The 228108-nt window shown below is 50.3% G+C and carries 215 protein-coding genes, 1 tRNA gene and 1 riboswitch; of the genes, 201 read left to right on the forward strand and 15 right to left on the reverse strand.

Going from position 1 to position 228108, the window contains the following annotated elements; translation table 11 throughout:
- Positions 1–184: 184 nt before the first annotated feature.
- Positions 185–2155: a methyl-accepting chemotaxis protein gene (locus tag DL94_RS0104180; RefSeq protein ID WP_028129065.1), complete on the forward strand. Its 1971-nt coding sequence runs from the start codon at positions 185–187 to the stop codon at positions 2153–2155.
- A 69-nt stretch (positions 2156–2224) separates the two neighbouring features.
- Here DL94_RS0104180 and DL94_RS0104185 read toward each other — a convergent pair whose 3' ends face one another.
- Positions 2225–3289 (reverse strand): HD-GYP domain-containing protein, encoded by a 1065-nt coding sequence (locus DL94_RS0104185; protein ID WP_028129066.1) that lies wholly within the window; start codon positions 3287–3289, stop codon positions 2225–2227.
- Between the two features lie 184 nt (positions 3290–3473).
- Between DL94_RS0104185 and DL94_RS0104190 the strand changes: the two genes are divergently transcribed.
- Entirely contained in the window at positions 3474–4271 is a 798-nt protein-coding gene (locus tag DL94_RS0104190; protein ID WP_028129067.1) for an amino acid ABC transporter substrate-binding protein, read from the forward strand.
- Between the two features lie 129 nt (positions 4272–4400).
- Here the strand turns inward: DL94_RS0104190 and DL94_RS0104195 are convergent, their stop codons facing one another.
- Entirely contained in the window at positions 4401–6083 is a 1683-nt protein-coding gene (locus DL94_RS0104195; protein WP_028129068.1) for a DUF4127 family protein, read from the reverse strand.
- Between the two features lie 136 nt (positions 6084–6219).
- Between DL94_RS0104195 and rsmD the strand changes: the two genes are divergently transcribed.
- The 55 genes from rsmD to DL94_RS0104480 all read left to right on the forward strand — a co-directional run bounded on the left by rsmD (position 6220) and on the right by DL94_RS0104480 (position 60860).
- Positions 6220–6804: a 16S rRNA (guanine(966)-N(2))-methyltransferase RsmD gene (gene rsmD / locus DL94_RS0104200; RefSeq protein ID WP_028129069.1), complete on the forward strand. Its 585-nt coding sequence runs from the start codon at positions 6220–6222 to the stop codon at positions 6802–6804.
- Positions 6801–7286, forward strand: a complete 486-nt coding sequence (gene coaD, locus DL94_RS0104205) for a pantetheine-phosphate adenylyltransferase (protein ID WP_028129070.1) — start codon at positions 6801–6803, stop codon at positions 7284–7286. The genes rsmD and coaD overlap by 4 nt, the downstream gene beginning before the upstream one ends.
- Before the next feature lie 6 nt (positions 7287–7292).
- Complete coding sequence (locus tag DL94_RS0104210) at positions 7293–7853, forward strand: ATP synthase subunit B family protein (RefSeq protein ID WP_028129071.1); 561 nt, start codon at positions 7293–7295, stop codon at positions 7851–7853.
- Positions 7854–8000: 147 nt separating this feature from the next.
- Entirely contained in the window at positions 8001–9545 is a 1545-nt protein-coding gene (locus tag DL94_RS0104215) for an SLC13 family permease (RefSeq protein ID WP_028129072.1), read from the forward strand.
- 16 nt (positions 9546–9561) lie between these two features.
- The gene (locus DL94_RS0104220; protein WP_028129073.1) at positions 9562–10899 is read left to right on the forward strand and encodes a hypothetical protein; all 1338 of its coding nucleotides are present in this window, start codon (positions 9562–9564) and stop codon (positions 10897–10899) included.
- A 151-nt stretch (positions 10900–11050) separates the two neighbouring features.
- Positions 11051–11809, forward strand: a complete 759-nt coding sequence (gene larB, locus DL94_RS0104225) for a nickel pincer cofactor biosynthesis protein LarB (protein ID WP_028129074.1) — start codon at positions 11051–11053, stop codon at positions 11807–11809.
- Positions 11810–11813: 4 nt separating this feature from the next.
- A complete protein-coding gene (larC, locus tag DL94_RS0104230) occupies positions 11814–13019 on the forward strand; it encodes a nickel pincer cofactor biosynthesis protein LarC (RefSeq protein ID WP_028129075.1) in 1206 nt (401 codons plus the stop codon).
- A gap of 73 nt (positions 13020–13092) precedes the next feature.
- Positions 13093–13554, forward strand: a complete 462-nt coding sequence (locus DL94_RS0104235; RefSeq protein ID WP_028129076.1) for an RpiB/LacA/LacB family sugar-phosphate isomerase — start codon at positions 13093–13095, stop codon at positions 13552–13554.
- 323 nt (positions 13555–13877) lie between these two features.
- On the forward strand, positions 13878–14360 hold the full coding sequence (locus tag DL94_RS15180) for an HNH endonuclease (RefSeq protein WP_051586303.1): 483 nt from the start codon (positions 13878–13880) through the stop codon (positions 14358–14360).
- Positions 14361–14481: 121 nt separating this feature from the next.
- Positions 14482–14985 carry an HNH endonuclease gene (locus DL94_RS14220; RefSeq protein WP_051586304.1) on the forward strand — a complete coding sequence of 168 codons (504 nt, stop codon included), beginning with the start codon at positions 14482–14484 and terminating at the stop codon, positions 14983–14985.
- Positions 14986–15124: 139 nt separating this feature from the next.
- Positions 15125–15817: a hypothetical protein gene (locus tag DL94_RS0104250; protein ID WP_028129077.1), complete on the forward strand. Its 693-nt coding sequence runs from the start codon at positions 15125–15127 to the stop codon at positions 15815–15817.
- A 761-nt stretch (positions 15818–16578) separates the two neighbouring features.
- Positions 16579–18312, forward strand: coding sequence for a hypothetical protein (locus tag DL94_RS0104255; RefSeq protein ID WP_028129078.1), 1734 nt, complete (start codon positions 16579–16581; stop codon positions 18310–18312).
- 16 nt (positions 18313–18328) lie between these two features.
- Positions 18329–18613 carry a helix-turn-helix domain-containing protein gene (locus DL94_RS0104260; RefSeq protein WP_028129079.1) on the forward strand — a complete coding sequence of 95 codons (285 nt, stop codon included), beginning with the start codon at positions 18329–18331 and terminating at the stop codon, positions 18611–18613.
- A 547-nt stretch (positions 18614–19160) separates the two neighbouring features.
- Entirely contained in the window at positions 19161–19493 is a 333-nt protein-coding gene (locus DL94_RS0104270; protein WP_028129080.1) for a sigma factor-like helix-turn-helix DNA-binding protein, read from the forward strand.
- Positions 19480–19710: a hypothetical protein gene (locus DL94_RS0104275; protein WP_028129081.1), complete on the forward strand. Its 231-nt coding sequence runs from the start codon at positions 19480–19482 to the stop codon at positions 19708–19710. The genes DL94_RS0104270 and DL94_RS0104275 overlap by 14 nt, the downstream gene beginning before the upstream one ends.
- 47 nt (positions 19711–19757) lie before the next feature.
- Entirely contained in the window at positions 19758–20213 is a 456-nt protein-coding gene (locus DL94_RS0104280) for a hypothetical protein (protein ID WP_156031672.1), read from the forward strand.
- 3 nt (positions 20214–20216) lie between these two features.
- Entirely contained in the window at positions 20217–20456 is a 240-nt protein-coding gene (locus DL94_RS0104285) for a hypothetical protein (RefSeq protein WP_028129083.1), read from the forward strand.
- Positions 20449–21729: a PBSX family phage terminase large subunit gene (locus DL94_RS15185; protein ID WP_051586305.1), complete on the forward strand. Its 1281-nt coding sequence runs from the start codon at positions 20449–20451 to the stop codon at positions 21727–21729. The genes DL94_RS0104285 and DL94_RS15185 overlap by 8 nt, the downstream gene beginning before the upstream one ends.
- Positions 21730–21755: 26 nt before the next feature.
- A complete protein-coding gene (locus tag DL94_RS14230; protein ID WP_051586306.1) occupies positions 21756–23822 on the forward strand; it encodes a portal protein in 2067 nt (688 codons plus the stop codon).
- Between the two features lies 1 nt (position 23823).
- Positions 23824–24099: a hypothetical protein gene (locus DL94_RS0104300; RefSeq protein WP_028129084.1), complete on the forward strand. Its 276-nt coding sequence runs from the start codon at positions 23824–23826 to the stop codon at positions 24097–24099.
- Positions 24086–24274 (forward strand): hypothetical protein, encoded by a 189-nt coding sequence (locus tag DL94_RS0104305; RefSeq protein WP_028129085.1) that lies wholly within the window; start codon positions 24086–24088, stop codon positions 24272–24274. Before DL94_RS0104300 ends, DL94_RS0104305 begins: the two co-directional genes overlap by 14 nt.
- The gene (locus DL94_RS0104310; RefSeq protein ID WP_028129086.1) at positions 24275–25342 is read left to right on the forward strand and encodes a hypothetical protein; all 1068 of its coding nucleotides are present in this window, start codon (positions 24275–24277) and stop codon (positions 25340–25342) included.
- Positions 25343–25380: 38 nt separating this feature from the next.
- Entirely contained in the window at positions 25381–26253 is an 873-nt protein-coding gene (locus DL94_RS0104315) for a DUF5309 domain-containing protein (RefSeq protein ID WP_028129087.1), read from the forward strand.
- Positions 26254–26335: 82 nt separating this feature from the next.
- The gene (locus DL94_RS0104320; protein WP_028129088.1) at positions 26336–26686 is read left to right on the forward strand and encodes a hypothetical protein; all 351 of its coding nucleotides are present in this window, start codon (positions 26336–26338) and stop codon (positions 26684–26686) included.
- A 2-nt stretch (positions 26687–26688) separates the two neighbouring features.
- Positions 26689–27261 carry a phage adaptor protein gene (locus DL94_RS0104325; RefSeq protein ID WP_028129089.1) on the forward strand — a complete coding sequence of 191 codons (573 nt, stop codon included), beginning with the start codon at positions 26689–26691 and terminating at the stop codon, positions 27259–27261.
- Between the two features lie 11 nt (positions 27262–27272).
- Entirely contained in the window at positions 27273–27749 is a 477-nt protein-coding gene (locus DL94_RS0104330) for a hypothetical protein (protein ID WP_028129090.1), read from the forward strand.
- Positions 27746–29191, forward strand: a complete 1446-nt coding sequence (locus tag DL94_RS0104335; protein ID WP_028129091.1) for a hypothetical protein — start codon at positions 27746–27748, stop codon at positions 29189–29191. The genes DL94_RS0104330 and DL94_RS0104335 overlap by 4 nt, the downstream gene beginning before the upstream one ends.
- A 3-nt stretch (positions 29192–29194) precedes the next feature.
- Positions 29195–30493 carry a hypothetical protein gene (locus DL94_RS0104340; RefSeq protein ID WP_028129092.1) on the forward strand — a complete coding sequence of 433 codons (1299 nt, stop codon included), beginning with the start codon at positions 29195–29197 and terminating at the stop codon, positions 30491–30493.
- Positions 30490–31161: a hypothetical protein gene (locus tag DL94_RS0104345; RefSeq protein WP_028129093.1), complete on the forward strand. Its 672-nt coding sequence runs from the start codon at positions 30490–30492 to the stop codon at positions 31159–31161. Before DL94_RS0104340 ends, DL94_RS0104345 begins: the two co-directional genes overlap by 4 nt.
- On the forward strand, positions 31109–31552 hold the full coding sequence (locus DL94_RS0104350) for a hypothetical protein (RefSeq protein ID WP_028129094.1): 444 nt from the start codon (positions 31109–31111) through the stop codon (positions 31550–31552). The genes DL94_RS0104345 and DL94_RS0104350 overlap by 53 nt, the downstream gene beginning before the upstream one ends.
- Positions 31545–35234, forward strand: coding sequence for a hypothetical protein (locus DL94_RS0104355; protein WP_028129095.1), 3690 nt, complete (start codon positions 31545–31547; stop codon positions 35232–35234). Before DL94_RS0104350 ends, DL94_RS0104355 begins: the two co-directional genes overlap by 8 nt.
- A gap of 92 nt (positions 35235–35326) precedes the next feature.
- Positions 35327–35806, forward strand: a complete 480-nt coding sequence (locus tag DL94_RS0104360) for a hypothetical protein (RefSeq protein ID WP_028129096.1) — start codon at positions 35327–35329, stop codon at positions 35804–35806.
- A gap of 18 nt (positions 35807–35824) precedes the next feature.
- Positions 35825–37762, forward strand: a complete 1938-nt coding sequence (locus tag DL94_RS0104365; protein WP_028129097.1) for a hypothetical protein — start codon at positions 35825–35827, stop codon at positions 37760–37762.
- A 54-nt stretch (positions 37763–37816) separates the two neighbouring features.
- Complete coding sequence (locus tag DL94_RS0104370; RefSeq protein WP_028129098.1) at positions 37817–43702, forward strand: LPD38 domain-containing protein; 5886 nt, start codon at positions 37817–37819, stop codon at positions 43700–43702.
- A gap of 74 nt (positions 43703–43776) precedes the next feature.
- A complete protein-coding gene (locus DL94_RS0104375; RefSeq protein WP_028129099.1) occupies positions 43777–44028 on the forward strand; it encodes a hypothetical protein in 252 nt (83 codons plus the stop codon).
- 14 nt (positions 44029–44042) lie between these two features.
- Positions 44043–44189: a hypothetical protein gene (locus tag DL94_RS15995; RefSeq protein WP_156031674.1), complete on the forward strand. Its 147-nt coding sequence runs from the start codon at positions 44043–44045 to the stop codon at positions 44187–44189.
- 116 nt (positions 44190–44305) lie between these two features.
- A complete protein-coding gene (locus DL94_RS0104385) occupies positions 44306–44638 on the forward strand; it encodes a hypothetical protein (RefSeq protein WP_156031676.1) in 333 nt (110 codons plus the stop codon).
- Positions 44639–44675: 37 nt separating this feature from the next.
- Positions 44676–46574: a collagen-like domain-containing protein gene (locus DL94_RS14240; protein ID WP_051586307.1), complete on the forward strand. Its 1899-nt coding sequence runs from the start codon at positions 44676–44678 to the stop codon at positions 46572–46574.
- Entirely contained in the window at positions 46571–46741 is a 171-nt protein-coding gene (locus DL94_RS16000; RefSeq protein ID WP_156031678.1) for a hypothetical protein, read from the forward strand. Before DL94_RS14240 ends, DL94_RS16000 begins: the two co-directional genes overlap by 4 nt.
- On the forward strand, positions 46738–48867 hold the full coding sequence (locus DL94_RS0104405; RefSeq protein ID WP_028129101.1) for a leucine-rich repeat protein: 2130 nt from the start codon (positions 46738–46740) through the stop codon (positions 48865–48867). The genes DL94_RS16000 and DL94_RS0104405 overlap by 4 nt, the downstream gene beginning before the upstream one ends.
- Positions 48868–48900: 33 nt before the next feature.
- The gene (locus DL94_RS0104410) at positions 48901–49500 is read left to right on the forward strand and encodes a GH25 family lysozyme (RefSeq protein ID WP_028129102.1); all 600 of its coding nucleotides are present in this window, start codon (positions 48901–48903) and stop codon (positions 49498–49500) included.
- Between the two features lie 24 nt (positions 49501–49524).
- Positions 49525–49707: a hypothetical protein gene (locus DL94_RS0104415; RefSeq protein ID WP_028129103.1), complete on the forward strand. Its 183-nt coding sequence runs from the start codon at positions 49525–49527 to the stop codon at positions 49705–49707.
- A 304-nt stretch (positions 49708–50011) separates the two neighbouring features.
- On the forward strand, positions 50012–51256 hold the full coding sequence (locus DL94_RS0104420) for a tyrosine-type recombinase/integrase (protein ID WP_028129104.1): 1245 nt from the start codon (positions 50012–50014) through the stop codon (positions 51254–51256).
- 246 nt (positions 51257–51502) lie between these two features.
- On the forward strand, positions 51503–52003 hold the full coding sequence (locus DL94_RS0104425) for a YceD family protein (RefSeq protein ID WP_028129105.1): 501 nt from the start codon (positions 51503–51505) through the stop codon (positions 52001–52003).
- A 25-nt stretch (positions 52004–52028) separates the two neighbouring features.
- Entirely contained in the window at positions 52029–52208 is a 180-nt protein-coding gene (rpmF, locus tag DL94_RS15565; protein ID WP_026761288.1) for a 50S ribosomal protein L32, read from the forward strand.
- Positions 52209–52379: 171 nt separating this feature from the next.
- Positions 52380–52940, forward strand: a complete 561-nt coding sequence (gene fapR / locus DL94_RS0104435; protein ID WP_028129107.1) for a transcription factor FapR — start codon at positions 52380–52382, stop codon at positions 52938–52940.
- A gap of 15 nt (positions 52941–52955) precedes the next feature.
- Complete coding sequence (gene plsX, locus DL94_RS0104440) at positions 52956–53981, forward strand: phosphate acyltransferase PlsX (RefSeq protein WP_028129108.1); 1026 nt, start codon at positions 52956–52958, stop codon at positions 53979–53981.
- A 50-nt stretch (positions 53982–54031) separates the two neighbouring features.
- Complete coding sequence (gene fabK, locus DL94_RS0104445) at positions 54032–54979, forward strand: enoyl-[acyl-carrier-protein] reductase FabK (RefSeq protein ID WP_028129109.1); 948 nt, start codon at positions 54032–54034, stop codon at positions 54977–54979.
- A 15-nt stretch (positions 54980–54994) separates the two neighbouring features.
- Complete coding sequence (gene fabD, locus DL94_RS0104450) at positions 54995–55939, forward strand: ACP S-malonyltransferase (RefSeq protein WP_028129110.1); 945 nt, start codon at positions 54995–54997, stop codon at positions 55937–55939.
- 1 nt (position 55940) lies between these two features.
- Complete coding sequence (gene fabG, locus DL94_RS0104455; protein WP_028129111.1) at positions 55941–56684, forward strand: 3-oxoacyl-[acyl-carrier-protein] reductase; 744 nt, start codon at positions 55941–55943, stop codon at positions 56682–56684.
- A 41-nt stretch (positions 56685–56725) separates the two neighbouring features.
- Positions 56726–56953, forward strand: coding sequence for an acyl carrier protein (locus DL94_RS0104460; protein WP_028129112.1), 228 nt, complete (start codon positions 56726–56728; stop codon positions 56951–56953).
- 82 nt (positions 56954–57035) lie between these two features.
- Positions 57036–57980, forward strand: coding sequence for an NAD(P)H-dependent flavin oxidoreductase (locus DL94_RS0104465; protein ID WP_028129113.1), 945 nt, complete (start codon positions 57036–57038; stop codon positions 57978–57980).
- Between the two features lie 37 nt (positions 57981–58017).
- The gene (fabF, locus tag DL94_RS0104470; protein ID WP_028129114.1) at positions 58018–59262 is read left to right on the forward strand and encodes a beta-ketoacyl-ACP synthase II; all 1245 of its coding nucleotides are present in this window, start codon (positions 58018–58020) and stop codon (positions 59260–59262) included.
- Positions 59263–59276: 14 nt separating this feature from the next.
- Entirely contained in the window at positions 59277–59999 is a 723-nt protein-coding gene (gene rnc / locus DL94_RS0104475) for a ribonuclease III (protein ID WP_028129115.1), read from the forward strand.
- A gap of 54 nt (positions 60000–60053) precedes the next feature.
- On the forward strand, positions 60054–60860 hold the full coding sequence (locus tag DL94_RS0104480) for an MBL fold metallo-hydrolase (RefSeq protein WP_028129116.1): 807 nt from the start codon (positions 60054–60056) through the stop codon (positions 60858–60860).
- Positions 60861–60983: 123 nt separating this feature from the next.
- Here DL94_RS0104480 and DL94_RS14245 read toward each other — a convergent pair whose 3' ends face one another.
- A complete protein-coding gene (locus DL94_RS14245) occupies positions 60984–61421 on the reverse strand; it encodes a MarR family winged helix-turn-helix transcriptional regulator (protein WP_051586308.1) in 438 nt (145 codons plus the stop codon).
- 184 nt (positions 61422–61605) lie between these two features.
- Between DL94_RS14245 and DL94_RS0104490 the strand changes: the two genes are divergently transcribed.
- Together DL94_RS0104490 and DL94_RS0104495 are read left to right on the forward strand one after the other, a co-directional pair.
- A complete protein-coding gene (locus DL94_RS0104490; RefSeq protein WP_081798770.1) occupies positions 61606–62814 on the forward strand; it encodes an efflux RND transporter periplasmic adaptor subunit in 1209 nt (402 codons plus the stop codon).
- Positions 62815–62826: 12 nt separating this feature from the next.
- A complete protein-coding gene (locus DL94_RS0104495) occupies positions 62827–66009 on the forward strand; it encodes an efflux RND transporter permease subunit (protein ID WP_028129118.1) in 3183 nt (1060 codons plus the stop codon).
- A 68-nt stretch (positions 66010–66077) separates the two neighbouring features.
- Here the strand turns inward: DL94_RS0104495 and DL94_RS0104500 are convergent, their stop codons facing one another.
- Entirely contained in the window at positions 66078–67505 is a 1428-nt protein-coding gene (locus DL94_RS0104500) for a hypothetical protein (RefSeq protein WP_028129119.1), read from the reverse strand.
- Positions 67506–67688: 183 nt separating this feature from the next.
- Here DL94_RS0104500 and DL94_RS15190 point away from each other — a divergent pair, with 183 nt between their 5' ends.
- From DL94_RS15190 to DL94_RS0104535, 7 genes are all read left to right on the forward strand, one after another.
- Entirely contained in the window at positions 67689–68237 is a 549-nt protein-coding gene (locus DL94_RS15190; RefSeq protein ID WP_051586309.1) for a hypothetical protein, read from the forward strand.
- A gap of 171 nt (positions 68238–68408) precedes the next feature.
- Positions 68409–69419 carry an alpha/beta hydrolase gene (locus tag DL94_RS0104510; protein WP_037371303.1) on the forward strand — a complete coding sequence of 337 codons (1011 nt, stop codon included), beginning with the start codon at positions 68409–68411 and terminating at the stop codon, positions 69417–69419.
- Entirely contained in the window at positions 69420–69638 is a 219-nt protein-coding gene (locus DL94_RS16005; RefSeq protein ID WP_156031680.1) for a hypothetical protein, read from the forward strand.
- A 144-nt stretch (positions 69639–69782) separates the two neighbouring features.
- A complete protein-coding gene (locus DL94_RS0104520) occupies positions 69783–70769 on the forward strand; it encodes a biotin--[acetyl-CoA-carboxylase] ligase (RefSeq protein WP_028129121.1) in 987 nt (328 codons plus the stop codon).
- A 20-nt stretch (positions 70770–70789) separates the two neighbouring features.
- Complete coding sequence (locus DL94_RS0104525; RefSeq protein ID WP_028129122.1) at positions 70790–71584, forward strand: type III pantothenate kinase; 795 nt, start codon at positions 70790–70792, stop codon at positions 71582–71584.
- Between the two features lie 15 nt (positions 71585–71599).
- Complete coding sequence (dusB, locus tag DL94_RS0104530; RefSeq protein ID WP_028129123.1) at positions 71600–72574, forward strand: tRNA dihydrouridine synthase DusB; 975 nt, start codon at positions 71600–71602, stop codon at positions 72572–72574.
- A gap of 3 nt (positions 72575–72577) precedes the next feature.
- Positions 72578–73966 (forward strand): aminopeptidase, encoded by a 1389-nt coding sequence (locus DL94_RS0104535; protein WP_028129124.1) that lies wholly within the window; start codon positions 72578–72580, stop codon positions 73964–73966.
- A 717-nt stretch (positions 73967–74683) separates the two neighbouring features.
- Here the strand turns inward: DL94_RS0104535 and deoD are convergent.
- Complete coding sequence (gene deoD / locus DL94_RS0104545) at positions 74684–75394, reverse strand: purine-nucleoside phosphorylase (protein WP_028129125.1); 711 nt, start codon at positions 75392–75394, stop codon at positions 74684–74686.
- Positions 75395–75634: 240 nt separating this feature from the next.
- Between deoD and DL94_RS0104550 the strand changes: the two genes are divergently transcribed.
- The 7 genes from DL94_RS0104550 (at position 75635) to dnaJ (ending at position 83059) form a co-directional block, all read left to right on the forward strand.
- Positions 75635–76009 carry a RidA family protein gene (locus tag DL94_RS0104550; protein WP_028129126.1) on the forward strand — a complete coding sequence of 125 codons (375 nt, stop codon included), beginning with the start codon at positions 75635–75637 and terminating at the stop codon, positions 76007–76009.
- 74 nt (positions 76010–76083) lie between these two features.
- The gene (locus DL94_RS0104555; RefSeq protein ID WP_037371307.1) at positions 76084–77442 is read left to right on the forward strand and encodes a TrkH family potassium uptake protein; all 1359 of its coding nucleotides are present in this window, start codon (positions 76084–76086) and stop codon (positions 77440–77442) included.
- 12 nt (positions 77443–77454) lie between these two features.
- Complete coding sequence (locus DL94_RS0104560) at positions 77455–78111, forward strand: potassium channel family protein (RefSeq protein ID WP_028129128.1); 657 nt, start codon at positions 77455–77457, stop codon at positions 78109–78111.
- 116 nt (positions 78112–78227) lie between these two features.
- Positions 78228–79262, forward strand: a complete 1035-nt coding sequence (hrcA, locus tag DL94_RS0104565) for a heat-inducible transcriptional repressor HrcA (RefSeq protein ID WP_028129129.1) — start codon at positions 78228–78230, stop codon at positions 79260–79262.
- A gap of 64 nt (positions 79263–79326) precedes the next feature.
- A complete protein-coding gene (gene grpE / locus DL94_RS0104570; RefSeq protein WP_028129130.1) occupies positions 79327–79932 on the forward strand; it encodes a nucleotide exchange factor GrpE in 606 nt (201 codons plus the stop codon).
- A 33-nt stretch (positions 79933–79965) separates the two neighbouring features.
- A complete protein-coding gene (gene dnaK, locus DL94_RS0104575; protein WP_028129131.1) occupies positions 79966–81822 on the forward strand; it encodes a molecular chaperone DnaK in 1857 nt (618 codons plus the stop codon).
- Positions 81823–81892: 70 nt separating this feature from the next.
- Positions 81893–83059, forward strand: a complete 1167-nt coding sequence (dnaJ, locus tag DL94_RS0104580; RefSeq protein ID WP_028129132.1) for a molecular chaperone DnaJ — start codon at positions 81893–81895, stop codon at positions 83057–83059.
- 320 nt (positions 83060–83379) lie between these two features.
- Here dnaJ and bioD read toward each other — a convergent pair whose 3' ends face one another.
- The 3 genes from bioD to bioA are packed head-to-tail and all read right to left on the reverse strand — an operon-like array spanning position 83380 to position 85879.
- Complete coding sequence (bioD, locus tag DL94_RS0104585; RefSeq protein ID WP_028129133.1) at positions 83380–84066, reverse strand: dethiobiotin synthase; 687 nt, start codon at positions 84064–84066, stop codon at positions 83380–83382.
- The gene (locus DL94_RS14255; RefSeq protein ID WP_051586319.1) at positions 84063–84650 is read right to left on the reverse strand and encodes a biotin transporter BioY; all 588 of its coding nucleotides are present in this window, start codon (positions 84648–84650) and stop codon (positions 84063–84065) included. The genes bioD and DL94_RS14255 overlap by 4 nt, the downstream gene beginning before the upstream one ends.
- A 26-nt stretch (positions 84651–84676) precedes the next feature.
- Positions 84677–85879 carry an adenosylmethionine--8-amino-7-oxononanoate transaminase gene (gene bioA / locus DL94_RS0104595; RefSeq protein ID WP_028129134.1) on the reverse strand — a complete coding sequence of 401 codons (1203 nt, stop codon included), beginning with the start codon at positions 85877–85879 and terminating at the stop codon, positions 84677–84679.
- A 364-nt stretch (positions 85880–86243) separates the two neighbouring features.
- On the opposite strand from bioA, the gene DL94_RS0104600 reads away from it, so the two are divergent.
- Together DL94_RS0104600 and DL94_RS0104605 are read left to right on the forward strand one after the other, a co-directional pair.
- Positions 86244–86927, forward strand: a complete 684-nt coding sequence (locus DL94_RS0104600; RefSeq protein WP_028129135.1) for a M48 family metallopeptidase — start codon at positions 86244–86246, stop codon at positions 86925–86927.
- Positions 86928–86957: 30 nt separating this feature from the next.
- Complete coding sequence (locus DL94_RS0104605; protein ID WP_028129136.1) at positions 86958–87356, forward strand: HI0074 family nucleotidyltransferase substrate-binding subunit; 399 nt, start codon at positions 86958–86960, stop codon at positions 87354–87356.
- Between the two features lie 103 nt (positions 87357–87459).
- On the opposite strand, the gene DL94_RS0104610 is transcribed toward DL94_RS0104605, so the two are convergent.
- Positions 87460–87831 carry a hypothetical protein gene (locus tag DL94_RS0104610; protein WP_028129137.1) on the reverse strand — a complete coding sequence of 124 codons (372 nt, stop codon included), beginning with the start codon at positions 87829–87831 and terminating at the stop codon, positions 87460–87462.
- A 356-nt stretch (positions 87832–88187) separates the two neighbouring features.
- Between DL94_RS0104610 and fliB the strand changes: the two genes are divergently transcribed.
- The 55 genes from fliB (at position 88188) to DL94_RS0104890 (ending at position 138955) form a co-directional block, all read left to right on the forward strand.
- Positions 88188–89024: a flagellin lysine-N-methylase gene (gene fliB, locus DL94_RS14260; protein ID WP_081798771.1), complete on the forward strand. Its 837-nt coding sequence runs from the start codon at positions 88188–88190 to the stop codon at positions 89022–89024.
- An 86-nt stretch (positions 89025–89110) separates the two neighbouring features.
- Positions 89111–90061: a 50S ribosomal protein L11 methyltransferase gene (gene prmA / locus DL94_RS0104625; RefSeq protein ID WP_028129138.1), complete on the forward strand. Its 951-nt coding sequence runs from the start codon at positions 89111–89113 to the stop codon at positions 90059–90061.
- On the forward strand, positions 90058–90795 hold the full coding sequence (locus DL94_RS0104630; RefSeq protein WP_028129139.1) for a 16S rRNA (uracil(1498)-N(3))-methyltransferase: 738 nt from the start codon (positions 90058–90060) through the stop codon (positions 90793–90795). The genes prmA and DL94_RS0104630 overlap by 4 nt, the downstream gene beginning before the upstream one ends.
- Before the next feature lie 16 nt (positions 90796–90811).
- Positions 90812–92107 (forward strand): tRNA (N(6)-L-threonylcarbamoyladenosine(37)-C(2))-methylthiotransferase MtaB, encoded by a 1296-nt coding sequence (mtaB, locus tag DL94_RS0104635; RefSeq protein ID WP_028129140.1) that lies wholly within the window; start codon positions 90812–90814, stop codon positions 92105–92107.
- A 90-nt stretch (positions 92108–92197) separates the two neighbouring features.
- Positions 92198–92578, forward strand: coding sequence for a methylglyoxal synthase (locus DL94_RS0104640; RefSeq protein ID WP_028129141.1), 381 nt, complete (start codon positions 92198–92200; stop codon positions 92576–92578).
- 79 nt (positions 92579–92657) lie between these two features.
- Positions 92658–93005 carry a histidine triad nucleotide-binding protein gene (locus DL94_RS0104645; protein WP_028129142.1) on the forward strand — a complete coding sequence of 116 codons (348 nt, stop codon included), beginning with the start codon at positions 92658–92660 and terminating at the stop codon, positions 93003–93005.
- Positions 93006–93113: 108 nt separating this feature from the next.
- Positions 93114–93293, forward strand: coding sequence for a 30S ribosomal protein S21 (rpsU, locus tag DL94_RS0104650; protein ID WP_014425320.1), 180 nt, complete (start codon positions 93114–93116; stop codon positions 93291–93293).
- Between the two features lie 80 nt (positions 93294–93373).
- Positions 93374–93817, forward strand: a complete 444-nt coding sequence (locus DL94_RS0104655) for a GatB/YqeY domain-containing protein (protein ID WP_028129143.1) — start codon at positions 93374–93376, stop codon at positions 93815–93817.
- Between the two features lie 516 nt (positions 93818–94333).
- Positions 94334–94966 (forward strand): NfeD family protein, encoded by a 633-nt coding sequence (locus tag DL94_RS0104660; RefSeq protein WP_028129144.1) that lies wholly within the window; start codon positions 94334–94336, stop codon positions 94964–94966.
- A gap of 15 nt (positions 94967–94981) precedes the next feature.
- Positions 94982–95983 carry a flotillin-like protein FloA gene (gene floA / locus DL94_RS0104665; protein WP_028129145.1) on the forward strand — a complete coding sequence of 334 codons (1002 nt, stop codon included), beginning with the start codon at positions 94982–94984 and terminating at the stop codon, positions 95981–95983.
- A 16-nt stretch (positions 95984–95999) separates the two neighbouring features.
- Positions 96000–96434, forward strand: coding sequence for a hypothetical protein (locus tag DL94_RS15195; protein ID WP_051586311.1), 435 nt, complete (start codon positions 96000–96002; stop codon positions 96432–96434).
- Positions 96435–97287: 853 nt separating this feature from the next.
- A complete protein-coding gene (dprA, locus tag DL94_RS0104675; protein WP_028129146.1) occupies positions 97288–98382 on the forward strand; it encodes a DNA-processing protein DprA in 1095 nt (364 codons plus the stop codon).
- Positions 98354–100636: a type I DNA topoisomerase gene (gene topA / locus DL94_RS0104680; RefSeq protein ID WP_028129147.1), complete on the forward strand. Its 2283-nt coding sequence runs from the start codon at positions 98354–98356 to the stop codon at positions 100634–100636. The genes dprA and topA overlap by 29 nt, the downstream gene beginning before the upstream one ends.
- Before the next feature lie 14 nt (positions 100637–100650).
- Positions 100651–101985, forward strand: coding sequence for a methylenetetrahydrofolate--tRNA-(uracil(54)-C(5))-methyltransferase (FADH(2)-oxidizing) TrmFO (trmFO, locus tag DL94_RS0104685; RefSeq protein ID WP_028129148.1), 1335 nt, complete (start codon positions 100651–100653; stop codon positions 101983–101985).
- 5 nt (positions 101986–101990) lie between these two features.
- A complete protein-coding gene (gene hslV / locus DL94_RS0104690) occupies positions 101991–102533 on the forward strand; it encodes an ATP-dependent protease subunit HslV (protein WP_014423681.1) in 543 nt (180 codons plus the stop codon).
- The gene (gene hslU, locus DL94_RS0104695) at positions 102534–103931 is read left to right on the forward strand and encodes an ATP-dependent protease ATPase subunit HslU (RefSeq protein WP_028129149.1); all 1398 of its coding nucleotides are present in this window, start codon (positions 102534–102536) and stop codon (positions 103929–103931) included.
- A gap of 195 nt (positions 103932–104126) precedes the next feature.
- Positions 104127–104909 (forward strand): GTP-sensing pleiotropic transcriptional regulator CodY, encoded by a 783-nt coding sequence (gene codY / locus DL94_RS0104700; RefSeq protein ID WP_028129150.1) that lies wholly within the window; start codon positions 104127–104129, stop codon positions 104907–104909.
- A gap of 181 nt (positions 104910–105090) precedes the next feature.
- Positions 105091–105513, forward strand: a complete 423-nt coding sequence (flgB, locus tag DL94_RS0104705; protein WP_028129151.1) for a flagellar basal body rod protein FlgB — start codon at positions 105091–105093, stop codon at positions 105511–105513.
- Between the two features lie 32 nt (positions 105514–105545).
- On the forward strand, positions 105546–105992 hold the full coding sequence (gene flgC, locus DL94_RS0104710) for a flagellar basal body rod protein FlgC (RefSeq protein ID WP_028129152.1): 447 nt from the start codon (positions 105546–105548) through the stop codon (positions 105990–105992).
- A 26-nt stretch (positions 105993–106018) separates the two neighbouring features.
- Positions 106019–106321: a flagellar hook-basal body complex protein FliE gene (fliE, locus tag DL94_RS0104715; RefSeq protein WP_028129153.1), complete on the forward strand. Its 303-nt coding sequence runs from the start codon at positions 106019–106021 to the stop codon at positions 106319–106321.
- A gap of 40 nt (positions 106322–106361) precedes the next feature.
- Positions 106362–107951, forward strand: coding sequence for a flagellar basal-body MS-ring/collar protein FliF (fliF, locus tag DL94_RS0104720; protein WP_028129154.1), 1590 nt, complete (start codon positions 106362–106364; stop codon positions 107949–107951).
- A gap of 3 nt (positions 107952–107954) precedes the next feature.
- Positions 107955–108986, forward strand: coding sequence for a flagellar motor switch protein FliG (gene fliG, locus DL94_RS0104725; protein ID WP_156031684.1), 1032 nt, complete (start codon positions 107955–107957; stop codon positions 108984–108986).
- Positions 108979–109770, forward strand: coding sequence for a FliH/SctL family protein (locus DL94_RS0104730; RefSeq protein WP_028129156.1), 792 nt, complete (start codon positions 108979–108981; stop codon positions 109768–109770). Before fliG ends, DL94_RS0104730 begins: the two co-directional genes overlap by 8 nt.
- A 25-nt stretch (positions 109771–109795) precedes the next feature.
- Positions 109796–111136, forward strand: coding sequence for a flagellar protein export ATPase FliI (gene fliI, locus DL94_RS0104735; RefSeq protein WP_028129157.1), 1341 nt, complete (start codon positions 109796–109798; stop codon positions 111134–111136).
- Positions 111137–111141: 5 nt separating this feature from the next.
- The gene (fliJ, locus tag DL94_RS0104740; protein ID WP_028129158.1) at positions 111142–111612 is read left to right on the forward strand and encodes a flagellar export protein FliJ; all 471 of its coding nucleotides are present in this window, start codon (positions 111142–111144) and stop codon (positions 111610–111612) included.
- Complete coding sequence (locus DL94_RS0104745; RefSeq protein WP_028129159.1) at positions 111609–112220, forward strand: lytic transglycosylase domain-containing protein; 612 nt, start codon at positions 111609–111611, stop codon at positions 112218–112220. The genes fliJ and DL94_RS0104745 overlap by 4 nt, the downstream gene beginning before the upstream one ends.
- Before the next feature lie 51 nt (positions 112221–112271).
- Positions 112272–112877 carry a MotE family protein gene (locus DL94_RS0104750; protein WP_231464537.1) on the forward strand — a complete coding sequence of 202 codons (606 nt, stop codon included), beginning with the start codon at positions 112272–112274 and terminating at the stop codon, positions 112875–112877.
- Positions 112878–113008: 131 nt separating this feature from the next.
- Entirely contained in the window at positions 113009–114691 is a 1683-nt protein-coding gene (locus DL94_RS15200; protein WP_028129161.1) for a flagellar hook-length control protein FliK, read from the forward strand.
- Between the two features lie 16 nt (positions 114692–114707).
- Positions 114708–115220 carry a flagellar hook capping FlgD N-terminal domain-containing protein gene (locus DL94_RS0104760; RefSeq protein ID WP_028129162.1) on the forward strand — a complete coding sequence of 171 codons (513 nt, stop codon included), beginning with the start codon at positions 114708–114710 and terminating at the stop codon, positions 115218–115220.
- 34 nt (positions 115221–115254) lie between these two features.
- The gene (locus DL94_RS0104765; RefSeq protein WP_028129163.1) at positions 115255–115656 is read left to right on the forward strand and encodes a TIGR02530 family flagellar biosynthesis protein; all 402 of its coding nucleotides are present in this window, start codon (positions 115255–115257) and stop codon (positions 115654–115656) included.
- Between the two features lie 139 nt (positions 115657–115795).
- On the forward strand, positions 115796–117403 hold the full coding sequence (locus DL94_RS0104770) for a flagellar hook protein FlgE (protein ID WP_028129164.1): 1608 nt from the start codon (positions 115796–115798) through the stop codon (positions 117401–117403).
- A gap of 185 nt (positions 117404–117588) precedes the next feature.
- Positions 117589–117789, forward strand: coding sequence for a flagellar FlbD family protein (locus tag DL94_RS0104775; RefSeq protein WP_028129165.1), 201 nt, complete (start codon positions 117589–117591; stop codon positions 117787–117789).
- 62 nt (positions 117790–117851) lie between these two features.
- Positions 117852–118361 (forward strand): flagellar basal body-associated FliL family protein, encoded by a 510-nt coding sequence (locus DL94_RS0104780; protein WP_028129166.1) that lies wholly within the window; start codon positions 117852–117854, stop codon positions 118359–118361.
- Positions 118362–118395: 34 nt separating this feature from the next.
- Positions 118396–119400 carry a flagellar motor switch protein FliM gene (gene fliM / locus DL94_RS0104785; RefSeq protein ID WP_028129167.1) on the forward strand — a complete coding sequence of 335 codons (1005 nt, stop codon included), beginning with the start codon at positions 118396–118398 and terminating at the stop codon, positions 119398–119400.
- Complete coding sequence (gene fliY / locus DL94_RS0104790; RefSeq protein WP_028129168.1) at positions 119393–120661, forward strand: flagellar motor switch phosphatase FliY; 1269 nt, start codon at positions 119393–119395, stop codon at positions 120659–120661. Before fliM ends, fliY begins: the two co-directional genes overlap by 8 nt.
- Positions 120662–120773: 112 nt before the next feature.
- On the forward strand, positions 120774–121136 hold the full coding sequence (locus DL94_RS0104795) for a response regulator (protein WP_014423701.1): 363 nt from the start codon (positions 120774–120776) through the stop codon (positions 121134–121136).
- Entirely contained in the window at positions 121136–121660 is a 525-nt protein-coding gene (gene fliO, locus DL94_RS0104800; RefSeq protein WP_028129169.1) for a flagellar biosynthetic protein FliO, read from the forward strand. Before DL94_RS0104795 ends, fliO begins: the two co-directional genes overlap by 1 nt.
- 70 nt (positions 121661–121730) lie before the next feature.
- Complete coding sequence (gene fliP, locus DL94_RS0104805) at positions 121731–122462, forward strand: flagellar type III secretion system pore protein FliP (protein WP_037371351.1); 732 nt, start codon at positions 121731–121733, stop codon at positions 122460–122462.
- A gap of 35 nt (positions 122463–122497) precedes the next feature.
- Positions 122498–122767, forward strand: coding sequence for a flagellar biosynthesis protein FliQ (gene fliQ, locus DL94_RS0104810; protein ID WP_028129171.1), 270 nt, complete (start codon positions 122498–122500; stop codon positions 122765–122767).
- A gap of 10 nt (positions 122768–122777) precedes the next feature.
- Positions 122778–123560, forward strand: coding sequence for a flagellar biosynthetic protein FliR (gene fliR / locus DL94_RS0104815; RefSeq protein ID WP_028129172.1), 783 nt, complete (start codon positions 122778–122780; stop codon positions 123558–123560).
- On the forward strand, positions 123523–124644 hold the full coding sequence (gene flhB, locus DL94_RS0104820) for a flagellar biosynthesis protein FlhB (protein ID WP_028129173.1): 1122 nt from the start codon (positions 123523–123525) through the stop codon (positions 124642–124644). The genes fliR and flhB overlap by 38 nt, the downstream gene beginning before the upstream one ends.
- 19 nt (positions 124645–124663) lie before the next feature.
- Entirely contained in the window at positions 124664–126751 is a 2088-nt protein-coding gene (flhA, locus tag DL94_RS0104825) for a flagellar biosynthesis protein FlhA (protein ID WP_028129174.1), read from the forward strand.
- 1 nt (position 126752) lies between these two features.
- Positions 126753–128108 (forward strand): flagellar biosynthesis protein FlhF, encoded by a 1356-nt coding sequence (gene flhF, locus DL94_RS0104830; protein ID WP_028129175.1) that lies wholly within the window; start codon positions 126753–126755, stop codon positions 128106–128108.
- A 1-nt stretch (position 128109) separates the two neighbouring features.
- Complete coding sequence (locus DL94_RS0104835; RefSeq protein WP_028129176.1) at positions 128110–129009, forward strand: MinD/ParA family protein; 900 nt, start codon at positions 128110–128112, stop codon at positions 129007–129009.
- An 18-nt stretch (positions 129010–129027) separates the two neighbouring features.
- The gene (locus tag DL94_RS0104840) at positions 129028–129711 is read left to right on the forward strand and encodes a flagellar brake protein (RefSeq protein ID WP_028129177.1); all 684 of its coding nucleotides are present in this window, start codon (positions 129028–129030) and stop codon (positions 129709–129711) included.
- A 55-nt stretch (positions 129712–129766) separates the two neighbouring features.
- Positions 129767–131002: a protein-glutamate methylesterase/protein-glutamine glutaminase gene (locus tag DL94_RS0104845; RefSeq protein WP_028129178.1), complete on the forward strand. Its 1236-nt coding sequence runs from the start codon at positions 129767–129769 to the stop codon at positions 131000–131002.
- 23 nt (positions 131003–131025) lie between these two features.
- Positions 131026–133122, forward strand: a complete 2097-nt coding sequence (locus DL94_RS0104850) for a chemotaxis protein CheA (protein ID WP_028129179.1) — start codon at positions 131026–131028, stop codon at positions 133120–133122.
- 15 nt (positions 133123–133137) lie between these two features.
- A complete protein-coding gene (locus DL94_RS0104855; RefSeq protein WP_014423713.1) occupies positions 133138–133599 on the forward strand; it encodes a chemotaxis protein CheW in 462 nt (153 codons plus the stop codon).
- Between the two features lie 21 nt (positions 133600–133620).
- Positions 133621–134235 (forward strand): chemotaxis protein CheC, encoded by a 615-nt coding sequence (locus DL94_RS0104860; protein WP_028129180.1) that lies wholly within the window; start codon positions 133621–133623, stop codon positions 134233–134235.
- Between the two features lies 1 nt (position 134236).
- On the forward strand, positions 134237–134722 hold the full coding sequence (locus tag DL94_RS0104865) for a chemotaxis protein CheD (RefSeq protein WP_028129181.1): 486 nt from the start codon (positions 134237–134239) through the stop codon (positions 134720–134722).
- 26 nt (positions 134723–134748) lie between these two features.
- Positions 134749–135129, forward strand: coding sequence for a hypothetical protein (locus tag DL94_RS0104870; RefSeq protein WP_028129182.1), 381 nt, complete (start codon positions 134749–134751; stop codon positions 135127–135129).
- A 57-nt stretch (positions 135130–135186) separates the two neighbouring features.
- Entirely contained in the window at positions 135187–135945 is a 759-nt protein-coding gene (locus tag DL94_RS0104875) for a sigma-70 family RNA polymerase sigma factor (protein ID WP_028129183.1), read from the forward strand.
- Between the two features lie 26 nt (positions 135946–135971).
- Positions 135972–137648 carry a DUF342 domain-containing protein gene (locus DL94_RS0104880; RefSeq protein ID WP_028129184.1) on the forward strand — a complete coding sequence of 559 codons (1677 nt, stop codon included), beginning with the start codon at positions 135972–135974 and terminating at the stop codon, positions 137646–137648.
- Positions 137649–137708: 60 nt separating this feature from the next.
- Positions 137709–138044: a hypothetical protein gene (locus DL94_RS0104885; protein ID WP_028129185.1), complete on the forward strand. Its 336-nt coding sequence runs from the start codon at positions 137709–137711 to the stop codon at positions 138042–138044.
- A 185-nt stretch (positions 138045–138229) separates the two neighbouring features.
- Positions 138230–138955, forward strand: coding sequence for a hypothetical protein (locus tag DL94_RS0104890; RefSeq protein ID WP_156031686.1), 726 nt, complete (start codon positions 138230–138232; stop codon positions 138953–138955).
- Between the two features lie 203 nt (positions 138956–139158).
- On the opposite strand, the gene rpsT is transcribed toward DL94_RS0104890, so the two are convergent.
- On the reverse strand, positions 139159–139425 hold the full coding sequence (gene rpsT / locus DL94_RS0104895; protein WP_028129187.1) for a 30S ribosomal protein S20: 267 nt from the start codon (positions 139423–139425) through the stop codon (positions 139159–139161).
- A gap of 160 nt (positions 139426–139585) precedes the next feature.
- Here rpsT and lepA point away from each other — a divergent pair, with 160 nt between their 5' ends.
- From lepA to DL94_RS0105035, 28 genes are all read left to right on the forward strand, one after another.
- Positions 139586–141382 (forward strand): translation elongation factor 4, encoded by a 1797-nt coding sequence (lepA, locus tag DL94_RS0104900; protein ID WP_028129188.1) that lies wholly within the window; start codon positions 139586–139588, stop codon positions 141380–141382.
- A gap of 18 nt (positions 141383–141400) precedes the next feature.
- A complete protein-coding gene (hemW, locus tag DL94_RS0104905) occupies positions 141401–142537 on the forward strand; it encodes a radical SAM family heme chaperone HemW (protein WP_028129189.1) in 1137 nt (378 codons plus the stop codon).
- 75 nt (positions 142538–142612) lie between these two features.
- The gene (locus tag DL94_RS0104910) at positions 142613–143512 is read left to right on the forward strand and encodes a polysaccharide deacetylase family protein (protein ID WP_231464545.1); all 900 of its coding nucleotides are present in this window, start codon (positions 142613–142615) and stop codon (positions 143510–143512) included.
- Between the two features lie 28 nt (positions 143513–143540).
- The gene (locus DL94_RS14275) at positions 143541–144470 is read left to right on the forward strand and encodes a serine hydrolase (protein WP_231464551.1); all 930 of its coding nucleotides are present in this window, start codon (positions 143541–143543) and stop codon (positions 144468–144470) included.
- 788 nt (positions 144471–145258) lie between these two features.
- The gene (gene rpsF, locus DL94_RS0104920) at positions 145259–145546 is read left to right on the forward strand and encodes a 30S ribosomal protein S6 (RefSeq protein ID WP_026765826.1); all 288 of its coding nucleotides are present in this window, start codon (positions 145259–145261) and stop codon (positions 145544–145546) included.
- 39 nt (positions 145547–145585) lie between these two features.
- Positions 145586–146017 carry a single-stranded DNA-binding protein gene (locus DL94_RS0104925; RefSeq protein WP_028129191.1) on the forward strand — a complete coding sequence of 144 codons (432 nt, stop codon included), beginning with the start codon at positions 145586–145588 and terminating at the stop codon, positions 146015–146017.
- Positions 146018–146037: 20 nt separating this feature from the next.
- Positions 146038–146268, forward strand: a complete 231-nt coding sequence (gene rpsR / locus DL94_RS0104930) for a 30S ribosomal protein S18 (protein WP_014425267.1) — start codon at positions 146038–146040, stop codon at positions 146266–146268.
- 352 nt (positions 146269–146620) lie between these two features.
- The gene (ileS, locus tag DL94_RS0104935) at positions 146621–149740 is read left to right on the forward strand and encodes an isoleucine--tRNA ligase (protein WP_028129193.1); all 3120 of its coding nucleotides are present in this window, start codon (positions 146621–146623) and stop codon (positions 149738–149740) included.
- A 148-nt stretch (positions 149741–149888) separates the two neighbouring features.
- On the forward strand, positions 149889–150230 hold the full coding sequence (locus DL94_RS0104940) for a metal-sensing transcriptional repressor (protein ID WP_081798768.1): 342 nt from the start codon (positions 149889–149891) through the stop codon (positions 150228–150230).
- A 45-nt stretch (positions 150231–150275) separates the two neighbouring features.
- Positions 150276–153377, forward strand: a complete 3102-nt coding sequence (locus DL94_RS14280; protein ID WP_051586314.1) for an efflux RND transporter permease subunit — start codon at positions 150276–150278, stop codon at positions 153375–153377.
- Positions 153378–153382: 5 nt separating this feature from the next.
- Positions 153383–154894, forward strand: a complete 1512-nt coding sequence (locus tag DL94_RS0104950; RefSeq protein ID WP_028129195.1) for a DUF3329 domain-containing protein — start codon at positions 153383–153385, stop codon at positions 154892–154894.
- Entirely contained in the window at positions 154888–156345 is a 1458-nt protein-coding gene (locus DL94_RS0104955) for a DUF3329 domain-containing protein (RefSeq protein ID WP_028129196.1), read from the forward strand. Before DL94_RS0104950 ends, DL94_RS0104955 begins: the two co-directional genes overlap by 7 nt.
- A gap of 95 nt (positions 156346–156440) precedes the next feature.
- Entirely contained in the window at positions 156441–156806 is a 366-nt protein-coding gene (locus DL94_RS0104960) for an Hpt domain-containing protein (protein WP_051586315.1), read from the forward strand.
- A gap of 174 nt (positions 156807–156980) precedes the next feature.
- Positions 156981–158648, forward strand: a complete 1668-nt coding sequence (locus tag DL94_RS0104965; protein ID WP_037371362.1) for a 2-isopropylmalate synthase — start codon at positions 156981–156983, stop codon at positions 158646–158648.
- A 602-nt stretch (positions 158649–159250) separates the two neighbouring features.
- Entirely contained in the window at positions 159251–160843 is a 1593-nt protein-coding gene (locus DL94_RS0104970) for an anti-sigma factor antagonist (RefSeq protein WP_028129199.1), read from the forward strand.
- On the forward strand, positions 160840–162561 hold the full coding sequence (locus tag DL94_RS0104975) for an MATE family efflux transporter (protein WP_028129200.1): 1722 nt from the start codon (positions 160840–160842) through the stop codon (positions 162559–162561). Before DL94_RS0104970 ends, DL94_RS0104975 begins: the two co-directional genes overlap by 4 nt.
- Before the next feature lie 140 nt (positions 162562–162701).
- On the forward strand, positions 162702–163685 hold the full coding sequence (locus tag DL94_RS0104980) for an alpha/beta hydrolase (RefSeq protein ID WP_231464547.1): 984 nt from the start codon (positions 162702–162704) through the stop codon (positions 163683–163685).
- A 19-nt stretch (positions 163686–163704) separates the two neighbouring features.
- On the forward strand, positions 163705–164148 hold the full coding sequence (dtd, locus tag DL94_RS0104985; RefSeq protein ID WP_028129202.1) for a D-aminoacyl-tRNA deacylase: 444 nt from the start codon (positions 163705–163707) through the stop codon (positions 164146–164148).
- Entirely contained in the window at positions 164148–165386 is a 1239-nt protein-coding gene (locus DL94_RS0104990) for an aminopeptidase (protein WP_028129203.1), read from the forward strand. Before dtd ends, DL94_RS0104990 begins: the two co-directional genes overlap by 1 nt.
- Positions 165380–166018, forward strand: a complete 639-nt coding sequence (locus tag DL94_RS0104995; protein ID WP_028129204.1) for a hypothetical protein — start codon at positions 165380–165382, stop codon at positions 166016–166018. The genes DL94_RS0104990 and DL94_RS0104995 overlap by 7 nt, the downstream gene beginning before the upstream one ends.
- Positions 166015–166923, forward strand: a complete 909-nt coding sequence (locus tag DL94_RS0105000; RefSeq protein ID WP_028129205.1) for a YitT family protein — start codon at positions 166015–166017, stop codon at positions 166921–166923. The genes DL94_RS0104995 and DL94_RS0105000 overlap by 4 nt, the downstream gene beginning before the upstream one ends.
- A 34-nt stretch (positions 166924–166957) precedes the next feature.
- Complete coding sequence (locus DL94_RS0105005; protein ID WP_028129206.1) at positions 166958–167524, forward strand: peptidylprolyl isomerase; 567 nt, start codon at positions 166958–166960, stop codon at positions 167522–167524.
- A complete protein-coding gene (locus tag DL94_RS0105010) occupies positions 167514–167780 on the forward strand; it encodes a GIY-YIG nuclease family protein (protein WP_028129207.1) in 267 nt (88 codons plus the stop codon). Before DL94_RS0105005 ends, DL94_RS0105010 begins: the two co-directional genes overlap by 11 nt.
- Before the next feature lie 4 nt (positions 167781–167784).
- Positions 167785–168633, forward strand: a complete 849-nt coding sequence (locus DL94_RS0105015) for an undecaprenyl-diphosphate phosphatase (protein ID WP_028129208.1) — start codon at positions 167785–167787, stop codon at positions 168631–168633.
- Positions 168634–168694: 61 nt separating this feature from the next.
- Positions 168695–169333, forward strand: a complete 639-nt coding sequence (pth, locus tag DL94_RS0105020; RefSeq protein WP_028129209.1) for an aminoacyl-tRNA hydrolase — start codon at positions 168695–168697, stop codon at positions 169331–169333.
- Positions 169314–170567, forward strand: coding sequence for a radical SAM family protein (locus DL94_RS0105025; protein ID WP_028129210.1), 1254 nt, complete (start codon positions 169314–169316; stop codon positions 170565–170567). Before pth ends, DL94_RS0105025 begins: the two co-directional genes overlap by 20 nt.
- A gap of 18 nt (positions 170568–170585) precedes the next feature.
- Positions 170586–171737, forward strand: a complete 1152-nt coding sequence (nagA, locus tag DL94_RS0105030) for an N-acetylglucosamine-6-phosphate deacetylase (protein WP_028129211.1) — start codon at positions 170586–170588, stop codon at positions 171735–171737.
- A 210-nt stretch (positions 171738–171947) separates the two neighbouring features.
- Entirely contained in the window at positions 171948–173165 is a 1218-nt protein-coding gene (locus DL94_RS0105035) for a PAS domain-containing protein (RefSeq protein ID WP_028129212.1), read from the forward strand.
- Between the two features lie 662 nt (positions 173166–173827).
- On the opposite strand, the gene DL94_RS0105040 is transcribed toward DL94_RS0105035, so the two are convergent.
- Genes DL94_RS0105040 through DL94_RS0105050 form a run of 3 tightly spaced genes read right to left on the reverse strand, consistent with a single transcriptional unit; the run spans position 173828 to position 178823 of the window.
- On the reverse strand, positions 173828–174409 hold the full coding sequence (locus DL94_RS0105040) for a lipid-binding SYLF domain-containing protein (protein WP_028129213.1): 582 nt from the start codon (positions 174407–174409) through the stop codon (positions 173828–173830).
- Positions 174410–174424: 15 nt separating this feature from the next.
- Positions 174425–177619 carry an efflux RND transporter permease subunit gene (locus tag DL94_RS0105045; protein WP_028129214.1) on the reverse strand — a complete coding sequence of 1065 codons (3195 nt, stop codon included), beginning with the start codon at positions 177617–177619 and terminating at the stop codon, positions 174425–174427.
- A gap of 13 nt (positions 177620–177632) precedes the next feature.
- On the reverse strand, positions 177633–178823 hold the full coding sequence (locus DL94_RS0105050) for an efflux RND transporter periplasmic adaptor subunit (RefSeq protein ID WP_028129215.1): 1191 nt from the start codon (positions 178821–178823) through the stop codon (positions 177633–177635).
- A gap of 255 nt (positions 178824–179078) precedes the next feature.
- Positions 179079–179165, forward strand: a riboswitch (SAM riboswitch).
- Between the two features lie 82 nt (positions 179166–179247).
- Between DL94_RS0105050 and DL94_RS0105055 the strand changes: the two genes are divergently transcribed.
- The 12 genes from DL94_RS0105055 to DL94_RS0105110 all read left to right on the forward strand — a co-directional run bounded on the left by DL94_RS0105055 (position 179248) and on the right by DL94_RS0105110 (position 190309).
- Positions 179248–180240, forward strand: a complete 993-nt coding sequence (locus tag DL94_RS0105055; protein ID WP_028129216.1) for a hypothetical protein — start codon at positions 179248–179250, stop codon at positions 180238–180240.
- Between the two features lie 37 nt (positions 180241–180277).
- Positions 180278–180724, forward strand: a complete 447-nt coding sequence (locus DL94_RS0105060; protein ID WP_028129217.1) for a low molecular weight protein-tyrosine-phosphatase — start codon at positions 180278–180280, stop codon at positions 180722–180724.
- A gap of 37 nt (positions 180725–180761) precedes the next feature.
- Positions 180762–181706: a methyltransferase domain-containing protein gene (locus tag DL94_RS0105065; RefSeq protein ID WP_028129218.1), complete on the forward strand. Its 945-nt coding sequence runs from the start codon at positions 180762–180764 to the stop codon at positions 181704–181706.
- A complete protein-coding gene (locus DL94_RS0105070) occupies positions 181699–182388 on the forward strand; it encodes a glycosyltransferase family protein (protein WP_028129219.1) in 690 nt (229 codons plus the stop codon). Before DL94_RS0105065 ends, DL94_RS0105070 begins: the two co-directional genes overlap by 8 nt.
- Before the next feature lie 89 nt (positions 182389–182477).
- Entirely contained in the window at positions 182478–184196 is a 1719-nt protein-coding gene (locus DL94_RS0105075; RefSeq protein ID WP_037371316.1) for an O-linked N-acetylglucosamine transferase, SPINDLY family protein, read from the forward strand.
- A 151-nt stretch (positions 184197–184347) separates the two neighbouring features.
- Positions 184348–184638, forward strand: a complete 291-nt coding sequence (locus tag DL94_RS0105080; RefSeq protein ID WP_028129221.1) for a zinc-ribbon domain containing protein — start codon at positions 184348–184350, stop codon at positions 184636–184638.
- A gap of 143 nt (positions 184639–184781) precedes the next feature.
- Positions 184782–185561, forward strand: a complete 780-nt coding sequence (locus tag DL94_RS0105085; RefSeq protein ID WP_028129222.1) for a basic amino acid ABC transporter substrate-binding protein — start codon at positions 184782–184784, stop codon at positions 185559–185561.
- Positions 185562–185675: 114 nt separating this feature from the next.
- On the forward strand, positions 185676–186341 hold the full coding sequence (locus DL94_RS0105090) for an amino acid ABC transporter permease (RefSeq protein WP_028129223.1): 666 nt from the start codon (positions 185676–185678) through the stop codon (positions 186339–186341).
- Positions 186328–187047 carry an amino acid ABC transporter ATP-binding protein gene (locus tag DL94_RS0105095; protein ID WP_028129224.1) on the forward strand — a complete coding sequence of 240 codons (720 nt, stop codon included), beginning with the start codon at positions 186328–186330 and terminating at the stop codon, positions 187045–187047. The genes DL94_RS0105090 and DL94_RS0105095 overlap by 14 nt, the downstream gene beginning before the upstream one ends.
- Before the next feature lie 184 nt (positions 187048–187231).
- Positions 187232–187432 carry a cold shock domain-containing protein gene (locus DL94_RS0105100; RefSeq protein ID WP_028129225.1) on the forward strand — a complete coding sequence of 67 codons (201 nt, stop codon included), beginning with the start codon at positions 187232–187234 and terminating at the stop codon, positions 187430–187432.
- A gap of 178 nt (positions 187433–187610) precedes the next feature.
- The gene (gene hpf / locus DL94_RS0105105; RefSeq protein WP_028129226.1) at positions 187611–188153 is read left to right on the forward strand and encodes a ribosome hibernation-promoting factor, HPF/YfiA family; all 543 of its coding nucleotides are present in this window, start codon (positions 187611–187613) and stop codon (positions 188151–188153) included.
- A 176-nt stretch (positions 188154–188329) separates the two neighbouring features.
- The gene (locus DL94_RS0105110; RefSeq protein ID WP_028129227.1) at positions 188330–190309 is read left to right on the forward strand and encodes a methyl-accepting chemotaxis protein; all 1980 of its coding nucleotides are present in this window, start codon (positions 188330–188332) and stop codon (positions 190307–190309) included.
- Positions 190310–190387: 78 nt separating this feature from the next.
- On the opposite strand, the gene DL94_RS15575 is transcribed toward DL94_RS0105110, so the two are convergent.
- On the reverse strand, positions 190388–191491 hold the full coding sequence (locus tag DL94_RS15575; RefSeq protein ID WP_072023094.1) for a chemotaxis protein CheB: 1104 nt from the start codon (positions 191489–191491) through the stop codon (positions 190388–190390).
- A 172-nt stretch (positions 191492–191663) separates the two neighbouring features.
- On the opposite strand from DL94_RS15575, the gene secA reads away from it, so the two are divergent.
- The 31 genes from secA (at position 191664) to DL94_RS0105270 (ending at position 226473) form a co-directional block, all read left to right on the forward strand.
- A complete protein-coding gene (gene secA / locus DL94_RS0105120; RefSeq protein WP_028129229.1) occupies positions 191664–194267 on the forward strand; it encodes a preprotein translocase subunit SecA in 2604 nt (867 codons plus the stop codon).
- Positions 194268–194293: 26 nt separating this feature from the next.
- Entirely contained in the window at positions 194294–195400 is a 1107-nt protein-coding gene (gene prfB / locus DL94_RS0105125; RefSeq protein ID WP_028129230.1) for a peptide chain release factor 2, read from the forward strand.
- Between the two features lie 120 nt (positions 195401–195520).
- Complete coding sequence (locus DL94_RS0105130; RefSeq protein ID WP_197020709.1) at positions 195521–196168, forward strand: LmeA family phospholipid-binding protein; 648 nt, start codon at positions 195521–195523, stop codon at positions 196166–196168.
- 15 nt (positions 196169–196183) lie between these two features.
- Positions 196184–198250: a DUF5693 family protein gene (locus DL94_RS0105135; protein ID WP_028129232.1), complete on the forward strand. Its 2067-nt coding sequence runs from the start codon at positions 196184–196186 to the stop codon at positions 198248–198250.
- Positions 198250–199341, forward strand: coding sequence for a polysaccharide pyruvyl transferase CsaB (csaB, locus tag DL94_RS0105140; RefSeq protein WP_028129233.1), 1092 nt, complete (start codon positions 198250–198252; stop codon positions 199339–199341). The genes DL94_RS0105135 and csaB overlap by 1 nt, the downstream gene beginning before the upstream one ends.
- Before the next feature lie 54 nt (positions 199342–199395).
- Positions 199396–200862, forward strand: coding sequence for a DUF3375 domain-containing protein (locus DL94_RS0105145; RefSeq protein ID WP_028129234.1), 1467 nt, complete (start codon positions 199396–199398; stop codon positions 200860–200862).
- Entirely contained in the window at positions 200855–201505 is a 651-nt protein-coding gene (locus DL94_RS14285; RefSeq protein WP_051586317.1) for a DUF4194 domain-containing protein, read from the forward strand. The genes DL94_RS0105145 and DL94_RS14285 overlap by 8 nt, the downstream gene beginning before the upstream one ends.
- Complete coding sequence (locus tag DL94_RS0105155) at positions 201483–204875, forward strand: ATP-binding protein (protein ID WP_156031690.1); 3393 nt, start codon at positions 201483–201485, stop codon at positions 204873–204875. Before DL94_RS14285 ends, DL94_RS0105155 begins: the two co-directional genes overlap by 23 nt.
- 19 nt (positions 204876–204894) lie before the next feature.
- Positions 204895–206802, forward strand: coding sequence for an ABC-F family ATP-binding cassette domain-containing protein (locus DL94_RS0105160; RefSeq protein ID WP_028129236.1), 1908 nt, complete (start codon positions 204895–204897; stop codon positions 206800–206802).
- A 772-nt stretch (positions 206803–207574) separates the two neighbouring features.
- A complete protein-coding gene (locus DL94_RS0105165) occupies positions 207575–208213 on the forward strand; it encodes an amino acid ABC transporter permease (RefSeq protein WP_028129237.1) in 639 nt (212 codons plus the stop codon).
- Complete coding sequence (locus tag DL94_RS0105170) at positions 208200–208976, forward strand: amino acid ABC transporter ATP-binding protein (RefSeq protein ID WP_028129238.1); 777 nt, start codon at positions 208200–208202, stop codon at positions 208974–208976. The genes DL94_RS0105165 and DL94_RS0105170 overlap by 14 nt, the downstream gene beginning before the upstream one ends.
- Positions 208977–209078: 102 nt before the next feature.
- Positions 209079–210050 carry a polyprenyl synthetase family protein gene (locus DL94_RS0105175; RefSeq protein ID WP_028129239.1) on the forward strand — a complete coding sequence of 324 codons (972 nt, stop codon included), beginning with the start codon at positions 209079–209081 and terminating at the stop codon, positions 210048–210050.
- Positions 210051–210069: 19 nt separating this feature from the next.
- On the forward strand, positions 210070–210474 hold the full coding sequence (locus DL94_RS0105180) for a Sec-independent protein translocase subunit TatA/TatB (RefSeq protein ID WP_028129240.1): 405 nt from the start codon (positions 210070–210072) through the stop codon (positions 210472–210474).
- A gap of 178 nt (positions 210475–210652) precedes the next feature.
- On the forward strand, positions 210653–210868 hold the full coding sequence (locus tag DL94_RS0105185) for a Sec-independent protein translocase subunit TatA/TatB (protein ID WP_028129241.1): 216 nt from the start codon (positions 210653–210655) through the stop codon (positions 210866–210868).
- 13 nt (positions 210869–210881) lie between these two features.
- Positions 210882–211655, forward strand: a complete 774-nt coding sequence (gene tatC / locus DL94_RS0105190) for a twin-arginine translocase subunit TatC (protein ID WP_028129242.1) — start codon at positions 210882–210884, stop codon at positions 211653–211655.
- A 12-nt stretch (positions 211656–211667) separates the two neighbouring features.
- Positions 211668–213128, forward strand: a complete 1461-nt coding sequence (locus tag DL94_RS0105195; RefSeq protein ID WP_028129243.1) for a menaquinone biosynthesis decarboxylase — start codon at positions 211668–211670, stop codon at positions 213126–213128.
- Positions 213125–213973, forward strand: a complete 849-nt coding sequence (locus DL94_RS0105200) for a 4-hydroxybenzoate octaprenyltransferase (protein ID WP_028129244.1) — start codon at positions 213125–213127, stop codon at positions 213971–213973. The genes DL94_RS0105195 and DL94_RS0105200 overlap by 4 nt, the downstream gene beginning before the upstream one ends.
- 29 nt (positions 213974–214002) lie before the next feature.
- Positions 214003–214866, forward strand: a complete 864-nt coding sequence (folD, locus tag DL94_RS0105205) for a bifunctional methylenetetrahydrofolate dehydrogenase/methenyltetrahydrofolate cyclohydrolase FolD (protein ID WP_028129245.1) — start codon at positions 214003–214005, stop codon at positions 214864–214866.
- Positions 214867–214956: 90 nt separating this feature from the next.
- A complete protein-coding gene (locus DL94_RS0105210) occupies positions 214957–216624 on the forward strand; it encodes a formate--tetrahydrofolate ligase (protein ID WP_028129246.1) in 1668 nt (555 codons plus the stop codon).
- 153 nt (positions 216625–216777) lie between these two features.
- The gene (gene deoC / locus DL94_RS0105215; protein ID WP_028129247.1) at positions 216778–217437 is read left to right on the forward strand and encodes a deoxyribose-phosphate aldolase; all 660 of its coding nucleotides are present in this window, start codon (positions 216778–216780) and stop codon (positions 217435–217437) included.
- Complete coding sequence (locus DL94_RS0105220; protein ID WP_028129248.1) at positions 217437–218618, forward strand: phosphopentomutase; 1182 nt, start codon at positions 217437–217439, stop codon at positions 218616–218618. The genes deoC and DL94_RS0105220 overlap by 1 nt, the downstream gene beginning before the upstream one ends.
- 41 nt (positions 218619–218659) lie before the next feature.
- Complete coding sequence (locus DL94_RS0105225) at positions 218660–219982, forward strand: pyrimidine-nucleoside phosphorylase (RefSeq protein ID WP_028129249.1); 1323 nt, start codon at positions 218660–218662, stop codon at positions 219980–219982.
- A 93-nt stretch (positions 219983–220075) separates the two neighbouring features.
- Positions 220076–220456: a cytidine deaminase gene (locus tag DL94_RS0105230; protein ID WP_028129250.1), complete on the forward strand. Its 381-nt coding sequence runs from the start codon at positions 220076–220078 to the stop codon at positions 220454–220456.
- An 80-nt stretch (positions 220457–220536) separates the two neighbouring features.
- Positions 220537–221736, forward strand: coding sequence for a NupC/NupG family nucleoside CNT transporter (locus tag DL94_RS0105235; protein ID WP_028129251.1), 1200 nt, complete (start codon positions 220537–220539; stop codon positions 221734–221736).
- 129 nt (positions 221737–221865) lie between these two features.
- Complete coding sequence (locus DL94_RS0105240) at positions 221866–222252, forward strand: response regulator (RefSeq protein WP_028129252.1); 387 nt, start codon at positions 221866–221868, stop codon at positions 222250–222252.
- On the forward strand, positions 222242–222880 hold the full coding sequence (locus DL94_RS15205) for a chemotaxis protein CheX (protein ID WP_028129253.1): 639 nt from the start codon (positions 222242–222244) through the stop codon (positions 222878–222880). Before DL94_RS0105240 ends, DL94_RS15205 begins: the two co-directional genes overlap by 11 nt.
- Before the next feature lie 282 nt (positions 222881–223162).
- Positions 223163–223254: transfer RNA gene (locus DL94_RS0105250), tRNA-Ser, on the forward strand.
- A gap of 204 nt (positions 223255–223458) precedes the next feature.
- Positions 223459–225186, forward strand: a complete 1728-nt coding sequence (gene dnaX, locus DL94_RS14295) for a DNA polymerase III subunit gamma/tau (protein WP_037371324.1) — start codon at positions 223459–223461, stop codon at positions 225184–225186.
- 111 nt (positions 225187–225297) lie between these two features.
- On the forward strand, positions 225298–225633 hold the full coding sequence (locus DL94_RS0105260) for a YbaB/EbfC family nucleoid-associated protein (protein ID WP_028129254.1): 336 nt from the start codon (positions 225298–225300) through the stop codon (positions 225631–225633).
- A gap of 9 nt (positions 225634–225642) precedes the next feature.
- Entirely contained in the window at positions 225643–226239 is a 597-nt protein-coding gene (recR, locus tag DL94_RS0105265; RefSeq protein ID WP_028129255.1) for a recombination mediator RecR, read from the forward strand.
- Entirely contained in the window at positions 226240–226473 is a 234-nt protein-coding gene (locus tag DL94_RS0105270; protein WP_028129256.1) for a pro-sigmaK processing inhibitor BofA family protein, read from the forward strand. It abuts the gene before it with no gap.
- 50 nt (positions 226474–226523) lie between these two features.
- On the opposite strand, the gene DL94_RS15210 is transcribed toward DL94_RS0105270, so the two are convergent.
- Positions 226524–227822, reverse strand: a complete 1299-nt coding sequence (locus tag DL94_RS15210) for a cache domain-containing protein (RefSeq protein ID WP_197020710.1) — start codon at positions 227820–227822, stop codon at positions 226524–226526.
- Positions 227823–228108: the final 286 nt, after the last annotated feature.

The following is a 228108-nucleotide window of genomic DNA, read 5'->3' on the forward strand; positions in this document are numbered from 1 at the left end:
TAAGCACTCATACGCCGAAAGTACTTGTCTGGAGACGGACTGGGAGGATAGGGCGTTGCCAGTTAAGCGAAAGCACCCTGTGGGGTGCTTTTTTCGTATATAAAAATATATGCAGGAATTTTCCTTTCTTAGTGGAATAACATAGGTAAACCGTGAATTTCATAAAAACAAGGAGGGATTTTATATGGGGTTAAAGCAAAAGTTTATGGCCCTGTCAGGATTGATGGGGTTGCTTTTGGCTGTTGTTTCTATTGTGGGCTACATGATGGCCAGCTCGGCATTGGAAGAGAGTGTGGACAGTGAGCTGCGAACGACAATTGCCAATGAGTCCAATAAACTTAATGGCTGGCTGCGTGAGAAAAAGGCGTTTGGCGTGGCTACCACTAACCACATGACCAGTTTAAATGGCAACATGGAGGTAATGCACACGCAGGAAACCTTGGGAACGACCATCTCGGATAAGGAAATATTAGAGATGACGGCTGGTACGGAGGACGGCTGGTTCTCAGGTTATTACTCCGGAGACAATACGGGCAAGAAGGACCCACGTCAGCGTCCCTGGTATAAAGAGGCTAAGGCCCACGATAAGACTTTGTTTACTGAGGCTTATATCGATGCCAATACCAATAAACTCGTTGTGTCTGTGGCGTCCCCTGTTAAAGCCAACGGGCAATTTATCGGTGCTACCTGTTTAGATATTGGCCTTGATGTGCTGACAGAACAGGCAAATGCCATGAAGTATCATGGTGTAGGTGCCGGTATCATCGCGGAGGCTAACGGCAATATTCTTGCGACTTCCGGTGCCGGCGAGCCCATGAAAAACTTTAAGGAAATTGACGGACTGGGCACTCATTTTGATGAAATGGCTAAAAAAGGTGAAGGTTATTTCCAGGTTACCATCGGTGGCGAGGACAAGGTTTTTGCCTATACCACAGTGCCGGAAACAGGCTGGATAATGGGTATATCGGCACCCAGCGACTTTGTGTTCGCACCGCTGAAGAAACTCAAAATAGTCTTTGGGGTGTTGACACTGGTTGGTCTGCTGTTGGCAAGCGTTATCTGTCTGACCTTTGCTAAGCGTATTACCACGCCGATTACCGGCCTTGAGGCACACGCATCGCAGATGGCAAATGGTAATTTGTCCATGGAAAATCTGCCAATTACTTCGAATGATGAAATCGGCTCACTGACTAATGCCTTTAATACCATGAGTGCCAACCTGCGGAAACTGATTTCCAAGATGGCAGCTACAAGTGAACAGGTGGCGGCCTCTTCGGAGGAGCTTACTGCCAATGCGCAGCAATCGGCTGAGGCCTCTGTACATGTGGCTGAAACAGTCGGTGAAGTGTCCATGAATATGGAAGATCAGCTGCAGAATATTGACAGTGCGAAATCTAATGTAGATACGGTTTACGAAGATGTGCATGCTATGGCCGAAAAGGCTCGTACGGTCACGGAAACCTCGGGACGCACAGCTGAGGCGGCACAAAAAGGTTCGGCTTTGATGGAGAATGCTGTAAAGTGCATGGGCAATATCGAAAAGAGTGTATTGGCATCAGCCGATGTTGTGCAAAAGCTCGGCGAAAACAGCAGTCAGATTGGGCAAATCGTCGAGGCAATTTCGTCCATTGCCGAGCAGACCAATTTGCTGTCCCTTAATGCGGCTATTGAGGCTGCCCGGGCAGGTGAGCATGGCCGTGGCTTTGCGGTTGTGGCCGAAGAAGTGCGTAAACTGGCGGCTGAGTCACAGGATTCTGCCGAGCAGATTAAGGCACGCATTTTGTCCATTCAGAATGATACCAATGAGGCTGTGCTGGCCATGCAGTCAGGTACTGACGAAGTGAAGAGCGGTACGGCGGCTATCCGTGAGGTGGGCGAACAGTTTGAGGGCATTCTGTCTATGGTTAATGATATCAAGGGACAGATGGATGAAATAAGCAATTCTGTTGAAGTGGTAACTGCTGGGGCCGGTAATATTGTTAAAGCGGTAGATTCTATAGATGGTATCAGCCGCAAGACATCGGAAAATACCCAGACCATTTCCGCAGCTACGGAACAGCAGTCGGCATCCAACGAGGAAATTGCCGCAGCGTCCCAGTCCTTGGCTAATATGGCATCTGACATGCAAGAGGCGATTGGACAATTTAAATTGTAAGTTGTAAGTACAGAAAATAATACCGCAGCTCCTATAGCAGGGAGCTGCGGTATTTTTGTATTTTGATTTTTATTTCGGATTGTATTCTGCTATCGTCAGTTCCGGATGTTCATTGAGATTGATGATTTCGTTGGACTCCAAGCTGACAATGGGATGTGCGGCAAAATCATTGGGATAAGCTGCGATAACGCCTTTTTCACCGTTGTTCAGAGTAATCCGGGAACCCAGGAAGGCGTCCTTGATATGAGTGAGTACGGGAACACAAACGGTAGGGTCAAGGGTTGCATACATATTTTCGGTAAGATAAGCAATTGCCGCGAAAGGTGTCTGTTTTACATAGCCCTGACGTTCGGTGGTGATATTGTCATAAATATCGGCAATCATGATGACGCGCGCATATTCATGAATATCTTCACCGCGGCTGCCAAAGGGGAAACCTGTGCCGTCCATGCGTTCATGGTGCTGCATAGCTGCCAGTTTTACGCCGTCTGATATGCCGTCAATACCGCTGAGGATATGCTGGCCGTCAACCGTATGTTTGATGTAGTTCTCGTAATCTTCGCCCTGCAGGGTGTTGATGTTTTTGTCCAACAAGCGCTGGGGGAATTTACATTTGCCAATATCATGGAAAAAACCTGCCATGATAATATCACGGGTTTTGGCCCGGGTAAAATGCATCCATTTGGCAATGACGCCGGCCAGAATAGAAACACGCAGTGAATGGTTGTAAATATCGCTGGCCTTGTGGTTAAGCTCGTAGAGATAATCGATGGCGCCACTGTTACGTGCCAGGGGTGCAATGGTGTCCTTGACGATAACCTGTGTTTCCGGCAGGGGAACTGTGCCTGATTTGCCGGCCTCCTCAAAAATACCCTTGGCCTCCTGCACAACGCTGTCATATTCTTTGACAAAGGCATTGCTGCGATTAAAAATGCTGGAGACGTTTTGATAGTTCTTGCTTAGTTCATATTCATCCTTGATGTAGACTACGGGTATATTTAAAAAGTTTAAACGGGTAATATGTGCTTTAGTTAAGAGCGTGTCTTCCGATAAAACCACTACCATCTCGGAATTGACGATGGTGCGGGCCAGAATCATGCCAGGTTTCAAATCTTCAATCGAAACAGCTCGCAAAGTAAACCCCCTCCTCACGTGGGATATGATGATATATGTAATACTTCTATTTTTATAGGAAAAAACCTCTATTTTTTATTTTTTTATTTTATCAGCAAGCCTTGACATGATTTACAGGTTTACAGTATAATTATCAATGTGTTAGTCCTTTAATGTGATAAAGTATAGAGGGGAGATAGATTATATGAAATGGCAGAAACTTTTAGCTCTGGGAATGGCAGCGGTTATGACTGCTGCTTTTGCAGCTGGTTGTGGCGCGGATAAACCCGCAGCACCGGACAAAGGAAAGAAAATTGTGGTAGGTCTCGATGATAATTTCCCACCCATGGGCTTTAAAAATGAAAGCAATGAGATTGTCGGTTTTGACATTGACCTGGCCAAAGAGGCCAGCAAGCGCCTGGGCCGGGAAGTGGAATTTAAGGCTATTGACTGGTCAAGTAAAGAGGCTGAACTCAAAAGCGGCCGCGTAGATATCCTTTGGAATGGTCTGGATATTACGGAAAAACGCAAGGAGAACATGCTCTTTTCAGAACCCTACATGGATAACCGTCAGATTATCTTTGTGAAGAAGGGGACGACTGATATTAAGGACGAACCGTCCATGGCCGGCAAGGTTATCGGTACGCAGAGTGCCAGCACCTCTGAGGAATATATAGATGGCAGTGCTTTCTTTAAGGAGAAGGTAAAAGAAGTCAAGAAGTATTCGGATTACGTTTCGGCCTTTATGGATTTGGAAAATGGCCGTATTGACGCCGTTGTCGGTGATGAAATTACCGGCCGCTACTACATGAGCAAACATCCGGAAAACTTGGAGGCTGTGGACGTGGCTATCGGTGAGGTCAGCACGTTTGGCATTGGTTTTGCCAAAGACAACAAACAGCTCCGCGACGAAGTACAGAAGGTTCTCGATGAGATGAAGGCTGATGGCACGATGGCCAAGATTTCCGAAAAGTGGTTTGGCAAGGATATCATAAAAAAATAAACATCAGCTTACCTTTTAAAGTAAATGCGAGGCACGGTATAACCTGTTCTTTCACTTAGACGCTGCGCGTCAAACGTTACAGAACAGGTCATACCGTGCCTTTGTTATTGGTGAAATATTTGTTTGGTGTCATGGTACGGTGGTGGTCAGGTAAGGGGTACTTTCCAAATAGATTTCAAAAGTACGGGGCCAGGGATAACTAAGCTCGGCCTTGAGGTCGTAAAGGGTAAGGGTGAATTGACCGGCAGGAGAGGAAAATACAGCAGGCGTTCTTATGGCCGGAGCGTATTTGTAAGCGGCTAAGTGTTTTTGCATGCTGGTTTGCAGCATGTTGTTGGCCCAGCGCCAGTTGTGTTCCAAATCGAGGTCGGCGGTGTTATGATAGCCGGCTTTTTGCAGGCTGTGGTTTACCATATCAATATCGGCTTTGAGGTAAAAATAGTCCTCGAGCATACGGTTGTGGAGAAATTTTATATTGGCCTGGGTGGCGGCAGCGGCAGCGTCGACGGTGGCGGTCTGTCTGATAGCTGCGCAGTAAAGACTGGCAGACGCGGCCGCAGTACCGATGGAATTGCTGGCCGTATTCCAGCCGGCATAGGCGGTCAGTGCATTTAAAGGTATGTCACTTTCAAGCAACAGGGGCAAAATGGTTTCCTGTGCGGTGAAATGTTTGCTTAAATCTACGAGGGCAAGCTGCCGGTGGGCTTGTAGCTGGGCGCTGATATACTGGCAGGCCTGACTGCGGTCGCTGACGGTATCCTGCTCGTAATCGTTGGCCGACAGGTAGAGGATAAAGTCGGCCGTGTCCGGGGCAGCAACAGGCTGGCCGCCGATGAGCTGAATTTTTTCGCGGGCGGTGTCTGCCATACTGATAGCCATGTAGGGCATGATTTTTTCCGGTGTCCGGGGATGATTGTAAGCTGTGTAAATGCGCGGCTGCCAGCCGGCAAGATTGTTGGTGTAGGCTGCCAGCATGGTCAGGGCGATTTCATCGGCACCGTGGGTAAGGCAGACTTTGTCCGGGGAAATGTTTTTGTCGGCGAGCAGCTGACGGATTTTTTCTTTTTCAATGTTAGGAATGCTGTATGGTTCGCCGTCGTCCTGCCCCAGCACCAGACGGGAGAGCACGCCTTCCTGTACGAGGGCAATAAGTTTTTGATTGAGAGCTGTATTTTCCGCGAAGTGGGCTAAGTATTTTTGCAGGCTGGCAGCCGGGATAGCGGACTGCAGCCGGGCAAGCTCCGTTTCGTCAACGGACAGGCCCATGGCCTGGCGTCCTTTGAGCCGGGAATAGGCCAGTAAATCCTTGCGTTCCTGATAGCCGTCAATGGTATCCTGCGGCGTTTGCCGGGGAAGAATGCTGAAGGCCAGTAAAGGGATATCAGGATATTTTTGATGAAGTTCGCGCAGGTAGTTTATGAGTGCCTGCTGTTTATCTTCAGGTGCCTCCTGTTCACGGGCTGCCAGCAGACCGCCGTAGAGGAGCTGGTCAATGGAAATTATGGCGGCCTGATTGGCAGCAAGATTTTCTCTTAGCCAACTGCGCATGCCGGTTGTATCGCCGGGGGCAGAATAATAATCCTGCAGTTCGGTGGGCGGCGTCTGCACTTTGATACCGGCGATAGCTGCGGCATCAATGACGAATTGCCGGCAGGGCGGGCGGCCGTCCAAGGGAATCAGCAGGATGTTCTTTTCATATTGAACTGCAGGGACAGATTTTTCTGCCACGGGGGCAGACTTTAGGGAAAAATGCCATAGTGCTGTCAGGCTTATAAGGCTGACAAGCAGGCACAAAGGGAGATATTTTTTCACAATGTCCTCCTGGGCGTGTGTACGTAGTCAATGCTTAAATTATACTCCTTATAGGGCGTTAAAGAAAATATAATAGTTCACTATTTGTGAAAAATATGGTAAAATAAAGGCGTTTAGTGTGTTGGGAGTGAATTTGATGCGCGTAATTACCGGTTCGGCGCGAGGAGCACGACTAAAGACGCCTAAAGGGGCAGCGGTTACGCGGCCTACGGCGGACAGAGTCAAAGAGTCGTTGTTTAACATTCTGGGCTCCATGGTGCAGGGACGTAAAGTGTTGGATATTTTTGCCGGCACGGGCAATTTAGGCATTGAAGCGCTTTCACGAGGGGCTGAGTCGGCCGTCTTTGTGGATAAAGCGACGGAAAAGCTGATTCGTGAAAACCTGACCATTACACATCTTAGTGATAAGGCCATGGTACGGAGCGGCGATGTATTTACCGAAATGACACGCTTAGCGCAGGGCCAGGCAGATTTTAGTTTGATTTTTTGTGACCCACCTTATCATAAGGGCTTGTGGGAACAGGCCTTGCAGCAGATTGACCAGTCTCAGGGACTGATGGCGGAAAATGGTATTTTGGTCATTGAACATGGCGCCGATGAGGGAGAATTCCCTGCCTTAGGGCGTTTGGTTCAGGTCATGAACCGCCGTTATGGACATACCACCCAACTGAGTTTTTTCCAATGGAAGTCCTATGTGGAGTCAGAGGAGGAAGAACCATGAAACGGGCAGTGTGTTCCGGCAGTTTTGACCCGGTGACGCTGGGGCATATGGATATCTTTGAGCGTGGCAGCCGCATGTTTGACGAATTGCTGGTGTGCGTGTTCCGCAATGAGGGGAAACAGGGATTTTTCCCTGTGGAAAAACGCGTGGCGCTCTTAACGCAGGCTACAGCTCATTTACCCAATGTCCGGGTGATGTCCTTTGCCGGTTTGATTACTGATTTTATGCAGCAGCAGCAGGCCAGTATCATCTTACGGGGCATTCGTTCGGTAAAGGACCTGGAGTATGAAGAAAATGAGGCCTATATGATAAGGCATTTATGCCCGGAAATTGATACCGTGTTTTTGCTGACGCGGCCGGATTATTCTTATGTTAGTTCTTCGGGCGTACGGGAAGTTTTCCATTTTGGCGGCAGTGTACATGGTTTGGTGCCAGCCTGTGTGGAACAGGCGATGATAGAAATGAAAGAAGAAAGGAAGTAGCAGGTTATGTCAGTACGCGAAACTTTGGATAGAATCGAAAATATGGTTGTGGGGGCGTCCAGACTCCCTTTTACAGAGAAAACTCTTATCAATGATAATGAACTCGTTCATTACGTAGAAGAGCTGCGCAATGATTTACCGAAGGAACTCAGCCGTGCCGATGAAATCATGCGCGACCATGATAAGATTATTCAGGAGGCTGAGGCCGCTGCTGAGGATATCCGCAATCGGGCCAAGGCTTATGCTGAAAGCATTGTCGACGAGAGCGAAATCGTCAAGCAGGCCAAGGAAAAGGCTAAGGCCATTGTACAGCAGGCGCAGGACCAGGAACGGGAAATCATGGAGCGTACGCAGGCTAATGCTACCCAGCTCCAGAGCAATGCTGATGCCTATGCCAATCAGGTGTTTGACCAGCTCATTGGCCATGTAAACGGCACTTTTCAGGGTGTGCGTCAGGCCGAGGCCGGTCTGCAGCAGGCATTGACTGTACTGCAGCAGGCCAAAGAGCAGATGAACCGGCAGAGCCATCAGCAGGAGACTAATTTCATTCAGGCTGCTGAAGAATAAACAATATGTAAGTGAAGGCTATTCCATCTAATGGTTATTTAGATGGGATAGCTTTTTATTTTGCAGGAATTTTATCGGGCAAAGCGAATATGACCCATTAGATGGACTATATTGATATGAAATGTATGGAGTAAAGGAGGTTTTACAGTGGACAAACGACAAACAGAAGCAGATGCCGTGAAAGCGGCAGAAGAAGCTTTTGACCGAAAGCGGCGGACTATCGGTTTGTTTGGTGCGCCCATACTGGCGCTGCTGGTATTTCTGACACCGATTGCCGGGCTGACAGTTGCGGCTCATAAGCTGTTGGCAATTATGGTGCTGGTAGCTCTGTGGTGGATTACAGAGCCAGTGCCAATTCCCGTGACTTCACTTATCGGGCCGACGCTGGCGGTTATCACCGGCGTGGTGCCGGTGGGGACAGCTTTTGCGGCTTTTGCCAATTCCATGATTTTCCTGTTCATGGGCGGCTTTATTCTGGCCAAGGCTATGATGACGCACGGTCTGGATAAGCGGTTCGCTTACTGGCTCTTATCGCGGGAGTGGGTTGGTTCCAATCCTAAGCGGATTTTCCTGGCCGTAGGCCTGGCAGCGGCCCTGTGTTCCGGCTGGGTAAGCAATACTGCCACAGCAGCTATGATGTTCCCCATCTGTCTGGGGCTTTTAACTTCCATTAAAGAAATGTTTGCGGCCAATGGCCGGGAAATTCACCTGCACGAGTATAAATATGCGACCGGACTTATGCTGATGACAGCTTATTCCTGCTCCATTGGTGGTGTACTCACGCCGATTGGCACGCCGCCGAACCTCATTATGCTGGGCTTTTTGGATACCATGTGTGATATTCATGTATCCTTCTTCCAGTGGATGACCTGGGGCCTTATCGCGATGGTAGTATATTTTGTTATCGCTTATGTTGTGTTGTCGCATATGTTCCCGGCGGATGTGGACCGCATTGAGGGCGCAGATGTATTCATCAAAACCAAGCGCGATGAGCTGGGCGGCTGGACGCGGGCTCAGAAAAACACACTTTTGGCCTTTATTGTAGCTGTTACCCTGTGGGTGCTGCCGGGCTTTTTGTCCATTGCTCTCGGGAGCACGGACCCCACGCTCAAAATGTATAACCGTTTGTTCCCGGAGGCTATTGCGGCTATGGCTGGTGCTTTGCTCTTGTTCCTGCTGCCGGTTAATTTCAAGGAACGTCAGTTTACCCTGAAATGGTCAGAGGCCATGCAGGGCATTGAATGGGGAACCCTGATTCTTTTTGGCGGCGGTCTGGCTATGGGCGGTATGATGTATAAGACGGGGCTTTCCCAGTGGGTGGGCGACCTCATCGTCAGCTCCATGGGCGGTGCACCGTCGGAGGTGGCAATGGTGGCTATTTTCTCCGTTATGGCATTGCTGCTTTCGGAACTTACAAGCCATACGGCGGCTACCAATATGATTGGGCCATTGGCCATTACGGCGGCAATTTCAGCCGGTATCAGTCCTGTGCCGGTATCTGTGGGTATTGCACTTTCGGCCTCTTTGGGCTTTATGCTGCCGGTATCGACGCCGCCTAATGCCATTGTCTATGCCTCGGGCTATATCCCCATCACGAAGATGATTAAGACGGGCGTGTATATAGACTTTATCGGCATTGCCTGTGTGACGATTCCCCTGGCGATTTATTTCGTCAACTGGATTGTGGGATAGTGAGGAGGAATAGTAAATGCAAAATCAAACCCTTACAGAAAGTCTGGCGTCTTTTGACCCGGAGATATATGGGCTCCTGCAGGATGAGATACAAAAGCAGCGTTTTACCTTATCCCTTCTTCCCACGTCTAATGCCGTATCACCCTTTAGCGCCTATTTAAAGGGGAGTATTTTGGGAAATGGCCATCTGGACCATCATGGCGTGTACAGCCATTTGAAATTGGAGGAAATCGCGGTTAAAAGGGCGGAAAAACTCTTTGGGGCTCAGCATGCCATTGTACGTGTTGCTGACATAACGGCGGCGTCCCGCGTGGTATTCCATGCCTTGCTGGAAAATGGTGATACAGTGCTGTCCTTTAATCGCCGCAAGTCTGAGCATTGCAGCGGTGAGCGTATGCAGTTTGACTTTATTTCCTTTAGTATTGAGCCGGATACGGAACAGGTGGATTTAGACCGGGTGGAGAAACTGGCCCAGGCCAGAAAGCCAAGGCTTATCATTTTTTCACCGGTAAACTATCCCCGTAATCTGGATTATGGGCGGCTGAAAGAAATTGCCATTGCGGCAGGGGCTTATCTGTGGGTGGATATCGGCCAGAATGCCGGAGCGGTAGCCGCAGGCTGCGCGCCGTCACCGGTGCCCTTTGCTGATGTGGTGACCTTCCCCACAGGTGATTCCCTGCACGGGCCGCAAGGTGCGGTAATCCTGACTACGGCGAAACTGGCGGCACAAATGGACCAGACCGTATTGGATACGGGGCACTCCATGGTGAAGAAAAACGTCCTGGCGGCGCTGGCTACTACCTTTTTAGAGGCGGGCAGTGAGGCGTTTAAGGCGTACTGTGAGCAGGTGCTGAAAAACACCAAAGCGTTGGAAAAAGGACTGCACGATGCCGGGGTTAAGACCTTATGCGGGGCTACAGAAAACCATCTGGTGCTGCCGGTACTGCCAGCCGAGGCTGCTCCGGGAGAAATGGTCAGCAAATTGCGTGAGGCCGGTTTTATGGTCAAATGTGACCAAATGCTGACAACCGATGAAGTCAAGACTTTCCCCGTTTTGCGTCTGTCGGCTCTTGACCCCACTACCCGGGCGCTGAAAGAAACTTCTATGCAAGCCATTGGGCGGCTAATTGGTGAGTTTATCCTGTCCGGCGGTGGCGAGGCGGCACAGCGCAAGGCCAAGACGCAGCTGCGGGCCATACTTATAAATAAACCTTTGTTCTCAGATGAGTGGCTGCCGCAGAATATCAATCTCACACCGGGATACGGGCAAAAAGACCTCAATATCGCCAGAGAGGTCGAGGCCGAAAAGAAAGAGGCACAGATGGAACGCATGTGGAGTTTCTGGGATAACTGATATTGACGGATTTAAGGAAATCATCTTGGGAAATGAAGATGATTTCCTTTTTTATGGCAAGGATTATCAGACAGCAATCGCGAATAATTTATTGACTTGGAGTCTACTCCTGCCTTTATAATTGTAGTAGCAAAAGAAATGAGGTGGCAGTGTGAAGGAAGAAGATATAGTAAAATTGTTGCAAGCATACAAAGCAGGCACGCTGTCTGAGGCAGAGGCCGTACGCAGCATTGCCGAAGTCCCCTTTGAAGAAATGAAGTTTGCGGAAATTGACCATCACCGCGAACTGCGGCAGGGCATGCCGGAAGTTATATATGCCGCTGGCAAGACGCCGGCGCAGGTGAGGGATATTTTCTATTCACTTTATACGCATAGTAAGGGCAATCTGCTGGCTACCAGAGCCCGGCAGGAGCATTACGACAAGGTGCTGGAAAAGGTGCCGGAGGCGCAATTTGATGAAACCGCCCGGCTGATTTATTTGGACAGGGATAAGAGCCTGGAACGCGACTCAGAGCATGAAATTTTGATTCTTACGGCCGGGACAAGTGATGTGCCTGTGGCGGAGGAGGCAAGGCTGACGGCGTATCTGTTTGGCAACAAAGTCAGGACCTGTTATGATTGTGGCGTGGCAGGCATACACCGGTTGTTTGCGCATTTGCCGGAGATAAAGCAGGCCAATGTGATTATCGTCATTGCAGGCATGGAGGGCGCCCTGGCCAGTGTGGTGGGCGGCCTTACGGATAAACCAGTCATTGCGGTGCCCACCAGTGTGGGTTATGGTGCGTCTTTTCAGGGAGTGGCGGCGCTGCTGTCCATGCTGAACAGCTGTGCTATGGGCGTGTCGGTCGTAAATATAGATAATGGCTTTGGCGCTGGCGCTCTGGCCAGTAAGATAAATAAACTGAGGTGACATTATGCGGGCACTATATTTGGATTGTTTTGCCGGTATCAGCGGCAATATGTTTTTGGGCGCATTGCTGCAAGCCGGCGTGCCAGAGGCTTATCTGCAAAAGGAATTACAAAAACTGCCTATGGCTGATGAATTCAAGCTGCAGGTAAAGGAAAAGGCCAGCAAGGGGATTCACGCCCTGTATGTGGAGGTCGAAGAGACGGCTGCGGCAGGCCATCATCACCACCATAACCGGCATCATGAACATCGCAGTATGCAGGATATCCGGCAGATACTGGAAAAATCTTCTTTGAGCATGGCGGTCAAACAGCAGGCGCAGGCGATTTTTAGCGAAATTGCCAAGGCGGAAGGCAAGGTGCATGGCAAGCCGGCGGAAGAAGTTTGTTTTCACGAAGTGGGAGCAGTGGACTCCATCGTTGATGTAGTCGGCGCGGCCATTTGCCTGGATTATCTGGAAGTGGAGCGTATATTTGTGTCACGCCTGCGCGTGGGCGGCGGTTTTGTAAATTGTGCCCACGGTCTGCTGCCGGTGCCGGCGCCGGCCGTGGCGGAACTGTTACTGGGATGGCAGACAGAACGAGGGCCGGAGGAAAAGGAACTGGTAACGCCTACAGGGGCCGGTATTGTCCGTGCGCTGGGCACTTATAGTGAAAGCCTGCCCAAGGGCTTTGTCACGGAATGTATCGGTTATGGGGCAGGCAGTCATGAACTGTCAATTCCCAATGTGCTGCGTGTATATCTGGGGGAATACAACGGGGCGGTCGAGAGCCGCCTGTCAATTATAGAGGCCAATATTGACGATATGAATCCGCAGATTTACGGTTATCTTTACGAAAAATTGCTGGACGCAGGGGCTTTGGACGTGTGGACAACGCCGATTTTTATGAAGAAGAACCGGCCGGCCCAGCAACTGTCTGTACTGGTGGATGAGGTGCAGAAAAATGCGTGCATAGCGATTATCTTTGCCGAAACTACAAGTATCGGCCTGCGTATTATGCCCGTGGGGCAGCGCTTGGAAGCCTCGCGCCATATGGCTAAGGTGGAAACAAAGTACGGCGTAGTAAACTGCAAAGTCAGCGCCTGGGAAGGTAAGCTGTGCAGTGTATCGCCAGAGTATGAGGACTGCAAGAAATTGGCGGCAGAGCAAAATGTACCGCTAAAGGTCATTCAGCAGGAGGCCCTCAGAGTATTGAACGAAAGACTAGGGTAATAGGTTGACAAATAAAACACCTCTCGTTACAATCTATGTATTATTGTATGGATTGTGACGGGAGGTTTTTCTTATGAAAATTGCAATGGCCAATGACCATGCTGGTACGCAGCTGAAAAACGAAATAAAGAAGTATTTGGAAAGCGAAGGCCATGAGGTCAAGGATTTTGGCACTTATGATGATGAGTCCTGTGATTTGTCGGATTTCGTATATCCAGCGGCCAAGGCTGTAGCTATGGGGGAATGTGACCGCGGTATTTTTGTCGACGGTGTTGGTTATGGCAGTGCCATGATTGCCAATAAACTGCGCGGCATCTTTGCTGTTGTCTGCCAGGACCCGTTCTGTGCAGCGCTGGCCCGTCAGCACAATGATTCCAATGTCCTCTGCCTGGGCGGCAAGATTATTGGCGGTGCGATAGCTATGGAAACAGTGAAAACCTGGATGCATACTGACCCCTTGACAGCCGAAAAATATGTGCGCCGCGTGGAAAAAGTGAAAAAAATTGATGCTGAACATACGGTAGCAGTAAAATAATATATGGTGGCGGAAAATAACGCGCTTGCAAAACCTGAACAATGGTGTTAAAATATTGCGAGGTTGATGCTGAAATGATGAACATAAAGTGTTCTTACAAAAAGTATCAACTCTCGGAACCCTTGCCACACAAGGGACGACGCCACTTCGGGAAACTGGCAAAAGCGTAAAAAGTTGGCCCCATTGGCCCCAAAAGCCACAAATATACAACATTTTGAGAAGAGTTCTCTTTACGAGGGCTCTTCTTTTTTTGTGTAGAAAAAAAATTTTTTTGAGTAATAAAGCTAACGTAGAAACTTTTTTACGAGGAGTTGTTACTCAAGATGATTGAATTTGACATAACTGGCGGCAGTGTGATGATTGATGATGAATTTGACTGGCTGATGGATTTCAGCTGGCACATCAACAAACAGGGGTACGCAGTCCACTTTGTGAATAAAAAAGATGCTGACTTCTGGGGCTTACCGGCACGAAAAGCTGTGTACATGCATAGGGTCGTTGCAGCACTTACTGAAGGCGACAGTGAGGTGGTAGACCACATTAACCATATAAAGACGGACAACCGGCGCGACAATTTAAGAATTTGCTCACAGGCTGAGAACCTGCGTAATCAGGAGTCACGACGCCGATTTAAAGGCGTCTTCTATCTGAAGAACCGAAAGAAGTGCTGGCAGTCTGCTATCGTGGTTGATGGCAAGAAACAGTTCTTGGGCAACTTCTACAGCCAGGAAGAGGCCGCGAAAGCATATAATGAGGCAGCTATTGAATACTTCGGTGAATTCGCCTGCCTGAATGAAGTGGCCTAAAAAAAGAAAAAATATTCATAAGATACTGAATAAAGAATTCCTCCGACGGTAATGATGTTTATGTAGACGCTTTTGAAGCGCTGCGTAAAAAACAAACAAAACAACTGGAGGAATTTAATTTATGAAACATGTAGAAATCCACAACCGGAAACATGAAATCGTTGGCTACGCAAAGGTGAGTGACATTGATTACGAGGCAGTTAATCAGTACAACTGGACAAAACACAATAAAGGTTATGTCTGCGCGAAAATCAACGGGGTCAACGTTCTCCTGCATAGATTTATCATGGAGCTTAAACACGGCCATGCGAATTTCGCGATGGTAGACCACATTAACCACCGTAAAACGGACAACAGACGCGAGAACCTGCGATTAGTCGATGCTGCGGCCAACGCACGCAATAGAATGAAATCACAAGGTAAGGCAAGTAAGTACAAAGGTGTAACACGCAAACGGTTAAAAAACGGCGAATATCGTTACATTGCCAGAATTTTTACGACCGGCCACGAACTGCATTATCTGGGCAGCTATGTGACAGAAGAAGCAGCAGCAATGGCCTACAATAAAGCAGCTATCGAATACTTTGGCGATTATGCCTGCATCAATGACGAGATTATTGCTTAATCAAATAGAAAGATAGGAAGGGGCCGCCAAGGGCCTCTTTTTTGTGTAAACATTGGAATTTGGCAGGAAAACATAAAATGAAGGGAGAAATAGTAAGCGAGACTTAATGGGATTTATTTGAATTTGGAGGGGAATTAAAATGAATACGTTTTTTGCTCTGTTGACATTGCTGTCGTTGATAGCCGGCGGATATTACTTGATAAGGCTGATAATCTGCTTTTCCAAGGGGAGCGATAAGGCATTCTACGGCAAACGATTCGCTATTGCATTCGTTGTATTCCTAGCCAGTGGTATTGGATTCAACGCTACGGAAACACCTGAACAAAAAGCCGAATATGAGGCCCATCGTCAGGCTCAAGAACAAGAAAAGCAGCAGAAAGTAGCCGAAAAAGGGGCAAAAGAGGAAGCTGACAAGAAAGCTCTTGAGGAACAAAAAGCTGCTGACGAAAAAGCAAAAGCCGAGGCCCAGAAAAATACCCCAGAATACAGGGTTAAAGAGAAGGTCAAAGAGTACGTCAATGGCTATGCTGAAACGACCATCAACAGCGTAACGCTGAATCCCGACATGGGGACGGAGAAGGACGGCGATTACGTTGCCCTTGTACGCCTCACCTGGAACCGAAAGAACAGCGGTAAGACGTCCAAAGAGATGTTGGAGATGTACAGTTCCGACATGGCAGCCAGGATATATAACGACCTGCCTGAAGTGCAGGAACTTGCCGTGTTCTGGACAGTTCCTTACTTAAATGGCTCTGCTAAGGTTTCGTTTGAACGCAGCAACGGCGGGATGGCATTCACAGATAAGGTGTTTGACAAAAACTTCAATAAATAAAGATAACCCCGACTCTTTGTGGATTGTGGAGAGTCGGGGCTTACTTATTAGTCGATTATTTTTGATATAGGACTGTTAATACGGACTACCAGTCATTTAAAGTGGTTAGAACTTTAGCTTCTAAAGACACGTAGAGCGTCTTCTTCAGTCAGATTGAAGAAAGTACTGGATTTGACTTCATTGCGCTGTATGATAGCATAAAACGGCAATAGAAACGAAAGCCGCGTTTACGACCAAAAACTGCTGTTGATAGCTAAGGTCGCAAATGCGACCAAAAAGGCCCCAAAAAGGTCGCAAATGCGACCCCCACTTTTCCAGTATTTATGCGGGCTCACGACCATTTTTTGGGGTAACTGCTTATATATAGGTATATTTAAGCAGTTCTGACTGAAACGGTGCGAAATGAAAAAACAGAGGAGCAGAAGAGAAGAAGAACCGAGGGGAGAGAGCAGCAGTCGGATTCACGACCACATCTCTCTCCTCCTCCTCCCCCGGTCTATTTGAATAAATGGCACCCCGCGCCCTCCATGAGTTATAAAATGGCTGACACATCACAGAAGGGCGTTTCCTTTGCGCTGGAGAGCCAAGAATGTGTTGCTGCGACAAAAGACCCATCATTATAAAAGAAGCCGCAGAGAAGAAGAATTTAAAATAGATTCGTTGGTCACCGCAGTTTTGAAAACTTTTTTCTGTTAGAGTGTTGACAAAACACTCACATGGGTGTAATATAGTTACTGTAAGACTTGAAAGAAGGTTCAGATATGGAAAAACAGTATTCAGTTACGATGGTCGCAAATGCGACTCACACGGCCGAGTTTACGACCAAAAGCACGACAGACAATTTCAGACCTGACAAGTTCGGCGGCGAAGGCGGTTGCCGAATCATGGCGAATTACGACCGTTTACTGATGACTACATCTTCCGGTATTCCTGACCTCGAAGAAATCGCTGGCAAAATAACCCATATCGGTTATCTGTATCGTCTCTTTAAGTCCATCGATGTCCGCAACTGTGTAATGATTGAAGATAAGAAGTTTGGCAGAAGAGCAGCTACCTCTGAAGAAGAACTCATGGATGTTGTTGGCTGCAAGCTTACGACGTGGAAAGTACTGAAACGCCAGTTAAAGAAGTATCATGTGCTGGTTAAACAGGAAAATGGTGAAATCGTTGATGGCGGCGAGCGTCCTGTTCGTTACTTCGTCAATCCATTATACACCATGAGACGCTATAACTGGATTCCGCTCTCATTATATGAATTGTATCACCGTGATTTAGACCCGTTCTTACCGCAGCAGGTGGTCGACGCCTTCCACATCGAGCTCATCAAAGCCGGTAGAGCGCGCATCCCTGAAAGAAAGCCGATTAAGGTCAATATCGTGCCCGAGCGTATTATCCCAGAAAAGACTGAAGAAGAGCATTTTGAATGCTTTTACCGCACCGTGTTGCGTGATAACGCACAACTGTTCGTTGCTCCTTACTTCAATAAGATGTATGACATTGAGTCCCTGCCAGTGAATGATGATGATGCCGAAGATAAAAGCTGGGAAAACATCTTTTATCTGTGTCAGACCTCTGGCAGTAGCAACAGCCGCAAGAAGGATGACATCGTATCTTACAAGAATGTCTGCGTCGATATCGACCTGGGCAAGAAAGAGGACAAAAGCTACTATAGCGTCGAAGAAGTAGAAGAGCGCAAGCAAGACATCTTTAATCGCATCCGTCCGTTTATCCCTACGCCCTCCTGCGTAACCTGGACGCGCAATGGCTTTCATCTCATCTGGTCCATAGAAGAATCCAATGACATTGACGGCTGGTTCTACATTGCCAACCAAGCAAATAAAATCTTTGCGGGTCTTAATGACCCCAGCGTAACCTGTGACAGCGCCCGTGTCCTGCGTATGCCATATTCCGTCCATCATAAAGAGGGCACCGACCCATATTATGTAACAATCCATGAGTCCAATGATATCGTTTACGACATTGCTGAACTCATCAATCAGTTTGAGAACCTGCAACCCATTCTCGTAGCACAGAAAGATGAAATTCTTGAAAAGTACCCCGAGATTAAGCAGCAGCAGAGCGCAAAATCCTGCACTGCCAACGCAAAATCCTGCACCATGAATGCCGCCGAGTTAAATGAATATCACCGGGCCCTTGCGAACCTTGACCTTAGCGTGTTTGAAGTCCCGGAAACCACCCAAAAGATGACTAAAGCCGAAGCCAAAGAATTCATGAAGAAAGAACTCAATCTTGCAGAGTTACTTGACCTGCCTGACAACCGTTCCTTTGACTGTATCTTCCACATCACCGAGGGTGGGGACGGCAATAGTGCCAATGTGTACGCGCCGAATGAAAAGTATCCCTACTGGCGTTATGTCTGCCATTGCCTTGGCAGCGCCGATATCTTTGACTGCATGTATCGCCTGTCCGGCCGCACCTTCGATGATATCCTAAACTTCCTCTGTACTATCTGTGGCATTGAATTGATTGATTAAAGGAGACTTTTATAATATGGCTACCAACAATATCCCAGCTGACCTTGAAGACAACTTTTTTACCCGTACCCGTGTAGACGCAGATAAGAGCCTGATGCGCAGGCTTGATGCAGTCTGTGACGCTGAACAGCCGTTAAAAGCATTGAAGAAAGAGTTCAACATCTCTATGCGTGATATCTGCGCCATAACTGGCGGCTCATATTCAACGATTCAGAACTGGAATCTCAACGAGCGCCGGCCATCCAAGTGGATTCTTCGCTGTGTTATCGAATGTGCTGTAATGAATAACCGCCATGAATAAGACTGTCCTGCTTGCTCACAACACCATCAGCAAAGCAGTAGTCATCAAAGAGCCTGACCGTACCCGCGTGTATAAATACGCTGAAACTCCTGCAGATATCCTTAACTATGCACTACCTCCTGAAACCCAAGAAATCATTCGTTCCCTGTGTTCCTAAATAAATAAGACCACGACAGCCTCGTTTAAAGCGCGGGCTGTCTTTTTATATGTCTTTATTTGATTAAGTCAACGAAGTGTTCAATCATTGAACAAAAAATGAAGATTTTTAAGATTATGAAGAGTGTGTAAAAGAATCGACAGCGCGTAATATAGTTAATGAGTGACGCAAACGGGTATAATGCCAGCCCTTGTCACTCTCCTCCTTTTTGTTTTTGATGAAGAATTGAAGGCGGGCCTCCTTGCCGCCTTTTCCTTCATCTTTTTCTTTATTTTATCGAAAGAAGTTGATTTACCATTTCAAATAAAATCCGTAACCGCTTGATATTCCGCCTTCGTGCGAGAATTCAGCGACTCTATTTGTATTTTTTTTAAAACGGAGGTGTACCTTATGATTGCTGAATCAGCCTTTGGGCCGCCAAACGATTTCGCGTTACATCGTGCCAATAACACGCCAGAAGATGTCCTGTATAACATCAATCACTTTATGGAGCTCTATGACAGTGACGATATCGAAGACCATAACACTGCAGCTGACATTGAACGTTTGATGGATAAAGTCCTTACCAAACGCCAGAACAAAGCTGTAACCTGTTACTGCTGTTGCGCCATGACACTTGCCGAGACTGCCGAAGTGATGAACTGCAGCCCTCAAAACGTGAGCCAGATAGTACGTGCTGCGCTCAATGCCATCAAGAAAGCCGTTAGCGATGATAAAACGTAAGCGTCTTGAAAAAGTCACAGAATATAAGGAAGAATACATGCAGTTGGCGGCGCCCGGTACTCCTGAATATGATTATTTGATTGATAAGATGTTTTTCTACTCTAAGAACGACAAAAGGCCCTGGAAGAACAGGTTAGAATACTCCATCGTGCCTGCCCGCCGATGGGACAAAGAACACCACAGCAGAGACATCGTTCTGACAGACAAGTTTGAGTGATGTTGAAAAACCGCGCCCTTACCTAGTCTTTATTTGAATAGAGAGGAGTGATTCAAATAAGTACAAAAATACCATGGTTGGAAATAGAAAATGCGTACATTCGTGGCTACACCGACGAAACTGGTGCACACAAGTACCCGACTGTACGCGAACTTGCAGAACAGTATAAAGTCAACGCCAGCAGCGTACAGCGCCATAGCAAGCAAGAACAGTGGCTCCTAAAGCGCGAGCAATTTGCGCACAGAGTTCGCGAAAAAGCCACACAGAAGATGATTGAGGAAGTCAGCGACGAATCCTGTGACCTGAACCTTAAGCTCTTCAATATCGCGTCCCGTATAGCTGACGAAATTCAGGATAAGCTGGACGAGGATATTTCGCCCAAAGACTTATCAGTGCTTAGCGCTGCCTTAAAGAACTGCCAGTCCGTGTCCGCCAGCACCCTGGGCGATGACAAAGCCAGTGACGAATTAACCATCAATGTATCGTTAGAGACGGAGGAATAATTTATGTTTGATTCTACAGATTATCATAATATACGGTGTACGATTGAAGATGCGTTAAGTAATGCCGACCTTAAAGTTCAATGTTTTTTCCCAGAGCAACACGCCGAGCCAGCCGACAAAGTGGGGCAGACAGTAGCCTCGCTTATAAAAAGCGGCGCATCCACTGAAACATTGTGCAGTTATATCCAAGACGCCGTAAAACAGTTGCCTGCATCTCAGGCCAATGGAACTCATAATGCCTAAGATTAACGTAAAAGTCGATATCAACATAATCGCGCCCGTTTATCGCCCTTATTTGGAAGATGACACTTTTGTTCAGATATATTTTGGCGGCAGTTCGTCCGGTAAGTCCTATTTTCTTGCCCAGCGCTGTGTCATGGACATCTTAAAAGGCGGCCGTAACTACCTTATCGTTCGTAAAGCCCAGACAGCAGTTAAGAAGTCAGTTTTTAACGAAATCACCAAAGCCATCAATACATTTAAGGTGGGTAAGCTCTTCGATATCAACAAAAGCGACATGACGATAACCTGTCACAACGGCTACCAGATTATATTTTCAGGCTTAGATGACGTTGAGAAAATCAAAGGTGTTACGCCCCAGAAGGGTATCATAACCGACATTTGGGTAGAAGAAGCCACCGATTGCGACTATGAGGACATTAAGCAGTTAAAGAAACGATTGCGCGGCCGTTCCAAGGCCACCAAGCGCTTAACGATGTCATTTAACCCGATTTTCCAACAACATTGGATATTCCTTGAGTATTTCGCGCCAATCGGTTGGACTGAAGCGGATACCGAATATCATGATGAGCACTTATCCATATTAAAAACAACATACAAGGATAACCCTTATCTGACCCCAGAGACCATTTACGACCTGGAGCATGAAAGCGACCCCTATTGGTACAACGTTTACAGCTTGGGCAACTTCGGCGTGCTCGGCCATGTCATTTACAATAACTGGTCGAAAGCTGACCTCTCTGACCGTAGTTTTGAGTCTTATTCAAACGGCTTGGACTTTGGGTTTGGTGTAAACAAGGAGCATCCGGCGGCCCTCGTACAGTGCCATTATGAGCCTGCAGAGAATACCATTTATGTGACTAAAGCAGAGTACCGATTCAATATGACGAATGACCTCTTAGCCGTAGAATGTGAAAATTTCTTCGGTGGCGGCATTATCATCGCGGACTGCGCCAGACCAGATAACATAGCGGATTTGAGGCGTCGCGGCTTGAATATCATTCCATGCAAGAAAGGGCCTGATTCAGTGCTTAACGGTATTCAATGGATTCAGAAGTGCCGCCTTGTAGTCGATGAACGCTGTACAGACCTAATCGCGGAGCTCTCAACCTATCACTGGAAAGAGGACAAGAATGGCGTATCCCTGCCTGAACCAGTGAAGCGTCAGGATGACTTACTGGATGCCCTGCGCTACGCATTAATGTATGAAATGTTTAAACCAGAGCCAATCGCGCCCGTACGTCACGTACAATGGCCAACCTATGGCGGCCTATAACCATATAAATAAAGGAGTGTTTTTATTTGCTTGAAATCTCAGCAGAGAAAAGAGAAGCTATAACCAACAAGCTGAAAGTCGACATCGCGCTGGCTGATGCTTATTACGAAGAAAAGATTGAACCCAAGGTGATGGAGCGCTACGCCATCTATAAAAGCGACCCTTCCTTCTATAAGAAGATGTTCCCAAGACTTAGCGCCATGTGTAGCCTTAGCACTACGGATGTAAAGGATACAATTTCCTCCGCCATGCCCGCTATTATGAAGACTTTTTTTAGCAGCCAAGACGTTATCACGATTCAGGGCAGGGATGGTATGCCGGAAGATGAACACCGCGCACAGATGATGCAGGCGCTTATCAATTTTGAGCTTGAACAGTCCGGGTGTTATCAGAAGTTCCAGAAGTGGTTCCTCGATTCGCTCATCACAAATCTGGGGATTCTAAAAGTCGACTGGCAGCGTACGTATAAATCAACGCAGGGTACAGAACAGATGATGGCCGAGGCTGTCCCCGTATTCCAGCAGCAGGTAGAACAGGGCGGTGGCTCCATTGATGATATTCAGCTTGATTCTATGACCGGTGTGGCCAATGTCACCTATACAATTAAAGAGATTGATAAGAATCGGCCCCGCTTTATGAATCTGATGGCCTCTGAATTCCGCTTTGACCCTAGTGCTACCTGCCTGGAGGATGCCGACTTCATCGCCCATCGTAAGGTTGTTTCTATTGATTATCTGCGTCGTCAGGCAGAGGCGGGTCTTTATGATAAAGCCGCTGTAGAAGAAGCAGCAGAAAAAGCGGGCAATCCTAACTTTACACAGCTGGACAACTACAACAACGACCATATTGATGATAACTCCGGTTCCAGTGAAGATACTGGCCGCCGTAAAGTTGTTTTATATGAATGCTACGTAAAGCTGAATCTGACTGATGATAAGAACGCAATTCTGCAGGATGTTATCGTAACAATGGCGGCAGATACTATCCTGCGCATTGAAGAAAACAGCTACGAGCGTCAGCCGTTCTTCCTGATTACGCCCGTCTGTGAGCCTCATAAAATCTGGCCTGACAGCGGTTTTGTGGACATTATCGCGCCTAACCAGCATGCTAAAACAGCTATTCTTAAGCAGATGATTATTGCCCTGTCCAAAGCCAATGACTGTCGTATTGCGGTAGATAAATCGGCCATTTATGACGTAAACGAGCTCCTGAACGGCAGCGGCGTAATACAGCTTAATTCCGGTGGCAATATCAATCAGGCTATTCAGCAGCTTCCTTCGCCACAGATTGCGAACTGGGCATTTTCGATGCTGCAGTATCTTGATTCAGATAAGGAAAACAAAAGCGGCCTGACCCGTTACAATCAGGGCACGGACAGCAACAGCTTGAATAAGACTGCAACGGGTATAAACCTTATACAGCAGGCAGCCAATCAGCGCCTTGAACTTATCTGTCGTTGTTTTGCTGAAACTGCGGTAAAGGACTTATTCCGTTTCCTGGTTAAACTGAATCAGCTGTTCCTCAATCAGGCTATCGTAATCAGACTCAATAACGAGCCCCTGCAGGTAGACCCCAGTGACCTAGATGGCAGCTATGATTTAACGGTCAACGCCGCCATGGGTACGTCTTCAAAACAGGATAAGCTGCAGGCTATTCAGATGATTGAGCCTTTGGTTGAAAAGTTAGCCCAGATAGGCATGGCAGGCCCCGAACAGTTCTATAACGTGTTTAAGAAGACCTGCGAATCCCTTGACTTCAAGAACGCCGATGAGTTCGTGATGAACCCGCAGCAGAGCCAGCAGTATCAGGCTCAGCAGGCACAACAGGCGCAACAGAACCAGCCGCCTGTTATCGTACCGAAATATGATGAAGTGCCGGAAGAAGTACAGGCTCAGGCCCTGCAGCGTCTGGGATATCAGGTTACGCCGGACATGTTCGCAAATAAAGAACGCACCGATGCCCTGCGCGTAGCTACCCATGAACATGCTAAATCAGAGGCAAATCGTGAGTCTTCCGTTGCGTCTGATGCGGCCGTAGCCCAGTATTTACGCGCCTCCAACGCCCCCACGGAACCGGAAGGAATGATGATGTAAGATGGACGGTAAAACAAAGAAGTATTATCAGGAACGCTTAAGAAAGAGTCAGGATGCGGCGGCGGCCAAAGCTTATCTTATTCCTTATTTGACTAGCCTGCAGACTGATGCTATAACCAAGCTCTCAAAAGTCCATATAGATGAGCAGACTCTTCACTATAACCAGCTTCTCCTTGCCGTAGCAGCAAAAATGGAGCATGACCTGAATAACGACCTGCAGATGGGTGAGGAAGCGCGCCGAAAATTGTTGGAGATTGATAGCGATGAGTCTGTTTAAAGGATTTACCGCCAGTGACCTGATTGAGCGCACACCAGCCTCCTTAATCGCGACCCTGGCGAATGAATTATCACTCACGAATAAAGCCTTAGAAGCACTTTCTGAAGAAAATCGTCAGCTTATGTTGAAAATTGCCGAGCTTACTAAGTCTACCAATAATGAAGGGAATGATTAATTGATGGAAGACCAAGTCTTTGAACAGTCTGCCGTTAACCCAGATATGAATTCTTCGGAGTCAGTTTCCGCTGCACCGGAGTCCCAGGAGAACAGCTCAAGTAGCACAGAGGAGACGTCCTTTGATGCGAAGAGCCTCGGCTCCATGGATGAGAATGACCAGTTTGAGGCACTTAAAGCCGCTGGCGTTCTGGGTGATGAGCCCACCACGAAAAACGTTGAATCGAATAAAGTAGCTGAGCCGCTTCAGGGTGATGCTTCCGTAGAACAAGCCAACGAGCACTCTGCAGAATCATCGCAGCAAGAAGAGACTCTGGACGTGACGATTGACGGCAAGACAGTTAAGATGAGCAAAAATGAGCTCATCGCAGGATACCAACGACAAGCCGACTATACAAGAAAAACGCAGGAACTTGCAGCAGAGCGCCGTAAATATGACGCTTTAATCGCGCAGGCACAGGCACAACAGACGGAACAGCCAACAAGTAAACCGACAAACACGGCAGAGGCCGTGCAGATGGGCTATGAATCCGCTGTAAAGATGGCCGCCAAACAGCTTAATATCGCCCCTGAAGACTTTAACCAGTTCGACAGCATGCACCAATACGCACTTCAGCAGGCTATTCTTACACAAAATGCCCAAAAGCAGGCTGTTGAGCATCGTAACAGCTACGCATCGAGCCTTATTGACCAGGCCCGTCAGGACCCGATGTGTGACAGCGTTATGAGTAACCTCGACACCGCGATTGGGCAGATGTACTGTAACCCGCAGACTACTGAAGCAGCCAAATTCTTATCTGGTGCGAAAGACAGATTCTTTGCCGGTCAGGCCTCTATGGAAGATATTCAGGCGATTGAAGGCCTCTATAACCATGTACGTTCCTGCATCATCAATCAGTCTGCCAGCAACAAAACCGCGCAGGCTGTGAAACCAGCAGAACCGCCGGCTACGGAAGGTCCGGGCGCAGGAAATGCGGCGCCTAAAGTCCGTATGGATAAGCGTACCTTGCGTTCCAAGCACGGCGACGACCAGTTTGCTTATCTGAAGAGACTGGGCGTATTCAATTAATGTAGAATTTTTAGAACCGAAAGGAATTGATTTTTTAGATGGCAACTTATAGCTTTAACGAAGTTACTAACCGCGAAGACCTCAGCGACGTAATTACTAACATCTCCCCGACTGAAACCCCGCTTGTATCCGCTTTTGGCAAGACCAAGGCAAAATCCACTAAACATGAATGGGTTGAAGATGACCTGGCAGATGCACGCAAGAACGCGCATGCTGAAGGCGAAGACGTGACGGCCGAAGAGGTCGGCGCCCGTAAGCGTCTGTATAACTACACGCAGATTATGCAGCGCTCCTTCAAGGTAACCGAAACCCAGCAGGCTGTTGATACGGCTGGTGTCAGCAACGAGTACGCATATCAGCAGTACAAAGCCATGAAAGCTCTGGCTAAAGACCTTGAGTACGCTCTCGTTAACAACGCAGAGGCCAAAGTCAACGGCGCAAAGGGCGATATCCCTGAAATGGGTGGCGTTCAGGCTTTTGTTAAGACGAATATCGTTAAACCGAAGGCTCTCGATGGTGACGCTATTGCCGACGCCCTGCAGATGGCTTGGGCTGCTGGCGGTGAACCGGGCAAGGTATACTGCTCCGGTAAGAATAAGCGCCTCCTGTCCAAGATGACTACTTCCAACACCAAGACCGTAGCAGCAAAGGACAAGACGCTGACGGAAGCTGTTGACGTTTATGATTCCGATTTTGGCCGCGTAGAAATCGTTGCTTCCCGCTTCATGCCGGATGATAAGCTGTTCGTGCTTGACCCGTCTCTCTTCAAGATTGCATGGCTGCGCAACTTCAAGAAGCAGGAACTGCCGAAGATGGGCGATTCCAAGGCAGGCTACATCATCGGTGAAATGACGCTGGAAGCTCGTGCCGAGAAAGGCAACGCTATCATCGACCTGGGTAAAGGCGAATAATCAACGGTAATATAGAAAGTGAGGGCAGGGCAAAAGCGCCCTGTCCTTTTTAAATGATTATAAACAGAGGTGAATAGACTCTTTGAGTAGCAGAAATCCTACCCAGTTTAAACACTATGAATTAACTGAGGCCGGCGATACTTCACGTAAAATCCTGAGCACGAACGGTACAGAAGACCGTGTAACGACCATCTTCAATAACGACGCTATTCTCGCGCTTAATCAGGAACAGCGTAAGGATGACGGTTTCATGATGATGCCGGGCCTTGGCCTTGTACGCCGTGTAGCCCATATTGATATGAATACGGTGAAGCTCTTGGCCAGTCAGGGTGATAAGAACGCCAAGAAGTATCTTCAGGGCGATACCAACGCAAGGGACAGAATGATTCGTGAATATCCGCATCTTTTTAAAGCCTGCAGCGGGAGGGTATAACGATGGAAGCAAGACAGATAATCAATAAAGTACGCATGACGCCCGCGATTAACGATAATCAGGGCAGTAAGTTCTCGGACTACCAGCTTATTGATGCCCTTAACGCCACCCTGTCGATGGTGTATAACACGCTGGCGGCGTCATCTTCCACCGTACTCAACCGTACCGCAGATATTCAGATAAAGAACAAGCACGGAGAGCTGCCCGATGACTTCCTGCGTATCGTCGCAGTCTATGATAATACTGGCCGTGCGCTTAGCCCCGTACCAAGGGAAGAACCTGTTAAAGATGGTTATCGTATTACTGGCAGCACCATCTTCGCGCCCACCGATATAACCATCGAATATAAGCCCTTTTTTGATGAAGAGGTAACGACGGATACCCTCGACGATGATTTAGACCTCCCGGCCTATTTCAGCAATCTGCTGGTAAAATACAGCGCAGTTATGGCGCTTGGTGCTACTACGCAGGATGCGGACATTATCCAGCAGATAACAACCGATATCTATAACATTGTGGCGGGCCGTGAATATTCTTCTTTATCATTATCTGAAAGTCTTCCCTGGAAACTGTGAGGTGATATAAGATGACAACCCAAGAACTTGTAAATCTGGTCAACCTGGAAGCAGATGAGCTTTTAGACACGGACGAGGACAATATTCCTTACATCAACCACGCCATTGACCTATTATCCTTCTTCCTTTCCGATGACCCTTCGCTTATATCCGTAGCAACGGTAAAGGACAAGGACGATGTGCCCGATAACTTCCAGCGCCTTGTACCTCTTAATGGCTATCCCCTGCGTATTGATGGTAAGAAGTTTCGTATCATCAGCAGTGACCGTAAAGTGACTATCCGTTATTCTACGCATATGCCGCATGTTTCCTCCTTAGAAGACGAAATTCCATTTAAGGAGATGTATGCAGGCTGCCTAGTGCTCATCGCCTCTTATTTGATTAAGAAAAAGACCTATATCCCCGTGCAGTACTGTCAGGAAGATTCTACCTTCGTACAGCAGCTGATGGCGGCCATTAAACAGGCACAGGGCGGTGAACAGAAATGAGTGAATTTCCCGTAAGAGATACCGCAGGATTCTGCTATGGTATCAACCTTTCGCGTTCTTCCGACTCTATCGCGGATGGTGAGGCCGTAGAACTCCATAACTGGGAGTTTGAACCGGAAGACGGCGCATTATCCACTGTTCCGGGCCTTAAACCACTCTTTCACGCGCCCGAGGATATTACGTCGCTCTACTTTGACCGCGTAAACAACGTCTTCTACTATACGACCAGTGACCTGAATCTGTTTAGGGCAGATAATCTTAATTCCTCTGGTGATAAGATAGGTACTCTTTCCGGCAAGGATAAGCCGACATACGCAACGTTCGGCGCCACGCTTCTCGTAGCATCAGGCGGTATTCTCCAGTATGTGTCAAATAAGGGCAAGCTCTTCGAGATTGAAGGCGGCCCCGTTGCTACTTCTATCTGCGTAAGCAACGGCCGCGTAATTGCGTACCACCATGGCTCACCCGAAGTCAAGTATTCCGCCATTGGTGACTGCCTTGTCTGGGGCATTGACCCTGAACACCTGCAGGATAAGAGTCAGCCGCAGTATATAGGCGTAGGTTATAAAGACCCGTCCAATATCGTGGCTGTTGACTTCTTATCCAAGGTAATGCTTGTCTATCAGCAGAACGGACGCGCCTATAAAGTCATTTCTTCTCCTGACCAGGATGATTTCGCCGTAGAACCCGTATCCATGACGGCCTACTGCTCATCACAGCATGCGACCTGCTCCATTGACGATAAATCATACTATATCGGGCAGGACGGCTTTAAGTCATTCAGACCGACTACGGCTTACGGTGATATCGCGCCATTTGATGAAGGCCTCGCCGTAAACTCCGTATTATCACAGCAGGTAACGCCCAACGCAAGAATCTGGCATATTCCCAGCCGGCAGCAGCTCTGGATAAGCCCCGGCGATGGTACTTCCATTTATCTGTATCACTACCTGCCCCGTCTGCAGGACGGCAGGGGAGCATTTACGACGCGCTCCTTCTTTTATCCCATTCATGACGTTATCGATGTAGCGGGCACTGTATATATCGCCTGTGGCAAGACCGTAGCTATACTGGATTCCACCCTTGATACCGACTGCGGCACACAGATACGTGCATCCATTATCGGTCCTGACCGCCTGGCCTCCAAGCACTCTATTCTGGTTATGAACCGTCTTCTCGTTACCGATAACCGTCTGCCAGGCTATATGAGCCTTAAATGCGGAAAGAAAACAAGACAGATAAAATGCGGCACCAGTGACCCGACTATTTACTCCCTGTGGTCTGATGATATCGTTCTCCATACAGAGCCTATCTATCGTGAAAGCAAGACAAGGGATTATAAAGTCGGCGGCGGCTCCAATAAGGAAGTGCAGCTTGTCTTAACTGTTGAAAAAGGCGCGGTAAGTCTTAGAAACCTTTCCTATGAATACCTGGAGGTGTAATTTTTGTCAACAACTGCTTATACAAGACAGTACCCTAACACATTTACGTCCAGCGGTACTACAGTCCTGCAGGGCTTTAAGAACGACGACGCAGAAATCCGCCGTATCCTTTCCCTGCTTGACGCTATGACCGGTGGCGGCAATATAGAAGAATCAGGTGGTGGCGGCGGCGGCGGTTCATCCGTTAACCGTAACTCCATCATCAACGCGGAAGTAACTCCTACGGGCCTTCTTGACTGCTTTATAACCGACGAGAAAAATACGGTCGGCATCCATGCAGAAACGCCCATTATCCTGTCCTTTGCCAGCGGCTTTGCCGGTAAGACGCCGCGTGATTTTATCACCGTAATCAACGAAACAAATCCGAAGGCATGGCAGAATCTTCCCTATACGGAAACAGTTTACCTGTACGCTGAATATAACGTATCCACGCGCATTGTGTCCTTTAACTTCACGACCTTTGAAGATACCTACAGCTACGTTGAACCTGCTGCACCGAAAGCAGGCCAGTGCTGGTACGATATGAAGGCGCAGCAGATGAAGCTTTTCGATGGCCAGGTATGGCAGAATACGCGACGTATCTTCTTTGCGCAGGCCATGACTAACGGCGCGGGCACAGTTACCATTAAACCGTATTCCATTGTGTCGCGTCCCCGTGCAGCCGAACTGTCTGAGCTCTTAAAGACGAACCCCGAGATTCTTTATACCCTTAAATCCCGTATGATTAACGCAGATACGGCCGATGTTGCCAGGAAACTCACAGCCAAGGCAATCGAAGGTGAAAGCATCTTCGCTAAGTCCTCGGTTACGGCAGAGGAGTCAGTTAATACAAAAAAGGTGGATACGACAGACATTGTGTCCAAAACGGCACGGGCCGATACCATTACTGGGCTCACCGTTAACGCGAGCGGGCTTAATGCAGGATTCGCGGCGGTGGAAAGACTCGAAGTAACCAAGGAAGAACTTACAGCAGATAAGGGCGCAACCATCAGGGGAACCTTAAACGCGGCAGACCTTAAAGCTAAGACATTCGAGGTTGAGTCTTCCTCCAACCTGCATGGAACAACCATGATGAATGATGCCTCTGCTGCCTCCCTTGAAACAGCCTCCCTTAAGGTTACGGACACAACACAGGTAAGCAGCCTTAATGTGGCCAAGGATACGGAAATCAAAGGCGACCTTCTGGTATCCGGCAAGATACGCTGCAGCGATATCCCGGTATGCCGTATTCCTTACGCTGACGAGATTGACCGTTATCACGATACCAACTGCAACATCTATATTTCGGAGTATGACGAATGAGTAAGGCAGGCACTCTGACGGTCCGCAGTTCAAAGCTGGGTGGCGGCGTCTTATATCTCCCCGGCGCCCATGCGGTATACCCTAAACCCGGCAACCGTCTTTATTTTCACTACGACGCAGTGCATAACTACGACGAGCAGACGACATATCACGATACGCGGGCAATTAAAACGCCGGCACTTAAATACAGCTTTATCGTTGAGGCCGAGGCCGCACTTCACTATAAAGACAAAAACGGCAGCTGGTTCATGATACCTCTTCTATCAAGCATATACAATGGCAGGGTTTATGTGCGTGTTAAATTTAAAACCACTGAGGATGCCGAAACATTCTTCGGCTGCAGCGTATCCCTGGCAGTAAGAAATGGCGAGAATAAACATGATACCCATTATCCGAACAGTCATCTTCCTTATGGCTGGAAACAACTGGGAGACAGGGAATTCGTTAACTACGCCAACCGCCTTTATGCCGCAGGCTTTGGTGATGACCACTTCCTTTCCGATGCCAGTGCGAAGTTTGACCGTGATTACTACTACAAGAAGATGACACTGGTAGGCAAAGGATTTAAGAGATATCACCCCTGTATACTGGCCGATACCATTGACAGCTGGATAGATGAAAGACGTCCGTCCGTTACCGTGGAAGAAGCAGAAGCGGGCAGGTACTGAAGAACAAAGGAAGGGGAAAGCGCCCATTAAAGACTTTGATTATTTTAAGAAATTCTACGAAGAGAAAGCAGAGCCTCTTGATTTTGACGAGGGCTGTGAAGTCTACTACGAAGAAGGGCAGGGGTTTATAAGCTATAAGATGCTTAATCCCGAAACTCTTTATCTGTCCGATTCCTGCTGTGACAACAACATACGCTGGATGTCGGATGCTGCCTTAAGAATAGCCAAAGAAAAGGGCGCCCGTTTCCTTATAACGTATACCCTGCGCAATCCCAAAGCATACCTGCGCCTCGTACATAGGATAGGCCACAACGCCCACTTAGATTTATCTTTGAGCCGGTATCTCCCCAACGGGAAGTTCTACTGGTTCATCATAGAAAGGATTGATTGATATCAGCGTCTTTAAACAGTTAAACGAATATGATGCTTACCTGCGTCCCGTCTTTACGGGCCTTGGCCACTGCCACTGCAAAGGTGGCGGTGAATCCACCACGGTGCAGAAGCGTGATATTCCTGCGCAGACCAAAGAAGAAAAAGCACTGCAGGACAAACTCCAGAAATACTCGGAATCAGGACTTGCCGGTGCCACGAAACTTCAGCAGGAGGCCCTTGATTACTTAAAGAACGTCAAAGGCTATGACTGGGATGACCTGTATAAGAAGTATAACGGCGACATTGATAAGGCCCTGGCAGACTTTAAAAAATCGGGCGATAAGAACCTTGCCAGTTACGCCCGCGCCGTAGAAAAGGAACGCAGCGAATACTTATCCGAAGCCAATAAGAACTACGCTAATCAGAAGGCAGAGTCAGACCGCAACACTTCCGACTATGCCGCAGCACAGGAAGGGGCCAGAAGCCGCTACGAAAATGACTCTTCCCGTAACACCGCTGATTATACAGGCAGAACCAATGCCGAGGCCTCAAAATACGAAAACGCGCTGAATAATGCACGGGCTTCCTATGAATCAGGCTTAAACGGTGCAAGGGCCGACGCAGATAAAAGGGAAGAAGGAAACGCGGCCACCTATGCTTATTCCCAGCAGAATAATACAGACCGTAACTACGATGAACTGACCAAGGCGCGCAATGCCTACGCAGACGCCCAGCGTGGTACTTTATCTGACTATACGGACCGTCGTGACGGCGCCGATAAACAGCACCAGTACGACCTTGAATCTGCCAACAGGCACTATAAAGACCGTCAGGAGCTCGAAAACCAGCATTATAACGACCAGAGTCAGAACGATATCTACTCCCATAGCAGCAACCAGAGCAATATCAACAACCGCTACGAGCGTCAGCAGGGTACAAACATTCAGCGCAACCAGAATAAGCGGGCAGATAATGACCTTGATTACCGTAATGAGCGCGAAGACCTTATTGATAAGCGTGACCGTGCCAACGATTCAAATAACCGCACCTGGGAACTGCAGAGTAGTGATAATAACTTCAATTCCACAACGAACCGTCTGCATAATGAAATCCGCTACGGACAGGAATCCGGCCAGAACCTGCAGGATAAGAACGATAAACTGGCTAAGTCCGAGCGTGACTATATAAACAATCAGGGCTCCAATATTGACCGCTACCGTCAGGAACAGGAAGAACACCTTAACCAGCATCAGGGGCGTCAGGATGAAGAGCTTTATAACTATAAGAACGATAAGCTGGAGGCGGCCAAGGAACTCTATAACCGCCAGCAGGATAATATCTCCGTACGTTCTGATGCCGACAGTGCAGAGAACGCGAAGAATACGGCCAACAATGACTCTTATCTGTCTAACTGGAATAACCGCTCCCAGCAGCTTAATGACCGCCACCGCAGCGAACTGGAAGGCAGTACGAATGATTATACCAGTAAGCTGGATGATATAGGCAGCCGTTACCGCTCCAAGCTGGATGATATTGAAAGCCGCTATACCAACGCCCAGTATGGCAACGCAGATAAATGGGAAGAGCTTTCCAACGGCAGACTGGCAGGTGACTGGGCAAAGAACAGACGGCAGGCATTAAAGGACGACCTTGATGCTACACAGGGCTCCTGGTTATCCAATATGGCAAGACGCGGCATCATCAACTCCTCCACCGCGAATACTGGCCTTGATTCCGTTAACCAGTCTGTTTCCGATACACTGGCCAAGAGCTTTTCAAACGACATGGCACAGCAGGCAGGAATCCTGCGTGACCAGCAGGCACAGGATAAAGACCGTTATACCTCCCTCTGGAACCTGTATAACGCTGACCGTACGGATGAGGAAAACCGCGCAAAGGCCGCCTATGACGCAAGAAATGTGCTTTCAAACACCAGCTACAATGATGCTCTTAAACAGGTATCTGATTACTATAATCAGCAGGTGTCTAACGAGGCTAAGCGTCATCAGGACGTCTTAAACTACAACCAGAACGTATATAACGAGCGTACGGATGCAGATAAGGCCTACAATGCGGGCTTAAATGATACCTACGATAAGACACATCAGACTGCCACAGCGCAGGAGGCCAACAACTACGCGGCACGGCAGCAGGCAGATACGAACAACTTCAACGCGGCCACGACCTTTAACCAGAATCTCTACAACAACCGCAACCAGCAGGCACAGCAGGGCTTTGCTGACGCACAGGGTATCACCGACACCTTAAATAAGCAGAGACAGGCAGATGAGGCGGCCCGTTATGCCCAGCAGAAAGACTATATCGACAATTCCTACGCGCATCAGCAGGCAAGAAACGATGCCTACAACAACGCCATGATTGAAACTGCCGATAAGTACTGGGATAATCGCGCCAAGGCCGAAGCTGACCGTTTCGCGGCCCAGTCTTCTTTGAATAGCGACGTCTACAATCACAGCACCAATTTAGAGGGCGATGTTTACAAGGCCCAGCTGGGACTGGATAACCAGCTCCATAATGACCGGCGCGCAGATAACACCGCGTACTATAACAACGATAAGGCTGCGGCAGACAGCGCACAGAAGAGCGCCCTTGATACCGCCTCTGCTTTATATGGTGCGAGAAGCAAGATGGACGATGCCAACAATCAGGCTCGCGTAAATGCGGAAACCCAGCGTTATAACGCGCAGGAGAAGGCAAATACGCAGGCATATAACGCCTTTAATGACTATAACAAGGCAAAGGACGCCCGTGACCTCGCCGCGCTTAAGGACATATATGCCAGCACGACAAATAACGCGGACAACATCTACAAAGTCAACTCCACGGCTGCGGATAATATCTACAAGACGAACCAGAGCCTGTATGATAACGTCTACAAGGCCGCAAATACAGATAACAACAATATCTACTCCGCACGGCAGAAGGCTACGGATAACTACTATAACGGTATCAACACGGCCAACCAGCATAATTTCGATACTGGTATCGCGGCCCAGGGTACTTACTTTAACGGCGCACAGCAGCAGGCACAGAATGTATTTACCGCGACAACGGGCGCGGCCGATAAACACTTCCAGGGTGCGGGTACGGCACAGGCTAACCAGTTCTACGCACCGGGCCGTATGCTTGATTTTGCCCAGAATCTTTACCTGCCTTCCCAGAATCAGTTTAATACGATGTATTCCGGGCGCATGGGGGCCGCAGGTGCTACTACGACTACTTCCCAGTCCAGCGATAATTCCGGCATGTGGGGCGCAGTGGGGACGCTTGGTTCAGCCTTTGTTGCCTGCTTTACGGCTGGTACGAAAGTTACGACGCCTACAGGTTACAAGAATATCGAGGATATTAAGGCAGGCGATGAAGTCCTTTCCCTTAACGAGCAGGGCGATATCGTAACCAAGAAGGTAACCTACGTAAATCCGCCGCATAAGCAGCGTATAGTTAACGCCTGCTTTAAGAACGGCACAGTCTGGCATACGACAGAGTCTCAGCGCTACTATGACGGCCGCCACTTCTCCTATATTGATTATCCGGGAGAGGCCCTGGTCTTCCATGGCAGACCGAGTGAAATCGCGGCCCTTGAACTTACCGATAAGATTGCCTATGTTTATGACTTTGCCGTAGACGGCGTTAACGTATTCTTCGCCAATGACGTAGCTGCCGAAGGTTTTGGTGAATAAGCAGGAATATAGCCAAATAAAAGAAGTAATGATGTTTATAGTGATGGCGGCGGGGACTACTGTTCCTCTCCGCCGGAAAGGATGATTATTTGATGGATGGAAATGACTGGCTTAAGGCTTTAGGTATTTTAGGTGCTGGCTACTTAGGCGGCAGGGCTCTGGGTATGTTCGGCGGCGGCAGTAAGAAAGTAGCTGGTGACGCCTTGGCAGGTTTGGACCCGACAGCCTCAATGGAAACCAAAGGGGAGGGGTATTCCGCAGGGACAGCGCCTAAAGAACTTACTGTTACCGTACCGCAGGGAAAGAAGTTTGATTTCAGCAAGATAGCGCCAGACCTCTTTAAAGGTTTCGGACAGCTCATGGGTGGCGGCAAGGCTCCTACTCCTGCTGCCGCATCAGAGGCTCCTGCCCCCGCAGCCTCCGCTGCTCCCGTAGTACAGGGACAGAACTTAACGCCGAATAATGGCGCGCCGGGAAGCTATCAGGCAGGAATCCAGTTGGCCCCTACAGTACAGGGCTATAATTTCCTGGGTAATTTCGGCCTTCCTTATGGCCAGCAGAGATTCTTTTAACTGAAAGGAGACTAACGGATGCCATATACAGGACAAGCAGGATATGGGGCCTTTAACGCTTTAGCTGATATCCTGTCTACGTATATAAACAAAAGAGCCGTTGATGGTGCTGCCAAGATGGCCGAACAGTTTGAAAAAGACGCAGAAGCGGCACGACAGCCACAGTATGAAAAGCCTGCTCCTATCGTAACGGAACAGGGCGCCTACGCCAAGGCGGACGCCATGGAGAATCTTCGGCGGCAGGGAATAATGCCTGACATAGACTTCCTTCATGTTAACGGGCCGAAACAGCTTCATTACGGAGCACAGGCTGCTTTTGATAAAGTAGTACCCAACGGCCTGCAGCACATTAACTATACAAACGGTTCGCAGGATGCTAAGACGCAGTATAACTTTACACAGCCGACACAGGCTTTTGGTTATCAGCCTAAGAACGCTTTTAATCTGGCAGATAATCAGAATGGCAACTACTTCCCAATGGGCACGAGCACGCCGCAAGCTGGAGAGCAGTCAGCGGCTCCGACGACAGAATCTGCCGCTGAAGAAACTTCGCCCGTACAGAAGCCATTTAACGCAGATTTCGCGGCACAGAAGGCGCTGCACCCGGAACAGTTCATCGGCAACTACTATGTGGGTAACAATCCTGACGATGAAACACTGAAGAAGGCTTATATCCAGAAATATCAGGAACATAACCAGCGTCCGAACTACCAGAACATGAGCGTAGGCGATATGCAGCGTGAATTTGCACAGCGGAATAATCCCCTGACCGGCATTACCCCCCAGTCGCAGGAAGACTACGTCAATAAGTCCATCGAAAACTACAAGTACCGTAAAGGCATGATGGAACATCCTGAATGGTACGTAGGAAGCCGTTATATTGGTGATAAGCTGACGGGTGATGAGAAACATGATGCTGAAGTCCGCAAAGAAGCACAGGTAGCCAACGAAATTCAGGCGGCCCATGACCGTGAACAGCAGGGAACACCGGCTGCATCGGAATTCCAGTATAAAAATCCAATTAAGGAACAGTACGGCGCAAACGGCAAGATAGCAAAGGCGGCTCCTTCTTACGATGAATACAAACACGCGATGAAGAAGAAACGCGCAGAAGTGCTTAGACAGATGGTAAGCAAGTACGGTGAGGCCGCTGCGGAAAAAGCCCTTAAGATGATTGATTCTACCATTGAGGACAACCTTGACACGTATCAGGACAGTCTACTTGACCAGCAGTTAAGAAGAACCAATGATAAGCTCCTGGCCCGTGATAACAAAGGCAACGTGACAGGGCGCGCAGATATGAGCAGACCTGCGAACAAAATAGCGTTCCTGACGGAACTTGCCAACTACAACAGCATGGCGAAGCGTTTCAATAAGCCTGCCTATGACCTGGCCATTGCCAAAGAGATTCTGAGCAGTGACAACATTAAGACTGTAAACATTGATTCCGGCGGCAATATTCAGCTTATCGGTGTACCCGCTAACGGCGGCAAGTTCGATGACGGCAGTCCTTATCAGGTTCTTGGCACTATCAGCAAGAGCCTGAGTCCGAAGGATATTCTGGTATCGAAGGATAAGGAAAAAGATAGACAGAGCAAAGAGAAGATGAATCATGAAGATAACCAAACAAAACTGGATGTGGCCCATATCAACGGTGAATACCATATTCGGGGTGCGAATATTAAGGGTGCAACAGGTGGTAAAAGTGCCATAGGCTGGCGTAACAAACTGAATCACCTGGGCGAACTTGCTTATCAGTCCATAGGCGAGGATGGCATTCCGGGGACGGCATATAGCGATGCTGATGACCACAACGTAGCAGCTTATGCCGATGAATTACATAAATTCATGGAGTCTTCAGAGGCCGACGAGGATGATATCCGCTGGGCAAAACAGGAGCTGGAACGAGTTAGTGGCAAGTACCAGAATAATCTCCAAGTCTATAGCGCACAGTAATCAAACAGAGGGGAGGGCTTTCCTCCCCGTTTTTAAAGGAGCGATGTAACCTAAATGAGTTTTATTACAGAAAGTCTTGAGGCAAAACGCGAAGAGCGGGAAGGGGCGGCCCAGTATGGTTCTTCGGTTGACTATATAACAGCGAATACACCGGTTGAAGATACAGACTCCAGTGAAGAAAGTTCAGATGGCGGCGGCTCCTTTTGGGGCGAAATGGCGCAGGATATCACAAAGGCGCTTCAGCATGTAGGCCAGGCAATGTCTAATGTTCGTCAGCAGGAACAGGGAGACTTAGAACAGGTAGGCGCGGAAACAGGTCAGGCAGCAGCAGACTGGTACAATGTTGAAGGAAAGGATTATAACGACTTATCTGTTCCCCAGAAACTTGTTCATGGTGATTTCAGGGGCGCGCTTAATGACTTCGACGACTACTACACCAATAATGCCCTTCAGCGTTTTGACCAGCTGCGGGATGATGACGGCAACGTAACACCTGAATCCGCATCTGAAGCAGAAAATGGCAGCAGTTATGGTTATGATGCTACGGGAAGCGCCCCCGTTATTGACCCGAACTCTAACTATGACTATAGTACCACCGAATTCGCGGATAACCTGCCGGGGCATATAGGAAGAGATTTTCGTGACTGGTCAAATTTGGTTGACCAGGACTTTGATACAGTCTGGGAAAGCGGCGGTTCAGAAGGTAAATGGAAACTCTATGAAGACGCCGTCGCAAATCCAGCAATGAAGGTTGCGGCAACTCCTTATATGCCTGCTCCTGCCCGTGTCATAGCCGGGGCAGTAGCGGCTCCTTCATTTATCAGTGGCGTAGTAAACGCGGCATCCGATGGCTATAACGGCGAAGCAGGCAATGGTTCTGGCGGTGTCCTTGGCGCAGCCAATAATGTAGTGGATACCGTAATTGGAAAACCGTTGGAAGAAGTTGTGGGCGCAGTTTCTCATCCGGGCCAGACGCTTTCCGCTATTTACGACCATCCCGCAGACCTCTGGAACAAAGTCCTTGAACCCGGCATGATTGTCGAAGGCGGTATCCGGGCAGGCAAGAAAGGCTATGATTATACACGCAGCAAAGAGACTGAACCTGCGCCTGAACCTGAACAGGCTCCAGAGCCAACATCAGAAGGGATACAGACAGGTTCTGAATATGATGCTGCCATTAACGAAGCCTGTGCCAGGTACGGATTAGACCCCAGACTGGGACACGCGGTAGCACAGACAGAAAGCCAGCATGGGAAGAGTACTTCAAACGTATTCGGTGTCAACGGTATCTCTGACCCCTATGAAAGTATCGATGTCGGCGTAAAGAGCTTGAAGCGCTGTATTGATGATAACGGCGGGGATATTGATGCAGGACTGAGGGAATACAACGGCAACGCGAACCCGGACTATACTTCGACTGTGCACCAGATAGAGAATGAGTACGGAGGCTCTGGAAGAGCCCCCGGAAACTCTGCTTCCTGGGATATCGACATGAGTGAAGTCGGCAACACCATGGATAATCATTCAGTTGGCTGTGTGGAAGCCGTAACCAAACTGGGCAAGAATAATGATTTCCTGGGCCGCGAATTAAATAACGGCGTAGTTGGTGTACCTAAACTCATTGAGGACGCGAAGGCAGAGGGTCGTTACCTGGACTATGACCCCAGTAAGCTGGAACGTGGCGACGTTATCGTCTTTGACGGCGATGAACATGTCATGATGTATGCCGGTGACGGCCGTATCGTAGGCAACAGTTCCAGTCTGGATAGAATCGTAGAGCGCGGCTTAAATGAACAGGGGCAGACGCCTACGGGTATTATCAAGGCAGGAGGAGCAAGAGGCGGCACGGGGAATGTACGAAATCTTGCCAGGGATACCGAGGAAACTGCGGCAGATAACAACAGTCACGCTTTTGATGAAGTAAATAATGCGGCCGAAAAAGGCTCGGACAACCTTCCCTCGCTGGAAGATGAGGCCAGGGCGGAAACAAACAGCCTGCCTGACCCTGAAGAAATCTTCGGTAAAGAGGAAAAGCAGGAGGTTAAGGTAGAGCGCCAGCCTGGTGAATCTGATGATGCTTACGCAGAACGCCTCTATAATCAGGGAGTAAAAATCGGCAATAAGGATGTACCGTCACATAATGATGCTGCTGTCATTAACCAGATAAAAGATGAACTGGGTGAGTTGAAGAAACAGCAGGATATCGCACTGGGGAAACCCGATAGGCTGTCCATCCTTGGTTTATCTGATGCTACAGTAAATGCGATGAAAAAGCTGGGCGATAAGGAAATCCCCTTAAAGTCTTTCAGTGAAACAGACCGCCTTGTACTGAAAAAAGCAGGCTATGAGGGAGAAACCGTAAACGCCTCAAAAGTGGCAGCGGATTATGATGCCAAAGTCCTGATGGATAAAATGATTCGCCAGCGGGCAGAGGAAATTAAGATTAAACAGGCACAGCTGGGAGAACTTGAACTCCGTAAGCCCGAACTAAAAGAAGAGCCCGAACTCCGTAAGCCGGAGCCCAAAGAAGAACCGGCAGGCGAGGACTTGATTGACGACCCGGAATCCTGGGATATCAGGGTTAAGGATGATTTTCAGAACAAAGCACCCAAGGAAGACGAAGGTTTAATTGATGACCCCGAATCCTGGGAACTGGAAGCACCCAAAGATACCGATACCCAGATGAAACGGAATATCGAAAAGATGCTTGAAGACCCGTCCCTGCGCGGTGAATGGATTAACCCCGAAAAGAAATCAAACTCACTGGCGGAAAGAACTTTCCCGAAGAATAAGAAAGACAGGGTACAGGAAGAACCGGAAGAAAGCGTAGAACCTATCACCAACAAAGAACTGCGTGACCGTATAGAGGCTTTCGGTTACAGGCTGGATGATTCCAACTTCAACGAGAAAAGGGCAGGCGGCCGCGATTCCTATGTGGATGGCAATACAATCGTAACCAAGCATCAGAACGATACGGACGCACAGGTTCATCATCTCGCAGATAAGCTGACGGATGACTTCAATATTACGGAACAGCGCTACGACCAGGAACTTAATGACGGCCTGAAAAAGATGTGGGAACGGAACAAGTACGGCGTAGACAGGGAAAAGGAATACTACCATGATGATGAAGGTATCCACAGCCCGGATAATCGGCGCTTTGCCGTCATGAACGCAATAAAAGAGCATCTTCATGACCCTGAACAGGCTAAGGCAGATTTCCCGCAGTTTGACCGTGTTATTGAAGAGAAGATTAAGGAAAGCGGCCTCGAAACACAGGTAAAGGAACTGCAGGACGGGCTTTACCGCATGCGTACCCAGTCTCCTGAAGCCGCAGTAGAAGCATCACTGGAGGCCTATGACCCGTACGCAGGACTGGGCAGGATAGAAACCGCGAAACAGATGGTAAGCAACGGGCTGACTAAGCTCAAGATGCAGCTTGTTGACGAGGACTATGGCGCCAAGCGTTTCGATGAAAAGAAAAAAGCAGCTGGCGGCAGCGTAGAACATTCAAAAGACACCCTCTACGACAACATATCCTACGCAAAAGGTACGGGCAAAGGCGTAGCAGAACTTATGGTTGAACCTCATAAGGCAGAGGATGCAGGTAAAATCGCGAATTCCATCAATAAGGTCTTTGGCGAAGGTACAGTCAAGGAACACAAGAGCCTGCATAATATCATTCAGGGCTATCATCAGGCAGTTAAAGGCAAGTTCGGCAACAAGGACATGCTGCAGGCACTCAATGCTTATCTGGCTGCCAATACGCTCCACCGGAATCTTAAGGCGCGTGAAAACAGACTTACAAATGAGATTAATCGCCGTGAGAACCTTATAAAGAACAAGGGGATAGATACGGAACTCAACATGGAAGATTCTGCTCCTGCAGCAAGAGCGAAAGGCTATATGGCTGCCATGGACTTCGGCGGCAAGCAGAAGCAAAAAGCGCTGGAAAAAGAACTCCATCAGCTCCGTTCAGGTGGTTACCAGATGCCCTGGCGCAATGGCGTCGTGGACGCGAGAAAAGTGGTCAAGAACGCGCCTCAAGAAGTAAAAGACGCCGCTAAGGAGATTTATGATTATACTGATAACCTGCTGAATATCGCGGAGAAGTCGGGGCTTATCTCAAATAAGGTGCATAAGGCGCTTAAAGGAAACTTCCTGCCGATATCCAAGGCTTTCAAGCCCCAGCTGGAATCCGCGTTAAAAGAAGCCGGTGTACCCGATGCGGAAATTAAGAGCGCGATGAGAACCTTTGACAGCATTAAGGGCAGCAACCACGATATCCACAACGTACTGGAAGACGTGGAAAACTATACCCAGACGCTCACCAATGAGGCGGCGCGGAATAAGCTCGTTATTGAGCCGATGGTAAAAGACCTCAAGGCGTTTAAGCTCGGACGCGAAGTTGACCCCGAAAAGGTAACGGATGAAAGTACCGTAGTCTTTGGCTGGGAAAACGGCAAAAGGGTGGCTTACGATGTACAGGACCCGCTGATTAAACAGGCGATGGACGTAATCGAGTCGCCGGAAGAAACCAATGCCATAATGAGATGCTGGGCAGGCATGATGGATTTCTGGCGCGCAGGAACGGTTAACACCCCGGCCTTTACCGCAACGCAGCTTGTTCGTCAGTTCGTGGATGGCCTTCTGCTGGGTGAAGGAAAGATGTATAAACCTGTGAAAACCGAGATTGACGGCCTTAAGAGCCTTAAATCCAAAGACCAGGATTATTACGACTTCAAGGTTGCAGGTATCAGCCACTCCAACATGGTAGCTCTTGACAAAGGCAACGTTACCAAGTCTGTTAAGCAGGCATACGATAAGCCTCTGGTGACCTGGAAAGGATTCAAGGAGAAAGCCACTGCGATACCTTCTGCGGTAGAAAGTTCAACCCGTCTGGGCAAGTTTAAGTCTGATTTAAAAGGCGGCGCAGACTTTGAAGATGCCGTAATGAACGCCAAGAGGGTGGCCGTAGACTTTGGCCGCCATGGTTCCTTCGGTAAGAAGGTCAACCGCTACGGACCGTTCTTCAATGCGGCAATTCAGGGTACAAGAGCTTATATACATGCCCTGTTCCGTGGCAGGAATAGGAAACGCGCAGCCATCGTAGCAGGTACTGCGGTGGGAATGACTTATCTGAACTGGCTTCGCATCCATAATGAACCCTGGTATCAGGATATGTCGGACGAAGAAAAGAGCCGCAGCTGGTTCTTGTCCGAACATCTGACTATTCCAAAGAGCCAGGAACTTGGTGCTCTCTGCGGCGCCTTTGAAAATCTCTTTAACGCTACGCAGGATGGTAAGTACGGCAAACATTTACTGGAAACAGCCAAGCTCTTATATGAACTTCTCCCCGGCATGCCGACAACCGGCCCGTTAACAGCTGTAGAACTTAAAATGAACTACGACCTCTTCAGCAATCGTGAAATCGTAGCAGATAAGTATAAGAAAAAGGACTTCGACAACTCTTACGATAAGAACAAGACCAGCACTATGGCTGTAGAAATAGCCAGAGCTTTAGGGGTTAATCCCGCACAGGTTGAATTCACGTCAAAAGGCGTCGGTGGCCAGATGGCGAAACAGCTCATGGATACTGCAGACTGGGCTAAGGGCAATCGTAACCTGACACTTGGAAAAGCCCTGGGATTCAGTGCGAAGTTTACGCCGGATAAGCATTCTTCACAGGCAGTTTCCGACTTCTATGAGCTGAAGGAGAAAACAGCCAAGGCATTTGACGGCACGAAAGAATCTCCCGGCGGGACAAATAAGTATAATACGACCGCCATGAAAAAGAACTTCCGCCTTAAACAGATGTCTGCTTCTGACCGCCGCGACTATATGTTTGTGGAAAAGGTAGAGCATGACCTGAAGAACATAAAGGATAAGAATAAGCAGCAGGAATACATCAAGAAAGCCATGAGGGGATACAAGAAGTAAATTGAAAAAGAGGCTGTTTCGGCAGTCTCTTATCAATAGAAGGGCCTGGAATAAAAAATAGAGGAAAGAGAAGCATGAATGACAGTGAAAATATACTCATGACCCAGCTTAACCGTATTGAGGTCAAGATGGATGCACTGACGGGAAGCCTGAACAAAGTCTCCGACCGATTAAGCAGGTTAGAAGCCAAGGTGGAGGCGCAGGATAATATAAACAAGAAGGTAGATGAACTCTGGGCCATGAAGAATCAGGGAGTGGGGATTAAAACCATCTTTGCCTGGCTGATTCCGTTACTGCTCAGTATGTACGGTATCTATATCAAATAAGGAGTTGAGGGATAATGCTGGAACATGTTACGGTCAACGGAATAGTGGCTACGGGCCTGGTAGTTGCTTTAATTGTCGGCATGTGCGGCGGTTACGATGTATCCGTAGTCAACGGGATAGTAGGCGCCCTCGCCGGTGTTTTAATTGGTAAGCACCTGTAAGAGCCGACAACTCCGGTTTCTCCAACAATCAAGGGGATGCTGAACGGAGGAAAACGAAGTTTTCCGACATGAACGGAATGACTGGAGTGAGCATAGCGAGCGAAAGGAATGAGTGAGTGATTAGCCTTAAAAAAGGGGCTGTTACGTTGGTGCGCGGCGATACTGCCGTGCTCAACGTGGCCTTACATGATAACACGCTGGATAAGGATTACGAGATGAATGAAGGCGATAAGCTGGTATTTACCGTAAGGGAAGACGCAGGGGATACGGGCGCGCCCTTACTTCAGATAGAAAGCAGTCAGCCGCGTATCTTTTTTAAACACGAGGATACGAAGGATTTAGAGGCGGGCCGCTATGTGTATGATATCTGTCTGTTTACTTCTTTAGGCATGGTACAGACTATAGGGCCGGCCGCGTTCATCCTAAAGCAGGACGTTAACCACGACTAAATCTCTGATTTAGTCTCTAGTGAAAGGAATGAAATGATTGGCTACTTTGGAAGCTGAACTCAATAGCACAGTAGATATCAGCGCCGAGTTAAGTGTAGGTGTATTAAAGGGCGACAGAGGACCGGCAGGCCCTAAAGGTGATAAGGGTGACAGGGGCGAAAAAGGCGAACAGGGGCTTACAGGCCCACAGGGGCCGCAAGGCCCCGCTGGCAATACCGGCCCGGAAGGCCCGAGAGGATTAAGAGGCGCGGACGGTCCGATGGGGCCTAAGGGCGATAAGGGCGAGCAGGGTGAAAAAGGCGCGGACGGTCTTTCCGCGTATCAGATAGCTGTAAAGAATGGCTATAACGGCTCGGAAACGGAATGGCTTAAAAGCCTTAAGGGAGACAAAGGTGATAAGGGCGCGGATGGAAACGGCTCTTATGACCTGTCTGATTACTACCGTAAGGAAGAAGTAGACGAAAAGCTGGCGACGACAGCTGCTGGCGGCAGCCTTGATTTGTCTGGTTACGCAAAGACGGCAGAGATTCAGGAAACCTACGCCACCCAAAAACAGCTGGAGAATATTCAGCTTACTCCGGGGCCGAAAGGCGATAAGGGCGACAAGGGTGAACAAGGGCTTACAGGCCCGATGGGACCACAGGGCATGCCGGGAGCAAACGGCAAGGACGGACAGGAAGGCCCGGCTGGTCCACAGGGGCCTAAGGGCGATAAAGGCGCGGACGGAAAAAGCACCTATGAAAGCTATGTTTCTACCGTAGCTGACGGCGAAACTCCGATGACGGAAGCTGAATGGATAGAATCCCTGCGGAAACCGGAAGAAGCAAAGGGCGCCTATAAACTGCTCCCTATGGCTGAATGCCGTAAAGTAACAGACCGCATGAAGGGCTTCACAATATGCAGTTCAGCGACCGAATTTAAGAACCCTGAAGAGATGAACCTGCCTGAAGATATAGATGATTCGTCAGCCTGGCACTGCTTTAATTTCGGTAGTTCCGGCAGCAACATGTTTCAGATACTTGTAGGGAAAAGCGAAAATGCCTACTGGCGTAAAGTATCGGGGAGCGAAGAGGAACCAATCCCCTGGAAGCCATTTTCCAGCATGGATACGTTAAGGCCGCAGACTGGTGACTATATATCCGATTTTGTAGGAACCTGCAGCTTTAATGAAAGTACCCTCAGTTCCCGTGAAGAACTCCCCGGCAGCCTTCCTGGCAGTCAGGAGCCGTTTGTCGGGTTACATCTGGCAGGTTCGGATACCGATACAGGCAGATTCCTTGACATCGTATCAAGCAGTGAAGGGACGTATATCCGCAACTACGAAATCGATAATCCGGCAGAGTGGGTAAAACTTGATAAAGGTGGCCAGTTTGATGCCAGCACGGTAGCCAAGGACGTACTTACGGGAGAGATTAGCGCCAATACAGGGTTCAGCGGAGCAGCTACGAGAAGGGTGAATAATAACGGCTACTCTTTTGATGTGCGCACAGAAAGACTTGACTGCGGCACTGCCCAAACGGTTATTGAAGCACTTAATTCCCTAGACATGGCTATAGCCGAAGTAATCAGTCAAATATCGGCCGACGCTATTCTTAAACAGAATACGCATGAACTTACTGCCACAATGTTTAAAAGCGGCAGTTTAAAAGACGTAAAAACAGCAAGCGGGGCAATAAACGGTCTGGCCAACGAAATCAGTTCACTGTTGACTAAGCTGAATAACGCAGTTACTGAAACAACCAGATACGAAAAACTCATCAATGGGCAAATGGGAGGCAGCGAGGATGAATCCCTGGCCGGCTACAACCTGAGCAATGCAGTAAATGGCTATAACAACTACGCACTCACGGGAGAAAAGAAAAGCCTGGCCGGTGTTATTGAGGATATCGATAAACGCCTTAAAGCCCTTGAAGGACTGGAGACGAAGAAACTTTGAGTGAAACGGCAAGTGCCCCAAAGGGGCTGGAAGCAAAACTGAAGAGAATAGCCGACCTGATAAGGGAGAAGGCCGAGAAAGATGACCTTATGAATATCGATGAGATGATACAGACGGTTCTCATGCTTGACCTGGAAACAGATAAGGAAGGAGGTGGCGGCCAGTGAGTCTTGAAGGCAAACTTACCATGCTGGCGGGAGCAATAAGGGATAAGCTGGGCGTAGAAACTACTTTTACCCTGGATGAGCTGGCAGAAACGATTGGCGGCTTTAAACTGGCAAAAGACGACGACGGAAACTGGAAGGTATCCTATCCTGCGGTAAATGAAGACCGCCTGGCTTGTGGTGAATTTGATAAAGGCAGCTACGGAATACAGGTCAGCTATGACGGCTTTAAAAACGCTGACTGGAACGGCGTAAGTGCTGACCTGGAAGACGGAGAAACGATAACCAAGTCCTGCAGCTGGACAGTAAAAGCACCTCCGCAGGGCGGTACATTTACGCTGGTTACGAACTGCTACGAAGCATCAAACAGTAACTGCTATCTGGCGGGTGTCGTGAAAGATAAGGAAACGAAGACTTTTGATTACGCTACACTGGATAAGATGAAAGTTGGGGAAAGCGGCCTTTACTATAAGGACAATCCCTACAACTGGCACAACAAGGATATAAAAGTCGATATTCCTCTTGAGCCGGGGGAAACCTGCGTCGTTACTTTATTTGGCTGTGTAAAAGCAGCATCCAAGAACCGCGCGGCTCTCTATGCTACAAGATATAAGCTGGTGGCGCCGGAAACTACTCTTATTGACGGTATTGAACCCGTAACGGAAGAAATGAAGGATGTAGACGTAACTCTGACCAGTTCGCTGGAAAATGATGACCTGCCATTTGGTTTTTATCTGGTTAGCGATGATTCGCCTACTGCCATAGGGAAGGACAATAAATTACTGAGAGTCAGCACACAGTCCAATGGACATAGTGTTGTACATTACACGTTTAAGCCTAGTAGCGACGCATCAATGTATATAGATGCGGCCTTAGAGAGCGAATCTAATTATGACTATGGCTTAATTGCTGTCGACACAATAAAATACTCCGCGGATTCTTACAAGAGTATTAAATCCTGGAACTGGAGTACACGTCCTGATAGTAAAGTACTGTGGGGTTCTGGGAAAGTTTCAAGCGATAAAAACAAGGAAATCAAACTTAAGGCGGACACACAGTACTACCTGTCGATACTTTACGGAAAGGATTCCAGTGGGAATACGGGAGCAGATAGTGTCTGGATAAACAGTATCCGTATAAAGATGGATGCGAAAAAAACAATTAAGACATATCACCTGTCCCAGCATAACTATAAGATGACGGACGTATTCCCGGACACATACGCAAGCCTGACGGACAATGTATTGAAAAACCTGGACTATACGCACTGCACCACTTATGAGGGAATGTTTGACTGTTGCACGGGGCTTACGAATATAGAGCTGGATGTATCGAAGATTCCTATACCTGAGGGATTGACGAACATTGTACGTGGTTGTACCGGCCTTAAGACGATTACGTTTAAGGGACTTACGGCAGATAATGAAGGACTGGTTACGGGAGAGCTCATCGGAAACACGGAAGCTGCTGTAAGAACCCAGGATTCTGAAGGCAAAAGTCTTCGTATGCGTTATATGTCGGCGTCTGAAATTGAAGCTGCGAAAACGGAAATAAATAATACAAGGAAACTTGTTATTCCTGACGGTACTGAAGCAATTCCGGACAATGCGTTCGCGAATATGGAAAAAGTAATTATATCAGCTAAGATTCCCAGCAGCGTAAAAGCGATAGGTAAAAATGCGTTCTACAATACTAAGTTCCAGTGTAATATAACTGCCGAAGGCATAGAAACGATTGGTGACCATGCATTTGCTTACTCGGAAGTTCCTACGACCTGGGCCGATACAGCCGTAGATGACCATACCTGGAACTTCCCAGCTCTGAAAATCGTCGAAAGCGGAGCCTTTGAAAATGGAGCCACAAAATACACAGGGAAAACCATAATATTTGGCAGTAAAGGAAAAGGCGTAGAAGATATAGCGGCCGATGCGTTTAATCAGTTCATTGGATACTGCAGTAATAAAGAATGGGACGCGGTAAAACAACGTTACAATTATAGTTACAGGGAAACAACGCTCAAAATTTACTCGAATAAGCTAGAGCCTACGTCGTTCTATAGGCTTCATTTCAATTCGAGTGACATATCTTACGGTACTCATGGCATTGAGGGCGATGTGTACCCGGCATAAAGAATAACCATAGGAAGGAGACAGATAAAGATAATGAAAGTTTACGATATCTCTGACTGCCAGGAAAGCGGCAGGGTAGCGGCACTAAAGGAAAAAGGCGCGGACGGTATCATCTTAAAGCTGGGGGAAACCTTAGGAGGCGTACCCACATTGGATGACCGGTTTACGGAATTCGTTAATGACTGTAAGGCGCTGGATATCCCCTACGGCATCTACTACGTAAGCCATGCGGGAGACGAGGATAAGTTCCAGGAAGAAGCAAAGTGGATTAACGACAGGCTCTATGAGTTCCTGGGTGAGAGCTTGCCTCCCTTGGGTATCTGGTGGGACATGGAAGTACCGGCCGTGTGCCGGGAAGATGTCTGGCCGCAGCTTAGGGACGCGATAGGCACGATGCAGAGCTGGTACGAAGGCTATAACAGGATAGGTATCTACGCCCAGTATTCGTATTTCTATGATTATCTGGACTTCTATGAGTTAAACTACTACGATATCCCCATCTGGGTTGCCCAGTACGGCTATCATGAGAACAGTTTAAAGGCGGAGGTGCCGCAGCTCTATCATGTTGGCTGGCAGTTTACTACGCATGACGAAACGCAGGATGAAAGCGAATGGTATGGTTTTAAGGACTAATCAAATAAAGGAGAATGATTTTAGATGAAATTCTGGAAGACTTTAGGACAGGTTGTTATTGGCACCGTAGCAGGTTACGGTATTGACCGTATCGAGAATCCGAAGGCAAGCTGGGTAAATTACCGTGAACAGCTGCTGGAACAGACCAGCCAGATTGCGTTAGGCTATCTGATGGAAAAAAGAATTGACGGCACGAAGAAAAGCTGATAGTATATAGGTGTAATTTAAACACCCTTAGGGTATAAAAGGAACGTCAAATACGAGTTGGGCTAACGTCTATCGCGTATCAGACACAGATATCTTAAATAGATATAAGAGTAAGTAACAGTAAATAACAGCCGGAGCCGTCTTTATGGCGGCTCTTTTGTTATGCTTTTTTCTACTTGACATTTTCGGAAGAGTCGCTTGCATCATTAACAGTAAATGTTTCCTTCTATATAATATCTTGTTATAATATATGACAGATGGGGCCATCTTTTTCACGCTTTATAACGAAAGGCGGCGAAATAAGATGGCAGAAGAAAAGAAATACAAATACATAAGCTACGAACCGAAAAGAGGTGAATATCGAGTCCGTATCCGCCGTAATGGCAAATTACTGTTCAACAGGCGCTGCGAAACTGAGATGGAGGCCGTTAAGGAAAGAAATGCTTTTCTGTCCGGTATCGGCATGGGTATACCTGCCGACAGTAATCCCTGGTCAACAGATAAAGTCGGGGATAAAACCCTGGGCGAAGTTCTCCCATTATGGTTTGAAAAGAGAAAGCGCCCGTTCTTAAAAGAAGGCGGCGTTGCCCAGTACATGGTTAAAATCAACTGGTGGCTGCAGGTTCTTGGCAGGTTCTATGTCAGGGATATAAGCTATGACATCGTACAGGCCTGTGTATTAAACAGCTGTGAAACAAGAAGTGTGGCCACAGTAAGAAACTACGTATCAGCACTGGGCGCCTTTTTTACCAACGTGGGGCTGCCTAATCCCTGCGCGGGCATCCAGTATCCCGTACAGCCTATGCCTGAGAAAAAAGCGGCATTCACGGATAGGGAGGCCAAGCAAGTCCTTCATTATGTTAAGCAGGAAATGGATTACTGGTACTTCCTACTGTTTACGCTTTACTTCGAAAGCGGAATGAGGTTAGGAGAGGGCCTTGCTTTTACCTGGGGCGATGTAGACTTTGACGCAGGCAGAATACATATTCATAGGACGGTGGTATATTCAAAGGACGCAGGAGGCTACGTCGTACAGGACATGCCCAAAACTGCAGCAGGTGACCGTCTCGTGGCTATATCGCCTAAGTTTAAGTTCCAGCTCTATATGATGTACCAGAGGCTGAAGAAACAAACAGATAGGGATTTAGAGAACGTGCCGGTCTTCGCCAACCCTGAAAATGGATACAGGCCCAGAAGCCCCATGTGGTTAACCAATAAGTTCTCAGATGTCCTCTGGCGCTTAGGGTTAAAGAGAAAGCGGAATTTGACTTTACACAGCGCAAGGCACATGATGGCCACGAAAATGGTTAAGGCAGGAGTCAGCATCCCGACAATAATGAAAGCAGGCGGCTGGAAAAGGGCCTCAACTCTACTGGAAGTTTACGCGGAGTCTTCGCAGGAAGAAACAGATAAAGCACTGAGGGATAACTCCCTGACCGACAGCAAAAAGAGGAAAAAAGTTAAGGTAGAGGATACGCAGCCGAGCCTTGTTTTACTTGCGGGTAAGAAGGATGATGGGCTTAGTCAACAGAAGAAGCGCGTTTTCTAATAAAAAAATGACTTGGCCCCATTGGCCCCAAAAATGGGCTTCAGCCCTTGTCCACACACTTGGCCCCATTGGCCCCAGGAAAATTTTTTCGTGGACAAAAATAAGGCGACTCCATCGTACGCGGATACAATTGTATTGAAAACTGGTACAAATCATGGTAAAATACCAAAAATGGACGAAAAATCGACGATTTTCTTTGACAAAACCTGAACAATGGTGTTAAAATATTGCGAGGTTGATGCTGAAATGATGAACATAAATATTGCTGAACTTGGTACTGATTTAGGCAGACAGCTGCCCTTCGCTTTTACAGCTACGGCAGCGGAGCTGGAGGCACTCAGTGATGACTATGAATTTGCCGGCCCGATAGAGGTGACGGGAAATGTGGTTTATACCGGAGTGCGCTGGCGGGTAAGCGGCAAAATTGCCGCTGTTAAGACTTATGTCTGCAATCGGTGCTTGCAGGCTTGCCGGGAAGAACAACTCCACGAATTCGCGGAGGACTTCACCCGTGAGGCGACTGAGGATGACTCGATTAACGTTTTTTCCGGTGATTTACTGGATATCGAGGACCTTGTTCGCGACACGTTGCTGGCCGCCCAGTCCCTCAGTAATATCTGCAAGCCCGACTGTAAGGGGCTTTGCCCAAAATGCGGACATAACCTGAATGAAGGCGATTGCGGTTGCGACCGTTTCGTGCCTGACCCGCGCATGGCAGCATTACAGCAGTTATTGAACAAAGACTAAGTAAACCTGAGGAGGTGTATCCGCAATGGCAGTTCCAAAGAGAAAAATGTCCAAGGCCCGCCGCGACCAGCGTCGTGCTAATTGGAAGCTGGAGGCTCCGGGCTATGTTGCTTGCCCGCAGTGCCACGAACCGAAGATGCCCCATCATGTATGCCCTGAGTGTGGCTACTATGACGGCAAAGAGGTTGTCGCAGCAGCTGAATAAGCAGAAAGTAAATAAGCAGGACACCATTGTCCTGCTTATTTTATTTTTGCCGAAAAATAAAGAACTATGTATAAATGTCATTTGTCTCTTGCTTTTTTAGGATAGAGACATTATAATATGAGACTGTAATAGCAGGTACTAATTTAGAACCAGTCGAGAGGAGGTGTACGAATGGCAAGAGTGAAGAAAAAAGAGCGTCAGGAAATTCTGTTGGAAAAGGTAAAGACAAAACCATTTTTGACGGATGAAGAGCTGGCCAGACAGCTGGATGTCAGTGTGCAGACAATTCGCCTGGACAGGCTGGAACTGGGAATTCCGGAACTGCGGGGGCGTATCCGCAAGATGGCGGAAAATGCCCAGAACAAGGTGAAATCCATTCAAAGCGGCGAGGTCGTTGGTGAGCTCATTGATTTGGAACTGGGTCATTCGGGCATTTCCCTGTTGAAGATAACGGAGGACATGGTCTTTGCTAAGACGCAGATTGCCAAAGGCCATTATATGTTCTCGCAGGCTGATTCGCTGGCCATGGCTATCGTGGACGCGCCGATGGCGGTCACTGGCGTGGCCAATGTAAAATATAAGGTTCCTGTGCATGTCGGAGAAAAGCTCATCGCCAAGGCGGAAATCGTTAAAGTGCGGGGCAACAAATATTTTATCTGGGTCAAGACGCATAATGAAAAGCAGGAAGTTTTCCGGGCGAAATTCATTGTGGTGTCCTGGGGCGATAAATAAGGGGGAGATTGATTCGTGAGAATTGCTGTGGATGCAATGGGTGGCGATTTTGCTCCCGAACAGATAGTTTTTGGCGCTGTGCGGGCGGCCAAAAAGTATGGCTGTGAAATCGTTCTGGTGGGTGATGAACCTAAAATCCGCGAAGTGCTGAAACGGGAAAACGGCTGGGAAAATCTCGGCATTACCATTCATCATACCAGTCAGGTTATAGAAATGGACGAACACCCGGCTGATGCGGTGCGTACCAAGAAGGATTCTTCGGTGGTGGTCGCTACTAAGCTGGTGAAGGACGGCGAGTGCGATGCGGTCCTGTCGGCCGGCAGCACCGGGGCTGCGGTGACTGCAGCCCAGCTGATTTTGAAACGCATTCGGGGTATCGGCAGACCCACCATCGCGACACCGATTCCTACTACCAAGGGTGTGACGTTGATGCTCGATTCCGGAGCTAATGTCGATTCCAAGCCCATTCATCTGGTGCAGAGCGGTATGATGGGATCCATTTATGCCGAATACGTGTTCGGTATAAAAAATCCGCGGGTAGGACTTTTGAACATCGGTGAAGAAGAAACCAAGGGCAACGAACAGGCTAAGGAGACGTATCCGCTGCTGAAAGCCATGAAAACAATCAATTTCTGTGGCAATGCTGAAGGCCGTGATATTCCTAAAGGAAACTTCGATGTTGTAATTTGTGATGGATTTGTTGGCAATGTTGTGTTAAAATTTGCAGAGGGCTTAGCAAAGACTATCATGAAGCTGATAAAGGAAGCCATTAAAGATGGCGGAATTTTGGCCAAGCTGGGAGCGCTCCTCTTAATGCCTACCCTGAAAAAACTGGGTAAGCGGCTGGATGCCTCTGAATACGGCGGCGCACCTCTCCTGGGAGTTAATGGCGTCTGCATTATCAGTCACGGTTCGTCAAATGCTAAGTCGATTTGCAGTGCTATCGGGGTGGCTAACGATTATGTGAACGGAAAAGTTTTGGAACATATTCGTGAAACCCTGGAGCAGGAAGAAGTTTTAATGAAAGAGTCTTTATCATAGTGGCCGGACGAGGAATCCAGCGTTGAGAGAGGCTAAGGAGGACGTATTTAATGTTTGAAAACAATGCAATCTGTAAGTTACTGAACATAAAGTACCCGATTTTCCAAGGCGGTATGGCCTGGATTGGTACGGCTGAGCTGGCCTCGGCTGTGTCCAATGCCGGTGGTCTGGGTATCATTGGTGCCGGTCACATGCCTCCTGATGTTCTGCGTGCGGAAATTCAGAAGTGCAAGGGCTGGACGGATAAGCCCTTCGGTGTAAACATTATGCTGATGAGCCCGTTCGTCAAAGAAGTAATGCAGGTTGTTATCGATGAACGAGTTCCGGTAATCACCACTGGTGCAGGCAATCCCGGCGAATATATGCCGGCGCTGAAAGAAATCGGTACCAAGGTTATCCCGGTAGTAGCATCTGTGGCTCTGGCTAAGCGTCTGGTACGTGCTGGTGCTGACGCTGTTATCGCTGAAGGTACGGAATCCGGCGGTCATATCGGTGAAATCACGACGATGGCGCTTTTGCCGCAGGTTGTGGATGCTGTTGATGTACCGGTAATCGGTGCCGGCGGTATCGGTGATTCCCGCGGTATGACGGCAGCTTTTGCGCTCGGCGCACAGGCTGTACAGATGGGTTCCCGCTTTGTACTCAGTGAGGAGTGCATTGCGCATGAGAACTACAAAAATCTCGTACTCAAGGCAAAGGACCGTTCCACGGTGGTTACGGGCAGAAGCCTTGGTCATCCGGCACGCATCATTGCCAACAAACTCTCCCGCAAGTACGAGGAGATGGAGGCAGCCGGTGCATCTGCTGAAGAACTGGAAAAGTTGGGTGCAGGCACGCTGCACCTCGCTACGCACAAAGGTGATGTGGAAAATGGTTCCGTCATGATTGGCGAGATTTCCGGTATGCTCAGCGATATTAAGCCCGTAAAACAGATTATTGAAGACATTGTTGGCGGTTTGCCAACTGTTATAAATGCTATTCAGGGGAATTGCAAATAATTGGGGGTTATATTCTTGAATAAATTAGCATTTGTATTTCCGGGTCAGGGTGCTCAGGCAGTAGGCATGGGCAAGGACTTCTGTGAACAGTATGAAGTAGCAAAGAAACTCTTTAAGGAGGCTGACGAGGCACTGGGGTATTCCATTAAGGATATGTGCTTTGAAGGTCCTGCTGAGGATTTAAAGCTGACGGCAAATACGCAGCCGGCTATCCTCACCATGAGTGTGATTGCTAATGAAATTTTGAAGGAACACGGTGTTCAGCCGGACGTTGTCGGCGGCCACAGCCTGGGCGAATATTCCGCGCTGGTTGCTGCTGATGTTATGGACTTCCAGGATGCAGTACTGCTCGTGCACAAACGTGGTCAGTTTATGCAGGAGGCTGTTCCTGTTGGTCAGGGCGGCATGGCTGCTATCATCGGTCTTAGCGATGAAGTTATCGTTGATGCCTGCGCCAAGGCTACGGAAAAAGCCGGCGAAGTGCAGGCTGTAAACTTCAACTGCCCCGGCCAGACGGTTATCGCCGGCACGACTGCAGGCGTAGAGGCTGCAGTAGAAATGCTGAAAGAGGCTGGTGCCAAGAAGGCTGTTATCCTGCCGGTATCCGCCCCCTTCCATTCCACGCTGATGAAACCGGCGGCTGTGAAACTGGCAGCTGAGCTCGATAAGGTTGATATCCGCGATGCCAGGATTCCGGTAGTTTCCAACTACACGGGCAAGCTCGAAACGGCTGCTGCTGATATCAAAGCTAATCTCGTAGCACAGGCTGACCATCCGGTTAAATGGATTGACTGCGTAAAGACCATGCAGGAATTTGGTGCTGATACGTTTGTCGAGGCCGGCCCGGGCAAGACGCTCTGCGGTTTCAACCGTCGTATCGACAAGGCGCTCACCAGCATGAACGTAGAAAATCTGGAATCCTTGCAAAAAACTCTTGACTATTTCAAGGAGGTTCGCTAATATGCTTTTAGATGGAAAGGCAGCCCTGGTTACGGGTGCTTCCCGTGGCATAGGCCGAGCCATTGCCCTGCGTTTAGCAGCTGAAGGCGCTAAGGTAGCCATCAACTACGCCGGCAACACGGCCAAGGCAGAAGAGGTCAAGGCTGAGATTGAGAAAAACGGCGGTCAGGCTATGCTGGTGCAGGCTGATGTATCTGACAGTGCTGCTGTAGAGGCTATGGTGAACTCCGTAGTGGCAGAGTTCGGCCAGATTGATATTCTCGTAAACAATGCCGGTATCACGCGCGATGGCCTGATGATGCGCATGAAGGAAGAAGATTTCGATGCAGTCATCAATACGAACCTCAAGGGCGTATTTACCTGCACGAAACTGGTTTCCAAGCTCATGATGAAGAAACGCAGCGGCCGTATCGTCAACATGGCGTCGGTTGTCGGCCTCATGGGTAATGCCGGGCAGACCAACTATGCAGCAGCCAAGGCTGGCGTAATTGGTTTTTCCAAGTCCGCAGCCAAAGAACTGGCTGCACGCGGCATCACGGTGAACGTGGTGGCACCGGGCTTTATTGATACTGATATGACGGCTGCTATGACGGACAAAGCCAAGGAAATGACGCTGACGGGGATTCCCTTGAACCGCATGGGTACGCCGGAGGACGTTGCTAGTGCAGTAGCGTTCCTGGTATCTGATAATGCATCCTATATCACGGGCCAAATCATCAATGTAGACGGTGGCATGGTAATGTGATATAAATATATATGGACACCAATTTAAGGAGGTGAAACTTCATGACTTTTGATAAAGTAAGAGAAATCGTTGTTGAGCAGTTAGGTGTAGAGGCTGACGAGGTTGCCCTCGAGTCCACTTTCATCGATGACCTGGGAGCTGACTCCCTGGATATTGTTGAGCTGATCATGGCTTTTGAAGAAGAATTCAACATTGAAATCCCTGACGAAGCTGCTGAGAAGATCAAGAGCGTTCAGGACGTAGTTACCTACATAGACCAGAACAAATAAGTTTGAGCGTCTTACCTTTAGAAAATCCCGTGAAACTTGTTTCGCGGGATTTTTCAAGGTAGGATTGATTGGAGGAGTAACATTGAAACTTCCAGAGCTGAAAATAGGCAATAAAGTCGCTCGCATTCCTATCCAACAGGGCGGTATGGCGATTCGCTTGTCCACAGCCCGTCTGGCGGCAGCCGTAGCCAACGAGGGCGGTATCGGCCTCATTGCGGCCTCAGGTATGAGCCATGACGAACTGCGTTATGAAATAAGGCTCGCACGTTCGCTTACGTCTGGTATCATCGGCATCAATATCATGGTAGCTGCCAATGACTTTGCAGAAGTCGTCAAAGTTGCTATCGACGAAGGCATTGACCTGGTGGTAGCCGGGGCAGGTTTTTCCCGTGATATGTTTGGACTTGGCAAGGAATCAGGAACACCGATTGTTCCCATAGTTTCTTCCGTTAAATTAGCTAAAATTTCTGAGCGTCTTGGCGCAGCAGCTATTGTGCTGGAGGGCAAAGAGGCTGGCGGTCACTTAGGAACCGACACTTCGGTGCGTGACCTCATCGCTGACGTCAGCTCCGCAGTGAAAATTCCGGTTATCGCTGCTGGCGGAGCCCTGCATGGCCAGGACATCGTTGATTTTATAAAGCTGGGCGCAGCTGGCGTCCAGATGGGTTCACGGTTTGCTGCCTGTGAGGAAAGCAATGCAGCACCGGCCCTGAAAGAATACTATCTGAAATCCAAACCGGAGGATATCGTGGTTATCCATAGCCCTGTGGGACTGCCGGGCCGCGCTGTGCGCACCCCCTTCTCCGCCAGAGTTATGGAAGGCCCTGTGCCTCCGACGCAGTGTGATGCCTGCCTGAAGGCGTGCAAGCACAATTTCTGCATTATCCGCGCATTGACCCGCGCACAGCAGGGCGATGTGGAAACCGGTCTGGTCTTTACGGGCGAATATATGCCGCGTATTGACAAGATTATGTCGGTACATGAAATTTTTGAGCAGTTAAAGGCTGAGGCTGAAGCTGCCGAGTAAACCATCGCTGTAGAGTAGATGAGAGGAGTTATTCGTTTTGAGTAATCGCGTAGTTATCACAGGCGTAGGTGCCATTACCCCGATTGGTACGGGCAAAGATGAATTTTGGAAAGGCTTGATGGAAGGCCGCAACGGTATTGATAAAATCACCCGTTTTGACCCGACGGACTTCACAGCTCAGATTGCTGGCGAAGTTAAGGACTTTGACCCGACGCTGTACATCGACAAGAAAGAATCCAAGCGTATGGACCGCTACACGCAGTTCGCTGTAGCTGCCGCTGACCTCGCTATCAAAGATGCAGGTTTGGATTTGGAGAAGGAAAATCTTGACCGCGTTGGTACGTTCATCGGTACTGGTATCGGTGGTATCGAAACCATGCACAGCCAGTACGAGAAGTTCTTCGCTAAAGGACCTTCCCGTATCAGCCCGTTCTTCGTGCCGATGATGATTGCCAACATGGCTGCCGGCCAGGTTGCTATTACTTATAAACTCCATGGTCCTTCCAGCTGCACCGTTACGGCTTGCGCTACGGGTTCCAACTGCATTGGTGACGCTTTCCGCGTAATTCAGCGCGGTGACGCTGATGTGATGGTTGCCGGTGGTACGGAGGCTGCTGTTTCCGAGGCTGCTGTAGCAGGTTTTGCTGCCATGAAGGCACTCTGCATGGACCACAACGATGACCCGGCTCATGCCTCCCGTCCGTTCGACAAGAACCGCAGCGGTTTCGTTATGGGTGAAGGCGCTGGCCTCGTGATTCTCGAAAGCCTCGACCATGCCAAGGCGCGCGGCGCACATATCTACGCTGAAGTAGTTGGCTATGGTGCTAACTCTGATGCATATCACATGACGAGCCCGGCTCCGCATGGTGAATTCCAGGCTAAGTGCATGCAGCTGGCACTCGATGATGCCGGCATGAAGGCTGAAGAAGTTGACTATGTAAATGCACATGGTACTTCCACGCACCTTAATGACCAGGGCGAAACTGAGGCCATCAAGGCTGTATGGGGCGAGGCTGCCAAGAACGTATCCGTTTCCTCCATCAAGTCCATGACCGGCCATATGCTCGGTGCTGCTGGTGGTGTTGAGGCTATCGCTACGGCTATGGCTATCGAAAACGATATGCTGCCGCCGACCATCAACTACGAAACTCCGGACGAAGGCCTCGACCTCGACTATGTGCCTAACAAGGCCAAAGCCAAGACGGTGCGTGCCGCTATGTCCAACTCCTTCGGTTTCGGCGGCCACAATGCCTGCCTGCTCCTGAAGAAGTACGCTGAGTAAGAGGGCGCAGGGCGATGGGAGATACTTTATCGGCCAAGCGCAGAGGAGAGCTGTCGGAACTTGCCGCCCGGCTGGGCGTGGAGTTTGCGGATTTAACCCTGCTCCATCAGGCTCTGATTCATTCCTCCTATGCCAATGAAGCCAAGGAAAAAAACATCGTCCATAATGAACGTCTCGAATTTTTGGGAGATGCGGTGCTGGAGCTTGCCTCCAGCACCTATCTTTATATGCACTTTCCGCAGATGCCCGAAGGGCAGCTGACTAAAACCAGAGCCAGTATTGTCTGCTCCACCAGCCTTGCGGAACTTGCCAGGACACTTCATTTGGGCGACTATCTGCTCCTGGGGCACGGCGAAGAAATGAGCGGTGGCCGGGACAGACAGACAAATTTAGAGGACGTCTTTGAGGCGGTAATTGGAGCCATTTACTTAGACCAGGGCTGGGATACAGCCAAGGACTACGTTGTCCGCCAGCTGATGCCGCTTTTTAAGCAGGTTGAGCAGGGAGCTATACTCAAAGACTACAAGACCATTCTGCAGGAACTTGTCTATCAGGATGCCAGCCAGAATGTCAGCTATGAGCTCGTGGGCACGAGCGGCCCCGACCATGATAAGACTTTTACGTTCAACGTGCTGATTACCGGCAAGGTCATGGGCACCGGCTCTGGCCGCAGCAAAAAAGAGGCAGAGCAGCAAGCTGCGAAGGAAGCACTGGCCAAGATAGCACCAACGAGGTGAGCAGTAAAGCGTTCCCCCTTCCCCTTGCGGGGAAGGCATAGAGGAGGAGAGTTTATGCGAAAGTTAGTAATCCTGGGCACTGGCTTTGCCATGGCCACGAAATGCTTTAACACCTGTTTCTTTCTGGAATTAGAGGACGGCAGCCTGTTCCTTACCGACGCTGGCGGCGGCAATGGCATTCTGCGCCAGCTTGAAGTCACGAACTTTGATTATAACAAGTGCCATCACATGTTTGTTACCCACGGCCATACGGACCATGTACTTGGTGTAGTCTGGATTATCCGCAAGGTGGCTGACCTTATGAACAAGGGCAAGTTTGCCGGCAAATTCCATATCTACTGTCATGATGTGGTCAAGGATATGCTGGAAAAAATGTCGGCCATGACGCTCAAGAAAAAGGACTTTGCCCGGGTGGGGACAGATATTATCCTGCAGGAGGTTAAGGACGGCGAAAGCGTGGAACTGCCACTGTTTAAACTGACCGCTTTTGATATCATGTCCACCAAGGCCAAGCAGTTTGGTTACGAACTGCAGTTTGCCGATGGCATGAAGTTCACCTGCTTAGGCGACGAACCTTACAACGAACATGCCCGCGTGTACGCGGAGAAAGCTGACTGGCTGCTGGCCGAGGCGTTCTGCCAGTACAAGGACAGAGATATCTTCAAGCCCTACGAGAAAAATCACAGTACGGTCAAAGAGGCCAGCGAACTGGCTGAGGAACTGGCTGTAAAGAATCTCGTACTCTATCATACGGAAGATAAGCACATTGCTACGCGCAAGGCTGATTACACGGCAGAGGCACGGGAATATTATCATGGTAATATCTTTGTGCCTGATGATTTGGATGTAATTGAACTCTGACCGCTGCAGATAAACTTCAAAGTAAATACGAAGGCCCGGTATAACCTTTTCTTTCACGGAGGCGCTATGCGTCAAACGTTTCAGAAAAGGTTATACCGGGCCTTTTGCTGACTTTCATCTATATTATAACGAAAACATTTTGTTGATGAGCTCGTAGTAGCGCTGCAGAATGGTGGCCAGCTCGGTGCGCTCATTGTTGGTGAGGTTTTGGGCGTGGCTTTCAAACTGAAAACGGAACTGTTCGAGATGCTTATCCAGCAGTTTTTTGCCTTTGGTCGTGATGGTGATGACCAGACGGCGGCGGTCATGGCGGTCGGGCTCTTTGCTCACATAACCGGCGCTGACCAGCTTTTCGATGATGTTGGTCATCTGCTGCTTGGAGATATTGAGCTGACGGCTGATATCAGTAATGCCCAGACCAGTGGTATCCATCAGGGTGCAGAGTACACCGAACTGATTGAGCGGCAGGGGAACCTGTGTCTGTCTGCCAAATTTGTTATGTAAAAGCACCATGATTTCCACAAATTGTTGGGATAAGCTGGGCTGTGTCTGGGCTGCCATGATAAAACTCCTTTAAACTTGACTTTTAACTAAATATAATATACTATAGATAACACAAATAGTAAACATTTATTTACTATTCCGCTATGGTTTAGAAATGTAATGTTGTCATAAGCATTGGGAGGGGAGCCGTGCGCTCTCTTGCTTTGTGTTTATGGACAAAAAGGAGGTTCATAAATTGTTTTTGCCTAAAAACAAGAAGACAAGGGCGTTGTTGATTGGTGTGTCTTTAGCCGTTGCCACTAGCTTTGTGGTGGTTGGCTGCGGTGCAGATAAACAGCAGGCGGCACAAATGCAAGGCGCACAGGTCAAAGCAATGCAGGTAATTCAGCAGGACACGCCGCTTACCAGTGAATTTGCCGGACAGATTGTCGGCAAGGACGAGGTTAAGGTTCAGTCCAAGGTATCAGGTAATGTGGTGGAAAAATACGTTAAAGGTGGCCAGTGGGTAGAGGCCGGCCAGCCGCTTTACCGCATTGATGACCGTCAGTATCAGTCCGCTGTTTGGCAGGCTCAGGCTAATTTAGCTCAGGCTATGGCTACGCTGGGCAATGCTCAGAACGATTTGGGCCGTTATGCCGACCTGGTAAAAGCCAGTGCCATCTCCCGGCAGACCTATGATACGCAGGCATCAACAGTAAATGCTTATCAGGCAGCAGCTGATGCAGCTAATGCCCTGTACATTAAAGCCCGTCAGGATTTGGCGGACACCACGATTTATGCTCCGATGAGCGGGCAGCTGGCTGTCGATGATGTGGCTGTGGGTACTTTTGTTACCGCCGGTAATACCAATCTGGTGACCATTGGTTCCTCCAATCCCGTTTATGCCAAGTTTAATATTTCGGAAACGGATTATCTCAGCTATATGGGCGCTTTGATGCAGGGGGGCAATCAGGTAAAACCCATAGTTACCATAACTATGTCTGACGGAACACAGTATCCGCTGGAAGGTGAGATTGTAGAATCTGACCGTGCCCTGTCGGAAAATACCGGTACGCTGACGGTTAAGGCTTTGTTTAACAATCCCAACGGTCTGCTGATGCCGGGTATGTTCGCGCGTGTCCGCCTGTCCGGACAGACCATTCCCAATGCCATTCTGGTGCCGCAGCGTGCTGTGCAGCAGCTCCTGGGTAAATCCTTTGTCATGGTGGTCAATGGTGACGGCAAGTCCGAGGCTCGCAATGTAACACTGGGCAGCAAGGTTGGCAGCTACTACGTGATTAAAGATGGTCTTACTACGGCTGACGTGGTGGTAGTAGAAGGCCTGTCCAATCTGCAGGAAGGTGTCGCCCTCAATGTTACCATGGTAACGGCTGACGACATGGGTTTCTCGCTGATTACTGATATGAGCAAGTTCAACTCCAATGCGATTGCTGGTTCTTCAAATAAATAAGGAGGCGGCGATTTGTCTAAGTTCTTTATTCACCGCCCGATATTTGCCATTGTAATCTCGATTATCATCGTGATTGTGGGCATTTTGGCTGCTTTCCAGCTGCCAATCGCCCAGTATCCGCAGATTTCGCCCCCAACGGTATCAGTAGGTACGTCCTACACCGGGGCCAGCGCCTCCGTTATCAATGATACGGTGGCACAGATAATCGAGCAGCAGGTCAATGGTACCCAGGGCATGGATTATATGAGTTCCAACTCGGACGACAGCGGCCGTTACAGCCTGTCTGTAGTCTTTGAGACGGGAACTGATGGCGATATGGACGCCGTAAAGGTGCAGAATAACGTCGCCATCGCCAACGCCAGCCTGCCTTCCGATGTACAGCAGGTGGGTGTTACCACTAAAAAATCTTCTAACGACATGGCGTACATGTTGTCCATTTATTCACCGGATGGCACTTATGACCGCGCCTTTATGAAAAACTACGCTGATATTTATCTGCTCGATGAACTTAAGCGTGTGTCCGGCGTTGGTGATGTGCAGATTTTCGGTTCCGACTACGCTATGCGTATTTGGCTGAATCCGGATAAACTTGCAGAGCTGGGCTTGACAGTTGCCGATGTAACATCGGCCATCAAGGAACAGAATGTACAGGCACCGGCCGGTACTGTCGGTGCTATGCCGGTAGCTAACGGTCAGGAAAAGCAGTACACCGGTAAAATCGCCGGCCGTCTGGTTACGCCGGAAGAATTCGGCAATATCGTCCTGCGTTCCGATAAAGGTAAATTCGTTCGTCTTAAGGACGTGGCCCGCGTGGAAACCGGGGAAAAATCCAGTTCGATTATTTCCAAGTTTAACGGCTATCCCTCTGTAGGTTTCGGTGTCAATCTGACAAGTGATGCCAATGCTATGCAGACGGTAGCAGGTGTGCGTGAAGTGCTCGAAAAGGCCAAACCGACCTTGCCGCCGAAACTTGAGATGGCCCAGATTTTTGACTCCACGAATTATATCAATGCGTCTATTAAGGAAGTAGTGGAAACTTTCCTGGAAGCCCTCTTGCTGGTGGTACTCGTTATCTTCCTGTTCCTCCAGAGCTGGCGGGCAACGCTGATTCCGCTGCTGGCCGTGCCGGTATCCCTTATTGGTACTATGGCGGCTTTCGTGGTGCTGGGGTTCTCCATCAACACACTGACACTGTTCGCCATGGTTTTGGCTATCGGCCTGGTTGTCGATGATGCTATCGTTGTTATCGAAAATGTCGAAAAGCACATGGAAGAAGGTCTGACTCCGGTTGATGCGACTGAACGCGCCATGGCCGAAGTGCAGGGGCCGGTTGTGGCTATCGCCTTCGTACTGGCAGCTGTGTTTGTGCCGGTAGCTTTCCTGGGCGGCATGACCGGTATTCTCTACCGTCAGTTCGCTCTGACCATTGCCGTGTCTATGGCTCTCTCGGCCTTTGTGGCCCTGACTCTGACGCCGGCCTTGTGTGCCATGATTTTGAAACGCCATGAGGCTAAAGACGATGAAGGCGTTCTCGGTCAGTTCTTCGTGAAGTTCAACGATTGGTTTGAACGTACGAAACGCGGTTATATGGGCATTGTGGCCAAGTTTATCCGCCGTACGCGTCTGGCAATTCTCTTTATGATAATCGTCTGCATTATCTCCGCAGCGCTTTACAAAGTATTGCCGTCGACCTTCGTGCCTGACGAGGACCAGGGGTATCTCTTTACGGTAGTACAGCTGCCGGAAGGTACGTCTATGAATGTCACCCAGAAAACCATTGATAAGGTAGCCACGGCCGCCAAAGAGGTTAAAGGCGTGGAAAATGTCATGGCTATCACCGGTTTTGATATTTTGGGCGGCGGTGCCAAGCCCAGCGCCGGTCTGGTAGTTCTGGGTATGAAAGACTGGTCACAGCGCAGTGGTGCTGAATCTGTCGGCGCTGCTGTAGGCACCATGTTCGGTATTGGTGCCAAACTTGCTCCGGAGGCCACGGTTATCGCCATGAATCCGCCGGCTTTGCCCGGTCTTGGTTCTGTAGGCGGCTGGAGCCTGCAGCTGCAGGATATGTCTGGTCATACGGACCAGGAACTGGCTGACATTACCGGTAAAATCGTAGCGGCTGCCAACCAGCGGCCGGAGCTCAAAGGTGTGCGTACGACCTTTAAGATGACGGCGCCGACCTATGAATACGATATTGACCGTGAAAAGGTCAAACAGCTCGGCGTCAGCATGTCCGATGTGTTCACGGCCATGCAGGTGAACTTCGGTGGCGCGCAGGTCAATGACTTCAACCAGTTCGGCCGTACCTACAAGGTAATGCTGCAGTCTGATATGAGTTACCGCAGTGAAACGGACGGCATGAAGTTTGTCTATGTGAAGAGCTCTACTGGCACGATGGTGCCTTTGGACACTCTCTTAAAACCCCGTGTAAGTTCCGGCCCGACTTCGATTTCCCGTTTCAACGGTGCCCGGGCGATAAATATTCAGGGCAGCGCCGGGGAAGGTTATTCCTCCGGTCAGGCCATGGCCGCCATCAAGGAAGTTGTAGAGCAGAACGCTCCGAACGGTTTCAATATTGAATGGTCCGGCCAGAGCCGTGAAGAGGCCAAGGCCTCCAGTTCGACCTTGCAGGTGCTGGCGCTGGCACTCGTATTCGTATTCCTGTGCCTGGCAGCTCTTTATGAAAGCTGGAGCGTTCCCTTTGCCGTCCTGCTGACGGTGCCGACAGGCATCATGGGCGCATTGCTTTCCGAGTATGGCCTGGGCCTGCTGGAAGGTCTGTTCGGCATTAAAAATGCCGGCCTGCAGAACAGCGTTTACATGCAGATTGGTATCATCATGATTATCGGTCTGGCAGCTAAGAACGCTATTCTCATTGTTGAGTTCGCCAAGGTACGTGTGGACAGGGGCATGGAACCGGTCAAAGCAGCTATTGAGGCTGCCGGCCTGCGCCTGCGTCCTATCCTCATGACGTCCTTTGCTTTCATCATCGGCTGTCTGCCGTTGGCGATTGCTACTGGTGCCGGTGCGGCTGCCCGTAACGGCATGGGCGTGGCCGTTGTCGGCGGTATGCTCTTTGCCACGGCTTTGGGTATTTTCCTGATTCCTGTGTTCTTCGTAGCCATGGAATGGATTGCCGCGAAACTTGGTATATTCAAACAGCAGAAGAAGAAAACTTCTGCCGATTACATGTAAATATTTGCTATGCTAAGCGTAAAGAGGGCGGCTGACTGGTCAAATGACCAGTCAGCCGCCCTCTGTTGTCAGGACAGGAAAACGGATGTAACTTTACTGGTATCGATAAGGTTATGGCTCTGGACGTAATCATTCCAGCCAGCCTGCAAGGCAGACAGTTCATTGGTATCATTTTCGGTCAGGGCATCCGTGGGCTTTGTATGGTCAAAGATGCCATGAGAAGTATCGGTGACGGGGGCACTCCTGTCGTCTACATGGGCCAGCCGCTGATGGAAGTCTATATCGAAACTGTCCTCAGGGGCACGGCTGTCCAAAACATCCCGGGCAGTTTTGACTTTATGCTGATTTTCCTCATTCTGCTTGCCGGTCATCTTATCCAACATTTCGGCAGTCTGCTCAAACTGCTGGCGCAGATTATCCAGATAACTGGTATCCGTTTGGACAGTTTCCTGGGTTTTCTTTTTGTTCGGTTCCACATTTAGGGCGTTGTTTTTCTTTTTATAGGCTTTGGCGATGGCGGCCTCCACATCCTCCTGATATTTTTTGTCTTTAATGTCCAGCTCACCGCCGCCCTGAACATAACGTACCATTTTCTCTATCTGGGTCAGCAGGGGATTTTTATCGGGGTTATCACCAGTAATAACGCCAAAAGCAGTTTTTATATCCTCAAAGAATTTATCATCTGTACCGAAGTTTTTGGCGTAATCATTCAGCTGGCTGGCCAATTGGCCAAAGAGGCCGCCGGAAATTTCTTTGGAATTTTCCAGCACGGTATCTCCGGCTTGGGCATAAGTCATCACGGTAACATTATTGTCTTTGAGAACATCGTAAGCTTCTGAATAGCTGGTGTATGGTTTCAAAATATCGCTGATGGTGTCACTGATGTTCTGTTTCAGGGTGTTTTGCAGTTTATCCGTAACAGTCTGCACATCGGCGGCTTTGCTTATTGCGGTGTTTTCCTTCAGGCCCTCTGCAAAAGTCCAAGTGTAGTGCTGGCTTTTTATGGTAGTGATGTTGGGGCGGGTCAGCTTGCCGTTGGCATCAAGGTTTAATTTTATATTACCGATATAGCCAGGGCGATTGTTTTGGGATAATCGGTCAAGCTCTGCCCGGATGGCTTTTTCTTCCGGGGTAAGCTCCTTTTTCAGCAAAGGGGTAAGGTCAACCACTTCTATCTTGCCATCGAGATTGTCCAGCGTGGCATTAGCAGGCTTAACCATGCCTGTTCTGGGGCGCGACAAAATCTCATCTATCCCTGCCTGCAATTCGGCCAGTTCATCTTCCAGACTCTGGTCAGCACGGTGGGGCAGATAGGCCGTTGACCCGCGTTCAATCCAATGGCTTTTATAGCTTTCCTTCGCCCCGCTCAGTTCCACCTGATACGCAGGGGAGTCCTGCTGCGCAGACGTTTCCTGCTGATGCTGCACAGCCTTGGCGGTATCTATGGCGGCACTTACATTTATATTGCTGCCGTCTGCTGCTCGTCCGATAAGCATGCTAATCCCTCCTATAAGAACGCACTTAGCCAAATATATCCCAATATATTATCGGCAGGAAAGGGAGTGTTCTTAAGTTATATCTGGCAATTTGTATGTGCTGAGATACTGGAAACTTTTGCAGGAAACTTGCTGATGAAAAGAGAAACCTTATAGTATAGAGAGAATGCAGGGGGCGTAAACATGGGAACAATAGCACTAATCGGTATCGGAATTTTTTTAGGCTGGGTGATATTTGGGGCAAATCATCGTAATGACGGTGCGGAGAAAGAGCCGAAGGTGGTACAGAAATCCTTGACTGGTCAACATGACAGTCAAATAAGCAGACCTCAGGCAACAGGAGCTGTCCGTCCTGCCCGGCCGCTGCCACGTGGGCAGGAGTGCAGGGCAAATGACCATACCCTGCGCAATATCGCGGGCGGTATGGTGGCTGGAACAATCCTGGGGCACATGTTGACCGGCAATCATAAGAGCGAGGCGCATGAAACTATAAATAACAACATATATAATGAGTACAATGACCACGACTATGATGACTGGGAGGACAGAGATTACAATTACGATTACGATGTGGACCATGATGACGATTATGAGCATGATGACTATAACGATTATGACAGCTATGATGATAGCTATGACGACAGCGATGATTACCATGATGACGGCTATGACAGTTATGACAGCGGTTCCGACTGGGGCAGCGATACCTATGACGATGGCGGTGACTGGTAAATAATGTGCATACGTAAATATTATTTTATATTGACACCGTGTCAGTTATATTTTATAATAATGACACGGTGTCAATACTGATTCCAAACGTCTGGAAACGCTGGCTGACAAAGTTGAAGTTTCCACTATTCGTGAATGGGAAAAGAAGATGGAGTAAGGAGAGAAAAGGAAATGAAAACTAACATAAAAGGACGGTTAGCGCGGCTGCTCGCGGCAGGGATTTTCAGCGCCTGGCTTACGGCCGCCGGCATGACGGCTTGGGCGGCTCCGGCATGGAGCCTGCCTGATTCCGGTCTGCAGTTGGACGCTGCGGCCAAGCAGGCCTATGTGCAGGAGAAGATGGGGAAAATCTTCCGGCCGGCAGCTAATACGCCAACGGCAGTAAAACCTTTTACGGCACCGGATGGCTGGCAGTATGAAAGCTATGACATAGGCAGCTGCAACGTCGAAAAGCTGGTAAATCCGCAGGCAAAAACTAATAGAGTGGTTTTGCAGCTGCATGGCGGCGGTTATATCAACGGGCTGGGGAACGGTCATCGCGCCCTGGGCGTAAAGCAGATGGTACTGACAAATGCCCGTAAGGCCTATCTGGTAGATTACCGCACGGCACCTGCGCATACTTATCCTGCTGCTCTGGATGACGCTGTTCAGGCCTATGAAGATATTTTGGCGCAGGGCAATGCGCCGCAGGATATTGTGGTATTTGGCGATTCGGCCGGCGGCAACCTTGCCTTAGCTTTATCCCTCTACTTGCGTGAACATAACAAACCGCAGCCGGGGGCCTTGATTCTTATCTCTCCCTGGACGACTTTTGAGACAAATCTCCCTTCACGGAAGAATAATGCTGACCGCGATTTGATTCTTGGGAAAATCAATCCGCGCATGTATAACGAAGTGGCCAAGCCTTCCTATGGCAAGGGCTTAGCGGCTAAAGATGCGCGCATATCTCCGCTGTATGCCAATTTGCAGGGCTTGCCGCCTATGTTGATTCAGGCTGGCGGCTATGAAATGTTTTTGGACGAAAGCGTTGCCTTGGCGAAAAAGGCGGCTGCCGACGGTACGGTTGTGACCTTGACTGTTTACCCGGGCATGTCGCATGACTTTGCCCTGCTTTTGCCGGAGCTAAAGGATAGCATTGATTCCTTTAAGGAAATCCGGGATTTTGTGAACCTTCATTTGTAAATGTATAAGCAAAGAGCCAGTGATAACGGCAGGTATCTACGGCCATGTAGCGGCCATGTAGCGGCCATGTCCGGCTGGTTAAAATTCAGCAGAATGGTAAATGGCAGTGTTGTCAGCGATGAGCATGCCGTAAAGGTGGATTATCCCTTCGGTGAGCAGGCTGATAAAATGTATTTCAATTATGAGAAGATTGCGCAGTGGTTAAAAGATAAGAAATAACAGCCATACGTTTTCAATTTCGGCAGAAGAAACCCGTGACAGGCTCAAAGATGGCCTGCACGGGATTCTTTTTTGTTTCGACAAAACGGGAACAATGGTGTTATAATCGTATAGTGTAAAATAAAGCAATCCGGAGGGGTGGCCTTGCGTAACAAAATTTTGCAGATACTGCGTCAAAGCGGTAATAAATATATGTCCGGCGAAGAAATGGCCGAAAAATTGGGTGTGTCCCGGGCTGCGGTCTGGAAACATATCAAGGAAATGCGCAGTCAGGGCTATAACATAGAAAGTCTGGCGCGCAATGGCTACATTTTGCGCGAGGCACCTGACGCCATGCTGTCTGGTGAGATTAGCAATGGGCTGGAAACTAAAACCATCGGCTGCAGGATTATTTGTCATGAAGAGATAGATTCCACCAATAACGCAGCCAAGCGCCTGGCCAGAGAAGGGGCCGCAGAAGGTACAGTAGTAGTGGCCGAGAGCCAGACCGGCGGCAAGGGACGACTGGAACGGCAGTTCTTTTCGCCTAAGGGCAAGGGTATTTGGTTTTCGGTTGTTTTGCGGCCGAAGTTTTTGCCGCAGGAGGCACCCAAGTGCACGCTGCTGGCGGCAGTAGCCGTAGCCCGGGCCATGACGGAATTCGGCCTTAAGCCGGGGATAAAATGGCCTAATGACCTGCTTTATGATAATAAAAAGCTCGTGGGGATTCTCACGGAAATGAGTGCTGAAATGGACGGTATCAATTATATCGTCATCGGTACTGGTATAAATGTAAATATTGCCCCGGAAGAATTTCCGGAGGAATTGCGCAGCGTGGCTACGTCCCTGTCACAGATGAAGGGCGAAAACCTGCCACGGGTGAAGTTCTTTCAGGCGGTGCTCAGGGCGCTTGATGATTTATACGCCAAGGTGCAGGTAGAAGGCTTTGCACCGGTGCTTAAGGAGTGGCGGCAGTACAGTATCACCCTGGGGCAGGAGGTCAAAGTCATTGGCGTCCGGGACGGTGAAGTATATTATGGCAAGGCCGTAGATATTGACGACGAGGGAGCGCTGCTGGTGGATACAGCAGCAGGCCGTCAGCGCGTATTGGCCGGGGATGTATCAATAAGACCAAAAAATGGTAAATGGTAATATAGCAGGAGGACAATAATTTGTTACTGGTTTTAGATATTGGCAATAGTAACATTGTCATGGGGACTTACGAAGGCAAAAAACTGATGAAACATTGGCGTATTTCTACGGACCGGCAAAAGACCGGCGATGAGTACGGTATGCTGATGAATGACTTGTTCCGCTATCAGGGAATCAGCATGAATGATATTCATGCCATTATCATTTCTTCCGTTGTGCCGCCCCTGGTGGTGCCTATGGTGAAGATGTGTGAGCGTTATTTCCATTTGAAACCATTGGTGGTAGGCCCCGGTATCAAGACGGGGATAAAGCTGCATTATGAAAATCCCCGGGCTATCGGTGCTGACCGTATTGTCAATGTAGTGGGGGCTTATGAACAGTATGGCGGCCCGCTGATTGTCATCGATATCGGCACGGCGACGACTTATGATGTAGTGGGTGCTGATGGCGATTTCATGGGCGGCGTTATCGCCCCGGGTATTGGCACGAGTGCCGACGCCCTGTTCCAGACGGCGGCGCAGCTGCCCCGTATTGAGCTGGTACCGCCCAAGCAGATTATCTGCCGCAACACTATTCAGGGTATGCAGGCCGGGATTATTTTTGGCTATGTAGGGCAGATTGATGAAATCGTCCGCCGTATCAAGACCGAATTTGGGCAGGAAATGCAGGTTATCGCCACGGGCGGCCTGGCACGTATGATTGCCAAGGAATCCGCTACCATCGATAAGGTTGACCACTTCCTGACGCTGACAGGCCTGCAGGCGCTCTACGAGCGCAATGCCGACAAGCGGGACGGCGCAGAACGCAATTCATAAGGAAAAAAAGCAAGTATGAAAATCGGAAAATATTCTTTTAGTGAGCCCGTGTTTTTGGCACCGATGGCCGGTGTCACTGACACGGCTTACCGCATTATTGCCCATGATATGGGCTGTCCGCTCTGCTATGCGGAAATGGTCAGCTCGCAGGGCATTCACTTCCGCAATGAGCGGACGCTGTCCATGCTGGCCTCGGAGCCGGGGGAACGACCGCTGGCCATGCAGATTTTTGCCAATTCCCCGGAAATGGCGGCCGAGGCTGCCAGCTATGTGGAAGAACTCGGGACGGCTGATATCCTGGATTTCAATATGGGCTGTCCGGCACCGAAAATCGTCAAAAACGGGGAAGGTTCGGCTTTAATGCTGGCTCCCGATAAGGTTTATGAAATATTGTCTGCTATCCGCAAGGCGGTGAAAATGCCGTTTACCGTGAAGATGCGCAAGGGCTGGGACGACCAGCATGTCAATGTACTCGAAATTGCTAAAATTGCCGAGGCGGCCGGCGTCGATGCCATCGCTGTGCACGGCCGTACTCGTGAGCAGTTTTACAGCGGACAGGCTGACTGGCAGATAATCGCCGAGGTAAAAAAAGCCGTGAAGGTGCCCGTCATTGCCAACGGTGATGTGCGCACCTGCAAGGATTTACAGCGTATCATGGATACCACCGGCGCGGACGGGGTTATGATTGGCCGCGGCGCGCAGGGCAATCCCTGGATTTTTAAGCAGCTGACGCATTACCTGCGCACGGGCGAAGTCCTGCCGCCACCGACGCTGCAGGAACGGGCGGCCGTCATTGTGCGCCATTTGGATTTGCTCCTGAAATACAAGGGGGATTATATCGGCCCCCGGGAAATGCGCAAGCATGCGACCTGGTATACCAGAGGTATCACCCACGGCGCGATTTTACGTGATAAATTCAATCGGGCGGAAAAGCGTGAGGACTTTATCGCCATTTTAAATGAATATTTCAATCTGGATATGGAGGCATAGAAGATGAGTGACGAGAAAAAAACTTCTCTGTGGAATCAATATACTGAGGCCGAAAAAGCCGAGCTGGAAGAATTAAATGCCGGCTATCGTGAGTTCCTGACCAACTGCAAAACGGAACGGGAAAGTGTCAAAGAGGCGGTAAAGCAGGCTGAGGCTGCCGGCTATCGCAATCTGACGGCGGTCATCAAGAACGGTGAAACGCTCAAGGCCGGGGACAAGGTCTATGCCGTCAATATGGAAAAGGCGCTTGTGCTCTTCAATATCGGTACGGAACCGCTGGAACAGGGCATGAATATCCTGGGCGCTCATATTGACACCTGCCGTCTGGACGTGAAACAGAATCCGCTTTATGAGGAAGGCGGCCTGGCTTATCTTGATACTCATTATTATGGCGGTATCAAGAAGTATCAGTGGGTAACGCTGCCCTTGGCCCTGCATGGCGTGGTGGCCAAGAAGGACGGCACGGTCGTAGAAATCTGCATTGGCGAAGAGGATAATGACCCGGTATTCTGCGTTACTGACCTGCTGATTCACCTCTCGCAGGAACAGATGAAGAAAAATGCCGCCAAGGTTATCGAAGGGGAAAGCCTTGATATTCTGGTGGGCAATTATCCGCTGAAAAAAGATGACAAGGAAAGCGTGAAGGACGGCGTCCTGCAGCTGATTAAAGATAAATATGATATTGAGGAAGATGACTTCCAGTCGGCAGAACTGACGCTCGTACCGGCTGGCAAAGCCCGGGAACTTGGCTTTGACCGCAGTATGATTATGGCCTATGGCCAGGACGACAGAGTCTGCTCTTATACCTCGCTGCGTGCGATGCTCGATATGGAAAAGGTTCAGCGTACTTCCTGCTGCCTGCTGGTGGATAAGGAAGAAATCGGCAGTGTCGGGGCTACGGGTATGCAGTCCCGGTTCTTTGAAAACACTGTGGCTGAGGTGATGAATGCCTGTGGCGTATATAGTGAACTGTCCCTGCGCCGCCTGCTGGCCAACAGCAAAATGCTCTCCTCTGACGTGTCAAGTGCCTATGACCCCCTCTATGCCAGCTCCTATGACAAGAAGAACGTGGCATACTTAGGCAAGGGCATGGTGTTCAACAAATTCACCGGCGCCCGTGGCAAGTCCGGTTCCAATGATGCCAATGCCGAGTACCTCGGGGAACTGCGTGCCATGATGGATAAGCACAATGTCCACTATCAGCTGGCCGAACTGGGCAAGGTTGATTTAGGCGGTGGCGGTACCATTGCCTATATCATGAGCCTCTACGGCATGCAGGTCATCGACAGCGGTGTGGGCGTAATGAGCATGCACGCTCCGTGGGAAGTGACCAGTAAGATTGATGTGTATGAGGTCAAGAAAGGGTATATGGCGTTCCTCACAGAGGCATAAAGACACATATACAAATTGGAGTTTGACGGTCAATACGTGCTGAAATATTTTTGTTACAGCTCAGTCGGGCGGAGGTGGTAATACTTTTCGCTGTTGCACTGAATGGCCCACTAGCAAACGACAGCACTTTTTAGCTACCTTGCGCCGGGCAGGCCAGCGGCGCGATTATTCATCTCAATATCCAGGGGGCTGTTGTTTGTGGGCCAGTCCTCACTGCGTTCGGACAGTCGTTCCACTGCGAAAAGCATCACCACCTCCGCCCTAAGCAACGTCCATATAAAACGACTTTTTCGCAGTGACAGGTAACAAGCACATCGATGTTCTTGTAACGGGAGAACGAGTTCGTGGCAATTGTTCAGACCGTTTGTGGGGGCGAACGGGGGAGTGATTTTTATGCGAGGAGCGACCGCCTGAGCGCAGCGAAGGCCGGCACACTGTAGTACGCAGCTAAGCAACTACGCTGAAAGGAGCGCCGTTGGCCTGCCCGGCGCAGGTAACTGGACAGCTATCTTTTTCGAGGTGTGTCGTTTAGCGGGGGCAGAAAAATTACTCCCCCGTGAACCCCGGGCACGTATTAACGGGATACTTTTAAGAACGAATTGACCGACAAACTGCAATATGCAAAAAAGCCCGGCAATACCATTCTTAGCGTTTGACGCCAAGAATGGTATTGCCGGGCTTTATAGTTTTGCCGGAAAGCGAATCAGCCAGCGAGAATTAGTCTTCGATAGCGGTTTCGAGGGCAATCTTAATCATGTCGTTGAAGGTCGTCTGACGTTCTTCAGCAGAGCAAGCCTCGCCGGTCAGGAGATGGTCGCTGACGGTGAAGAGGGCCAGAGCCTGTACATGAGCCTCAGCAGCCAGCGTATAGAGAGCTGCAGCCTCCATTTCAACAGCGAGAATGCCGTATTTACGCAGCTTTTCACTGTCGATTTCTTCATCATAGAAACGGTCAACGGAGATAATGTTGCCGACCGTTGCTTTGAGGTTTAACTTTTTCGTGTTGGCAACGGCCTTGGACAGCAGGTCGTAGTCAGCGATGGGGCAGTAGTTGATGCTGCCGCCGAAGATGTTGCGGATCATGGAAGAATCCGTGCTGGCTGCCTGAGCAATGAGGACGTCACGGAGTTTTACATCGGGATGCATACCACCGCAGGTACCTACGCGGAACAGCTTTTTGCAACCAAAGCTGTGAATGAGTTCATGAGTGTAGATGGAGATGGAAGGCATGCCCATGCCGGTGCCCTGTACGGAAACAGGAACGCCTTTATATTTACCAGTGAAACCTAAGATATTGCGTACAGACGTGTACTGCTTTACATCATCGAGGAAATTTTCAGCGATGAACTTAGCCCGGAGGGGGTCACCGGGGAGCAGGATGCGTTCTGCGATATCGCCTTTTTCAGCGCCAATATGAGGAGTTGCCATGTTTAATTCCTTCTTTCTGTGAAATAAATTCTAAACGATACATTTATTATATGAAAAAATAACAAATAAGAAAAGGCCATTTGTCCGTTAATTTAAAAAGTCTGTGGCGGTACAGCGATTTGCTGTCGGGGATATTACATGCCTGCCGGCGGAGAAATCTTGTAACATTTCAGTTGTTGGAGTAAAATAAATAAGGTACAGTAATTATAGTATGCACTTTCATTATGAGGAGGAATTATCATGCAGGTCATTCATACCGATAAGGCTCCGGCTGCAGTAGGGCCCTATAGCCAGGCTGTTAAGGCAGGCAATACCTTATACCTTTCCGGGCAGATTGCCATCAATCCGGCTGAGGGGAAAATTGTCGCTGTGACTATTGAGGAGCAGGCTGAGCAGTGCTGCCGGAATATCGAGGCTGTGCTGGCAGCTGCCGGTACAGATATGAGCAAGGTTGTTAAGACAACCTGCTTTTTAGCAGAGATTGCTGATTTTAAAGCGTTTAACGAAGTTTATGCCAAACATTTCATCAGCAAACCTGCTAGGAGCTGTGTGGCGGTAAAAGACCTGCCGGCTGGGGCCTTGTGTGAAATTGAGGCCATTGTGGTAATGGAATAAAATTTTTACGGCAGGTGATTTACGAAATCACCTGCCGTTCGCGATTCTAAAAGATATTTAAGGGGGATTGAGGGATGAAAAGAGGGGCTGATATCAGAGCCCAGCAAAAATTTCGGTTGAAACCTACGCAGACGATTATCCTCAGCTTTGTGCTGATGATTGGCCTGGGAACCTTCCTGCTGATGCTGCCGGTCAGTACAGTAAGCGGCGAGGGCCTGCCGACCATGGACGCCTTGTTTGTGTCCACATCAGCGTCCTGCGTTACAGGCCTGACGGTAGTCGATGCCAAGAACGAGCTGAGTTTCTTTGGCAAGTGTGTCCTGCTCATGCTGATACAGGTGGGCGGCCTGGGGATTATGACCTTGGCCACGATGGCTGCGCATACGATGGGCTATCGTTTTCAGCTGAAACAAAGCCTGATTTTACAGGAGTCCCTGAATCAGAGCGGCCGGGCCGGCTTATTTGATTTAATCCGCCGGGTGATTTTATACACGCTGGCGATAGAGGGCTTTTTTGCGCTGGTGTTGACATGTCATTTTTATCCGGAATTCGGCTGGTGGCAGGCCCTGGGGTATGGGATTTTTCATGCGGTGTCGGCCTTTTGCAATGCCGGCTTTGACCTGTTTGGCAATTATGACAGTCTGTGCGGCCGGCCTGACGATATTTTCCTCCTGGCCGGTATAGGCCTGCCAATTATTTTAGGCGGTATTGGTTTTACGGTCATTTATGATGTGCTGCATTGTAAAAGCTGGCGCAAGTATTCGCTGCATACCAAAATCGTACTCGTCAGCAATACGCTGCTGCTGGTACTGGGGACGGCGTTGATTTTTGCCGTGGAAACGGGCAATGACAAAACGATAGGGACTATGCCCGTGGGGCAACAGGTGGCGCATGCGGCTTTTATGTCGATTTCCTGCCGGACGGCCGGTTTTAACAGTTTTGACCTGGCACAGTCCATGCAGATTACGCAGCTGGTGATGATTATCCTGATGTTTATCGGGGCGTCGCCCTTGTCCACCGGCGGCGGTATCAAGAGCACGACCTTTTTCGTCATTTTGCGCTCCGTATGGGCGGTGTTCCGTGGGGAAAGTGAGCTGACGGTCTTTGGGAGGGCTATCTCCAAGGACCTGCGTGACCAGGCTTTTGCCATTTTTACCATCGGTACTATTTGGGTAGTCAGCATGGGTATGATACTTTCGGCCATTGATGGCGAAGTGCACGACCTGGAAGAAGTAATCTTTGAAACGGTATCGGCTTTTGGCACCGTGGGCATGGGGATAGGTATTACCCTGAACTGGAATGACTGGGGCAAGGGACTTTTGGCCCTGACTATGCTGCTGGGGCGCGTGGGGATTATGACATTCCTGCTGGCCTTCATCAAGCAGAAGAATTCCACCATCAAACACCCGGAAGAAAATATCATGATTGGATAAGGAAGGGATTTTATGGCAAGCAAACGGCAATTTGCAGTTTTGGGGCTCGGACGCTTTGGTATAAGCGCTGCCCTGACGTTGGAAAATATGGGCTATGAGGTGTTGGGGGCGGATATGGATACCAACGTAGTAGCCAACCTGTCAGAAGAACTTTCACAGGTGGTCAGTTTTGATATGCGTGACGCCCGCGCCATGGACCAGGTGGGAATTGGCAGCTTTGATACGGTTATCATCGCCTCGAAAAATCTGGAGGCCAGTCTGATGGCGACTATGCTCTGTAAAGAGCGGCAGGTGCCGGAAATCGTGGTCAAGGCGATTGACGAACGCCATGCTGAAATGGCCCGGAGCCTGGGCGCGACCAAGGTTATTTTTTCTGAGCGTGATATGGCCAAACGCACGGTGATGCACCTGGTATCGGATAATGCCGTGGATTACATTGATATCGACGCCAACATAAAAGTCATAAAAGTCGTGACGCCCAAGGCCCTGGTGGGGAAAAATCTGCTGGAGGCAGATCTGCGCAAGCAGTTTAATGTGGTGGTCATTGCTATCAGGCATGGCAGTGAAGTTTTTGTAACACCATCACCGACGTATAGATTTGCGGCTGCGGACTGTCTTTATATAATAGGTACAGAGGCCTCCCTGGCAAGTTTTGAACAGAGCTTTTGACTTTTTGCCTTTTTATCTCTTGACTTTTTGTTTTATTCGCGGTATCATGCTTATAGATTGAAATTAGCACTCACTATTTCAGAGTGCTAACAGCGATACCTGAAAGGGGGGAGCAGATGGCAGGCGAGTTAGACGAACGCAAACAGCGTGTGCTAAAGGCCGTTATCGATGATTATATCGAATCGGCAGAGCCTGTAGGCTCCCGGACGCTGGCCCGCAAGTATGATTTGGGAGTGAGTCCGGCCACTATCCGCAATGAAATGGCGGATTTGGAAATGCTGGGGTATTTGCAGCATCTGCATACCTCATCGGGCAGAGTTCCTTCATCGAAGGGCTATCGGTTTTATGTGGACGGTCTTATTCCGCCGCAGCCGGTCAGCGATGAGGAAAAGGCCATCATTGACCGCTGGTATAAAACCAGAGTCAAACGCATTGAGCAGGTCTTTGAGGAAACGGCGAAAATTATTTCTGCCGTGACGAAAAATGTTTCGCTGGTGCTGGCACCACAGATGACGCAGGCGCAGTTCCGCTGCCTGCAGTTCCTGCCCTTAGACGACAGGCGCGTGATTACGGTTTTGATGACTGATGCCGGTTTCATCGAGAACAAAATCATGGAAATGCCTGACGGGGCGGTTTTTGAAGACTTTCAGCGCCTGGCGGCGGTGATTAATAAGAATCTGACCGGTCATACGCTTAAGTCCATTGAACACCATTCCCTGGCGGAAATCCGTGATGAAATCCGGGATGAGTCGTTGTATGAATCGGCTCTGGCCATCATTCAGCGCGCTTTGGATTCGGGCCGCCACGAACGGCTCTATCTGGGCGGTACCACACAGCTGCTCGAGCAGCCGGAGTTCCACGATGTGGAAAAGGTCAAGCATATCCTTATGACGCTGGAAGAGGAAGAACTGATGAAGGATATCCTCCGCGCGCATATCGGTGATGGCCTTGAGGTCACCATCGGTCAGGAAAATGAGGACAGCCACTTCAAGGACAGCAGTATTATCACAGCGACCTATCATTTGGATGGTGAGCTGTTAGGTACTATTGCGGTGCTGGGACCTACCCGTATGGAATACGCCAAGGCTATGAGCCTTTTGGAGTACATGAACAACAATTTAACCAATGTTATCAAACGCTTTCACTGGTAGAATCTGGTGATTTAGCAAGAAATAATAAAAACCTTGGAAAGAGGTGAAGGATTTGCCATCATTCATGAAAGACGAATTAAAGAAGAAGGATGAGCAAAAGCTGGAGGAAATGCAGCAGGAAATCAATGCTGCTCATGCTGATGAGGCCGATGAGGCGGAAGATGCAGCCAGCGAAAGCGCAGAAAATGAAAATGAAGAAACTCAGGAGCCTCAGGACGAAGTTGCTGCCCAGATTGAAAAACTGACAGCAGACTTGAAGGAAAAAGAAGACAGAGCTCTTCGCCTGCAGGCAGATTTTGAAAACTTCCGCCGCCGGACCAGCAAGGAAAAAGAAGAACTGGCCGCGGTGGTAACGCAGGGGCTTTTGAAGGATATGCTGCCGCTTTTGGATAACTTCGAGCGTGCTATGGCCGCTGAGGCCAAAGACGGTGAGGCTTTCCAGAAAGGCGTGGAAATGATTTTCACGCAGTTCACGGAAATCCTGAAAAAGAACGGCCTTGAACACATTGAGGTAGAAGGTCAGAAATTTGACCCGAACTTCCATCAGGCTGTCATGCGTGTCCAGAATGCAGATATGGAAGATGATGACATCGCCCAGGAACTGCAGAAGGGCTACATGGTGAAGGGCCGGGTAATCCGCCCGTCCATGGTGCAGGTTGTTGCTAACTGATTGAGTTAATAAAAGTTTTTAGGAGGATAAATCATGTCAAAGGTTATTGGTATTGACTTAGGTACGACGAACTCCGTTGTATCCGTTATGGAAGGCGGCGAGCCGACTGTCATCACGAATCCGGAAGGCAGCCGTATCACCCCGTCTGTTGTAGGTTTCACGAAGGACGGCCAGCGCCTCGTTGGTCAGCTGGCTAAGCGCCAGGCTGTGTCCAACCCGGACCGTACGATTGCATCCATCAAACGCCACATGGGCGAAAATGACTATAAGGTCAGCATTGATGGCAAGGATTACACGCCGCAGGAAATCTCCGCTATGGTTCTGCAGAAACTGAAAGCTGACGCCGAGGCATATCTTGGCGAAACTGTCAGCCAGGCTGTAATCACGGTTCCGGCTTACTTCAACGACAGCCAGCGTCAGGCTACCAAAGATGCTGGTAAGATTGCCGGCCTCGAAGTTCTGCGTATCATCAACGAACCGACGGCAGCTGCCCTGGCTTACGGCCTCGACAAGGACGAAGATGAAACGGTTCTCGTATTCGACCTCGGCGGTGGTACGTTCGATGTATCTATCCTCGAACTCTCCAGCGGTACGTTCGAAGTTCTGGCTACCAATGGTGATACTCACCTCGGTGGTGATGACTTTGACCAGAAGATTATGGACTGGATGGTTGAAGAATTCAAGAAGGAAAACAGCATTGACCTGTCTCAGGACAAGATGGCTGCGCAGCGTCTCAAAGAGGCTGCTGAAAAAGCTAAGATTGAGCTTTCCAGCATGACGCAGACCAACATCAACCTGCCGTTCATCACGGCTGACGCTACGGGCCCGAAACATCTCGACCTGACGCTGTCCCGTGCTAAGTTCGATGAACTGACCCGTGACCTCGTAGAACGTACGATGGAACCGACGCGCAAGGCTATGGCTGACGCTGACCTTTCCGGCAGCGATATCAGCAAGGTAATCCTCGTTGGTGGTTCTTCCCGTATCCCGGCTGTGCAGGAGGCTATTCGTCAGTTCCTCGCTAAGGAACCCTCCAAGGGCGTTAACCCGGATGAATGCGTATCTGTTGGTGCTGCTATTCAGGGCGGTGTGCTCGTTGGTGAAGTTAAGGATGTACTGCTCCTCGACGTTACGCCGTTGTCCCTGGGTATTGAAACCCTCGGCGGTGTCTGCACGAAGATTATCGAGCGCAACACGACGATTCCGACGCATAAGAGCCAGGTATTCTCCACGGCTGCTGATAACCAGCCGTCCGTTGATATCCATGTTCTGCAGGGCGAACGCGAAATGGCTGCCGGCAACAAGACGCTCGGCCGTTTCGAACTCTCCGATATTCCGCCTGCACCGCGTGGTGTTCCTAAGATTGAAGTTTCCTTCGATATCGATGCCAACGGTATTGTGCATGTATCTGCCAAAGACCTCGGCACGGGCAAGGAACAGAAGATTACGATTCAGTCCGATGGCGGCATGACCAAGGAAGACATTGACCGTATGGTTAAAGAGGCTGAGGCCCATGCAGCTGAAGATAAGAAACAGAAAGAGGCCGTTGAGGTCAAGAACCAGGGCGAAAGCCTTGCATATCAGGCCGAAAAGACATTGAAAGACCTTGGCGACAAGGCTGATAAGACGCAGGCTGCAAATGTTCAGGCTGGCATTGATAAGCTCAAAGAGGCCCTCAAGGGTGGCGACACTGACGCTATCAAGAAGGCTACGGAAGAACTGCAGAAACCGCTCTACGAAATGAGCGCCGCTGCTTATCAGCAGGCTCAGGCCGCTGGCGCACAGGGTGCACCGGGCGCAGATGCAGGCGCTGGTGCTCAGCAGCAGGCTAAGGCTGATGATGATGTAGTTGATGCCGAATATACGGAAGTCAAAGACGACAAGAAATAAGTTTTCTCTTTGATACATTGTTGGGAGCCGCTTTAGTCAGGCTCCCAATAGTTTTTAAGGATGGTGCAACGTGAGCGAGAAACGCGATTACTATGAGGTACTGGGCGTCAGCAAGGGTGCCTCGGAGGCCGAAATCAAAAAGGCTTATAAAAAAATGGCCCGCAAATATCATCCCGACTTAAACCGTGACGACCCGAAAACTGCGGAAGAAAAATTCAAAGAGGTCAATGAGGCTTATGATGTCCTTAAAGACCCACAGAAAAAAGCAGCTTATGACCAGTTTGGCCATGACGCCTTCGCAAATGGCATGGGCGGTGGCGGAGCCGGTGGTTTTGGCGGTTTCGGTGGCGGCTTTGGTGGTTTTGGCGGCGGTGCTGAAGGTTTCGGGGATATCTTCGATATGTTCTTCGGTGGCGGCGGCCGCCGTTCCGGTGGCCGTCCTGGTCCGGAACGCGGCAGCGACCTGCGCTATGATTTGGAAATAACCTTTGAAGAGGCAGCCTTTGGTAAAGAGGCTGAACTCAATGTACCGCGGACAGAGAATTGCGAGAGCTGTCATGGTACAGGCGCAGCTCCGGGAACCAGCCCGGAAACCTGCCCTGACTGTAATGGTACGGGTACGCGGCAGACGGTGGCCAATACGCCGTTTGGCCGTATGGTCAACCAGACGACCTGTGGACGCTGTCATGGTACGGGTAAAATCGTCAAGAATCCCTGTGGTGACTGTCATGGTACAGGGCACAAGAAGGTTACGCGCAAAATCAAGGTTAATATCCCGAAAGGCGTGGACAATGGTTCGCGCGTGCGCGTAAGCGGCGGCGGTGAGGCTGGTGTACGTGGCGGCGGCAACGGCGACCTCTACGTATATATTTTCATCAAACCTCATAAGATTTTCCGGCGTGAAGGTTACGATGTCATTGTGGAAGTGCCGGTATCCTTTGTCCAGGCTGCCCTGGGCGACAAGGTACAGGTACCGACTATCGATGGCACGGTGGAAGTCAAGATTCCGGCCGGCACGCAGTCCGGTAAAATCCTGCGCTTGCGTGAGCGCGGTATTCCGCACCTGCGCGGCAATGGGCGCGGTGACGAGCATGTGGTCATCAAGGTACTCACGCCGCAGAACCTCAACCAGCGCCAGAAGGAACTGCTCAAGGAGTTCGGCGAAATCAGCGGCGATAAGGTGAACCCGGAACAGAAGAGTTTCCTGGATAATATCAAAAATCTCTTCAAAAAGTAAGATTAGATAGGCCGATACGTTGATATGTTGAGGCGTGGCGGCAGGGCTGGTGACTGCCTGCGCTGCGCTATGACCTTTGGCTAAAAATCTTTTTTGCCTTTTATAAAACGCAAAGTACTTAAACTCACTTCGTTCAGACAAAAGTACTTTGCGTTTTTATTTTTGTTGGGCAAAAAAGATTTTCTTAACGCCAAATGTCATACGCTTTGCTGCAGACAGCCACCAGCCCTGCCGGTACACAAGAAATATAAAGGCCTGTGCATGGTTAAATACATGCAACAGGCCTTAATTTTATCTTTAGACAACAAAATTCTATTTTGTCAGCAAAATAGGGCGGCAAGTTTTTCTGCCGGCAGGCTGGGAAGATTTTTGTCGCCATGACTGACGCAGGAAAGTACGTCAAGTCCGGTAAGTTTTTCGCACATAAGGCGGTTATCTTCTTCCATTACAGCGTGCGGATGGAAGTTGTTAAATATAATTCCCTTCAATGGTAAGTTTTTTTGTTTCATGTATTCATAGGTGAGTACTACGCCATTGATGGTGCCTAGTCCGGCATCTGCCACTAAAACGCTGGGCAGGTTGAATCTGCGCACAATATCTGCCAAAGAAATATGCTCTTCATCGTAACGCAAGGGGCAGGTAATGCCGCCGCTGCCTTCGACAACGACGTAATCATGTTCATGGCAGACTTCATGAAAGGTCTGCTCAATTACTTCCATGCGTACGGGCTGGCCTTCGATACGAGCGGCGAGATGCGGTGATACTGCGTGCTCATAGACATAGGGGCACATGCTGGCAAGGCTTTGTGAAATGCCGGAAATCTCTTTGACAAAGAGCGCATCACCTGGAATCAGGGTGCCGTCAGAACGGCGGTCATTGCCGCTCATGGCCGCTTTGTAATAAGCAACATCCAGCCCTGACTCATGCAGTGTTTTTACAAGAAGGCCGGCTATATAAGTCTTGCCAATTTCTGTGCCGGTTCCTGTGATGAATAAGTTTTTGCTCATGCGCACACCTCCTTATGAGCTGTGGCATGGTTTTCTGTTATCCATACACCGCTGTGGTAACAGCGCAAGCCGATGGCTGCAGCGGCCAGGCAAAGAAGAAAGTCAGGTATTACCTGTAAAACGCCACAGTAAAAGATGGCTGTCCAAAGAGGAATTGGCGTGTCAATCACATAGTTGGAAAACAGATAGAACCAGCTTATGCCAATCACGTACACAATAACCATGCCCAAAAGGTTAGCGGCCAGCAGGCGTCCATACGAAACGGTAGAAACTTGACGGGCATAAAAACCGCCAAGCCAGGCCTGCAGGATAAAGGCTAAAAGATAGCCAAACGTTGGCTGCAGTATATAGGCAGGGCCGCCGCCGGAGGCAAAGACCGGTACGCCCAACAATCCCAGCAATACATAAGCACTTACGGTAATGGCTCCGAGCCGGGCACCAAGAACGAGCCCGGCCAGCAGGGTAAACAAAAATTGCAGGGTGTATACATCTGTACCTACCGGAATGCGGATAAAGGTGCCTGCGGTAATCAGAGCAATGAATAAGCCGCAGAGAACGAGTTCGCGTGTATTAAGATGTTTCATAATTTCCTCCGTATCTATTAAAATAATTAGGCGTTCCGAAACCATTCCTTCATAACGTCATAGATGTGAATCAGTTCTTCATCAGTCAGTATATAAGGAGCCATGCTGTATAGATAGGTCAGGAATGGTCTGGCAAAGACGCCGCGCTCATAGGCAAATTGCTGATATCCTGCCAGCGTTTCGGCATTATAAACTTCAATGCAGGCACAGCCGCCCATAATACGGATTTCGCGTATGCGAGGGTCAGTAAAGCCAGCCAATTCCTTGCGGGCGACTTCTTCCATGTGTCTGGCCCTGGCGGTTACATTCAGCTGGTCATAGAGTTCAATAGAGGCCTTGGCAGCGGCGCACGCCAGTGCATTGCCCATAAAAGTAGGGCCATGCATTAAGGCTTTTTCCGGTGCATCATCGTAAAAGGCCGTAAAAACTTTTTTTCTGGCTACAGTGACCGCATGGCCGATATGTCCGCCGGTAAGTCCCTTGCCCAGTGCCAGAATATCCGGTAAAACCACATCGGCGACAAAGCGATGACCAGTACGGCCAAAGCCTGTAGCCACTTCATCAAAAATCAGCAAAACATCATATTCGTCGCAGAGTTCTCTAGCCCGTTTAAGAAAGGCAATATCATACATTCGCATACCGCCTGCTCCCTGCAGCAAGGGCTCGACAATGAAAGCGTTCAGCTCGTGACCATAGCGGACGAAGGCTTTTTCCAAAGCGGCAATCTCCGTGGGGATATGCACAACATAGGGATTTTTGCCGTATACCTGCAGGATAAAATGGTAATCCTCATCATCACCGACGGACATGGTTTTAAAGGTATCACCATGATACGCATGTTCAAGTGCCAGAACTGTACGGCGGTCATTCTCTCCGCGGTTCACATAATACTGCAGGGCCATTTTTAGTGCGACCTCTACAGCCACACTGCCGGAATCAGAGAAAAAGCAATAGTCCAGATCACCCGGCAGCCAGGCGGCGAGCTTTTCTGAGAGTTCCTCTACGGGCTTATGTGTTAGACCGCCCAGCATAACATGGGAAAATTTTTCCGCCTGCTGACAGATGGCTGCTGTAATTTGCGGCTGATGATAGCCGTATATTACGCTCCACCAGGAAGAGATAGAATCTAATAGCTTGGCATCTTTGGTGTAAAGATAAGGCCCTTCGGCCTTTAGTATCTCATAAGGAGCGTTCATGTTCTTCATTTGCTGGTAGGGATACCATATCATTTTATTACGTCCTCCCTTAGTTTAGTGTTTGTCTGCATATCTGTCGTTTCTTTTGGTAAAGACTACAATAAAACGATACTCTTCTATTCTTATTATGTCAACCTTTAAGACGATAATGGTTTACGTAAAGTATGGAGACGTTGACATAAAAAATGCGTGTTTGTATAATTACCACAGACATTCATTAGTATAACGAGGCAAGAAAATGTCCACCACCTCAGCAGGTGGGGGCACGAATACCAAAACAGGCGGCGAGCATATCTCCCACCTCGTTGAAACGCCAAGAGGAAGTTTTGCCTATGGCAAAACTGGAACAACGGCGTTATAAAAATTACAGCTGATAATGGCGATGTAAGGAGTTTTTATGCAAATCCAAGTGGCCGAAGTGCCCATTGAAGTACAGAAAAAACGCATAAAGAACATGCATCTCTATGTCAAGCCACCCTATGGCCGTGTGGTAATATCGGCGCCGCTCAGAGTACCGGATAAGGCGATAGAACTTTTTGCCCGGAGTAATCTGCCCTGGGTACGGCGGCAGATTAAGCGCTTTCAGGCGCAGCCACGTGCGGCAGTGCGGCAATACGTATCCGGGGAAACAGTGTACCTTTGGGGCGAGGCTTATGGTACGGTGGTTATCGAGTCGGTAAAGCCCGCCTATAAAATCATGGGCGATAAAATCCTCTTGTATCTGCCGAAAAAGTCCAGCATGGAGTGGCGTGAAAAATTTATGCGTGAGGTTTACCGTGCGGAACTTATAAAGAAAGCTGCCGTACTTATGCCCAAGTGGGAGCAGTTAACCGGCCTCCAAGCCAACGAGTGGCGCACTAAGTATATGAAAACGCGCTGGGGCACCTGCAATATCGTGGCGAAAAGAATCTGGCTCAACGTCCAGCTGGCCGAAAAGCCGCCAGTTTGTCTGGAATACGTAATCCTGCACGAGCTGACCCATTTAATCGAAAAACACCACAATGCCAGATTCTACGGCTATGTGGCAAAGTTCATGCCGGACTGGCAGGAAATCAGAAGGCGGCTCAATAATTTAACATAGAAGGGCATAGATAGATTTGGGTGAGTAAGCATGAAAAAATATGAGTCTTTTGCCAGAGGTCTGGCAGTTTTAGCGCAGGCCGATAGAGAATTAGCGGTGCAAAATGAGATTTATCGCATGGGGATAATAGGGCAGTTTAATTTGACGTTTGAGCTGGCGTGGAAGGCACTTAAAGAAATATTGGAGCTGCATGGCGTGGCTGAGGCGGTTACAGGCTCACCAAGGGAAATTTTTAAGTCAGCATATAAGCTGGGCTGGCTTAGTGATGATAAAATTTGGTTGGATATGTTGAAGAAACGTAATATAGCTATTCATGTGTACGATGAAGAAAAAGCTCTGACGGTCATGAAGGTGATTTTTGCTGATTACATAATTGCCTTGCAGGATTTGGACAAAGAGTTGTCTAAGCGGTTGGCTGAAGTGGAGTAGCCACGATTGTACAGGAAACGTTGGCTGAAAAGTAGAACATACACATTTATGCATAAGAAAACCAGGCGATTTGCTTTCGCCTGGGTTTCTATGTTATATGCTTTTACACAACTTCGGCATCGTGAATCATGCTGAGGACTTCGCTCTGGCTGAGGGATTTGCCATTCAGGGAGTAGGAGTTTTTGCTGGCGAATAAGCCAGTACCGACTAAGCCTACGCTCATATCGGACTTAATGCCCAGCTGGTTAAGCCCATTACCGACAGCGCCGCTGAGGGCTATATTAAAGGGGCCGGCCAGCCTGCCAATGCCGGCGCTCTTTACGGCTCCTAAAGCACTGCCGATGGCTTTGCCGCAGGTTCCACCCTTTTGGCAGAAGGCACCAGCTAATTCGTATACTTCGTCTAACGTGCCGCCGGATACCTGGTCCAGCTCTTCCAAATCCAGTACTTCTTTCAGTTCAGTGTTCTTAGTCATGGTAATCACCCCTAAAAGTTTTTGTGTTTGTCTTTATGTCTATATATACGCAGGAAAAGAAAAAGCATTACATGATTTGCGAAAAATAATGCAGAAAAATGTGATATAATATGGCGCATAGTAAGAAATTCAGTGATTTTTCGGGAATGTTGGTGCTGGTGAACTTGGACGGGCGTATTTCATCTCGCCGCTTGTGGATATGGAGCGTCTTATTTTGGATATGATGAAATGGGCTCAGGTGACGGAGGCTGAACTGGAGGCTCAGGGTGTGATTCATACATACCGCCGAACAGATGGCCTTTCTTGATGCGTGGATTATGTCATGAAATATTAAGAGGAGTTTTGGTTTGAGTTTAGTGACAATATATCCTGATTTTTACGATGATTTTTGCTGCAAGGCAGATAAGTGCCGGCATACCTGCTGCGCAGGTTGGGAAATTGATATTGATGAGTCCACGGCGGCAAAATATCAGCAGCTGGGGGGAGAGCTCGGCGAAAAAATCCGGCAAAATATCGTTGCAGCCGCTGGTGTTTGGCAATTTCGTCTGTGGGAGGGTGACCGCTGTCCGTTTTTGTGTGCGGATGGGCTGTGTGAACTAATTCGCACGGCTGATGAGTCCATACTTTGTGATATTTGTACGAATCATCCGCGCTTTTTTGTGACCGTGGGCGGTTATGAACTGGCTGGAGTGGGACTGAGCTGTGAAAAAAGCTGTGAGCTGCTGCTGGCTGATACAGCGCCGCTGAGCTTGCGGACGGAAACAGGTGAAAGCTGGCCACTGAAAGAACTTTTGCGGCGCTTAGACCTGCCGGCAAGTGATGAAGATTTAGGCTATCAGACTGGTCTTACGGCTGATGATGCCGATTTTGTGCTATCTGGCATGGCCAAGACAGAGCCTATTGATGCGGCGTGGACGGCACAGCTGGCGCAGCTGCGCGCTGAACCGTTGGCTATGGGAGCGGAAGTGCCACGGGCCTTTGACCGTGTTTATCAGTATATTCTTTATCGTGCCCTGGAGCATGTGCCGCAGTATGGCTGGGGGACGGTGCTTTCTTATGCGCAGTTTAATGCCGATTTTATTTATCTGACATATCAATTGACCGGTCAACTTGACGAGTCAATACGCCGCTGGTCGGAGCAGATTGAATACAGCACCGACAATGTCAGAATACTGCTGAACCTGCTGGCCTGAGGAAAATGAAACTGTTAAATGATTGACGGCGGTGGAGTAAGCCTATATAATTAGGTAATTGCTGAAAAAATAAAGGAGCGATGTACATGCAGTGGGCGGAAGTCAGTATTCAGACGACTCATGAGGCCACGGACGTGGTGGCGGAAATTTATCATGATTTGGGGGCCTCCGGGGTGGTTATTGAGGATCCGGAACTGCTCAATAACTATATAGATGCCGGCCAGTGGGATTTTTCCGGAATTGAACGGGCGGCAGATACCAGCATTGTAACGGTGAAGGCTTACCTGCCCATGGACGAGGATTTGGACGATAAGCTGCGTACCTTTGAGCTGCGTATTAAAGAGTTCAAGGCTTTGACCGACGATGATATGGAAAAGGGGCCATGCACAATCTCGTGGAATACAGTTCGTGATGAGGACTGGGCTGATAACTGGAAGGCGTATTTCCATCCGGAAAAAGTCGGCGGCATGATTGTGATAAAGCCTGCCTGGGAGGATTATGAGGCCAGCCCTGATGATATCGTGATTGAGCTGGACCCGGGCTCGGCTTTTGGTACTGGCACTCATCCCACTACGGCTATGTGCATTCGCGAACTGGAAACGCTTGTCAAGGGCGGTATGCGTGTCTTTGATGTGGGCACCGGTTCCGGTGTGCTCTCGATAGCGGCAGCTAAATTGGGCGCTACTGACGTTACGGCTATGGACTATGACAAGGTAGCGGTCGATGTGGCAGCGGAAAATATCCGCCAAAATGGTGTGAGCGATGTGGTCAGGACCGGTGTCAGTGATATCTTGAAATCTTTTGACGGCAAAGCAGATTTGATTGTCGCCAATATTATTGCTGACATTATCATCATGCTGTTTGACGAGCTGGACGAACACCTGGCCGTGGGCGGCCGGCTGCTGGCGTCGGGAATTATTGCCGAGCGTCTGCCGGACGTGACGGAGGCATGTCTGGCGCATGGCTTTGTGGTCGATAAGGTGACAGAAGAAAAAGGCTGGGTGGCTATGACCATCAGCCGTGGAGAAAATAAATGAGACGGCTGTTTTATAAGGGGCTGCTGGCCGATACCATCGAAATCACCGGCAGTGATGCCCATCATCTCATGCATGTCATGCGCGCCAAAGCCGGGCAGAAAGTCACGGTGGTAGACGACGCCGGGCAGGTCGCGCTGATGGAAATGACGGCCTTTCGGGAAGAGGCTGTGACTCTGACGCTGAAAGAACGGCTGGCGGCTAATACGGAATCACCGCTGGAACTGGTGCTGGCGCAATGTCTGTTAAAGGCCGATAAGATGGACTATGTGGTGCAAAAGGCGGTAGAGCTGGGAGTAACCGAAATTATCCCCGTGAAAAGCCACAACTGTGTCGTGCGCTATGATGCCAAAAAGGCGGCAGCACGGCAGGAACGCTGGCAGAAAATCGCCGCCGAGGCAGCCAAGCAGTGCGGCCGGACGGCACTGACAGAGGTGACGCCCATCACTGACTTGTCAAAGCTGCTGGCGGATAATGGCGGTACAGAGACAACGGAAATTGTCTTTTGTTACGAAAATGAAGAAGAATATACGGTAAAATCATGTTTGCAGGCGGCGCAGGGCAAGCGCCTCGTGCTTCTTATCGGCCCGGAGGGCGGTTTTACCCTGGAAGAGGCGGCGCAGGTTCAGGCCAGCGGCGGCAAAGCGGTGACGCTGGGGCCTCGTATTTTGCGTGCGGAAACGGCGGCTGTGGCGGCGGTTACGGTTGCTCAGTATGAAAACGGCGACTTAGGTTAAGAAAGGAAGTATTATTTTGCCAAAGGTGGCACTTACGACCTTGGGCTGCAAGGTCAATCAGTTTGAAACGGAAACCATGGAAGGCCTGTTCAAGAAAAGCGGCTATGAAATTGTGCCCTTTGAGGAAAAGGCGGATTTTTATGTGATAAATACCTGTTCGGTGACGAGCCTGGGTGACCGGAAATCCCGGCAGATTATCCGCCGGGCGCAGCGGACGAATGAGAATGCCATCATTGCTGTCTGTGGCTGCTATTCGCAGGTACACCCGGAGGAAATCAAGGCGATTGAAGGTGTCCGCGTGGTGCTGGGCACTAAGGAACGCAGTAAGATTGTGGAATACGTGGAACGTGCTGCCCGGGAGGACGGCATTTTGGACGAGGTAGGCAATATCATGGACTCCCATGAGTTTGAAGATATTCCCATCTATGATATGCCCCAGCGCACGCGTGCTTTCCTGAAAATAGAGGACGGCTGCCAGAATTTCTGTTCTTATTGTATTATTCCTTATGCCCGCGGCCCGGTGAAGTCCCGGCACTTGGATAAGATTCACAGTGAGGCAAAAAAACTTGTGGACGCCGGTTTCAAGGAAATCGTGCTGACAGGGATTCATCTGGGCGCTTATGGCCGTGACCTGCCCGGTGATATAGATTTAGCTGACGCCTGCCGTGAAGTGCTGAAGGTGGAGGGGCTCAAACGCCTGCGTTTAAGTTCCCTGGAATCAATCGAAGTTTCACCGGCCTTATTCCAGCTTATCCGTGATGATGAACGTTTCTGTGCCCATCTGCACCTGCCGCTGCAGGCCGGTTCGGATAGTGTGCTCAAAGATATGAACCGTCATTATGATACGGCAGAGTTTGGCCGACTGATTGCCCGTATCGAGAACGAGATTCCCGGTGTGGCTGTGTCGACGGATATCATCGTCGGCTTTCCCGGGGAAACGGAGGAACAGTTTGCTGACAGCCTGAAATTTGTCGAGCAGATGAACTTTTCACGTATGCACGTGTTCCCGTACTCCAAGCGCAGCGGTACACCGGCGGCCGCACGGAAAGACCAGGTGCCGGAACAGGTCAAAAAGGAAAGGGCACACCGTATGCAGGAACTGGCCAGCCGCAAGACGGAGGAGTTTCATAAATCTTTCCTGGGGCAGACCATGCGCGTCCTGTTTGAAACCAATAATGATGGCATCACGGACGGCCTGACGGATAATTACATCCGCGTTTATACGGATAGCCCGGTAGAGAGTGGCGAAATTTATGAAGTGACGCTGGAAAAACTCTATAAAGATGGTGTCTGGGGCACGGTAAAAAAATAATAAATACGCTGATGATATAAAGGAATCCTCACTAGTAAGGTAGAACTTTTTAGTGAGGATTTTATTTATCTATGAAAGAAGGCTGTATTTATGGAAACTATTGCATTGATTGCTCATGACAAGAAGAAGGACGAGATGTTGGATTTTGCCGGCAATCATAAGGAACTGCTGGAAAAATTTCATTTGGTGGCAACGCGTACCACCGGGACGCAGCTCAAGGAAAAGCTGGGGCTCGAAGTGGAGACGATGATGAGCGGCCCCTTGGGCGGTGACCAGCAGATTGGTGCCTTGGTGGCTACGGAAAAGGTGCAGTATGTAATCTTCCTGCGTGATCCGCTGACGTCCCAGCCGCACGAGCCGGATATCAATGCCTTGCTGCGCCTGTGCGATGTGCATAATATTCCACTGGCTACCAATCGTAAGAGCGGCCACATTCTGCTCGCTTATGCAGCACAGAAATTAAACAGTTAATTTTTTCATTTAAAAGCAGGTATTTGGCAACTTAACGCGAATATAATAAAGTATGTGATTTGCAAAGGAGGTGTAAATGATGGCAGATTGTATTTTTTGCAAGATTGCAAGCAAGGAAATTCCTTCTACCGTGGTATTTGAGGACGAGCAGGTTATTGCCTTTAAGGACCTGGAACCACAGGCGCCGGTGCATGTGCTGGTTATCCCCAAAAAACATGTGGAAAGTGTGGCTGCGCTGAAAGCTGAAGATAAAGAGCTGGCAGCTCATATTCTGGTGGATGTGATTCCGCAGCTGGCCCGGGAACTGGGCGTGGCTGAGTCCGGGTTCCGTGTGGTTGCCAATACTGGCGATGAAGGCGGTCAGACGGTCAAACATCTGCATTTCCACCTCTTAGGCGGGCGTTCCCTGCAATGGCCCCCCGGCTGATGATTTATGTGGATTTGTGTTGACATGCCTCACATTATTATTGTATAATAGCGTGGTGTAGTTATGAAAACACAAACTCCCATGTTAAGTGGAGGGGGGGAAAAATAGATGGCAAACGAAATTAAAGTTGGTAAAAACGAATCAATCGATAGTGCTCTCCGCCGCTTCAAGCGTATGTCCCAGAAGGCTGGTACTCTGGCTGAAGTGAGAAAACGTGAACATTACGAGAAACCGAGCGTTCGCCGCAAGAAGAAATCTGAGGCAGCTCGTAAGCGCAAGTTCAGATAATTTGCGTGAGACACCTGCAAGTCGTAAGATTTTCAGGTGTCTTTTTGTTATATGCATTTATATTACAGGAGGATTAGAAAATGTCATTAAAGGAACAGCTTACTGCTGATATGAAAGATGCTATGAAGAATAAGGAAAAGGACCGTCTGGCCGTTATCCGCATGGTGCGCGGTGCTATCCGCCAGCAGGAAATTGACGGTCAGAAGGAACTCGGTGACGAGGATGTTATTGCTGTTATCAGCAAGGAAGTAAAAATGCGCCGTGATTCCATCGAGGAGTTCAAGAAGGGTGCCCGTGAAGATTTGGTGGAAAAGACGCAGGCGGAAATTGATGTATTGCTGCCGTATCTGCCGGCGCAGTTGTCGGAAGATGAGGTACGTGAACTGGTCAAGGCTGCTGTGGAGCAGACGGGCGCTGCTACGCCGAAGGACATGGGCAAGGTTATGGGGGTGCTGATGCCGAAGGTTAAGGGCCGGGCTGATGGGAAAATGGTAAATACCATCGTCAAGAGTTTCCTGCAGTAAGTTTAGTGTATTTGGTGTAAAGGCGCCCGGGAGGCTGGTAATATTTTTCCTTCGCTGAGACGCAAAGCGCCAAACGCTGCGGAAAAACATCACCAGCCTCCCGGGCTTAGTACGATATCTTCCCTTCGCTGAGACGCAAAGCGCCAAACGCAGCGGAAAGTATCACCAGCCTTCAGGGCTTAGTACGATATCTTTCCTTAGCTGAGACGCAAAGTGTCAAACGTTGCGAAAAAGTATTACCAGCCTTCCGGGCTTAGTACGATATTTTTCTTCGTTGAGACGCAAAGTGTCAAACGTTGCGAAAAAGTATTACCAGCCTTCCGGGCTTAGTACGATATTTTTCTTCGCTGAGACGCAAAGCGCCAAACGCTGCGGAAAGTATCACAAGCCTCCCGGGCTTAGTACGATATCTTTTCTCCGCAGAGATGCAAGCGTCAAATGCTATGGAAAGCATCATCAGACTCTGGGGCAGGACTTTTTACGGGTGGTGTGGAATAACATCAAGGGGGTGATGTTATGGATATTGCGATTGGTATGCCTGTGCTGCAAATGCTCCTGCTGGCGATTATGTTTTTGGCCATTATGGTGGAGATTAAAACCGGCGGCATGGGGGCAGGAATACTTCTGGGGCTGGTGGCTGCCGGGGTGTTCTGGGGCAGTCAGTATGTCAAAGGGCTGGTGTCCTTATATCAGATTGCCATATTTATGGGCGGCATTATATGTATTATTGTGGAAATGCTCCTGCCTACGGTGGGCCTGTTGGCTGGTCTGGGCGTGGCGGCTATGCTGTACAGTGTGGTACTGGCACTGGGCGGCGATATTCAGGCCATGTATGCCATGCTAATTTCTTTTGCCGCAGCCATCGTGATGTTTGCCTTGATTGTGAAACGGCTGCCGTCGAGCAAGCTGTGGAACAAGGTGGTTTTAAAAGATGAGAGCCGTTCGGAGCGTGGTTATATCAGTGCGGCTCCGCGTGAGTCGCTGTTAGGAGCCTCCGGTGAGGTACTGACGGAACTGCGTCCTGCCGGCAGTGTACGGCTTAACGGCAAGCCTGTTGATGTGGTGTCCGAAGGGGCGTTTATTCCCAAGGGTGCACAGGTGCAGGTGGTGGCTGTGGAAGGCAACCGCGTGGTGGTAAGACAAGTTTAAGGAGGTTTTTGATTTATGAGTGGTTTGATTGGTTCAGCTTTTTTGTTGGTGCTGTTAATCGCTTTTGTGATGATTTTCCTGCATTTTGTCCCCATCGGACTGTGGATTTCTGCACTGGCAGCTAATGTACATGTGGGAATTATGACGTTGGTAGGTATGCGCATGCGCCGTGTACCGCCCAATAAGATTATTCTGCCGCTTATCAAGGCTAATAAAGCTGGTCTTGATGTGGCTGTAAATCAGCTGGAGGCACATTATCTGGCCGGTGGTAACGTGGATAAGGTCGTGGATGCACTTATCGCCGCTCATCGCGCGCAGATTCCTCTGCCCTTTGAACGTTCGGCTGCCATTGACCTGGCTGGCCGTGACGTGCTCGAGGCTGTGCAGATGAGTGTTAACCCGAAGGTTATCGAAACGCCGGTGGTTTCGGCCGTGGCTAAAAACGGTATTGAGCTCAAAATCAAGGCGCGTGTAACTGTCCGTGCCAATATTGACCGTCTGGTCGGCGGTGCCGGGGAACCGACCATCATCGCCCGTGTCGGTGAAGGTATCGTCACGACGGTAGGTTCTTCCGAGAGTCATAATGATGTGCTGGCCAACCCTGATGATATTTCCAAAACTGTACTGGGCAAAGGTCTTGACGCCGGTACGGCTTTTGAAATCCTGTCTATCGATATTGCCGACGTTGATGTAGGACGTAACATCGGTGCCGAACTGCAGACTGACCAGGCTGAGGCAGATAAGCGTATCGCTCAGGCAAAAGCCGAGGAACGCCGGGCTATGGCTGTGGCCAAGGAACAGGAAATGAAGGCTTACACGCAGGAAATGGAGGCCAAGGTGGTCGAGGCGCAGGCCGAAGTGCCGCATGCTATGGCACAGGCTTTGCGTGAGGGCAAGCTGGGGGTTATGGATTATTATAATCTCAACAATGTGCAGGCTGATACGGATATGCGTAATGCCATCAGCACGGGCAGCAACAACAAGCTGCAGGCTCCCAGTGCACCGGTAAAAGGCTGATAAGGGGGAATAGCCCATGGATTCCTTTTGGGTAATAGTTCTCTTTATACTCTTTGCGGTATTATCTGACAGGACCGGAAAAAAGAAACCTGTACCCAAGCGGCGTGTGCCGGACTTGGGGCGCCGGCCTTTGCCGGATATATCGGGGCCTGAGTCGGAACCGGAGCAGATAAAGCTGGAGATTCCGGAATTGCGCGGTGCGCCGCCACTGCCGGAGATTAACACGAGTGCGCAGGTGCAGGCGGAAGATGAGATAGCCGCCCAACAGGCACGCTATCAGGAAATGCTCCGGCAAAAACGCAAACGGGAGCAGCAGGCAGCACGGGAGAAAGAGGCTAAGGCGGTGGCACAGCGTCATGTGGAGAGCACGCCGAGCCTGAATGATATGCAGCAGGCTGTAGTCTGGGCAGAGATACTCGGAAAGCCCCGGGCTTTACAACGGCGCAGATAATTGTGCAAAAAAATATATAAAGATAAAAACTTCCATTATAATGCTGTGTTAAGCATATAATGGAAGTTTTTTTGTAAATTGCAGTTTGTTGGTTAGTGCGTGCTTATTTTTATTTGTTACAGCTCAGTGGGGTGGAGGTGGTAATACTTTTCGCTGCTACCCTAAATGTCCCACCAGCAAATGACTTGGCTTTTTAGCGGCCTTGCGCCGGGCAGGCCAGCGGCGCGATTGTTCATCGCAGTTTCCAGAAACTGTTGTTTGTGGGCCAGTCCTCACTGCGTTCGGACAGTCGTTCCACTGCGAAAAGCATCACCACCTCCGCCCTAAGCGTCGTCCGTTTAAAAGGATTCTTTCGCAGTGACAGGGAACAAGAACATCGATGTTCTTGTAACGGGAGCAACGGGGGCGTTGCAATTGTATAGGCCGTGGCTGGGGGCGAACGGGGGAGTGATTTTTATGCGGGGAGCGACTGCCTGAGCGCAGCGAAGGCCGGCACACTGTAGTCAATTGCTAAGCAACTACGCTGAAAGGAGCGCCGTTGGCCCGCCCGGCGCAGGCAACTGGACAGCTATATTTTCCGAGGTGTGTCGTTTAGCGGAGGCAGAAAAATTACTCCCCCGTGAACCCCATGCACGTATTAACGGGATACTTTTAAGAACTTTTTACTGTCAAGCTGCAATTTGTTTGGATGAATAGTTTGCAGTTTGCCGCTTTTTTTATATATAAAGAGGAAAAACTCCTATGCCGGTGGAACATATTATTTGGTCGAGATTTATGTAAATTGTCTGTAAAGAGTTGCATAATTGGTAAATATTTGTTATTGTGTTATACAGACTTTAGGATGGCGATGGCAATGGATGAGGCAAATTTTCGCTTGGCAATCATGCTGCGGTGTCCGGGTATCGGCTGCCGCTATATGGGGAAACTTCTGGACGGCTGTCAGGATATGACCCGGTTATGGCAGGCCGGGGCTGAGGAACTGGCTGACATAGGCAAAATTCCGCTGGCCTTAGCACAACGGCTGGCTGATTATTGCCGTCAGCATGAAGGCGAGGCTGCACAGCTGGCAGCAACCTGTGAGAAACGGCAAATAAAAGTCGTATCTATAATGGAAGAAAACTATCCGCAGGTGCTCAGGGAAATCTATGCGCCGCCAGTGCTGCTCTACTACCGCGGTACATTGGTGCCGGATGCCCGGCGCGTGGCCATGGTGGGCTCGCGAAAGTATTCCGGTTACGGTGAGGCTGCGGCCCTGGAATTTGCAGAAAAGATTGCAGCGCAGGGAATTACGGTAGTCAGTGGCGCGGCTCGCGGCATAGACACCTTCTCCCATCGCGGTGCCCTGAAAAGCGGGCGTACCGTGGCGGTGCTGGGGTGTGGCGTGGATGTGGCTTATCCGTTGGAGAACCGGCGGCTCCTGCAGGAAATTGTGGATAGTGGCGGCGTGGTTATCTCGGAGTACGAACCGGGAACAAATCCCCTGCCGGCATTTTTCCCGGCCCGGAACCGCATTATCAGCGGTCTGGCTGAAGGTACGCTGGTAGTGGAGGCTGCAGCCCGGTCAGGTTCGCTCATTACGGCGGAAATGGCGCTGTCGGCTGGCCGTGATGTCTATGCCATCCCCGGCAGTATTTACGCTCCAGGCTGCGACGGCTGTAACCGGCTGATTCAGCAGGGGGCCAAGCTGGTAATGACGCCGGCTGATGTGTTGGAGGAGTTTCAGATTACAGCGGCTGCACCGCCGCGCAAGAGCCTGAGTCTTAAGCCGGAGGAACGGCAGATTTATCAGGTGCTGTCCTTTGAACATCCTTTGACGATGGATGAAATCATTCTTAGTCTGCCGGATGGTGAAATAGCAAATTTATCCTATTGGCTTTTAAACATGGAGCTGAAAGGAATTGTGATAGAAAACGAAATGCATGCTTTCAGGCGTGCCGAGAGGGAGTGACGGTTTGGCTGCAGAAAAAGGGAAGACGAGCACTAAGACCAAGGCAAAGACCAAAACCAAGGTCAAAAAGACTTTAGTAATTGTGGAGTCACCAGCCAAGGCAAAAACCATAGAAAAATATTTGGGGAAAAAGTATATGGTACGGGCTTCGATGGGGCATTTGCGTGACCTGCCGAAAAGCCAGTTTGGTATCGATGTGGACAATGATTTTGCCCCTAAATATATAAATATCCGCGGCAAAGGCGATTTAATCAAGGCGTTGAAAAAGGACGCCAAGAATGCCGATAAAGTTTATCTGGCAAGCGACCCTGACCGCGAGGGTGAGGCTATTGCCTGGCATTTGGCCTTTATTTTAGGACTCAATGCTGAGGACGACTGCCGTATTGTCTTTAACGAGATAACCAAGCCGGCCATTCAGGAGGCGGTCAAACATCCGCGGCATATCAATGTCGACCAGGTGGATGCACAGCAGGCGCGCCGTATGCTGGACCGCATTGTGGGCTATAAATTGTCACCGCTGCTCTGGCGCAAGGTGCGCAAAGGGCTGTCGGCTGGCCGTGTGCAGTCGGTTACGGTGAAACTTATCTGCGACCGGGAAAAGGAAATTCAGGCCTTTGAGTCCGTGGAATACTGGACTGTCGGCATGAAACTGCGCAAGGATAAGTCCGCTATGTTTGAGGCGGAACTCACGCACGTGGACGGGGAAAAACTGGACTTGCACACAGAGGCGGAAACCAATGCTTTGGTGGATGATTTTGCCAAACAGCCGCTGACGGTCAAGACGGTGAAAAAAAGCGAGCGCAAAAGAAAACCGGCTGCTCCGTTTACCACCAGCTCCCTGCAGCAGGACGCTGCCCGTAAACTGGGCTTTACCTCGCGTAAGACCATGATGCTCGCGCAGCAGCTTTATGAAGGTATTGAGCTCGGCCGTCAAGGGGCCACAGGTCTTATCACCTATATGCGTACGGACTCCACCCGTCTGTCAGATGTGGCACTGGCTGAGGTACGCAGTTATATAGAAGATTCCTTTGGTGCGGACTATATGCCGCCCAAGGCCAATATATACGTGACGGGCAAGAAGGCGCAGGACGCGCACGAGGCCATTCGTCCGACGAATGTAAATCTTACGCCGGACGCGGTGGAGAAGTATTTAAACCGCGACCAGTTAAAGCTCTATACGCTGATTTGGCAGCGTTTTACCGCCAGCCAGATGGTGCCGGCTATTTACGATACGCTGAGCATTCAGATTCAGGGCGGCCCGCGCTACACGGCCAAAGCCTCCGGTTCCAAACTGAAATTCCCGGGCTTTACGGCTGTGTATGCCGGGGCGGATGCCAACAAGAAGGAAAAAGATGTGCTCCTGCCGGATTTGGCTGAGGGCGACGCTTTAAATATCGCCAAGATGCTGCCCCAGCAGCATTTCACGGAACCGCCGCCACGCTATAATGATGCCTCCCTGGTTAAGACCTTGGAGGAAAAGGAAATCGGCCGTCCGAGTACCTATGCGCCGATTATTGAAACCATTCAGGCCCGTGGCTATGTGCAGCGTATTGACAAGCATTTCCAACCTACAGAGCTCGGCTTTGTGGTCGTGGATATGTTGGAAGAGTATTTCAAATCCATCGTTGATGTGAAGTTTACGGCTGATTTGGAAAACGAGCTTGATGAAATTGCCGAAGGCAAGGTGGAAAAAAATCAGCTGCTGCGGGAATTCTATGACCCGTTTGCCCAAACTTTGGCGGCGGCGGACGAGGCTATTGGCCATGTGGAACTGCCGGAAGAAGTTTCGGATGTGCCCTGTGATATCTGTGGCCGCATGATGGTGGTCAAGCAGGGGCGGTATGGCAAGTTCCTGGCCTGCCCGGGTTTCCCGGACTGCCGCAACACCAAGCCGCTGCTTATCGATACGGGCGTGAAATGTCCCAAGTGCGGCGGTGCTATCGTGGAGCGTAAATCACATCGGGGCCGTAAATTCTACGGCTGTAAAAATTATCCTGAGTGTGATTACACGACCTGGGACCAGCCACAGCAGGAAAAATGTCCTAAATGCGGTGCATTTATGCTGAAACATCACTATAAGAACGGCCGGGGCCTGACGTATTGCAGCAATGATGACTGCGAGACGCGTATTGACCATCCTATCAATAAGGAACTGGAGAAGATGCGTCAGCGGGCTGAGGCCAAGAAGGCAAAAGAGGCAGAGGCTGCTGCCGAGGCTGAAAAGAAAAGTTCCAAGACGAAGAAAAAGAAGTAAGACAGGATATAATAATGAAAAAGGTAATAATCATTGGCGCTGGCCTGGCCGGAGCCGAGGCCGCCTGGCAGGCAGCGAATATGGGCGTGCAGGTGACGCTCTATGAAATGCGTCCGGAAAAATCTACGCCGGCACATAAGACGGCGGAGTTTGCGGAACTGGTGTGCAGTAATTCCCTGCGCGGTGCCGGTATGGAAAATGCCGTGGGCGTGCTGAAAGAAGAAATGCGCCGTTTAGGCTCCATCATTATGGAGGCTGCTGACGCTACCAAAGTGCCGGCTGGCGGAGCTTTAGCGGTAGACCGTCACGGTTTCAGCCGGTATATTACGGAAAAGGTGAGCAGCCACCCGAATATTACGGTCATTCATCAGGAACTGACGGAAATTCCCCTGGCTGATGATGCCATCACCATCGTGGCCAGCGGCCCGCTTACCGAGGGAAAACTGGCAGAAGAAATCGCCAAACTCACGGGCAATGATTCCCTGTATTTCTACGATGCGGCCGCACCGATTGTGAGTCTGGAATCAGTGGATATGACCAAGGCCTATCGGGCGTCCCGGTATGGCAAGGGAGAGGCAGCTTATATCAACTGCCCCATGACCAAAGAGGAATATGAGGCCTTCTGGACAGAGCTCGTGAATGCGGAAAAAGCTCCCACCAAGGACTTTGAAAAAGAGAAGTTCTTTGAAGGCTGTATGCCGGTGGAAGTTATGGCCAGCCGTGGACAGGACACCCTGCTGTTTGGGCCGTTAAAACCCGTGGGGCTGGAACACCCGGAAACAGGTGTCCGTCCTTATGCGGTAGTGCAGCTGCGGCAGGATAATGCGTCGGGCACACTTTATAACATTGTCGGTTTCCAGACGCATCTTAAATGGCCGGAACAGCGCCGGGTATTTGGCATGATTCCGGGACTAGAGCAGGCAGAGTTCCTGCGTTACGGCGTTATGCACCGTAATACCTTCCTTAATTCGCCTACGCATATGCGGCCGACGTTCCAGTTTAAGGGGATTGACAACCTGTTCTTTGCCGGCCAGATGACCGGTGTGGAGGGATATGTGGAATCAGCGTCCTCCGGCCTGGTGGCAGGTGTTAATGCGGCCCGGATGGCGATGGGCAAGGAACCTTTGGTATTCCCGGAGGAAACGTGTCATGGAGCGCTGGCGCACTACATTACCACCAGCGAGGCCAAGCATTTCCAGCCGATGAATGTAAACTTTGGCATTTTGCCCACCATTGTCATGCGCAATGAAAACGGCAAGATTATCAAAGATAAGAAAGCCAAGAAAATGAAACTTGCGGAGCGGGCTTTACAGGCCATTGAGGACTTCAAGCCGGCTATTGGAGGTTGATTATAGTGGAAACACAATTTCATGCAACAACAATCTGCGCGGTGCGCAAAAATGGGAAAACGGCTATTGCCGGTGATGGTCAGGTAACCTTTGGGGAGCATACCATCATGAAGGCCAATGCCCGTAAGGTGCGCCGTCTTTATCACAATCAGGTGCTGGCCGGTTTTGCCGGCTCCGTGGCCGATGCCTTTACGCTGTTTGAAAAGTTTGAGGCCAAGCTGGAGACTTATAATGGCAATCTGCAGCGGGCGGCGGTGGAACTGGCCAAGGAATGGCGCACGGATAAAATCCTGCGCAAGCTGGAGGCTCTGCTGCTGGTAGCAGATAAGGACACGATGCTGATGCTCTCCGGCAACGGCGAAGTAATTGAGCCGGACGGTGATGTGGCAGCTATTGGTTCGGGCGGTTTTTATGCCCTGTCGGCAGGCCGGGCCATGGCCAAGCATACGGAGATGAGCGCCGGGGAAATCGCCAAAGAGGCCTTGTCCATTGCTGCTGATATTTGTGTATTTACCAATCATAACATCAAAGTGGAGGAACTGGACTAAATGGAAAATTTTGGAACGAATGAACAGACTCCGCGCCAAATCGTGGATGAACTGAATAAATACATCGTAGGCCAGGATGAGGCGAAAAAATCCGTGGCCATTGCCCTGCGCAACCGTTGGCGGAGCCGCAAGCTCTCCCAGGATATGCAGGAGGATGTGGTACCCAAAAACATTTTGATGATTGGTTCTACCGGCGTCGGCAAGACGGAAATTGCCCGCCGTCTGGCCAAACTGGTCAATGCGCCGTTTATCAAAGTTGAGGCCACTAAGTTTACGGAAGTGGGCTATGTGGGCCGCGATGTGGAATCCATCGTCCGCGACCTGGCGGAAACCTCCGTGCGCATGGTGCGCCGCCAGCGTCTGGAGGCGGTTCAGGATAAGGCTAAGGAAATGGCTGAGGAACGTATCCTGGATGTTTTTGTGCCGGAGCCGAAGAAAAACTCCAATCCGTTGGGACGTCTGTTCGGTGGTACGGACGATGAGGAAGAAGAAAAAACAGAAAATGCTGAGCCCAAGTATCAGGCCGGCCGTGACTGGGTGCGCAAGCGTCTGGAAAAAGGCGAGCTGGAACAGGAAACCATCGAAATCGATGTGGAAGATAGCGGCAAGCCGATGGTAGGCATGTTCGCCGGCTCCAGCCTCGAGAGCATGGGCGACAACATTCAGGATATGATTGGCAATCTCATGCCCAAGCGTCATCGGAAACGCAAGGTGACAGTGGAGCAGGCCCGCAAGATTTTCACGCAGGAAGAGGCGGACAAGCTCGTGGACATGGAGGCTGTTGCTGACGAGGCTATTCGTGTGGCAGAATACAGCGGTATTGTATTCCTCGATGAAATTGATAAGGTGGCCGTGAAGGGCAATTCCTCTGGTGCTGATGTTTCCCGTGAGGGTGTGCAGCGTGACATTTTGCCTATCGTCGAAGGTTCGACGGTCATGACGAAATACGGACCGCTAAAGACGGACCATGTGCTCTTCATTGCAGCTGGTGCTTTCCACATGGCCAAGCCCTCGGATTTGATTCCGGAGCTGCAGGGACGTTTCCCCATTCGCGTGGAATTGAAATCCCTGCGCAAGGAAGACTTTGAGAAAATCCTGACGGAACCCCAGAATGCTTTGCTCAAACAGTATAAAGCCATGCTGGCTACGGAAGGTGTGGAACTGGAGTTCAGGGACGATGCCATTGGCAGACTGGCACAGCTGGCCTGTGATGTCAACGAACAGGCTGAGGATATCGGCGCACGCCGTCTCCATACCCTGCTCGAAAAACTGCTGGAAGAAGTCAGCTTTACCGCACCGGAGCTGGAGGACAAGCAGGTTGTTATCGACGCTGCTTATGTGGATAAGCAGTTGGCAGACATTGTTGTAAACCGCGATTTGTCACAATTTATCCTGTAAAATTGGCGAAGAGAGGAATCCCGGCGGAGATTCCTCTCTTCATTGCCAAAAATAATAAGAAAATTTAATTAAAAATATTATTCAGCATCTATGATTATTTTGAAAAATATGATAAAATAACTCTAGATGTGTATATATGATGGCTGGTGCTTATGGGACTGACTGTCGAAATATTTTGGTAAAGGAGTAGAGCTAATGGCAACACTGTTAGAAAAAACAAGAAAAATAAACCGTCTCCTGCAACGCTCGGAGAACGTGGAGTACGATGGGATTTCCCGGGTGCTCAGCAATGTTCTCAATGCAAATGTCTACATAACCAACAAAAAAGGCAAGGTCTTTGGCTATGCTTTTATCGATGACTTTGAATGTGACCTGATGGTTGACAAGGTTATCAATCAGGGAGAATTCCCGAAGGCTTATGTGAACTGGCTGATGCGCATGGACGAAACCAATGCCAACCTTCACTCCAAGACCGGTATGTGCGCTTATGAGGAAAATACCAAGTGCATGTTCAACGGCAAGAATACCACCATCGTTCCCATTTACGGCGTAGGCGAACGTATCGGCACGTTGATTGTGGCTAAGTACGATGAAGAGTTCAGCGATGAGGATTTGCTCCTCTGCGAGTACGGTGCTACGGTTGTCGGCATGGAAATGCTGCGTGACCATGCGGAAAAAATTGAAATCGAGGCCCGGAAGAAAGCCACGGTGCAGATTGCTTTAAATACGCTGTCCTATTCCGAGAGCAAGGCAGCCAGAGCCATTCTGGAGGCACTTACTGACCCGGAGGGCGGCACTACTATCGTGGCGTCCAAGATTGCCGACGAGGTCAAGATTACCCGTTCGGTTATCGTCAATGCGCTGCGTAAATTTGAGTCTGCCGGGGTTATCGAATCCAAGTCCCTGGGCATGAAGGGAACCAATATCCGCGTCCTCAACGAATTCCTGATGGACGAAGTTCGCAAACTGAAGGTCTGATAAATATTTTTGTAAAGGCTGGTGCACAATAGCACCGGCCTTTATTTTTTGTCGAAAAGCAATATTTCCCTTGTTTAAATGAGAAAAAAATGCTAAAGTTGGGAAGGAGTTATAACCATTATGTAGAAAATAAATAAAAGGCAACTTTAGAAGGTGAATCGGGAAGGGGTGTGATTCCGGCATGCTAGAACAGATTATGAATTCTTCAAATTTTGACTACCTTTCACGGGGAATGTCAGCAGCCAATCTGCGACAGGAGGTTATCAGCAATAATATAGCTAATGTCAATACGCCACATTTCAAACGCAGTGCGGTGAATTTTGAAGACCTGCTGGCTAAGGAATTGCATCTTGACGATGATGGCAGGCGTCTGGATATTGTGCGCACGCATGACCGTCATCTGCCTATCCCCATACATGGAAAGGTTAACGCGGTGGTTGAGGAAGACCAGACCACAACCATGCGCGTTGATGACAACAATGTGGACATTGATATAGAAATGGCTGCATTGTCGAAGAACCAGCTTTACTACAATGCCATGGCCACCCAGCTGGGCGGTTTCATGACCAGAATGAAGAACGTCATCACCAGCGGTCAGAGTTAAGCTGGGGATAGAAAGAGTATAGGGATAAGACAATGAGCATGTTTTTGGGAATAGACGCGGCGGCCTCTGGCCTTACGGCTGAGCGGCTGCGCATGGATGTTATTTCAAACAATATTGCCAATGCTAATACAACCCGGACAAACGAGGGCGGAGCATATCATCGGCGTTATGTTATTTTTGAACCCCGGACCAAGACGGCCGGTCCGTTTCAGTCCTTCCTGCAGAGTTCGATGAACAAACTGCAGGCCGGTGACGGCGTAAGGGCCACGCGGATTGAAAGAGATGAAACGCAGGGGCCGCTGGTTTACGACCCGGGACATCCTGATGCCAATGCTGACGGCTATGTGGAGCGTCCGAATATTAACGTAGTGGCAGAGATGGTGGATATGATTACGGCCTCGCGAGCCTATGAGGCTAATACTACCACGATAAATGCAGCCAAAGCTATGGTGACCAAAGCCTTGGATATGGGCAAATAATGACCTTATTTTGAGAGGGTAAAAATATGGAAATAGCAGCATTACAAATGACACCGGTGAAAATGCATGCCGAAAGTCATTTGGGAGAAACTAAGGCACCGGAGGAAGTAAAAAGTTTCGGTACGTATCTCACGGATGCTTTAAAGAAAACCAATGCGTTGCAGCTGGAATCGGACAAGCAGAATGCTCTGTTGGCCGCCGGCCGGATTGAGGATGTGTCACAGGTGGTCATTGCCAGTCAGAAGGCAGAAATTGCCCTGCAACTAACCCTTCAGTTAAGAAATCGTGCCATGTCAGCATATCAGGAAATCATGCGCATGCAGGTATAGTAGCTAAAATAGTGTAATTCAGCGTGAAGGGATTGAGATCATGGGAGATTGGAAAGAGCGGTATAAGGAGCTGCTGGAACGATTCAGCAAGCGCCAGCGTTATATTATGCTGGGTTCCGCTTTGGCTATTCTCATTGCCATCGTCGGTGTAAGTGCGTGGTATGGCAATAAACCGGATATGGTTCCCCTGTTTACCAACATGGAAACCAAAGACGCCGGCGAAGTAGCTGCGAAACTAAAAGAAGCAAAAATCGAATACGAAGTCCAGGAAACGCGACAAGGCACGACAATCATGGTTCCGTCCCGGGATGTGCATAATGCACGTTTGGATTTGTCAACTCAGGGATTGCCCCGGGGAAATAAAGGCTTTGAAATCTTTGATGATAGCAAGCTGGGGGTAACGGAGTTCCAGAACAAGGTGAATTACCTGCAGGCTCTGCAGGGGGAACTGACCCGTACTATTGAACAGATTGCTGCTGTGGAAAAGGCACGTGTTCATATCGTGTTGCCTGAGGACAGTCTGTATAAGAAAAATGAGAAACCGGCAACGGCGTCCATTATGCTCCATTTAAGACCGAATATGGAGCTGTCCAAGAAGGAAATCAAGGGCATAGTAAATCTGGCGGCTAACAGCGTCCGGGGCTTAAAACCGGAAAATATCACGGTCATTGATGATACTGGCAAAAGTCTGAATGACCCTGATGAAAATGAAGAGCAAAATGTCACCGCCAAGACCATGACGCAGCTGGATTTGACCAAGAAGATTCAGGATAATATCCAGAAGAACGTGCAGTCCATGCTCGACCAGTCCATGGGCGAAGGCAAGGCATTTGCCCGCGTTAGTGTGGAACTTGACTTTGATGACCGTACTACGGACAAACAGACGTTTACTCCTGTGGTTGATGATTCTGGTATCATCCGCAGCCAGCAGGATGTCAGTGAAACATATAATGGCACGTCCAACCAGCCGGGCGGTGCTGCCGGTGTGCAGTCCAATGTGCCTGGTTATGTGGCGCAGAATGCTAATGCCAATGCCGAGTACGAGAAAAAAGAATCAACGAAAAACTTTGAAATAAACGAAGAGAAATCCAAGGTGGTCGCAGCACCGGGCTCCATCCGCCGTCTGACGGTGGCTGTATTGGTCAACGATGATGTTACGCCCACCCAGCGTGAAAGTATCATGCGGACAGTAAGCAGCGCCGCCGGTATCAACACGAACCGCGGCGATACCATTTCTGTTGAACCTCTGCCGTTCAGCACAGAGCTGCGTGACAGACGGGCAGCTGAGGAAAAGGCCGCTAAAGACCGGGAAGATATGATTTTCTACGGGACGATTGCAGCTATCCTGCTGATACTGGCAGCTATCGGTGGTTATCTCTACTATCGCCGCAAGAAAAAGCTCGAAGCTATTGCGGCCGAGCAGGAGCGAATCCGTCAGGAGGAGGAAGCAAGGAAGAAGTTGGAAGAAGAAGAGCGGGCAGCACTTTTGGCTGCTGGTGCTTTGGAACCTGAGGAACTCTCTGAAGAAGAACAGCAGCACCTCACCGAAAAACAGACTCTCCAGCAGCTCATCGACCAGAAACCGGCGGAAGTGGCTATGCTTATCAAAACTTGGCTTGCGGAGGAATAATAAATGGCACTTGAAGATATGTATGGAGATAGTGAATCTGAGTTCACAAATACGGAAAAAGCGGCCATTTTGTTCATCGCTTTGGGGCCTGAGTATTCGGCCAAGCTGTTTCAACATCTGGCCGATGATGAAATTGAGCGTATAACCCTGGAAATAGCTAATCATAAAAAGGTCAGCTCGCAGGTAAAGTCACAGATTGTCAGTGAATTTTACCAGATGGCGATGGCCAGTGATTATCTTTCCACTGGTGGTCTGGAATATGCACAGAATGTTTTGGAGAAGGCCCTGGGCTCGGAAAAGGCGATGGAGATTCTCAATCGTCTTACGACGAGTCTGCAGGTACGTCCTTTCGATTTCCTGCGCAAGACAGACCCGTCTCAGCTCATGAACTTTATCAACAACGAACATCCTCAGACCATTGCGCTGATTATGGCGTATTTGGACCCGGACCAGGCAGCTACTGTTTTGGGCTCGCTGTCACCAGAGGCGCAGGCCGATGTTGCCAAGCGTATTGCGCAGATGGACCGCACTTCTCCGGATGTTATTCGCGAGGTGGAGCGTGTGCTGGAACGCAAACTTTCCTCTCTGGTTACGCAGGACTTTACCACGGCCGGCGGTGTCAAGGCCATCGTGGAAGTGCTCAACCGGGTGGACCGTACTACAGAAAAATCCATTATCGAAAACTTGGAAGTGGACAATCCAGAACTGGCCGAGGAAATCAAACGCCTCATGTTCGTGTTCGAGGATATCGTCCAGCTGGACGACCGTTCCCTGCAGATGGTTTTGCGCGAAGTGGATACCAAGGACTTGTCTCTGGCCCTCAAGGCAACACCGCAGGAAGTGGCCGACAAGGTCTACAGAAATATGTCGAAACGTGCTGCCGATATGCTCCGCGAAGAAATCGAGTTTATGGGCCCGGTGAAGATTCGCGATGTCGAGGAGGCACAGCAGAAGGTCGTCAATGTCATCCGTGCACTGGAAGACAAGGGCGATATCGTAGTATCGCGTGGACAGGGAGACGAGATGATTGTCTAGAGTTATCAAAGCCGCTATATGGGAGGAAAATCCACACCTTATCCATACCCCCGAGCCGCCTAAGCCCGAGGCACCAGCGGCAGAGGGTGATGGTCTGGACGAGGAGGCTCGTGCCCACATGCTGGCAGAAATTGCCGACAAGGAACAGCGGGCTATACAGCTGTTAAAAGATGCCAAGGTCGAGGCCGAGATAATCAAGCAGGAGGCGCAGGCTGAACGCGAAAGGCTGCTGGCCGAGGCACAGGAAGAAATAGAACAGGAAAAGATTAAGGCCTCACAGGCAGGGCGTCATGAAGGGTATGAGGCAGGCTATCAGGATGGAGCCGGCAAGGTCAGGGAAGAAATGGCAGCGAGCATTGCTGCGGCCAATGATAAAGCTGAGAAAACCCTGCGTGATGCCAAGGCTGCTACGCGTGATTATGTCCAGCAGGCTGAGCAGGATGTGGTCCGGATAGTGATGGCTGTGGTGGAGAAGATTCTGCCCCAGCACTTCATTGATGTACCGCAGGTGGTACTGCCTTTGGTCAGGGAGGCTATTTTAAAGGTCAAGGACCAGAAAGAGCTAAAAATTCATGTGGCACCACAGGATTACGACCTGGTGCTGCTGGCTCGCAATGAATTGCGTGGTCTGCTCACTTACGGCGATGCTACCATTGAGATTAACTCCGATGGCAGCATGCAGCCGGGGGATTGCCTGATTGAAACGCCGAACGGTACAGTTGATGCGCGTTTGGCTACGCAGATTGAGCTGGTAAAGCAGGCCGTAAAAGATGTGATGTTATAGCCGTAAATGTGGGATGGTGAAGGATATGGAGGCACATGGCGGAATTGAAAATTTCCGGCTTAATATCGAAAAATTCACCGATGCCATCCATGATTGTTCCAGCGTCAAACTCACCGGCAAGGTGACTCAGGTTATTGGACTGGTTATAGAGTCCCAGGGGCCTACGGTCAGTGTCGGTGAGCTTTGTTATGTAAGCTCGCATACACCTGGCGTTCCGCCCATACCGGCTGAGGTCGTGGGCTTTCGGGAAGGCTATGTAATGCTGATGCCGGTCGGGGAAATGCAGGGTATAGGCCCGGGCTGTGAAGTGACGGCCTCCCAAAAGATGCTGAATGTCAAAGTAGGCGAGGAACTTTTGGGGCGGGTGCTTGATGGACTGGGCAATCCAATCGATGGCAAGGGACCGATTCTCTGCAAAAAAGAGTATTCGCTGCAGGCTGATCCGCCGCACCCCTTGTCAAGGCCGCGTATTCACGAAAGTTTGTATGTGGGTGTGCGGGCTATCGATGGCCTCATCACCATGGGGGAAGGCCAGCGTATCGGCATAATGGCCGGTTCAGGTGTAGGTAAATCCACCCTGCTGTCCATGATTGCCCGTAATACAGAGGCCGATATCAGTGTCATCGCGCTTATCGGGGAACGTGGCCGTGAGGTCCGTGACTTTATTGAGCGCGACCTGGGCGAGGAAGGCATGAAACGCTCGGTTGTGGTGGTGGCAACCTCAGACCAGCCGGCGCTGGTACGTATTAAAGGTGCCATGACAGCCACGGCCATCGCGGAATATTTCCGCGACCAGGGGCGGAAGGTCATTCTCATGATGGACTCGGTTACCCGTTTTGCCATGGCGCAGCGTGAGGTTGGTCTGACCATCGGGGAGCCGCCGGCTACCCGTGGCTACACGCCGTCGGTATTTGCCATGCTGCCACGGCTGCTCGAACGGGCCGGCACGAATGCTACCGGCTCCATCACCGGTATTTACACGGTGCTGGTAGATGGTGACGATATGAATGAGCCTATTGCCGATGCGGTGCGCTCCATTCTGGACGGTCATATTGTGCTCTCGCGTGCCATTGCGGCCCAAAACCATTTCCCGGCAATCGATATCATGCCCAGCGTCAGCCGTGTCATGAACGAAGTGGTATCACCGGAACATTTGAAGGCCGCGCAGCAAATGCGGCAGCTGATGGCAGTGTACCGTGACGCCGAGGATTTAATACATATTGGTGCCTATGTAAAGGGCTCAAGTGCGAAGATTGATGAATCCATTCAAAAAATAGATTCAATAAATGACTTTTTATGTCAGGGTATCTACGAGGTTGATTCCTACGAGGATACAGAGGCAAAGCTGATTAAGATTTCCGGGTGAGGGCGATGAAAAAATTCAAGTTTCAGCTGGAAACTTTATTACGGGTTACGCGGCGCAAGAAAGATGATGCCGAGCGTGATTTTGCTGCAGCCGCCCGTAAGGTTGAAGAGGCCCGCGAAGGGCTGAATACCCTTATGGAGGAAATGCAGAAAGGCCAGCGCGATTATGACGCGCTGGCACAGGAGGGCGTACGGGTGACCGTGGGCCGCCTGATGGCCTTCAACAGTTTCTTTGCCTGGAAACGGGAACAGATAGAAATGCAGCAGGGGATTCTGCTGCAGATGAAAGCCGAAAAACAAAAGAAACTGCAAGCCCTGATGGAAGTCATGAGTTATTTAAAAAGTATTGAACAGCTTAAGGAACGCCGCTGGCAGGAGTATCAGGCAGAGGCCCTGCAGGAAGAACAGAAAATGCTGGATGAAATCGGCTTACAGCTGACTATGCGGCATAAGCGTCGGGAGGTTGAGGCAAAATGATGGATATGACGGGAGTACGCCGGGTACAGGCAAGGATAGCTGAATTGCAGGAACGCTTTGGCATGCCGCTGCACATTCCCGGGGCGAATTTTTCCCGCGCGCTCGAAAAGGAAATGCAAAAGACCGCCGGAACAAATGCCAGCAAGGAACCTGCGCCAGCCCAGAATGTGACGGGGGCAGCGCCGGCAAATCCGGTTCAGCCCACGGCTAAACTTCTCGAGGATATGCCGCTGGCAGATCAGAACCTCAGCAGCCTGATTGAGGCTGCAGCCAATAAATATCAGGTTGACCCTAAACTGGTGGCAGCTGTGGCTGAGGTGGAATCAAACGGTAATCAGAATGCTGTTTCCTCGGTGGGCGCCATTGGCGTGATGCAGCTGATGCCGGACACGGCGGCCTCATTGGGGGTTGACCCCTACGATAAGCAGCAGAATATTGAGGGCGGGGCCAAATATTTGCGGCAGATGCTCGATACTTTCGGCGGCGATTTGCAGAAAGCAGTTGCTGCTTACAATGCCGGCCCGGGGGCGGTTAAGGATTATGGTGGTGTGCCGCCGTATAAGGAAACGCAGAACTATGTGAGCAAAGTACTGGATATATATAGATAAGAGGTTGGTAGGATAATGGCAGCGAAGAAAACAAAAAAAGGAAAAAAAATAGTGAAAGTACTATTAGTGCTCTTCCTGCTATTAGTGCTGATTATCGCCGGTTTTGCCCTGGGCATATACCTGCGCCTCTTTGATACGCAGGAGGCCAATGAAAAGCTGAAACTTTATGATTTGCCTGTGGTTGGGCAGTACTTCGTCCGTCCGGCACCAACGGAGGCGGAAATGGAAAATGCTCCGGTGGAGGATGCCAAGATAAACACCAAGGATAAGGACGATAAGAAAGATGGCAAAAAAGAAAATAAAAAGCTGGTAATATCCAAGGAAGATATCGAAAAACAGGTGAAGGAACGCGAGGCTGCGGAAAAGAAACGCGTGTCTAAACTGGCCCGGCTTTACAATCAGATGAAACCCAAGGATGCGGCCAAGGCGCTCGATGCTCTGGATGACGATATGTGCATTGCTATCCTGCAGCGTATGGATGAAGCCGTAGTGGCCAAGATAATGTCCGAGTTTACAGAAGAAAAAACTGCCCGCATAACACAAATCATGTATGCCGGCACGAAGAAAAATGTAAATACGGAAGAGGAAGTCCGCAAGATGCTCGAAGAGCAGCAGGCCAAGAAAGAAAGTGCCCAGCCTAATCAGCAGGCGCAGTGAAACAGCTTAATATGAAACATGAAAGCGATGGAAAATGTTTTAAAGATAGCATTTTCTATCGCTTTTTATTAAATAAGACTTAAGTTGAGGCGTGATTTCACCGATAAATACCATGAAGAGGAGGTGATTTGGTGAATACAGCAAATGTAATGGCTATTTCTCCCAAACCCAGTACCCCCGGTAAAATTCAGCCGGTAAGGACAACAGGCAAGGCTGGAGGGGCTGCCGTAAGTCAGGAAAAGGATTCCTTTGGCGAGGTTCTGGGAAAAGCTGGAGAAGATGTAACAGGGAAAGTACCACAATCGCCAGCGAAGGCACAACAGGACAAGGCAGGAAACAGTGCTGAGAAAAATGATGTACCGGCAAATATGCAGGCAAACACCGAGCCGGCTGCGGATAAAGAAAATCTGGCCGAAGAAATCCCGGACGCAGTCGAGAATATGGCCGGCCAGGCAGCACTGCTTAACTTTACGGCTGAGGGGAAATCCCAGCTGATTGCCGAGGTTGTGCCGGAAAACACCGTGAAGGTTGATTTACAAAGTCTGATACCGCAATCGGCAGAGACGATGCAGAAAAATAAAACCTTCCTGGCTATGTTATCAGGGCAGCAGATTACACCTGTAGCAGCCAATAATACCAATGAACAAGCCCTTAATGTTGATTCACTGCAAACGCAGCTGTGGGGACAGGCGCAAAGCAAGCAGCCTGTAACCGTGCTGGAGGCTCAGTTAAATAACCATCAGCTGGCTAATCAGCAGGGGGAACAGATGCCTCCCGTAAGTGCAGAAATCCAGCAGCCGCTGGTTAATGGCAAGGATACATTACTTAATGCCAAAGGAATGGCGCTCCCGGAGCAGAGCGAACAGACGATGACGTCAATGCCTGTTGGGGGAGTGAATAAGTCAGCGGAGCTGCAGGATATGGCGTTGTCTGTTGGGGGAGTGAATAAGTCAGCGGAAATGCAGGATATTGCACCGGCAATCGTGGCGTCGCCTGTCAAAAATGAAGAGGGACAGGCAAACAGTAATCCCCTGGCCGGGGTTAATGTAGTGGTCGAGGAAGAAGTTCCCGTGGTAATGCCCGGTATGGAGGCACGTCAGTTTACCGGTCAGCAAAATGACAAGCGTCAGCAGCCGGCGGTACCGCAGCAGGAAGTAATCAGCACTGATGGGGAAAATGTCACCCAGCTGGCCGAAGAGGCAGCAGGGGACAAGGCACCGGTAAGGCCTACGCAGTCAGCACCAGCACAGCAGGCCGCTGGCAGTGAACCGGTGAGCATGTTCCAACAGAGCCTGAATGACAGCATCCGGGGGATTGACCGGTCAGATGATGTCCAGCAGACAAACGCACCACAGGATGACTTTAATGTACCGCGGCAGATTATTGACCAGGCCAGACTCCTGCGCCGGGGGGCAGACACCCAGATGGTGATTAAGCTGAATCCGGAGCATTTAGGGGAACTGACCTTGAAGGTGTCCGTCAGTGCCAATGGCGCCGTGAATGCGTCTTTCCACAGCGATAATGCTCAGGTCAGAGCGATTATTGAAAACACGCTGGTGCAGTTAAAGCAGGAACTTAACAATCAGGGACTAAAGGTCGATAATGTCGATGTTTATGCCGGGCTCGGCGATGGACAGCTGCCACAGGGAGAAGGGCAGCAGGCTTGGCAGCAGAATCAGGGACAGGGCAGCACGGCAGCCGGTAATGCCGCCAGTATCGGTGGGGTGGAAGAATATGGCGAAGAAACAGCCGCCACCGTGGCAGCTGCAGCTGAATCACAGGAAACCGCTGAAGGTGTAGATTACAGAATTTGACGAGAAGGTGAAAATTGTGGCAAATTCACTAAATACAATTACCATAGATGGGGTAACACAGACGCTGGAAAATTATCAGGCTAAGCAGTCACAAAATGTCAACAACGATAATACTTCCTTGGGCAAGGACGCCTTCTTGCAGCTGTTGGTTACGCAGATGAAATATCAGGACCCATTGGACCCACAGGACAACGGTGAATATCTGGCTCAGCTGGCGCAGTTCTCGGCTCTCGAGCAGATGACCAACGTAGCCGATGGTCTGGGCGATGTGTCGAAACTGGTCAGCAACATCGATACATCTGTATTGGTAGGCCAGCTCAGCAATATGATAGGCAAGGATGTGCAGTGGATAAAAGAAACCTCCTACACGGATGAAAACGGTAATGTTTCGACTTCTAAGAATACCATGGAAGGTGTAGTAACCGGTGTCAGCATTTCTGATGGGACACCCACGATTATTGCGGAGGCCGGCGGCACAAAATACAAGGTTGCCATTGGCGAAATCAGCCGCATAGGAGATGGCGTCTAAGGCATAGTTAACTACATAAGGGAGGAGTCATATCATGGATGATACGAGAGTTTTTATGGGCTCCATGCCCATCCTTCCAACTCAGGGACGAAATACCAGGCTGTTAACGGAACCGGAAAAACAAGTCTCAGGACAGCTCAGTTTTCAGGCGTATCTGCAAAGTGCACGGGAGAAGCAGTCACAGGACGTGACCTTCTCCTCCCATGCACAGAACCGCCTGCAGGAGAGAAATATAAATTTATCGGCGGAGGACTTGGCCCGGCTGAATTCCACCATTGACAAACTGGCAAAAAAGGGAGCGAGGGAATCTCTCGTTTACATGCAGGAGGTAGCACTGGTCGTCAGTGTAGCCAATCGCACGGTAATCACCGCCCTCAACAAATTGCAGGGGGCAGACAACATAATAACGAATATTGATAGTGCAGCAATCATTTAAAAAGTTGGACCGACGGGAACTCAGGTTCCCTAGGAGACTTGGAGATACCGACCGACTGACGTATCTCAGACAAATTAATAATTTAGATTGCTGCATCATAAGAACGACTTAAGTTGTAAGGAAAGGATGTCGATTCATTATGATGCGTTCACTTTTTTCAGGTGTTTCCGGCCTTAAAGGACATCAGACGAGAATGGATGTTATCGGCAATAATATCGCCAACGTAAATGCTGTAGGTTTTAAGTCCAGCCGTGTAACTTTTGCTGATACTCTGAGTCAGACTACCGCTGGGGCGTCGTCTCCCGGTGAAACCATCGGTGGTACGAACCCAAAACAGATTGGTCTTGGTACTGGTGTGGCCAGTATTGACCTGCTGTTCACTGATGGCAGTGTGCAGTCCACTGGCAAAAACACTGACCTGTGCCTGTCTGGCAACGGCCTGTTTGTAGTGAAAAACGGCAATGAAACATATTATACCCGTGATGGCGCTTTTGAATTTGATGCGGAAGGCAACTACGTCCTCCCCGGCAGCGGCCTTTTTGTACAGGGCTGGTCAGCCCAAAACGGTGAACTCAATACCACTGGCGCTGTGGGCAACATTCAGGTAAAAGCTGGTAAGTCCATGGCAGCTGCTAAATCTACCAGTGTTGACTATGAGAATAACTTGAATTCGGCTATTCCTACTATTAAGGAAATGACTGAGAATACCATTAAACAGGCTGCAGTCACCGAGAATACTCCGACAACCATAACTATTGGAGGGACTTCATACAAGGTAAAAGGAATAGATAGTGATATAGGAGCAGGTGACTGGAAAGTAAAAAGTGTGGCAAATCCAGCTGATTCAATTGTAATAACAGATGGCACAAATGATGTAACATGTACATTAAGTGAGACGGCAACTAATGTGCCTGACGTTGGAGCTGCTGTTAACGTCCCAGTTACTACGAATATTACGTTAAGCGATGATACCAAAGTAACGCAAAGCTCTGGGAAGTATACAGAAGGCAATAGTCTCCCTATAACTACTACTTTGACATTATTTGATTCTTTGGGAAATGCTCATGCTGTCACGGTTTATTTTGTGGAAACTGATCCGTCAGAAAATAAGTGGAAGGTAACGGTGGGTAAGGATTATACGGATATATCAGACCCGCCTAATAAAGCGTCGCAAACCATAACTGAAGCTGATGGTACGACAACCACTGTTACTATGACCGATGTCGAGTTAATCTTTGATGCGAATGGTAAGTTCAAAAATGGCTTTGGTACTGGTAACTTGGAATTGCAAAATGGCTCAGAGAGTCCGACACAGGTTAGCGTCAATTTCTCTGCTCTTACCCAGTACGCTGGCAGCAATACTGTCAAAGGCAATGCTGATGGCAATGCGGCCGGTACGTTGAAGAGTATTTCTATTGACAACTCCGGTGTTATTACCGGTACTTATACCAATGGGCTGAAACAGTCTGAGGCGCAGGTCGCAATCGCGCAGTTTACCAATGCCTCCGGTCTGACCAAGACAGGCAGCAGCCTGTATCAGGAATCCAACAACTCCGGTACACCGAATGTTAAGACGGCTGCTGATTTGGGCGTGACCATTACTCCGTCGGCGTTGGAAATGTCCAACGTGGATATCGCCAACGAGTTCTCCGACATGATTATCACCCAGCGTGGTTTCCAGTCTAACTCCAAGGTTATCACTGTTGGTGATGAAATGCTCGAGACGCTTATCAATATGAAACGTTAAAAATCTGTGGTGCTTATGTGGCCCTTCCGTGCGGAAGGGCCTTTGCTATGCAGATTTTTACCCTGTATAACGGTGAATTTTTTTACGTTTTGCCAAGAAACTTGAAAATTAAAAAGGGAAATGGTGCCCACGTGACGAATTTTAAGAGAATAGGAAAGCGCACCCGAGTGAAGGAGAGAGATGTTATGATTAAGCTGACAAAGTTTAATTCTCAAATAAATAAAAAAGGAGAATTTGTGCTTAATGCCGAAATAATAGAAACGATAGAAGAAACACCTGACACGGTTGTCACTCTCACCAATGGCAAGAAGTTCATCGTGGACGAGCCTATGGACGAGGTGGTACGCCGCGTCATGAAGTACCGACGGGCGCTGCATCAATTTTGATGTGGACAATATCCCATAAGTTGGTATAATGAAAAAGCAATTTGCGATGGAGGGATAAATCTATGGCTGACGAAGAAAAAGACACAGAAGCGGCGCCAGAAGAAAAGAAGAAAAAATCACCGATAATTCTGGTCGCTGTACTGGTTCTGCTTGGCCTGGTGCTCGCCGGCGGCATCTCATTTTTTATTACCACGAAGATGATGGCGGAAACAGCCACCGAGTCGGTAAATGAGCATCATGACCCTGGCAAATTTATCAAGCTGGGCGATGCTAAGGAAGGTATTCTGGTCAATGTCGGCGGTCAGAAGGCAGGCAAGTTCCTGAAAGCCGGTATCGTTCTCGAGATGAATCCTGGCAAAAAGGACAACCTGACTGAAGAAGGAGCACTGCTCCCGATGGCCGAAACGAAGATTCTTGATACCACGATGCAAATCCTGCGCAGCGCCAAACTGGATGAGTTCGACGCCAATAAGCAGGACGAGCTGAAGAAGAAGATTAAGGACGAACTCAACACCAAGCTGGGGCCTGGTTCAGTGTATGATGTGTATATTACAAGCTTCCTGCTTCAGTAAGATGTTCGTATCATAGCAGGGAGGAGGGCGTAGATTGGCAGAGGATGTACTGTCTCAATCTGAGATAGATAAACTGCTTTCCGCACTGTCAGACGGAACCGTATCGGCAGAAGAAGTCAAAGCAGACGAAGAACAAAAGAAAATCAAGACATACGACTTCAAGCGTCCAGACAAGTTCTCCAAGGATCAGATACGAACGTTGTTTATGTTGCATGAGAGCTTTTCGCGGCTTTTAAATACGTATTTGTCCACCCACCTGCGCACATTGGTTAATGTAGAGGTGGCTTCGGTAGAACAGCTTACTTATCAGGAGTTTGTTCAGTCACTGGCAAATCCGTCGGTTATCAGTATCGTGGCGGTGCCCCCGTTAAAAGGGAACATCATCATGGAAATAAATACTGAAATTGCCTTTGCTTTTATCGACCGTGTGTTTGGCGGTGAAGGCAAGGTGGGAATAAAAACCCGGGTGCTGACAGAAATCGAAGAAGTGGTAGTCAGACGTTTTATTGATACCGCCTTGGGACATTTAAAGGAAGCCTGGCTGAATGTGGTGGAATTTTTCCCCGCATTGGAAACAATGGAGTCTAACCCACAGTTCACCCAAATTGTGCCGCCAAGTGATATGGTGGTCATTGTTACCATCCAAATGAAGGTGGGTGAAGTCGAGGGTATGATGAATATCTGTATTCCCTATCTGGTGCTTGAACCGGTTATGTCAAAACTTACAACCACCTTCTGGGTGGCGTCATCAGTATCCAGGGATGATGACCCTGAGCAGGTAAAACTCCTGCAGCGCAAGATTGAGCGCACCAAGGTGCCCTTTGTGGTACAACTCGGAGAACTCAACCTTACGATTCATGAGTTCCTGACTTTGGGATTCGGTGATGTCCTGCAAATGGACACCCGAGTGGATGATAATTTATTGTGTTTGGTGGGGAAAAAACCTAAATTTTATAGCAGGCCGGGTAAAAGCGGCAAGAAGATGGCGGTTCAAATCACCAAAATTTTAAACGAAGGAGATGAAAATACTGATGAGTGACGATATGATCTCGCAAGAGGAGATTGACGCCCTGCTTAATGGCGGTGGGATACCAGCAGCGGACGGCGATGCAGCACCGGCGGGAGAGTCCGAGGCACCTGCTGAGGAACCAGCAAGCCCCGACAGTAGTTCATCTCAGTTTGATGATGTACTCACGGATATAGAAAAGGATGCATTGGGGGAGATTGGCAACATCTCCATGGGCAGTGCCGCTACTACCCTTTCAGTACTGTTGGGACACAAGGTAAATATCACGACGCCTACGGTGTCTGTGTCCTCCATGAGTATTATTCAGGAACAGTACCCCATGCCCTACCTCATTGTAGAAGTAGGCTATACCATCGGCATTGACGGCAATAACGTTTTGGCCATTCAGGCTCAGGACGCAGCCATTATCGCTGACTTGATGATGGGCGGCGATGGCACGAATCCTGATACGGAAATAAACGAAATCGCCATGAGTGCTGTGGGCGAATCCATGAACCAGATGATGGGTACGGTGGCCACGTCCCTGTCAACGATGTTCAATAAAAAAATTGATATCTCACCACCCAAGGTAAACCTGATTGATTTCGGCAATGAGGATAAGGTTTCGGAAGTATTGGGCCAGACAGACCCCATAGTTTGTACATCGTTCCGTATGGAAGTTGATGGCCTTATCGACAGCGAAATCATGCAGATTTTGCCGGTGAATGTGGCCAAGGAAATGGTTGAGGCGCTGACCAGTGGTGCTGTTGAAGAACCCGAGCCAGAGCCGGCACCAGCTCCTGCACCACCGCCACCACCGCCGCCACCTGCGGCGGCACCAGCTCCGGCTCCGGCCCCTGCAGCAGCTCCGCCGCCTATGGCGGCTCCTCAGCAGCAGATGGCTCCGCCGGTTATGGCACCTCCCCCGGGAGGCGGTTATGGCTACGGCATGCCCATGCCGGGTGTGGCGGCCAATGTACCTGTGCAGCCGGCCCAGTTCACACCGCTGAATATGCAGCCGGTACAGGTTAATGATGCCAACATCGGTTTGATTTTGGATGTGCCCTTGTCGGTGACAGTGGAGTTGGGACGTACCAATAAATCCATCAAGGACATTTTGGAACTTACCAATGGCTCTATTGTCGAATTGGATAAGCTGGCCGGTGAACCTGTGGACATCAATGTCAATGGCAAATTCCTGGCCAAGGGCGAAGTTGTTGTTATCGATGAAAACTTCGGTGTGCGTATCACTGAAATTGCCAGCCCTGCCGAACGGGCGGCAAAATTGCAGTAGTTTCCTAAAGACTTAGGTCGTAGAGAGGTTCTTGTCTAAAACAAGACTTTCTTATATAATAAAAATAATGTTGAACCAAGTCGAATGTTTTTAAGATGAGGAGAGATGGAACATGGCAGTAAGAGTATTGGTCGTTGACGACGCGGCATTTATGAGAATGATGGTTAAAGATATTCTGTCGAAGAACGGCTACGAAGTAGTTGGTGAGGCAGAAAATGGTATGAAGGCTCTGGAAAAATACCAGGAACTGAAACCGGACCTCGTTACCATGGATATCACCATGCCGGAAATGGATGGTATTAGTGCTGTCAAGGAAATCAAGAAAGTTGACCCCAATGCTAAAATCGTTATGTGCAGTGCTATGGGTCAGCAGGCCATGGTTATCGAGGCTATTCAGGCCGGTGCCCGTGACTTCATCGTTAAGCCTTTCCAGGCTGACCGCGTGTTAGAGGCTGTCCGTAAAGCAGTAGGCTAATGGGAAAGAAAAGTGTTTTTCTGGCGTGTTTCGTGGTAATTGCTATATTCTTAATCGGTGTAGATACTGCCCTGGCAGCCGAGGAGGCTGCCAAGGGCGGTTATTTAGCCGGTTATGAAAATACTGACCCACGGCCGGCACCTATTTCCTGGTGGTCAACGATTGCTTATTTGGTCAGCCTCTTTGTTATTTTTGTCTTTGTTGTAGGGCTGGCTTATTTTGCTGCCCGTTTTATTGGCGGCAAATTTGCTCAGCAAAAGCTCGGGTATGGAGGGCGTATTTTATCACACCTGCCTTTGGGGCCGAATCGTTCAGTATGTGTTATTGAAATGAGCGGCCGCGTATTTATGCTGGGGGTTACGGAGCATTCCATAACCTTGCTGACAGAGATTACTGACGAAGAGGAAATCGAGCGTCTGCACCGGGAAGATTTGGCTTTTGGCAAGATGCCGGATATGTTTTCCCAGCAGCTGGGTACTTTGGCCGGATTGGTTCAGAAGGTGCCGCCAATATTTCGCAAATGAGTAACTGGCCTGCAGATATGGTCACGGTAAAAGGAGTTGTGGGCAGTTGAAACGCCGAAATATCTTTATTATGGCAGGGGGGCTTATCCTCTTGCTGCTGGGGGCACAAGAGGCACTGGCTGCACCACTGATACCTTCGGTGAATGTGGACATAGGTTCCTCCGGCAAGCCTCAGGATGTAGCGGTGACATTGCAGGTAATGGCGCTGCTGACCATCTTGTCGCTGGCCCCAGGAATTCTGATTATGACCACATCATTTGTGCGTATTGTGGTGGTTATCGGTTTTTTGCGTAATGCTTTGTCAACGCAAAACGTGCCGCCTAATCAGGTTGTTATCGCCTTGTCTCTGTTTTTGACGTTTTATATCATGTCTCCCTATTGGAGTCAGGCCAACGAAAATGGGATTCAGCCCTATATGGCAGGACAGATTACCCAGGAACAGGCACTTAAGAATGTAGTGGAGCCTATCCGGGAGTTCATGTTTAAGCAAACCAGGGAATCTGATTTGGCGTTGTTTGTCAATCTGGCTGATGATGAACGGCCGGAAACGCAGGAGGACGTATCGACGTTCACCCTGATTCCAGCTTTTGTTATCAGTGAGTTAAAAACAGCTTTCCAAATTGGTTTCATGATATACGTGCCCTTTATCGTCATTGATATGATTGTGGCAAGTACCTTGATGTCCATGGGTATGATGATGCTGCCGCCGGTTATGATATCCCTGCCCTTTAAGATACTGTTGTTCGTCATGGTCGATGGCTGGCATCTGCTGATAAAATCACTGATTGTCAGTTTTAAATAATCACGGGACGCTTATGGAGAAAAGAGGTGTGGGGCATGTCAGGTGATTTGGTTGTCCAGCTTGGACAAGAGGCATTATTTATCGTTATGATAGTGGCAGCTCCCATGCTGGGACTGGGCCTTATCGTCGGTTTGCTGGTCAGTGTGTTTCAGGCTACGACCTCGATACAGGAACAGACTCTGGCCTTTATCCCTAAGATTATCGCCGTGTTTGTGGCAATTCTGATTTTTGGCCCCTGGATGCTGCGAATCATGACAGAATATCTGACCAATATACTGGTAAACCTGCCGGGTTATATTGGTTAAGGAGCAGCCAATGGATTTTTTTACGCTTATGCAAGGTCATGCAGCAGTGTTTCTGCTGCTGTTAACCCGTGTCAGCGGTATATTCATAATTTCGCCGTTTTTCGGCAGTTTGAATATCCCTGTGTATTTTCGGGCAGCAGCCTCATTGGCCTTTGCTTTGGTATTGTTCCCGGTGGTGGATAACTTCCAGAGTATCACAGCGCCTGCTACAGTCTTAGGCTATACCGGAGCAGTACTTAGTGAGCTCTTTGTGGGCTGGCTTATTGGCTTTGTGGCCTATGTTGCTTTTGCGGCCATCACTATGGCCGGTAAGGTTATGGATATGCAGGCGGGTTTTGCCGTTGTAAATGTAATGGATCCAACTTCCGGTCAGCAAATGCCGCTTATCGGAAGTTTTCTTTATAATTTGGCGATAATTGTCTTTGTGGTGACCAATGGCCACCACATGATTATATCGGCCCTGTTTGAAAGTTTCAAAATGGTGCCGCTTTTAGGGGCTGAACCCAATTTATCCCTGCCGCTCATTATCGCGCGGTTTACAACGGGGATTTTCTTTACGGGTATGAAAATTGCCATGCCGGTAACTTTTGCTATCCTGCTGACCAACGTTGGCCTGGGTATATTGGCCCGTACAATGCCCCAGATGAATATATTTGTCGTGGGTATTCCCATGCAGCTGACTGTGGGTATGCTGATACTCACCATGGTGCTGCCGTTCTACATCTTATTTTTGGATGTGTTGTTCAATGAAATGTATGGAAATATCACAATTGCATTGGAGGCCCTGCAATAGAGCTGACTTTGTCTTTGATTTGCAGCTTTTTGCCGGCGATGATAAGACAGAGGAGCCAACCGCCAAAAAGCGGGCGGACGCCAAGAAGAAAGGTCAGGTCGGCCGCAGTACCGATATGAACGCGGCCTTTGTCCTGCTGATGGGGTTCTTTATCATCAAGCTGCTATGGGAGAACATCTACCATAGCATAGCGGCTTATACTACTTATATATTTTCGCACCTTAATCAGCCGGTGGATACGGAAAATATCATCCGCATTTTCATTGGTATAATTGAGCTGCTGGCGCAGACGGCCTTGCCGATAATGATAGCGATTATGGCAATTGGTCTGGCGATAAATTTCTTTCAGGTTGGTCTCAACTTCAACACTGAGGCCATTGGTTTTAAACTGGATAAGCTGAACCCTATCAATGGTTTTGGACGCATTTTTTCCAAACGTTCCCTGATGGAACTGGTCAAATCCCTGATGAAAATTGCAATTATCGGTTTTTTCTTATATGATTTTCTTATTGACCACTTGATGGAAATGCCCCAGTTCATTTATTTTGATTTACCTACCAGTCTGGCGCAGATTTCTGATATAATTTTTAAGATGGCCTTTGAAGTTATCGGGGTTATCATGATAGTAGGTTTTATGGATTATGCCTATCAGAAATGGCAGACCACCCAGGATCTCAAAATGTCCAAGCAGGAAGTTAAGGACGAAATGAAACAGTCCGAAGGTGACCCGCAGATTAAAGGTAAAATCAAACAGAAACAGCGGCAGATGGCCATGTCCCGCATGATGCAGGAAGTACCGAAGGCCGATGTAATCGTAACCAACCCGACACACTTTGCTGTGGCCTTAAAATATGAAAAGGGCATGGTGGCCCCACAGATAGTGGCTAAAGGCCAGGACCTGGTGGCCAGGCGCATTAAGGAAATCGCCAATGAAAATCGGGTGCCCATTGTGGAGAATAAACCGTTGGCCCGGGCGCTGTACGCCTCTACGCAGGTGGGGGATATGGTACCGGCCGAACTTTATCAGGCGGTGGCGGAAGTGCTCGCCTATGTATATCGTCTAAAACAACGCCGTCGGGCATAAGCAATAAAGGAGTAACACTATGGCTGCACAACAGGCAGCTGCCCCCAGTAATGCGTTTGGCAAGGGCAGTTTTGTTCAAAAATACAGCGATGTAATGATAGCGGTAGCTATCGTCACCATCGTTGTCATGATGATTATCCCCCTGCCGACGTTGTTGCTGGATATGCTTATTTGTCTGAACATCACAGTGGCACTCCTGCTGGTTATGTCGGTAATCTACAACAAAGAGGCGCTGGACTTATCCATATTCCCGTCTTTGCTGCTGATAACAACTTTGTTCCGGCTGGCGCTGAATATTTCGTCCACGCGACTGATTCTGCTGGACGGCTACGCCGGGGAAGTAATCACCGCTTTCGGTAATTTCGTTGTCGGTGGTAATCCGGTTGTAGGTTTTATCATGTTTATCATTCTGGTAGCGGTAAACTTTATCGTTATCACCAAAGGTTCGGAACGTGTAGCTGAAGTATCGGCCCGTTTCACTTTGGACGCAATGCCTGGTAAGCAGATGTCCATCGATGCTGACCTCAATCAGGGCGCGATTTCTGATGCAGAGGCCAAAATCCGCCGCGAAAAGATTCAGCACGAGGCTGACTTCTTCGGCGCTATGGACGGTGCGTCCAAGTTCGTCAAAGGTGATGCCATTGCGGCTATCATCATCATGTTTATCAATATCGGCGGCGGTTTCGTCATCGGTATGATGCAGCGTAATCTGGAGGCCATTCAGGCCCTGCAGACATACACCTTGCTGACGGTAGGTGAAGGTCTGGTCAGCCAGATTCCTGCCCTGCTGATTTCCACGGCTACAGGTCTTATTGTTACCCGTGCCGGCGCGGAAGGCAATCTTGGCAGCGACATCGTGGGCCAGCTCTTCCACAATGACCGTATCTTCTTCATTTTGGGCGGCGTGCTCATCTTCTTCTCCATCGTACCTGGCTTGCCGGGGATTCCCTTTTTGGCCTTGGCTGTATTCTGCCTGATTATCGGCCGTCTGCTCAAACAGCAGACCGAGGTCAAGACGGAGGTACAGCAGGAGGAAAAGAAGGTACAGGAAAAGAAAAAGGCAACTACGCCGGAAAATATTGTTTCCCTGCTGCAGGTTGACCCTATGGAACTCGAGATTGGTTACTCGCTGATTCCGCTGGTTGATACCGGCCAGGGCGGTGATCTCTTAGACCGTATCGTCATGATACGACGGCAATGCGCTTTGGAACTGGGCCTTGTGGTCCCGACAATCCGTATTCGCGATAACATTCAAATCAAACCCAATGCTTATATAGTCAAGCTGAAAGGGATTGAGATAGCCAAGGGCGAACTCATGCTGGACCACTATCTGGCCATGAATTCCGGCACTGTCTTTGAAGAGGTGCCCGGCATAGAAACAACAGAACCGGCCTTTGGCCTGCCTGCTCTGTGGATTCCGGAAAATGAACGGGAACAGGCAGAATTAAACGGCTACACGGTAGTAGATGCAGTGTCCGTACTGGCTACGCACCTCACCGAAGTCATCAAACAGCATGCTGATGAAATCCTTGGCCGTCAGGAAACCCAGAACCTTGTCGACAATCTCAAAAAGAGCAATCAGGCTCTGGTGGACGAAGTCGTTCCCGACCTGCTCAGCATTGGCGAGATTCAAAAGGTACTGGCCAACCTCCTGCGCGAACGGATTTCCATTCGCGATATGAGCACCATACTGGAAGTGCTGGCCGATTACGCCAGAGCGACCAAAGACACGGAAATACTTACCGAGTATGTCCGTCATGCCATGTCGCGGCACATCACACAGCAGAATGTGCAGAATGGGACGCTGCCATGTATCACGCTGGACCCGGCTTTGGAAAACCGCATTGCCGGCGGTGTACAGCGCACCGAGCATGGTTCTTACGTCAGCATAGACCCGGATTCCATGCAAAAACTGGTTACGGCGCTCAATGAAGAGCTGCCGAAACTTACTAATATGGGCTATCAGCCAATCGTGCTGACCAGCCCGGCTGTACGCCTGTATTTCCGCAAATTGGTGGAACGTTCCGTTCCGGGATTGATTATCCTGTCCCACGCGGAAATTGAACAGAGTGTAGAGATTCAAGTTCTTGGGGTGGTGAAGATTTAAGTTGCAGATAAAAGTAGTGAAGGCCTCCTCCATGAAGGAAGCCATGGAACAAGTTAAAGAGGAGTTAGGCAGCGATGCCGTTATCCTGCATACAAAAAAATATCGTGAAGGCGGTATTATGGGCTATAAGGCCAAAGAAGTTGTGGAAGTGACTGCCGCTATTGAAGAGAGCAATGAGGACAGCCGGCTTAAAGCACGGGCTAAGCGCAGTCTGCTCCCTGATAATGACAAGGGTGCCGGCAGCCACCTGGACGTGGTTTCCCCGGCCTCCCCGGTCATGCCGCATACAGTGCTGAATCAGTACAAAACAAACGGCACGGAAACGGGCGTACGCATGGCGGAGGCGCCGATAGCAGCGCCCAGTTTCCAGCCGTTAATGCCTGATAAGCAGAACTTAGTTACCGCAGTAGAACAACCAAAGGAAGATGCAGAAGTGATGTCAGCAACGGAAGTTTCCCCGGCAGTACAGCCGATGGCCGTGACTTCAAATCCTGAAGACGCTGAAAAGATTCAAAAGCTGGAGGCCGAACTGGCGCAGATGAAAACTTTGCTGACGCAGGTTATGAGCAAAGACCAGCCGCAGGATGAAGTATCCTTGCAGGAGGCCCTGCGCCGTCAGGAAGTCGATGAGGATATTCTTAAAGACATGGCGGCTCGAACCGCCGCCGGCGACATGCTGATGGATTGCCTTGATAAACGGGCTCCGGAGGTATTGGCTGAGTATCTCGCAGGCAAGATGAACTTTGCTGAGGGGATTACGCTAAACAAGCACGGTGTACGGATTGTGGCACTTATTGGCGCTACTGGTGTCGGCAAAACTACAACGCTGGCCAAGATTGCAGCGCGTTTTGTCCTGGAGAAAAATATCCGGGCCGCCCTGATTACTGCCGATACCTATCGTATTTCGGCGGTGGAGCAGCTGAAAACCTATTCTGATATCATCGGCCTGCCACTGGAGATAGTCTACTCTCCTGATGAACTCAAGGTGGCTATTCACAGGCATAGGGATAAGGACCTGATCCTTATTGATACAGCTGGCCGCAGTCAGCATAACGAGTATCAGATGAAGGAATTACAGGATTTCCTGGCCGTGGATTCCCGTATTGAAAAACATCTCGTTATGAGTGCTACGACCAAGAACCGCGATGTCGCTGATATTCTGGATAAGTTCTCGGTTTGCAATCCAGGCCGGGTGATTTTCACTAAAACGGACGAAACCAGCAGCCTGGGAATGATTGTAAATCTTTTGGCCGATAAGGATATTGCCCTGTCCTTTATGACGAACGGGCAGAGTGTCCCCGATGATATTGTTCCGGCCACTGCCGATAAACTAGCTGCATTACTGTTGAGGGAATAATATGCAAGACCAGGCAGCAAGACTGCGTCAATTAGTAGACAAAACAGAATATGAACCCCAGGCGCCGGTGGAGACCAACAGGCCATCGCTGTCGGCTTTGGGGCCCAGAGTCATTGCTATTACCAGCGGTAAGGGCGGCGTAGGCAAGACCAATATAACTGTAAATCTGGCGATTGCCTTAGGCATGACTGGTCAACGGGTACTGGTTATCGATGCTGACCTTGGCATGGCCAACGTGGATGTTGTCCTTGGGAGCATGAGTAAAAAGCACCTGCTGAATCTGCTCGAAAAAGATGTTCAGCTGCAGGATGTCCTGATAAAAGGACCCTATGGCGTGAATTACATTTCCGGCGGTTCCGGCATAGAAAAGGCGGCGGACTTCACTTATGAAGAACGGCAGCGCCTGATGCAAAAGCTCAATGGCTGCGGCCAGATGGCTGATATAATTCTCATCGATACCGGTGCCGGCCTGGGAAAAAATGTCATGGACTTTATTCTCGCGGCCGATGAGGTGCTGCTGATAACCACACCGGAACCGACAGCACTGACCGATGCGTATGCAGTGCTTAAGGCCTATAGCATGTATGCCGCTAATAAGAATATAAAACTGGTAGTCAACAGAGTTTATGATGAAGTGGAAAGCCGGGAGGTCGTTGCTAAGTTACAGCAGACGTCCACACGCTTTTTGAATATGCCGATTGATTGTTTGGGCTACGTCTTTGAGGACAGTGCAGTTATGAAGTCGGTACGCCAGCAGCAGCCGTTCTTAGCTGCCCAGCCTGCCAGTGTAGCCTCACGCTGCATACAGGGATTGGCTAACAGCATCCTGTATGGCAGTAAAATGACTGTTAAACGTGGCTGGAAAGGATTTTTGCGACAAATTTTTAATTTTTCGCGCTAAACATGGAGGAACTTGTTTATGACGGGCGAATTAGTAAAAGCAGAAGAAATCTTAAAACTTGGCCAACGCGTCGAATTCTATGTAGATGCCGACGATACGCGCTATGCCAGCCGTATCGAAGATATCACTGATGATGGCCTGGAAGTGGCTATGCCCATAAGCAGCAAGCATGTGCCGGTCATCCCCGTCATCAATGAAAAAATATACGGTGTAGCTATTGGCAATCAGTGCCGCTATCGTTTCTTTACGGTATTCAAGGGCATCGGCCGCAAGGACGACCGTATTCCCATCTGGCATTTAACCATGCCCAAGACCGTGGAGCGGTTTCAAAACAGGGAATTCGTACGAGTAAAGGTCAACATGACCGCCAGAATCAGAATAGTTGATGAGGATGGCACCATCAATGATACAGAAACTGTTTCCGTGGTGGATTTGAGCGGCGGTGGGATTTGTTTCTCCCTGGACCGCGAGATTCCGAACACGGCCAAGATTGGTTTGGAATTGCTGGGCATTCCGGAAGCAGGAACAATTGATGTAATGTGTCATGTGGTACGTGTAGCACCGGTGGAGCGCAGTGACGGCTCTGTTATTTATCATGTGGGGGCAGCATTCCAGCATTTGCCCCGGGCAACCAGTAACAAAATTGTCCGGTATCTGTTCGCTGTACAGCGTGCCAACATTGCCAAAGGTATCAAAGAGTAAGTAAAAGTAAGTTAATGGGATAAGGAAACTTGGCCGGATAAAAGAGGTGAGCGGGATGATACGTGTCGTGATTGCCGATGACTCAGCATTCATGCGTAAAGTTCTGACGGACTTATTTACAAAACAGCCTGATTTCGAGGTGGCAGCTACGGCTGCTAACGGTAAGGATGCCATTGACAAGGTGGTTGAATTGCAGCCAGACCTGGTGACAATGGATGTAAATATGCCGGTAATGGATGGACTGAATGCTTTGGCCGTCATCATGGAAAAGAGGCCAACCCCGGTGGTGATGCTCAGCAGCCTCACTCAGCAGGGGACAGAGGCTACAGTGCGTGCCCTGAGTCTGGGGGCGGTGGACTTTGTCAGTAAAGCTGGTGGCAGCATATCGAAACTGGATGCCATCGAAGATGAATTGTTAGAAAAGTGCCGCAATGCTGTCAAAGCCAGAGTGCGCAAGATTACATATGTTCCGCAAAAGAAAATCACCATGGAAACTACTGCGGCCAGCAAGCCGGCGCCACCGGTGATGAAACGTGTGGAACTGCCGGTGCGGCAGGGGCTGAAACTGGGCGGAACAGCAACGCCGCCAACTCCGCAAAAGGAACAGCCGGCAGGCTTTGGCATCCGGCGCAACAATCCACTTTTGCAGGTTCGGGGACGTCCCCAGCCGCCAGCACCGAATAAGGTAACGCCCGTGGTGATGGGCAGTACCGGTAATGGTGCCAATAAACTGGTGGCTATCGGGACTTCTACTGGCGGCCCACAGGCTCTGCAGCAGGTTATCACACGTCTGCCGGCGGATTTGCCCTGTGGTGTAGTCGTAGTTCAGCACATGCCGGCAGGTTTTACCAAGGCATTAGCTGACAGGCTGGATACCATCTCACAGGTTTCCGTGAAAGAAGCCGAAGATGGTGATGTGATTCAGCCAGGTCATGTATATATAGCTCCAGGCAGTCATCATTTAAAGGTAAGAGACGATGGTGGCAGCCGAAAAATAACACTTAATCAGGACCCTCCTGTAGGTAATCACCGGCCAGCAGTAAATGTCATGTATGACTCAGTGGCTCCTATAGGCAAGAACCTGGTGGCAGTCATCATGACGGGCATGGGCTGTGATGGCTGTGAAGGGATGAAAAAAATCAAGGCCTCCGGCGGTTACAGCATCGCTCAGGATGAGCCCACATGCGTAGTCTACGGTATGCCAAAAGCTGTTGTGGAGGCGGGACTTGCTGATGAAGTAAAACCCATCGAAAGCATAGCTCAGGCAATCGTGGAGGCTGTAAAGAGATAAATAAGGATATAGGGGGAATACAAATGGATACCAATCAGTATATGGACATGTTTTTGGATGAATCCCACGAACATTTACAGTCTTTGAACGAAGGCCTGTTAAGTTTGGAGGAGAATTCCGAGGATTTATCAGTCGTAAATGATATCTTCCGTAATGCACATACACTAAAAGGTATGTCAGCAACTATGGGATATAATAAGATTGCTGAACTTACACATGAAATGGAAGATGTACTGGACCTTATCCGTAAGGAACAGTTGAAACTGAATGAAGATATTATTGATACCCTCTTTAAATGCCTGGATTCTCTGGAGCAGATGGTAGACAGCGTAGCTAATGGCGAGTCTGAAGATGTTGTAGACGTTAGTGACCTCGTAACTAAGCTCAGTTCCATTTCCAAGGGCGAACCGGCCCCGGCTGCTGCCCCGGCGGCACCGGCAGCTGGCGAGGCTCCGGCTGCAGCCCCGGCTGCGGACGCAGCTTCACAGGCACCGGCTATTGAGCTTACCGATACGGAAAAGGATATGCTGCGTCAGGCCAAAGAAGGCGGCATGATTGGCGTACATATTCAGGTAACCCTGTCGGAAACCTGTCTCTTGAAATCAGCCCGCTCTTACATGGTTATGAATGCGCTGGACGAGCTGGGTGATGTGATAAAATCCGTTCCGCCTGCTGAAGATTTGGAACAGGAAAAATTTGAACACAGCTTTGATATCCTGATGGTGACCGGTTCTGATAAAAAGGCCGTGGAAGATTCCTTAAGCACCATTTCGGAAATTGAAAAAATTGTGGTGGAGGTTGTAGACCCGGATAAACCCATTGCCGCAGCTCCGGCAGCTCCGGCTCCAGCCGCAGCACCAGCCCCGGCACCTGCTCCGGCTGCTGCAGCCCCGGCCCCAAAACCGGCAGCACCGAAACCTGCTGCCAAACCGGCGGCAAAACCGGCCGCCGCTGCCCAGAAGAAGGGACATCAGAGCCAGTCCGTTCGTGTAGATATCGATAAACTGGATACACTGATGAACCTCATGGGCGAGCTAGTTATCAACAAGGTACGCCTGGAGCAGATTGGTCAGGCACATCGCCTCGGTGAACTCACTGAGACGCTTGAACAGATGGACCGCGTAACCACCGATTTGCAGAACATCGTCATGAAGGTCCGCATGGTGCCGGTCAGCGCTGTATTCAACCGTTTCCCCCGCATGGTGCGCGACGTATCCAAAGAACTGAATAAAGAAATAAACCTGACCATCGAAGGTGAGGAAACAGAACTCGACCGTACCGTTATCGATGAAATCGGTGACCCGATTATGCACCTGTTGCGTAACTCTTTGGACCACGGTGTTGAACATCCTGATGAACGTGAAGCCAAAGGCAAGCCCAGAACTGGTGAAGTCGGACTTATTGCCCGTCATGAAGGCAATAACGTAGTCATCATGGTTACTGATGACGGCAGCGGCATTGATGCCAACAAGATTCGTAAAAAGGCTATTGAAAAGGGCATGATTTCTCAGGAGGATGCAGAAAAGCTGGATGATGCAGATGCAGTCCGCTTAATCTTCCTGCCTGGTTTCTCCACAGCTGAACAGATTACAGATATTTCCGGACGCGGCGTAGGTATGGACGTTGTCCGCAGCAAGATTGAATCCCTGTCCGGTCATGTAGACGTTGAAACCAAGATTGATGAAGGCTCCGTATTTAAGATTAAATTGCCTTTGACGCTGGCTATTATCCAGGCAATGCTGGTTAAGGTTCAGGAAGAAATTTATGCTATTCCCCTGGGGTCAATCGACAGCACCATCAATATCCAGCCCACGGATATCAAGACTGTGCGTAATCGCGAAGTCATTGTTCTTCGCGGTGAGATTATCCCCATTATCCGCATGGAAGAAACGCTGCAGATTCCGCATGTTAAAGACCCGGATGAAATTTTCGTGGTGGTCGTACATGCTGGTGAAGCCAAGGCTGGTATCGTAGTAGATAACCTCATTGGTCAGCAGGAAATCGTTATCAAGACCCTGGGTAATCTCTTCACGGGCCTCAAGATGTTCTCCGGTGCAACAGTACTGGGCGATGGCCGCGTGGCATTGATTCTCGATGTGGCTACGATGATGCAGCAGTAAGAGGAGGCAGTAACGATGGCAAACGAAGAAAACAAGCAAAATGATGAAGTGCAGGTCGTGGCCTTTAAACTCCGCGACGAAGAATATGGCGTAAGCATTTTAAACGTTCAGGAAATCCGCAATATGACGGATATAACCCGTGTACCCTTTGCCGCTGACTTCATCAAGGGTGTAATCAACCTGCGTGGTTCGGTGCTGCCGGTTATCGACCTCAAGAAAAGACTGGGGCTGGCCGAAACTCCGTATACGGAAAATACCCGTATCGTAACGGTTACGATTGATGAGCTGCATGTAGGCATGCTGGTAGATGCGGTTACAGAGGTATTGACCATTGGCAGCAAGACGGTGGACACGAAAAAAGCCACCAATGACCGCAGCGGTTCCCGATTCCTTAATGGTATCGGCAACGTTGACGGACGCCTGATTATCATGCTTAACCTGGAAGAAATTATAGGCGCTACTGGTGATGGAAAGTAACTTTAAAATGAGGTGTCAAATATGACCGATGAATTGAATCTTTCCGCCAATCAGCTTGACGCGTTGCGCGAGATTGGTAATGTTGGTGCGGGAAATTCGGCAACAGCCCTTTCCCAGGTCATCAATAGGAGAATCGATATGAACGTGCCCAAAGTGTCCATGGTGCCATTAGAGGTAGTACCAGACCTGGTGGGCGGCCCGGATGCAGTTGTGGTCGGGATATTCATGAGGGTTTATGGCAAGGCTCCCAGCAATATTCTGTTCCTGCTGCCGCAAAAATCGGCCTTTTATCTGGTTGATACCCTGATGGGAAAACCCCGTGGACAGACAACGAGTCTGGACTTCATGGACGAGTCAGCCCTGATGGAGATTGGCAATATACTTTCGGGCGCATACTTAAACGCCTTCTTTACCTTTACGCAGATTACCATGCTGCCCTCAATCCCGGCTTTGGCTATGGATATGGCCGGCGCACTCTTAAATGTCGTGCTGGCTCAGCTGGGACAGATGGGTGACAGAGCCCTGGTTATTGAAACGGAATTCCTGTCTGAGGATGATGGCATTAACGGCCAGTTCTTCCTTGTGCCGGATCCAGGTTCTTTGGAGACAATAATTCATGCTGTAGGAGTTGAGTAATATGGCAGATCTTATCAGAGTCGGCATGGCCGATTATAAAGTTGGCTCTGCTCCATCAACAATCATCAGCTATGGCCTTGGATCCTGCATCGGGATTTCGCTTTATGACCCCCAGGCAAAAATCGGTGGGTTATTGCACATAATGCTTCCCGATAGTACACAGGCTCGCCCGACAGAAAACCCGGCGAAGTTTGCGGATACAGGATTACCGCTGATGCTCAAGGACGTATTGGCACTGGGAGCTAACCGCACCCGTTTAGTGGCCAAAATTGCCGGTGGAGCACAGATGTTTGCTTTTCAGAATGCTACCGATATCATGCGGGTTGGTACTCGTAATGCTGAGGCAGCCAAGAAGATACTCAAGGATTTGAATATCAAAATTATCGCCGAGGATACGGGCGGCACTTATGGGCGCACGGTATCCATCGACCTTAATGATGGCGTGTACAAGGTTAAGACCATTGATAAAGGCGAAAAAGAGATTTAATAATGTGATTAGTAGGTGAACAGACTTTGGCTAAGTTATATGCAGCTGTGGTATTCGCTTTTATCGCCGCCCTGGTTATCATCATAACGGGGATGTCGAGTGAGGCACGAGGAATAACGGTGTTTTTTCGCAGCGTTGTGGGCTTTATCAGCTCAGGTTTATGTGTCTATATCGTGTTAAGGATTCTAGCTGCCAATGATATTGTCGATTTCGATGATTTGTTAAGAATTCCTGACGTAGCCGAAGTAGAGAATGAGGGCTTGGAGACGGAAGGCGAAGAGCCCCAGGAAACAGAAGGCAGCCCCGAACAGGATGATGGCGAAGCGGATACGGAAAGTGAAGAAACTCAGTTCGAACCGCTGACCAGTGAAAATCTGACCAGAATGGAGTCGCCGGAACAAATGTAGTGCAGATTTTATGTTTTTTGATGGATGTATACGGGAGGAGGGCGTTCGGTGGATTCATTGCTATTAGAAGATGAAGCGCCGGCTATAGATGTCGCTTCCCTGTGGCAAAGCTATCTTGCAAATAAAACTGTAGAGGCACGCAACCAGCTGGCTGAGTATTATTTACCCCTGGTCAAGCTGGTTGCGGGGCGGCTTGCCATCAGCCTGCCGGCCCATGTAGACCGGGACGATTTATTATCCAGTGGTTTTTTCGGGTTGTTGGATGCCATTGAACGCTATGATATCGAGCGTAAGAACAAGTTTGAAACTTATGCAGGTATTCGGATTCGTGGTGCGATGCTTGATTACCTGCGGGCAAAGGATTGGCTGCCAGTGGCGATACGTCAGCGTATTCGCCGCTATGAGCAGGCCATGTTTGACCTGGAGAATAAATTGGGACGGCCAGCTACCGATGAAGAATTGGCCACAGAACTAGAAGTTACAGTAAAAGAATTACAGGCACTGGAGAGTCAGCTTAGTGCCGCCACGGTTATACCGTTGGATGACTACTTACGGGCGGATTCACCACTGACTGGTGAACCCGGTCCCTCTGACCGCTTGGAAAAGGCCGAGACTAAGGAATTGCTTATGACGGCTATTGAGCGGTTGCCGGAAAAAGAAAAGAAAGTAGTGGCTCTTTACTATTATGAAGAAATGACTTTGAAAGAAATCAGCTTAGTCCTTAGTCTGTCAGAAGCGCGGATATCACAGCTCCATACGAAGGCAATTTTTCGGATGCGAGGATATCTGGCCAGGATGAAGGCGAGCTTGGTATAAGATATTCAGCCTAAGGGGGACACATCATGGATGACCAGAGATTACGACCGGCAGTCGGCGGCAAAGAAACAGGTTATCTCATCGAATTCCTTCAGGATGGTGTTTATGTAACCATATATCCCAACAAAGGCTCAGAGGTACTTTTTGAACTATCTGATGTCCGTCAGACCTTGCATGATAATAACGTCAATAATTATGATGTCATAGAACTTTCGAAGATAATTCGAGAGGCTGCAGGTCAGCCACGCAGGATTGCAGATGGTATTGATGAAGTGCCGGAAGAAGTGGAACGGGAAGGTACTGCTGAAGTGACGGCGGAAACGGACGTTGAGGAGCCTGTAGAGGAAACAGTTGCCGGCATTATTCTGGATATAAGCCGTGACCAAATGGTGGTTACGGTTCGTTACGACACGACACAGGGAACGAAACTGCCGACGGCAGAGGATATCAAGGCGGCGCTGGAAGAGAAGGGCGTTGTTTATGGTATAAATGAAGAGGCTATAAATGAGGGAGTAAAGAGTCTTACGCCCTTTGTGGCAGCCGAAGGGCTGCAGGTTAAGCACGGGGAAAATGCCAGGATTGAACGCAAGTTTGACTTGTCAGGCAAGGGGCGTCCCAAGATTGATGAGTTTGACCGTGCTGACTACAAGGATATGAACCTGTTTGTTCTGGTCAAGAAGGGCGATTTGCTGGCGGTGCGTATTCCGCAGACAGAGGGCGTTCCGGGCAAGAATATCTATGGCATGGATGTTCCGGCGCGTAACGGCAGGCCTATACCTGTACCGCAGGGCAAAAATACAGAAATCCGCAATGATAATGAGCTTTATGCAACCATTGACGGCCAGATAGTGGATTCCACCCGTAAAATTGACATTGACCCGCATTTGTCCATTAACAGCAGTGTCGGGCCGGCTACAGGCAATATTGACTTTACCGGCGGCGTCACGATTAAGGGCAATGTCGAAGCCGGGTTTATGGTCAAGGCTACCGGTGATGTAGAAATTGGCGGCATGGTCAATGGTGCGCAGATAGAGGCTCGTAATGTCCTGATTAAGGGCGGCATCAACGGTCAGAACAGAGGTTATATTAAGGCTGTTGAGGACGTACAGGCTATGTTTGCAGAAAATGCCAGCATCGAGGCTGGCCGTGATGTCAGCGTAATGGATGCTATTCTGCATTCGCAGGTGCGGGCCGGAAACCGTGTCTATGCGGAAGAAAAACGCGGTACTATCACGGGCGGCAGTATCGCTGCCGGTGAGGAAATCCGCTGCAAGATTGTAGGCAGTTCTGCTGCCGTGGCGACAAAACTGTCGGTGGGTGTTGACCCGGCTTTGTATAAACAGTACACGGAACTGTGTCGTGAATGCAAGGAGGATAAAGCACGGCTGAAACAGATTACTCAGATGCTGAACACCCTGGGCAAGATTGATGTCAGCCGCCTGCCGCAGCAGCGTATCGACCAAATCAATGCCCTGACCAGGTCGCAGTTCCCCCTGGCCGGGAAAATAAAACGGGCCGAGAAGGAAATTATGGAGTTGGAAGAGGCTATGAACCGCATGAATGACGGCAAAATTCGTGTGGCGGATACGATTTATCCCGGTACCAGAATTTCCATCAATTCTATCATCATGAATGTGCAATCCAGTATCCGGCGCTGTTTGTTGACGGTAAAGGATGAGCGTATTAACATAGGCACGTATTAAGCATGAGGGCATCGTCGGATGCCCTCACTTGTGTATGAACAGCGGAAAGAAGGAAATAATATGGATGTCAGCCCGATGAGTATGCAGATGATAGTGCCGCGTTCCACGGATGCCGGACAGGTACAGCATAATCTGAATCAGGCCAGTGCCCTGCAGTCTGACTATCAGGCGCTGGAGCAGAAAAACGACGACAAGCTGAAACAAAAGCAGGTACGCGGCAAGGAAAATCCGGAGGACGGCCGCATAAAGGATGACCCGGAACGGCAGCGCAACCGCGGCGGCAGTGAGGGCGGCGCTCGCCGGGGCGGGGAGGTTATAGAGGAACAGGCCGAAGAACCTGTAGTAAAAATGGCTCAGGACCCTTCGCGTGGGCGATTGTTGGACATCAGCCTTTAAACAGTGTATTATAATAACGAGGCAAAAAATGTCCCCACTTCGTTGAAACGCTAAGAGAACGTTTTCCTATGGCAAAACTGAAATAACAGCGTTATAAGCAAAGATTGTACTAGCAGGGAGGGTTTTAGTTTTACACTATGATTCCAGAAGTTTTAGGTTTATTGATTATTGTAGGGGCACTTTTAGTGCTGGTCGTCAAGTTTATATCCCAGCGGCATAAAGGTGTGGATACGGAAGAGCTGCGGATATCCACCGAACAGTTAAAGGCTGAGCTGGCCCATTCCGCTGATGCGGTCATTGCCCGTATGGGCGGCCATATAAAGCATTTGGAAGATTTGCTGCACAAGGCTGACGAACGCAATGTCCGCCTGGAGGCCGGCCTGGAGGAATACCGCCGCTTAGCTGGCGAGCTCGAACAGCGCGCCGCCGAACTAAATCGCGATTTAAGTGAGGCTCGCAAGACGATAGCTGAGTTGTCGGCTTATCAGGCAAGAGCGATGGTGCCGCCGGCTATGCCAGTTATGACTCCCCAGATGGCACCAGCCATGCAGCAGCCGGCAGCTCCGGCCATGGAACGGGTAGACGCTCAGGATTTTGCCAGCGTGCTGCAAAACTCCCTGGAGAGAGAGACGGCAGCAGAGGCCGCCGGGACAGAAATGGCGAGTGCCCAGCAGGCTGCCGGACTGGCTGAGGCGATGAACCGCAGTGAGGTAGTGGAAGAAACTCCCGAAATGCCTGAGCCGGAGCCGAAAGAAGAATCACAGCCGGCCGGGCCTATGCATTCACCCAATGCAGCCAAGGCCAAAGCGTTGCTGCGCAGCGGCTATACTGTGGAACAGACGGCCAGGGAAACGGGGCTGGGCCGTGGGGCTATCGAACTGCTAAAAGAAATGAACAAACGTGATTTATAACGAGGCAAGAAAATGTCCCCCACCTCAGCAGGTGGGGGCACGAATACCAAAACAGGCGGCGAGCATATCTCCCGCCTCGTTGAAACGCCAAGAGGAAGTTTTGCCTATGGCAAAACTGGAACAACGGCGTTATAAAAACAAATTATGGCAACAAAAAAGCCTGCTCTTACGAGCAGGCTTTTTTCTATCTCATCTGAGAACTTTTACTTAGCGAGTGCGTTCACTTTGCGAGCCAGACGAGACTTCTTACGAGCAGCGCAGTTCTTGTGGAACACGTTGTTCGCAGCAGCCATATCGATAGTCTTGCAAGCAGCCGTGAGGAGGGTTTTAGCCTCTTCGGCGTTTCCAGCCTCAACAGCGTCGAGAACACGACGGGAAGCAGTGCGTACACGGGACTTCTCAGCAGCGTTCTTCGCACGGCGCTTAGCGTCAGATTTTACACTAAGAATAGATGCTTTAATATTCGGCAAGTAGTTCACCCCCCTCAATTGATTCGTTACCTTGCTATTTTAGCACGCCCATTTCTAAAAAGCAATACTTTTATTTTGCCAAGGGCTATATTTCTTGCAGGTAAGGGGGCAAATAGGGTATAATATCATTTATTGAAAGACGTTGGAAAGGAAAATGAAAATGCAGAACAAGAATATCCGCAATTTCTCGATTATCGCCCATATCGACCATGGCAAATCCACGATTGCGGACCGCTTGATTGAATATACGGGCACGTTGTCCCAGCGCGAAATGGAAGCGCAGGTGCTCGACAGCATGGACCTTGAACGGGAGCGCGGCATCACCATCAAGGCCCAGACAGTGCGCCTTGATTACAAGGGCAAAGACGGACAGCTGTACCAGCTGAACCTCATCGATACCCCGGGCCATGTGGACTTTACATACGAGGTATCACGCAGTCTGGCCGCCTGCGAAGGCGCTCTGCTCGTAGTAGATGCGGCACAGGGCGTAGAGGCGCAGACGCTGGCCAATGTTTACATGGCACTGGAAAATGATTTGGAAATCGTGCCGGTTATCAATAAAATTGACCTGCCGAGTGCTGACCCCGAACGGGTAAAAGAAGAAATCGAAAACACCATCGGCCTCGACGCCAGCGAGGCTGTACTGGCGTCAGCCAAAACCGGGCTGGGCATTGAGGAAATTCTGGACGCCATCGTGGAAAAGATTCCTGCCCCCGAGGGCGATGAGAATGCCCCCTTGCAGGCGCTGATTTTCGATTCCTTCTTTGATTCGTATAAAGGTGTTATTGCCCATGTACGCGTAAAGCAGGGCAAAATCAAAAAAGGTATGCGCCTGAAGATGATGGCCACCGGCAAGACTTTTGAAGTTACGGACGTGGGCTGTTTTAAGCCCCAGCCTGTGGACGTGGGTGAGCTCAACATGGGCGAGGTTGGCTTTGTGGCCGGCTCGCTGAAGGACGTGCGCGATGTGCAGGTGGGCGATACCATCACCTTTGCGGACAGACCGGCGGACAAACCATTGCCCGGCTACCGCGGAGTTACGCCGATGGTGTACTGCGGCCTCTATCCGGTAGAAAGCTCTGATTATGATAACCTCAAGGACGCTCTGGAAAAAATGCAGATTAACGATGCGGCGCTGGTGTTTGAACCGGAAACGTCGGTAGCGCTCGGCTTTGGTTTCCGCTGCGGATTCCTGGGCCTGCTGCACATGGACGTCATTCAGGAGCGTCTGGAGCGCGAATACAACTTAAAGCTCATCACAACGGCGCCGTCAGTAATCTATCATGTGTATAAGACGGACGGCAGCATGCTCAACGTCAGCAATCCGGCTGACCTGCCGCCACAGACGGAAATAGAACATATCGAAGAACCTTTTGTAAAGGCGACGGTGATTGTGCCGAATGATTTCGTCGGCGCGGTGATGGAGATTTCGCAGGAAAAACGCGGCGTATTTAAGAACATGGATTATCTGGACACCAACCGTGTTATGATTACCTATCATATTCCGCTGAATGAGATTATCTATGATTACTTTGACAGACTGAAGTCAGCTACGCGCGGTTATGCCTCGCTGGACTATGAACTGGCTGATTATCAGGAATCCAAGCTCGTGAAGGTGGATATCCTCCTTAATGGTGACCCGGTGGACGCACTGTCTACCATCGTCCACAAGGACAAGGCTCCGAGCCGTGGGCGGCAGCTGGCCTCCAAGCTCAAGGAAATCATTCCGCAGCAGATGTTTGAAATTCCCATTCAGGCGGCTATTGGGTCCAAGGTTATCGCCCGCGAAAACGTCCGCGCCCGGCGCAAAGACGTGCTGGCCAAGTGCTACGGCGGCGATATCTCCCGTAAGCGTAAATTGCTGGAAAAGCAGAAGGAAGGCAAAAAGCGCATGAAGGCCGTGGGCAGTGTGGAAGTGCCGCAGGAAGCCTTTATGGCCATTCTGAAAATCGATTAAATATAAAGGAAGATAATTATGCAATGGGGTGTCTACATACACATACCCTTTTGCCGGCAGAAGTGTTTTTACTGTGATTTTCCCTCCTATGCCGGACGGGAACAGCAGATGAAAGCCTATACTGAGGCCCTGTGTCAGGAGATAGCGATACAGGGCCTTTCCTATCGGCAAAAATGGGGAAGGCCGGCCACGGTTTATATCGGCGGCGGCACGCCTACGGCTTTGCCGGCGGCATACATGACCGAAATTTTGACAGCGATAGCCGCGCACTTAGGGACTGATGTGCCGGAATTTACCGTGGAATGTAATCCTGGTACGGTGGATAGGGATTATTTTAAAGTTTTACAGGCCGGCGGTGTCAACAGACTGAGTTTTGGCGTGCAAAGTTTTAACGATAAACTGCTTAAACGCATTGGCAGGATTCATAGCGTGGAAGAGGCTGTGGCAGCCGTTCGGGCAGCGCAGCAGGCAGGTTTTACCAATCTCAGCGTTGACCTGATGTATGGCCTGCCGGGGCAGACGCTGCAGGATGTGGCCGATAGCATTGCGCAGGCGCAGACGCTGGCGGTGCAGCATATTTCCATTTATGGGCTGCAGCTTGAGGAGGGGACGGTGTTTGCCCGGCAGGAGAGTCAGGGCAGACTGGTATTGCCGGCAGATGATGAAACCGAGGCCATGTATGATTACATAAATGAAAAGCTGCCACAGCTGGGGTTTGCGCGGTATGAGGTGTCAAATTTTGCCCGGCCGGGGAAGGAGAGCCGACATAATTTAGGCTACTGGCAGGACGTACCTTATCTAGGACTGGGCGCGGCGGCTCATTCCTATCTGGAGGGACGCCGGTATGAAAATACGGCTGATATCGCGGCTTATATAAACAGGATAAATACCGGTGCCAGTGCAGGGCAGCTGGAAGAAGAACCTACTCCCCAGCATATTATGGAAGAATTTGCCTTTCTGGCTTTGCGTACGGCAGAGGGGCTGTCCCGGGAAAAATTTGCCGCTAAATTTAACAGGGAGCTCAGTGAGGTTTATGGCAGGACGATGAGCGATTTGGAAAAGAAGGGCCTGCTTACTGTGGATGAAAAGGGCTGCCGCCTGACAGCAAAGGGATTCAAGTATGGCAACTGGGTGTTTGCAGAATTTTTACTGTAAGTTAATAATTATGCTATAATACAATACAGGAAATACAGGAAATTCCCAAAGATTCTCATTGGAGGCGTATTGTTGGTGAGGAAGGCAGTTTTTGGCAAGTTTATCAGTGTGGTGGTACTGGCAGTGGCCATCGGCGGCCTGTTTGGCTGGGCCTGGTTTGCTAATAGTCAGGCCAAAGAACAGCCGCAGACTGAGGCTGAGCCGGGGGTTGAGTCTGAGGCTTATGTGCTGGCCAAGGGCGATTACAGCAATCTGACCGGGGAAAATCTCAGTGTGGATAAACCAGTTTATGACCGCTATACCCTTAAACAGCGTCAGGCAAAAGGCCTGCCTACCATGCTGCCGGCTCTGCCGCATTATAATAAGGAAAAGATTGCGTATCTGACTTTTGATGATGGCCCCGATGATGTCAATACGCCGGCTATTTTGGACGTGCTGAAAGCCCATGGTATACATGCGACCTTCTACGTGCTGGGCGCTATGGCAGAAAAGCATCCTGAGGTGCTGAAACGGATATTTACAGAAGGTCATGCGATTGGCAACCATAGTTACGACCATAAGTATCAGGAACTTTATCAGAGTAAGGATACATTTATCGCCCAGATGCAGCATACCGACGATGTTATCTTTAATATTCTGGGCGTACGTCCCTTTATCATCCGTGCCCCTGGTGGTACGGTGGGAATGTTTGAAGGAGACTATTACAACGCGTTAAATCTTTTGGGCTATGTAGAGCATGACTGGAATGTGCTGACTGAGGACGCCACGCCGGAACATCCTTCGGCTGAACGGCAGATTCAGTATGTGGATAGGCGCACGCAGGGCAGTCTGAAGGATAACATGGCGCTGATACTCATGCACAGCAACGGTGGCAAGGAGGAAACTGTACGGGCTTTGCCGGGCATAATTGCCACGCTCAAGGCCAAGGGCTATCGTTTTGGTGTGGTATCGCCGATAACTCCGCAGCCCTGGTGATATAGCAAAGGAAAGGTCAGGTCGTTTGGTGACGGGAAAGCGGTTTACGACATTTATAGCCTTGCTGCTGATTTTGCAGCTGGGGGCGTTGTCCTCCGTGACGCTGTGGCAGCGTTATGGTGATGGGGCGGCAGCCAGTGCCGCCGAAATGACAGCACAGCATAATATAAAGTCCGGCCAGCCGGCTGATTTGGCTGCGCTGGCCCAAAACACCCAAAGTATTTTGGGAACGGAAAGCAAAGGCTTTTCCGTGTATTTTTTGCGGCCGGAAAGGGAAGTTGAACCATATATTCACAATCAGCGGGCCATGATGCCGGCCAGTATGATAAAACTCTTTGTCATGGCCAAGGTCATGCAGGATGTGCATGACAAGCGGTTGTTCCTCGATGAACAGCTGACCATCAAGCGCAAGGACGTTGTCGGCGGTGCCGGAGTCATCACCTGGTATAATGCCGGGGAGCGGCGCACTATTTTGCAGCTGGTAAAGCTGATGATTACCGACAGTGATAATACCGCCACCAATATGCTGATAGACCGCGTTGGGCTTACACAGCTGAATGCCTATCTTTCGCAGCAGGGGTTTAAGGATACGGTCATTGCCAACAAAATGATGACAGGCAACCGGGGACGCAAGAATTTTTCTTCCGTACGGGATATCGGCCATCTGCTGACCAGAATGTATTATCGGGAGCTGGTAGCTGAGGAGGAGGACAGCATTATGCTGGATATTCTCCTGGAACAGAATGATAAGGAGTGTTTCCCCAAGGCGCTGCCGGCTTATAAAATCGCCCATAAAACCGGGGAAATCGACGGTGTGTTTGCTGACGGCGGCATTTTCTTTGGGCCGCAGGGCACGTTTATTCTCGTGGCCATAAACGAGCATTATGCAGAAAGAATGGACGCGATTACCAAAATGCAGAAACTGGCGCAGTATTATGCAGGGACCTTGGGGGAGTAAGTTAAAATTGCAGTTTGTTGTTTAGTTCGTGCTAAAAATTATCCCGTTAATACGTGCAAGGGGTTCACGGGGGAGTAATTTTTCTGCCTCCGCTAAACGACACACCTCGGAAAATATAGCTGTCCAGTTACCTGCGCCGGGCGGGCCAACGGCGCTCCTTTCAGCGTAGTTGCTTAGCTGCGTACTACAGTGTGCCGGCCTTCGCTGCGCTCAGGCAGTCGCTCCCCGCATAAAAATCACTCCCCCGTTCGCCCCCACAAACGACCTGTGCAATTGCCACGAACTCGTTGCTCCCGTAACAAGAACATCGATGTACTTGTTCCCTGTCACAGCGAAATAATCATTTTACACGGACGCCGCTTAGGGCGGAGGTGGTGATGCTTTTCGCAGTGGAACGACTGTCCGAACGCAGTGAGGACTGGCCCACAAACAATAGTCCCTGGATATTGAGATGAACAATCGCGCCGCTGGCCTGCCCGGCGCAAGGTAGCTAAAAAGTGCTGTCGTTTGCTAGTGGGACATTCAGTGCAACAGCGAAAAGTATTACCACCTCCACCCGACTGAGCTGTAACAAAAAAATTTCAGAACGCATTGACCTACAACCTGCATTTTAAGTAAGTGTTTTATTTGGGGGCGCTGGGGAAATCCGCGAAAAAACTCTTGCAATGCGTGGTAGTTAATGGTATACTTTTTAAGTCGTGAGACAAATAATGTTTTGAGTTGAAATGCTATTTCAACCTCTGCTCCTGTGCGAGCAGGAGCCAAAGACCAGAGAGGGAGGTGATTTCGTGAGAAAGTACGAAGTCATTTTTATCGTGAAACCGATGGAAGAGGAAGCTACGAACGCTGTTATCAGCAAGTTCACTAAGCTCATCACCGAAAACGGCGGTACTATCGATAAAGAAGATCGTTGGGGTAAGAAGCGTCTTGCCTATGAGATCAAAGACTGCACTGAGGGTTTCTATGAACTGCTCTACGTTACTTGCGAACCTGCATGCGTAGCAGAGTGTGACCGTGTAATGAAGATTACTGACGGTATCCTCAAGCACATGATCGTGAAAAACGACGAAGAATAATTTAGAAGTACACCATTTTGGTGTCAGGGAGGATGTACCATGAATAAGGCTATACTGATTGGCAGACTTACCCGTGACCCGGAAGTGCGTTATACGCAGTCTGGTACGGCAGTTTGTACTTTTACTTTGGCTGTAGACCGTCGCTTTGCCCGTAAGGACGCAAATGATGGTCAGCCGACCGCGGATTTTATTCCCATTGTTGTGTGGAGCAAGCTGGCTGAAGTTTGCGGCAACAATCTGGTAAAGGGACGCCGTATTTCAGTAGAAGGCCGTATTCAGGTGCGCAGTTACGATGCACAGGATGGCTCGAAGCGTTATGTGACAGAAATCGTAGCTAATGAAGTTGAGTTCTTGGATTCCAAGGGCGCAGCTCCGCAGGCTGGCGGCTTTGGTGCTCCGGCACCGGCAGCTCCGGCCGCACCTAGTGATGGTTTTGGTCCGTCCATCCCTGACGAAGAAATCCCATTTTAAGACAGGAGGGAATTACTTTGATGAGACGTGACAGAGGCAGAAGACCTCGTAGAAAAGTCTGCTCGTTCTGCGTAGACAAGGTCGAGCATATCGATTATAAAGACGTAGCAAAACTCCGCCGCTTCATTACGGAGCGCGGTAAGATTTTACCCCGTCGTATCTCCGGCAACTGCGCTAAGCATCAGCGTCAGGTGACCGTTGCTATCAAGCGTGCACGCAATATCGCATTGCTGCCGTTCACTGCTGAATAAGAGTAGTAAAATCCTCCCTTCGGGGAGGATTTTTTTTGTAAAAGTATTTGAAATTTTAGAGTCAGTGTGATAAACTACTACTTGTTAATGTGTAAATGCGTTGAGGAAGAGAGTATCCGTCAAAGAAAACTTTAGCGAGCTGGGGCCGGTGAAAGCCAGTAGTGAGTAGGGGACGGTGAAAATCACTTCGGAGCAGCAGGCTGAAATCCCTTGGGGACAGTAAGCTTCGCCGGTATTCCCCGTTACGGAATAGCGTATGTTGGTACGTGAAAAATAGGTGGTTTATAAGTGTAGGTATACCTGCATCCTGTTTTTAGGATGCAGGTTTTTTTATTTTGGAGGAGGAGTTCGTTTGTACAGCAAGGTTGACACCAATTTGAACTTCGTGGAGAGAGAAAAGGAAGTTCTGGATTTCTGGAAGAAAAATAACATCGCGCAGAAGGCAATTGACCAGCGTGAAGGCTGCGATACCTTTACGTTCTATGATGGCCCGCCGACGGCTAACGGCAAGCCGCATATCGGTCACGTGCTGACGCGTGTTATCAAGGATATGCTGCCGCGTTATCAGTCTATGAAGGGCAAGAAGGTACTGCGCAAGGCTGGCTGGGATACGCACGGCCTGCCGGTAGAGCTCGAAGTCGAAAAGCTCGTGGGCATCAACGGCAAGGAACAGATTGAAGAATACGGCATTGAGCCGTTCATCAAGAAGTGCCGTGAGTCTGTTTGGAAATACAAAGGCATGTGGGAAGAATTCTCCGATGTCGTTGGTTTCTGGGCTGACATGGAACATCCCTACATCACCTATGAAAATGACTTCATTGAATCCGAATGGTGGGCGCTCAAGGAAATCTGGAAGAAGGGCCTGCTCTACAAGGGCCATAAGGTTGTTCCTTACTGCCCGCGCTGCGGCACCCCGCTGTCTTCCCACGAAGTAGCCCAGGGCTATAAGGACGTTAAAGAACGTTCTGCCATGGTCAAGTTCAAGGTAAAAGACGAGGACGCTTACTTCCTCGCCTGGACGACGACTCCCTGGACGCTGCCCTCCAACCTCGGCCTCTGCGTTAATCCGGAAGTGGATTACGTGAAAATCAAGGTTGACGGCACAGTTTACTACATGGCCGAGGCCCTTGTGGATACGGTCTTTGAAGGTGTCGAAGGCGAACGTGAAGTCCTTGAAAAATACAAGGGCAAGGACCTCGAATACCGTGAATATGAACCGCTTTATGACTATGCTGTCGGCAAACTCAAGAAAAAAGCGTTCTATGTGGTTTGCGATGACTATGTTACGACTTCCGATGGTACGGGTATCGTTCATATTGCCCCGGCTTTCGGTGAGGACGATAACCGCGTTTGCCGCAAGTACGATATGCCGTTCGTGCAGTTCGTAAACAACAAGGGCGAAATGACGGAAGAAACCGACTGGGCTGGCGTATTCGTCAAGGACGCAGACCCCCTGATTATCGACGACCTCAAAAAGAGCGGCAAGCTCTTCAAGGCGCCGAAGTTTGAGCACAGCTATCCGCACTGCTGGCGCTGCGACACGCCGCTCATCTACTATGCGCGTGAAACCTGGTTTATCAAGATGACGGATGTCAAAGATAAACTTATTGCCAACAACAACAAGGTTAACTGGATTCCGAAATCCATCGGTGAAGGCCGTTTCGGTGACTGGCTCGAACATGTGCAGGATTGGGGCCTGTCCCGTAACCGTTACTGGGGTACGCCGCTGCCGGTTTGGGAATGTGAATGCGGCCATCAGCACACGATTGGCTCCATTGCTGAACTCAAGGAAATGAGCGACAACTGCCCGGACGATATCGAACTGCACCGTCCGTACATTGACGCCGTGACCATCAAGTGCCCGGAATGCGGCAAGGAAATGCACCGTGTACCGGAAGTTATCGACTGCTGGTTTGATTCCGGTTCCATGCCGTTTGCTCAGTGGCATTATCCGTTTGAGAACAAGGAAATCTTTGAAAAGCGTTTCCCGGCTGACTTCATTTCCGAGGCCGTTGACCAGACGCGCGGCTGGTTCTATTCGCTGATTGCCATCTCCACGCTGCTCTTTGATGAGGCACCGTACAAGAATGTCATCGTGCTCGGCCATGTACAGGATAAGGACGGCCGCAAGATGAGTAAGTCCAAGGGCAACGCTGTTGACCCCATGCAGGCACTCGGTCAGCATGGCGCTGACGCTATCCGCTGGTACTTCTACGAAAACAGTGCGCCGTGGCTGCCGAACCGTTTCCATGATGATGCAGTACAGGAAGGCCAGCGCAAGTTCATGGGCACGCTCTGGAATACTTATGCGTTCTTCGTGCTCTATGCCAATATCGACAATTTCGATGCGACCAAGTACACGCTCGACTACGACAAACTGTCGGTCATGGATAAATGGGTGCTGAGCCGCCTCAATACCATGGTCAAGGAAGTGGACAGCGACCTGGGCAGCTACAAGGTTACCGAGGCTGCCAAGGCATTGCAGGCTTTCACGGACGAACTGTCCAACTGGTATGTTCGCCGCAGCCGTGCCCGTTTCTGGGCCAAGGGCATGGAGCAGGATAAGATTAACGCTTACATGACTCTCTGGACGGCACTCGTGACCACGGCCAAGGCTGCCGCTCCGCTGGTACCGTTCATCACCGAATCCATCTACCGCAACCTCGTTTGCAGCATTGATAAATCTGCTCCGGAATCCGTACATCTGGCTGATTATCCGGTGGTCAACGAGGCCTGGATTGATGAAGAACTCGAAAAGAACATGGAACTCGTGCTCGAAATCGTGGTACTGGGCCGTGCGTCCCGTAACGAAACCAACATCAAGAACCGCCAGCCGGTGGCTCACATGTATGTGAACGCAGAACGCGAGCTCTCCGACTTCTTCAAGGAAATTGTCGAAGACGAACTCAACGTCAAGGAAGTTGTCTTTAAGGAAGATATGGAAGAATACCTCTCCTACAGCTTTAAACCGAACTTCCGCGTGCTCGGCCCGAAGGTCGGCAAGCAGATTGGCGCAGTGAAAGCTGCTCTTTCCAAGCTCAACGGCTCCAAGGCCAAGACCGAACTTGACTCCACGGGCAAGCTGGTCATCGCCCTGTCGGATGGGGATGTAGCGCTCACGACTGAAGATGTGGAAGTTTCCATGGCTCAGACGGAAGGCTTTAACTGCCAGCGTTACAATGGTGTGACCATTGCGCTTGACACCACGCTGACGGAAGAACTTCTGGCAGAAGGCTTTGTCCGCGAAATCATCAGCAAGGTACAGACCATGCGCAAGGAAAATGGCTTTGAAGTCACTGACCACATCAAGGTCAGCCTGGCCGGCAATGAAAAACTGCAGGCTATCGTAGCGCAGAATGAGGATTACCTTAAAGAAATCACGCTGGCTGATGCTGTGGCATACGGCACGCTTTCCGGTACGGAAAAAGAATGGAATATCAATGGGGAAACTGTAACTATCGCCGTTGAATAATTGCATATTTTGGCAGCAGCCGTCCTGTTTGGGGGCGGCTGTTGTTATGTTGTTTTATTTAGCCTGCAGACAGGAAAAATTCTCATTTGCTAGAATATATAAAATGTGTACGTTAAAATCAAACGATAAAGGGAGATTGTATAAATATATGGAACAGCATACGCATGTATTAGAAGATGGGACGGTAGTAACCCATAGCCACGATGAACACCATCATGGACATACCCATAGTCATGCCCATACGAAAATGGTGCTGAACCGCATGTCGCGGCTTATCGGACATTTGGAGTCCATCAAGGGCATGGTGGAAAGCGGCCGGGACTGCAGTGAGGTGCTTATCCAGTTGTCCGCAGTAAAGAGTGCGATAAACGGCGTCAGTAAAATTATCCTCAAAGACCACATGGAGCACTGTATTGTGGATGCTGTCCGGGATAATGATAAAGAGGCCATTGACCAGTTGAATAAAGCTATTGACCAGTTTTTTAAATAAAAGCCTGAAACGGGAAAAAATAAGGCAGGTGTTTCGTAAGTGGCAATGTATTTTATCAGACATCCTCTGCAGGCCGTGGTGCTGGCGATATTACTCACCTTGTTGGGAGTAGTGGCGGCATTTCAGCTGCCGGTGGCTGAATATCCCCGTATCATGCCGCCGATGGTGTCGGTATCAGCAACGTATCATGGGGCTGACGCCGCAGTGGTGCAGGATACGGTGGCCAATATCATTGAGGCGGAAATCCGTGGGATGGAAGGTCTGCGCACCATGTCGTCCAATTCTGATGCCGCCGGGAATTATTCCTTGAATATCGAATTTGCCCCGGGGATTGACGGTGAGGTGGCAACGGCCAGTGTGCAAAATAGGATTGCGACGGCTCTGCCCAATTTGCCACAGTCCGTGCAAAACTTTGGTGTGACTACCAGCCGGTCCATGCCGGGGATGGTGTTTGCTATGTCGCTATGCTCGCCCAAGGGTTCATACGACAGCATTTTTTTGCAGAACTATGCCAAAAAATATTTTTTGGATAAGGTGAAACGTGTTCCCGGTGTCGGCAATGTCGAAGAATACACAGAAGACTATGCTATGCGTATTTGGCTGCAGCCGGACAAACTGGCTGCAAAAAAAATGGCTGTGTCTGATGTGCTGGCGGCCGTACAGGAGCAGAATGCCCAGCCGGCTGCCGGAGCGCTGGGGAAAATGCCGACCAGCCGGCAGCAGGAGCAGCAGCTGACGGGCCGGATAACGAACCGCCGTCATACACCGGAGGATTTTGGCAATATTGTTTTAAATGCTGACAAAGGTAATTTTGTCAGACTTAAAGATGTGGCCAAAGTGGAGGAAGGCCGCCGGGATACCCGTTATGTATCCTATCAGGATGGTCTGGAGGCCGCGACTTACAGTATTTCCCTGACCGATAGTGCCAACGCTCTGGAAACCATCGGTGAGGTGAAAAAAATTCTGGCAGAGGCGCAGAAATTCTTCCCTCCCGACATGGAATATCGCATTGTCGTTGACCAGACCAGCTTTATCAAAAAATCCATGGAGGAAGTGGCTTATACCTTTGGGGAGGCCCTGCTGCTGGTGGTCCTCATTGTGTATCTTTTCCTGGGCAGCGCCAGGGCTACCCTCATAACTTTGCTGGCGGTGCCGGTTTCTTTGATAGCTACCTTTTTTGTCTTTTACCTATGTGACTACTCACTTAATCTGCTGACCTTGTTTGCCCTGATTTTGGCTATTGGCCTGGTAGTGGACGACGCCATTGTCATCATTGAAAGTGTGTTCCGGCATACGGAAAAAGGACTGCCCGTAAAAGAGGCGGCCGCAGCAGCGATGCAGGAAGTGCAGGCGCCGATTTTAGCGATAGCTTTTGTCCTGGCGGCGGTTTTTGTGCCGGTGGCGTTTTTATCCGGCATGACAGGTGTGCTTTACCGTCAGTTTGCCCTGACACTTGTGGCGTCCATGAGCATTTCGGCCTTTACGGCTTTGACGTTGACGCCAGCTTTATGCGTGCTGCTGCTCAAAGGACAGGAGCATAAAACAGAATCTAACAGGCTGTTGTTATGCTTTGCCCGGCTGCTGGGCTGGCTGGGGCGTAAATATCAGCAGTGTCTGGGAAACTGCCTGCGGCGCGGACGGCTGACATTGGCAGTCCTGGCGCTGCTGACCGCAGGTACGGCCGCGTTGTATATGGTTATGCCGCAGGAATTTCTGCCGGAGGAGGACCAGGGCTATGTGATGGCCAGTATTTCCTTGCCAGCTGGCAGTTCCCTGAACCGTACCACTGAATCGATGAACCGCCTGTCGGAAAAAATAAAAAGCCATGCGGCTGTAAGGGGCGTCATTGGTATCGGCGGTGTGGATTTGCTGGCGGACAACACCTGTTCTAATGCCGCGGTGCTTTTTGTGGCCCTGAATGACTGGTCAGAACGGCTGGCGGCCGGACAAAGCCTGGATGATTTGCTTGCCTGGGTGGACGCGGAGGCCAAGCAGGTTGTTCCCGAGGCGGCCGTGATGGCTATGAATCCCCCGGCCTTGCCGGAACTGGGAATGACGGGCGGCGCGTCCCTGCATTTACAGGACGTAGCCGGTCATTCTGAAGAAGAATTGCAGGCGGTAGTTGGAAAAATTATGGCCAAGGCCACGGAACACCCGGCGATAGATACCATTGAGGTTAATTTTGACATTGGCTCGCCCTATGCAGATTTTACGGTTGACGAAGATAAAGCCAAGCTGCTGGGGGTTAGCCTGACTGATGTGTACAGCGCCATGCAGGTGAATTTCGGCGGTGAGGAATTAAATGATTTTACCCGGTTCGGGAAGGTTTACAAGGTCGTATTGCAGGCCGATACTGCTTACCGTGATGAAATGAGTGCCCTGCGTTTCCTGCATGTCCGCAACAATGAGGGTACCATGGTACCGCTGGACGCGCTGGTGCATACGCAAAATTCATCGGGACCTGCTGCTATAAGCCGTTATGATGGTGTGCGCAGTATCCATTTTGACCTGACACCCGGCGAAGGTTATGCTGCCAGCGAGGCGATGTCGGCTATGGAAGATATTGTCAGGGAGGCTGCTCCCAATGGCTTTAGTATGGCCTGGGCAGGCGTCAGCCGGCAGGCCCGTGAGGCTGAGACTGATGCGGCAGTGCTGCTGGGGTTGTCACTGGTGTTTGTATTCCTGTGCCTGACCTTTATTTATGAATCCTGGCGGCTGCCCTGGGCCGTGCTCTTTTCCGTGCCTGTGGGGATTGGCGGCGCCTTGCTGGCGGAAATGGCTGCCGGCCAGCCTGGCAGCTTGTATATGCAGATAGGTATACTGCTCGTCGTGGCCCTGGCGGCCAAAAATGCCATTTTGATTGTGGAGTTTGCCCGGGAAAGGCAGCTACGGGGTATATCGTCAGTCCGGGCAGCCCTGACAGCAGCCCGTCTGCGCCTGCGTCCGATACTTATGACGTCGGTGGCCTTCATTGCCGGCTGTCTGCCCTTGGCTTTGGCTGAGGGGGCAGGTTCCGGGGCACGCAGCAGCATGGGAATCGCCGTAGTGGGCGGTATGCTGCTGGCCACTGTACTGGGCGTTTTGGTGGTGCCCGTGCTCTATGTGGCCGTGGCTAAACGTAAAACAAACGTCAATGAGGGGAGATAAATGGAATGAATTTGTGGGCTGACAGGCTGTACGGCCTGTGGCAGGCTCTATGGCAGCGCTTGAGCTGGCAGTTGTTATTCGGTTTGGCTGCGGGGGTATTCCTCTGGCGTAATATCCTGATGCCGCTCGTGGGAGATGATTATTCCTATGCTTTTATCTGGGATGGGGCAAATGCCGGTAATCTCATGGATGATATAGGGCCGCGGCAGCGAATTACTTCGCTAAGTGATATCGTTGTCTCGCAATGGTCGCATTATTTTACCTGGGGCGGACGGGTGCCGGCATTGTTTGCGGTGCAGTTTTTCTGTTGGCAGCATAGCCTCTTATTTGACTTGTTTAATACGGTGTTCTTTGTGCTGCTGGTGTTAGTGCTTTACTGGCTGGCAGCCGGCCGGACAGAGCATGTGCGCACTAATAAAACCGCATTGTGGTGGCTGCTTTTGGGCTTGTTTTTTGCTGTTCCCTCATATATCTACACCATGGTATGGCGGACGGGAGCTTGTGTCTATCTTTGGACAGCAGTGGTGACATGTATTTTTTTGCTGCCCTTTGCGCTGACTTACTGGCAGGATGATTTGCCGCTTGATAAGTCCGCCGGGGCGGTGCCGCTGATGCTGTTCGTGGGCCTTTTGGCCGGGTGGTCAATGGAACCTGCCAGTATTGTTACCTTGCTGTTGACGGCGGCCTTTATGGTCATATTTTATCAGCAGAAAAAACTGCGGAGCTGGCAGTGGGCGGGCCTGACCGGTCTGGTTATTGGCTTGCTCCTGCTGATGCTGGCACCCGGCAATATGGAGCGGTTAAAGCTCATGCAGGAGCTGGCGCCTGATTATACCATGCCGCCGGAACTTTTATGGACACCGGTAATGTTCCTGTATAATTTTGTGTCCGGCTTTTTGCCGGTATTTATCGGAGAACTGCCGCTGTTTGTGCCGATTGTGCTCTGTCTGCGGTATGGGCTGTGCAGCAGGCAGGAGAAACGCTACATGCTGCTGTTTACGGCAGGCAGCGTTCTGGTTCTGTGTGCGATGATGTTTTCCCCGGATTTTCGTGCGCATGGTGCTTATCATAGTGTGATTTTCCTGTTGGCAGCCTCAACAGCTGCCCTGCGTGCACTCATGCCGCTGCTGGCAGAAAAATGTATGCAGGTGCCGAAAATTCGGCTGGGCGCAGCGGTGCTGGGATTCACGGCGTTGGGCGCGTGGCTGGTGGCAATGGCCCTGTGCCTGACGATAGAAACATCGTACAGCCAGCAGTGGGCCGAACGGGAAAAGATTATCAGTGAACACCGGCAGGATGACCCTGTGGTGGTGCCCGCGATTGAAATCCCCTGGCATTTGGACAAAATCACCGGCAATCGTTCCCTGACAGAAAGTCTGTTGATATTTGGCGCTGATTTGGAAAGCAACCCCAGGGACAATCGTTCCAATGTTTATGCGCAATATCATGGGCTGAAGGGGATTGTCATTGATAAACAAATTGACTGGGGAAAATATGGGGAGACATTTGAATGGTAAAAAAATTACAATCATGGCCAATGATTTTACTGGTGTTTTTGGGCTTGTTTTTTGTGCGTAACAGTATGCTGCCCCTTGTATCTGATGATATACCCTATGCCTTTATTTGGGATGGGGCCGACAGGGGCAACCTTTTGGACGGTGTAGGGCCGCGGCAGCGCATTACATCATTTTATGATATTGTAATCAGCCAGTGGTCACATTATATGACCTGGGGCGGACGGATTTTAGGTATCGGCCTTACGCAGTTCTTCGCCTGGCAGGGCAAGGAAATCTTTAATGTGCTGAACACGCTCGTATTCGGCGGACTGCTGTTGCTGTTGTTCCGCATTGGTACAGGTTTGTCCATGAAAGCGATGAATAGTACGTATATGCTCTGGCTGGTGCTGGCTTTTTGGTTTCTCCTGCCGGACCCTTTCCTGACGACACTGTGGATGTGCGGCAGCTGTGTTTTTCTCTGGATGGGCCTGCTGGAATTCCTGTTCCTGCTGCCTTTTGCCTTAAAGTACTGGCACGCTGATTTCTGGGAAAAGCCCCCGCAGTGGACAGTTCCTTTGATGGCTGTAAGCGGTCTGTGTGCTGGCTGGTCGGTGGAAACCGGCGCGGCGGCAGCCGGTTTTATAACGTTGTTTGCCCTGTGGTACTTCAAACGGCAAAAACAGCTGCAGCCCTGGATGGTGGCCGGCTTTATCTGCTTGTGCATTGGCGGAATCATGCTCGTGAAGGCCCCGGGGGAAATGGTGCGGCTGGAATTGCAGCGTCTGTATGAATATAATCCCGGCCTGCCGGCAGATATGTACTGGACACCGCTCATGTTTAAGATAAATTTCGTGGAATGTTTCTGGCCGGTGACGAAAATGTGGCTGCCACTATTGGCCTTGCTGGGCATTTATGTCTGGCAGCTGCCGGCAGGACAGCGTTGGAACAAATTCACCAGATTTCAGGCGGTCATGGTGGGCGGCGCTTTGAGCGTGATGATTGTTATGCTTTTTGTGCCGGTAGCTCCAGCCCGGGCAGGCTTTTTCTCCACCGCAGCGGTGATAGCTGCGTCAGTGACGTCATTAAAGGAACTGCTGCCCCGTAAGGATGAATTCTATCAGCGGTATAAGACTGCCTGCCGGGCGGCACTTTCTGCCTGCCTGGCCTTGTGGCTGGTTACGGCCGCGCTTTACTGTACGGTGGAATGGGATGTACGCCAGCAATGGCTGGGCCGTATTGATTATATCAATGCGCATAGAGAGCAGGATTTGGTCGTGGTGCATCAGATAGACGTAATGCCCATGGCTGACGAGCTTTGCGAGTACCTCGGCTGCGTGACCTGGAATACGGATATTCTGGCCTGGGGTTCGGATTTGGAACCGCGTCCCGAGGGCAGTCATAATCTAATGTACGCGCAGTATTACGGCTGGAAAAAAGTCATGACTGATGGTGAGGACCGCCGCGTAGAATAAATAACTTTATTTTTTAAATGGCAGGAAAACACAGGGGCTTACGAGAATAATAGCAGTAGAAGATGCAGCAGCAATGACGAAAGGATGCGAAACAGATGGATCAGCTGGAAATAAAGCAAGTTCTCTGTGATGTTGGTGTTGACTACAATAAGGGATTGGAACGGTTCATGGGCAATGTTGCCCTGTATCACAAATTCCTCCTGAAATTCCTGGATGATGGCTCGTATGCAGACTTTGCTCAGGCCTTTGCTGATGGTGATATGGAAAAAGCTGGGAAATGCGTCCATACACTGAAGGGGACGGCAGGAAATCTTAGTCTGATGAGTCTGTTCAAGGCGGCCGACAATACAGTGAAGGCAATTAAGCAGCATAAGAGTCGTGCGGAGATTGAACCTTTGGCGCAGGAGGTGCAGCGCCTTTATGAGGAAAACTGCACAGCTATTCGCAATACGGTTGGCTGACAGGCTCTGACGCTTAGATATGGAAGTTTACATAATTACATAATTTACTTGCAAAAAATGGCTCTGTGTGTTATTGTAGTATACGACACAGGGAAATGCGTAATGCATGGCCTTTCGTCTCCTCAGCAGGAGGAGGGGGAAGGCTATTATTTTATGGAGGGGAAGAAGTCGATGATGAACTATCAAAAGTATAGCAAAGGCTATTTCATGCCGCCGGAAATTGATTTGGAATGGGCAAAGAAGGACGCGCCGGATAAAGCACCCGTTTGGTGCAGTGTCGATATGCGTGACGGTAATCAGGCGCTGATTATTCCCATGAATCTGGATGAAAAGCTGGAGTTTTACAAAATGCTGCTGAAAGTCGGCTTCAAGGAGATTGAAGTTGGTTTCCCGGCGGCCTCGGAAACTGAATATGAGTTTCTGCGCCGGCTGGTGGAAGATGACCTCATTCCCGACGATGTGACCATTCAGGTACTGACGCAGGCGCGTGAACATATCATTCGTAAGACGTTTGAGGCGCTCAAAGGTGTAAAGAATGCCATCGTGCATGTTTACAATTCCACTTCCGTGGCGCAGCGTGAACAGGTGTTCCGCAAGTCCAAGGAAGAAATCAAGGAAATTGCCGTGGAAGGTGCCAAGCTTCTCAAAAAGCTCACGGAAGAGGCCGGAGCAAACTATCGTTTCGAGTATTCGCCGGAGTCCTTCACGGGGACAGAACCGGAATATGCGCTGGAAGTCTGCAATGCTGTGCTTGATGTCTGGCAGCCGACTGCTGACCGCAAGGCCATCATCAACCTGCCGGTAACGGTGGAAATGTCCATGCCGCATGTTTATGCTATGCAGGTGGCGTACATAAATAAAAACTTGAAGTACCGTGACAATGTGGTGCTGTCCCTCCATCCCCACAATGACCGCGGCTGTGGTGTAGCCGATACGGAAATGGGCCTGTTGGCAGGTGCTGACCGCGTGGAAGGCACGCTGTTTGGCAATGGCGAGCGCACGGGTAATGTGGATATCGTGACCGTGGGCATGAATATGTTTGCATTGGGCGTGGACCCGGGCCTGAATTTCTCCAATATGGCAGAGCTGGTTGACACTTATGAACGTCTGACGCGTATGCAGGTCAGCTATCGTCAGCCCTATGCCGGCAAACTCGTCTTTGCGGCGTTCTCGGGTTCACATCAGGACGCTATTGCCAAGGGCATGAAGTGGAAGGAAGAAAAGAATCCCGACAAATGGACGCTGCCGTATCTTTATATCGACCCGCAGGACGTGGGACGGGAATACGATGGCGATGTTATCCGTATCAACAGCCAGTCCGGCAAGGGCGGCGTGGGTTTCATCATGGAACAGAAATACGGTATCGACATGCCCAAGAAAATGCGCGAGGACTTCGGTTATTGCGTCAAGTCGGTTTCTGACCACAAGCATAAAGAGCTTATGCCGGATGAAATCTATCAGATTTTCCAGCATGAGTATGTAAATGTGGTTGAGCCGTATGAACTGGTGGACTTCCTGCTGAAAAAAGCACCGGACGGCACGCGTTCTGGTACTGTGGATATCAAGGTCAATGGCGAGCAGGAAACGTTTGTGGCCAAGGGCAACGGCCGACTGGACGCTGTGTCCAATGCCCTGCAGAAAAATCTCGGCATAAAGTACAAAGACCTCACATACAGCGAGCATGCTTTGGAAATTGGCCAGCATTCGAAGGCTATTGCTTATATTGGTATCAAGGATGAACAGGATAAGATTCACTGGGGTGCCGGTATGGATACGGATATTATCACCGCGTCGATTCAGGCATTGGTCAGTGCGATTAACCGCATGCAGGCCGGAAAATAAAATTAAAGTTCAAAAATCCGATGGCTACATTGTCATCGGATTTTTGTTGTAAATTGCAGTTTGACGGTCAATACGTTCTTAAAAATATCTCGTTCATGCGAGCCTGGGGTTCACGGGAGAGTAATTTTTCTGCCTCCGCTGAACGACACACCTCGGGAAATAATCTTGTCCAGTTACCTGCGCCGGGCAGGCCAACGGCGCTCCTTTCAACGTAGTTGCTTAGCGATTGACTACAGTGTGCCGGCCTTCGCTGCGCTCAGGCAGTCGCTCCCCGCATAAAAATCACTCCCCCGTTCGCCCCCAGCTACGGTATTTACAATTGCTACGAACCCGTTGCTCCCGTTACAAGAACATCGATGTGCTTGTTCCCTGTCACAGCGAAAAGTATTACCACCTCCACACCACTGAGCTGTAACAAATAAAAATAAGCACGCACCAAACGTCAAACTGCAATTTATCTGCATTTAAAATGATTGTGTTTTATATAAATGTTCAACAAAATGAATTTAAACGGGAATAAAACAGTTGGAAAAATGACTAATTTGTAATATAGTAAGATGTATGCCTATATAATGCTATATAGATTAAGGGAGTGATTCATTATGAGTCTTGAAATAATAAAGAAAATAAATGGTAAGCAATTATTTGTGACGTTGTCGGGGAGCTTGGATGCTCTGACGGTGGATGATTTTGACCGGGAATTTATGGAGCTGCCGGAAGAGGTAGAGTCAGCCGAACTTGATTTTTCCGATGTTGAATATATTTCCTCGGCTGGGCTGCGTTCGCTGCTGCTGGCTAAAAAACAGGCTGTTAAGCAGGATAAAAAGCTCGTGATTAAGGACCCGCAGCAGTCCCTGGTGGAAGTTTTTAAAGTTACCGGCTTTGTAAATCTGCTGGAAATAGTATACAGTAACCAGACGGAAAGCGATGTGTCTGCCCCGGCTGACGGTTTTTATCCTTTGCGCCCTGTGCAGCGCTGGCTGGTGGATACGCATTTCCGCAAGGCGGATTCTACAATGATGAATAATGGTGCCCTGATGAAACTGGATGAGGCCATTGACCTGGAACGTCTGGCTGTGGCACTTAATGACTTGCTGACAGCTTATGATATTTTCCGCTGCCGGCTGTGCTTCCATCCCGATACGGGGGAGATTTGCCAGCGTTTTGATGGTGATGTGCCTAAGGTACGGGTGGAAATACTTTCGGAGCAGGCTTTTGAACAGCGCAAACAGGAACTGAAAATGCCCTATACGCTTATCAATAGTCCTCTCTATCGTATTTATCTCATGCTGACGCCATCGGGAAAATATATTTACGCGGATTTCTATCATGCCATTATGGATGGACTGGCCATTGTGGTGTTGTTCTGGCGTGAATTGAATAAACGCTATCAGGGCAAAAATGTCAGCCGCAAACGGGCCAGCTATGCTGAGTACGTGTGGGAGGAGGCCAAGGAACTGGCCGCCGGGCAGGAGGAGGCTCATCGCTACTGGCAGAATGTGCTGGCCGGCTTTGACGTGCAAAAGCACCTGCCGCCTGTGGACCAACAGCAGCATGATAACTGGCAGCAGGGCTGTGTACAGTGTCAGCTCGGCAATATTCATAAGGACTTCTTCACCAACAAGCAAGCCTATAGCGAAAATACCTTTATGCTGGCGGCGTCCATGCTGGCGATGGCTAAGGTGACAGGTGAGAAGGATGTTATTATGAGCTGGGTGCATAATGCCCGGACGACAGTTCAGGAAATGCGTATTATGGGACTGATGCTTAATCAATATCCTATCAGATGGGATTTTAGTCAGGATATGCAGGTTGGTCAGTTCCTGACCGGACTGGAAGAACGTATCAACGAAGGTATATCCTATGGCAAAGGTCTGGATGAAGTTTATAGGGACGACCTCGAAGGGGAATGTGCCAGCTTTATCCTGCAGAAGGATACGGATATCAATGCGGCGTACTCCCTGGACGGGACGACCAGTCAGATTGTGGAAATGCCGGCCAACAAGCGGTCAGCGGCGGAGAATGTTTTGGATATAGTTGTATCTGTGCTGCATGATGGCAACTATCAGCTGACACTGGCCTTTGATGGCAGCCGTTATACCGATGAATCTATGGAACGCTATGCCGCGCTCATCGATGAAATGGTGCTGGCCTTGCAGGCTGAAGACCGCAGCATAGCGGAGATTTTGGCGTGAGCAGCTGGCTTTTGCCGGGGAAGAGGACAGTGATATCCACCAGATTCTGGCTGGTGTTTAAAGCCGCGATGTTTTCCATGATGAGTGCCTATCTGCTGATACTGACGGACAATGTAGCGGCCGGCCAGCTGGTCGGGGAAGGGGCCGTTATGGGGATAACCCTCGTGTTTCCCCTGGTCACCTTCATCATCTTCATGAGCTATATAATAGCTGATGGCCTGGTGATGAAACTGTCCTATGCGCAGGGGCGCGGTGACCGCCGGCAGGTAGACCGGCTGTTCAGCATGGGGGTAATGCTGGCGCTGGTCACAGGATTTTTATTTACCATTGGTATGTACTGTTTCCGTGACGAGCTCCTGTCCTTTTGGCGTATTTCACCACAGTTGCTCGATTTCGCCGGCGCTTATTACGATGGCCTTTATCTTTACGCGCCGTTTATGTTTCTGAATGTCTTTTTTTACACGGTGTTTGTGGCAGAAGGGCAGGAACAGGTTTGTGTAATCGGCGCTGTCTGCACCTTTGTGGTCAATTTTGTGCTGGATATTGTTCTCTGCCTGCAAATCGGCGTTATGGGCGTAGGCATTGCCAGCACCAGCGGCCTGGCAGCGTCGGTGGTGGTGCAGCTTTACTACCTGCGCGGCGGCCGCAGCCGGGTACATTTTTGTTGGTATCTGAACGTCAAAGAGGTTTTGTGGGGAATCTGGTACAGCTGCTATCATTCCATGGATACGCTGCTGCTGGCCCTGCTCCCCGTGGCTTTGTCCTCCTGTGTGCTGTCGCATTTTGGGGAGGCGCATATCATTGTGGTCACGGTGGTGGTGAACCTGTTGACGCTTATTGTGGCGCTCTATACGGGCGTGGTGGACTGCTTGCAGCCCATGGTTTGCCAGTATTATGCCGAGCAAAACCTGCATAGTATTCAAAAGACCATGGATATCGGCATAAAAATGACGGTGTTTATCAGCCTGCTGGTAACTGTCCTGGGCATGGCCCTGGCCGAAGTTCTGCCGCTGCTGTTCGGTGTCAGGGAGCAGGTCATGGTACAGGAAACTGCGGCCGCTATACGTTGTTTCCTGCTGTTTACGGCCTTTTTGGGCACGACGCTCATGTACAGTAACTACTACATCTATATAGAAAAACGTAATTATGGTGCCTTGGTGAAACTCATGCTGCTGCTGGGGCTGCCTTATATCGGTATGCAATGCGGTGCAGCCCATTCGTTAAATGGCATGTGGCTGGGGACGGGCGGCGCGTTTTTAGCGGCTTGGGGACTGAATTACCTGCTGGCAGGCCGCAGCGGCTGGCTGTTTTTGGACAAGGAACAGCTCGCTCGGCAGTATTCTTATGATATTGATTCTGTTAAGGAAGAGGTTATGGAGATTTCCAGGCAGGTGGCGGAAGTGCTGGCGGCGAGAAATATCCCATCCTCGCGGTGCATGCTGCTGTCCCTGTGTGTGGAAGAAATTGGTCTGCATGCGGCAGAACGGGCAGCAGGGCAAAACTTCCAGCTGGAAATATCCCTGCTTTTAGACCGTAATCCCAACGGTAAAATAACCCTGCTGGTCCGCGACAACGGCCAGCCTTATGATATACTCAAAACAGCGCAGTCAGGCAGCTATTCCTTTAGAGAGTACTTTATCGAGTCTGTGACAGCAAACCTGCCCTACCGCCGCTATCTGGCCAGCGGTGATGAAAACCGGCTGACGTTAGTGATTTAGCAAGCGGCTGACAAGTCAAAAGTCAGCCACTTTTAAATTGTCGTGTTGAAATGCAGATTTGCATATTTTGCTAGTGGCAAAATATGTACTATAGCGTTATAATGGATTCATGTTTCTTGACGAAGATAGGATAGAGTGTCATGAAAGGTGATTCCATGCATAAGATATTGTTATCCTGTCTCGTGACAGCTGTTTTCACTACTATTGTAGTGCTGGCGGCTTTTGTCATGGGGACAGGATATTTTGTTGGCAATTATGCCGTGCATTTTGGTTTGGAGCGTGGTACGGTGGACAATCCGCAGGAGCCGCCCCGGGCCTATGCTTTGATTATGCCGCCGGAGGCCAGGCATTACGATAAGCCGGATTTTACCAATGAAGAATGGACTTTGACCGCGAGGGACAAGCTGCAGCTTAAAGCTACGCATTTTTATCCCGAAGAGGGCAAGGCCAGCAACAAATGGGTGATTATTGCCCATGGTTACGGCTGTACGCAGGAAAATTCCTACTATCTGGCCACGCATTACCTGCGGCAGGGCTATCATGTGCTGACGCCTGACTTACGGGCGTCCGGCAAAAGTGAGGGGCGTTATCTGACTTTAGGCTATCGGGAAAGCGTTGATGTGGTGGACTGGGCCAAACGGATAGCGCTTTATTATCCGGAGGCCAAAATCATTCTGCATGGTGTGTCCATGGGGGCGGCCACGGTGATGATGGCCTGCGATGATGATGATTTGCCGGAAAATGTTGTGGCCTGTGTGGAGGAAAGCGGTTATACCAGCGCCTTTGACCTGTTGGTACACCAAATTCAGGAATCCTTGGGCCTGCCGGCATTCCCGGCCATGAACCTTTTGGACTGGCGCTGCCAGCAGGTGGCCGGTTTCAGTCTTAACCGGGCTGTGCCGGAGGTAGCAGTAATGCACTCCCGGGTGCCGCTGTTGTTCATTCATGGCACTAAGGACGCTTTAGTGCCGCCGGCCATGTGCGAACAGTTGTACCGCAATGCCAAGGCCCCGGACAAAATGATGCTGCTTATCCATGACGCGGTGCATGGAGTGGCCTGTCAGAAGGATGAAAAACTCTATTTTAAAACAGTGCGCGAGTTTACCGCGCCGTATATGCAGTAGTGATTGAGGAGGAACGAGTTTGCGTTCAGTAGTGACACGGGTTAAATCAGCCTCCGTCAGCATTGACGGAGAAGTAAAGGGAGCCATCGGCCAGGGCTTTTTGGTGCTGTTGGGCGTTGGCCCGGAAGATACAGAGGCCACGGCGGATAAGCTGGCGGAAAAAATCTGCAATGTGCGCGTTTTTTCTGATGAGGCCGGCAAAATGAATCTGAGCCTTGACCAGGTGCAGGGGGATATGCTGGTGATTTCCCAGTTTACCCTGTATGCGGATTTAAAAAAGCGCCGTCCGGGATTTAGCCATGCCGCACCGCCGGACCAGGCGAACAGACTCTATGAGTATTTTATGGAGCAGCTGCGGGAAAAAGGCGTCAAAGTTGAACATGGTGAGTTTGGTGCCGATATGCAGGTGGCCTCGGTAAATGACGGCCCGGTGACGTTGTGTTTCGATACGGAGGCGTTGTAATGCAGCAGTTATTAAAAAAATATGCCGAGCTGGTAGTCAGCGTCGGCGTTAATATTCAAAAAGACCAGATTTTAGTCATCAATTCCCCGATTGAGTGTGCGGAATTTGCCAGGGAAATCAGCGCGGCGGCTTTTGCGGCCGGGGCGCATGATGTCGTAATCAGCTGGGGGGACGAACTGGCTGCGCATATCCGCTTTGAGCACGGCAAAAAGGAATTATTTACGGAATTTCCGGAGTGGCGCGTGCGTTTCTATCAGGATTATGCTGAGCAGGGCGCAGCCTTTGTGTCCATTGCGGCGCGCGACCCGCAGATTTTCAGCGATATTGACCCGGAAAAACTGAAACTTGCCAATCAGGCAGCCGGCGCGGCCCTGCTCGAATACCGCCAGCGGCTGATGAGCAATAAGAATACCTGGTGTGTGGTATCTGTACCGACCAAAAGCTGGGCAGCCAAGGTGTTCCCCACTGTGTCGGAGGAAGAGGCCGTGGACAAACTCTGGCAGGCCATCTTTAAGACGGTGCGCATTGGCGAAGGTATTGATACCGTGGCCGAGTGGCGCAAGCATATTGCTTTCCTGCAGCAGGCGGCTGCCTATCTCAATGCACAGCAGTTTGTCAGTCTTCACTATAAGAATTCCCTGGGCACTGATTTGTTCATCGAACTGCCGGCAGGTCATATCTGGGCCGGCGGTGCGGAAAAATCGGAGCTTGGGACGGAGTTTGCCGCCAATATGCCGACAGAGGAAGTCTACACCCTGCCTAAGCGCGATGGCGTAAACGGCACGGTCGTGGCAGCCAAGCCCTTGAACTACAATGGCAATCTCATTGAGGGCTTTAAGCTGACTTTTAAAGACGGCAAGGTAGTAGATTATACAGCCGCTAAGGGCGAAGAAATCTTAAAGGGGCTGCTGTCTACGGACGAGGGGGCCAGTTTCTTAGGGGAAGTGGCTTTGGTGCCGTATGACTCGCCGATTTCCCAGAGCGGTATTCTCTTTTATAACACCCTGTTTGATGAAAATGCGTCCTGCCATCTGGCCCTGGGCAAAGCCTATCCTACCTGTATCGAGGGCGGCGAGGATATGGACAGCGTGACGCTCTTGCAGCATGGTGTCAATGATTCGCTGGTGCATGAGGATTTTATGATTGGCACGCGTGATTTAGAGATTGTCGGTACCCGGGCTGATGGCAGTCAGGTACAGATTTTTGCGCAGGGAAACTTCAGGAGGGATTTATGGTAAAGATAGCCCGTAAACTCGGGGTGAGTATAATAATCTGCCTGTTTATGCTCAGTGCGACGGTCCTGGCGGCAGGCAAGGTCATAGATGAAGATTTTTCCTGTCAGGGCGTTATGCTCGGAGACAGTGAAAGCGTCCTCCAAAGCAAATGGGGCGAGCCCCTGTATGATAAGACAGCTGTTAAACAAGGCGTCACCATAAAGACTTATGTTTACAAAAATGGCTACGAGGCCAGCGTTTCTCCGAAAACGGGGAAGGTTGTGGACTTTGTCGTGGATATGGAAAAATACGAGGCCCGCGACGGCGTGCGCAAAGGGGCGACCAAATACTGGCTGGAAAAGGTCTATGGCAAACAGCAGCGTCAGTATATTGAGGGCAACTGCTATTTGATTTTTAACCGGCCGGGTTTTCCCCATCAGCATTTAATGCTGCTGATTGACCCTGAGGACGGCCAGCTGCGTGAGCTGAAGATTACCGCCCTGCCGGTGAATGACGCCGAGGCGGAGGCTATGGAGGCAGAAGGCGATCCTCTGCTGAGAGAGGACGAGGGCCGTGATAATAATGCGATGCTGAGCATTGATACTTCGGCGCTGCCCCAGGATAAAGAAGTGCGTTGGGGAGGCTTGCGCAGATGATACAGCTGAGGCTGCTGGAACACCGGCTGCTGCGGTATGCAGGCATTACGGCCGGGTGTCTTATTGCCAGCTCGTCCATCAATCTTTTCCTCGTGCCTTCCCATCTGCTCACGGGCGGTGCTACGGGCATTGCCATGATTGTTTATTATCTTACCCATCTGCCCATCGGTGCCCAGACGTTTGCCTATAACATTCCTTTGCTGATGGCTGCCTGGCGCCTGCTCGGCCGCGGTTACACCTTTGATGTGATTATCGGTACGGCGATTTTTTCCTTTTGTCTGGATATCACCAGGCCGCTGAATGCTTATGCGCCGGTCAATGATTACATGCTGGCGTCTATCTTTGGCGGTGTGTTTAACGGTATCGGCTACGGGATTGTATTCCGTATGAACGGCAGCACCGGTGGTTTTGATATTGTCGGGGCGATTGCCAAGAAGTTTTATTCCTTCAACATGGGCGGCGTAATTTTCGGCTTTAACTGCCTGGTTATGCTGGCGGCGGCCTTTATGTTCGGGGTGGCACCGGCGATGTTTACGCTGATTTGCATGTTTATGAATGCCATGGTGACGGATAAGGTCATTGCCGGTTTCAACAGCCGCAAGGCGCTGCTTATCGTGTCCAATCAGGCCGAGGCCATTGCTGAAGGTATTATGGAAGTGGGGCGCGGCGTTACCTTCCTGCATGGACAGGGGGCGTTTACGCGCCGGGAACGCAATGTGGTGTTCGTCGTGGTGACGCTGACACAGGTGGCCAAGATGAAGATGATTATAAACGCCATCGACCCGGACGCCTTTGTGATTATCATGTCGGCCAATGAAGTCATGGGGCATGGTTTCAGCTCGCCGGGCGTCAAGCAGGGGGCTGTGGTACACCGCTACAGCTCCAACAGCACTACGGGACGGTAAATTATTGTTGCAATAGAGAGGGGAATTTTGTACAATGAAAAAGATATTGATTATGATGCTGGTGTTAATGACAGCACTTACGGCTGGCTGTATCGCCGGCGGCAAAGATAATGGAGGCAAAAAAGTGGCTAATCGCATTGCAGTTTTTGAAACCAACAAGGGAACCTTTGAAATCGAACTTTTTGAGGACAAGACGCCGATTACGACGAAGAATTTTATCGACCTGACGGAAAAAGGTTTTTACAATGGCGTTATTTTCCATCGCGTGATTGACGGCTTTATGATTCAGGGCGGCGACCCGGATGGCACGGGCATGGGCGGCCCGGGCTACACCATCGAAGATGAATTCCTGTCTGACCTGCAGTTCACGGGCGAAGGCATTCTGGCTATGGCCAACACGGGTATGCCCCACACGGGCGGCAGCCAGTTCTTCATCACGCTCGATAAGACTCCCTGGCTCAACGGCAAGCACACCATCTTCGGCAAGGTTGTGAAGGGCATGGACGTTGTCCGCGCTATCGGCCACAGCGAAACGGATTTCCGTGACCGTCCGCTGGAAAAAGTGGTAATGGAAAAAGTAACGATTAAAAATGCCGAGTAAGGGCGAAAACTGTACCTACATTTTGGAGTGCAGTGATGGCAGCTTTTACACAGGCTGGACAAATGACCTGGAAAAACGGGTCAGGACGCACAATGCAGGCCGCGGGGGTAAATACACCCGGGCGCGCCTGCCTGTGCGTCTTGTCTATTTTGAGACTTTTGCCGATAAACGGGAGGCGCAAAGCCGGGAATGGCATATTAAACAGCTGACTCATGAGCAAAAGCAGAAACTGATAAGTAATAGTGAGAGGGAGTAGTACGGTGGATTTAAGCATAGTGGAACTGCTGAAAGTAGTGGTTCTCGGTATCGTAGAAGGCTTGACGGAATGGCTGCCGGTATCCAGTACCGGCCATATGATTCTGGTGGATGAATTTATCAGGCTCGACGTCAGCAAGGATTTCATGGATATGTTCCTGGTGGTAATTCAGCTTGGGGCAATCCTCGCAGTTGTGGCCTTGAACTTTGAAAAGCTCAATCCCTGGTCCAGTTGGAAAACGCGGCAGGAAAAACGTGATACGGTAAGTCTTTGGTGTAAGGTTATCGTGGCCTGCGTACCGGCGGCCGTAATTGGATTGGCTTTCAATAAGTACATGGAAGAACATTTTATGACGGCACCAGTAGTGGTGACGACACTTATCTTCTACGGGCTGCTCTTTATCTGGATTGAAAACTACAACAAACACCGCCGGCCGCGGATTAACGATTTGGCCAGACTTGACTACCGTACGGCGTTTATTATCGGTATGTTCCAGGTGCTCTCGTTAGTGCCGGGAACCAGCCGTTCCGGGGCGACCATCATCGGTGGTATCCTCTTTGGCACCAGCCGTATCGTGGCTGCAGAGTTCACTTTCTTCCTGGCTATCCCCGTTATGTTTGGGGCGAGCCTCCTGAAAATGGTAAAATTCGGCCTGCACTATACAGGCGCGGAAATCGTTATTCTGGTGGTAGGTATGGTGACGGCCTTTATCGTTTCCATCATGTCCATCAAGTTCCTGCTCAGCTATATTAAGACCAACGATTTCAAGGCCTTCGGCTGGTATCGCATCGTACTGGGCATTGTCGTTATCGCTTATCTGTTCCTGGTGGGCGACCCCACGGCAGATAAATAAGCAGACAGAAGTTTTAAAGGGCCTTCCCTCAAGGGGAAGGCTATTTTCTTAGGAGGACGTTATGAAAATAATTGCAGGTCTGGGCAATCCCGGCAGTGAGTATGCCGCTACCAAGCACAACGTGGGCTTTATGCTGGTGGACGCTCTGGCTGACAAGCTGGGTATAGATAGCTGGCAGGATAAATTTGACGCCAAGGTGGCGCAGGGCTTTATGGGCACGGAAAAGATTTTGCTTGTTAAGCCGCTGACTTATATGAATGAAAGCGGCCGGGCAATCGGGCCGCTGCTGAATTTTTACAAACTGGAGACAGAGGATTTAATCGTTGTCCATGATGATATGGATATCCCGGCTGGTACTGTGCGGATTCGTAAAAAAGGCAGTGCCGGCGGCCACAATGGCATTAAATCCGTCCTGGCGCATGTGGGTGATGAACATTTTGCCCGGGTGCGGATTGGCATTGGCCGTCCTCTGCCGGGCTGGACGGTGGTCAATCATGTACTGGCCCCGTTTACGGACGAGGACAAGCCCAAAATCAAGGAGGCCATCGACTACCTGCTGCCAGCTGTCGAGTGCATTGTAAAAGACGATGTGGATATGGCCATGAATAAGTTTAACCCTAAGAAACAGAAGAAAAAGAAAGCTGTGGCCGGAGAGGAACAGGCGGAAGGAGGCACGGAAAATGTCGCAGAAAACAAATGAGCTGATTACGGCTGTCTATGCCGATGAGGACGGCAATATCTTGGACGCGCCCGGTATGCAGGGCATGGGGCGCACCGGCCGGGAGAACATTCTCTTAAAGCCGGAGGATTTGATTCCCCTGCCGGAAAGTGCTGACCTTATGCTGCTGCCGGACCATCTGGCTGTGGGAATGGCCAGTGACGGTGAGGTTATGCCCATCAGCGGTCTGGCGGTGGCTGCTATTCTGCCGGCTGGCTACACGCGTCTTTATATGCCTGCCTATGAACGGGCAGAAGAGGCTGAGCGTCTGCCGCTTTACGGCTACACGGCTGTGGTCGTCTACAAGGACGAACTTTACTGTGCGGCGGTCTACACTGATGAAAATGACAAGTGGGACCCCGTGCATTACAATACGAAGGAACTTAAAAATCTCGTCAAGCGTACGAAAAAGGACCTGCCGGGCAACCGCATTGTGGAGCAGGTCGCAGGCTGTTCGCTCAAATGGCATTGCTGCACGGCACAGAACCTTTTCTACCGCCGCTGGGAGTGCGGGATTCCGACCTCTCCTGTCTGCAATGCCAACTGCTTTGGCTGTATTTCCCTGCAGCCGGCGGAGTGCTGCCCCTCGCCGCAGCAGCGCATTACCTTCCGGCCGACACCGGAGGAAATTGCTGAGGTTGGCGTGTACCACCTGCAGGTGGCCCCGGACGGCATTATCAGTTTCGGTCAGGGCTGTGAAGGTGAGCCGAGTCTGGCCGCAGATAATATTGCGGCCGGCATTAAACTAATCCGCCAGCAGACCAGCAAGGGGCAGATAAATATGAACTCCAACGTGGGCTGGACGGAAGGTGTAAAGAAAATTGTCGACGCTGGCCTCGATTCCCTGCGCGTGTCCATTATCAGTGCCCGTGAAGAAGGCTATGACGCCTATTACCGGGCCAGCTATCATCTGGCCAATGTGAAGGAATCCATTCGCTATGCACTTGACAAGGGCGTTTATGTATCATTGAATCTCCTGTATTTCCCCGGCTTTAACGACCGCGAAGAAGAACTGCAGGCCTGGCAGGAATTTTTCCGGGAGCTGCCGGTGCAGATGATTCAGGTGCGCAATCTCAATATTGACCCGGACGCGTTCCTCGATATCATGCCGGAACCGCAGGGCAAAGCCGTAGGGACGCGCAAGTTTATCGAAACCCTGCATGCCGAGTTCCCCCAGCTGGTTATCGGCAGTTTCAGTCATTATGTAGAAGATTAAGGAAGAGGCGTTTAGCTGATGTTAGCAATTAAAAACGGCAGGTTTATCGTGCCCGGGGCACAGGGAAATTTTGTTTTCCGCACGGATGGGGCGTTGCTCTGTGACGGTGAAAAGATACAGGGCTTTGTGCCGGTGCAGGATATTCCGGAGGCGGCAGAGGTAATCGACGCGCAGGGGCAGTACGTGGCGCCTGGCTTTATAAATGTGCATATCCATGGCTGTGCCGGTTATGACACGATGGACGCTGATATGGACGGGCTGGTGCAAATGGCCAAAATGCAGGCCAAGACCGGCGTTACGGGCTTTTTGCCCACGACCATGACCTGCAAATGGTATCAGGTGGAGGACGCCCTGCTGACCTTGCGGGAAACGATGAGAAGTCAGACGGGCGGCGCACGGATACTGGGCGCACACATGGAAGGCCCGTTCATCAGCCCCGCGAAAAAAGGCGCGCAGGCCGAGGAAAATATCCGTCAGGCTGATTACAAACTGGTAAAGCCGTGGGAAGATATTGTAAAAATCATTACGCTTGCGCCCGAAGAATTGCCGGACAATACGTTTGCTGCCAAGTGCCGGCAGGCCGGGATTATCGTGTCCATCGGTCACACGGCGGCCGATTACGATACGGCTGTTAAGGCGGTGAAGGAGCAGGGAATCCATCATTTTACGCACGTGTATAATGCCATGACAGGCTTTACCCATCGCAGCCCCGGCGTGGTGGGCGCGGCTTTGGATACGGACGCTGCTTGTGAGATTATCGCTGACAATGTGCATTCTCATCCTATGGCGCAAAGACTTTTATACCGTGCCAAAGGCGGCCATAATATCGTTTTGATTACCGACAGCCTCAGGGCCTGCGGTTTAGGTGACGGCCCTTCGGAACTTGGCGGTCAGGAAGTCTTTGTCAAGGGCGAACTGGCAACGCTGAAGGATGGTACCATTGCCGGCAGCGTGGCGACGATGAACCGCTGTGTTAAAATTTTCTGGGAAAACACTGGCGCGCAGCTGCCACAGATTATCGAAATGGTGACAAAGACACCGGCCCAGGATTTGTCGCTGTATGAGGAAATTGGCTCATTGGAAAGCGGCAAACGGGCGGATATTGTAATCTTTGATGAAGATGTGCAGGTAAAGCAGACGATTATCGGCGGACGTTTGTTTCGTGGCTAAAGGCGCGGCTGACGTTCAGCTGGCGGCCCTTCGCTGAGATGCGGAACTAAAAATATTTTCTTTACGTTCCGCACCTCGCGCTGCTGTCCACCAGCTGACCGTCAGCCGCTTAGTGCGAGCTTTTATGAGTAACTATTGCAACAGACACAAGGGTAGTATATTGGTTATAATGAGGTTACATTTTTAATATGTTTGTTGAAGGAGTTGCACATGAAGAAGATAGATTTTTACCTGACTGTTGCGGAATTAGTAAAGGATAATCCTGAAGTGAGGAAGATTTTGTCGGCCTTGGGTATGGGCAAGTTAATCACTCCGGAGGCCCTGCAGGTAATGGGAAATATCATGACCATTCCGCGGGCGGCTGTTATACAGGGAGTGGCGCTGGCAGATGTCGTGCAGGCGTTTACGGACGCAGGTTTTGCGGTAGTAAATGGCGAGCCGTCACCGGCAGAAAACTTGACTTGTCAGTTGACGAGTCAAGTTGACAGGTCAATTGGGCTGCCGCAAGGGCACCCTGTCAGCCTGCTGCGGGCGGAAAATGCCGGGCTGGGAGCAGTTTTGGACAGTATTGCGGCACAGTTGAGCGGCCGTGGTGTGCCTGACGCTGCCATTGTTATCAAGGCTTTGCAGGACTTTAATGGCGTGCGTGCCCATTATGCCAAGAAGGAAGAACTGCTGATGGCGCAGCTGTATAAATACGGTGTAACGGGGCCGTCGCAGGTAATGTGGGACGAGGACGATGAAATCAAAAAGGAATTGGGGACGCTTACCCGTGCAGTTATGGATGACGCTGACAATGTACTCATCTATAAGGGGCGCATTGCCGCACTGGTGGAAAAGGCACGCGGCATGATGGCCAAGGAGGAAAAGATTTTATTCCCCTTGTGCCTGCGTTTTTTCACGGCGGAAGAATGGAAAAAAATCTATCGGGATTTCCCGGAAATGGGCATGGCTTTTGTGGAAAAGCCGGCGAAATGGGAAGAAGGAGAAAACTGGGCGGCGGACGAACTGGGTAAGGTTAAGGGGCTGGATATTCTGGCAGGAAAAATCCTTTTGCCTACAGGCGAATTGACTGTCAAACAGTTAAGCGCGCTGCTTGCCCTGCTGCCGCTCGATTTGACATTTATTGACGCGGAGGAAAAACTACGGTTCTTTATCAACGAAGGCCGGGTATTTCCGCGTCCGCTGGCGGCTTTAGGCCGTGATGTCGCAGAATGTCATCCGCCGCATATTGTACCCGTGGTGCGTAATCTCGTGGCAGATTTCAAGGCGAAAAAACGCAGCTCACTCGAAGTCGCCCGTTATATCATGGGTAAGCCCATCTTGGTGAAGTATATGGCGGTGTATGGTGATGACGGGGAATATATGGGGACACTCGAGGTCGTGCAGAACTGCGAGCATATACTGGAAAAATTTGGACAGCAGTGAAGAGGAAAATTGCTGTTTGAAGGTCAAAGAGTTCTTAAAAGTATCCCGTTCATACGTGCATGGGGTTCACGGGGGAGTAATTTTTCTGCCTCCGCTAAACGACACACTTCGGAAAATATCATTGTCCAGTTACCTGCGCCGGGCAGGCCAACGGCGCTCCTTTCAGCGTAGTTGCTTAGCTGCGTACTAAAGTGTGCCGGCCTTCGCTGCGCTCAGGCAGTCGCTCCCCGCATAAAAATCACTCCCCCGTTCGCCCCCACAAGCGGTCTGTACTGTTGCCACGAACTCGTTGCTCCCGCAACAAGAACATCGATGTACTTGTTACCTGTCACTGCGAAAAAATCATTTTAAACGGACGTTTCTTAGGGCGGAGGTGGTGATGCTTTTCGCAGTGTAACGACTGTCCGAACGTAGTGAGGACTGGCCCACAAACAACAGTCACTGTATACTATGATGAATAATCGCGCCGCTGGCCTGCCCGGCGCAAGGTCGCTAAAAAGCCTAGTCATTTGCTGGTGGGACATTTAGTGAAACAGCGAAAAGTATTACCACCTCCACCCGATTGAGCTGTAACAAATAAAAGTAAGCACGAACTAACCATCAAACTGCAATAAAAAAGAATCCGTTGACATTTTCGTCAACGGATTCTTTTGCTTTACATATCAGTATTGATTTAATTTCTTATCGGCGTAAATCTTTGTCCCATTTATGGAGGCCTCTAGCGCCAGGCCTTTTTTCGTCATCTGGTATACCCAGACGCCGTTGGCGGCAATGGAGGCACCTTCTATGGCACCGCCGGCCTCGCCGTCGCTGGCGGAGGCGTCAGCGGAGCTGGCGAATTTGATATCGCCGGCGATAAAAGCATTCCAGGCCTTTTCCGTGCCAATGACGAAAATCAGGTCGTATTCTTTAACGCCGAGCCCCAGACCTACACCCATTTCCTGCATACGCATATAAACCTTTTCACCGGTATGATTGTTCACGGCCAGGCCGCGTCCGTGGGCACTGCCGAAGAGTCCTAGTTTCATACCTGTGTTGCTTAAAGTCGCATAAGCGTAGCAGCTGTTGATAACATTTTCGGCTGAGGGAACTTTGTTATAGAGACGGTGCAGGGCCTGTACAGACAGATTGTCGATTTCGGCCCGTTCTTTGTTGATTTTCTCCTGACTGGTCGCCGCAAAGGCGGTGGCTGTCAGCATACAGACCAATAATGCTGCCGTCAGCAAGGTTAGTATTTTTTTCATAAGCATACACCTCAGTTATTCATTTACAGTGCTCTCCGGCAACGGTGCAGGGGCTTTTTTCTTACCGGTAAGTTTCATAGCTACCCAAGCAACGACAACGTAGAGTACCGGAATAAGGAAAATACCCAGACAGGTTGCAAAGAGCATACCACCGACAACGGCCGTGCCCATGCTGTTTCTGGCAGCGGCGCCGGCACCGTGGGCCATGGCCAGTGGCAGACAGCCGATGATGAAGGCCAGGGACGTCATGATGATGGGCCGCAGGCGCAGGCCGGCAGCCTCGATAGCTGCTTTTACCGGTTCCATGCCCTGGTCTACACGTACCTTGGCAAACTCGACGATGAGGATGGCGTTTTTAGCCGCCAGGCCCATAATCATGATGACACCAATCTGCATGTAGACGGTGTTCTGCAGGCCGGGGTTAAACTTGCCAAAGCTGAGCTCGAGCATCAGCAGGGCCAGCTGGACGAAGAAGGCACCGAACAGGCCTGTGGGAATCGTCATAAGTACGGCGAAGGGCACGCTCCAGCTTTCGTAGAGAGCTGCCAGACAGAGGAAAACAAACACAATGGCTAAGCCCATAACCTGACCGGTGGAATTAGCGGATTTCTTTTCCTCGCGGCTCTGACCGGACCATTCGATGTTAAAGCCGGCAGGCGCGGTGGTCTTTACTACTTCTTCCATGGCAGCGATGGCCTGACCGGAGCTGTAACCGTCACCTACACTGCCCTGAATACTGATACTGCGCGTACCATTAAACCGGGAGATAATGGAGGTGGAGGTCGAAAGTTTCGGCGTGAGCAGGCTGTCCAAAGGAACCATGTTGCCCTCGCTGTTGCGGACATAATTGAACTTCAAGGCCTCTTTTTCGCTGCGGTACTGGGTATCAGACTGCATTATAACCTTGTAGTTGCGGCCGAACTGCATGAAGTCATTGATTTGGCTGCCGCCGTAATTTACCTGCAGGGCCGTAAATACATCAGAGAGATTTACACCCAGCTGTTTAACCTTTTCACGATTCACATCGAATTTGCAGATGGGGGATTCAATGGAATAGGTGGTATATACGTTGGCCAGTTCCGGCCGTTTATTGGCTGCTGCCAGGATTTCCTTGGTGATGTTATCAAGTTCCTTGTCCGTATGACCGGTCATGTCCAAAAGTTCCATGCTCCAGCCGCCGACCATGCCTAAGCCGGGCAGTGACGGAGTCGGGAAGGCCATAACCTTGGCCTCCGGATGATTGGCCTGCAGCTTGTTGGCTTTGATGACAATCGGGAATATGCCCAGCTCTTCACTGGTTCGCTGGCTCCAAGAATCAAGACTGACAAAGAAGGTGCCGGCATTGGCCTTGTTGCCGTTGGACAGTACATCAAAACCGGCAATTTTCATGACATTCTTGACACCGGGAATATCACTCAGCTCGGTACTCATTGTATCCATGGTCTCCAACGTACGGTTTAGGGATGTGCCCTCGGGCATGGTAACCGAAACGAGGAAATATCCCTGGTCCTCATCGGGGACAAAGGTCGAGGGGAGCAGTTTGAAACATACACCGGCCAAAACGCAGATGACCAGTAGTGAGGCTACGCTGACCTTGGCATGGTCGATAAACCAGCCCACTTTTCCCGTGTAACGGTTCTGAGTGCGTTCAAACCAGTCATTGAAACGGTCAAAGAACCGGTCAAGAATGTTTTTCTTCTTGTTCGGGTCATGCGGTTTCATTAACAGCGCACATAAAGCCGGCGTCAGCGTCAGCGCGATGAAAGCCGAAAGCGCCATGGAAACGGCAATGGTCAGAGCGAACTGGCGGTAGAGAACACCAGTCGTGCCGCCCAAAAAGGCACAGGGAATGAATACTGCCGACAGCACGAAGGCGATGGCCACAACCGGCCCTTGTACTTCGTCCATGGCAACTTCGGTGGCCTCGACCGGCCCTAAGCCGTCTTTTTTCATGTGGGATTCCACATTCTCGATAACGACTATGGCGTCATCGACGACGAGGCCGATGGCCAGTACCATGGCAAATAGTGTCAGCGTGTTGATACTGAATCCGAGCACGATGAAACTGGCAAAGGTACCTACCAGGGAAACCGGAATAGCCAGCACCGGAATGAGTGTGGCACGCCAGCTCTGCAGGAAGAGGAATACAATGAGGATAACCAGCATCAGGGCTTCTTTAAAGGTATTTACAACTTCCTTAATGGATTCGTTGATATATTCCGTATTGTCGATAACCGGCTCAAACACGAGGTCGTCCGGGAATTCCTTGGCGGCCTCCGCCAGTACCTTTTTGACTTCGCTGATAGTTTCCACGGCATTGGCATCATCCGTCAGCTTGACACCAAATCCGGCACAGGGAGCACCATTGGCATCGGCAACCATGTTCGTGGACTTGGCACCTGTTTCTATACGGGCAACATCCCGGAGAAATACATAGGAGCCATCCGGTTTGGCTTTTAAGATGACATTGCCAAATTCCTGCGGTGTGGTAAGTCTGCCCTGCACACTGCCGGTATACTGTTTTTCCTGATTGGCTGGCGTGGGCATTTGGCCGATAGTACCGGCCGGGGCCTGCACATTCTGTTCGCGGATGGCCCGTTCCACATCACCGACGGTCAGACCTAAATCAGACAGGCGGTCGGGATTCAGCCAGACGCGCATGGCGTATTGTGAACCAAAAGTACTAACGTCACCTACACCTTTGATACGTTTGAGCGCGTCAATGATGTAGATACTGGCATAGTTCATGATAAAGGTACGCTTGAATGTCCCGTTAGGAGAATAAATGGCAAACATGTAGGACATATCACTGGAGGCCTTTTTGGTCGTAACGCCTACAGTCTGCACATCGGAAGGCAGGCTGGAAGTGGCAATGGAAACATTGTTCTGCACCAGTACCGCGTCCATATCACCGTTGGTGCCCAGGTCAAATTTTACATCAAGATTGTAAGAACCGGTATCATCGGAACTGGAATTCATGTAGGCCATGCCCTGTGTGCCGTTGACCTGCTGCTCGATGACTTGCGCTACCGTCTGGTTAATGACGCTGGCATTGGCCCCGGTGTAGATGGTGCTAACGTTGATTGTGGGCTGGGTAATCTGCGGATACTGGGCCACGGGCAGGCTCAGACCGGAAATTACACCCAGAATGACGATGATAATCGAGATAACGATGGCGAAGATGGGACGATGAATAAAGAATCGTGACACTGTCCTCGCCTCCTTACGATTTATCCGTGATTTCTGTTGATTCCTTAGTGGAGAAACCCATATCCTCAGGTGTCACCATGGTGACGTCAATTTCCTGTCCGGCGCGCAGGCTGGTCAGACCTTCCACTATGACGACATCAGAGGGGGAAATTCCCTTCTCAATAATATAGTAGCTGCCTACTTTTTCACCGAGCTTGACGTTTTTGGAGACGGACTTGCCATCTTCACCGACAACCAGCACAAAGGATTCATCCAACAGCTGCTGTACAGCACGCTGGGGAACAAGCAGGGCGTTGTTCGTCTTGACACCTACCAGATGTACCTGCACGAACATGCCGGGCAGCAAAATTCCCTGCGGATTGGGGATGGTGGCCTTGATGGTCAGGGAGCCGGAGTTGGTGGACAAGGCTCTGTCGGCAGTAACGATATCGCCTTCAAAGGGATATTCCTTGCCGTTGCTCAAATTGATTTTGACCTTGGGCAGCGGGGTATTATCATGGCGGATATCCGTGCCTTTTTCCATAGCGTCAGCCAAAAGATTAAGGTATTCTGTTTCACTGACACTGAACTGGATATTGATGGGGTCCATGGTGCCGATGGTGACAAGGTTAGTCGAACCGGCAGTGGCATACGTGCCGATGGCCACATCATCCACAGATACGCGGCCGCTCATGGGAGCGTAAACAACTGTATCATCAAGATTTTCCTGTGCCTTGCGCACGGCGGCGCGCTGCGCGGCCACTGTTGACAGATGGCCTTCCACATCGGAACGCTTGTTGGTGAGCGTCTGCTCCGATACAGCTCTGTCTACCCACAGCCGTTCATAGCGGCCCAGTTCCTCCTGAGCATTCCGCAGATTAGACTCGGCTTTGCTGAGTTCTGCCTGTGCGGAAATTACGGCCGTCTCATACTGCCGGGAATCCAGTTTGTAAAGCGGCTGACCGGCGTAGACATAATCACCGCCATTGAAGTACTTTTCGATAACACTGCCTGATACCTTGGAATGTACATGTACTTCTTCTTTTCCTTGCAAATGGCCGGGATAGCCGAAAGCTATAGGCGTATCCTGCCGCAAAACCTGCATGGCCTTGACGGGCGTCTTGCCGGCCTGCGGAGCTTGCTGCGGTCCGCAGCCGCCTACAAAGACGCTGGCCAGCAGCGCTGTGGCAGCAAGTATACTGCCAGCTTTTTTCCATGAATACATATATTAGTCCCTCCCTCAATAATATAAAGACTGTCTAAAGGATAGGAGCCTGCAGTATATACAGAATATTATTAAAACTCCTTAAATTATAGACATACTAATATTTTTGAATTTCAACAATAAAACGCTAATTCCTGCTATGGGCTGTAGATTTTGCCGAGTAAAATGGCAAATGAGGCAGCCTGGCCTGTTCCTGCCGCGCTTGCCTTAAAGAAGGGCATCTTGACAGTGGAATTATGAGATGATATGATGAAACTACCATAGAGAGTGCGCGAGGGACAGTCCCGATGACCGCACAGCAACCTACCGGAGGGCAAGGTGCTAAGGACTGAACGATGGGTCATGCTTCTTTAAGAGATAAAAGGCTCATCGAAACGATGGGTCTTTTCTTTATGAGTAAAATCATAAAAGGAGCGGACAACTCATGGGAAAGGAAAATAGGTATATCTATGAAGTGAAGGCAGAGGCGTTTCTCGTTTACGACAAATCACTCTGCGAAATGGATTCCCCTTTTGTGCAATGGCTGAGGTCAGAGGGGTTCAGCTATGCAGGGAGGGATGGAAATTATGGCATATGCAGCTGGGCTTATGTCAACATCACCCACAAGATGTATGCATATGGCAAGCCATTTATCCCTATCGTAAAGGAAACAGGAAACCATGCCATAACGATTGATGAATTCAAAACCATTTATGCCATCTACAAAAAATACGAAGGGAAGAAGATATTCAGCTTTGGCGATGAGCAGGATGAGGAAACTGAGGAAACCTTGGAGATGAAAGACCCTTATAAGCCTAATGTACTGAATATGTTAAAGTTTATATGGGAATTGAAGGACAAGCTGAATCAGGAGGAAAGAAAACTCTGCGAACTGAAACGGGACTACACGCTGGAGGAATTCAGGGATGTGGTTGCAAAACATATGGGGAAAATAGAATTCTTTCAGCAGACGGCAGAAAAGGCTGGCGTTCCCCTGGACCAATATTGCAGGGAATATTTCGACCGCAAGCAGGTGACAGCCGCAAATAGGAACGAGAGTGTTCGGGAGTATTACAGGACTGTATTGAAGAACAGGAGTCTTTTAGAGGATTGTGCGGAGAACCTTGCTCGTAATTGGTATGCGGCAGAAATGAATTACACGCTGGAGGAATTCAAGGCAGCACTCGCCAAGAAAATGGAGAAATATGGCGAATTCCAATACCAAGCCAAGGAACTGGGTATCCCCCTCGACAGATTTTGCAGGGCTTATGTGGATTACAAGGAGGCGGAGGACGATGATAAGGATGTTCAGCATTCTTATGAGGACCTCTTTTCCAGTGGACACTCTTTTGCCTATCTGGCAGATAATCTGGCCTACACCTGGGATATGATAGGGGATAGAGTTTCAGGCGAGAAAATCTCGCAATACTTGAAATAGGATTTACGGGCAGGTTTTTCTGTGGAGGAGATTTTGAATGATTAAGATACTTTTTGTTTGTCATGGCAATATCTGCCGGTCGACAATGGCTGAGTTTGTCATGAAGGAATTAGTGCGCCGGGCGGGGCGGGAACAGGAGATTATGGTGGCGTCCAAGGCTTGCCGTACTGATGAACTGGGCAGCGATACCCACCCGGGGACAAAAGCGGCTTTGCGTAATCATGGCATACCGTTTACCAGGCGTCAGGCCCGGCAGATACAGAGGGCTGATTATGAGGAGTTTGACTACATCGTCGCTATGGATGAGGAAAATATGCGTGACCTGCAGCGGCTGACGGGCGGCGATTCCCGGCATAAGTGCCAGCTATTGTTGAGCTTTGCCGGGGAGAAACAGGAAGTAGCTGACCCGTGGTACACGGGCAATTTTGAAGTGACTTATCAGGACGTTATGAAAGGTTGTCAAGCATTACTGGCCAAAATTTGATATAATGTTAGGAAAAGACTTTTAAGGGGGGAGCATATTGCCGGAAAAAATAAAGCCGGAGCTGCTGCAATTTTTGCAGCCCGGGGAACTGCCACTTAAAATTTTGGTGGTGGAAGATTTGGGATATCTGCCCCGGCTGCGGCAAATGTTTCCCTGTGCGGAACTTTATGCAGCGACTGCTGACAGTGACGCCATGCTCGACTATCAGGATTTAGGCGTCCACTTTCAGCTGGTGAATTATCTGGCCGAGCGCCTGCCCTATGCGCAGGAATTTTTTGATTACATTATTTCAGATTTGACTCTGGAACAGGCCGGCAACCCTCAGGATATTGCTGCCGGCTTTTCGCGTTATTTAAAGGAAACGGGCTCGCTGCTCACGAGTTTCCGTAATATCCGCCACTACAGCCAGCTCACGGATTTGCGTGACGGCCATTATTACAATGTGGTGGCGCGCCTGTTTGCCCGGGAGGAATTTGAACGTCTGCTGTATGCCTCCTATTATAAGATGGTCTTTATGGAGCCGCAAAAGCGGCCGGCTGATGAAAAAACTCTGCAGCAATTTTTAGCGGCAGGTTTTGCCAATGACAGGGACGATCTCAATACGGAGTTCTGGCTGGTGCGGGCTGACCGGTCAATGCCGGAAATGGCCCTGCTTAAATCCATGTATAGCAAAGAGGAGCGCCGGCAGTTTTCCACTTATCTGCACCGGATTGAGTACGATGTGGACACTGCGCAGCAGTGCCGCCTGCTTTGGGATTTTTACCAGCAGCATGGTTTCTTTGCTGACTATGCGGCGGCGTTTATCAAGCAGGCGGTTTTCCACCCGGCGCGTTTTTACCGGCGGCTTATGCAATATTCGCCGGCAGAGATGGCGGAGATAGGGCTGATGCTGCAGGGGGCACTTAACAACGCCACCACGGCGGAGGAGCAGGAAATGTTGCAGAGCTTATGGCAGGAGTGGCAGGTGAAACAAAATGGCTGATTTGGCTGATAATAAAATTGCTTTTATTACCTGTGTTAATAGTGATGACTGGTATAGTGAGTGCCGGCTGTATTTGGAAAGCCTTAATATTCCTGAGGGCATGACTGCAGAATTCATTCCCGTGCAGGGGGCGGCCTCGATGTGCGCCGGTTACAATCAGGGCATGCAGATGAGCAATGCCCGCTATAAGGTATACCTGCATCAGGACACACTGGTGGTCAATAAAAATCTCGTGATGGATTTGCTGAATATATTTGCTGATGAATCTGTCGGCGCGGTCGGGGTGATTGGCTGCCGCAGCCTGCCGCGCAGCGGTGTATGGTGGGACGGCCTGCGGACTTATGGCCGGGTGCTGCACGCCTGTGAGCCGGAAAGTGTGGTGGATTCCCATTGCCGGGAGCCGGAGGGCGCATATCAGGAGGTTGAGGCTGTGGACGGCCTCTTTATTGCCACGCAGTACGATGTGCCCTGGCGTGAGGATATTTTTACCGGCTGGCACCTGTATGATACTTCTATATGTAAGGAAATGCAGCGCCGAGGGTACAAGGTAGTGGTTCCCAATCAGGAACAGGATTTCTGGTGTATCCATTGTCCGAAAGAAAAGCCCTTGGCAGCAGAGTATAAGGGTTATCAAAAGGCCTTTATCAGGGAATATGGCAGGGAACTTAACCCGGAAGTTTGAGAACTTTGCGCTGCATACAGGAAAAAGATACACAGCGTAGAATAGTTTATGAAGATATTACGATATGAGATGTGGGAGTTAGTCTATTTATGGAGCAGGAGACTTTAAACTGGATAAATCTGGCGGATAAGTTCGCTCGTGAAGGTGACCCGAAGGGAATGCGCGCCTGTGCACGGGAATTATGGAATATAGATGCAGGCAGTATGGACGGGCCGGCGATAATGGCTGAGGCGGCCATGTATATGGGGAGCTATGAGGAATCGCATGCTCTGGTGTATGAGATTTTGCAGAAAAAGCCGGCGCATCTGCGGGGACGGCTGGTAGCGGCAGCTCTCGCAGCTATGGAATTTAAGCTCGATGAAGAATTACCCCTGCTGACCAGATTGCTGGAGGAATTAAAAACAAAACTGCTGGCGCTGACACCGGACGATTTAAGTTACAATGACTATATCTATATGTCTCAGCGTGCCCAGGCGTTAATGGCTGATGCCTGTTATCTGGCTGCCCGTCCCGAGACAGCAGCGGAAATGCTGCTGGCTTATAGCAAACAGGCGCAGGACGAAGAGGAAAAGGCGGAAACCTACAGCAAGTATTTATTCATGCGGAACTACCGTGATGTAGGGGCTATTGAAGGACGGCAGCTGGCGGAACGTTACGGAAAGATGCTGACGATTAAACCTTATCAGCATGAACATAAGAAAAAATTGCCGCATAAAAAATTGCGCGTGGGCTATGTATCGCCGGATTTCCGGCAGCATGCAGTGGCCAATTTTGTGGCACCGCTTTTGCGTAATTTTAATAGCGACCGTTTTTCCGTGTATGTATATTCCACGGGCCAGAAGGACGCGGTGACAAGACGTCTGATGTCCAGCCCGGTTACCTGGCGTGACCTGCGGGGACGCAATTCGCGGACGGCCGCGCGGCTGATAGCGGAAGATAACATAGATATTCTGGTGGATTTGTCCGGTCACAGCCAGAACAACTGTATGCCCATTATGGCCTACCGCCCGGCACCGGTGCAGGTGGCCGGCATTGGCTATATGAATACGACAGGGCTCAGCACCGTTGATTATTTTTTGTCAGATGAGATATGCCTGCCCACGGGCAATATTGCTGCTGATGGCTTTACCGAACAGATTCTGCGCCTGCCACATTCACACCTGTGCTATACGCCGGGGGCGGTGCGGGAGATTCCCGAGGCCGGGGTGGAGGCACCGTGTATCAATAACGGTTATGTGACCTTTGGTTCCTTTAACAATCTGGCCAAGATAACCGATGAAACCCTGCTCTTATGGCGCGGTATTCTCGAACAGGTCCGCAGCTCCAAGCTGGTGCTGAAGGGCAAGACGCTCAGTATTCCTTCCGGCAAGGCCATCATGCGCGACAGGCTGAAACGGCTTAATTTTGACTTGTCAAAAGTGGAAATGCGCCCGTATAGCCCTGACTATATGGAGGAGTACCGTGATATTGACATAGCACTGGATACCATGCCCTATAACGGCGGCGTGACCACCTGTGAGGCTTTGCTGATGGGCGTGCCCGTGATAAGCTTGCGCGGCCAGCGGCATGGTTCCCGGTTCGGTGCGTCGATTCTGGCCAATGCCGGTGTCAGCGAACTCGTGGTAGAAAATGATATCAACTATGTGCGACGCGCGGTGCAGCTCGGGAGCAATCAGGAACTCATCGCGGCATATCATTCCGGCTTGCGGGCCAATCTTGTAAAATCTCCTTTGATGGACGCCAAAAATTACATGCAGGAGCTGGAAAATGGCTATGCAGGGATATGGGAGAATTTTTGCACAATATAAACAATATAAAAAACACTTGCATTTGCGAAAGAAATAATATACAATGATAAACATAGGCGTTCTTTTCTCGGCGTATTCTATACAAAAATGGGGACACAGGGAACATAGGGACATCTAAATTCTATTTTTTTCTAGGTAAGGGGATTATCGTATGGCTTTCGAAGACAAAACATTGACTTGCAAGGAATGTGGTAAGGAATTTACGTTCACCGCTGGTGAGCAGGAATTCTACGCTGAGAAGGGTTTTGAGAACGAACCGGCTCGTTGCCGTGACTGCCGTGACAAGCGCCGTCGTAGCCGTGATGGTGGCGAACAGCGCCAGATGTTTAAGGTTGTTTGCGCTGAATGCGGCAAGGAAACTGAAGTTCCTTTTGAGCCGAAAAATGACCGTCCGGTATACTGCCGTGACTGCTTCAATCAGAAGAGAGGCGAAGCAATGTAATTATACGCTCCGCAAATTTTGCCTTTGCAAAATTTGTACAACGGCGTTATAATAGCATTGTGCGTGACGAGTGGAGTTTGAGCGAAACGCTCAGACTCCATTTTTGTTTCACTGTAAATTTAATTCGAGGATGGGGATTATCTATGAACATGAAAAAAATTATGTCTCTTGTAGCAGCCAGCGCTTTTGCTGTGTTTGCTCTGGCAGGCTGCGGCGGCGACAATGGTGCCGGCAAGGCCGAGGCTCCGAAGGTTTTGAAGGTCGGTTCTTCCATCGACTTTCCGCCGTTCGAGTTCCAGGATGAGGGACAGAAGGAATATCAGGGTTTTGATATGGATCTTATTCGCGCCATTGCCAAAGAAATGGGCCGCGATGTGGAAATTCAGAACCTGGGCTTTGACGGTCTGATTCCGGCACTGCAGGGCAAGAGCATTGACCTGGCTATCTCCGGTATGACCATCAATGACGAACGCAAGGCTAATGTACGTTTCTCTGAACCGTATTATCAGTCCGGTCTCACCATGGTTGTCCGTGAAGATGAAACGGCCATCACGCGCTTTGCTGACCTGAAGGGCAAGAAAGTAGCTGTGCAGATTGGTACGACCAGCGCTGCAGAAGTGAAGAAAATCGATGGTGTGGAGATAACGGAACTCAATACGCCGGCTGACTGCTTTATGGAACTCAAAGCCCGTGGCGTAGACGCTGTGGTCAACGACCGCCCGGTTAATGATTACTTCATCACCAAGAATGCTGCTAAAGGCGTAAAAACGCTGGAAGAAAAACTGACAGCTGAAGATTACGGCATTGCCATCAACAAGGACAATGAAAAACTGCAGAATGATGTCAACGCTGCTCTGAAGAAACTCAAGGAGAACGGCGAATACGACAAGATTTATGCTAAATGGTTCGGCGCCAAGAAGTAATGTAAGACTTGCAAGCCTTCCCCTCGGAGGGGGAGGCTTTTTGTATTGACAAGTCAGGCTGGTTGCTCTATAATTATACATGTTTTTTGAATAAATATAAGTAGGGTGAAGGAAATGGATTTTAATTTTGACTTGGTTGTACAGTCTTTTCCCCTGCTCTTGCTGGGGGCAGGGATTACCATTAAGATTACGGCTCTTTCGGTGGCTGTAGGTATTATTATCGGTTTATTTATGGGTATTGCCCGTATCGGTAAAATAAAAATTTTCCGTATGCTGGCCGCTGTATATGTAGACTTTTTCCGGGGCACGCCGCTGCTCGTGCAGATTTTTCTGGTGTATTTTGCCCTGCCGCTTATGACGGGACAGCGCAGTGACCCGTATGTGGCCGCTATCAGTGCCTGTGGTCTGAACTCCGGTGCTTACGTGGCGGAAATTTTCCGTTCCGGCATTCAGTCCATTGACAAAGGGCAGATGGAGGCCGGCCGTTCTCTGGGCATGACGTGGCTGCAGACCATGCGCTACATCGTTGTGCCGCAGGCTTTTAAACGGGTTATTCCCCAGCTGGGCAATGAGTTTATTGCCCTCTTGAAGGATTCCTCGCTGGTGTCGGTTATCGGTTTTGAGGAACTTACCCGTCGTGGTCAGCTGATTATTGCCAAGACGTATGCCTCGGTGGAAATTTGGACCTGTGTGGCCATAATCTATCTGATTATGACCTTGACGATTTCCCGGTTCGTGGCATTCTTGGAGTGGAGGTTTGCAAAAGATGATCGTCATTGAAAATTTACATAAAGCCTTTGGCGAGGTGGAAGTCATCAAAGGCGTCAATCTGCATATCGAGCCTCAGGAAGTTGTGGCGCTGATTGGTCCTTCCGGTTCCGGTAAGAGCACCTTGCTCCGCTGCATGAATTATCTGGAAGAACCTACTGCTGGCAAAGTCACGGTGGCCGGCACGCCGCTCGATGGCGAGGCCAATATCAACAAAGTGCGTGAAGAAGTCGGCATGGTGTTCCAGCGGTTTAATTTGTTTCCGCATATGACGGCTTTGGAAAATATCATGCTGGCACCTATGAAGGTGAAAAAGGTCAGCCGTGACGATGCTGCCAAGAAAGCCAAAGAACTGTTGGCGAGAGTTGGCCTGGCTGATAAGGCGGAGAGCTTCCCCAGCCAGCTTTCCGGCGGCCAGCAGCAGCGCGTGGCCATTGCCCGGGCCCTGGCCATGGAACCAAAGGTTATGCTGTTTGACGAACCGACCTCGGCTTTAGATCCGGAGATGGTCGGTGAGGTTCTGGATGTTATGCGTTCCCTGGCGAAAGAGGGCATGACCATGGTCATCGTCACGCATGAAATGGGTTTTGCCCGGGAAGTGGCCGACAGGGTACTGTTTGTGGATGACGGTCAGGTGCTGGAACAGGGCGCACCGCAGGATTTGTTTGAACATCCGCAGCAGGAGAGAACTAAGCTCTTCCTCTCCAAGGTGTTATAAACTCTTAATGTCAGATGAAACTGTCCCCGTCTGCACATGGGGACAGTTTTTATCTTCAGAAAAATTTTTTCCTTGATAATTGTACACATATATATGAATTGGTTGACAGTTACATAATCAGGATTTATAATTATTGTTAGGTCGTGTTTGAGCGACTGGGAAGTTTCAAGTAGGAGGAATCTCGATGGTAGGTAAAGTTAAATGGTTCAGCGCTGAAAAAGGTTATGGCTTTATTGCTCGTGAAGATGGCGACGATGTATTTGTACATTTCTCCGCTATCAATGACGAAGGTTTCAAGACGCTTAACGAAGGTCAGGATGTAGAATTCGACATCGTGGAAGGTGCTCGTGGCCCGCAGGCGTCTAACGTTGTAAAGACGGCATAATTTTCTTTATACGCGAAAATGAGTCTTCCCCTGAAAAAAGGGGAAGGCTTTTTTTATTTTTACGCAAATAAAAGAAGGGATTTTCTTCGGGGGCGCGAATATATAGAGTATAAACCTCATAAGTTGCTAATTATCCGCAGGCATTGTCCTGTGGCATCAAAGAAAGGGGATGTGTCGTATGGCAACATTCACTGTAAGAGGCAAGAACATCGAGATTACTCCTTCCCTGCGTGAATATGTAGAAAAGCGCGTAGGCAAAGTCACCAAGTATTTTGATAATGTTGGTGATATTTCGGTCCTGCTGACCGTATCGAAGGGGCGGCACATTGTTGAGGTGACGGTTCCCGTGCAAAATGGCATCCTGCTGCGCGGCGAGGAAGCTACGATGGATATGTACACGTCGATTGACCTGGTTGTGGAAAAACTCGAGCGCCAGATTCATAAACAGAAGACGAAACTGGCCCGCCGTTTCCGTGGTGGCGGCTTTAAGGCAGAGGCCTTCAAGGCTGCACCGGTAGATGCACCTGCTGATGATGAAGAGTATCAGGTAGTTAAGACCAAACGTTTTGTGGTTAAACCCATGGACGTGCAGGAGGCTATCATGCAGATGAACCTGCTGAATCACAATTTCTTCGTGTTCCGCAATTCGGAAACTGAAGATGTGCAGGTCGTATACAAACGCACTGATGGCAATTACGGCCTGATTGAATCCGGGAACTAAGTAAATATTGTGTTCTGGGAGGAGCATGTATGCTGTACATGCTCCTCTTTTTAGTTGCTTGTTTTTAGAAAATTTATAGTTTTTAAAGGATTTATCGTGGTGATGTAGAAATAAAACGATGGGAGAATCTCTGTTTGGATTTAAGGAAGATAATATAAGGAGAGAGGATGGTATTTATGGGTATCAGGCAGAAATTCTATGTATTAGCCGGCATAGTTGGCGCTTTGCTGGCAGCTATCTCAATTATCGGTTTCTACACGGCTGATAAGAATCTGGAGCAGGCCGTGGAGCAGGAGCTTACAGCTACCATGAATGACGCCAGTTCCCAGATGGACGGCTGGCTGCGGCAAAAAGGGACTTCCGCGCAGTATGCAGCAGATTTGCTGACGGAATTTAACGGCGATGAAACGCGCTTGAAGAGTATCGCCTCCCTGGCGCTGGGCTCTTCGGATAAAGAGATTCTTGACCTCAATGTGGGTATGGAAGATGGTTATTTTGCCTCTTACCGTACGCAGAATAAGAGCACCGGTACTTTGGACCCACGTACCCGTGACTGGTACAACGACGCCAAGAAGGCCGGCAAGATGGTCTTTACGGAACCATACGTAGATAAAAATACGGGCAAACTCGTTGTCTCGGCAGTTGCTCCGTTTAAAAAGGACGGACAGTTCTACGGTGCCCTGTGCACGGATATTGACCTGGCTGTAGTTGATACGCAGGTAGGCAGCATGAAGTATCATGGCGAATCCGGTTATGCCATTTTAGCTGATACCAAAGGTGCTATTCTGGGCACCGGCGGTTCGGAGGAAAGCGGCTCGAAGTTCCAGGATATAGCTGGTCTGGGCACACATTTTGATGAAATGGTGAAAAACGGCAAAGGTGTGTTCCGGTTTGACAGTGCCAAAGATGGCAGCATGATTTGTGCCTATAATAAAGTTGCCAGCACCGGCTGGGTATTTGCCATGGTCGTGCCCGTTGACTATGTGTTCGCCTCTGTAAATTCCATGAAAATGATTTATGGTGTGCTGACGCTGGTCGGCCTGATTCTGGTACTGGGTGTATGTTTCCAGTTTGCCGGCAAGATTACCAATCCTATCGTGGCTTTGGAGTCTTATGCAACCGAAATGTCCAAGGGCAATTTGACCCAGCAGAAACTGGAAGTTACTTCCAGCGATGAAATCGGCTCGTTGACGCAGGCCTTTAATACCATGAGCGAAAATCTTCGTAACCTGATTCGTCAGATGGCCACGACTTCTGAGCAGGTAGCTGCGTCCTCGGAAGAATTGACGGCTAATGCCCAGCAATCGGCAGATGCCTCCGTGCATGTGGCAGAAACTGTCGGTGACGTCGTGAATAACGTGGCCCAGCAGCTCAGTGATATCAATACGGCTAAGGGCAGTGTTGACGGTGTGTACCATGATATCGCCAATATGTCGGAACAGGCCAAGCAAATCACGACGGCCTCCCATCAGACGGCTGACGCCGCTAAGCGTGGCGCTGACCTGATGGAAGAGGCTATCAGGAAGATGGGTACCATCGAAGAAAGCGTACTGGCGTCCTCCGCTGTTGTTAAGACTTTGGGCGAAAATTCCCAGCAAATCGGTCAGATTGTCGAGGCTATTTCCTCGATTGCTGAACAGACTAACCTGTTGTCACTGAATGCAGCTATCGAAGCTGCCCGTGCCGGTGAGCAGGGCCGTGGCTTTGCCGTTGTTGCTGATGAAGTAAGAAAACTGGCCGCTGAATCTCAGGAATCGGCAGAACAGATTAAGGAACGCATTGCCTCCATTCAGAATGAAACAGCCCGCGCTGTGGAATCCATGCAGAACGGTACGCAGGAAGTTACTCTGGGTACTAAGGCTATCCGTGATGTGGGTGAGCAGTTTGAAGATATCATGAGCAAGGTTGATTCCATCAATGTACAGATGAATGAAATCAACAGTGCTGTTTCGCAGGTATCGACGGGCGCCGAGCAGATTGTTACGGCTGTTGATGCTATTGATAGTGTCAGCCAGAAAACATCTGACAGCATGCAGACTATTTCCTCGGCTACTGAGGAACAGTCCGCCTCCAACGAGGAAATCGCTGCTGCCTCCCAGGCACTGGCAACATTGGCCGGGAGAATGCAGGAGGCTGTTGGTAAATTCAAGGTTTAACACAAGTTTTTAGCAGTACATAAATAATGAGCCGGTGAGAATTCTCACCGGCTCATTTCTATGGCGTTATATCAAGGATTATTTGACGATTTCCAAAATCGCCTCGGGGATACTCTGCAAGGGCAGCTGCTGCTGTACGGCCCCCATTTCAAAGGCTGCCCGGGGCATGCCGTATACTGTGGAGGTTTCAGCGTCCTGTCCGATTGTCGGTGAGCCCAGCTGCCGCATTTTGAGCAGTCCGGCTGCGCCGTCCTGGCCAATACCGGTGAAGATGATGCCCATAGCCCGATTGCCGGCGGCAGCGGCTACGCTGTCAAACAGCACGTCTACGGAAGGACAGACGCTGTGTACCGGCGGTCCGGGCTGACAGTCAAGCGTATAATGGCCGCCCGTACGGGAGACGGTCATGTGCTTGGCCCCCGGGGCAATGTATATGTGATTGGGCTTTACGATATCACCGCTGGCGGCCTCTTTGATGGTCAGTTCGCATTCGGAATTGAGCCGTTCGGCAAAGAGCCGGGAAAACATAGGTGGTATGTGCTGGACAATGACAATGCCGGGCAAAGGCGGCTTTAAATGGTGGATAACCACGGACAGGGCCTCGGTGCCGCCTGTCGACGCGCCCATGGCAATAAGGTCTATGACAGCACTGCTGCGCAGGGCCGTGTAATCGATGGCAGCTGCCGGTGGCGGTGTTATGGCTGGAAAAGCAGGAACAGCACTATGGGCGGCAGTGTGGTCGGTTTTGAACGCAGACGTGGCCGCAGGTGCTGCCGTACGGCCGGGCGTCTTGTTATGATATTCTAAAATGGTGCTGGTCAAATGGTCGTAGAAATCATCTACAGGCTGACCGGCACCAGGTTTTTTCATGTAAGTTGCCGCGCCAAGTACCCTGGCTACAGTCTGTCCTGCGTCCAGGACACCGTAAGCGATAATCGGCACGTTGGGGAATTTTTTTACCAGCAGGGGCAAAAACTTTTCCTGATTCACGAGCAGGGAACCCAGCGCAAAGTTAAGGATAATGACCGTGGGCTTAAATGTGGTCAGCTTTTCCAGAGCGGCCTTGGGCAGGACAGCGTGTTCGACCTGACTTCCATTGGGCAGCCTGTGTGTCAGCTCCTGCAGCAGGACATTTTGATATGTTATGGAGTTGTCAATCGCAAACAATCTTAAACTGCTCATAAGCACCTCCAAGGGCTGGTTTTACTCATTATAATAATACTACATTTTGGTAGAAAATCCTCTTGCTTACATCTATTTTGTGCGTTAGCCCGTATGGTGTATCATTGACTTATGGGGCGGTCTTTGCTAAGATTGTAAGGTGATTTAAATTTATAGATAGGAGTGGATTTGTTTGCTGGGATTTCTCAAAAGATTCTTAGGCGACAATAACGATAAAGAGATTGCCCGTTATCGCGAGGTTGTCGAAAAAATCAATGCCCTCGAACCGCAGATGCAGAATCTGACGGATGATAAGCTGACGGGTTATACAAATAAGTTTAAGGAGCGTCTGGCTGAAGGCGAAAGCCTTGATGACCTGCTGCCGGAGGCTTTTGCTGTAGTGCGTGAGGCGTCGCGCCGTGCTTTGGGCATGCGTCATTTCGACGTGCAGCTCATCGGTGGTATGTGCCTGCATGAAGGCCGTATTGCGGAAATGCGTACTGGTGAAGGTAAGACACTGGTAGCAACACTGCCGGTATACCTCAATGCTCTGACGGGCAAGGGTGTTCATGTGATTACGGTAAATGATTACCTGGCACGCCGCGACAGTGAGGAGATGGGTAAGCTCTATCGTTTCCTGGGGCTGACTGTAGGTCTGGTGGTGCATGATATGGACTTCCCGGAACGTAAGTACGCCTATAGCTGTGATGTTACCTTCGGTACTAATAACGAGTTCGGTTTTGACTACCTGCGTGACAACATGGTTATTTATCCGGACCAGATGGTACAGCGTGAGCTCAACTATGCCATCGTCGATGAAGTTGACTCCATTCTGATTGATGAGGCCCGTACGCCGCTGATTATTTCCGGCCCGGGTGCCAAATCCACGGATATGTACGCCACGATGGCCAGAGCCGTAGCCACTCTGAAAGAGGGCACTGACTACACGGTTGATGAAAAGCAGAAAACCGTAGCTCCGGCGGACAGCGTCATTCCGAAGATTGAAAAAATGCTGGGGATTAACAATCTCTATGCCCCGGAAAACATTGAGCTTTCCCACTGCTTTACGGCAGCACTGCGTGCCAAGGCCCTGATGAAACGCGACCGCGACTATGTGGTACGCGGTGATGAAGTCATCATCGTCGATGAGTTTACGGGCCGTCTGATGGAAGGTCGCCGTTACTCCGATGGTCTGCATCAGGCCATTGAGGCTAAAGAAGGCGTAAAGATTCAGCGTGAATCCCAGACGCTGGCCACCATTACCTTCCAGAACTACTTCCGTATGTACAGTAAGCTGTCTGGTATGACCGGTACGGCCAAGACGGAGGAAGACGAATTCTTAAAGATTTACAATCTGCCGGTTATCGTGGTGCCGACCAACAAGCCGGTACAGCGTATTGACCACCCGGACCTCATTTACAAGAACAAGGCTGCCAAGTACCGGGCCGTTGGCCGGTTCGTCAAGGAACTGCATGAGAAGGGGCAGCCGGTGCTTATCGGTACGACTTCCATCACGCAGTCAGAAGAACTGAGTGCCGTGCTGAAGAAAAACGGTATTCCCCATAGCGTCCTGAACGCCAAGTTCCATGAGAAGGAAGCAGAAATCATCGCTGACGCTGGTCAGCGCGGTGCAGTGACTATTGCTACCAACATGGCCGGCCGTGGTACGGATATCAAACTCGGTGAAGGTGTGCCGGAACTCGGCGGCCTGTACATCGTGGGTACGGAGCGCCATGAGTCCCGCCGTATCGATAATCAGCTCCGTGGCCGTGCCGGCCGTCAGGGTGACCCCGGTGCCTCCCGTTTCTTCCTGTCGCTCGAAGATGATTTGCTCCGCCTGTTTGCCTCCGACAGAATTGCCGGCATGATGGACAAGCTGGGCATGGAGGAAGACGAGCCTATCGAACATAAGCTCATCACCAACTCCATCGAGCATGCGCAGAAGAAAGTAGAGGCCCGTAACTTCGATATCCGCAAGCACGTGCTGGAATACGACGATGTTATGAATCAGCAGCGTGAAGTCATGTATGGCGAACGCCGCAAGATTCTGCTCGGGGATAACCTCCGGGAAAACATCATGGGCATGGTAAACCATATTATCAAGGACGAGATGAACCAGTACGCCAACGAACAGCTCTATCCTGAAGAATGGCAGCTCGACGGCCTCATCGAGGACGCTGAAAAGATTTATGCTCCGGCCGGCCTGCTGAAGAAGGAAGAACTGGTGGAACTCAGCCGCGACGAACTGAAAGAGCGTTTGGAACAGACGGCTGCCAATGGTTATCATCAGCGTGAACTGCTGTTTGGTGAAGAAAACATGCGTGAGCTTGAAAAGGTTGTTATGCTCCGCGTGGTTGACAGCAAGTGGATGGAACATCTTGACCACATGGATATGCTGCGTGACGGTATCAACCTCCGCGCTTATGGCCAGCGTAATCCGCTGGTGGAATACAAGATTGAGGCCCTCGATATGTTTGAGGAAATGGAATCGGCCATCATGGACCAGATTGCCTCTCTCATGTATCATGTGAGCATTGTAACGCCGCAGCAGCAGGACGCCGAGGCTGCCGGTGAACAGGCTGAGGCCAGCGTAACCCAGAAACAGAAGATGGAAGAGACGATAAGAGCACAGCGCTCCCAGCTCTCTGACCATTTGAGCAGCGCTCAGGCCAGCCACGGTGATGAAGTCAGCACCGCTACGGCGAAAAAGGCGCAGGCTGCGGAAAAAATTGGCCGCAATGACCCCTGTCCCTGCGGCAGCGGCAAGAAATACAAGAATTGTTGTGGGCGGCATTGATATTATTAGAGGTGTAAAAGGAAAAAATGCTTGAAGATTTAAAACCACAGCTCGGTGAACTGCGGGAAAAACTCCAGCACATGGGTGAATCCCTGGAAATTCCTGTTAAGGAAGAAAAAATCGCAGAGCTGGAATATAAGATGGGCGAACCCACCTTTTGGGATGACGCTGAGGCCGCCCAAAAGATTAACCAGGAACTGGCTGATTTAAAATCCGGCGTTGATAAATACAAGGCGCTGGTGGCCAAACATGAGGACGCAGAAACCTTGCTGGAAATGGGGCTCGAAGAGGATGACCCCAGTCTGGAAGATGATGTGAAAGCTGAACTGGCCGAAGTAGCCGAAGGCCTGGAGGCCCTGCAGCTGGAAGTGCTGCTCTCCGGCCCCTACGATGGCAACAATGCTATTCTGACGCTGCATGCCGGTGCTGGCGGTACGGAGGCGCAGGACTGGACGCAGATGCTGCTGCGCATGTACGGCCGCTGGGCTGAACGCCACGGCTTTACTGTGGAGACGGCCGATTTGCTCCCCGGTGATGAGGCTGGGGTCAAATCCGCTACGCTCTTTATCAAGGGACACAATGCTTATGGTTTCTTGAAATCGGAGAAGGGCGTACACCGTTTGGTGCGTATTTCCCCGTTTGATGCCAATGCCCGTCGTCATACGTCGTTCTCGGCCTGTGATATCATGCCGGAAATCGATGACGCCGTAGAAGTTGACATAAACATGGCTGATGTGCGTGTAGATACCTACCGTGCCTCTGGTGCCGGCGGTCAGCACATCAATAAGACTTCTTCGGCTGTGCGTATGACACATGAACCTACCGGGATTGTGGTACAGTGTCAGAACGAGCGTTCCCAGCTCCAGAACCGTGAGCAGTGCTTAAAAATGCTCCGGGCCAAGCTCTTTGAGCTGGAAATGGAAAAGAAAGAGGCTGAACTGGCTAAGTTGGAAGGCGACCAGCAGAATATTGAGTGGGGCAGCCAGATTCGTTCCTATGTATTCCAGCCATATACCATGGTCAAAGACCATCGTACGAGCCAGGAAACGGGTAACGTACAGGCTGTGATGGATGGGGACATCGACCCCTTTATCAGAGCTTTCCTCAGCGCGAAAGCAAATCACGAAATTTGATGAAACGTATGGAGTCAGGATGCAGTAACAGCTCCTGACTCTTTCCGTGTCTTAGGGAAGGGGATGGGGATTTTGCGAAAGGGCTTGACTATTCTAGGCGCTTTATTCATAATAATAATCGTGTTTAGTGAGACAGTACTGCCCTGGCTGGCCCGGGAAACACTGCAGACACGTATGAACCAGCGGCTGACAACCAGCGACGCGCAGGTAGCAGCTGACAGCCGGCCGGGAATACTGCTGGCTCTCGGGAGGGTTCAGCACCTGCATGCTGTGGCCCATCAGGCCAAAGTGGGACATGTATATTTCCGGGAACTCAGCCTGGAAGGGGAAAATTTACACTTGAACATCCCTGATTTGCTGCAGGCTGGCAAAGTCGCGCTGCAGTCGGCGGATAAAGTTATCCTGAAAGGCGTTGTAGACGAGGAAAACCTGCAGGAGGTTCTTGTCCAAAAGCTGGAAAAGGTGGAAAACGTGCAGGTGAAAATCTCGCCTGACGGGGTGCTGGCCACGGCCAACACTAAAATCATGGGCCGGGTAGTGGACGTCGAACTGGCAGGAAATGTTATTGAAGATAATGGTTCGCTGTATTTTCAGATGACGCATCTGGCTTTAAAGAACAGCCTTATCGGCACGGCCCGAATCGGGGATATGTTCGGTAATATCCAGCTGGCACCGCCCAACAGACTGCCTATGGGATTGCAGATAAGCGATGTTCAGCAGGTTGATGGTGCCATTGTGATTACGGCCAAGCGAGATAATGTGGAATAAGGTGGAAAGAAGATAATGAAGGATTTTAAGTACAATAAGGGACTTATACTCGTTATAATCCTGGGACTGCTGGCTGCCGGCTGGATCAGCATGGTACGTCATACAGTAGAAGAGAACAGCCGCCGGGTGGACCTGGCAACCAATTATGAGGATTTGCTGGAACTGGCTGACAGGGAAGGCCTGCCGGCAGAAAAAGTGCTGGCTATGGCTAAAGATGCTGGCGTGACTTCGTTGGCTGTTTATGACACCACCTTTAAGAAACTGAATGCCAACGGCAAGGCCTCGGCTGTGGCCGGCAGTGAGATACTGGCTAACTTCCACAGCGGTTCGCTGTCTGACCCCGTGTGGCGGCAGCTCGTGCAGGAAGGCAAAATCAAGGGCAATGAAGTTTACCTCGTAGGCCATGATGCCAGCACCTGGCAGGATTTGAAGGAAGATGTGCCGCGCCGTTTGGGCAGCGGCCGTGTACAGCTCCTGCAGGTGGGCAATGAAGAAGTCATGGCGGTAAAGGCTCACTATGAGTCCTTCCTGAAGATGGATATCGGTATGCCCCACGATGAGATGAAAGCGGTGAATGACGCCGGTTTTGCAGTTATCGCACGTCCTACCAATTATAATCAGTGCACGCCGGAAGACGTAAAGGCTGTCTTTAAACGCCTGGAAGGTGTAAAAATTTCGGAGTTTGTGTTCTCCGGCTCGCAGGTGCTCGGGGCCAATAAGGCGCTTGATACCACCATCAAAGAACTTAAGGAACGCAATGCCGTCATGGGGCTGATTGAGGGTGTGACGCAGCTGCAGTTCTACAAACAGGACGGCATGGAAGAAGTGGCCAAGGGGATTGGCTACAACAATGTGGTCCGCCTGTATACCATACCCAAGGACGAGCAGCCCAAGCTGAAAATCGCAACGGCGGTGGAACGCTGGGCCAATGCTGATGATGAACGCAATATCCGCATTGATTTGCTGCGGATTTACGAAAAGCCGGCACCCAATATGACGCTGCTGGAAACAAACATGAAGTATTTCAAAGATACGCATGATGCTCTGGTGGCGCATGGCTATACGATGGATAATGAGCTGGCAGTGGGCACTTTTGCCTCTTTCTATCCGGCAGGCTTTATCCGCGCTATCGTAATGGCCGGTGTGGCTGCTGCCGTGGTGCTGTACCTGAGTCTTGTTATTCCGGCGCTGAATACTTCGGTGAAAAAACAGTGGCTCCTGTGGGCAGTATTTACGCTGCTGGCAGCTGGGCCGGTACTGATGGGCAACGGGGCCAAAATCCGCGTGCTGGCAGCCCTGGCCAGTGCCAATGTTTTCCCGACGCTGGCGGTCATCTACCAGCTGGACAGAATACGTTACCTTCGCGATAAGGTGACCATGGGGTTTGGCAAAATGCTCGTTACGGGTGTTCTGGCCTTGTTCGTCACTGGAGCGCTGTCTTATATCGGTGCTTTCTATCTGTCCGGTTCGCTGGCTGATACGGAATACCTGCTGGAATTCCAGATTTTCCGCGGTATAAAACTGACCTTTGTGCTGCCGCTGGTACTCGTGGCCATTGCTTTCCTGCAACGCTATGACGTCTTTGACGGCCGTATGGACGATACGGACGGTGTAATGAACCAGCTGCAGAAAATTATGGATATGCCGGTGAAGATTAAGACACTCTTCCTGATGTTTGCTGTGCTGGTGGCCGGCGTGGTCTTTGTGGCCCGCAGCGGTCATACTTCCGGTATGCCTGTATCGGCAACGGAATTGCAGTTCCGCGCCTTTTTGGAACAGGCCTTCTATGCCCGTCCCCGTACTAAGGAACTGTTGATTGGGCACCCGGCTTTCCTGCTGGCAGTAATGGCCTTCTGGCGCAAGTGGCCCACGATGGTGTTCTTCGGCCTCGTGCTGATTGCCACTATCGGTCAGGGGTCAATGGTAGAAACATTTGCCCATATGCGCACGCCGTTCTATATGTCCTTTATGCGCGGCATTGGCGGCATAGTCTTAGGGGCAGGTATTGGTGCAGTGGCCATGATGCTGATACAGCTGTGGCAGACTGTTATTTCACGAGCAAAGGAGCGTAAAGCAGCGTAATGAGTAGAATCGTCGTATCGGGTTACTATGGCTCCAAGAACGCCGGTGATGAGGCCATGCTGGCTGCCATGCTGGAGGTTTTGGGTGACCTTGACCCCAAACTTAATATTACGGTGATTTCTGCTGACCCGCAGGATACACGGCAGCGCCACGGGGTGGACGCCATATCCTGGCTGAGCTTTCCGGCTATCATACGGGAACTGCGTCGCGCCGACCTTTTGATTAGCGGTGGCGGCAGTCTTTTACAGAATGTTACCAGCCGCCGCAGTCTTTATTATTACATGTTCATCATCATGCTGGCCCGTCTGCTGGGCACCAAGGTGATGCTCTATGCCCAGGGGATCGGTCCGATTATCGGCAGGGTGGCCGAAAAGGCCATGTGCTATATGGGCAATCATGTGGACCTGATTACGGTCCGCGACCAGGGCTCGCTGCAGGAGCTGGCCCGTCTGGGTATCAAAAAGCCGCCGGTCAGCTGTACGGCTGACCCGGTGCTGGCTATCCATCCCGTGGATAAAGAAGTGGGCCGGGCTATCTTCAAGGCCTATCATGCCGATGGCGCCAAACCGGTGCTCGGTATCTCCGTCCGCGAGTGGCAGGGCTGGCGGCACTATAAGGAAGTGCTGGCGCAGGTGTCGGATATGGTCGTCCGGGAACTGGGCGCCCGTGTGGTGTTCATTCCCATGCAGTTCCCCGATGATGTGCGGGCGGCAGAAAGCATTGCGGCACTGACCCATGAGGAATGCACGGTGCTGAAGGACGAATACACCACGAGTGAGTTTTTATCACTGGTGGGGAATATGGACCTGATGCTGGGGATCCGCCTGCATGCATTGATTTTTGCCGGCGTTATGGGGGTACCCATGCTGGGCATTTCCTATGACCCGAAGATTGACCGCTTTTTATCCTCTATCGGGGAAACGCCGGTGGGTGACCTGCGCGATGTGTCCGCCGAGGAACTCATGGCCGAAATCCGCCGCAAGTGGAATGACAAGCAGACGTTCAGAAAGAAAAATGCTGAACTGCTCGGGAAATTGCGGGACCTGGCGGCCCACAATGCAGAACTGGCTGTAAATTTAGCACATAAATAAAATAAAAGCCTGTCCCAGAGGGGGGCAGGCTTATTTTGATAAGGGGGAAATGTAATGCCCAAATTGTCACCGTATATGAGCTATGAACATCTGCGCAATCTGCGGCAGAACCATGCCGCCTGGCGGCTGCTGACCGCGGATTACGCACCGTTAGCAGCGGCTTTCTTCTACAAGATGTTTATTGCTCCTAAGCGCCGTGGCATTGAAGCGCAGGAGCTCTTAAACGCTCTGGATATGTTTCTTTATGATACACCGCAGCAGATGGGGGAATTTGCCCGTTCACCCAAGGATTATCTGGAAATGTGGGCAGACAGCAGCTATGGCTGGCTGCGCAAGTATGAGCACCATGAGGACTGGTACTATGATTTGACTGCTCCGGCGCAAAAGGCTGTTGAATGGCTGCTGAGTCTGCATAAACAGGATTTTGTAGGCACGGAATCACGGCTGCGGACGGTGATTAACCTTCTGCAGGAAATCGCGCAGGAAACGGATACAAATGTGGAGCACCGGCTGACTTATCTGCGAGAGCAGGCGGCGAAAATCGCTGCGGAAATTGCAGAAATAGAGGCCACTGGTGAGGTGCAGCCCCGGCTCGACAGCGTACAGATAAAAGAGCGTTTCCTGCAGGCTGAGGCCACGGCTACGGCGATACTGGCAGATTTCCGTGAGGTAGAGGAAAACTTCCGGGAACTGACTCGCAAGGTACAGGCAGATGTGGTGAAATGGACCAGAGGCAAGGGCGAGCTGCTCGAAAAAATCTTTCTGGAAAGCGACATTATCCGCAAATCGGAACAGGGGCGCAGCTTTATGGCCTTTTGGCGGTTCCTGATGTATTCACAGCAGCAGGACGCTCTGCGCCGGACGCTGGCGCAGGTAGAACAGGCCGAACCACTGCAGGAAATTGCGGCCGAACATAGTCTGGCGGATATCAATCATGAATGGGTACAGGCGGCCGCTGCGGTGCAAAAGACACTGGCGCAGCTGTCTGCGCAGTTGCGCCGTTATGTGGACGAAGATTATCTGCGTGAGGAGCGGGCTATTTACCGTCTTATTCAGCAGATAGAGTCGCAGGCTATTGACTTGCAGGGCAAGGGACCGGCCGGCGCTTTTATGGATATGAATGATATCAGGCCAGGGGTAGCGCTGCCGATGGAAAGGCGTCTCTTTGCACCGCCGCAGAAAACCCGTCTGGACAGTCCGGAACTTACGGCCGGTGACGGCAGTGCCGGGGATATTGCAGCCATCTTTGACCAGGTGGTCATTGACAAGGCCAAACTGCGCCGTCATGTGACGGACATGCTTAAGGAGCGTCCGCAGGTGACCTTGGCGGAGGTGCTGGCCGTACATCCGCTCGAACAGGGCCTGTCGGAATTATTGGCGTATTTTGTGCTGGCCAGCAAGACGCAGGACGCTTTCAGTCAGGACAAGCTGGAACGTATTCTCTTTGAGCGTGACGGCCGCAAGCTGCTGACTGTATGTCAGCAGGTAACCTTTGGGAGAGGAGATTTTACAGGTGAGTGATTTTGCTACGGATAAACAGGCCGAAGAATTTTCCCAGGCGGCCATCATGCTGCTTAAGGGGATTGTCAGCCGGGGGAAGGATGAAAATCTCTGGCAGACGATTTTAAACCAGCGTAATGCTTTGGCGGATTATTTTCAGCGGATAGGCCTTTCCCTGCTGGTGGACGAAGTTGACGAGTACGCCTATTTAAAACAGGAGGCGTCAGGGACGCTGCCGCGTATAGTGCCCCGTTATCAGCTGAGTTTTCCTGTATCCATGCTGCTCGTGCAGCTGCGCAAGGCGCTGGGGGAACAGGATACGGCCAGCGGTGACACGCGGCCGGTACTGACAACTGGCGATATCCTGCGCCGGATGGAGCCCTTCCTGCCGGTAAACAGCAATGAAATGAAACTGCGGCAGTCCGTGGAACACATGATAAATCAAGTGGTCAATCTGGGCTTTTTGCAAAAGCGCAAGGGACAGGACGATGCCTATGAGGTGCGGCCGATTTTGCGCAGCTTTGTCGACGCCCAGTGGTTAAATGAGTTCAATGAAAAGCTGGCTGCTTATGTGGCCTACGGGGAAAAGCAGCATGGCGGTGAAAATACCGAGGAAGAAATGGACGAGGAGGTGCTGATCAGTGAATTTGTTCGCGATGAATGAAGGTGAAGTGCCTCTGGGGTTCCGGCTGGAACGGCTGGAGGTTTATAACTGGGGGACGTTTGACGGTCAAGTATGGTCGCTGGACCTAAACGGGGAAATGTCCCTGCTGACCGGTGACGTAGGCTCCGGCAAGTCCACGCTGGTTGACGCCCTGCTGACACTATTGGTGCCGCCACGCAAGGTAACTTATAATAAGGCTGCTGACGCCAGCGCCAAGGAGCGTAATCTTGCGTCCTATGTGCGCGGCTACTATGGCCAAAAACGTACGGAAAACGGCGGCGGCCGGCCGGAGGCCCTGCGTGATAAAAATAAGTACAGCGTGATTTTGGGTGTCTTTGCCGACAAGAATTTTGGCCGGACCGTGACACTTGCGCAGGTATTCTGGTTTCCCGAGGAAACGGCGGCCTATCCCAACCGGTTTTATGTGCTGGCGCAGAAAACCTTGTCCATAACGGAACGTTTTTCCCAGATTGGCAGTGATATGCGTGCCTTCCGCAAACAGCTGGAAAAGGACGCTTTTATCAAGACCTTTGACGATTATCCGCTCTACGGGCATGAGTTCCGCAAGATTTTTGGTATCCGGCAGGTGCAGGCCATGGATTTGTTCCAGCAGACTGTATCCATGAAAAAGGTCGACAGCTTGACGAGTTTCGTGCGTCAGAATATGCTGGAGGTACCGGAAACACATCTGGAAGTGGAGCAGATGCTGCGCCAGTACCACGATTTGGAGGCGGCCCATCAGGCCGTACAGCGGGCACGCAAACAGCAGGAAATGCTGCAGCCCATCGAAAAAATGGGCGCGGAATACGATAAGGCCGGCCAGCAGCAACAGGAAGGCCAGACCATGCAAAAGGTGCTCGGCAGCTGGTATGCGCACCAGGATTATCAGACCAGAGCCAGGGAAATGGAAACACTGGAGCCGCGATTGCAGGCTTTGGAGGCGGATATTGCCCGGCAGAATAAAGCACTGCAGGAAAAGCAGCAGGAACTGCTCGTATTGCAGGGCAACATTGCCCGTAATGGCGGCAATCAGCTGGCCGAAGTGCAGAATCAGCTCGAACGTGAGAAAGAACGCCGGACACAGTGCTGTCAGAGCCGGGATAACTTCCGGCAGGAACTGGCAGCGTTAGAGCTCAGCCTGCCGGAGAACAATGAGGAGTTCCTGCAGGTCAAGGCCAAACTGCAGGAATGCCGTCAGGCTAACGAGGAACGGCAGGAGGAACTGGCCGTTGAAGGGGCTGACATGAAGGCCAACCAGAAGGAGGCCGCGGCCCGGGAGCAGGCCCTGCAGGCAGAAATCGCCTCACTGGTATCGCGTAAATCCAATATTCCTCAGAAATTCATCGCCTTGCGCGAGCAGTTGTGCCATGATTTAAATCTGGCCGAAAGTGAAATGCCTTTTGCCGGTGAGCTGATGGCCGTGGCAGAGGAAGAGGCTGACTGGGAAGGCGCTATTGAACGCCTGCTGCACAGCTTTGGCATCTCCCTGCTGGTGCCGGAAGTGCATTACGGCGAAGTCGCAGACTGGATGGAACGTCATGATTTAAAAATGCGGCTGGTGTATTTCAAGGTGCCGGCTATGATGGCGCAGGAAGTGGTGGATAATGCCCCGGAAGAGGCCGTGTGCCATAAGCTGCGCCTGAAGGAGGACAGTCCGCTGTGCCCGTGGCTGGCTGAGGAATTAAAAAGCCGGTTCAACCATCGCTGCTGCGAGTCGCTGAAGGAATTCCGGCAGGCTAAATTTGCCCTGACCATGCAGGGACAGGTGAAAAGCGGCGGCAAGCGCCATGAAAAGGACGACCGTCACGACCTGCAGGACAGACGCCACTATGTGCTGGGCTTTTCCAATCTGAAAAAAATTCAGGCCCTGCAGGCGGAAGTAGATGACTGCCGGGAGGAACAGAAATTCTTCCAGAATAAGTTCCGCAAGTTTAAGGACGAGCAGAAAAAACTGCTGCAGCAGAGTAATGCCCTCGCGCGGGCCGAAATGGTGACCGCATTTGGCGATATTGACATTGCGCCGCTGGAACAGCGTGTGGCAGAGTTAACGGCCCAGGTGGAAAAACTGCAGGCCGAAAACGATATTTTAAAGGCCCTCAAAAATGAGGAGGCCGCCAAACTGGCGGAAATTGCCCGGGACAAAGCGCAGCTTGACAGCAAGAACGCTGACAAGTGGCAGCTGAATGGCCGTTTGGAAACCAATCGGCAGGAAATGCTGACAGATGAGGAATTGATGGCTAAGACCACGCCTGCCGAGCAGGCGGAGGGTTATCCCCTGCTAAGTCATTACGCCTCTCTGGCGCTGGCCGGTATAGACAGTCCGCAGTTTGACTGCAAGCGGCGGCAGATTCAGCAGGAGGAGTACAGCAAATGGCTGGGCGCACGCATTGAAGAGGCCGGCCGACGCCTGCAGACCTTAGGCGAGCAGTTGGTCAATGCCTTGACGGAATTCAACGCCCAGAATAAGGAAATCAGCAGTCAGCTCCTGCCGACGCCGGCCGGGGTTAAGGACTATGTGGAACTTCTGCGCCGCCTGGAGCGTGATGACCTGCCCCGCTATGAAAGCCGGTTCAGCCTGCTGCTGCGCGAGAACACCATCAATCAGATAGCTCTGTTCCAGTCGCATCTGGAAGAGTCCTGTCACGAAATCCGCGACCGTATCAGTCTTATCAATCAGTCCCTGGCGGAAATTGATTACAATGATGGCCGGTACATTCAGATTGAATGCAACAATGCCCAAAATGACACCGTCAGTGAGTTCCGTGCCAAGCTGCGCGCCTGCATTGATGATTCCCTGACAGGGGATACAGATATGTGCTACAGTGAGCAGAAGTTCCAGCAGGTGTCAGAGATTCTGGCACGCCTGCAGGGACGCCCAGGTTCGGCTGAGGCTGACGCCCGGTGGCGCAATGAAGTCACGGACGTGCGCAACTGGTTTGTGTTTGCGGCCTCGGAACTCTGGCGTGAGCCGGCTCCGGGAACTGACGCCGAATACGAACATTACACCGATTCCGGCGGTAAGTCCGGCGGGCAGAAGGAAAAGCTGGCCTATACCATTCTGGCCGCCAGCATTGTCTACAACTTCGGTCTGCGCGGCCGCCGGGCTGGCGAGCAGTCCTTCCGCTTTGTGGTCATCGATGAGGCGTTCTTAAAGAGTTCTGACGAGTCAGCACGTTTCGGGCTGGAATTGTTCCGCAAGCTCGACCTGCAGCTGTTGGTCGTGACGCCGCTGTTAAAGATTGCCACGATTGAGCCCTATGTAAGTCATGTGGGCTTTGTCTATCAAAAGGACGAGGAACACCGCTCGTATCTGCGCAACCTCACCATTGAGGAACTGCAGCAGGAGCGGCAGGCTTATCAGGGGCAGTGAGTTAGTAAGGATTAGACAAATGATAATAACACTGGAAAATTTTACGAAAAGCTACGGGGAAAAATCCCTGTTTGCCGGTGTGGACTTCAGTATGGACGCCGGAGATAAGGTGGGGATTGTCGGTGTCAACGGCACCGGTAAATCTACCTTTCTTAAGGCCGTAGCCGGGCTTATACCCGTGGACGCGGGGGAAATGACGACCATGCGCGGCCTGCGTATTGAGTATCTGGCGCAGGATAAAGTCTTTGAGCCGGAAAACACCGTGCTGATGGAAGTGTTCCGGGGCATGTCTCCGTTAATGCAGGCCCTGCGCGGCTATGAGCTGGCTATGGCTAAGCTGGCTGACCAGGCGGCGGACAATCAGCTGCAGGGCGAAATAATGAAGTACACGGCGGTCATTGACGAACTGGACGGCTGGCAGCTGGAGGCTGCGGCCAAGACCGTCCTGACCAAACTCGGCTTGAGTGATTACACGGCCAAGGCCGGCTCGCTCTCCGGCGGTGAACAAAAACGTCTGGCCCTGGCCACCGCCCTGATTCAGCCCTGTGACCTGCTGATTTTAGACGAGCCGACGAACCATTTGGACAGTGAGACAATTGCCTGGCTCGAAGAATATCTGCGCGGTTTTAAGGGCGCCCTGCTGATGGTGACGCATGACCGTTACTTTTTGGACAACACTTCGACCAAAATCCTCGAACTAGACAAGGGGCAGGCCTATACCTATACGGGTAATTACTCGTCCTTTCTCGAACAGAAAGCCGAGCGTTTGGAACGCGAACAGTCCAGCGAGCAGAAACGGCAGAACTTTTTACGCAATGAGTTAAAGTGGCTGCGCCGTGGTGCCCAGGCCCGTTCAACGAAACAAAAGGCCCGGATTCAGCGTTACGAGGAAGTTAAGAATCAGCAGGTCAATCTGAACCGTGATACGGTGGAAATCGGTCTGGCCGGCAGCCGCCTGGGGCGGACGGTCATTGAGCTTGACCATGTAAGCTATGCGGCAGCCGGCCGGCCAATTGTGCAGGACTTCACCTATACGGTATTGCGCAACGACCGCGTGGCCATTTTGGGCGCCAATGGTACGGGCAAGACCACTCTGCTGAATCTTATTGCCGGGAAACTTACGCCGACGTCGGGTACGGTGACCATCGGTCAGACGGTGAAAATCGGCTATTTTGCCCAGCAGGCTGTGGATATGGATGAACGCCTGCGCGCCATCGAATACGTCAAAGAGGCGGCGCATTTCATCACGCTGGCGGACGGCACGCGCATTTCTGCCTCGCAGCTGATGGAACGGTTTTTGTTCCCGGGAGATTTGCAGTGGACGCCCATCGCCCGGCTGTCGGGCGGCGAAAAGCGGCGGCTGTATCTCCTGCGCGTGCTGATGGAGGAGCCCAATGTGCTGCTGCTCGATGAACCGACCAATGACCTCGATTTGGAAACGATGGCGGTGCTGGAAAATTTTATCGACGATTTTGCCGGAGCCATCATCTTTGTTTCCCATGACCGTTTCTTCGTGGACAGGCTGGCCGATAAGGTCTTTGCCTATGAGGACGGCGGCCGACTGCGCATGTACTCCGGCGGCTATACATATTACCGGGAAAAGCTGGCCGAACAGGAGCAGGCAGCAGCTCCTGTAAAGGAAAAGCCGGTTAAAGAAAAAGCTGCGCCTGTCCGGGAAAAAAATCCCCAACCGGTACAAAAGAAGTTCACCTTCAAGGAGCAAAAGGAATATGCGGAGATTGAGGGCGTAATTGCCAGCAAGGAAGGGGAATTGAAGGTCGTGCAGCTGCAAATGGCTGAAAATGCCACGGACTTCACGCGCCTGAATGAACTGGCGGCCGAAGAACGGCGGCTGACTGCAGAACTGGAGCACTTAATGGAACGGTGGACGTATCTGGAGGAAATTGCCGAAAGTCAGGACAACTGAGTGCAGCCAGTATTTTACAGTAGAATAATTCTTTTGTTTGCTGAAATCCGTTGACATTTTGTGTCAACGGATTTTTTAGTAAATTGCAGTTTGACGGTCAATACGTTCTTAAAAATATCTCGTTCATGCGAGCCTGGGGTTCACGGGGGAGTAATTTTTCTGCCTCCGCTGAACGACACACCTCGGAAAATAATCTTGTCCAGTTACCTGCGCCGGGCGGGCCAACGGCGCTCCTTTCAGCGTAGTTGCTTAGCAATGGTCTACAGTGTGCCGGCCTTCGCTGCGCTCAGGCAGTCGCTCCCCGCATAAAAATCACTCCCCCGTTCGCCCCCAGTTACGGTATTTACAATTGCTACGAACCCGTTGCTCCCGTTACAAGAACATCGATGTGCTTGTTCCCTGTCACTGCGAAAGAATTATTTTAAACGGACGACGCTTAGGGCGGAGGTGGTGATGCTTTTCGCAGTGGAACGACTGTCCGAACGCAGTGAGGACTGGCCCACAAACCTTAGGCACTTGATACTACGATGAATAATCGCGCCGCTGGCCTGCCCGGCGCAAGGTGGCTAAAAAGCCCAGACGTATGCTGGTGGGACATTTAGTGGAACAGCGAAAAGTATTACCACCTCCACCCGACTGAGCTGTAACAAATAAAAATAAGCACGCATTGACCGTCAAACTGCAATTTCATCGCACCATTTTTCTTTACAGGGACGCCGTAATTGTTTATAATTATTGCATTAACACTTTACGACACTAAAGGAGTAGTAGAATGGATAAACTCTTGAACAATTTTCTTCTGATGCTGGATGGTTCAGAGATAACCTTGGAAATATTCTTTGTGACTTTGCTGCTGTCCCTGCCTTTGGGTATGCTGGCGGCATTGGGGCGTTTGTCGCAGTTTAAGCTGCTCAGCCGGCTGGTCGAATTTTACATTTGGCTCATGCGCGGCACGCCGCTGATGCTGCAGCTGCTGTTTGTGTATTTTGCTCTGCCGATGGTGGGGGTGCGTCTGCCGGATATTGCGGCGGCTCTCTTGGCCTTTACGCTGAACTATGCCGCTTACTTTGCCGAGATTTTCCGCGCCGGTATTCAGGCTGTGCCTAAGGGGCAGTATGAGGCGGCCAAGACACTGGGAATGAGCTATCCGCAGACCATGCGGCGCATTATTCTGCCGCAGGTGGTACGTATTGTCCTGCCGCCGGTCAGCAACGAAACCATCAACCTCGTCAAGGATACGTCACTGGTCTATATTCTGGCCATGAATGACCTGCTGCGCGTGGCTCGTACCATTGTGCAGCGTGAATTTGATATGACGCCGTTTTTGATTGCGGCGGTGTTCTATCTGGCAATGACCTTTGTCCTGACCTGGGGCTTTAAGAAACTGGAGGCGCGTTATGGCAAATACTGAGCAGGCTGAAGTCATGTTGAAGATGACGGATATCCATAAATCCTATGAAAATCTTGCCGTATTGAAGGGCATTGACATTGAAGTGCGCCGCGGCGAAGTGCTGGCCATCATCGGCCCCTCCGGCTCTGGCAAGAGTACCCTGCTGCGCTGCATAAATAAACTGGAAACCATCGATAAGGGCGATATCGCCATCAAGGGACGCTATCTCGTGCAGACCAAGGACGGCGAGGCTGTGTATGCTGCCGGCCGTGAGGAACGGGAAATCCTGGCCTCTACGGGCATGGTGTTTCAGCAGTTTAATCTCTTTCCACACATGACGGTGCTGGAAAATCTGCTGGAGGCGCCCATGCAGGTGAAGGGCTTAAAGCGCAGTGAAGTGGAACCCTACGCCCGGGAACTGCTGGCCAAGGTGGGGCTCTCCGACCGGGCCGATTATTATCCGTCCCAGCTTTCCGGCGGTCAGCAGCAGCGCGTAGCCATTGCCCGGGCCCTGTGTATGAAACCGGATATCATGCTCTTTGACGAACCGACGTCCGCTCTTGACCCGGAGCTGACCGGCGAAGTGTTAAAGACCATGCGTGAGCTGGCCGAGGAACACATGACCATGGTGGTTGTAACCCATGAAATGGCCTTTGCCCGCGAGGCGGCCAGTCAGGTAATCTTCATGGCTGATGGCAACATTGTGGAGCAGAATGAACCTGAGGCTTTCTTTGCTGCCCCTCAGGAAGAACGCACGAAGGCCTTTCTGCAGAACATGTTGTAATAGTCGCAATTCATTATGAATAGACAATGACAAATGCGAAAAAATATAGTACAATAATAAAATGCGTGTGATATGAAAGACTATATTTTGTAGGTGATTGATTTGTCAAACCGAATGTTTGATGTGATAAAGCAAGATTTGGAAGTGCTCAACGAGGGCCTGATTGAGGCTGTTTCCTCACCGGTGGAGCTGGTAAATGAAGTCGGCACTCATCTGGTCACCGCCGGGGGCAAAAGAATTCGTCCGGCACTGTGCCTGCTGGCTGCTCATGGAGGAAATGTTTTTTCCCTGGACAAGGTGCTGCCGCTGGCTGAGGCGTTGGAACTTATACACACGGCCTCGCTCGTGCATGATGACGTCATCGATGATGCGGATACCAGACGGGGAGAGCCCACGGCTAATGCCAAATGGGATAATCAGGTGGCTATCTTAAGCGGCGATTACATCTTTGCCCGGGCGTTTTCGTTGGTAGCAGCCGGCGGCTATGGTGATTATGTTTCCAAGCGTCTGGCTGAACTTGTCTGCAACCTCAGCGTGGGGGAAATAATTCAGGATCATACGGTGTATCAGGCTGTCAAGGATTTAGATAATTACTACAGCCGCATTCAGAAAAAGACGGCGGATTTTCTGGAAATCTGTTGTGAACTCGGGGCGTTGGTTGGCGGCATGGCTAAAGACGACGCCGCCAAGCTGGCTGAGTATGGTCATTGTATCGGTATGGCTTTTCAGATTACCGATGATGTGCTGGATATCATGCAGACGTCCGAGCAGATTGGCAAGCCGGCCGGCAACGATATCCGTCAGGGCATTGTAACCCTGCCGGTCATTCACGCCCTGCAGGTAAGCCCGGCTGGTGCTGAGCTCGAAGAAATTGTCACCAATCCGGAAATGACGGACGCGATGGTGGAAAGGGCACTGGAAATCGTACGGGCTACCGATGGCGTGGATATGGCCATGGCCAAGGCTGATGAATATCTGGACAGGGCGCGTAATGTCCTGCCGGAGGGCCTGCCGGCAGAAATCAAGGAGGCTTTCGTTATGGTGGCAGATTTTATCGGCGACCGTGATTTTTGAGTAGGAGAGGAGTTTCACTATGTTTGGCATAGGAGCACCGGAATTTATTTTAATACTGATTGTAGGCCTGATAGTGTTTGGCCCGGGAAAACTGCCGGAAATGGCCCGGACATTGGGCAAAGGGGTACGGGAGTTTAAAAAAGCCACTAGTGCCTTCACGCAGGCAATCAATACGCCTATGGATACCCCGGCACAGCCGGCTACGGTACAGCAGCAACAGCCGGCGGCTCAGCCCGCACCGGCACCGGCGCAGGGCGCACAAACGCATGCGTCCATGGAACAGCAGGCTGAGGCGGCCGCTACGCCTAATATCACGCCGGAGGCCGCTCCTGCCCCCAAGGCACCGGCCTATGAACCGCCCACGCAGGAATCCGTGCGCCAGCAGATAGCTGAGCAGCAGGCGCAGAAAAAAACAGAAGTATAAAGATAAGTCCGTTGACGAAAGTCAGCGGATTTTTTTGCAGTTTGCTGGTTAGTGCGTGCTCATTTATAGCACCATAATAAAATCCTATCGTGTCTTGTGGATTGCAACATTGAGATTTTTATTTTTTTTCGCTATAATGGTTAGGTATAGATGAGATTTACGTTTAGGAGGAATTATCATGATTAGTCCATATACCGCAGGTGCTTTAGTACTGGTTGCTCTGATTGTATTTGGCCCGAGCAAACTGCCGGAAATCGGCAAGGCATTAGGCAAGGGCATTAAGGAATTTAAATCCGGCGTTACGGAAGAATCCAAGAAAACGGACGAACAGCAGATGCTGAACGTAACGGAGCAGCCCAAGGAACTGCCGTCCAAGACTGAAGAAAAGCAGTAAGCCGGTGGCGTAGATGGCAGAAGAACAAAAATACGAAGAAATCGAGGCACCTAAGCAGATAGGTGCCCCTGCTGACGCAGAAGTGGTGCTCGACGACGGCAGCATGTCCCTGATTGCCCATCTGACCGAGCTGCGCAGCCGCCTGATAAAATGTCTGGTGGCCACGGCGCTGGGTAGTGTGGTTGGCTATTATTTCATTCAGGACATCATGCACTACATCACCCTGCCGGCAGGCAAACTTTATTATATGCAGCCAGCCGAGGCTTTCTTTACTTACTTAAAAGTAGCTTGTGTAGCCGGATTCCTCCTGGCCCTGCCTGTTATTTTTTGGCAGGTCTGGCGGTTTTTCCTGCCGGCGCTGACTGCCCGGGAACGCATGGTGCTCGGTATCGTGGTGCCGACATCAGTCGTTCTTTTTTTCTGTGGACTGGCTTTTTCCTTCTTCCTCGTACTGCCGGCCGGCATTAAATTCTTTTTGGGCTTTGGCAATACGGAACTGGAGGCTTTGCTTTCGGTGGACAAATACTTTGACTTTGTCATTATGTTTGTCATGCCCTTTGGCTTTATCTTTGAATTGCCTTTGGTCATCACGATTTTAGGCAAGATGGGGCTTATCACGTCGGCATTTTTGAAGAAGTATCAGCGGATTATAATTTTCCTGTCCTTTGTTATTGGGGCACTGATTACGCCGACGCCGGACGTGTTCACCCAGTCCATGATAGCCCTGCCGATTATCGTACTCTATGAAGTAGGGTATATTATAGTTCGTTATATATTACGCAGATAAGGAGGCATTTGCTTGGCTTATAAGGATTTGCGTGAGTTTATGGCCGATTTGGAGGCCAAGGGACTGTTAAAGCGCATTAAGACCGAGGTCGATCCGGAACTGGAAATCACAGAGATTACGGACCGCGTTTCCAAGATGGAAGGGGATAAGAACGTCGCCTTGCTGTTTGAAAACGTCAAGGGCTCGAAAATGCCGGTGCTCATGAATGCTTTTGGCAGCTATGAACGCATGGCGATGGCCTTAGGCGTCGAAAAGCTCGATGATGTGGGCGACGAGCTGCGGGAAATGCTCAAACTTCCCTATGTGTCCCTGCAGAATAAAATGAGTGTTGTTACCATGATTCCCATGATTAAGAGGGCGGTCAACTTCCCGAAATACGTGAAGAATGCCCCCTGTCAGGAAGTCGTGGAAACGGAAAATCCCAGCCTCGATGATATTCCTATCCTGAAGTGCTGGCCTGATGATGGCGGTCCGTTCGTGACCTTGCCGCTGGTGTTTACCAAGAACCCGGCAACCGGCAAGCGCAATGTGGGCATGTATCGCCTGCAGAAATATGACAGCCGTACTACGGGCATGCACTGGCATATCCATAAAAACGGCGCGGAAAACTTCCGTGATATGAAGGCTAAGGGCGGTGACAGAATCGAGGCGGCTGTGGCTATCGGGACGGACCCGGTGCTGACCTATGCGGCCACGGCACCGCTGCCGCGTGATATTGATGAAATGGTGTTCGCCGGTTTCCTGCGCCATAAGTCTGTGGAAATGGTTAAGTGCAAGACGGTGGATATCGAGGTGCCGGCGACGGCGGAAATCATTTTGGAAGGCTATGTGCTGACCGATGAAAAGCGCCGGGAAGGCCCCTTTGGCGACCATACGGGCTATTATTCCCTGGCTGATGACTATCCGGTGTTCCATATCACGGCGATTACCCATCGCAAGGACCCGATTTACTTCTCCACGGTGGTGGGCAAGCCCCCCATGGAGGACTGCTATCTGGCCAAGGCTACGGAACGCATCTTCCTGCCTATCCTGCAGCAGATGCAGCCGGAAATCATCGACATAAATATGCCGCTGGAAGGCGTATTCCATGACTGCTGTATCGTATCCATCAAGAAACAGTATCCCATGCAGGCGCGCAAGGTCATGCATGCACTCTGGGGCATGGGGCAGATGATGAATGTCAAGATGATTATCGTGGTGGACGCCCATGTCAACGTTCAGGATTTAAAGGAAGTCTGGTGGCGCGTTTACAACAACATCGACGCCAAGCACGATTTGGAAATCGTGGAAGGGCCGCTTGATGTGCTTGACCACTCTTCACCGATGGCCAAGTGGGGTTCCAAAATGGGCATTGATGCGACCAAGACCTGGCCGGAAGAAGGCCACACCCGTGAATGGCCGGAAGAAATCAGCATGAGCGAGGAAATCAAGGCCCGGGTTGACGCCAAGTGGAAGGAGCTTGGTCTGGATTGATAGATATTAAAGCACATATAAACAATGTGGCTCTGCACCATACGATTTTTGACCTGCCCTTTGCTTTTATGGGGGCGGTACTGGCAGCTAAGGGGCAGCCGTCTATGCATGACCTTATCTGGATAGCGCTGGCCATTACCACAGGCCGCGCGGCAGCTTTGGCCCTTGACAATTTGGCTGACCTCAAATTTGACAGTCAGCAGCCGCGTATGAGTCAGCGTGCCATGGTTACGGGGAAAATCAGCAAGCTCGAGGCCAAGGTTTTCATTGCCGTCTGCCTGCTGTTGATGGTGCTCTCGGTTATGCAGCTGCATCCCATCTGCATATATCTGCTGCCCGTAGCAGCCCTGCCATTTTTGATTTATCCCTTTACCAAGCGTTTCACTGGCTGGTGCCACCTTGTGCTGGGCATAGCTATCGCCATGGCTCCGGCCGGCGGCTGGGTAGGTGTCAGCGGTCAGATAACGTCACCGATGGTGCTCTTGTGCACGGCGGTGGCGTTGTGGATTTGTGGCTTTGATGCCATGTACGGTGCGCAGGATGAAGAATTTGACAAAAGTCAGGGCCTGCACTCCCTGGCCGTAAGTTACGGGGCACCGAATGCTTTTAAACTGGCGTCAGCTATGCATGTAATTTGCATTGCCTGTTTCTTTACTGTAGGAATTATGTTATCCTTAGGACAGATTTATTTTATCGGCGTGGGCATTGCGGCCGGAACGCTCGTGTACCAGCACCGCATTGTCAGTCCGACAGATTTTTCCCAGGTAACGCAGGCCTACTTCATGCGCAACGGCATTGTGTCCGTGGCCATCTTTATCTGTACCTGGCTTAGTTTTTTCTTATGATATTTATACCAACAAATTGAGGTGACTCCATGTCCGCAAAAATTCTCGAAGGTAAGTTTTTCGCACAGCAGTTAAAAGATGACGCAGGGCGCCGGGCGGCGGCTTTGCAGGAAAAGTACGGCCGCGCTCCGGGCCTGGCGGTGATTCGCGTGGGCAATGACCCGGCGTCGGAGGTCTATGTCCGCAACAAGGACAAGGCCTGTGCTGCTTTGGGTATTTACTCGGAAGTGATTGCCCTGCCGGAAGAGACGACAAAGGATGAGTTAATCGCTAAGATTGCTGCCTTGAATGCTGACGATAAAATTGACGGTATTCTCGTGCAGCTGCCTCTGCCGGCGCAGATTGCCCAGGATGAGGCTGAAATTCTCAATTGTATTGACCCGTCCAAGGACGTGGATGGTTTCCATCCGGTCAACGTGGGCAAGATGGTGACTGGTGAGCCGGCCCTGCTGCCCTGCACGCCGGCCGGCTGTATCCGCATGCTGGAAATGGCCGGTATTGAAATTGCCGGCAAACGCGCCGTGGTCATCGGCCGCAGCAACATCGTGGGCAAACCCATGTTCCATCTGCTGATGGGCAAGAACGCCACGGTGACGGTCTGCCATTCCCGGACGGAGAATCTGGCGGATATCACCCGTCAGGCGGATATTTTGGTGGCTGCCATCGGCAAGCCGCAGTTTGTTAAAAAAGATATGGTAAAAGAAGGTGCGACGGTCATTGACGTGGGCATTAACCGCATTGCTCCCAAAAAACTGGTGGGCGATGTGGATTTTGCGCAGGTCAGTGAAGTGGCAGGGGCGATTACGCCCGTGCCCGGCGGCGTAGGTCTGCTGACCGTAGCCATGCTGATGCAGAATGTTGTGCAGGCAGCAGAGGCGCACCTGAAGGCTTAAGGCAATCCTGCCGGGACTTAGTGCGTCTGCGGCAGGATTTTCTTATATATTATAAGCTTTATGTTTTATTGCAGAGGAGAAGAGAGCTCAATGAAAACTGACGTGGAAATCGCGCAGAGCGCACAGATGCAGGACATTCGCCGTATCGCGGAGAAACTGAACATCTCCGAGGACGAACTGGAACTCTACGGTAAGTACAAGGCTAAAATCAGTCTGGAAACCTGGCAGCGTATTAAGGACCGCCCCAATGGCAAACTCGTGCTGGTAACGGCTATCAATCCGACACCGGCTGGCGAAGGCAAAACCACCACCAGTGTGGGACTGGCAGATGCTTTCCATAAACAGGGCAAAAAAGTAGCTGTAGCTTTGCGTGAGCCTTCTTTGGGCCCCTGCTTTGGCTTGAAAGGCGGCGCTGCCGGCGGCGGTTATGCCCAGGTTGTGCCCATGGAAGATATCAACCTGCACTTTACCGGTGACTTCCATGCTATCACCACGGCGCATAATCTGCTGGCGGCGGTAATCGACAATCATATCCAGCAGGGGAATGCCTTGGATATCGATGTGCGCCGTGTTGTCTGGAAACGCGTGCTGGACCTCAATGACCGCGCCCTGCGTCATGTGGTTATCGGTATGGGCGGCAAGGCGCACGGTGTACCGCGTGAAACCGGCTTTGATATCACTGTGGCGTCAGAAATGATGGCCATTCTCTGTCTGGCCTCTGACCTTGAGGACATGAAAAAACGTCTGGGCGAAATCGTCGTGGCTTACACGCGTGATGGCCGGGCTGTACGTGCCAAGGAACTCAATGTCACCGGCGCGCTCACGCTGCTGTTTAAAGACGCGATTAAGCCCAACCTCGTGCAGACGCTGGAAGGCACGCCGGCTTTTATCCACGGCGGCCCGTTTGCCAATATCGCTCATGGCTGCAACAGTGTGATGGCTACGAAGTTTGCCTTGAAGTTTGCCGATGTCGTGGTGACGGAGGCTGGTTTCGGTGCTGACCTCGGCGCAGAGAAATTCCTCGATATCAAATGCCGGTTTGCCGGCATTCACCCGGACGCCGTAGTCATTGTGGCCACGGTGCGCGCCCTCAAGATGCATGGCGGCATGGATAAGAAAGACCTGGCCCAGGTTGACATGTCAGCTTTGGAACGTGGTATGCAGAATCTCGAAAAGCATATCGAAAACATTCAGAAGTTTGGCCTGCCGGCCGTGGTGGCTATCAATGCGTTCCCCACGGATACCAAGGAAGAACTCGACTTTGTGGAAACAGCCTGCAACAAGCGCGGTGCCGAAGTCGCACTCTCGGAAGTTTGGGCTAAGGGCGGCGAAGGCGGCCTGAAACTGGCCGAAAAGGTAGAGGCGGCTATGGCTAAGCCGAATGATTTCCATTTTATGTACGATACAGAGCAGAGCGTGGAAGAAAAAATCACCGCGGTGGTCAAGGAAATCTACGGCGGCGATGGTGTGGCCTTTACGGCGGCTGCCCAGAAACAGCTGGCCGAAATCAAGGAACTGGGCTTTGATAAAATGCCCGTCTGCATGGCCAAGACGCAGTATTCCCTGTCCGACGACGCCAGCAAAATCGGCCGTCCCACAGGCTTTACCGTTACGGTCAGAGAACTGCGCATTTCCGCTGGTGCCGGCTTTATCGTGGCGCTCACCGGCAATATCCTGACTATGCCCGGCCTGCCCAAACACCCGGCTGCCGAAAATATGGATATTGACAATGATGGCAAGATAACGGGATTGTTCTAAATTAAATAGTGCTATCAAAATTAACTTGGTGGATAAAGGACACATACAGACATGTGTCCTTTTATTATGCGATGAAAAGATATACAATAAGAACAACAAAAGGGAAACAGGTATTGTTGTTTATAGACAACTTAGCATAGGAGGAGAAACAATATGCAGGCAAAAGAAATCCTTTCCCGTGTAGACCACACGTTTTTAAAACAGACGGCTACCTGGGAAGACATCAAGAAGATTTGTGAGGAGGCTGCGGCCTATCATACGGCTACGGTAATGGTACCCTCCTGTTTCGTGGAGAAGATTCGCCGCGAATATGCCGGCAAAGTCAAGATTGCCACGGTTGTAGGTTTCCCGAACGGCAACTGCAACACGGCAGCCAAGATTGCGGAAACGGCGCAGGCTCTGGCTGACGGTGCTGAAGAAATCGATATGGTTATCAACATCGGCATGCTGAAAGCTGGCGAAACGGAGTATGTTACCGAAGAAATCAAGGCTTTGAAACGTCTTTGCGGTGAACGCGTATTGAAGGTTATCGTGGAAACATGTTTCCTGACGGAAGAAGAAAAAATCGCTGCCTGCAAGTGCGTAACGGCTGCTGGCGCTGATTTCATCAAGACTTCCACGGGCTTTGGCTCCAAGGGCGCAACGCTCGAGGACATCAAGCTTTTCAAGGAAAACATTGGTGAAGGCGTACAGATGAAAGCTGCCGGCGGCATTCACACCCGTGAAGAAATGGTAGGTTTTATCGAGGCTGGCTGCACCCGTCTTGGTGCCAGCGCTGCTGTAAATGTATTGAAGGATGAGGTTGATAAGTAATGGGCAAGTTCAAAAGAGCATTTGTTATTGTTTTGGACAGCTACGGTATCGGCAATGAACCGGATGCTGCAGACTTTGGCGATGGTGTTTGCAACACCTTGAAATCCATTGTAGGTTCGGATAAATACGATACGCCGAACATGAAAAAACTGGGCCTGTTCAACATCGATGGTGTTGGCTGCGGCACGCCCGAGGAAAAACCGCTGGGCTCCTTTGCCCGCCTGCGTGAGCTGTCGCGTGGCAAGGATACCACGACGGGCCACTGGGAAATCGCCGGCATTGTGTCCGAGCGTCCGATGCCGACTTATCCGGACGGATTCCCGGCTGACCTCATTGCCAAACTGGAAAAGGCTTTCGGCAAGAAAATCCTCTGCAACAAGCCTTATTCTGGTACGGCTGTTATCCATGACTACGGTCAGGAACAGGAAAAGACCGGCGGCCTTATCGTTTACACCTCCGCTGACAGCGTGTTCCAGATTGCTGCCAACGAGGCCGATGTTCCTGTAGATGAACTCTATGGCTACTGCAAGACGGCTCGTGAAATCCTGCAGGGTGAACATGGTGTAGGCCGTGTTATTGCCCGTCCGTATGTCGGCAAGTTCCCGGACTATCAGCGCACTTCCCGCCGTCATGACTTCTCTTTGGACCCCACGGGCGACACGATGATGGACGCTCTGCGCCGCAAAGGCCTGGACACCATCGGTGTAGGCAAGATTTCCGATATCTTTGCCGGCCGTAATGTCAGCCGTTCCTTGGGTATCAACAAGGATAATGTCGATGGCATGGAAAAGACCTTGAAGGTAATGGACGAGGATTTTGAAGGCCTGTGCTTTGTCAATCTCGTAGACTTCGACATGCAGTACGGCCATCGCCGTGATATCGACGGCTATGCTCAGGCTGCTACGGTCTTTGACAAGCAGCTCGGCGAATTCATGGCCAAGATGCGTGATGATGATGTGCTGATGATTACGGCTGACCACGGCTGTGACCCCGGCGCACCGGGCACGGACCACACCCGTGAATATATCCCCCTGCTCATCTACGGCAAGCATGTTAAGGAAGGCGTAAACTTAGGTACTTATCCGACCTTCGCCATGATTGGCGCCACCATCTCTGACATGTTTGACTGTGACCTGAAAACCAAGGGTGAGAGCCTGCTCCCACGCTTTATAAAAGACTAAAAGAATAAAACCTTAAAACTTAGAAAAGAGGCTGTTTTTCAATGAGAATGTATGACCTGATTACCAAGAAAAAACACGGTGAAGTTCTGACTGACGAAGAAATTCAGTTCATGATTGATGGCTATGTAAAGGGCGAAATTCCTGATTATCAGATGTCCTCCATGCTGATGGCCATTTGGTTTAACGGCATGACTGACCATGAAATCACGCAGCTCACCATGGTTATGGCTAAATCCGGCGATATGATTGACCTGTCTGCCATTGCCGGCAAGAAGGTTGACAAGCATTCCACGGGTGGTGTAGGCGATAAGACGACTTTGATTGTCGGACCTATCGTAGCAGCCTGCGGCGGCAAGGTTGCCAAGATGAGCGGCCGCGGCCTGGGCCATACCGGCGGTACGGTAGATAAGCTCGAATCCATTCCGGGGTACAAGACGGCTCTGGACCGCAAGGAATTCTTTGATACGGTTAATAAGTGCGGTATCAGCCTTATCGGCCAGTCCGGCAACCTTGCTCCGGCTGATAAGAAACTCTACGCTCTCCGTGACGTAACGGCTACGGTTGACTGCATTCCTCTGATTGCATCTTCCATCATGAGCAAGAAACTGGCCGCAGGCAGCGACTGCATTCTGCTCGATGTTAAGACGGGCAGCGGTGCCTTCATGAAAACGCTCGACGATTCCATCAAACTGGCTCAGACCATGGTGGCTATCGGTGAAGGTGCCGGCCGCCGTACGGTAGCTCTGATTACCGATATGGATACGCCGCTGGGCCTCGGTATCGGCAACAGCATCGAAGTTGCTGAATCCATGGACGTACTGAAAGGCCATGGCCCGGCTGACCTGACGGAAGTTTCCCTGCAGCTGGCTGCCAACATGCTCTACCTCGTGGGCAAAGGCGGCCTCGACGAATGCCGCAAGCTGGCTGAAAAGTCCATTGCTGATGGTTCGGCGTTTGAAACCTTCTGCACGATGGTTAAGGAACAGGGCGGCGACGACAGCGTACTGCGTGACTACAGCAAATTTGCCCAGGCTCCGTTCAAGGCTGAAATCAAGGCCGAAGAAGATGGTTTCATCACGAAGATGAACGCTGAGGCTATTGGTGAAATGTCCGTTATTCTGGGCGCTGGCCGTGAAACCAAGGAAAGCGATATCGACTTCTCCGCCGGCCTTATGCTCCACAAGAAATACGGTGACGCTGTTAAGAAGGGCGATGTGCTCGTAACGATGTACACTTCCAAGGAAACTGCCTTCAAGGGCGCTGAGGAACTCTACCGCAAGTCCGTGGTTATCGGCGGTACGGCTCCGGCTAAAGAACCGCTTGTTTACGCCCGTGTAGAAAAAGATAAGGTGGAAAAATTCTAAGTTTGTCAGGTGCTGATTTGACAGGTCAATATGACCTGTCAAATTAAGCCGGCAAATTGTCATACAATTATGTATTGAAGGAGTGTTTTTACTGTGGAAGATAAAGAACTGATTGCAGCAGCCAAAAAGTACCGGGAATTCTCCTACAGTCCGTATTCCAAATTCAAGGTTGGTGCAGCGGTACTGACGAAAAAGGGCAATGTCTACGGTGGCTGTAATATTGAAAATTCCAGTTTCCCCGTTACCAACTGTGCAGAACGTACGGCCATTTTCAAGGCTGTATCCGAAGGCGAACAGGAGTTTGAGGCTATCGCGCTCATCGCTGATACGCCGGGGCCCTGCTCACCGTGCGGTGCCTGCCGTCAGGTGATGGTGGAATTTAAGATTCCGAAAATCATCATGGCTAATTTAAAAGGCGATGTAAAGGTAGTTACGCTGGAAGAACTCATGCCGTACGCCTTTACGGAATTTTAAATAGTTGACAAGCACACATGCTTTGTGTGAAAATAGGACACGTGTCCTGCACTCTATAAATCATTAAAGGGGAATTTATAATGTTTTTAGTCGTAAACTTAATCGGCGTTCTGGTGTTCTTAGGCATCGGCGTCCTGCTTTCCAAGAAGAGAAATGCTATTCAGTGGCGCTGTGTAGGTGCACTGCTCGCACTTAACGTATTCCTGGCCTGGTTCCTGACTTCGTTCTCTATCGGCCGTGAAATCATCGTGGCTGCTGCCGCAGGTTTTAACTGGCTCATCAGTGTGGCTTATGAAGGTATCGCCTTCGCTTTCCCGGACTGGGTACATGTACCGCAGATGAACTTCTTTACGTCTGCCCTGCTGCCAATCCTGCTGGTTGTGCCGATGTTCGATATCCTGACCTATATCGGTGTGCTGCCCTTCATCATTAAATGGGTAGGTAAGGCTCTGGCTTTCCTGACTCGCGCACCGAAGTTTGAATCATTCTTCGCTATTGAAATGATGTTCCTGGGCAACACTGAGGCCCTGGCTGTATCCAGCCTGCAGTTAAAGCGTATGAAGGCTGACCGCTGCCTGACGCTGGCCATGATGTCCATGAGCTGCATTACGGCTGCTATGGTTGGTATTTACACCAAGATGATGCCTGGTGAATTCATCATTACGGCTATTCCGCTGAATGTTATCAATGCGCTTATCGTGACTAACATTCTGCATCCTGTAAAGATTTCTGAAGAAGAAGATACCGTTGCCCGTGTCGATGATGACGGCGCAGAACGCGAACCCTTCTTCTCCTTCCTCGGTAACTCCATTCTCGGCGCTGGCCGTCTGGTACTCATCATCTGTGCTAACGTTATCGCTTTCGTAGCTTTGGCAAAACTCATCGACATGCTGCTCGTGCTGATTCACCCGGCTATCACGCTGGAAAACATTCTTGGCTGCATCATGTTCCCGTTTGCCTGGCTTATGGGCTTGGAGAGTGGGGAGGCTTTCCAGCTGGCTCAGTACATGGGTACTAAGCTCGTTACGAATGAATTCGTAGTTATGCTGAGCGTACAGGATATCATGGGCCAGTTCAGCCATCACATGCAGGGCGTTCTGACGGTATTCGTTACTTCTTTCGCCAACTTCTCTACGCTGGGCATGATTATCGGCTGTTTCAAGGGCCTGGTAGATGATGACAAGAATGCTCTCATCTCCCGTAATGTAGGCTACATGCTGCTGTCCGGTATTCTTGTTTCCCTGTTGTCTGCAGGTATTGCCGGCCTCTTTATCTGGTAATTTTACTACAGCAGAGACTCACGCTTTGTGAGTCTCTTTTTCTATTTCTCTTGAAGGAAAAAGAATTTTAAATGGCGAATTATTACAGATAGCAACTTAATGAAGAATTTCGCTTAGGAGGCGGACGCTTTGGACAGAAAACTACGGGTACTGATTACAGATGATTCCAAGCTGCTGCGTAAGAAATTACGTCAGGAACTGGAAGCCTTGGATTGTGAAGTATTAGAGGCACAGAACGGCAAAGAGGCTGTTATGCTGAATTTGGAAGAACAGATTGACTGTGTATTTTTAGATATTGTTATGCCGGAAGTGGGCGGTATTGAGGCCCTGCAGGTTATCAAAGAGGTAAATCCCGATTTGCCGGTGATAATGTTATCTTCGGCCGGAACACCCCAGAAACTTATGACGACACTGAAAATGGGGGCTATGGACTTCATCCAGAAACCTTATTCCAGTGAGCAGATAAAGAAGGCGGTTGAGACGGTTCGAAGGAAGGTCGAGGCAAATGGCCAATGATTTTAGTATAGTTCAATGTATCTATAATCACAGCCATTATCCGCCTGAGGAAATGCAGAAGATTTTGGCCGCAGCGGAGCAGGATGAATCCTCAGCTGCCAAACTGCTGGCTGAGGAGGCCGTGGATATCGCAGCTTACCATACGGCTGTTTTAAAGGCAATGGGGGATATCTTTCCACAGGAGTGGAATTGGTATGCCCAATATGTCGAGCTCTTTATGAATGGGCTTAAGGAACAGCTGTCGACAGAGGCGGTCGTCGAGGATGTGATTTGCACAGAGCCGGAGAGAAAGCCTAACTATGCAACGTCCCAACGCCTGTCGGGAGATATCACCTTCGTGGCCGGCCTGATAGCCCCGGAAGATGTTTACTTACGGCTGGCAGAGCGCTACAGTAATGAGGAGTTCACCGAAATGGATGAAATGGCGGTAGACTGCATTGCGGAGTTTATCAATGTCATCAACGGCTTGTTCAGCGTAGAGCTCGGCAGGGAAAAAATAGAAACAGATTTGGAACTTCCCCGTACGGAGCAGGATGTTGTTCCGCATGGCGAAAAGCAGCTGTGCCTGCGCGTACACAGTTCTGTAGGCTCTTTCCAGATTGTGATGGCGGTGGATGAGTTCTTTTAGAAATAGCGAGTTAAATTCTCGCTATTTTTTTTTGAATATGAAGGGAGCAGACTTATGGTTGGCAGTAAGTTATCCACAGGAAATCCACAATTTGTCCACACAGGGAGAGAGTACGCGGAAAAAAAGTTTGTTTTTTACCGTTTTTTACAAATTTTTTTAGAAAAAAGTGTTGACACACATGGATAATATGCGTATAATAATTCTTGTCGCTGAACGAAAGCGACGAAAAACAAAAACTGCCTAGCAGTTAAAACTGAATAGCTTTATTTTGTAGAGCATTGTGGAGAGTTGTCCGAGTGGTTGAAGGAGCACGCCTGGAAAGCGTGTATACGGTGAACGCTGTATCGAGAGTTCGAATCTCTCACTCTCCGCCATTTTTATATTCTTTTTCAGGTCGGGTTGCAGCGCTTGGGTCTTGCGCAATGGAGTCCCGTGAACCTCGTCAGGTCCGGAAGGAAGCAGCGATAAGCGGAGTGCGACATGTGCCGCGAGGTCGCCTGAGGGTTGCAGCTCGACGTGAAAAAGAATGCAGGAACAGGCAGTCGTGAGACTGCCTGTTTGTCGTAGGGAGGGAAAGTATGGCTTATATTGCATTATACCGTAAATGGCGGCCGGGAACCTTTGGGGACCTGGTGGGACAGGAACATATCAGCAAAACCCTTAGCAATGCCATTACCACGGGGCGTATCGGTCACGCTTATCTGTTTTCCGGGCCGCGGGGCACCGGTAAAACCAGTACCGCCAAAATACTGGCCAAGGCCTTGAACTGTGAGCACGGGCCGACACCGGAACCCTGCGGTACATGCCGTCAGTGCCAGAAAATAAATGATGGTTCCTCGATGGATGTTTTCGAAATTGACGCCGCCTCCAATCGTGGTATTGATGAAATACGTGATTTACGTGAAACGGTGAAGTTTGCTCCGGTAGACGGCCGGTATAAGGTGTATATCATCGACGAAGTACACATGCTGACCACGGAGGCTTTCAATGCCCTGCTAAAGACGCTGGAAGAACCGCCGGCACATGTGGTCTTTATCTTAGCTACTACGGAGGCGCATAAAGTACCGCCTACCATACAATCACGCTGCCAGCGGTATGACTTCAAGCGCATTACGGTAGAGGAAATTCGTGGACGGCTGGCCAAAATCGCCCAGGAAATGTCATTGTCAATTGAAGATGAGGCCTTGAACATGATTGCCGTGCAGGCTGACGGCGGCCTGCGTGACGCCCTGTCCCTGCTTGACCAGTGTTCGGCTGTGGCCGAAGGCGAGATAACAGCTGCACGGGTACGGCAGATTTTAGGGCTGATTGGCCACGATTGGATTTACCGTATGACGGAGGCTATTGCGGCGCATAAGTCGCAAACGGTATTGACGGTTTTGGCAGAACTCTTGCGCGATGGCAAGGATTTAAAGCAGGTACTTACGGAGTTGTCGCTGCATTTGCGCAGCCTGATGATTTATCAGGCAACAGGTACGTTGGAACAGATGGACCTGTATGCGGAAAATGACCAGGTATTACAGGAACAAAAGACCTTTTTTAACGCCGGTCAGCTGATGGCAATGTTAAAAAAACTGCATGAGGCGCTGGCTGAGATAAAGTGGTCGCCGCAGCCGCGCATTACCGTAGAGATGGCGCTGCTGACTTTGTGCAATCCTGAGGCAGCAGCTGCCGCACCGCAGCTGCAGGCGGCAGCTGCGCCTGATGACCAGCGTATTGCCCAACTGGAGGCTAAACTGGCACAGATGTCGGCCAAGCTGGCAGCAGCCCCCGTGCAAAAGGCGGCTGCGCCACGGACAAAAGCGGCACCTGCAACGTCAAAGCCTGCGCCCGTATCTGCTCCCGTGCAGGAAATACCTGACCTGGATACCAGCGATACGGCGGTGTGGCAAAATCTGTTGCAGACTTTAAAAGATAGAAATAAAATGCCGGTTTATGCCTGCGTCAATCAGGGGCAGTTTGCCGGTATGACGGAAACAAAGTTTTTTATCCGCTTTACTGGGACGCTGATGGCCTCACTGACTATGCGCAATTACCAGACGCTGCTCGAAGAAATCCTGCAGGAACTTACCGGCAGGGAACTGCGCCTGCATTGTTCCGGGGAAGATGCGCCGATGGCACCGCCGCCACGCCCGGTGAAAAAAGCGAAACCGCCGGTACAGGAACTGGAACCTGATGAACCGCCGCCAGTCCCCGTGGATTTGGAAAATCTGCCGCCGGAGGCCCGGGCACCTTTGGAGAAAGCCTTTGAGATTTTCGGCGACCATGTGGTGGAAGTCGAGGAAGATGGGCCGGTCGAAAAATAAATCAGCTGTCTTTAAAAGAGGGTGGATGAACCCTCTTTTTCTTGACGTTAGCCATTTATTTTGGTAGTCTAAGAGAAGTTGAAAATTACCTTAATGAGAGGAGCAATATAAATGTTTGGTGGAATGGGCAACATGGGCAATATGGCCGGCATGATGAAGAAAGTCCAGAAGATGCAGAACGAAATGAAGAAGATGCAGGACGATTTGAAACGCAAAACCGTAGACGTAACGTCTGGCGGCGGTGCAGTAAAAATCACCATGAATGGTGAAAAGCAGGTCGTTAATCTCGTCATCGACCCGGCAGCTGTGGACCCGGAAGATGTAGAAATGCTGCAGGATCTCATTTCGGCAGCTTTCAATGAAGCTACGAAAAAGGTAGACGACATGATGGCCTCGGAAATGGGCAAACTCACCAGCGGTCTTGGCCTGCCGCCGGGATTGTTCTAAGGAGCTATTGTGCAATACATTGCCCCATTGGCAAAGTTAATAGAGCATTTTCGCGCACTGCCTGGCATCGGTAACAAGACGGCAGTGCGCCTTGCTTATCATGTGCTGGATATGGACGCCGAACAGGCAAAGAAACTGGCAACAGCCATCATTGAGGCCAAAGAAAAGATTGGCTATTGCAATACCTGTTTTAACTTAAGCGACCAAAATCCCTGCGTGATTTGCGGCGCGGCAGAACGTGACCATTCGGTAATCTGTGTGGTTGAACAGCCGCAGGATGTAGCGGCCATGGAACGCATGCGCGACTATCGCGGCGTTTACCATGTGCTGCATGGTGCGCTCTCACCGTTGGAGGGCGTCGGGCCTGACCAGATTCGGATAAAAGAATTGCTGGCACGGCTGACAAATGATACTGTAAAAGAAGTTATTATGGCTACCAATCCCAACGTGGAAGGGGAAGCTACTGCTATGTATTTAGCGAAATTATTGAAACCCATGGGCGTTAAGGTGACGCGCATTGCACATGGCCTGCCCATTGGGGGAGACTTGGAGTATGCTGATGAAGTCACACTCTCCAAGGCTATGGAAAATCGGAGGGAAATCTAAATGGAAATTATTGCGGCCTTTGCCGTAGGTCTGATAGCGTTATGCCTGATTGGTAAAATTATCTCCCTGCCTATGAAACTGCTGTGGAAAATGATAACCAACAGCCTGATGGGCGCAGTTATGCTCTGGGCAGTAAATCTCTTTGGCGCTGGTGTGGATATTACTTTTATTAAAGCACTGATTGCCGGCGTACTGGGCGTGCCGGGCGTAATTATCGTGCTGCTGATGAACTAAAAAAGATTGCATAAAAAAACAGGGGCGTTTGGTAAACGCACCCTGTTTTTTTAGTCACGGCCATATACACGGTAGCATGAGCGTCCGGCGGATTTAGCGGCGTACAGCGCCTCGTCACTGCGGCTCATCAGTACATCAATCGGCACGGGCTGTTCGTCAGCATAGGCAATGCCGGCACTGATGGTCAGGCAGTTGAGCTGCTCGTCCTGCTGATAGATGGAAAGGAGCTGCCGCATAAATGATTGCAGCCTTGTCTCGACAGTTGCCTGTTGTTCTTTGCCGGTGATGACAATCAAAAATTCATCGCCGCCCATGCGCACATTAAGGGCATCGAAAAATTCCATTCGCAGTACCTCAGAGAGAATCAACAGGGCCGCGTCACCAGTCTGATGGCCGAAATTATCATTGACTTCCTTGAAGTGGTCTAAGTCCAGGGAAATCAAGGTGAACATGGTATCCGGCGAACAACCGTCAATGAATTCGGTCAGGTGGCGGCGATTGGCCAGGCCGGTCAGGATATCATGCTGGGCCATACTTAGAATAAGCTGCTGATTATCGTAAAGTTTCTTATTCATTTCGTTCATGGCACGGCTCATGGCCCCCAGCTCATCTTCACGCTCGGACAGCTTTTTCATTTGGGCCGCAGTCTTTTCGTCCATCTTGAGTTTGCCGTTTCCGAGTTCTTTCATGCGCCGGGTGGCTATCTGAATGGGATGGGCAAGTTTGCGTCCGGTGTAAAATGCCAGTAAAACAAAAAGGAAGTCCAATAGCACAAGACTGGTAAGTACTTTGATGATACGTGTCGTCATGCTGCTTACAAAGTGTTTTTCGCGCGAGGAAACACGCTGGTCAATATGGTCAATCCAAATGCCAGTACCGATTATCCAATGATAAGGCGCAAATTCCATTGTATAATATAGTTTTGGCAGTGGTTCCTTGGTACCAGGTTTGGGGAACATGAAGTTGGAAAAACCGCCGCCGAGCTTGGCTTGTTGAATCATTTCGCGAATGAAATAGCGGCCGTTGGGGTCCTGGGCATCGAGACGGGGCTTTCCTTCGGCCTCTGTACCCAGTAATACGACATTCACGCCTTCGTCGGTGTCGATGGTAAAATAACCTTGACCGTTGTTATAGCGCATATTGCGCACAAGGTCAGCAGCAACTTGCATGGCTCGTTCCTTGGTTAAATCACCGCGCAATTGCGCCTGATAACAGTCGGAAACAACGCTCCAGGCGGTATGCGCCTGGTATTCAAGCTGCAAGTGGGCACTTTCTTCCAGATCCTTGCGAGATTCCGCCAGCATGTTTTCCGTTTCCTGAATAGCGCCGTAAATTGCATGGGCGCCCATAAATAACGTTGTCAGGAAGGATATGCCAATAAATATAAATGTTAATCTGAATTGTATTGATGTAAAACGCATAATAAAAATACCTCACTTGTAATACATCTTGACATAATATTTCCACAAAAAAGCAATGATACCTGCCTGTTAAAAGGACTTTGTGGAAAAAATATGAAATAAAAATGAAAAAAGCTCATATAAAATTAAATAAAAATGAAAAAAGGTGTTGACAAGTAATGAGGACTCGTGTATCATAATACAAGTCGCTGACAGATACGGACGCGAAACGGTG

Origin of the sequence: Selenomonas sp. AE3005 (assembly GCF_000686945.1) — a bacterium.
Lineage (GTDB): Bacteria > Bacillota > Negativicutes > Selenomonadales > Selenomonadaceae > Selenomonas_A.

What these genes read in the sequence shown, in the direction of transcription:
- DL94_RS0104180 (WP_028129065.1), top strand. Translation starts at nt 185, where the DNA reads ATGGGGTTAAAGCAAAAGTTTATGGCCCTGTCAGGATTGATGGGGTTG.
- DL94_RS0104190 (WP_028129067.1), top strand. Translation starts at nt 3,474, where the DNA reads ATGAAATGGCAGAAACTTTTAGCTCTGGGAATGGCAGCGGTTATGACT.
- rsmD (WP_028129069.1), top strand. Translation starts at nt 6,220, where the DNA reads ATGCGCGTAATTACCGGTTCGGCGCGAGGAGCACGACTAAAGACGCCT.
- coaD (WP_028129070.1), top strand. Translation starts at nt 6,801, where the DNA reads ATGAAACGGGCAGTGTGTTCCGGCAGTTTTGACCCGGTGACGCTGGGG.
- DL94_RS0104210 (WP_028129071.1), top strand. Translation starts at nt 7,293, where the DNA reads ATGTCAGTACGCGAAACTTTGGATAGAATCGAAAATATGGTTGTGGGG.
- DL94_RS0104220 (WP_028129073.1), top strand. Translation starts at nt 9,562, where the DNA reads ATGCAAAATCAAACCCTTACAGAAAGTCTGGCGTCTTTTGACCCGGAG.
- larC (WP_028129075.1), top strand. Translation starts at nt 11,814, where the DNA reads ATGCGGGCACTATATTTGGATTGTTTTGCCGGTATCAGCGGCAATATG.
- DL94_RS0104235 (WP_028129076.1), top strand. Translation starts at nt 13,093, where the DNA reads ATGAAAATTGCAATGGCCAATGACCATGCTGGTACGCAGCTGAAAAAC.
- DL94_RS15180 (WP_051586303.1), top strand. Translation starts at nt 13,878, where the DNA reads ATGATTGAATTTGACATAACTGGCGGCAGTGTGATGATTGATGATGAA.
- DL94_RS14220 (WP_051586304.1), top strand. Translation starts at nt 14,482, where the DNA reads ATGAAACATGTAGAAATCCACAACCGGAAACATGAAATCGTTGGCTAC.
- DL94_RS0104250 (WP_028129077.1), top strand. Translation starts at nt 15,125, where the DNA reads ATGAATACGTTTTTTGCTCTGTTGACATTGCTGTCGTTGATAGCCGGC.
- DL94_RS0104255 (WP_028129078.1), top strand. Translation starts at nt 16,579, where the DNA reads ATGGAAAAACAGTATTCAGTTACGATGGTCGCAAATGCGACTCACACG.
- DL94_RS0104260 (WP_028129079.1), top strand. Translation starts at nt 18,329, where the DNA reads ATGGCTACCAACAATATCCCAGCTGACCTTGAAGACAACTTTTTTACC.
- DL94_RS0104270 (WP_028129080.1), top strand. Translation starts at nt 19,161, where the DNA reads ATGATTGCTGAATCAGCCTTTGGGCCGCCAAACGATTTCGCGTTACAT.
- DL94_RS0104275 (WP_028129081.1), top strand. Translation starts at nt 19,480, where the DNA reads ATGATAAAACGTAAGCGTCTTGAAAAAGTCACAGAATATAAGGAAGAA.
- DL94_RS0104285 (WP_028129083.1), top strand. Translation starts at nt 20,217, where the DNA reads ATGTTTGATTCTACAGATTATCATAATATACGGTGTACGATTGAAGAT.
- DL94_RS15185 (WP_051586305.1), top strand. Translation starts at nt 20,449, where the DNA reads ATGCCTAAGATTAACGTAAAAGTCGATATCAACATAATCGCGCCCGTT.
- DL94_RS0104300 (WP_028129084.1), top strand. Translation starts at nt 23,824, where the DNA reads ATGGACGGTAAAACAAAGAAGTATTATCAGGAACGCTTAAGAAAGAGT.
- DL94_RS0104305 (WP_028129085.1), top strand. Translation starts at nt 24,086, where the DNA reads ATGAGTCTGTTTAAAGGATTTACCGCCAGTGACCTGATTGAGCGCACA.
- DL94_RS0104315 (WP_028129087.1), top strand. Translation starts at nt 25,381, where the DNA reads ATGGCAACTTATAGCTTTAACGAAGTTACTAACCGCGAAGACCTCAGC.
- DL94_RS0104325 (WP_028129089.1), top strand. Translation starts at nt 26,689, where the DNA reads ATGGAAGCAAGACAGATAATCAATAAAGTACGCATGACGCCCGCGATT.
- DL94_RS0104330 (WP_028129090.1), top strand. Translation starts at nt 27,273, where the DNA reads ATGACAACCCAAGAACTTGTAAATCTGGTCAACCTGGAAGCAGATGAG.
- DL94_RS0104335 (WP_028129091.1), top strand. Translation starts at nt 27,746, where the DNA reads ATGAGTGAATTTCCCGTAAGAGATACCGCAGGATTCTGCTATGGTATC.
- DL94_RS0104345 (WP_028129093.1), top strand. Translation starts at nt 30,490, where the DNA reads ATGAGTAAGGCAGGCACTCTGACGGTCCGCAGTTCAAAGCTGGGTGGC.
- DL94_RS0104350 (WP_028129094.1), top strand. Translation starts at nt 31,109, where the DNA reads ATGAAAGACGTCCGTCCGTTACCGTGGAAGAAGCAGAAGCGGGCAGGT.
- DL94_RS0104360 (WP_028129096.1), top strand. Translation starts at nt 35,327, where the DNA reads ATGGATGGAAATGACTGGCTTAAGGCTTTAGGTATTTTAGGTGCTGGC.
- DL94_RS0104365 (WP_028129097.1), top strand. Translation starts at nt 35,825, where the DNA reads ATGCCATATACAGGACAAGCAGGATATGGGGCCTTTAACGCTTTAGCT.
- DL94_RS0104370 (WP_028129098.1), top strand. Translation starts at nt 37,817, where the DNA reads ATGAGTTTTATTACAGAAAGTCTTGAGGCAAAACGCGAAGAGCGGGAA.
- DL94_RS0104375 (WP_028129099.1), top strand. Translation starts at nt 43,777, where the DNA reads ATGAATGACAGTGAAAATATACTCATGACCCAGCTTAACCGTATTGAG.
- DL94_RS15995 (WP_156031674.1), top strand. Translation starts at nt 44,043, where the DNA reads ATGCTGGAACATGTTACGGTCAACGGAATAGTGGCTACGGGCCTGGTA.
- DL94_RS0104410 (WP_028129102.1), top strand. Translation starts at nt 48,901, where the DNA reads ATGAAAGTTTACGATATCTCTGACTGCCAGGAAAGCGGCAGGGTAGCG.
- DL94_RS0104415 (WP_028129103.1), top strand. Translation starts at nt 49,525, where the DNA reads ATGAAATTCTGGAAGACTTTAGGACAGGTTGTTATTGGCACCGTAGCA.
- DL94_RS0104420 (WP_028129104.1), top strand. Translation starts at nt 50,012, where the DNA reads ATGGCAGAAGAAAAGAAATACAAATACATAAGCTACGAACCGAAAAGA.
- DL94_RS0104425 (WP_028129105.1), top strand. Translation starts at nt 51,503, where the DNA reads ATGATGAACATAAATATTGCTGAACTTGGTACTGATTTAGGCAGACAG.
- rpmF (WP_026761288.1), top strand. Translation starts at nt 52,029, where the DNA reads ATGGCAGTTCCAAAGAGAAAAATGTCCAAGGCCCGCCGCGACCAGCGT.
- fapR (WP_028129107.1), top strand. Translation starts at nt 52,380, where the DNA reads ATGGCAAGAGTGAAGAAAAAAGAGCGTCAGGAAATTCTGTTGGAAAAG.
- fabK (WP_028129109.1), top strand. Translation starts at nt 54,032, where the DNA reads ATGTTTGAAAACAATGCAATCTGTAAGTTACTGAACATAAAGTACCCG.
- fabG (WP_028129111.1), top strand. Translation starts at nt 55,941, where the DNA reads ATGCTTTTAGATGGAAAGGCAGCCCTGGTTACGGGTGCTTCCCGTGGC.
- DL94_RS0104460 (WP_028129112.1), top strand. Translation starts at nt 56,726, where the DNA reads ATGACTTTTGATAAAGTAAGAGAAATCGTTGTTGAGCAGTTAGGTGTA.
- rnc (WP_028129115.1), top strand. Translation starts at nt 59,277, where the DNA reads ATGGGAGATACTTTATCGGCCAAGCGCAGAGGAGAGCTGTCGGAACTT.
- DL94_RS0104480 (WP_028129116.1), top strand. Translation starts at nt 60,054, where the DNA reads ATGCGAAAGTTAGTAATCCTGGGCACTGGCTTTGCCATGGCCACGAAA.
- DL94_RS14245 (WP_051586308.1), bottom strand. Translation starts at nt 61,421, where the DNA reads ATGGCAGCCCAGACACAGCCCAGCTTATCCCAACAATTTGTGGAAATC.
- DL94_RS0104500 (WP_028129119.1), bottom strand. Translation starts at nt 67,505, where the DNA reads ATGCTTATCGGACGAGCAGCAGACGGCAGCAATATAAATGTAAGTGCC.
- DL94_RS15190 (WP_051586309.1), top strand. Translation starts at nt 67,689, where the DNA reads ATGGGAACAATAGCACTAATCGGTATCGGAATTTTTTTAGGCTGGGTG.
- DL94_RS0104510 (WP_037371303.1), top strand. Translation starts at nt 68,409, where the DNA reads ATGAAAACTAACATAAAAGGACGGTTAGCGCGGCTGCTCGCGGCAGGG.
- DL94_RS16005 (WP_156031680.1), top strand. Translation starts at nt 69,420, where the DNA reads ATGTATAAGCAAAGAGCCAGTGATAACGGCAGGTATCTACGGCCATGT.
- dusB (WP_028129123.1), top strand. Translation starts at nt 71,600, where the DNA reads ATGAAAATCGGAAAATATTCTTTTAGTGAGCCCGTGTTTTTGGCACCG.
- DL94_RS0104535 (WP_028129124.1), top strand. Translation starts at nt 72,578, where the DNA reads ATGAGTGACGAGAAAAAAACTTCTCTGTGGAATCAATATACTGAGGCC.
- deoD (WP_028129125.1), bottom strand. Translation starts at nt 75,394, where the DNA reads ATGGCAACTCCTCATATTGGCGCTGAAAAAGGCGATATCGCAGAACGC.
- DL94_RS0104550 (WP_028129126.1), top strand. Translation starts at nt 75,635, where the DNA reads ATGCAGGTCATTCATACCGATAAGGCTCCGGCTGCAGTAGGGCCCTAT.
- DL94_RS0104555 (WP_037371307.1), top strand. Translation starts at nt 76,084, where the DNA reads ATGAAAAGAGGGGCTGATATCAGAGCCCAGCAAAAATTTCGGTTGAAA.
- DL94_RS0104560 (WP_028129128.1), top strand. Translation starts at nt 77,455, where the DNA reads ATGGCAAGCAAACGGCAATTTGCAGTTTTGGGGCTCGGACGCTTTGGT.
- hrcA (WP_028129129.1), top strand. Translation starts at nt 78,228, where the DNA reads ATGGCAGGCGAGTTAGACGAACGCAAACAGCGTGTGCTAAAGGCCGTT.
- grpE (WP_028129130.1), top strand. Translation starts at nt 79,327, where the DNA reads ATGAAAGACGAATTAAAGAAGAAGGATGAGCAAAAGCTGGAGGAAATG.
- dnaK (WP_028129131.1), top strand. Translation starts at nt 79,966, where the DNA reads ATGTCAAAGGTTATTGGTATTGACTTAGGTACGACGAACTCCGTTGTA.
- bioD (WP_028129133.1), bottom strand. Translation starts at nt 84,066, where the DNA reads ATGAGCAAAAACTTATTCATCACAGGAACCGGCACAGAAATTGGCAAG.
- DL94_RS14255 (WP_051586319.1), bottom strand. Translation starts at nt 84,650, where the DNA reads ATGAAACATCTTAATACACGCGAACTCGTTCTCTGCGGCTTATTCATT.
- bioA (WP_028129134.1), bottom strand. Translation starts at nt 85,879, where the DNA reads ATGATATGGTATCCCTACCAGCAAATGAAGAACATGAACGCTCCTTAT.
- DL94_RS0104600 (WP_028129135.1), top strand. Translation starts at nt 86,244, where the DNA reads ATGCAAATCCAAGTGGCCGAAGTGCCCATTGAAGTACAGAAAAAACGC.
- DL94_RS0104605 (WP_028129136.1), top strand. Translation starts at nt 86,958, where the DNA reads ATGAAAAAATATGAGTCTTTTGCCAGAGGTCTGGCAGTTTTAGCGCAG.
- DL94_RS0104610 (WP_028129137.1), bottom strand. Translation starts at nt 87,831, where the DNA reads ATGACTAAGAACACTGAACTGAAAGAAGTACTGGATTTGGAAGAGCTG.
- prmA (WP_028129138.1), top strand. Translation starts at nt 89,111, where the DNA reads ATGCAGTGGGCGGAAGTCAGTATTCAGACGACTCATGAGGCCACGGAC.
- DL94_RS0104630 (WP_028129139.1), top strand. Translation starts at nt 90,058, where the DNA reads ATGAGACGGCTGTTTTATAAGGGGCTGCTGGCCGATACCATCGAAATC.
- DL94_RS0104640 (WP_028129141.1), top strand. Translation starts at nt 92,198, where the DNA reads ATGGAAACTATTGCATTGATTGCTCATGACAAGAAGAAGGACGAGATG.
- DL94_RS0104645 (WP_028129142.1), top strand. Translation starts at nt 92,658, where the DNA reads ATGGCAGATTGTATTTTTTGCAAGATTGCAAGCAAGGAAATTCCTTCT.
- rpsU (WP_014425320.1), top strand. Translation starts at nt 93,114, where the DNA reads ATGGCAAACGAAATTAAAGTTGGTAAAAACGAATCAATCGATAGTGCT.
- DL94_RS0104655 (WP_028129143.1), top strand. Translation starts at nt 93,374, where the DNA reads ATGTCATTAAAGGAACAGCTTACTGCTGATATGAAAGATGCTATGAAG.
- DL94_RS0104660 (WP_028129144.1), top strand. Translation starts at nt 94,334, where the DNA reads ATGGATATTGCGATTGGTATGCCTGTGCTGCAAATGCTCCTGCTGGCG.
- floA (WP_028129145.1), top strand. Translation starts at nt 94,982, where the DNA reads ATGAGTGGTTTGATTGGTTCAGCTTTTTTGTTGGTGCTGTTAATCGCT.
- DL94_RS15195 (WP_051586311.1), top strand. Translation starts at nt 96,000, where the DNA reads ATGGATTCCTTTTGGGTAATAGTTCTCTTTATACTCTTTGCGGTATTA.
- dprA (WP_028129146.1), top strand. Translation starts at nt 97,288, where the DNA reads ATGGATGAGGCAAATTTTCGCTTGGCAATCATGCTGCGGTGTCCGGGT.
- topA (WP_028129147.1), top strand. Translation starts at nt 98,354, where the DNA reads ATGCTTTCAGGCGTGCCGAGAGGGAGTGACGGTTTGGCTGCAGAAAAA.
- trmFO (WP_028129148.1), top strand. Translation starts at nt 100,651, where the DNA reads ATGAAAAAGGTAATAATCATTGGCGCTGGCCTGGCCGGAGCCGAGGCC.
- hslU (WP_028129149.1), top strand. Translation starts at nt 102,534, where the DNA reads ATGGAAAATTTTGGAACGAATGAACAGACTCCGCGCCAAATCGTGGAT.
- codY (WP_028129150.1), top strand. Translation starts at nt 104,127, where the DNA reads ATGGCAACACTGTTAGAAAAAACAAGAAAAATAAACCGTCTCCTGCAA.
- flgB (WP_028129151.1), top strand. Translation starts at nt 105,091, where the DNA reads ATGCTAGAACAGATTATGAATTCTTCAAATTTTGACTACCTTTCACGG.
- flgC (WP_028129152.1), top strand. Translation starts at nt 105,546, where the DNA reads ATGAGCATGTTTTTGGGAATAGACGCGGCGGCCTCTGGCCTTACGGCT.
- fliE (WP_028129153.1), top strand. Translation starts at nt 106,019, where the DNA reads ATGGAAATAGCAGCATTACAAATGACACCGGTGAAAATGCATGCCGAA.
- fliF (WP_028129154.1), top strand. Translation starts at nt 106,362, where the DNA reads ATGGGAGATTGGAAAGAGCGGTATAAGGAGCTGCTGGAACGATTCAGC.
- fliG (WP_156031684.1), top strand. Translation starts at nt 107,955, where the DNA reads ATGGCACTTGAAGATATGTATGGAGATAGTGAATCTGAGTTCACAAAT.
- fliI (WP_028129157.1), top strand. Translation starts at nt 109,796, where the DNA reads ATGGAGGCACATGGCGGAATTGAAAATTTCCGGCTTAATATCGAAAAA.
- fliJ (WP_028129158.1), top strand. Translation starts at nt 111,142, where the DNA reads ATGAAAAAATTCAAGTTTCAGCTGGAAACTTTATTACGGGTTACGCGG.
- DL94_RS0104745 (WP_028129159.1), top strand. Translation starts at nt 111,609, where the DNA reads ATGATGGATATGACGGGAGTACGCCGGGTACAGGCAAGGATAGCTGAA.
- DL94_RS0104765 (WP_028129163.1), top strand. Translation starts at nt 115,255, where the DNA reads ATGGATGATACGAGAGTTTTTATGGGCTCCATGCCCATCCTTCCAACT.
- DL94_RS0104770 (WP_028129164.1), top strand. Translation starts at nt 115,796, where the DNA reads ATGATGCGTTCACTTTTTTCAGGTGTTTCCGGCCTTAAAGGACATCAG.
- DL94_RS0104775 (WP_028129165.1), top strand. Translation starts at nt 117,589, where the DNA reads ATGATTAAGCTGACAAAGTTTAATTCTCAAATAAATAAAAAAGGAGAA.
- DL94_RS0104780 (WP_028129166.1), top strand. Translation starts at nt 117,852, where the DNA reads ATGGCTGACGAAGAAAAAGACACAGAAGCGGCGCCAGAAGAAAAGAAG.
- fliY (WP_028129168.1), top strand. Translation starts at nt 119,393, where the DNA reads ATGAGTGACGATATGATCTCGCAAGAGGAGATTGACGCCCTGCTTAAT.
- DL94_RS0104795 (WP_014423701.1), top strand. Translation starts at nt 120,774, where the DNA reads ATGGCAGTAAGAGTATTGGTCGTTGACGACGCGGCATTTATGAGAATG.
- fliO (WP_028129169.1), top strand. Translation starts at nt 121,136, where the DNA reads ATGGGAAAGAAAAGTGTTTTTCTGGCGTGTTTCGTGGTAATTGCTATA.
- fliP (WP_037371351.1), top strand. Translation starts at nt 121,731, where the DNA reads ATGGCAGGGGGGCTTATCCTCTTGCTGCTGGGGGCACAAGAGGCACTG.
- fliQ (WP_028129171.1), top strand. Translation starts at nt 122,498, where the DNA reads ATGTCAGGTGATTTGGTTGTCCAGCTTGGACAAGAGGCATTATTTATC.
- fliR (WP_028129172.1), top strand. Translation starts at nt 122,778, where the DNA reads ATGGATTTTTTTACGCTTATGCAAGGTCATGCAGCAGTGTTTCTGCTG.
- flhB (WP_028129173.1), top strand. Translation starts at nt 123,523, where the DNA reads ATGGAAATATCACAATTGCATTGGAGGCCCTGCAATAGAGCTGACTTT.
- flhA (WP_028129174.1), top strand. Translation starts at nt 124,664, where the DNA reads ATGGCTGCACAACAGGCAGCTGCCCCCAGTAATGCGTTTGGCAAGGGC.
- DL94_RS0104835 (WP_028129176.1), top strand. Translation starts at nt 128,110, where the DNA reads ATGCAAGACCAGGCAGCAAGACTGCGTCAATTAGTAGACAAAACAGAA.
- DL94_RS0104840 (WP_028129177.1), top strand. Translation starts at nt 129,028, where the DNA reads ATGACGGGCGAATTAGTAAAAGCAGAAGAAATCTTAAAACTTGGCCAA.
- DL94_RS0104845 (WP_028129178.1), top strand. Translation starts at nt 129,767, where the DNA reads ATGATACGTGTCGTGATTGCCGATGACTCAGCATTCATGCGTAAAGTT.
- DL94_RS0104850 (WP_028129179.1), top strand. Translation starts at nt 131,026, where the DNA reads ATGGATACCAATCAGTATATGGACATGTTTTTGGATGAATCCCACGAA.
- DL94_RS0104855 (WP_014423713.1), top strand. Translation starts at nt 133,138, where the DNA reads ATGGCAAACGAAGAAAACAAGCAAAATGATGAAGTGCAGGTCGTGGCC.
- DL94_RS0104860 (WP_028129180.1), top strand. Translation starts at nt 133,621, where the DNA reads ATGACCGATGAATTGAATCTTTCCGCCAATCAGCTTGACGCGTTGCGC.
- DL94_RS0104865 (WP_028129181.1), top strand. Translation starts at nt 134,237, where the DNA reads ATGGCAGATCTTATCAGAGTCGGCATGGCCGATTATAAAGTTGGCTCT.
- DL94_RS0104880 (WP_028129184.1), top strand. Translation starts at nt 135,972, where the DNA reads ATGGATGACCAGAGATTACGACCGGCAGTCGGCGGCAAAGAAACAGGT.
- DL94_RS0104885 (WP_028129185.1), top strand. Translation starts at nt 137,709, where the DNA reads ATGGATGTCAGCCCGATGAGTATGCAGATGATAGTGCCGCGTTCCACG.
- lepA (WP_028129188.1), top strand. Translation starts at nt 139,586, where the DNA reads ATGCAGAACAAGAATATCCGCAATTTCTCGATTATCGCCCATATCGAC.
- hemW (WP_028129189.1), top strand. Translation starts at nt 141,401, where the DNA reads ATGCAATGGGGTGTCTACATACACATACCCTTTTGCCGGCAGAAGTGT.
- DL94_RS0104925 (WP_028129191.1), top strand. Translation starts at nt 145,586, where the DNA reads ATGAATAAGGCTATACTGATTGGCAGACTTACCCGTGACCCGGAAGTG.
- rpsR (WP_014425267.1), top strand. Translation starts at nt 146,038, where the DNA reads ATGAGACGTGACAGAGGCAGAAGACCTCGTAGAAAAGTCTGCTCGTTC.
- DL94_RS0104940 (WP_081798768.1), top strand. Translation starts at nt 149,889, where the DNA reads ATGGAACAGCATACGCATGTATTAGAAGATGGGACGGTAGTAACCCAT.
- DL94_RS14280 (WP_051586314.1), top strand. Translation starts at nt 150,276, where the DNA reads ATGTATTTTATCAGACATCCTCTGCAGGCCGTGGTGCTGGCGATATTA.
- DL94_RS0104950 (WP_028129195.1), top strand. Translation starts at nt 153,383, where the DNA reads ATGAATTTGTGGGCTGACAGGCTGTACGGCCTGTGGCAGGCTCTATGG.
- DL94_RS0104955 (WP_028129196.1), top strand. Translation starts at nt 154,888, where the DNA reads ATGGTAAAAAAATTACAATCATGGCCAATGATTTTACTGGTGTTTTTG.
- DL94_RS0104960 (WP_051586315.1), top strand. Translation starts at nt 156,441, where the DNA reads ATGGATCAGCTGGAAATAAAGCAAGTTCTCTGTGATGTTGGTGTTGAC.
- DL94_RS0104965 (WP_037371362.1), top strand. Translation starts at nt 156,981, where the DNA reads ATGAACTATCAAAAGTATAGCAAAGGCTATTTCATGCCGCCGGAAATT.
- DL94_RS0104970 (WP_028129199.1), top strand. Translation starts at nt 159,251, where the DNA reads ATGAGTCTTGAAATAATAAAGAAAATAAATGGTAAGCAATTATTTGTG.
- DL94_RS0104980 (WP_231464547.1), top strand. Translation starts at nt 162,702, where the DNA reads ATGAAAGGTGATTCCATGCATAAGATATTGTTATCCTGTCTCGTGACA.
- DL94_RS0104990 (WP_028129203.1), top strand. Translation starts at nt 164,148, where the DNA reads ATGCAGCAGTTATTAAAAAAATATGCCGAGCTGGTAGTCAGCGTCGGC.
- DL94_RS0104995 (WP_028129204.1), top strand. Translation starts at nt 165,380, where the DNA reads ATGGTAAAGATAGCCCGTAAACTCGGGGTGAGTATAATAATCTGCCTG.
- DL94_RS0105000 (WP_028129205.1), top strand. Translation starts at nt 166,015, where the DNA reads ATGATACAGCTGAGGCTGCTGGAACACCGGCTGCTGCGGTATGCAGGC.
- DL94_RS0105005 (WP_028129206.1), top strand. Translation starts at nt 166,958, where the DNA reads ATGAAAAAGATATTGATTATGATGCTGGTGTTAATGACAGCACTTACG.
- DL94_RS0105010 (WP_028129207.1), top strand. Translation starts at nt 167,514, where the DNA reads ATGCCGAGTAAGGGCGAAAACTGTACCTACATTTTGGAGTGCAGTGAT.
- pth (WP_028129209.1), top strand. Translation starts at nt 168,695, where the DNA reads ATGAAAATAATTGCAGGTCTGGGCAATCCCGGCAGTGAGTATGCCGCT.
- DL94_RS0105025 (WP_028129210.1), top strand. Translation starts at nt 169,314, where the DNA reads ATGTCGCAGAAAACAAATGAGCTGATTACGGCTGTCTATGCCGATGAG.
- nagA (WP_028129211.1), top strand. Translation starts at nt 170,586, where the DNA reads ATGTTAGCAATTAAAAACGGCAGGTTTATCGTGCCCGGGGCACAGGGA.
- DL94_RS0105035 (WP_028129212.1), top strand. Translation starts at nt 171,948, where the DNA reads ATGAAGAAGATAGATTTTTACCTGACTGTTGCGGAATTAGTAAAGGAT.
- DL94_RS0105040 (WP_028129213.1), bottom strand. Translation starts at nt 174,409, where the DNA reads ATGAAAAAAATACTAACCTTGCTGACGGCAGCATTATTGGTCTGTATG.
- DL94_RS0105050 (WP_028129215.1), bottom strand. Translation starts at nt 178,823, where the DNA reads ATGTATTCATGGAAAAAAGCTGGCAGTATACTTGCTGCCACAGCGCTG.
- DL94_RS0105055 (WP_028129216.1), top strand. Translation starts at nt 179,248, where the DNA reads ATGGGAAAGGAAAATAGGTATATCTATGAAGTGAAGGCAGAGGCGTTT.
- DL94_RS0105060 (WP_028129217.1), top strand. Translation starts at nt 180,278, where the DNA reads ATGATTAAGATACTTTTTGTTTGTCATGGCAATATCTGCCGGTCGACA.
- DL94_RS0105070 (WP_028129219.1), top strand. Translation starts at nt 181,699, where the DNA reads ATGGCTGATTTGGCTGATAATAAAATTGCTTTTATTACCTGTGTTAAT.
- DL94_RS0105075 (WP_037371316.1), top strand. Translation starts at nt 182,478, where the DNA reads ATGGAGCAGGAGACTTTAAACTGGATAAATCTGGCGGATAAGTTCGCT.
- DL94_RS0105080 (WP_028129221.1), top strand. Translation starts at nt 184,348, where the DNA reads ATGGCTTTCGAAGACAAAACATTGACTTGCAAGGAATGTGGTAAGGAA.
- DL94_RS0105085 (WP_028129222.1), top strand. Translation starts at nt 184,782, where the DNA reads ATGAACATGAAAAAAATTATGTCTCTTGTAGCAGCCAGCGCTTTTGCT.
- DL94_RS0105090 (WP_028129223.1), top strand. Translation starts at nt 185,676, where the DNA reads ATGGATTTTAATTTTGACTTGGTTGTACAGTCTTTTCCCCTGCTCTTG.
- DL94_RS0105095 (WP_028129224.1), top strand. Translation starts at nt 186,328, where the DNA reads ATGATCGTCATTGAAAATTTACATAAAGCCTTTGGCGAGGTGGAAGTC.
- DL94_RS0105100 (WP_028129225.1), top strand. Translation starts at nt 187,232, where the DNA reads ATGGTAGGTAAAGTTAAATGGTTCAGCGCTGAAAAAGGTTATGGCTTT.
- hpf (WP_028129226.1), top strand. Translation starts at nt 187,611, where the DNA reads ATGGCAACATTCACTGTAAGAGGCAAGAACATCGAGATTACTCCTTCC.
- DL94_RS0105110 (WP_028129227.1), top strand. Translation starts at nt 188,330, where the DNA reads ATGGGTATCAGGCAGAAATTCTATGTATTAGCCGGCATAGTTGGCGCT.
- DL94_RS15575 (WP_072023094.1), bottom strand. Translation starts at nt 191,491, where the DNA reads ATGAGCAGTTTAAGATTGTTTGCGATTGACAACTCCATAACATATCAA.
- prfB (WP_028129230.1), top strand. Translation starts at nt 194,294, where the DNA reads ATGCTTGAAGATTTAAAACCACAGCTCGGTGAACTGCGGGAAAAACTC.
- DL94_RS0105135 (WP_028129232.1), top strand. Translation starts at nt 196,184, where the DNA reads ATGAAGGATTTTAAGTACAATAAGGGACTTATACTCGTTATAATCCTG.
- csaB (WP_028129233.1), top strand. Translation starts at nt 198,250, where the DNA reads ATGAGTAGAATCGTCGTATCGGGTTACTATGGCTCCAAGAACGCCGGT.
- DL94_RS0105145 (WP_028129234.1), top strand. Translation starts at nt 199,396, where the DNA reads ATGCCCAAATTGTCACCGTATATGAGCTATGAACATCTGCGCAATCTG.
- DL94_RS0105160 (WP_028129236.1), top strand. Translation starts at nt 204,895, where the DNA reads ATGATAATAACACTGGAAAATTTTACGAAAAGCTACGGGGAAAAATCC.
- DL94_RS0105165 (WP_028129237.1), top strand. Translation starts at nt 207,575, where the DNA reads ATGGATAAACTCTTGAACAATTTTCTTCTGATGCTGGATGGTTCAGAG.
- DL94_RS0105170 (WP_028129238.1), top strand. Translation starts at nt 208,200, where the DNA reads ATGGCAAATACTGAGCAGGCTGAAGTCATGTTGAAGATGACGGATATC.
- DL94_RS0105180 (WP_028129240.1), top strand. Translation starts at nt 210,070, where the DNA reads ATGTTTGGCATAGGAGCACCGGAATTTATTTTAATACTGATTGTAGGC.
- DL94_RS0105185 (WP_028129241.1), top strand. Translation starts at nt 210,653, where the DNA reads ATGATTAGTCCATATACCGCAGGTGCTTTAGTACTGGTTGCTCTGATT.
- tatC (WP_028129242.1), top strand. Translation starts at nt 210,882, where the DNA reads ATGGCAGAAGAACAAAAATACGAAGAAATCGAGGCACCTAAGCAGATA.
- folD (WP_028129245.1), top strand. Translation starts at nt 214,003, where the DNA reads ATGTCCGCAAAAATTCTCGAAGGTAAGTTTTTCGCACAGCAGTTAAAA.
- DL94_RS0105210 (WP_028129246.1), top strand. Translation starts at nt 214,957, where the DNA reads ATGAAAACTGACGTGGAAATCGCGCAGAGCGCACAGATGCAGGACATT.
- deoC (WP_028129247.1), top strand. Translation starts at nt 216,778, where the DNA reads ATGCAGGCAAAAGAAATCCTTTCCCGTGTAGACCACACGTTTTTAAAA.
- DL94_RS0105220 (WP_028129248.1), top strand. Translation starts at nt 217,437, where the DNA reads ATGGGCAAGTTCAAAAGAGCATTTGTTATTGTTTTGGACAGCTACGGT.
- DL94_RS0105225 (WP_028129249.1), top strand. Translation starts at nt 218,660, where the DNA reads ATGAGAATGTATGACCTGATTACCAAGAAAAAACACGGTGAAGTTCTG.
- DL94_RS0105235 (WP_028129251.1), top strand. Translation starts at nt 220,537, where the DNA reads ATGTTTTTAGTCGTAAACTTAATCGGCGTTCTGGTGTTCTTAGGCATC.
- DL94_RS15205 (WP_028129253.1), top strand. Translation starts at nt 222,242, where the DNA reads ATGGCCAATGATTTTAGTATAGTTCAATGTATCTATAATCACAGCCAT.
- dnaX (WP_037371324.1), top strand. Translation starts at nt 223,459, where the DNA reads ATGGCTTATATTGCATTATACCGTAAATGGCGGCCGGGAACCTTTGGG.
- DL94_RS0105260 (WP_028129254.1), top strand. Translation starts at nt 225,298, where the DNA reads ATGTTTGGTGGAATGGGCAACATGGGCAATATGGCCGGCATGATGAAG.
- DL94_RS0105270 (WP_028129256.1), top strand. Translation starts at nt 226,240, where the DNA reads ATGGAAATTATTGCGGCCTTTGCCGTAGGTCTGATAGCGTTATGCCTG.
- DL94_RS15210 (WP_197020710.1), bottom strand. Translation starts at nt 227,822, where the DNA reads ATGGGCGCCCATGCAATTTACGGCGCTATTCAGGAAACGGAAAACATG.